The sequence below is a fragment of the Streptomyces longisporus genome (genome assembly GCF_039532765.1).
In the GTDB taxonomy this organism is placed as follows: Bacteria; Actinomycetota; Actinomycetes; order Streptomycetales; family Streptomycetaceae; genus Streptomyces; species Streptomyces longisporus.
The window spans coordinates 1,013,610-1,239,160 of record NZ_BAAASG010000007.1; the positions used below are offsets into that span (position 1 = coordinate 1,013,610).

Consider the following 225,551-nt stretch of genomic DNA (forward strand, 5'->3'; position numbering starts at 1 on the left):
CACCGCTTGCGCAGCCTCCGTTGCACAGCCCCGCCGGCCTAGCGGGGAGGGGCGCAAGGCGGACCGAGCCCGTCGAACACCACAGCGTCAGGCTGGTGTTGAGAGATCGCACTTCTGCCCGGACTGTGGCGGGGCAGCTCCGTGGTCACCGCCCGCGAAACAAACCCATCGCCTGCGCATCGCTGCTCCCGTACGGTGCGCGGGTTGTCGTGACGAAGGGGCGGTTCGGGACGTGGAGCTCAGGGCAGCGACGCGGGAGCAGTTGGCGAGTGCGGCGCGGGATGCGCTCGGCGCCGGGCGGCGGCTGGAAGCGGCTCAGCGGATCGCGGGCGGCAGCAAAAAGGGCGTGTACCGCCTGGTGATGGACGATGCGACAACCGCGATCGCCTACCTGTGGGACGACACCGAGAACTACTGGCCGACGGCCGAGGGCGACGACGATCTCACCGACCCGTTCTCGCCCGGTCTCGGACTCGACCTGTTCGAGGCCGCGCACGCGCGACTTGACGCGCTCGGCGTCCGCGTCCCGGCGATCCGACTGGTCGGCCGCGACGGCTCCCACTGCCCGGCCGACCTCGCGATCGTCGAGGACCTCCCGGGCGAGAGCCTGGAGCGGCTGCTCGCACGCGATCCCCGCGCGGCCGCCCCGGTCATGGCCCGGCTCAGGGAGGCGTTGGAGGCGATGCAGCATCACCGGGCGCCCGGCTACGGCAAGGTCGCCGTGGTCGAAGCAGGCGGAACGTCACGCGGGACGTCGTGCGAGGGTGTCGTACTGGAGCGGGCCCTGCGGGACCTCGCCGAGGCGGCGTCGCGTGACCCGCGGATCGCGGAGGCCCGCGAGCGACTGGAGGAACGACTGCTGGGCCTGGCGGCGACGGTCCGGCCGCGCTCGCAGTACGCGGTCGTACACGGCGAACTGGGCCCAGATCATGTCCTGGTGGACCCGGACGGGAACCCCGTGTTGATCGACATCGAGGGCACAATGTACTTCGACGTGGAGTGGGAGCACGTCTTTCTGCGGATCCGCCTGCACGACGCCTACGGGCCGTTGGCGGCCGACGGACTGGACGAGGACCGGCTCGCGCTCTACCTGCTGGCCCAGCGGCTCTCGCTGACGGCGGGGCCCCTGCGGCTCCTCGACGGCGACTTCCCCGACCGGTCGTCCATGGCGGGCATCGCCGAGCACAACCTCAAGCAGGCGCTGGAGCTGATCCGCACCTAGGGCCTGTCGTTTGGATCAGGTCGGCCATGGCCAACGGGGTTTCCCGGCTGCCCTGGGCGGGGTCTGGATGTGCGTGCCAGGGCCCGCGAGGCCGGGCTGATCCAAACGACAGGCCCTGAGCGCCCTTGGGTTCCTGCCCCGTTCTGCCCGGAGTCCCGGTCGGGCCGTCGTTCAATGATCAGCGAGGAAATCCAGGATCGCCGCGGCGAGTTCCGGCGTACCGGCCGCCGTCCCGTGGTCTCCGGGCACCACCGCGGTGGTGCCCCGCGGCAGCGCCGCGGCCAACTGGTCGGCCGTGGCGGCCCGTTCGTCATCGGCACCGATCACCACGAGCGTCGGCACCGGGATGCGGCCGAGGGGCCCCATCGGCGTGGGGACGACCGAATCCAGCACGTGCAGCAGGGCCACCGGATCCGCGCCACTGGACCGGAGCCACTGGTCGGCCTGCTCCTCCGGCGAGCCCGGCTCGAACGAACCCGGCCCGGCGAAGACCCGCCGCAGAAATGACCCCGCCCCACCGCCTAGACCGAGCACCTCTCGCAGCCCCTGGCCGGCGACCACCGCCCGACCCGGTGTCGCGCCGCGCACCAGCATCCTCACCACCATGCGCGCCCCGAGCGAATACCCCCCGAGGTCGTAGTCGTCCAGTGCGAGCTGGTCGAGGAGCGCGAGGCCGTCCGCGGCCAGTACGTCGGGCGGGTAGCAGGCAGCGTCATGAGGCTTGGCGCTCCGCCCGTGCCCACGGAGATCCGGCATGATCACGCGGCGTCCGCGTGCCGCGAACGTCTCGGCATGGCCGTGGCGCAGCCACATCGTCGAGTCCCCGGTGATGCCGTGCAGCAGCACCAGCGGTCTGCCCCGGCCCACTTCCCGGTAGGCCAGGCGCACACCGTCATGGGCCGAGAAGTACGACACATCAGGGTCCGGCATACATCGGAGCGTATCCCCGGCCGGCCCACCGGCAGGCGGCGGTCGGTCCGATCGTCGCGCGTGCAGGGCTGTCCCCCGCCGGCCGCCGGCACGGCCGCCTGGTCAGGAGGTGGTGGCAGGGGTGCGGAAATAGTGGCCCTTGTCGAGGTCGTCGAGGAGGCCGGGGCCGGTGGGCTGCCAGTCCAGGAGTTCGCGGGTCAGGGTGCTGGACGCCGGGCTGTCGAGTGCCAGGAAGCGGCCCAGCCAGGCGAAGTGTTCCACCGCGGCCTCGGGGGCCACCGAGACCACCGGCACATCGAGGTGACGGCCGATCACCTCGGCGATGTCGCGGATCGGGACGCCCTCCTCGGCGACGCCGTGCAGCGCCGTGCCCGCCGGGGCCTTCTCCACCGCCAGGCGGAACAGCCGTGCGGCATCGAGACGGTGGACGGCCGGCCAGCGGTTGGCGCCGTCGCCGATGTAGCCGGAGACCCCCTTGTCTCGGGCGATGGCGACCAGGGTGGCCATGAACCCCTTGTCTCCTTCACCGTGGCAGGTCGGGGACAGCCGCACCGCGGAAGAGCGCACCCCGCGCGAGGCGAGCGCGAGCAGCGCCGTGGCGGTGGCGGAGCGTATGGACACCGGCGAGCCGTCGACCGCGGGCATGTCCCGCTCGCTCGACAGCCGGCCCGGCTTGAGGCCGACCAGCCCGGAGGCGAGGACAAAGGGGCGGCCGGTGCCGGCCAGCGCCTCGCCGAGGGTGTCGACGGCGCGCCGATCGGCCTCGGCGGCGCCCTGGAAATCGCCGGTGAAGGCGAGGTCGTGCTTGAAGGCGAGGTGGACCACCCCGTCCGAGGCGGCAGCGGCGCCCGCCAGGACGTCGAGGTCGTCGACGGTGCCGCGGACCACGTCCGCACCGGCGGTGGTGAGGGCGGCGGCAGAGGCGTCGGAGCGGGCGAGCCCGACGACCCGGTGCCCGGCGTCCAGGAGTTCGGGAACGAGGGCGGAGCCGATCCAGCCGGACGCGCCGGTCACGAAGATGCGCATGGGAGAGCCCCAAACTGTCGATGTCAGTGACTGTCATCGACGCTAGCACGTGATGTCAGGGACTGTCATCACGTAGGATCTGCTCATGAGCAGATGGGAGCCGAACGCACGCGAACGCCTGGCGAAAGCGGCGTTGGAGCTCTACGGCGAGCGCGGCTACGAACAGACCACGGTGGCGGAGATCGCCAAACGGGCCGGCCTCACCGAGCGGACCTTCTTCCGCCACTACGCCGACAAGCGCGAGGTGCTGTTCGACGGTTCCAGTGCGTTGCAGGAGCTGTTTGTGAACGCGGTCGCCGAGGCCCCGCAGTCCGCGGCCCCGATCGACGCGGTCGCGGCCGGCCTCGAGGCGGTCTCCACCGTGTTCGTCGGCCGCCACGGACACGCCCGGCGGCGGCACGCCGTCATCGTGGCGAACGCGGTACTCCAGGAGCGCGAGCTGATCAAGCTCGCCTCACTGTCGGCGGCGCTCGCCGACGCCCTGCGCCGACGCGGCGTGCCGGAACCGGCCGCAAGCCTGACCGCCGAGGCGGGGGTCGCCGTCTTCAAGATCGGCTTCGAGCGCTGGGTGGAGGCGGCCGAGGAACGCACCATGGCACAGTTCATGCGGGAGTCACTGGACGAGCTCAAGGCCGTGACCGCGGGCGGCTGAGGCCTCGCGGTCCGGTCGGGTCAGGACAGGCTGGTGATCTTGCTGCGGACCTGGTTCACGATGGCGGCCGGGAGCGTCGCATAGCCCTCGAAGCTCAGGTCCTGCTGGCCCTGCACGCCGGCGATGTACGTCAGGAACGCCTTGGTGGCGGGCCACGTGGCCGGCTTGTTGCCCTTGTCGCAGGCGATCTCGTACGTGACCATGTCGATCGGATACGCGCCCGGGGTCTTGGTCGTGTAGTCGAGCTTGAGCACGAGGTCGTCTCCGCTGCCGGCGATTTTGGCAGTGGAGATCGCCTTGGAGGCCGTGAAGACGCTGGCGTCGACGGGAGTGCCCGCGCCGGTGTCGATGGAGACCGTGGGAATGCCTCGGGCGATCGCGTAGGACAGCTCGACGTAGCCGATCGCACCCACCGTTTTCTTCACATGGTCGACGAGGCCTGAGGACTTCTTGGCCGAATCGCCGCCGTTGGCCTTCCACTCCTTGCTGTGTCCGTGCGGCCAGGCGCTCGGTGCGGCGGCGCTCAGATAGGAGGTGAAGTTGTCCGTCGTGCCGGAGGAATCGGAACGGTGGGACGCCCGGATCGCCGTCGACGGCAGCTTGGCGTCGGGGTTGAGTTTCGCGATCGCCGGATCGTTCCACTTCGTGATCCGGGAGTCGAAGACCTCGGCGAGCGTGGAGGCGTCCAGAACCAACTTCCTGACGCCCGGCAGGTTGTAGGCGAGGGCGATCGGTCCGCCGACCGCCGGCAGGTGGACGGCCCGGCCGCCGTTGGAGCAGACGCTCTTTGACTGGGTGATCTGGTCGGCGCTCAGTGCGGAGTCGGAACCCGCGAAGGCGGTCTTGCCCTGCAGGAAATCGGTCTGACCGGCACCGGAGCCGTTGCCCTCGTAGCTGATCCGAGTGCCGGGGCAGGCTCGCATGTAGTTCTTGATCCAGAACTTCATGGCGAACTCCTGCGCGGTCGAGCCGGAGGCCGTCACCTGGGCCGCCTTGCCGCACTTGACGCCGCTGGCGGCCGTTGTGGTCGGTGCGGCGGCCGCCGACGATCCGCTGGACGACCCGGAGCTGCCGCTCGAGCCGCAGGCCACCAGGAGCAGGGCGCCGGAGACAACCGCTGAGCCTGCCGCCAGGGTGCGCGGCCTGCTCTTCCGCTGAGGCTTCACTCTTCGGTGCTCCTTGCTCGTGGGCGGCCGGGCGGTGCGGCGGAGGGGTGATGACCGTGGATCAGGTAGCGGTCACGGCCCGCACCTTCGAGGAACTATACGCATAAAAGCGGATAATTTCGGTGATTGGCTTCTTGGGCTGGAGCCGTTTGCGGGGCGATGTACGCCGCCAGGGCGCGAACCCGGTGGAGCGGCGGCCGTCGGCTTCTGGACCTGGCCGGCTCATGAACCCGTCCCGGGTCGAACCCTCGCTGCCGACCGGGCCAACTGGCCTCCCGCGCTACACCATCCGGTGGCTTATGGCCGTCAGAGCGTTATTCATGTCTCCGATTTTCTGATCATTCCACTATCCGGCTCTTGGTACTGACCGGCCGTCATGAAGCCCCGAACCGAGTCGAGGAGAGTGGAGAAGATGACGAAATCGCCGCGATGGCGATCCGTTCTGACGCCAGCTGTCATGGCTGCCGCCCTTGGCGCTGCCGCGCTGTCGAACGCGGGAACCGCCTACGCCCAGGACCTCACCACCCCGCACCCGCCGTCCCCGGCACCGCCGGCCTATCCGGCGCATGCGGGGAAGCCTGAGTATCCGGCTCAGCCCGTGAAGCCTGCGCATCCGGAGAAACCTGACTATCCGCAGCAACCGGCGAAGGCCGCGTATCCGGAGCATCCGGTGAAGCCTGCGTATCCGGAGCATCCGGTGAAGCCTGCGTATCCGGAGCATCCGGTGAAGCCTGCGTATCCGGAGCATCCGGTGAAGCCGGCGTACCCTCAGCAGCCGGCCAAGCCTGCCTATCCGCAGCATCCCGCGAAACCTGAGTATCCGGCTCAGCCTGTGAAGCCTGCCTATCCGGTGAAGCCGGCGTATCCGCAGCAGCCGGTCAAGCCTGCTTACCCTCAGCATCCGGTGAAGCCGGAGTTGCCTGTGAAGCCGGCGTATCCGCAGCAGCCGGTCAAGCCCGCGTTCCCAGAGAAGCCTGCGTATCCGGCCCACCCGGAGAAGCCCGCGTATCCGCAGCAGCCGGTCAAGCCTGCGTACCCGCAGAAGCCCGCGTATCCGGCCCAGCCGGTCAAGCCTGCTTACCCTCAGCATCCGGAGAAGCCTGCTTATCCGCAGCAGCCGGTGAAGCCCGCGTTCCCGGCCCACCCGGAGAAGCCCGCCTTCCCGGAGAAGCCTGCGTATCCGCAGCAGCCGGTGAAGCCCGCGTTCCCGGCCCACCCGGAGAAGCCCGCCTTCCCGGAGAAGCCTGCGTATCCGCAGCAGCCGGTCAAGCCCGCCTTTCCGGAGCATCCGGTGAAGCCTGCGTTCCCGGAGAAGCCCGCCTTCCCGGAGAAGCCTGCGTATCCGGAGCACCCGGTGAAGCCCGCGTTCCCGGAGAAGCCCGCCTTTCCGGAGCACCCGGTGAAGCCCTCGTATCCGGACCAGCCGTCGAAGCCCTCGAATCCGGAGCACCCGGCGAAGCCCGCCTCTCCGGAGCACCCGTCGAAGCCGGATCACTCGGAGTAGCCGGAGAAACGGCACCGTTCGACCCCATTGGACGCGGAGCGCGAGCGGCTCGCCCCGCTCGCGAACCGCTTTCCACACGACGGGGAGAAGCTGATCCCTGGGGGCTGCGCGGCACGGTCGTCGGCGTGACGGCGATGGGAGTCCTCGCCTTCGGTCCGGCGGCCCGGGAAGGAACGTAGGGGCGTCGGGCGGACATTGGCCGCCCTTCAGGGCTGCCGTGCCGGGCCCGGACCATCGGTCGGCGGGGCTACCAGCAGAATGCGCCGCCTTCGGTGAGGATCAGCAGCCCGAGGGTGATCAGGACCAAGGGGAGCAGGACGCGCCCCCACCGGCTGAGTGCCTTGGCGATGACCGGCCGGGTGGCGAAGAAGCGGCCGGCGAGGCACCACACGGCCACCAGGGCGAGGAAGACCACGGCATACACGCTCGTCCCGCCCAGGCCGGTGGTGGCGAACACAGGGACGTACACGCCGATGTTGTCGCCGCCGTTGGCGAAGGTGACCGCGGCGACCTCCAGCGTTCTCGGGCCGCCGCCCTCGCTCGTCTTCTGTGCGCCGTTCTCGTCCTGGTCGTCGCGGTGCCTCCATGCCTGCCGGGCCGACTTCAGGCCGAGTGCGAGGGGGAGCAGTCCGAGATACGGGATGGCCGACTCGGGCAGGAAGTCGGCGCCGAACGCCGCGGCGACGGCGACGGCGAGGATGGCGGCGAAACCGGTGTACTGGCCGAGCGCGATGCGGCGGGCGGAGCCGCGGTGGCCCGCGCCCTGCGCGAAGAACAGCGACAGCAGCACGATGTCGTCGATGTTGGTGACGGCGAACAGCCCGGCCGCCTGCGCGACCATGCCCAGGCTCATGGACGTCAGTTCGGTCGGCGTAGGCCTGCGATGAGGAGTTCGACCAGTCGGCGTGCGTCGTAGCGGGGGTCGCTTTCCGCGCCGATGCAGAGGTTGCCGACGCCGCGCATGAGTTCGTAGGCCTCGAGGTCGGACCGGATTTCGCCGGAGGCGGCTGCCGCGTCGAGCAGTTGGGTGCACACGGGCACGAGGCGGTCGAGGAAATAGGCGTGCAGGGTCTCGAAGCCGGCGTTGTCCGACTGCAGTACGCCGGCGAGTCCGTGCTTGGTGACCAGGAAGTCGACGAAGAGGTCGATCCACTGTCCCAGTGCGGCGTATGGGGTCGGGCTGCTCGCCAGCAGGGCCGGGCCGGCCTCGGCGCAGGCCTCGACCTGGTGCCGGTAGACGGCGACGATGAGGTCCGCCCGGGTCGGGAAGTGGCGGTAGATCGTGCCCATCCCGACACCGGCCCTCGCCGCGATGTCGCGCACCGGCGCTTCCACGCCCGAGGTGACGAAGACCGCGGCGGCCGCGTCGAGCAGGGTCTGCTCGTTGCGCCGGGCGTCCGTCCGCTTGGGTCGGGCCGCGCGTCCCGCGCCCTTGTCGCCGTCGTTCACCGTTCCGTTCCCTCCGCCATCGGGCTTGCTGAAGCGGAGCAGTGTTCCGTATCGTAATCGGAGCGACGTTCCGCTTTGCTCATGATGCCAGAGCCGGAGCCCCGCGACCAAGCCATGCCCTGCCCGGCCTGGTCGCAACGAACCCCCACCCACCCCGTAATGGAGGAGCACGGTCATGCAGTACCGCACCTTGGGCCGCACCGGTGTGCAGGTCAGCTCGCTCGCGCTCGGCGCGATGAACTTCGGCAGCATCGGGCGCACCACCCAGGACGAGGCCACCGCCATCGTCGACGCCGCGCTCGAAAGCGGGATCAACCTCATCGACACCGCCGACGTGTACGGCGACGGCGAATCGGAGGAGATGGTCGGCAAAGCCATCGCGGGCCGCCGCGACGACATCGTGCTGGCCACGAAGGCGGGCCTGCCCATGGGTGACGAGCGCAACCACCGGGGCAGTTCGCGGCGTTGGCTGGTCACCGCGCTGGACGACAGTCTGCGCCGGCTCGGCGTCGACCACGTCGATCTCTACCAGGTCCACCGGTGGGACCCGAGCGCCGGCGACGAGGAGACGCTGTCGGCCCTCACCGACCTGCAACGCGCGGGAAAAATACGCTACTTCGGGTCCTCCACCTTCCCCGCCCACCGCATCGTGCAGGCCCAGTGGGCCGCGCGTGAGCATCACCTGGGCCGTTACGTCACCGAACAGCCCAGCTACTCGATCCTGCAGCGCGGGATCGAGACGCACGTCCTACCGGTGACCGAGGAGTACGGGCTCGGAGTGCTGGTGTGGAGCCCGCTGGCCTCCGGCTGGCTTTCCGGGGCCGTCCGTGCCGGACGCTCCATCACCACCAGCCGCTCGACGTTCATGCCGCAACGCTTCGACACCGGCCTTCCCGAGAACAGGGCCAGGCTCGACGCCGTGGAGCGGCTGGCCGAGCTCGCCGACCAGGCCGGACTGACGATGATCCAGCTCGCGCTCGGATTCGTGACGGCCCACCCGGCCGTGACCAGCGCACTCATCGGCCCCCGCACGCTGGAGCACCTGCAGTCCCGGCCGACGTACTCGACGCGATCGACACGATCGTCTCCCCCGGCACCGACCTGGCCCCGCACGAGAAAAACGACACTCCACCCGCCCTGCTCGACCCGTCACTGCGCCGCCGCTGACCGTCCGAGGAGGAACGGCAACCCCATGACGACGACCGCACCGCCACTCCGCTTCGGCATCATGACCGCCCCCATGCAGGTCGACTATCGCGACCTCCTTGGGGTCTGGCGCGAGGCCGACACCATCCCGGCAATCGAGCACGCCTGGCTGTTCGACCACCTCCTGCCCATCGCAGGCGACCCGGACGGACCCATCTACGAGGGCTGGACACTCCTCGCGGCCCTGGCCGCACAGACCCGCCGCCTGCGCCTCGGCCTCCTGGTCACCAGCAACCGGTTCCGGCCGCCCGCCCTGCTGGCCAAGATCGCCACGACCGTCGACGTCGTCTCCGACGGCCGGCTCGACCTCGGCCTCGGCGTCGGGTCCCGGCCCCACCCGCCCGAGGCCCGGCGTGAGTACCCGGCGCACGGACTGCCCTTCCAGGACACCGCCAGAGCCGTGGAAAGCCTGGCCGAGGCGTGCACGGTGATCCGGCGGCTGTGGACCGAGGAGCAGCCCTTCGACTTCCACGGCACCCACCACCGCCTCACCGGAGCCTTCGGCAACCCCAAACCCGTCCAGCGCCCCCATCCACCGATCCTCATCGGCGGACGCTCATCGGCGACCCTGCGCGTGGCCGCCGAGCATGCCGACCTGTGGAACATGCCGGGCGGCGACATCGACGACGCCGTCCGCCGCAGCGCCCTGCTGGACCGCCACTGCGCCGAGATCGGCCGCGATCCCGCCTCGATCACGCGCTCGATCGTCCTGCCCGTCTCCCACGACCGTCCGGGCGCCACGAGGGAGGCCGTGGCCGAGGCGGTCGACGCCGGCTTCCGGCACATCGTCCTGGGGCTGCCGTCGCCCTATCCGGACGGTGTCGTACGGTGGCTGACCGACGAGATCATCGGCGCTTCGGCCCTCGTATGAACCGCTGGGCAGGGCCGGGTTTCCCTCCCGGCTGATCAGGTGCAAGCTGGAACGGAGGCCGTTTCGCGATCCCGCGAGCGGGCTCGGGAAACCCGGTCTCGCCACTCCGAGTGAGCCCCTCGGGCTCGGCAGGAGGGAAGCGGGATGACAGAGCAGGACACCACCAGTACGGCCTGGCACCTGGCCGGCGACTGGTTCGATGTGTGCAAGTGCGCCATACCGTGCCCCTGCACATTTGCACAGCCCCCCACCTACGGCGACTGCGAAGGCGTCATGGCCTGGCACATCCGGGAGGGCGACTACGGCGGTGTGCGGCTGGACGACCTCAACGTCGTGATAGTCGCCTCCTTCAACGGCGACGTCTGGTCCGGCACGCACTCCGACCCGTACGCCGCGGTCTTCCTCGACGAACGCGCCGATGAAAGGCAACGCGGGGCACTCCAGGCAGTTTTCGGAGGTGAGGCGGGCGGATGGCCGGCGCAGTTCGTGGGGATGTTCCACCCCGAGATGCGCGGTATGGACGTCGCCCCCATCCATGTGGAGATCGACGAGGACCTCGCCGGCTGGCGGGCCGAGATTCCCGACCGCGTCACGGCCACCGCCGAAGCACTCACCGGTCCGACGACGTCGGACGGCGCACGCGTCCAGCTCCACAACGCGCCGGGCGCCGAGGTCGGCCCGGGCCAGGTCGCCACCTGGGGGCGGGCCACGACCGACCGCGCCAACGCATTCGGCTTCTCCTGGGACCGCTCGGGGAAGTCGAGCAAGCACTTCCCGTTCGACTGGAGCGGGCCTGACTGAGCGGAAGACGCCGGTGTACGGCGCCCTGGTCGCGGGCTCGGAACGCGGGTCGCCGGCGGAGGTGCCCGAAGGGTCACCGAGGACCCCGTTTGCCGACACCGCGCCGACGCCACTGGTCGTTCTCCGTGGGGCGCGACTGGGGCAGCCCGGAGATCCCCGAGTAGGTCGACCTCAGGATTGCCGGCCTCAGCTCGTTCGAGCCGGACTCCTTCCGGGCGCAGGTGCAGCAACGCGTGCCGAGGGCCGCCTCGGCGCGCGTCATCAGGAGAGCCTGAGCGTGGCAGGGGCCCCATCGAGGGGTCGCCCCAGGTTGGGGCCGGATGCAGAATTGCATAATTTCGCAATTGGTTAGATGCTGGCTTGGTTGTGCTTGCAGATGGTGCCGGCGCAGCCTTCGCGTCTGCCCGCGGGCGCGGGGACCTGTACTGGAATTCGAGGGGTCGTGTCCGCGTGCTGAAACCGCTGCAGGACGGGCCGATGATGTTCGCCGGGCGCAACGGGCTGCCGGCCGAGCTGAGGGAAGCCGAGGCCGTCGCGTGATCGCCGGGGGAATCGGCCGGGTGTGGGCCCGGATCGCGGTGTTGCTGCCGGGACGCGCCGACCTCGCGGAGCTGCGGCGCGACCCGCGACGAGACCTGGTGGCAGGCCTGACCGTGGCGATCGTCGCGCTGCCGCTGGCCCTCGGCTTCGGGGTCTCCTCCGGGCTGGGAGCGGAGGCGGGCCTGGCGACCGCGGTGGTCGCGGGTGCGCTCGCGGCGGTGTTCGGCGGGTCCAACCTGCAGGTGTCCGGGCCGACCGGCGCCATGACGGTGGTCCTGGTGCCGATCGTCGGTCGGTACGGGCCCACGGGGGTGCTCACCGTGGGACTGATGGCGGGCGTCATGCTCGTCGGCCTGGCGGTGCTGCGGGCCGGTAAGTACATGCAGTACGTGCCCGCCCCGGTCGTCGAGGGCTTCACGCTCGGCATCGCCTGCGTGATCGGCCTGCAGCAGATCCCGAACGCGCTCGGCGTGCCCAAGCCGGAGGGCGAGCGCGTGCTGGTGGTGACCTGGCGTGCCGTCGAGGACTTCGCGAAGTCCCCGAACTGGACAGCCGCCGGTTTCGCGGCCGCGGTGGCCGCGGTCATGCTGGTCGGGGCCCGCTGGCGGCCCACCGTGCCGTTCTCGATCGTCGCCGTGATCGCGGCGACGATCGTCGCACAGCTGGCCGGCCTGGACGCGGCGAAGCCGATCGGCGACCTGCCGTCGGGGCTGCCCGTACCCTCGCTGTCCTTCCTCGACCTCGGCTCGCTCGGCACCCTGCTCGCGCCCGCCGTGGCGGTCGCGGCGCTCGCCGCGCTGGAGTCCCTGCTGTCCGCCTCGGTCGCCGACGGCATGACGGTCGGTCGGAAACACGACCCGGACCGGGAGTTGTTCGGTCAGGGCCTCGCGAACATCGCCGCCCCGCTCTTCGGGGGTGTCCCGGCCACCGGTGCGATCGCCCGTACCGCGGTCAACGTCCGCACCGGCGCGGGCTCCCGGCTCGCCGCCCTCATGCATGCCGCCGTTCTCGCCGTGATCGTCTTCGTGGCGGCGCCGCTCGTCTCGAAGATCCCGCTGGCCGCCCTCGCCGGTGTCCTGCTGGCCACCGCGATCCGCATGGTCGAGGTCGGCTCCCTGAAGGCCATGGTGAAGGCGACCCGGTCCGATGCGCTGATACTCGTCCTCACCGCCGTGGCGACGCTGGCCCTGGATCTCGTGTACGCCGTGATCATCGGCCTCGTCGTCGCCGGTGCCCTCGCCCTGCGCGCCGTCGCCAAGCAGGCCCGCTTCGACCAGGTGCCGCTCGACCGGGGCGACCACAGCGCCGAGGAGCACACGCTGCTGGCCGAGCACATCGTCGCCTACCGCATCGACGGACCGCTCTTCTTCGCCGCCGCCCACCGCTTCCTGCTGGAGCTGACCGACGTCGCCGACGTGCGGGTGGTGATCCTGCGGATGTCGCGGGTGTCGACGATGGACGCCACCGGCGCCCTGGTGCTCAAGGATGCCGTGGAGAAGCTGCGCCGCCGTGGCATCGTCGTCCTCGCCTCCGGGATCCGCACCGGGCAGCGCCAGGTCCTCGACTCGGTCGGCGCGCTGGAGCAGTTGCGGCAGGAGGGGCGGGAGTACGTCACCACCCCCGAGGCGATCCGCGCCGCCCGCGAGCATCTGGAGACGGCCGGAGTCCTGCCCGTCCTCCCCACCCGCCTGTCCACAACCTCCAGCGAGGAAGCCCTGCCATGAGCACTGCCTCCGCCCCTCTTCGTGGCCGTGCGGCTGCTGGGGGAGTACGGCCGCCGGGCCGTCCGTACGCCGGCCCCGTCGAGGCGGTCGCCGGCTTCTGCCTTGCCTGCGCGGAGGCGTGAGTGGCGTCCACACAGCTCGAGACCTTGCCCTACCGGCACGTGCTCACCTTGCCGACCGAACCATCGGCCGTACGGTTGGCCCGTCAGACGGCCGAACACGCGCTGGTCGAGTGGGGCATCGGCGTGCGCCACCCGGCAGTGGGCCCGGCCCTGCTGATCCTTGCCGAACTGGTCACCAACAGCGTCCGGCACGCCGCCGTACTCTCCCCCACGATGACCGTGATCTATGCGGCAGGCCCGGACTGTCTGGCCTTCGCCGTCCACGACCGGCATCCGTACCAGCCGGCGCTGTACGGCACGGACCTCGGCACCGGAGCCGGCGGCCTGGCCACCGTCAGGGAACTCGTCCTGGCCCTGGGCGGCACCGCGGTGGTCCGGGCGGATGCCGACGGCGGTGGCAAGAGCATCTGGATCACTCTTCCCCTCTGAACGCAACGGCCTGGGCGATCACCGAGCCCGCCCGCCGCCTCGCCGAGGCGGGCCGCAGCCTGGAACCGGCCGGCATTGCGCCGACGGGTCGCCGTCCCCACCGGAAACTGCCCGCCGATCGCGGTCGATACCGACCTGGCCGCCGCGCTCGCCGTTCACGGCAGCGGTGCAGGAGCGCCACCATCGGGCACCACCGGATGGCCGACCGGAGACCACGCAGGCGTGTGGCCGCCCCGGCTCATCCCGGCGTGAAGGCCCCGTCTGCGTCCCGGACGGGCACGAGTGCGCAGACGTCGTCCTCCGTGGCGATGGCCACATCGGCGACGAATCCCATGGCGGCCAGCCGGCGGCCGGAGGCGCTGGTGGCGACGGCGTGTACGAGGTCGGTGGTGTTTTCGTAGCTCGCCGTCGCGGCGGCGGCTTCTGTGGAGAGCGGGCCCGCGCCCTGGGAGCGCAGTTCGCAGATGAGGGATCCGGCGCCCAGCAGGTCCTCCAGGGCCGGGCGCAGGCTCCCGTCCGGCCACCGCTCACCCGCGGCGATCACTGCGACGGGATGCTCGGGAGTGCCGTAGCCATGGGAGATGAGCCATCTGCTGACCGCGGTGATGTTGCGCAGACAGGCGGCGACCACCTGCACGCCGGACGGCGCAGCGGCGGCGATGGCGGCGCCGTTGGGCGACGGCAGTACCAGGCGGGCCACGAAGGGGGCTGCCCGCAGGTGGGCGGGGGAGAGCGACCACGGGGTTGAGGGAGTGACGGTGGTGCGGTGCGCGGCGAGCCGGGCGTCCCACCGGCGGGCGTACGCCTCCGCGGCCTCGGTGGCGCTGACCTGTTCCGCCTCGGTCGCGGGCCCGCCGGGCCACCCGAAGGGCAGAACGCGGATCCCCTTCTCGACGGCGACGCTCACCGTGGTGGAGAAGGACAGTACGTCGACGGTGACCAGACAGGCGGCCTCGCCGACGAGACGACCGGCTCCCGCGGATCCCCACTCGAAGCGGATCCCGGTCCCGGTCTGCATGTCCCAGTCACCCATCGCACCCTCCCGGTCGGTCTGCCGTGACGGGACCTGAGTAATTGCTAAGATTAGCAATTACTCAGGTCACCACCGCTGGATTCGGGCGGTTGCCTTCCTCGGGTGCGGATTCGGTCTGGACGGTGTCGCACGCGAGGATGGACCGCATGTTGTCGATGAGTGGGTGGATGCGATGCGCCGAGGTCCGGTCGGCGGGGTCGTGCTGCTGCATGGGGGAGGGGGCGGCCAGGTGAGTACGCCGCTGTACCAGCTGAAGGCCGAGTTCTTCAAAACCCTCGGCCACCCGGCCCGCATCCGGGTTCTGGAGCTGCTGAGCGAGCGCGAGCACGCAGTCGCGGAGATGCTGCCCGAGGTCGGCATCGAGCCTGCGCACCTCTCGCAGCAGCTGGCCGTGCTGCGGCGCGCGAATCTGGTCAAGACCCGCAAGGAGGGCTCGACCGTGTACTACTCGCTGACCAGCCCGCACGTCGCCGAGCTGCTCCGCGTGGCCCGCACGATCCTGTCGGGCGTCCTGGCAGGGCAGGCCGAGCTGTTGGCCGACCTGCAGGCCGCACGGGTGGAGGGCAGGCCGCCGTCCTAGCGACGGCTCCTCGCTGGTCGATCCGTCTTCAACTGTGCCCCGCCGGTCGGCTTTCCGGTGCGTACACCGCCCTCTGCCCGGCATGACCGTTCCATGCCAAGCTGGGCGGGCCATGAGTGGCAGGGGAGCGGACGTGGATGCTGGACGCCGGAGAGCGGTCGTACTCCTCGCGACGCTGGGGACTTTCGGCGCGGCGCTGGCCGGGCTGTACGCACTGACGGGCTTATGGCTGGCGCATGATGCGGCCGACCGATGGGCCATCGCCATCGCCTTCGCCGTCGCCGCCTCCGGGGCCGTGGACAAGGCGATGACACCGTGGGCCGCACACGTCCCGGCCGCAGCCACGCCTTCGGAGGGAGAACCGCCCGACGCTCCGCCGGATCCCTCCGGCCCTGAGCCCGAGCCGTCCGGCGGACGTCGGCCACCAACCCGGGACCGGGTGGTGACCGCTGTGGTGACGGCGGCCATCACGGCGGCGGTGAGCGGCATCGTCTACGGGGCCCTGACGCCGAAGGCAGGAGGCGGCGGCACTGCGTCGGCCGCGGCGGCCTCGGACGGCTACACCCTGGTCTACGGACACCGGACGTTGTCGTTGAAGGACTACGACTACTTCTTCGACCTGCGTGCCGGGAGGGTCGGCCGCTCGGAGACCGCCTGGAGTGTCAGCACGGACGCCGGAGGCGACGGCAACGGCGCCTTCGAAGTCCAGCCGCTGACCGCCGCGTACGTCGCCCCCGGCAAGACCACGCCGAGTGCCGGGCAGTGCGCCGCCAAGGCCACCCGTCACCCCGCCAAGGGCTGGATCCACTTCCGCCAGGTCCCGCCCGGGCGCACCTTCTGCCTGCGCGACACGACGAGCGGCGACATCGCGGTGCTCACCGTCATCGACGTCGACCACGGCAACTATGCGACCACGGACGACATCACCTACTACCGGCATCGCAGCTGAGTCTCAGCCGTGCCCTGCGCCGACACCTCCTCGCAGCCCCCACTCATCAAGCCCGGAGCAGATCAACGCGGCTCGTACAGGGACGTCGACCTTGACGCCGTGGACGCCGACGAACGATCGGGCTCGTCGAGTCACGCCGTCGGGCACATCGTCGAAGAGGTTGAGATTCACCAGGGCGACGCCACCGCTGCTTATGCAGGTGCCCGCTCGGGCGCTCGCTCCAGGCGTACGATCACGCTCTTCGACGTCGGGGTGTTGCTGATGTCCGCGACGCTGTCGAGGGGGACCAGGACGTTGGTCTCCGGGTAGTACGCGGCGGCCGAACCCGGGGGAGTGGAGTAGCCGACGACGCGGAAGCCCTCCGCGCGGCGCTCCGAGCCGTCGGTCCAGATGCTGACCAGGTCGACGAGACTGCCCTCGGCCAGGCCGAGGTCGGCGAGGTCGGACGGGTTGACCAGGACGACACGGCGGCCGCCCTTGATGCCCCGGTAGCGGTCGTCCATCGCGTAGGGGATGGTGTTCCACTGGTCGTGCGAGCGCAGGGTCTGCAGGACCAGGTGGCCCTTGGGCGCCTGGAGCATCGTGAAGTCGTTGACGGTGAAGACGGCCTTGCCGCTGGGGGTCCGGAAGACGCGGGAGTTGACCGGGTTGGGCAGGCGGAAGCCGCCGGGGCGCCGTACCCGCTCGTTGAAGTCATGGAATCCGTCGACCACTTGGGCGATACGGTCGCGGACGAGGTCGTAGTCGGCCTCGAAGTCCTCCCAGGGGATGTCCGGTTCACCGCCCAGCACCCGGCGGGCGAGGCGGCTGATGAGGGACACCTCGCTCAGCAGGTGCGGGGACGCGGGGTCGAGCCGGCCGCGGGTGGCGTGTACCTCGCTCATGGAGTCCTCGACCGTCATGAACTGCTCGCCGCCCGCCTGGACGTCCCGGTCGCTGCGGCCGAGCGTCGGCAGGATCAGCGCGGTCCGTCCGCACACCGCGTGCGAACGGTTCAGCTTGGTCGAAATGTGCGCCGTCAGACGGCAGTTGCGCATGGCGCGCTCGGTGGCCTCGCTGTCGGGCGTGGCCCGCACGAAGTTGCCCGCGACGCCGAGGAAGAGCTTGGCCCGGCCGTCTCGCATGGCCCGGATGGAGTCCACGGAGTCCAGGCCGTGCGCGGTCGGCGCGGTGAAGCCGAACTCCTGCCCCAGCCGGTCCAGGAACGCCTGCGGCATTCGTTCCCAGATCCCCATCGTGCGGTCGCCCTGTACGTTGCTGTGCCCGCGCACCGGGCACACCCCCGCGCCCGGACGGCCGATGTTGCCGCGCAGCAGAAGGAAGTTGACGACCTCGCGGATGGTGGGCACACCGTGCTTGTGCTGGGTCAGGCCCATGGCCCAGCAGACGATGACACTGCGGCTGTTCAGCACGCGCGCGTGGACCTGCTCGATCTCGTCACGGGTCAGACCCGTGGCGTCCAGGACGGCATCCCAGGACGTGGCACGGATCCGCTCGGCGAAGGCGTCGTAGCCGGTGGTGTGCTCGTCGATGAACGCGCGGTCCAGGACGGTGCCCGGCTCCTTGTCCTCCGCCTCAAGCAGCAGCAGGTTCAGCGCCTGGAACAGGGCCAGGTCACCGCCGGGACGGATCTGCAGGAACTGGTCGGCGATGTCCGTGCCGCGGCCGATGACACCGCGCGCCTTCTGCGGATGCTTGAAGCGCAGCAGTCCCGCCTCGGGCAGCGGATTGACCGCGACGACGCTGCCGCCGCGCCGCTTGGTCTCCTCCAGCGCGGACAGCATCCGCGGGTGGTTGGTGCCGGGGTTCTGCCCCACGACGAAGACCAGGTCGGCGTTGTGGAGGTCGTCGAGGCTGACGCTGCCCTTGCCGATGCCCAGGGTCTCGTTCAGGGCCGAACCGCTGGACTCGTGGCACATGTTGGAGCAGTCGGGCAGGTTGTTGGTGCCGAAGGCCCGCGCGAACAGCTGCAGCAGGAAGGCCGGCTCGTTGGCCAGCCGCCCCGAGGTGTAGAACAGCGCCTCGTCAGGGTGGTCCAGCGCGCGCAGTTCCCGGGCCAGCAGGTCCAGCGCCTCGTCCCAGCCGACCGGCTCGTAGTGGGTCGCGCCCTCGCGCAGCACCATCGGCTCGGTCAGCCGGCCCTGCTGGTTGAGCCAGTGGTCCGTCTTCCGGCTCAGCTCGGCCACCGAGTACTGCCGGAAGAACTCCGCGGTCACCCGACGGGAGGTGGCCTCGTCACTGATGTGCTTGGCACCGTTCTCGCAGTACTCGTTGCGGTGCCGTTCGCCGGGTGCGGGCTCCGGCCAGGCGCAGCCGGGGCAGTCGAAGCCTTTCGCCTGGTTGATGCTGAGCAGCGTCAGCGCGGTGCGCCTGGGTGAGGTCTGGCCCAGGGCGTACTTGAGCGCGTGCACGACGGCGGGAGCGCCGGTGGCCCAGGTCTTGGGAGCCGAGACCGACAGCTCGCCCTCGTCCGCTCCGTCTTCTTCGAAGTCCCGCATCGCACACCACGCCCTCTCGTCCGCACGACACTCTTGGTCAGCGCCTCGGACCAGGTCAAAGCGGAAGTTCCTATCGCGTGACAGGCCGCACCGATCAGTGCAGCGTGTTCGGAACCACCGGCGCGGGACGGCCGTGGGCGAGGGATCATGGGACGGTGCTCCTGCGTCAACTCGAATACCTCGTCGCCCTCTCGCGCGCCCGCCACTTCGCGAAGGCGGCGCAGGCCTGCTACGTCTCCCAGCCGACCCTGTCCGAGGGCATCCGGAAACTGGAGGACGAGCTCGGCATCCCCCTGGTCCAGCGGGGCCGCAGGTTCGACGGCCTGACACCGGAGGGCGAGCGTGTCGTGCTGTGGGCGCAGCGCATCCTCGCCGACCGGGACGCGATGCAGGGGGAGATCCAGGCACTACGGGCCGGGCTGACCGGCCGGCTGCGCATCGGCACCGTCCCCACCGCCGCCACGGCGGTCGCGCTCCTGACCCAGCCGTTCTGTGCCGCCAATCCGCTGGCCACCGTGCAGGTCTTCGCGGACCTGCAGTCCGTGGACATCGTCAGCCGACTCCAGACGTACGAACTCGATGCCGCCGTGACCTACCACAGCACCGTCGTCGAACACGGCTTCAAGTTCGTCCCGCTGTACCAGGAGCGCTACGTCCTCCTGATCCGGCGTTCCGCCGACGACTCCGGCCCGGCCGAGATCTCCTGGGAGGAGGCATCCCGGTACCCGCTGTGCCTGCTGCACCCCGGGATGCAGGGGCGCCAGGTCCTGGAGGCGGCCTTCGAGGCGGCGGGCGTGTCCGTGACGCCGCGCGTGGAGACGGACTCCATCGCCTCGCTGTTCGCGCAGGTCAGAGCCGGGCACTGGGCGAGCGTCGTACCGCACGCCTGGCTGCATGTCTTCGGTGTGCCCGCGGGGATGCAGGCCGTTCCCCTGGTCCGCCCGGTCCGTACGGAGCGCATCGGGCTGGTCCTTCCGGCGCGGGAGCCGGTCTCGGTGATCGGGCAGGCGCTGATCGACGCCGTCGGTCAGGCGGGCGTGGCGGTCGCGCTGGAGCGGCTGCCCGACTAGCCAGGACCGATGAGTTTCCCGGTCACCGAGGGTCTCCACACTCACTGCAAGCGGGCTGTACAGAGACACAGACGGGAGAGATCCTGATGGGCAAGGTCACCACCTCGGCGTCGATGTCCCTCGACGGGTTCATCGCCGGTCCGGCCGAGACGGGTTTCGAGCATCTCTTCGCCTGGCACCGCAACGGGGACATCGAGGTGCCGTCCGCCGATCCGCGCTGGTCCTTCCGGCTGTCGCCGCCCAGCGCGGAGCACCTGCGGCAACAGATGGCGGCCTTCGGGGCGCTCGTGGTCGGCCGCCGGCTGTTCGACGTCACCCAGGGCTGGGGCGGTAGGCATCCCTTCGGTGTGCCGGTCTACGTCGTCACCCACCGGGCGCCCGCCGACTGGGCCCACCCGGAGGCCCCCTTCACGTTCGTCACCGACGGCTTGCACAGTGCGATCCAGCAGGCAAAGGCCACCGCCGGTGCGCGCGACGTGGGTGTGGCCGCGGGCGACCTGGCCCGCCAGGCCCTGGACGCCGGGCTGGTGGACGAGCTCCAGGTCGACCTCGTCCCCGTACTCCTGGGCGCCGGTACCCGCCTCGTCGGAGACCTCGCCAACGCTCCCCTCACGCTTGGCACCCCGCGAGTCGTCGAGAGTGCCGGAGTCACGCACCTCTATTACGCCGTCAACAAGTAGTCGCGGAAACCTGTCAAAGCCGCCTCGCCACGATCGTGCCTCCGGAGGAGAAACCGGACAGCGGCTACCGCGCTTTCACTCCATCCGGTGCCTGCACAGAGACGACGACGCGCAGGGCCCCGCCCGGCGAGCCTGATGCCCTGGTCGAACCCGGACGGGCCGGCCTGGCGGGAAACCTGGCGCCACCCGCGCCCTGATCACCGGTTTCCTCAGGCGGTCCCGCCCCGGGCCCGGCCGGCAGCTCTTCCTGAGCGTCCTGTCCGTCCGCCTCATCGCCTACCGGACGGGCCTGGTACGGCCCACGCCTCGCGGGATGTGAACATCAGGCCCGCGGCGCATCCACGCCGTCGCGTTCGCTTCACGGAATCCCCACAAAGCCCCATGAGAGCTTTAAGTTTCAAGCGGTACGCTCTTTCGCACTTCGAGTGGCCGAGGAAGCCCCACATCGCGGCGCTCGCATCCCCCCACAGGCACAGGAGACGCGTTGTGCGCGACGGCGACGTAGTAGTGATCGGCGGCGGCTACGCGGGAGTTCGGCTGGCGAAGCGACTGGACTCGGTGGCGCGGGTCACGCTGGTGGACCGCAAGGAGGTCTTCTTCCACCGTATCGCCTCGCTGCGGGCCGGAGTTCGCCCGGAGTGGTCCGTGACCCCCTTCATCCCGTACGACCGGCTGCTGCGCAACGGCCGGGTGGCCGTGGGCAAGGCGGTCCGTATCGACACCACCGAACGGCAGGTCGTCCTGGCCACGGGGGAGAGGCTGCCGTACGACGTGGTGGTGATCGCCACCGGCGCCGATTACCCCGAACCTGCCCGCTTCACCGGCACCACCACTGACGAGGCGGTCAAGTCCTTCGCCGGACACCAGCAGAAGATCGCCGCGGCCGGGCATGTCCTCGTCGTCGGCGGCGGCCCCTCCGGTGTCGAACTCGCCGCCGAGGTACGCCTGGCCCGGCCGGGCGCCCGGGTCACCCTCGCCCACTCCGGGCCGGCACTGCTGCACTCCACGGGTGTCGAGCGGGTCGGACGCAGGGCGCGGGCCTGGCTGGAGTCCCACGACGTGGAGGTACGGCTCGACTCGTTCATGTCGCCCGGCAACGACTTCGGCACCTATCGCGACGCGCACGGCACCGTCATCGAGGCCGACCTCTCCTTCTGGGCGACCGGCACCACGCCCAACACGCTCTGGCTGCGGCTGGGTGGACACGGCGACTGGCTGAACCCGGCCGGGCACGTCAAAGTCGACCGGACCCTGCGGGTGGCGGGACGGCTGGACGTGTTCGCCGTCGGCGACGTGAACGACGCCACCGAACTCAAGATCACCCCCGCCGCGCTGGCCCAGGCCGACCTCGCCGCCTGGAACATCCGCACCTACCTGAACAGCTCCGGCAAGCACCGCAAGGAACCGCGCATGTACCGGCCGATCCACCGCACCCCGCTCATCGTGCCCTTCGGCCCGGCCGACGGTCTGACGCTGCTGCCCGTGCCGGGCGGCGAGAGCGCGGTCCTCGGCGGCCGCACCTCGGTGCTGGCCAAGGCGAAGACTCTCATGACCCCGTACATGAGGCGCCAACTCGGTTACACCGCAGCCTGACGCTCCGCTGGGGATGCCGCGAAGTGGGGGTGCCGCGAAGTCTCGTCGTCTGTCCGCGGCTCCGTTGTGGCTGGTCGCGCAGTTCCTCGCGCTCCTATGGGGCGCGTGTGTCTAGGGTGCGGGCATGACCTCACAGACGTACCTCTCCGAACTGTTCTCGCTCGGCGACCGCGTCGCCGTGGTGACCGGTGGCAGTTCCGGCATCGGGCGGGCCATCGCCGGGGCCCTCGCACGGGCCGGGGCGAGCGTGGTGGTCGTGGCGCGCAGGGAGGCGGAGCTGACCGTGACGGTCGACGAGCTGACGGCCGAGGGCTGCAGGGCGGCCTGGGTCAGCGCCGACCTGGGCAGTCGCGACGGCGTGCGCGCGGCGGCCGACAAGGCGGCCGGGGTGTTCGGGGAGCCCGACATCCTCGTCAACAGTGCCGGGATCAATCTGCGCCCGCCCATGGGGGAGTTGGGCGAGGACGTCTGGGACACCACGATGGCGGTGAACCTCGAGGCGCCCTTCCTGCTGGGGCAGCGCTTCGGCCCCGGCATGGCCGAACGGGGGTTCGGACGGATCATCCACGTCACCTCCCAGCAGGCGCACCGGGCGTTCGTGCAGAGCGGGGCCTACGGGGTGTCCAAGGGGGCGCTGGAGTCCCTGGCGCGTTCCCAGGCCGAGGCGTGGTCGCCGTACGGCGTCACCTGCAACACGCTGGTGCCGGGCTTTGTGATGACCCCGCTCAACGAGCGGCTGTCGTCCGACCCCGAGAAGGTGGCGGCGCTGGCCGCGCGCACCATGGTCGGGCGCAACGGGCTGGCCGACGACTTCGCGGGTGCGGCGGTGTTCCTGGCGAGCCGCGCCTCCGCCTACGTCACCGGGCAGGCCCTCTTCGTCGACGGCGGACTGTCCGTCCACTGATCACGCCAGTGTTCACAGGAGTTCGGTGAGGAAGTCGATGAGCGCCTCGTTCACCTCGCGGGGACGCTCCTGCTGCGTCCAGTGGCCGCAGCCCGCCAACCTGACCGGTTCGCGGCGCAGGTCGGGCATCAGGTCCGGCAGGGCCGCGATGAGTTCGGGCGTGCCGGGGAAGGCGGGGACCAGGTCGCGGTCGCCGTACATGTACAGGGCGGGCGTGCTGACGACGGCGCCGTGCCAGGGCGCGGTCAGTTCCCAGTTGCGATCGAGGTTGCGGTACCAGTTCAGCGCCCCGGTGAAGCCCTGGGAGAAGCTCTCGGTGAGGGCGTCGAGGTCCGCCTCGGTGAACCACTCGGGCAGGGTCTCGGGGTCCGCCATGGTCGCCAGCCAGCCCTGGCCGGGTTCGATCAACGGCTGGGCGCCCGAGCCGGCACCGGGCGCGTCGCCGGAAGCCGTGTAGAAGATCTTCCGCAGGGCCGTACGGGTGTCCTGCGCCAACTCGGCATCCGCGACGCCGGGTTGGCTGAAGTAGTTCCAGTAGAAGCGGCCGTCGAACCGCTCGTCCATGACGGCCAGCGGCGGCCGGGAGCCACGGAACGGCGGCGGCACGCTCAGACCGGCGACCCCGCGCACGACGTCCGGACGCAGCAGTGCGGTGTGCCAGGCGACCGGGGCGCCCCAGTCGTGCCCGACGACGAACGCCTGCTCCTCGCCGAACGCATGGATCAGCCCGACGACGTCGCCGACCAGGTGGAGGATGCTGTAGGCGCCCACCTCGGCGGGGTGGTCGCTGCCCCCGTATCCGCGCTGGTCGGGCGCGACGACGCGGAAGCCGGCACCGGCCAGCGGACCGAACTGGTGATGCCAGGAGTGCCAGGACTCGGGGAAGCCGTGCAGCAGCACGACCAGGGGGCCTTCGCCCTCCTCCGCCACGTGCAGCCGAATGCCGTTCACGTCGACCATTCGATGCTCAACCATGGGTACGAGCCTACGTCCTTCGTGATCTTCGGTGGCCGATATAGTCAACAATGCGAGTAAGAGATTAGTCACCTATATCGAAGGCGGTAGGTCCGTGGCCGGCAGTGGATATCTCCGGTACGTCGCAGTCGGTGACAGCCAGACCGAAGGCGTCGGCGACGGCGACGACGTCCGGGGGCTGCGCGGCTGGGCGGACCGGCTCGCCGAGCAGATCGCACGGGAGAGCCCGGGCCTGCTGTACGCCAACCTCGCCGTGCGCGGGCGGCTGGCCGGGCAGGTGCGCGCCGAACAGCTGGCGCCCGCACTGGAGTTGCGGCCCGACCTCGCCACGGTCGTCGCCGGCCTCAACGACGTGCTGCGGCCCCGGTTCGACGCGGACGAGGTCGCCGGCCATCTGGAGGCCATGTTCGCCGCACTCATCGGACAGGGCGCCCGCGTCGCGACGGTCACCTTCCCCGACCCCGGCCGGCTCGCCCCCTCGGCCCGGCCGCTCGCACCCCGCGTCCTCGCCCTGAACGCCCGCATCCGGGAGGCGGCCCGACGGCACGGCGTCGCCCTGGCCGACTCCTGGCCCCACCCGGCGGTGACCGATCCCCGGATGTGGAGCCCCGACCGGCTGCACGCGAGCCCGCTCGGCCACGCCCTCATCGCGGCCGCCGTCGCCCACGCCCTCGACCTGCCGGGCAGCGACGACAGCTGGACACGACCGCTGCCTCCCGAAGCGGTGGCCCGCACGGGCCTGCGGGCCGTCGGGGCCGAACTGCGCTGGGCGGGCGCCTTCTTGGGGCCCTGGATCATACGGCGGGTGCGCGGCCGCTCCTCCGGCGACGGCCGCCGGCCCAAGCGACCCGCACTCCTCCCGGTGACCGCATTCGCCGACGGCGCCTCCTGAGCCGTACGGGACTGAGCCCCAAGTCGCGCCGTCAGGCGCCCGACCCGCCGTAGTAGTCGTCCTATTGACTAATCAACAAGGTGTTAAATTGGGGCAATGGCTCTGCGCAACGCGGTGATGGCCGCGCTTCTGGAGGGTGAGGCGTCCGGGTACGACCTCGCGAAGGGCTTCGAGGCCTCCGTCGCCAACTTCTGGATGGCCACCCCGCAGCAGCTCTACCGCGAGCTGGAGCGCATGGAGAGCGAGGGGCTCGTCTCCGCGCGGGTCGTCCAGCAGGAGCGCCGGCCCAACAAGCGGCTCTTCTCGCTCACCGAGGCCGGCCTGGACGTCCTGCGCGACTACGTCGGCGAGGCCCCGGCCAAGCCACCGGCCCTGCGGGACGAGCTGATGGTCAAGGTCCAGTGCGTCGACATCGGTGACGTCGGAGACTTCGAGGCCGTACGCGCCTCGGTCGCCGAGCGCTTCGAGCGGGCCACCGCCAAGCTCGCCCGCTACCTGCGCATGCAGGATCGCATGCTCGACGGCCGCACCGAGGACGAGTACCTCGCCACCGCCGAGCGCATCGGCCCCTACCTCACCCTGCAGGGCGGCATCGCCCTCGAGCGGGCCAACCTGCAGTGGAGCGAGACGGCCCTCAAGAGGCTCGAACAGCGCGCCGCGGCACTCGCCGAACCGTCCGGCGACTGACCCGGCCGGTGCGCTATCCGCACGGCTTCTGCAGGCCGGGGACGGTGTGCGGGCGGGGATGGCGCACCACGGCCCACACCGTCTTGCCGTGGCGGCCCCGGGGCCGTACACCCCAGGTCTGGGCGAGCTGGTCGACGAGGTGCAGGCCGCGCCCCTTCTCGTCGTCACCGGTGGGCACGTCATGCAGGACCGGCTGCGCGGGGCTCTCGTCGGAGACGGCTATGAAGCAGGAGCCGTCCGCCCGTGCCGTCACCGCCAACTCGAACTCGCGCTCAAGGATGGGCCCGTGACGCACGACGTTCGCCGCCAGCTCGGAGGCCAGCAGGACGACCCTCTCCGTCATCTCGTCGTTCGACGCGTGTCCCCAGCTGGCCAGATGCTGCCGTACCCGGTACCGGGCGAAGCCGACCGAAGCCGGATGACGGGGAAGCCGGAACGCCTCACGCCTCAGCACACGCATCCCTCCCGAATGACATCGAAAAAAGATCTCGACACTCGAATAAGCGCACAGTGACAGATGAATGTCACTGCGCACACGAGGGGCGGTTGAATCCGGCCATATCTGGCCGAGTGTCGCCTACTGTCTGCTGCGTAGCCGGTCTGGTCAGACGGGCGCCGTGCCAAAATGGACGCCATTGCGCCTGCTCAGCCGACCCGCCCACGCACCGCCGAGGTTGAACCGTGACCAAGCCCGCCGCCCGTGTACCGCTGCGCCGCAACTCGCGGTCCAACCGGGCGCGCATCCTGGCCACGGCCCGCCGGGAGCTCGGCCGCAACCCCGACATCACCCTCGAGGAACTCGCGCGCGCCGCAGGTGTCGTACGGCGTACCCTCTTCGGTCACTTCCCCGGCCGCTCCGCCCTGCTGGAGGCACTCGCCGAAGAGGCGTCCGAGACGTTCAGGGAAGTGCTGGTGGACGGGGTGCGGCCCGAGGAGCCGGCCGACCGGGCGCTCGCGTACTTCGTGCTCCGCATCTGGCCGGTGGGCGACCGCTACCGGATGCTGTTGGGCCTGGCCCGGCGGGACCTGGGTGCGGAGCGGGTGACCGAGGTCCTGGCCCCGGCCCGCGAGGTGGTCACGGCCATCCTGGAACGCGGACAGCGCGACGGCGTCTTCCACTCCCATCTGCCGCCCGCCGTGCTGAGCGCCGGACTGGAGGCGATGACGGTCGCGCTGCTGGAGGACGTCAACACCGGGGCGCTGGAGGACGACGGCACCCGTACGGCCGTCGCCACACTGATCGCGGCCGGCGTGCCGGAGAAGCAGGCGAGCACGGTGGTCGAGGAGGTCGCGGCGATCGTGCCGCGCGAGGAGCCGGCCGCGGACGTGTGAGTCGCGGATCCGGGTGATCTCGTACCGGGCACGGATTGGTTGCGGCCCGGACGTCCTGCCGTGTCGGTGGTGTGGCTGCGGCAGCATGGCGAGGCATGAGCCGAGACCGGTACGTCGACTTCCTGCGGGCGTGGGCGATCGTCCTGGTCGTGCTCGGCCACTGGCTGATCACCGCCCTGCTGCACGGGCCCGGCGGTGAGCTCACCGCCCCGGAGCTGCTGGCGAGCGTGCCCTGGACCCAGTGGCTGACCCTGCTCTTCCAGATCATGCCGCTGTTCTTCCTGGCCGGAGGCCATGCGGCGGCGGGCTCCTGGGCGCGGACGCGGTCGGCGGGCGGGACGGCCACCGGCTGGGTGGGGCGACGGGCGGTGCGCCTGCTGCTGCCGACGACCCTGTACAGCGGCCTGGTCCTGCTCGCCGTCGGGGTCTGCTCGGCGGTCGGCGTCGACCCGGGCACGCTCGCGCTCGTCGGGTGGGCCATGGCGATGCAGTTCTGGTTCCTGCCGGTGTATCTGCTGCTCAGCGCCCTGACGCCGGCCCTGCACGCGGCGCACCGGCGCTGGGGGCTCGCCGTCCCCCTGGCCATGGGCGCGGTCGCCCTGATCGCGGACACGGTGGTGCTCACCGGGCACGCCTCCCACGTCGGCCTGCTCAACTACGTTCTGGTCTGGGGCGTCGCCTACCAGCTCGGCTTCTGCCGGCACGACGGCCTGCTGACGGAACGTCGGCCGCTGCTGCCTGCGGCGCTGGCCGCGGGCGGCGGACTTGCCTTCGCGGTGCTGGTCGCGCTCGGTCCCTTCCCGGTCAGCCTGATCCTGGTCACGGGGCAGACGCCCAGCAACACCAACCCGCCGTCGGCGGCGATGCTGTGCTGGGCGGTCGCCCAGGTGGGCGCATGCCTGCTCGCCGCACCGGTGCTGCGGCGCGTCCTGCAGCGCGAGCGGGTGTGGCGGGTGGTGCGCTCGGTGGGCGGCGTCAGCATGACGCTGTATCTGTGGCACATGCTGCCGGTGCTGGTGGTAGCCGCCGCGTTCTACCTCACCGGCCTCGCACCCGAGCCCGCCCTCGGATCCGCCGCTTGGTGGGCGCTACGAGTGCCCTGGCTGCTGGTCCTCGGCGTCGTCCTGGTCGCTGTGGTGTCAGCCGTACAGCGGTGGGAGGGCGGCCTGGTGAAGCGGTACGAGCGGATCCGCCCGGACGCCGGCCCGTACCGCCCCTGGCTGCTCTGGCCGGGCCTGGCCGTATGCGCCACCGCCCTCAGCCGCTTCGCCACGCGCGGCTTCACAACCGACGGCCGCTTCCCCGCGCTGCCCGCCCTGGCCCTGGCCGTGGGCGCGGCGCTGGTACTTATCCACCGGCGGCCGACGGAGCCCAGCAGTACTGAGCGCGCCAAGGGCGACGCCTTGGAGGAGGCGGCCTGACGGCCCCACGCCGAGGGACGGGACATGAGGGCCCGTTGGTATGTCCTCACGCACTCCCGTACGACGCGCCGCCCTGCGAGCCGTCCCTGGCGTGAAAGGTCACCGACTTGCCCGAGAAGTGGGCGCTGAGGCCGGTCGCCGTGGTGGTGACGGAGCACAGGTGCAGGCCGTCGGGGATGTTCCGCAGTTGGATCGGCTGATCGAAGACCCTGTTGAGCAGGGTCTGCCCGGCGGAGGGGAGCGCGCCGCCCGCGACCGTGAACTTCCCGAACGTGATGCGGTTGCCGGAGGCCGCCGAAACCGTCGCCGAGACCGCGACCTCGTCGCCGAAGGGCAGCTGCACCTTGGCGCCGATGCGGCCGGGGCCGGCTCCCTGGGACACCTCCGGGCCGAGGGCGTTGGAGAGGTCCGGGTAGGACAGGAAGGCGGTCGCCGCGGCCGAGCGGGCCCGCGCCTCGGTGTCGTCGTCGGACTTCGTGAGCCCGTGCAGATCGAGGTCGAGCCGGGAGACGGGCAGCGGGCGGTCGGATCCGTCGGCCGGCAGGTCGTGCGCGGTGATGTCCACGTGCCGCAGCGTCCCGGAGGCCAGCTGGGTCAGCACGGGGAAGCCGTGGACGTCGACCTCAGGCCGCTCGGGTGCGCGCATGCCCTGCTGGAACGCCGTCGCCGTGCGCGACTCCGTGTGGGCCGCCGCGATCCGGTCGACCGCCAGGGGTATGAGGATGAGCGCGGCCAGGGCGGCTCCGGCGATGACGGCCGACCGTCGGCTCCTGCGGGGCGGGGGCGGGGACACTGCGAACGACGCGTACGTGACGTCGTCCTCGTAGCCGTGTTCGGGCCGGTACATGAACTCTCCTTCAGCGGGGTGGGTGTGCCTGCCCGGTGTGATGCAGACGGTGAACCGTGGTGGCCGCGGCATCGCTGCCGACTCCCGCGGCGATCAGCGCCGCGGTGGCGGCCCGGGTGCCGTCGTCGGTCCAGGTCCCGCTGTTGACGCGGTCCAGGAGCGCGAGCAACAGCGCTTCGATGGCCCTGCCGAGCGGGGCCGGCGGCACACGGGCGTGGAAGACGCCTTGTTGCTGACCGAGGGCGAGGATCGCGGTGACCGTGGCGCGGGCGGGGGAGAGGACCTCGTCGACCTGGCCGGGGTCGAGGTCCTGGCGGGCGAGGCCGATCAGGACGCGGTAGCGGTTGCCGACCGGCCACAGCGTGAGGACGAAGCGGGCCAGGGCGGCCGCGGCGTCGGCGCCCGGGGCGCCGGTGGTCGCGACGGCGCGGCGGATCGCCTCCGCGGCGTCCGCGGCGATGCCCTTCACCAGCGCGGACCGGCCGGCGAAGTGGACGTAGACCGTGCGACGTGCGACCCCGGCCGCCTCGGCCATGTCGGCGAGGGTGCTGTCGGGGCTGCGGGCCAGCTCCTGCAGAGCCGCTTCCAGGATGCGGGTGCGGGTGGAGGGTGCCGCGGGGCGCCGGGGCACGGGCGGGGCGGATCGGCCGGTCACATCGGTACCTCGGTCGTAAGCAAGACGGCTGGGAAGGGTCCCCGAAATATTTACACACCGATGGGCAATAAACTAGTCTGCACACCGATGGGCAAATAACTCGTCCCGCTAGGAGCCCCCATGCCCTTCCTTGCCACCACACCCGTCGAGAAGATGACCGGCCCGTACGCACGGCGCTGGTGGGCCCTGCTGGTCCTGTGTCTGAGCCTGCTGATCGTCGTCATGGCGAACACGTCGCTGATCGTGGCCGCGCCCGACATGACCAAGGACCTCGGCCTGAGCAGCAGCGACCTGCAGTGGGTCATCGACGGCTACACCGTCCCGTACGCCGCGCTGATGCTGGTCCTGGGCTCGATCGGCGACAAGTACAGCCGCCGCGGCGCGCTCCTCACCGGCTTGGTGATCTTCGCCGGCGGCTCGGTGATGGGCAGTCAGGTCGACCAGACCGCTCTGGTCGTCACGGCCCGCGCGATCATGGGCGTCGGCGCCGCCGTGGTCATGCCGGCCACGCTGTCACTGCTCGTCGCGATCTTCCCCAGGCGCGAGCGCGCCAAGGCCATCACGGCCTGGACCGCCACCTCCGGCCTCGCCATCGCCGTCGGCCCCCTGGTCGCCGGCTACCTGCTGGGGGACCACGCCTGGGGCTCGACGTTCCTGATCAACGTCCCCATCGCGGTCGTCGCCGTCATCGGTGCCCTGGTGCTGGTCCCGCCGTCCAAGGCGGAGAAGATGGGCCGGATCGACTACGTCGGCGGTCTGCTCTCCATCGTCTCGGTCGGCAGCCTGGTCTATGCGACCATCCAGGGCCCGCACTTCGGCTGGGGCGCCGGCCCGATCACCGCGGCCGTGGTCGCAGGAGTCGGCCTGTTGGCCTTCGTCGCCTGGGAGCTGCGCCACCCGCACCCCATGCTGGACGTCCGCAAGTTCCGGCTGCGCCCCTTCAGCGGCTCCATGCTCGCGGTGCTGTTCTTCTTCTTCGGCACCTTCGGCGCGATCTACTACGCCACCCAGTTCCTGCAGTTCGTCCTCGGCTACGACGCCCTGGAGACCGGCGTACGGCTGCTGCCGCTGGCCGGTGCCGTCTTCCTCGGCGCCGCGATCACCGGCCGGCTGACCCCGAAGCTGGGCATGAAGCCGATGGTGACGGCCGGCATGGTGATCGGCACCGTGGGCGTCTTCCTGCTCACGCAGGTCGACAAGAGCGCCACGTACGCCGACTTCCTGCCGACGATGCTGCTGCTCGGCTTCGCGATCGGCCTGAGCGTCTCCCCGGCCACCGACACCATCATGGGCTCCTTCCCGGAGAGCGAGCTGGGCGTCGGCGGCGGTGCCAACGACACCGCGCTGGAACTCGGCGGCTCCCTGGGAATCGCGATCCTCGGCTCGCTGCTCGGCACCGCCTACCGCGACAAGCTGACCCAACTGATCGGCGGCCACCTCCCGGCTGCCGCGCTGGACACGGCCAAGGACTCGGTGGGTGGCGGCCTCGCGGTCGCCGAGCAGGTCGCGAAGAACCCCGCCGGCGGGCCGCAGCAGGCGCAGGCCCTCGTGGACGCCGTGCACGAGTCCTTTGCCCACGGTGTCGCGCAGACCAGCCTGGTCGGCGGGATCATCATGGCCGCCGGGACGGTGATCGTCCTCGCGGTGCTGCCCGGCCGCCGGATCGCCGGCAGGCACCGGACGGAAGAGCCGGTGCCGGCAGCGGAGCGGGAGCTCGCCGACTCCCTGTAACAGGCCCCGCCCGGCCCCTCAGCCGAGGTCGGGCAGCGGGCGCCGGACGACCTCGCGGGCGTCGTACGGCGGCACGCCCAGCATGCGCAGCACCATCTCGACCAGGTTCGCCGCCGCCTCGTCACCGTCCAGGTCGGGACGGGCGAACCGCAGCTCCACCAAGGCCAGCAGGGATCCGCCCAGCGCGGACAGGGCGACGACGGGGTCGACCGGGGCGAAGCGGCCGGAGGCCACACCGGCCTCCAGGTCGCGCAGCGCACGAGGGGCAAGCCCCTTTTCGGAGTGCAGATAGCCGAGCCCGCGGTGGCGCAGGACCTGCATCAGTTCGGGGTGCGACTCCGCCATCCGCGCGCTGAGCCGGAAACCCGCCGCGACCAGCTCCGCCGGATCATCGATGTCCCGCAGACGCTCGTCGAAGGTCCGGCCGAACTCCTCCAGCGCATCGACCACCGCGGCGTCGAACAGCTCCGTCTTCGACTCGAAGTGGTTGTAGAAGGACCCGAAGCCGACGTCCGCGCGCTCCGCGATCGCCTGGATGCTCGCGCTGGTGTCGCCCGTCTCCGCGAGGATCTGCCGGGCCGCACGGACCAGTGCCTGGCGGGTCTCGGCACGGCGTCGCTCGAATCGGTTGCTGGGCGGGGCTGAGGTCGGCATGCGGCGAGTCTAGCCGCGGCCCCAGGGCGATCACAGTTCTGATGATTCCATCATTTTCTCTCGCTGAACCCTTGACGAGGACAACGTCAAAGTTGATGATTTCATCAGTATGGCAACGTTGCTTGGAGGACACCATGTCCCGGACGGCCCATCAGGACCTCCACAGTGAGCAGGGCGCCCGGCGCGGCGAACACCCCGGTCGCTCCCGGAACCCCGTCATCAAGGTGGCGGACCTGGCCTGGCTGGAGTTCGAGAAGCCCGACCTGGACCGCGCCGAGGTCTTCGCCCGCGACTTCGGCTTCCACGTCGCCGCCCGCACCGAGCGCGAGCTGTGGCTGCGCGGCACCTTCGCCGGCCCGCCCTGCATGGTGATCCGGCGCGGCCGCACCTCCCGCTTCATCGGGCCCGCCTTCCGCGCCGCCGAGCGCGCCGACCTCGACCGGGTGGCCCGGGCGACGGGGACGGACGTACGGGACGCGGACGTCCCCGGCGGCGGCCGGGCCGTGCACCTCCTCGACCCCTCCGGCTTCCCGGTCCGGGTCGTCCACTGCGCCGGGCAGCTGCCCGAACTGCCCGGACAGCAGCCACTGCTCCTCAACTTCGGCACGGACCACCGCCGTGTCAACGCCACCCAGCGACCGCCCCGCGAGCCGTCCCGCATCCAGCGCCTGGGCCATGTGGTGCTGGAGACAAGGGTGTTCGCCCGCGCCCTGGACTGGTACCTGGACACCCTCGGCATGATCGTGTCCGACTTCCTGTTCCTCGACGGACAGCGCGGCCGCGGTCCGACCATGGCCTTCATCCGCTGCGACCAGGGCAGCCTGGCGGTCGACCACCACACCCTGGCCATGCACCTGGGCCCGGCCAACGGCTACGTCCACTCGGCCTACCAGGTCACCGACCTCGACTCGATCGCCGCAGGCGGCGAATACCTCAAGGAACGCGGCTACAAGCGCAGTTGGGGCATCGGCCGGCACATCCAGGGCAGCCAGCTCTTCGACTACTGGCGCGACCCCGACCACTTCATGCTGGAGCACTTCGCCGACGGCGACCTGTTCTCCTGCGACCTCGAACCCGGCTGGGCGCCCATGTCCACCAGCGGACTCGCCCAGTGGGGCCCGCCGGCCACTCGCGACTTCCTCGGCGCCAGTCCGTCCCCGCAGCGCGTCCGCGACGTCGTCCAGGCCCTGCGCGGCGACAACGAAATGGACCCCGCGCGCCTGCTGGGCCTGCTGAAGGCCGCGAACTCCTGACCCCCTCCCTCACGAAGGCACCGACATGAGCATCAACGTCCTGCGCACCGCCGACGGCTGGTGGGTGATCCGCGGCGACCGCGCCGTCCCGGTCGACACCTTGGCCCTCACCACCGCCGAACTGCTCGCCGACCGCGCCGCCGTACGCGAGGCCGCCGCCTCCGAAGCGCCAGGCACACCCGTCGCCGACCTGGCGGCGCTCTCCCCGGTGACCACCCCCTGCCGGGTGGTCGCCCAGATGGTCAACTACCGCAGCCACGCCCGCGATTCGGGCTTCACCGGCGACATCCCGCCCGCCTTCTTCCGCAAGGCCTCCGGCTCGGTGAGCGGTCCGGGCGAGGCCATCGTCCGCCCGCCGCATGTGAAGTTCCTCGACTACGAGGTCGAACTCGGCCTCGTCCTCGGCGCACCCCTGCCCGTGGGCACCGTCGTCGAGGAGCGGGACCTGCCCGCCTACGTCGCCGGGCTCGTCATCACCAACGACGTGAGCGCACGCGACGTACAGCTGACCAAGACCCAGTTCTACGAGAGCAAGTCCTACCCCACGTTCACGCCCACTGGGCCCCACCTGGCCCTGCTGGAGCCGGACGACTTCGTCCACCTCCTCGACCTGCGGCTGAGGTTGTCCGTCAACGGCGATCTGCGCCAGGACCGCACCCTCGCCGACATGATCGTCCGTCCCGCGCAGGCACTGACCCTGCTGGCCCGCTTCCAGACCCTCGACCCCGGCGACCTGCTGCTGACCGGCACCCCCGGCGGCACCGCACTCAAGGCGCCGCCGAAGGCCGTCGAGAAGATCGGCGCGCTGCTGCCGCCCGCGACCAAATGGAAGGCGTTCTTCAAGAGCCAGGCCCGCAATCCGCACTACCTGCACCAGGGCGATGTGGTGACCGCGACCATCGCCACCCCGGACGGGCGCATCGACCTCGGCGAGCAGCGCACACCCGTCGCCGACGCGAACTGAGAGCCCAGGTGAGCCGCACATGACCGAGGACCGGACCGCAGCGCGCGACACCGCGCACATACCCGTCGTGATCGTGGGAGCCGGACCCGTGGGCGTGACCGCCGCCCTCCTGCTCGCCCGGCGCGGCGTCCGCAGCGTCGTCCTGGAACGCCACCGGGACGTCTACCCCCTCCCGCGCGCCGTCGCCACGGACGACGAGGTGCGCAGGATCCTCCAGGCCGCCGGAATCCACGAGGAGTTCGCCGAGGTCGCCCGGACCGCGCGCGGGCTGCGGCTGCTGGACGCCCGGCACCGGGTGATCGCCGAGTTCCCGCGCTCCCCGCACGGACACCACGGTTTCCCGCAGACCAGCATGTTCGACCAGCCCGAGCTGGAGCGACTGCTGCGCGCCGCACTGGCCGGGCGACGCGAATGCGAACTGTGGAGCGGGGTGGAGGTCACGGGCGTGCAGCAGGAGGGCGACGACGGGCCAGTGCGCGTGACCGTCCGCCGGGACGGCAGCGAGCACGAACTGTCGGCCGGCTTCGTGCTCGGCTGCGACGGCGCCGGCAGCCTCACCCGCGAGGCCGTCGGCACCGTGTGGGAGGACCTGCGCTTCGAGGAGCACTGGACCGTCATCGACGTACGCACCAGCCTTCCGGTCCGCTGCTGGGAGGGCGTCGACCAGGTCTGCGACCCGCACCGGCCGGCCACCTTCATGCGCATTGGCGAGGACCGCTACCGCTGGGAGTTCCGGCTGCGGGACACGGAGCAGCCGGACCCCGCGCTGCTCCGCGAACTGGTCGCACCCTGGACGGACCTCTCCCACGGCGCCGACTTCCGCGTCATCCGCCAGGCCCAGTACACCTTCCGGGCTCGCATCGCCGACCGCTGGCGCCGCGGCCGCGTCTTCCTGCTCGGCGACGCCGCGCATCTGACCCCGCCGTTCGTGGGGCAGGGACTGTGCACGGGCATGCGGGACGCCCACAACCTCACCTGGAAACTCGCCCGCGTCCTCCAACAAGGCGCAGACGAACGGCTGTTGGACACCTACGAACACGAACGCAAGCCGCACGCCCGCCAGGTGATCCGCCTCGCCGTCGCCGCCGGCTGGGCCATGACCGGCGGCCAGGACGGCGCGGCCGCGCTGCGCCGCGCGGCCGTCGGCGCGGCCTGCCGCATCCCCGGCGTCACGGGCCTGGCGAACCGCAACCTCAGCCACCCCCTGTCCACCGGCCCGTTGACCCGGCGCAGCCGACTCGGCGCCACCCACTGCCCACAGCCCTGGGTGCACGCCGACGGCACACGGGCGCGCCTGGACGACGTCCTCGGCGACTCCTTCGCCCTCCTGACCGCGGTACCCCTCACGCCTTCCCTGCGAGCCGTCGCCGACGGACTCGGCGCGCGGATCCTCCCTGTCCAGGAGACCGGCGACGACGGCACCCTGGCCGCCTGGCTGCGCGCAGGCCGCGCGGACGCCGCACTGCTGCGCCCCGACCGCGTCGTCCTGGACGTCGTCCCGGCGGGCAGGAGCGACTTCACGGGCACCGCGGCCTGGGCACCCCTGCTGAGCACCACGAGCCGACGGATCGAACCGCCCGTGTCCGCCCCCCTCTTGAGGAGCACCCCGCGATGACCACGCCGTACACGGAACCCTTCTGGACCCCGGATCCCGAGACCGCCGCCTCCAGTCGCATCGTGGACTTCGCCCGCTGGGCCGCCCGTCACCGGGGCGCCGACACGGGCCCCGACTACGCCTCCCTGCACCGCTGGTCGGTCACCGACCTGGAAGGGTTCTGGGGCGCGGTCTGGGAGTACTTCGACATCGACGCGAACAGCCCGTACGAGCGTGTGCTGGCCGAGGAGAGGATGCCCGGCGCCCGCTGGTTCACCGGCGCCACCCTCAACTACACCCACCACGCCCTGCGCAATCTGCCGCCGGACCAGCCGGCGGTCATCGCACTCGACGAGACCGGGGCCGCGTACGAGGTGACCGGGGACGCACTGCGCGCCCAAGTCGCCTCCCTCGCCGCCACCTTCCGCGAGCTGGGCGTCGGGACGGGGGACCGGGTCGTCGGCTATCTCCCCAACAGCCCGCATGCCGTCGTCGCCTTCCTCGCCGCCGCGAGCCTCGGTGCCGTCTGGTCGGTGTGCGGCCAGGACTACGCGCCCCAGGCCGCCGCCGACCGCTTCGCCCAGCTCGAACCCACCGTCCTGATCGCGGCCGACGGCTACCGCTTCAACGGCACCACGCACGACCGCCGCGAAGCAGCCCTCGAACTGGCCCGGGGGCTGCCCACGCTGAAGGCCACGGTGCTGGTCGACCACATGGGCCTGCCGCGGCCGGATCGCCCCTTCCCGGCACTGGCCGTCCCGTGGGAGGACGCGGCCACCCGCGTCGAGCAACTCGCCTGCGCACCCGTGCCGTTCGACCACCCGCTGTGGGTCGTCTTCTCCTCCGGCACCACCGGCCTGCCCAAGGGCATCGTCCACGGCCATGGCGGGGTCCTGCTGGAGCATCTGAAAACCCTGGGTCTGCACTCCGACCTCGGCCCGGGTGACCGCCTCCTCTGGTACACCACCACCCACTGGATGATGTGGAACCTGGTCGTGTCCACCCTCCTCACCGGCGCCACGACCTGCACGTACGACGGCAGCCCGGCCCCCCTGGAGCGCCCCGACCTGCTCTGGGAACTGGCCTCCCGCCACCGCGTCACCCTCTTCGGCACCAGTCCCCAATACCTGCTGGGCATGGCCAAGTTCGGCATCGACCCTGCCGTGCACGACCTGTCCGCGATCCGCGCCATCGGCTGCACCGGCTCCGCGCTGCCGGCCTCCGCCTACCCCTGGGTCCGCGACCATCTCGGTCCCGGCGTCCAGCTCGCCTCCATCAGCGGCGGCACCGACGTCGTGTCGGGCTTCGCGGGCTCCGCGCCCAACACCCCGGTCTGGACCGGGGAGTTGTCCGCACCGCACCTGGGCGTGTCGCTTGCGGCCCACGACACCGAAGGCTTCCCCGTGGTGGACCGGGTCGGCGAGCTGGTCGTCACCCGCCCCATGCCGTCGATGCCGCTGTCCTTCTGGAACGACCCCGACGGCAGCCGCTACCACGACGCCTATTTCTCGGCGTATCCCGGCGTCTGGCGGCACGGCGACTGGATCACCGTCACCGGTCACGGCTCGGTGATCGTCCACGGCCGCTCCGACTCCACCCTCAACCGCAATGGCGTACGGCTGGGCAGCGCCGACATCCACGACGTCGTCGAACGACTGCCGGAGATCGCGGAAGCCCTGGTCATCGGCGCGGAGGAGCCGGACGGCGGCTACTGGATGCCGTTGTTCGTGGTCCTCGCGGCCGGGGCGGTCCTCGACGACGCCCTGCGGGCGAAGATCCGCGACGCGATCCGCACCGGCGCGTCCCCGCGGCACGTACCCGACGAGATCCTCCAGGTCCCGGCCGTCCCGCACACCCGCACCGGCAAGAAGCTCGAGGTCCCGGTCAAGCGGCTGCTCCAGGGCGCTCCCGTCGAGCAGGTGGTCAATCCGGCCGCCGTGGACGCCCCCGACCTCGTCCACTACTACGCTCGCCTGGGCGAGAAGCGCCGCAAGAGGAGAATGTAGTTGAAATTTCAAACGGCAGTCCGGTAGGGTGTCCCCATGCCCACCACGCCGCGCTGGCTCAACGCCGAGGAACGACGAGCCTGGCTGGCCTACGTCGACTTCTCCACACTGCTCGCCGACTATCTCAACCGCCAGCTCAGGCGCGACGCGGGCATGACGCATGCCGACTACAGCCTGCTCGCCTATCTCTCCTCGACACCCGACGGCGTCCTCGGCATGTCCGAACTGGCCCAGCGGCTCAAGATCACCCGCAGTCGGCTCACCCATGCGGTGAACCGGCTGCGGGAGGTCGGCCTCGTCGACCGCCGCGAGGACCCCGCCGACGGCCGCGGCCAGCTCGCCGTCCTCACCGACGAGGGCCGCGCCCTGCTGGAACGGGCCGCCCCGGGCCATGTGGACGCCGTACGCCGGGCCGTGTTCGACGCCCTCACACCGGAACAGGTACGGCAGTTCGCCGAGATCGGCGAGGCCATCAGTGACGCCCTGCACCGCGTGGAGAGCACCGAGACCGATCCGGCCGTACTGCCATGGCGGCGCAGGTAGGACTCAGCGCCGCAGGTCGCTGCGGGCCGGCTCCGGGCGGTGGACGCCCCGCGGGCGGTAGCCGAGCTCGTCGGCTCGGCCCAGCAGGCCGGCCAGGTACCAGATGATGGCCGGCCACATCTCGGTGCCCTGCAGACCGGGTTGCGGACCGGGCCCCGCAGTACCGAAACCGAAGCCCTCGCCGTCCTGCCGGCGGGGCAGGGCCGCGGCCAGTTGCCGCGCCGCCCACGCCCGTATCTCGGCCGTACGGTATCCGTCGCCCTCCTCGGCCGCCGCACCCCGGGTGCCGTCTCCGCGCTCCTCGGCGGCCTGCAATTCCTCTTCGGCGCCCTCGCCTCGCCTCTGGTGGGCCTGTTCGGGGAGAACGGCTCCCTGCCGATGGCGCTGATCATGCTGGTGGCCATGGCGACGGCGGGAGTTGCACTGCCGGCGCTGGCACGGCCGTGGCGAGGGGAGGAGGAACCGACCGCGGTCTGATGAGTACGGGACGTGGACGCCGATGTCAGTGGCTCCTCGTACGCTCCGGCAGATGACACGCCACCGTATCGAGCCACGTACCCTCCAAGCCGCGCTCCACGATGTCCGGCAGGCGATGGCCGTGCACGACAACGCCCTGGAGTGGCTGCTGCGCCCCGACGCGGCACTGAACCCACCGCTCGGCGCCGAGGTGTGGGCCTTCGACAGCACTCTGACGGAGGTCCTGCTGGTGCGCCACCAGTGGCGGGGATGGGTGCCGCCCGGCGGCAAGGTGGAGCCCGGCGAGACTCCTCGCGAGGCGGCGCGCCGGGAGTTGTTCGAGGAGACCGGCGTCCGGGCCGAACTTCATCCGGTGCCGGCGGCTGTCGCGGTGCGCTCCTATCACCCCGATGTGGCTGCCACCTTGGGTGTGACGTTCATTCAAGTCGTCGATGAGCGAACGGAGTTGACGCCCGAGGAGGGACAGCCCGCGGACTGGCTGTCGTTGGACGAGCCGTGGCAGGGCTGGTTTCCCGAGGACCGGCTGCGGATGAAGCGGTGCGCGCGGTGGCTCGGCGAACGCGGCCGGCGAGTGCGGAGATCTTGATGGCATAGGTTGGCCGCATGAAGCAGGGGGAACAGCCCGCGACGCCGACCACGTCCTCGGGCGAAGGAATACGAGGGCGGCATGCCGCCCGGCGGAGGAATGCGGCGCCGGACGGACCGGCCCGGTCATCGATGCTGATGGCGGTGGCCACCGTGGTGTCCCGGGCCACAGGGCTGATACGACAGGTGCTGCAGGCCGCGGCACTGGGCCTGAGCCAGTTGGCCGGCACGTACAACACCGCGAACACGGTGCCCACTAGCCTGTACACACTGCTGATCGGCGGCGCGCTGAACGCGGTACTGGTGCCGCAGCTGGTACGGGCGCGCGCCACCCATCCGGACGGCGGCCGGGCCTACGAGCAGCGCCTGGTGACCCTCGTGGTGTGCGTGCTCGGCGCGGGCACCGCGCTCGCCGTATGGGCGACACCGCAGATCGTCGGCGTCTACATCCAGGACACCCCGGGCAATCACCGGGCCTTTCAACTCACGGTGACGTTCGGGCGGTTCCTGTTGCCGCAGATCTTCTTCTACGGGTTGTTCGGCATCTACGGCCAAGTACTCAACGCCCGCGAGAAGTTCGGGGCGATGATGTGGACCCCGGTCCTCAACAACGTCGTCCTGATCGGCATGTTCGGCGCCTATCTCGGCCTGATGACCGTCCCGGAACGGGTCGAGGACATCACCGCGACCCAGGTGCGGCTCCTGGGCATCGGGACCACCGCCGGCATCGCCGTACAGGCCCTGGCGCTGATTCCGTTCGCGCGGGCCGCCGGATTCCGCTTCCGCCCGCGGTTCGACTGGCGCGGCACCGGCCTGGGCGCGGGTGTCCACGCGGCGAAGTGGACGCTGCTGTTCGTCCTGGCCAACCAGGTCTCCTTGGCGGTGATCACCAACTACGCCAACGCCGCCGACGCGCAAGAGTCGAAGGCCGGCCTGGGCTACTCCAACTACATGTACGCGCAGACCATCTGGATGCTGCCCCAGTCCATCGTCACGGTCTCCCTGGTCACCGCACTGCTGCCGCGGATGAGCAGGGCCGCCGCCGAGGGCCGGGTCGCGGAGCTGCGCGCCGACCTCTCCCGGGCGCTGCGCGTCAGCGGCGTCGTCATCGTGCCCACCGCCTTCCTCTTCCTCGCGCTGGGCCCCCAGATCGCCACGCTGATGTTCGCCCACGGCGCCTCCGACCCCAGCACCGCACAGCCGGGCGGCCAGATGCTGCAGGCCTTCGCTCTCGGCCTGATCCCCTTCTCCGCGCAGTACCTGCTGCTGCGCGGCTTCTACGCCTTCGAGGACACCCGCACCCCGTTCTTCATGGCCGTGTGGATCTCCGCCGTGAACATCGCCCTGGCCACCGCCTGCCATGTGCTGCTGCCCGTCCGCTGGTCGGTGACGGGCATGGCCGGCGCCTATGCCCTCTCCTACCTCGTCGGCCTCGCGGTCACCGCCCGGCTGCTGCGCCGCAGGACCGGCGGCCGCCTGGACGACGGCGCCCTGCGGCGCACCTACCTCAAACTGCTGACCGCGGCGGCCTTGGCCGCGGCCGCCGGCTGGGGCGCGGCACACGCCTGCGCCGCCTTCCTGGGCAGCGGCACCTGGGCCACCGCGGGCACCCTCGCCGCGGGAACGCTCGCCCTGGCTGTGGTGTTTCTGGGCCTGGCCCGTCTCCTGAAGATCACGGAGCTGCGCAGCCTGCCCGGGCTCCGCTGACGCCCGCCCAGCGAACGCCGACGGCCGGTTTGCCTCCCGCGCTGCGGGCTACGCGGGCGGGAGCACTACTCGCCGACGCAGGACCTGGGAGCTGCCATGACCCGGAAGATACGCGACGTGATGTCACCCGGCGCGGCCGCCGTCGAGCCCATGACCACGGTGGCGCGCGCGGCCCGTCTGATGCGGGAGCAGGACGTCGGCGACGTGCTGGTGGCCTACGACTGCGACCTGTTCGGTGTGCTCACCGACCGGGACATCGTGGTCCGGGCCCTCGCCGCGGGCCGTGACCCCGCCGTCACGACCGTCGGCTCGGTGTGCACGCCACCGCCCGTGGTGACCCTGACGCCGGACGACACGACCGACCGCGCCATCGAGCTGATGCGCACGTACGCCGTCCGCCGCCTCCCGGTCGTCGAGCGCGGCGGTTGCCCGGTCGGCATCGTCAGCATCGGCGACCTCGCCGAGACCGAGGACCCGCACATCGCCCTGACGGACATCAGCAGGGCGGCCCCGAACCGCTGACGTCACTACTCCTCGCCGAGCCGCAGGCAGTACGTGCGCCCCTCGACGCCCCACACATCCACCGGCGGCCTCTGCCCGGCGCCGACAGCCCGGATGCTGGGCCGGCCGATGCGGACCGTTCGGCCCCGGCAACCTGCCCGGTTGTGTGGTCGCCGATGCCACCGCGGAACCGGATCGGGCGGCCCCTGGCGGCCGCCTCGGCGGACATGCACACGGACGGCGCGAGCGTGAGCCGGTGCACTTCGGGTAGGTGCAACGACGACCAGGGAAAGCACCGCACCGCGGGAGGCTCCCATGAGCGTCACCCTCGTTCACCCACGCCCCAAGTTCACTCCGGCGCACCTCACCGAGCCGCCGCCGTCCGGCTACCTCCACATCGCCGCCGCGGTGGAACCCCCGGGCGGGATCGGCAGGCCCGGCCACAGCCGGGTCAAGACGCACCTGCTCGATCTGCTGCGGGCCGAGGCGGAGGACCTGGCCAGCCTGGGCGAGGTGAAACGGGCGAGCGTGTACCGGGCCGCCGCCGTGGCGCCGACCGTCGGCCTGCACCCGTCGGACACCGTGCACCCGGCCCGCTACGACGTCGTCGTCCTCGTCGAGACCAGGACACCGCAGGACATCGACCAGGTGCAGGGCAGCGCCGCCTACCGTCACCTGCGCCGACGGCTGGAGCAGGCCGCAGGCGACGTGCATGTGATGGCGGCCCGCTGCGACAAGTGCGTCGCCGACGTGGGCCGCAGCCAGGAAGGCCTCTTCCAGTTCAGCTACTTCGTCGGCGACGATCCCGAACTCATCTCGGAACTGTGGGAGCACCTCGCGGGCTGGTACGCCGCCGAGACCGGCCTCGACAACTCGCTGCTGCTCCAGCCCCTCGACGGCACGACCTCCGACTACTGCTTCGTCGGCCACGCCCACTGGAACCTGGGCTTGGCGGCCGTCGCCCTGCGCCAGTTCACCAAGCCGAGCTTCTACCGCTTCCTGCAGCCCACACTGAAGGAGAACCGTACGACTGTGATGCCGGTGCTGTATCACCTCGTACGGCTGCGGGACCGGTGACGCGCCTCAGGCCCGCTGGTCCGGCCCCATCATGTCGTCGAGGCGGGTCGTCTCACCGGCGTGGCGCGTGCGCACCCTGCGGTGGCGGCGATGGTTCGGCCGGTGCGAGACGCCGCTCACCGCGGTCGCCAGCGCCAGGCAGAAGATCAGGGCCAGCGCGAGGCCGGAGCTGAAGACGGCCAGCGTGTTCATGGTGGCGATGTGGTGATCGAGCACCGAGACGGTGTAGTCGGGGCCCCCGGACAGGTTGCCGGCGATCGCCAGGGCGGTGAAGGCGCCTGTCGCCCCGAGGAGAAGCAGTCCGATGAGCAGCATCCGAGTCATCTCCTCGCAAGAGGTACTTCACCGGTACGGGTACCCGTGACCCAGCAGGCCATACGAGGCCCCGCCGGGCCGGCCACGAGGAAGAAGATGATGGCGATGATCTCCCAGCTGATCTCCGTTCCCGCCGACGGCGTGGCACTTCCGGGCGATCTGGTCCTGCCCGACTCGGCCCGCGCGGTCGTGGTGTTCGCGCACGGCAGCGGCAGCTCCCGGCACAGCCCCCGCAACCGCGCGGTCGCAGCCGAACTGCGCACCGCCGGACTGGGCACCGCACTGATGGACCTGCTCACCGAGGAGGAGGACCGCCGGGACGCCTCCACCGCCGAGTACCGCTTCGACATCCCCCTCCTGGGCCGCCGCGTCGTCGCCGTCGTCGACTGGCTGGAGACACAGCCCGACACCCGTCAGCTGCCGGTGGTCCTGTTCGGTGCCAGCACCGGGGCGGCGGCGGCCCTGGTGGCCGCAGCCGAGCGGCCACGACGGACCCTCACCGTCGTGTCGCGGGGCGGTCGTCCCGACCTGGCCGGCGATGTGCTGCCCGGCGTACGGGCCCCGGTGCTCCTGATCGTCGGCGGCCGCGACCCCGAAGTGCTGCGGCTGAACCAGTCGGCGGCCCGGGAGCTGAGCGGCCCGCACTCGCTGCGCATCGTGCCCGGCGCCACGCACCTGTTCGAGGAGCCCGGAGCGCTGGAGCAGGTCGCGGAGATGGCACGGAACTGGTGCGAGGACCGCCTCAAGATCGCAGGGGAGGCGGCGGCGGAGCAGTGACGGGCGGGAGCCGCGTGCGCGTCCTCCGCCGTGGCCCCTGCCGCTGTGCGCGGTCGGCCGGTTCTCTCAGGGCCGCATCCACGCTGACGCTGCTGCTCAACGGCCCTGGCGCCGCGCCTGCCGTCGCCGCGCACCCCGCTCGCTGGTCGTCCAGGACCGACACCACCCACCGGGGGACGGAGGGACAGCCGGGGCGCGTGCTTCGACCGGCGCCTGCGGGGTACGCGGGGGACCGGACCGAGGGGGCCGTCTGCGCGCGGGAAGGAGTGGCGACCGCGATGCAGTTCCATGACCGCACGGAGGCCGGGCGGGAACTGGCCGAGCGGCTGCGGATCCAGCAGGAGAAGGGCGTCCTGCCGCACCCCGTCGTCCTGGCCCTCCCGCGCGGCGGCGTCGCCGTGGCCCGGGAGGTGGCACGGGCGCTGGATGCCCCGCTCGACGTACTGGTCGTACGGAAGATCGGCGCCCCCTTCCAGGAGGAGCTCGGCGTCGGCGCGATCGTCGGCGACGACGATCCCCTCCTCGACGAGGCCGCCCTCGTACAACTCGGCCTGACCCGGGCCATGCTGGCCCCGGTGGTGGAACGTGAACGCAAGGAACTCCACCGCCGCGAACGCCTCTACCGCCAGGGCCGACCCGCCCCCGATCTGACGGGCCGCACCGCCATCGTCGTCGACGACGGGCTCGCCACCGGATCGACGGCCCGCGCCGCTCTGCGATACGTACGGCGTCAGGCCCCCGAGCGGCTCGTGCTGGCCGTGCCGGTCGGCTCGCCGCACGCGGCGGACCAGATGCGCGCCCAGGCCGACGAGGTGCTCTGTCTGCACCGGCCGGCGTCCTTCATGGCCGTGGGCCTGTACTACGAGAGGTTCGAGCAGCTGACGGACGAGGACGTGCTGCGGGCGCTGCACACGACGGCCGGCTGAACCCACATCGTGCGCGGGTGTCGATGTGCGACGGAGAAGGCCGGCCCGATACCAACGGTGTCGGGCCGGCCTTCTCCGTTTGCGGACGTCAGTCCGTACCGGACTCCATCGCGGCGCGGTCCAGCAGCGCGTCCTCCTCCGAGACCTCGCCGCGGGAGGCGATGGCCTCAGCGCCGCCCTCCGGCAGCTCCGGCATGGTGCCGATCAGGCCGGTCGCGGCCGCCTGGGAGGCGCCGATGGTGGGGCTGCCGGTGCCGATCAGGCCGAGGCCTACGTACTGCTCCAGCTTGGCGCGGGAGTCGGCGATGTCCAGGTTGCGCATGGTGAGCTGGCCGATCCGGTCCACCGGGCCGAACGCCGAGTCCTCGGTGCGCTCCATCGACAGCTTGTCCGGGTGGTAGCTGAACGCCGGGCCCGTGGTGTCGAGGATCGAGTAGTCCTCACCGCGGCGCAGCCGCAGCGTCACCTCGCCGGTGACGGCCGCGCCGACCCAGCGCTGCAGAGACTCGCGGATCATCAGCGCCTGCGGGTCCAGCCAGCGGCCCTCGTACATCAGGCGGCCGAGGCGCCGGCCCTCGTTGTGGTACTGGGCGAGGGTGTCCTCGTTGTGGATCGCGTTGACCAGCCGCTCGTAGGCGGCGTGCAGCAGGGCCATGCCGGGCGCCTCGTAGATGCCGCGGCTCTTGGCCTCGATGATCCGGTTCTCGATCTGGTCGGACATGCCCAGGCCGTGCCGGCCGCCGATGGCGTTGGCCTCCATGACCAGGTCGACGGGGCAGGCGAACTCCTTGCCGTTGATCGTCACCGGACGGCCCTGGTCGAAGCCGATCGTCACGTCCTCGGTGACGATCTCCACCTCGGGGTCCCAGAACCGCACGCCCATGATCGGCTCGACGGTCTCGACGCCCGTGTCCAGGTGCTCCAGCGTCTTGGCCTCGTGGGTGGCGCCCCAGATGTTGGCGTCGGTGGAGTACGCCTTCTCGGTGCTGTCCCGGTAGGGCAGGCCGTGGGCGACCAGCCACTCCGACATCTCCTTGCGGCCGCCGAGTTCGGTCACGAAGTGGGCGTCGAGCCAGGGCTTGTAGATCCGCAGGTGCGGGTTGGCGAGCAGGCCGTAGCGGTAGAACCGCTCGATGTCGTTGCCCTTGAAGGTCGATCCGTCGCCCCAGATCTGGACGTTGTCCTCCAGCATCGCCCGCACCAGGAGGGTGCCGGTGACGGCCCGGCCCAGCGGGGTGGTGTTGAAGTAGGCACGCCCGCCCGAGCGGATGTGGAACGCCCCGCAGGTCAGCGCGGCCAGGCCCTCCTCGACCAGCGCCGCACGGCAGTCGACGAGACGCGCGATCTCGGCACCGTACGTCTTCGCACGGCCGGGCACCGACGCGATGTCGGGCTCGTCGTACTGGCCGATGTCGGCGGTGTAGGTGCACGGGACGGCACCCTTGTCGCGCATCCACGCGACCGCGACGGAGGTGTCGAGGCCGCCCGAGAAGGCGATGCCGACGCGCTCGCCGGCGGGCAGGGAGGTGAGGACCTTGGACATAGGAAGAGTATGCATGATCTCGCATGATCATGCAAAGCCTTGGTCGAAGGACGGTGCGGGGCGATTGCGGTGCCCTTCGATTCCTGGAGGTTCCTGCACACGGGAAGCCGCCCCTCAGGCACCATGATCGTGTGACATACGCGGTGACTGTGGACGTGGACCTCCCCAAGGGCGCCCCGGAGCTCGACGTTCTTCAGCGGGAAGGCGTCGGCTTCCTGCTGCGCAAGGGGCTCGATTCGATCGCGGCCATCGAGGGGCCCGACGGCATGGAGGTCGACCTGGTGGACGACGTCATCGCCGTCCATCCCGCCGGGGTCCTGCTGAAGCTCTTCGTCGACGCACCGGCACTGGAGTTCGCCGAGGACGCCGCCCGTGAGGTCGTCGCGGAGCTGCTGGAGCGCAGTGAACCCCTCGCCGACTGGGAGATCACCCGCTGCGGGGTGGAGCTGCACCCCGACCTGCTGCAGGAGAGCCTGGACGCGGCTGACGGCCCGGACGCACCGCCCGCGGATCCCGCCGAACGCGCACGCCGGCACGCGGCGGTCGAGCCCGCCACCGGGTCCGGGCGTCTCGACCGCGACGAGGTCGACGCCATGCGCAGCACACTCCGTGCACTCGCCCCCACCCAGCGCGCCTTCCCGCTCGAGGCCTTCGGCCACCACGAGGACGAGGAGGAGCGGATCGTCAGCCGGGAGGCGGCGGAGATCGCGGCCGGTGCCGTCGTGTACGCCATCGATCTGCTGGTCGACGAACTCTTCACGGACCTGGCCGGTCTGGAGGAGGACGGGCCCACCGTCGCGGAGACCGACGCCCCGTTCATGGTCCTCGACGATCTTCCCCCGCAGTTCGCCCTGCAGTACACGGTCCTGTTCGTCCGGCGTCTGACCGTCACCGCGGTGACCATGACCGGCCGCCTCACCCAGCCGCACTTCGGCGGGCCCAGCTGCGTGGCCGAGGAACTGCTGCTGAAGTTCCTGCTCGCCCAGGCCGAGGTGACGGCCGACCTCTACGAACTGCTGAGCGACGAGGTCGAAACCGCCCTCCAGGTCTTCGCCGACGGCGTGTTCGAGGACCTGGACCACGACTGGCTGTACACGCCGACCGCGGACGGCGTCGCCAAGGGTGCCGTGCAGGACTGGTTCATCCCCTTCGGCGACGAGCGGTACGTCCATCCCTACGCCGCCAATGACGACGGCGATGACGAGGAGCCCCTGGACTGACCGCACGGCACTGACTTCAGTCGGCTCGCGGTGGTCCTACTGTGGTCTTCGTGAACATCGGCCCTCCTTCCACCGGTGCCGACAGCGACGGACCGGGCGCGGCTGCGGCCAGGATCACCGGGCGTACCGTGCGCGGCGAGCGACGGTTGTCCGCATCCCTCGCCGAAGTCGGCCTCGACGACGGGCAGTCGGTGATGGTCAAGCGCGCTGACGGTCCAGGCGCGGTTCTGGCCGAGGCGGCGGGGCTGCGCTGGCTGGCCGACGCCGGCACGGTCCGTGTACCGGACGTCCATGGGCACGACCGGCGCTGGCTGGTGACCGACCTGGTCGCGCAGGGCCCGGCGACGGCTCCGGCGGCGGTGCGGTTCGGGCGCGGGCTGGCCGCCCTGCACGCCGCGGGCGCCCCCGCGTTGGGCGCGCCCCCACCCGGCGGTCCGGTGGACGCGTACATCGGGCTGGCTCCGATGCGCAACGTCTCCGGCACCGACTGGCCCCGCTGGTACGCCGAGCACCGCGTGCTGCCCTACCTGCGCGAGGCCGTCGACCGGGGCACGATCCGGCCCAGCGAGACGGCCGTGATCGAGCGTGTCTGTGAACGGCTGCCCGAACTGGCGGGGCCCGCCGAGCCGCCCGCCCGGCTGCACGGCGACCTGTGGAACGGCAACGTGCTGTGGGGAGCCGACGGGCACGCCTGGCTGATCGACCCGGCCGCACACGGCGGCCACCGGGAGACCGATCTGGCGATGCTGCACCTGTTCGGCTGCCCCCACCTGGAGGACGTACTCGACGGCTATCGGCAGACGGCCCCGTTGGCCGACGGATGGGCGGACCGGGTAGCGCTGCATCAGCTCTTCCCGCTGCTGGTGCACGCCGTGCTGTTCGGGCGCGGATACGCCGAACAGGCCCTTGCTGCAGCACGAAGGGCCCTCGCGTGACGAGACGCGAGAGCCCTTGCGTGAAGCGAGCGGCGAGGAAAGCGAAGGGACTAGCATCAGAAGGTGTTGTGAGAAGGAAGTCCCGTTCATGGCCTCGCCTGCGGCCCACCCTAACAGTCAGTCGGGGATCAGGTCGCGCAGATTTTCCGGCGTGAAGACCCGGGAGTCCGGGTGCAGTCCGTCCGGCCGTTCCAGGCCGATGTAGGTGACAGCACCCTCCGGGATCGATTCGCCGTCCCACACCGTCACCGTCGTGCCGCGCTCGGCCATCAGACCGGTGACGTACCGGACGTTGATGTGGTCCCGCTGGACGATGCCGCGCAGCAACGTCTCGACCGTGATGCGGTTGCCCTCGACCTGGTTGGCCGAGGGAGCGCCCTTCAGATACAGGTGCAGCCACTTGGCGGTCCAGCTGCCGTCCCGCCCGCGCCTGAACACCAGCGGCAGCGCGACCCGGCCCGGACCGCGCAGCTCCGACTTCATGCGCACCGTGGCGGGCTCGAACGGCCGGCCCTTCTGCTCGCCCTCGCGCAGCATGAAGCCGAAGAAGGACTCCTCGACCTCCTCGAAGCCCTCGCCCGCGAAGATGTTGACCTGCGGCAGGATGAAGGCGCTGCGCACCGCCCCCAGCCGCAGGTTGATGAACTCCGAGGCACCGTCCGGCGCATCGGTGATGTCGCCCGAGTGCTCGCCCTCGAACTGGGTGAGCGAGGTGTACGACAGCCAGGAAACCGTCCGGTAGCGGGCGTCGAGCAGCACCGCCGACAGGTCGAAGTCCGTGCGCTGCTCGGCCTGCTTCCAGTAGACGAAGAACCGCAGCAGCTCCCCGGCGACCGGTGTGACCGAACCGCGGGGCAGCACGCCGAGGCCCGCCGCGGTCGCCCGCCCGCTGAGCGGAAGGGCGACATCGAGGACGTCGGGGTCGACCAGCAGGCGCTCGGGAGCCGGGAGCCGGCGGCGTATCTCCGCGTCGAGGGCGGCGATCAGCCGCTTGCGCTGCGCCGGCGCGATCGGCGGCCGGCTGTCGTCGGTGACCCAGGCGCGACCGCGCCGGTTGACGAACACGCGGCGCTCGCCGGTCTCCTCGGCCCGGTTGTGCAGGTGCTCACGCACCGACAGCACGACCCGGCCCGCCGCCTGGGACACCACCTGCTCGGCGGCGGCCACCATGGCCTCGCGCTCGTCCTCGGCCTGCGCCGTGCGCAGCAGCCGGTCCAGGGAACGCAGCAGCCTGCCCGGCGCGGACTTGAGCAGCTCGGCGGCCCCGACCACGTCGTCCCTGCCCAGCAGTTCCTCGACGCGGCTGTCGAAGGACCGCACCTGCTGCTCGCCCCGGGCCACGGCGAACACCTCGGCGGCATACGGCCACTGCGGGTACTCGTGCGGGTGCAGCCGCTCACCGAGCCGCTTCCACGGCTCGCGATGGGCGGACACGTCGGCCAGCTTGGCCGGGGCGGCCGCGACGAGCGCGTCCAGACCTGCGAGCAGCGCCCGGCGCACCGGACGCGGAAGCGTACGGAAACGGGTCGGCTCCAGGAGCGTCACGTCACCGCCCGACACCGCGCAGGCCAGCCGCAGCACATCCGTGACGCTGTCGAGCAGAAGACCCGAACCGGCCGCCAGCCGCGCCGCGTTGACGACTGCACGGTTCTCCCGGACCGGTATCGCCTCGGGCTGCGGCCCGTCCACACAGTGCCCGGCGAGCACCCCGAGGTCGCCCAGATGGTCCTCGCCCAGCGGCGTTCTGCTGCCGGCAAGCGCCAGATACAGCGCCCTGACCTCGTCCTCCACCGTCCCGCCCAGGTGCAGCACGGTCAGCCGGTCGCCCGCCGCCGCGATCAACTCGTCGTGGGCGGCGAGCATTTCGGCGTACGTGTGCCGGTAGGTGCCGTAGGAAGGCAGCGTGAGCAGGTCCACCACACCGCTCTGCAGCTGGGCGAGCGTCCCCTCGTGCGTCTTGTCGTCGGCGAGCGCCTCGGCGATGCAGCGCATCCAGAAGTCGAAGGTGTCCGGCACATGTGCCGGGAAGTCGATGAAGTACACGTTGTGCCGGACGTGGTCGCCCACCATCTCCCGGACCGTGCGCAGCGTACGTACGGCGGTGTCGACGACCGTAGCCTCGGACAGCCCCGACAGGTGCGCCAGCAGGTCCGCCGAGAGCTTGAAGCCCGCCGACATCAGCACGGCGTCGAACTGCCGTGCGGCAACGTCCCCTTGGCCGGCCGGGCCGGTCGGCAGGGGAAGGCGGTGGGTGTGCCGGATGACCAGCGGTTCCAGACGGTCGGACATTCCGGAATGATCGCAGAGCCGTGCCCGCCGACGCATTCGGATTTTCCGCCCCATCCCCGTCCGTCCGCTTCACACACCCCGCGACTTATGGCGTTTCCGTGTGGAAGCGGCTCGTAGATCTTCCGCGGAACGCGCCTGACGTGCACAGTCGGGATCCGCCATCGAGGCGAGTGACGCGCGCTTGGAGGACCGCTGATGGCAGCCCACGAACACCCGCAGCCGCAGGACGCCGATCCCGCCGCGGCCGGCATCGGGCGCAGACGCTTCCTGGGATACGTCCTGGCCGCCTCGACGCTCACCGTCGCCGCCGAGCTCGGCGAGGCCGTCCTCGCGCCCGACCGGGCCGCAGCGGTCGTCCCCTCCGCGCCCGGCCCGGCCGAGCTCTACGACCTCAACGACATGCTCACCCATGCCACCCTGCCCACCGCGAACCTGATCACCATCCGGGTCGACTCCGACGGCACCGCCTCCTTCGCCCTGCCCCGGGCCGAGGTCGGGCAGGGCGTCACCACCTCCAGCGCGATGCTCGTCGCCGAGGAACTGGACCTGCCGCTGGACAAGGTCCGCGTCACCCTCGCCGACGCCCGCCCCGAGCTGCTGTTCAACCAGCTCACCGGCGGATCCAACACCACCATCTCCACCTTCACCCCGATCCGGGTCGCAGCCGCCGTCGCCCGCGGCCGGCTCCTCCAGGCCGCGGCCCTCGAACTCGGCGAGGCCGCCGACACCCTCACCGCGAAGCTCGGCGTCATCACCTCCTCCGTGACCGGCAAGAGCCTCAGCTACGGCGAACTCGCGGTGCAGGCAGCAGCAGTGACGACCAGTCAGGTGGCGGTCACGCTGAAGGAGTCGTCCGAGTTCAAGGTCATCGGGACCGGGCAGCGACGCGTCGACGCGCTGGAGGCGGTCACCGGCCGTAAGAAGTTCGCGATGGACGTGCATGTGCCGGGCGCGCTGCCGGCCATGGTGTGCCGGCCGCCCACGATCAACGGCACGGTCCGCTCGGTGGAGAACCTCGACGAGGTGCGGGCCATGCCCGGCATCACCGACGTCGTACGGATCTCCACCGGCGTCGCCGTCCGCGGCCGCACCTTCGGGCAGTGCATCGACGCCGTGCGCGCCCTGAAGGTCACCTGGGGCCCCGGCACCGTGGACGACGCCTCCGACGACTCCATCCGCGACGAACTGCGGGGGGCCGAACTCCCGCTGCCCGCAATCGACCTGCTCACCAAGTCGGTCGACGCCCGCTTCACCTTCCACTTCGCGAGCAACAGCGCCCTGGAGACCAACTGCGCCGTCGCCGAGGTACGCGAGGACTCGGCCGAGATCTGGGCCAGCCTGAAGTCCCCGATCACCGCCCAGGAACAGATCGCGCTCACCCTCGGACTGCCCGCGAGCGCCGTCAAGGTACACGTCACCCAGGGCGGCGGCTCCTTCGGCCGTAAGCTCTTCCACGACGGAGCCGCCGAGGCCGCCGAGATCTCCAAGGCGACGGGCAAGCCGGTCCGGCTGATGTGGCACCGCACCGACGACTTCCGCCAGGGCCGCACCCACCCCATGTCCATCTCACGGGTACGCGCCACCTACGCGCTCGGCCAGGTCCTCACCTACGACCAGCGCCACACCTCCGTGGCCACCGACTTCGGCCACGGCGTCGGCGAGATCATCACCGCCGAAGCGGCCCGGCTGCCCGTCGGCGACCTCACCTTCTCCGAGACGATCTTCACGCTCACCCAGCAGACGCCGTACAACTTCGGCGTCGTCACCCAGCTCCTCAGCGAGGTCGACAAGGGCTTCCACACCGGCTCCATGCGCAACATCTACTCGCCCAACGTGCGCTGCGCGCAGGAGCTGATCGTGGACGAGCTGGCCAAGCGGATGGGCAAGGACCCCTATCAGTTCCGCCGCACCTTCCTGAAGGACGATCGGGCCCGGGCCGTCCTCGACAAGGCCGCCGAAGTGGGCGGTTGGGGACGCGGCATGCCGGCCGGCACGGCCCAGGGCATCGCCCTGCACCCCGAGTACCACTCCTATGTCGCCGTCCTCGCCGAGATCGACTGCCGTCCGCAGACCACCGGCCGCAAGGTCCCCGACGCGTACACCGGACCGCGGGTCACCAAGGTGGTCTGCGTGGTCGACGCCGGGCTGGCCGTCAACCCGCGCGGCCTCGAGGCCCAGATGATGGGCGGCATCATGGACGGCATCGCGATCACCCTCAGCTCCGGACTGCACCTGGCGAACGGGCACTTCCTGGAAGGCAGTTGGGACAACTACTTCTACACCCGCCAGTGGAACACCCCGCCGGAACTGGAGATCGTCGTCATGCCGCCGACCACCGGCAGGCCCGGCGGCGCCGGCGAGCTGGCCGTCGCGGCCGCGATGGCGGCCGTGGCCTGCGCATACGGGCGCGCGACCGGCACCATGCCGACGACGTTCCCGATCAACCACGCAGGCCCCCTCGGCTTCGAACCGCTGCCCACCACCCCGCCGATCCCGGCGTCCCCCACCGACGGCCTGAGCCGCGCCTACTAGGAGCCCAGGAGGTTCTTCGTGCCCGAACACACCTTCATCCTCAACGGCAGACCGGTGACCGTCGACATCGAGGGCGACGTACGGCTGCTGTGGGTGCTGCGGGACGTCCTGGGCGTCACCGGACCGAAGTACGGCTGCGGGCTCGGCGTGTGCCAGGCCTGTACGAGCCACATCAACGGCAAGGCGTTCAACCCCTGCAGCGTCCCGGTCAAGGACCTCGCCCCGACCGACGAGGTGACGACCATCGAAGGCCTGCCCGCCACCGTCGGCAGGGAACTCCACCCGATGCAGGAGGCCTGGCTGGAGTACGACGTCGCACAGTGCGGCTACTGCCAGCCCGGCCAGATCATGACCGCGGTCGCCAAGGTCCGCCAGGCCCGCGAGGAGGGCCGCGACATCACCGAGACCGACCTCGACGAGATCCGCAACGTGTGCCGGTGCGGGACGTACCACCGCATCAGGGAGGCGATTGTGGCGGGTGCGAAGAAGTACTGAGAGGGCGGAACGAGAGGTGATGTTTGTTGCGCCCGGTCAGGCGCTTGAGCTTCAAACGAACGAGGTTGTTGATGTTGTTCGGAGCCGGGTCCAGGTCCATACCCTCATCGTGCTCGTCGGCGCATTGTCCTGAACGAACCGTTGACATTGGCCGAGGCCGCCGTCTCTTCGTATCCGGGTTCATGGAGGGCACGGCCCCGGGCGGACTTCAGCGGGCGAGCAGTCCGCGGAGAACCACCCTTTCCACAGCTGCGACGAGTTCCGTCACATGGGAGGCGTCAGCGCGGAGTCGGTCCGCGCGCCAGGAGAGGCCGAGAACGCCGTTCATGGCAGCCCACAACGCGGTGGCGGTGGTGACGGGATCGAGGTCGGCGGCGAGCGAGCCGTCAGCCACCCCGTCGGCCAGGGCGGCGGCGAGTTTGGCGTTCTGCTCGTCGACGAGCGCGGCGACCCGTTCCAGGGCCGCGGGTTCGTCCGGCGGCTCGGCCAGCAGGCGGAACTGGTGCGGGCGCTCGGCGGCGAAGCGGACGTACGCGGCCGAGGCGGCCCTGATGCGTTCCACAGGGGTGCCCGGGGCAGCGTAGGCGTCGTCCATGTAGGTCCGGTTGTCCTCGAGTGCCCGCTCGGCAACCGCGATGAGAACGGCCGCGCGGCCGCCCACGCGGTTGTACACCGTCTGCACGGCGACATCCGCGCGTTCGGCGATGCCTTCCAAGGTGACTGCGTCGGGGCCGCCGGAGGCCAGCAGCTCCTCGGCGGCGTCGACGATGGCCGCACGGGTTGCGGCGGCCCGACGTGTCGTGCGTGTGACCTTGCTTGTCATGGTCTCCGCTACTTTACGAGGTGCTCGACCTGCGGGACCCCCTGGGCCGCTTCCTTCCGCCCGGAATTCAGCGGGAACCGGCCTGGTGGCGCTCATGCACCGCCGGGTCGTGCCAGCCCGACGCCGAGGCGAGGCCGAGGGCGCGCTGGACCGTCTGAGGGCGGAAACCGACACGTTCGAGTATCGGCCGGAACAGACCGGGAGCGTTCGCGGTCAGGGTGAGGGACCTGGGGACGACGACGCGGTCCGCACGGCGCTCGATGCCGCGGACGATACCGGCGATGACCTTTTCCAGCGGCACCATCTTCCACAACCCCTTGGAGTTGCCGCCCCAAAGGGCGTGCCCGGCCGGGTCCGCGGTCACGTCGTCCATCATCGGAGTGCGGAAGAACGTGGGGTGGACGCTGCCGACACCGACACCCAGGTGGCGAACCTCCAGGCGAAGGCTGTCACACATCGCCCACACGCCGGCCTTGCTCGCGGTGTAGGAGATCTGGAGCGGCGAGTGCACGAAGGCGGCCATGGAGGAGATCGCGAGGAGATAGCCGCGTCGGGCCTCGACGTGGGGCAGAGCCGCGCGGAAGGTGCGCCAGACGCCGTTGAGGTTGACGTCGATCACGCGCTCGTAGGCGGCAGGGTCAATGGTGGCCAGGGGGGCCATGGTGTCGATGCCCGCGCCCGCGACGGCGACATCAAGGCGCCCGAAGTGCGCGGCGGCCTCATGCATGGCCGTCTGCAGTCCGGCGAGGTCGCGGACGTCCACACCCCAGCCCCGGGCGACTGTGTCGCCCCCCAGTTCCTCCGCCTGGGCCTGGGCCGCCTCGGCGTCGAGGTCGAGCAGCGCGAGGTTGGCACCCCGGTCGCGCAGGGCGTTGGCCAGGGCGATGCCGAGGCCGCCGGTGGAGCCGGTGAGGACGACGGTGCGCCCGGCCAGGTCGTAACGGGTCATGACAGTCTCTACCTCGGTGAGTTGGTCTGCGGGGACTTGCCTGTGGGGCCGGCGGATTCCTCGAGTCGGCGCAGGAGTCGGCGCAGTTCGGGGTGGCGTTCGGCGATGAGATCGGTGACGGGGTTAAGGAGCCCGCGCAGGGCCGAAAACGGTACCCACCTGCGGGGGACCATGACACGGGCCGAGCGGTTCTCGATGCCGCGGACGACGGCTTCCGCGACGCGCGTGGGGGCGATGGCCTTGCCGAGCAGGGACGGGAAGGCGATCTCGCGCATGCGGGTGGTGATGTCGTTGCTTCCGAAGGCCGCTCCAGCGATGGGCGTGTGGACCCAGCCGGGGTAGAGAACCCCGGCGCTGGCGCCGTGGATGCCGAGTTCGGCGCGCAGGGCGCGGCCGAACTGCTCGACACCGGCCTTCGACATGGCGTAGGGGGCGTTGGTCATGCCGTTGAAGTAGGCGTACACCGAAGCGGTGACCAGGACGTGCCCGCGCGCCGCGATGACGTGCGGCAGTGCGGCACGAACGGTGCGCCAGACGCCCAGCAGGTCCACTTCGACGACGCGCTCGAACATGGCCGGGTCGATGGTAGCGATCGTCGCCGGCGGATCGGCCGCGATCCCCGCGTTGGCGAAGACGACATCCAGGCCGCCGAACCGGTCGACCGTATGGTCCACCGCGTCGGCCAGTGCGGCGCGGTCGGTGACATCCACCGACAGCGCCAGTGTCCTGTCGCCGCCGAGGTCGCGGGCGAGGGCCGATATGGCGTCGATGCCCCGGTCGGCGAGGACCACGTTGGCTCCGCGCGAGTGCAGCGTGCGGGCGGTGGCCGCACCGATGCCTCCGGCTGCGCCGGTGATGAAGACGGTCTTCCCCGCAATCGGATAGGTGAGCACCTCGTACCTCTTTCAGGGTGTCGCGGGTCCCGGGGCTTCACCGGGTGCGGAGCCGATGGGGACGTGCCGCGCCAGGAAGGCGAGCTGGTCCGTGACAACGCGTTCGAAGGGCTCGCCGAGGTAGATGTCGAAGTGGCCGTCGGGGTAGAGGCGGATCTCGCCGCGCGGGGCCCTGCGGGCATGGCGCAGGGTCGGCCGCGCGGGAGCCACGCTGTCGTGCTCGCATACGCAGAACAGCACCGGGCATGCGATCTTCGCGGTCCGGCGGCCCGGCCGGTAGCGGAGGATGTCCAGGGCGAACCGCGCCGCAACCTGGTTGGAGAAGGGCGCGTCGTCGGGCACGAGGGCCAGGTAGCCGGGCTCGGCGTCCGCAGCGGTCATCAGCGCGGCGGATCCGGGCGGCCCCGCCGTCGCGACCATGACGGGAGGGCGCCCGAGGCGGGCGCCGACCACGTCACGGACCGCGCGGGCCATCACCTTCAGCGAGGTGTCCGGGCGCATCGCCAGGGCAGAGGCGACACCGTCGGTGAACAGGCCCTGGGCGATGACGGCGGCGACGGCCGGGTCCTGGGCGGCTGTCGCCAGGACATGGCCGGCGCCGAAAGAGGTGCCCCACAGCACCACGCGCCGGGGGGCGACCTCCTGCCGGGAGCGGGCGAAGGCCACAGCCGCCTGCCAGTCCTGAAGCTGTCGGCGGATGCTCAGGAGCTGGCGGGGCCGGCCCCCGCTGGCGCCGAAGTGTCGGTAGTCGAAGACCAGGCAGGCGTATCCCCCGGCGGTGAAACGCTCGGCGTAGGCATCCAGGCGCATTTCCCGGATACCACCCAGGCCGTGCGCCATGACCACCACGGGACGCCGACCCCCGCCCTCGGGCAGGTACAGCCAGGCGTGACACTCGTCCGGCCCCGAAGGAAACGTCACATTCAATCGGTCGGTCATCAGACCTCCGTAACACGGCTCGCATCGTTGGGGTCGCGGAAACTTGGAACTGCTTCCAACGTTGGAAGTTAATCCAAGATTGCGGGGCTGTAAAGCGAAGCGACGGCAACGAACACCTCACGTCTCCGCTGGGTCCTGAACCAGGCCCTACCTCAGCGCCGCACCCTGACTGGGAGGCGAAATAGACGATGACCGGCGGAACGGCGAGGCCGACGTGCCCCTCGAAGACAGGGCCGCCCGGTTCTTGGCGGATGTCGCGGCGCGCGTGCGACCCGAACGCTGTCGGCCCGCAGGGCGGTCGTTGCTGTGGGCGAAGAACGGCCGACGGTCCGAGTGCGCTACCACGGCCTCGCCCTGGACGCGGAGGGCACCCTGGTGGACGGAAGCCCGGCGACCTGGGCGATCGACATGACCGACGGCGAACCGGCGTTGCTGCTCGCCCTCCTGCTCAACCACGGCCAGGAGGCCCTCTACTTGCCTGGCCGCCTGGTGAACCGGGCCGCCAACGGTTACCGCGGCGAGGGCAAGACCGACGCCCGGGACGCGTATGTCATCGCGGACCAGGCCCGAATGCGCCGTGATCTGCGGCCGATACGCCCCGGCCCTCGCCTGACGACCACGGACGCGGCAGGGTGAACGGCCCCGAGAAGGTTCGGCCGCTTGCCCGGGGCAGAGAACACGGAGCGTGGGCCACATCGAAGCTGCCACTCATGCCACGAAACGTATCCGAAGCCCGAGCCGCATCGCCGAGAGACCATCAGACCACCAGAGAGGGAGCGGCCCTCCGGGACCGGAAAATTGGTGATCCGGTCGACGCTGCGGAGCTGTTCAATGTGAGGATGAACGATGCTCTGTGGGATCGGCTCCCGAGTGAGGACCGGCGGGAGATAGACGAACTGGTTGCTGCTCGACGCCACATCAAGGCCATCGCGCTGATGCGTGAGCGCGTCGGCCTGCCGCGGCCGGATCTCCGTGACTGCGTTGACCTCCTGGAAGAGCGTGCTCGGGTCTTGCGGGGTGGGTAGAGGCGCGACGGGTCGATCAGGCATCTCGCCAGTTCGGGGCATCGTCCTGACTGGTCGCGGCCCCGCGGTGGAGCCGTATGGGGAAACAGCCCCGTGCCCCTTGGAGGCGTTGCTCAGTCGTGGCGTACGCCCTGGAGCAGGTGGTCGCGGACCAGGGCCACGTGGGGGTTGGCGGAGGCGCCGGGGCGTTGGACGAGGAAGGCGGTGTTGATGGGTGGGTCGTCCGGGTCGTGCAGCAACACCAGGGCGCCCGAGGCCAGTTCGGCGGTGCACAGGTAGCGGGGGAGGACCGTGAAGCCCGTACCGCCGACCACCGCCGCCTTGACCGCGTTCAGGTCGGGCATGGTGACCGCCGGCTGACAGACGAGGCGTCTGCCGAAGACATGACGCCAGTAGCGGCGCACGATCGGGAGATCCTCGGCGTAGGCGACCAGGGGCACGCCGTGGAGAGCGGCAGGCCCGGCGCCGGCGGTTGCGGCCGACCCGCCGATGCGCTCGGCCCAGACGGGGGCGGCGACCAGCACGAAGTCCTCGTCCCCGAGGGGCACGGCGGCCAGGGCCCGGCCGCGTGGCCGGAAGGTCGCGATCACCAGGTCGTGGCGGCCCGCCCGCAGATCGTCCAGGAGCGGCTCGGTCAGTCCGGGGGTGATGCGCAGCCGTACGCCTCGCTCCACCAGCGGTGCCAGGCCGGGAAGGACGGAACGGGTCAGGAACTCGTGCGGCCCCGCCAGGTGCACCGGCTCCGGCGGCTGGTCGTCGGCCGGTCCGCCCCGACCGGTGATCGCGGCGAGGGAATCCAGCGGCTGCACGATACGGGCGGCGAGCTCGTCCGCGTACGGAGCGGGGGAGACCCCGCGGGCCTGGCGCTGGAACAGCTCACGGTCCAGTTGCCGCTCCAGCGCGCGCACCTGCGTCGTGACCGTGGGCTGCGACAGCCCGAGCAGACGCGCCGCGGCCGTGAAGGAGCCGGTGCGGTACACGGCGAGGAAGGTGCGCAGCAGATTCAGGTCCAGTGCCGTCGAGCCCCCGACCTGCGCTCCCTCCTGACGGTCATTGGTTTCCCTATTCCTCATATGGATGAGCCTATTGGATTCCAATGGCAGGCGGGGCTTACGGTTGGATCACGACCACGCTGACGACCCCTCGGAGACTGAGCATGTCGAAGATCCTTTTCGTGATGACCGGCGTCGACTACTGGACGCTCGCCGACGGCACCCGCCACCCCACCGGCTTCTGGGCCGAGGAGGCCGTCGCCCCCTACGAGGCGTTCAAGGCCGCCGGTCACGAGATCGTCGTAGCCACGCCGGGAGGTGTCGTACCGACCGTGGACAAGGGCAGCCTCGCCGCCCAGTACAACGGCGGGCAGGAGAACGCCGACCGCGTGGCCGGCGTGCTCGCCGCGGCCACCGAGCTGCAGCACCCCATCAGCCTCCAGGACGTGAACCTCGACGAGTACGCCGCCGTGTACTACCCCGGCGGCCACGGCCCGATGGAGGACCTCGCCGTCGACGCCGACTCCGGCAAGCTGCTCACCCTCGCTCTGGAGTCCGGCAAGCCGCTCGGCGTCGTCTGCCACGGCCCGGCCGCGCTGCTCGCCGCCGAACAGGACGGCGTCAACGCCTTCGCCGGGTACCGGGTGGCCGCGTTCACCAACGACGAGGAGACCCAGTCCGGCTTCGCCGACAAGGCCAAGTGGCTGCTGCAGGACCGGCTGACCGAGGCCGGAGTGCAGGTCCAGGTCGGTGAGCCGTGGGCGCCGCACATCGTCGTCGACCGCAACCTCGTCACCGGCCAGAACCCGGCCTCCTCCGCCCCGCTCGCCGCGGAGCTGCTCAAGACCCTGGGCTGACGTGACCTCGGCGGCGGGGTGGGGACACATGACCCCCGGGACTTCGGGTAGCCGCCCTGGCGGACCACTGGCGGGCACAGTGCCGTGTCCCGCTGTTCGACCCGGTGATTGGATCAACCGTGACCGACTACTCTCCCGACGGCTCCGCCCCCGCCGTACATCAGGCCCTGCGAGCCGTGGTCGGGGGCGATGCGGACGAGGCCGAGCTGAACACCCTGGCGGGCAGCGAAGTACTCGTGCCGGCCGGTTCCGCTGCCGCCCAGGAACAGGATCCCTCGGCGGTCACCCTGCCCGTCTACGCGCAGGAGGACGGCACCGAACTGGTGCCTGTGTTCACCACCGAAACCCGCCTGCAGTCGGCACTTCCGCAGGTCACCCGGCATCGCCGGATCGCGCTCGGTACGCTCGCCCACCGCTGGCCGTCCGAGACGCTGGCGCTGGTCATCGACGCCGGTACACCCGAGGAAGTGGCTCTGACGGCCGAGGGGGTCAGGCAACTGCTCGACCGCGGCGCCGCCTGACGTCACAGGTCCGACTGAGGGTGGGCGCTCCCCAGGTCGGGGGAACGCCCACCCTCACCTCACCGTGACGTCAGCTTCCACAGGTGGTCGGCCGTGCCGTTGTCGTCCCACTGCAGGACCTGCGCCCCGGACGACGTACTCATGTTGTTCACGCCCAGCAGCAGCCCGCTGTTGTAGTTGGCGATCTTGTAATAGCCGTCGCCGGACGGGATGAGCTGCCAGAGGTGGTCGGCGGTCCCGTTGTCACCCCAGATCAGGGCCTTGCCGCCGTCCGAGGTGCTCATGGAGTCGATGCCCAGCAACAGTCCGCTCGCCTTGTTGACGATCTTGTAGAGGCCGGAGCCCGCGGCCGTCAGCGTCCACGACTGGCTGCTGCCCGTGCCCGACGTGGCCTGGACGACCGAGGTGCCCTGGGCGGTCCCCGCACCCGAGGTGTCGAGGGCGAGAGCGCTGTTCTTGTTGGTGATCTGGTACGTCCCGGCCAGCGAGGTCGAGGTGCCGCTCGGGGTGATCACCAGGTGGTAGCCGTCGCTCGCATTCGTCGTCACGGGCACGGTGATCTGGCCGTTGCTCACGGTGTAGTCGGCGTCCGAGATGGTGACCGGCCCGGACACCGCGGTCGTGCGGCCCTTGGAGGGCGTGTACTCCAGCTTCGCGTGCACCGTGCCACCGAACGCCGACAGCGAGCCGAGCCCCTTGACCGTGACCGCACTTGAGCCTGCCCCGCCGCCGAAGATGACGCTCACCTGGTTGCCGGCGCTGTTGAGCGAGGCCGCGCCGTCGATGCCCGTCTGCGCCGGGGGAGTGGTGACCAGCATGTTCCCGGCCATGTCGCCGTACCACTTGTAGAGCCAGTACGCGCCGTTCGGCGAGGCACCGGTGTCGGTCAGGGTGTCGCCGAGGGTGCCGTAGTGGTTCCAGAAGGCCATCTCGGCGTCGCGCACGCCCGCCCGCTCGAACTTGGCGGCGTAGCTGACCATCGGCCCGGGGACGCCGACTTCGCTGGGCGTGCCGTACTCCTCGATGGCGATGGGCCGATGGCTGAGGCCGAGGCTCGTCTCCAGTGCCCGGTAGTCGGCCACGTGCGCGGCGATGTTCGCGCTGCTCTGGAGCTCGTGCCAGGCGATGATGTCGGGCACCGCGTTGTTCGCGATGGCGTCCTGGAGGAACGACTTCATCTTGCTGTCGGTGTACGTCGCGAAGCTGGGCCCCTGGATGGGGGTGCCGGTGTCCTTGGACCGGACCTCCTTGTAGGTCCTCGCCCAGCCGTCGTCGAAGGCGCCCGCCGCCGCGGTGTTCCAGGTGCCCTCGGGCTCGTTCCACAGCTCGTACGCGCTGATGTTGGTGGCGCCGGAGGACTTCACGGACGCGATCTGCTTGTCCACGGCGGACAGCCAGTCGCTCCAACTCACCCATTTGTAGGGGAAGTTCGGATACCAGTCCGGCATGCGTACGACGACCTTGGCGCCGGCCCGCGCCGCCTTGGACGCCACGACCAGCGCGTCGCCCGCGGGCTTGGGCTCGCCGTTGGGCAGCTGCGAGCCGCCCGGCGCCATCTGCACGAAGGTGTTCGGCTTCAGCGGGGTGACCAGGCTGTCGGCGGGAGTGGTCGCGTCCGCGAGGCCGTAGAGGCTGCCGGTCGCCACATGGGTGACGGGCCGCAGCGTCTGGTCGGCGTTGACGACCAGGGTCGTCGAGGCGGTGGGGGCCGCCTGCGCGGGCGCGGCCACGGCGAGCGCGGCGACGGTGAGGGCGCCGGCGCCGAGGACGGCTGTCAGGCGTGCGGGGACGGGGGGTCTTGTGCGGCTCATGAAACGGTTCTCCTCATGGAGGGGACGGGGGGTGAGCAGGCCGGACGAATCCGCCTGTGGGTCGGTAGCGCGCCCCGAAGGGGCGGGGGACTGTTTCGATGTGCGGCTCCGCCGCGTGGGCGCGACGAGCCCCGATGGCGCAGCAGACAAACGACGGCCCATCGCGGCGCAGCCGCAGATCGGCCCAGCGGCGCAGCGCCGTCTCAGTCCTTCACGGCGCCGGCGGTCACACCCGCGGCCACATAGCGCTGTGCGAGGACGAGCAGTACGGCTGCGGGGACGGATGCGACGACGGCGGTGGCCATGATCGCGTTCCACTCCTGGTTGTTGTTGCCGATGTACTTGTAGATGCCGAGGGTGATCGGCCTCAGATCGCCGCCGCCGTCGAGGGTGTTGGCGAAGACGAAGTCGGACCAGGCCCACAGGAAGCTGAACAGCGAGACGGTGACCAGGGCGTTGCGGCTCACCGGCAGCACCACGGACCAGAAGGTGCGGAAGGTGCCCGCCCCGTCGATACGGGAGGCGGCGATCAGCTCGCCGGGGATGCCCGACATGAACGCCGTGAAGATCATGACGCCGAAGGGCACGGCGATGGTGGAGTCCGCGATGATCAGGCCCCACCAGGAGTTGAGCAGACCGAAGTCCAGGAAGATGCCGTAGAAGCCCATCGCCATGACGATCCCGGGGATCATCTGCGCGATCAGCAGCCCGAGGCCCAGCGCCCCGCCCCCGCGCGGACGGAGTTTCGCCAGCGAATATCCGGCCGGGGCGGCGAGCAGCAGGGTGAGGGCGACCGTGCCCAGGCCGATCAGCAGGCTGGTGCCCAGATACGGCAACTGGTCGTCCAGGACGGCCTTGTAGCCCTCGAAGGTGGGGTGCAGCGGCAGCAGGTCGGGCGGGTCCTTGCGCATGTCCTGCTGCGGGGTGAGGGACACGTTCAGCATCCAGTACACCGGGAACAGCATCAGCGCGGTCAGGACCAGCCCGATGACCGTGTAACGGCGGGCAGGCGTACGGGACTTCATGCTTCCTGCCTCCTTTGGACGCGGATGTACAGCAGCCCGAAGACGAGCGCGATGAGGATGAGGATGTTGCCGACCGCGGCGCCGGGGCCGAACTTGGGCAGCAGCGTGCCGAAGCCCAGCTGGTAGGACCAGGTCGCCAGGGTGGACGAGGCGTCGCCCGGGCCGCCCTTGGTCATGATCCAGATCAGGTCGAACACCTTGAGGGTGTAGACGAGCCCCAGCAGCAGGGTGATCGCGGAGACCGGGCGCAGCAGCGGGAAGGTGATGCGGCGGAACTGCTGCCAGGCGCTCGCCCCGTCCAGCGCCGCCGCCTCATAAAGGTCGGCGGGGATGTTCTGCAGGCCGCTGTAGAGGATGACCAGGTTGAACGGGATGCCGATCCAGATGTTCGCGACGATCACCGACGTGAGTGCCCAGTCCGGCGAGGTGAGCCAGCCGACCGGGCTCACGCCGAGGAAGTGCAGGAAGTAGTTCACCACTCCCGACTCGCTGTTGAACATCCACGACCACGTCGACGCCGACACGATCAGCGGCAGCAGCCACGGGATCAGGAACAGCGCGCGCAGGGTCGGCGCGAGCCGGAAGTGCCGGTTGAAGAAGACCGCGAGGGCGAGCCCGATGACGTACTGGAAGGCGATCGACACGAAGGTGAAGACCATCGTGTGCCGCATCGCCGGGCCGAACGTCGGGTCGTCCAGGACCTTCTGGAAGTTGTCCCAGCCGGAGAACGGCGCATCCCCCGCCACGAACGAGCGCACGGTGTAGTCGCGCAGGCTCAGGTCGAGGTTGCGGTAGAGCGGATAGAGGTAGAAGGCGGCGAGGTAGGCGAGGAGGGGGGTGACGAAGGCGAGCGCGGTCAGCCGGCTCCTGCGCCGGTGACGGCGGCGCAGGGACTCGGCGTCGGTGCCGCTCGCCCCCGCCGCGGCGGACGCTGCCCGCCGCGGACGGTCGACCCGGGCGATGGTCATGCCGTTCCTAGCCCTTCTGCGCGCTCGACTGGGCGGTGTCCAGGGCGTCCTGCGGGCTCTTGCTGCCCGACAGCGCGGCCTGGACGGCGGTCCACATCGGCTGGGAGATGGTCGGGTACTTGGTGCCCAGACCGCCGCTGGTACGGCCGCGGGCCGCGGCCACCGCGTCCACCCAGGGCTTCAGCTTCGGGTTCTGCTTCACCTGCTCGGCCTGCACGGCGGCCGTCGGCGCCACGTACTGCAGCGTGGTGTCGGTGGGCAGCAGGTTCGCGTCGCTGGTCAGACAGGTGACGATCTTCTTGCTGACGTCGTAGCGGCCGGTGTCCTTCTGCACGGGCACGGTCACGAACTCGCCGCCGGTCGGCACGGGCGCCGAACCGCCGTTCTGCCCGGGGATGTTGATGATCCCGTAGTCGAAGCCGGCCTTCGCCGCGTTGCCCAGCTGCCAGGTGCCGTTCTCGCCGAACGCGTAGTCGCCGGTGGCGAACTCCTGCCAGCTGGTGGTCTGGGTGTTCTGCAGGACGTCCTTGGGGGCGTACCCCGCGTCGACCCACTGCTTCCACAGGGAGAGAGCCGCAACTCCCCTGGCGGAGTTGAGCTTGGTCAGGTCGCCGCCCGCACCCCAGAACCACGGCAGGAACTGGAAGCTGCCCTCCTCCGTGTTGATCGCGGAGAACGTGATGCCCTTCTTCCCGGCCGCCTTGACCTTCTTCAGGGCGGCCGTCAGGGAGTTCCAGTCCTTGATGGAGGCCGCGTCCACACCGGCGGCGGAAAGGACCTTCTTGTTGTAGTAGAGCGCAAGCGTATTGGCGCCGATCGGCACCCCGTAGGAGGCGTTGTCGATGGTGCCCGCGCCGATGATGTTCTTCTGGATCGCCTTCGTGTCCAGGCCGAGATCGCTGGTCTTGTTGAGGATCCCGGCCTCCACCAGCGTGGAGACGACCGGGTTGTCCACCAGCATCACATCGGGCGCGTTGCCCTGCTGGGCCGCCAGCAGCGCCTTGTTGCCGAGGTCGGTGGTGTCGTACGCGGTGCGCTTGAGCTTCACCCCGGCCTTCGTCCCGCACCCGGTCACGAGCTTGCCCCAGGCGGAGGAGGCGTCGAACTGCGGGTAGGGGTCCCAGAAGGTGTACGTCCCGCCGGCCTTGCCGGAGGAGGAGTCCGAGGAGCCGGAGCCACCTCCGCAGGCGGTCAGGGAGGCGAGCGTGCCGACGGCGGCGAGTGCGGCGAGGAGAGTGCGGCGGGTGGGTATCACGGGGTGACCTCGTTGTCGTAGAGCGAAGTTGAGGAAGTGTCAGGAGATCGGCAGCCAGACGCGCATGGCGCCGTCCTGCCGGTTGGCCCAGGCGTAGTAGGGGATCGCCGTGAGCTCGACGGACTCGCCGTCCGTGGGGGCTTCATCGGGCTGGGCGGGCCGGTACGGCCACCAGCCCGCGTCGGGGATGTCGCGCCGCCGCCCGGCCGCCACGACCGTGGTGACCCCGCCGAGCAGGTCCGGGCGGTGCTTGACGGCGAGCGGGCGGCTCGGGTCGAGGACGATGTCGTCGAGGCCGCCGCCCGGGTGGTCGACCTGTTCCAGGCAGTACACGAGCGGTCCGCGTTCGATCGCCGCGCAGCCGCGCACGGCGTCCACGCGCGGGTCGCCCGCCGTCAGCCGCGGCTCCAGGCCGAGTTCGAGGACGATCTGGTCGCCCGGCGCCCAGGTGCGTTCGGTGCGCAGCCAGCCCTCGGTGACCGGGGCGTCCGTCTGGTCGTACGCGACCTCGCCGCACCGCACCCGGAACTCGCGGCACCACTGCGGGATGCGCAGCGACAGCGTCCAGGGCCGGTCGGCCGGGGTGTCCTCGACGGTGAGGGCGATCGTGCCGTGCCAGGGGTAGTCGGTCTCGGCGCGCACGGCGATCGGTCCGGCGCCGTAGCGGCCGGTGACGTACTGGTGGATCTGCAGGCCGTCGTCGTCGCCGGTGGCGAGGTAGTGCTCCAGGCCGGCGAGCAGCCGCATCACGTTCGGCGGGCAGCAGGCGCACTTGAACCAGCGGGTGCGGCGGGCCGACTGGTCGCCGCCGGGGTCGGTGTGGCCGTCGCGGACCTGCAACGGGTTGACGTACAGCCAGCGCTCGCCGTCCAGCGAGACCCCGGCGAGGAAGCCGTTGAACAGGGTGCGCTCGATCAGGTCGCCGTAGCGGGCCTCGCCGGTGAGCAGGGCCATCCGCCAGCTCCACTGCACGGAGGCGATGGCGGCGCAGGTCTCGCAGTAGGCGCGCTCGTTGGGCAGTTCGTACGGGTCGCCGAAGTCCTCCCAGTCGTGGTGGGCGCCGAGGCCGCCGGTGAGGTGGGTCTTGGTGGTGGTCATGGCGTGCCACAACCGCTCGGCGGCGGCGCGCAGTTCGCCGTCCCCGGTCTCGGTGGCGAGGTCGGCGGCCGCGGCCAGCAGGTACAACTGCCGTACGGCGTGGCCCTCGACGTTCGTCGCCTCGCGCAGCGGCACCCGGTCCTGGCAGTAGGCCTCGCCGCCGAGCAGACCGTGGCCGTGCCGGTCGACGAAGTAGCCGGCCAGGTCCAGATAGCGGCGCTCGCCGGTCTCCCGGTACAGCTCCACCAGCGCGGTCTCGACCTCGGGGTGGCCGTCGATGCCGTCGATCTCCTTGCCGCTGCCGGGCGGGCCGAAGACCGAGTCGATGTGGTCGGCGAACCTGCGGGCCACGTCGAGGAGTTCGCCGCGGCCGGTGGCGCGGTGGTGGGCGACCGCCGCCTGGATGAGATGCCCCGCGCAGTACAGCTCGTGGCCCCAGCGCAGGTCCTGGTAGCGCTCGCCGCCCTTGACCAGCTGGAACCAGGTGTTGAGATAGCCGTCCGGCTGCTGGGCGGCGGCGACCAGGGAGACGATCCGGTCGACGTCCGCCTCCAGCTCGGTGGACGGGCCCTGGGCCAGCTGCCAGGCCGCCGCCTCCAGCCACTTGTAGACATCCGTGTCGACGAACGGGTACGCGCCCTGGAACTCGCCCTCGGCCGCGCCCGCCGCCAGCCGCAGGTTGTGCAGGTTGCCCGCGGACTCCAGCAGGCCGGGGCCCTGCGGGATGGAGGTGTGTGCGTTGACCTGGCGGCGGGTGTGCCAGAAGCCGTCGGCCACTGCTGCGGCGGCGGGGCGCAGGACGGCACGGGCAGCGGGGCTGAGACGGACCGGGCCGGTGGGGGAGGGCTGGGTGGAGCGGGCGCGGGGCATGGCTCTCCGGGAGGTGAAGGGCGGGGCGGCGGGGGCAACAGCTGAGCAAGACGATGAGCAACCGTTTTCCTCGCCGAGCAGTAGAGTGGAGCGAGCGAATCGCGGTCAAGAGCTCTGCACGAGTTTTCTCTTGTTGCTCAAGGGCTGGTACTCCGTTCGGCCGCCTGACACCATGGGGCGCGCCTCACTTGACGATGAACGACCACTGATCGACGAAGATCGAGCACTGAGAAAAGGATTGCCCGTGACCGAAGCCGCTCCGCGATCCACCTCCACCGGCCGGGCGAAGCTCGCCGACGTCGCCGCCCTCGCCGGGGTGAGCGTCGGCACGGCATCCAAGGCGCTGAGCGGCAGCGGCCGGATGCGCCCGGAGACCCGGCAGCGGGTGCTGGACGCCGTGGAGACGCTCGGCTTCCGCCCCAACCAGCATGCGCAGAACCTGCACACCGGGCGCAGCTGGACGGTCGGGCTGATGACGACGGACGGCATCGGCCGCTTCAGCACGCCCGTGCTGCTGGGCGCCGAGGACGCGCTCGGCGCCGGAAAGATCTCGGTGCTGCTGTGTGACACCCGGGGCGACACCATCCGCGAGCAGCACCATCTGCGCAACCTCATGGACCGCCGGGTCGACGGCATCATCGTCACCGGTCGACGTACGGACCCGCGCCCGCCCCTGAAGGGCCTCGACGGCATCCCGGTCGTCTACGCGCTCTCCCCGTCCACCGACCCCTCCGACACCTCCGTGGTCTCGGACGACCGGGGTGGCGCCCACCTCGCCGTCGAGCATCTGCTCGCCACCGGCCGCACGAGAATCGCCCATGTCACCGGCCCCGAACACCACGCGGCCGCCCGCGACCGCGCCCGCCACGCCGTCGGTCTGCTGGAGCGCTCCTCCCTCCAACTCGCCACAGGACGCGTCCACTTCGGGGAGTGGAGCGAGGCCTGGGGCCGCCGGGCCGCCGACGCCGTCCTGCGCACGGCCCCCGACACGGACGCCGTCTTCTGCGGCAACGACCTGATCGCACGAGGCGTCGCCGACGCACTGCGCGAGCGCGGCGTGGACGTACCCGGTCAGATCGCCGTCGTCGGCTACGACAACTGGGACACCATGGCCCTGGCCTGCCGCCCGCCGCTGACCACGATCGACATGGACCTCACCGAGATCGGCCGGATCGCCGCCCTGAAACTGCTGGAGGCCATCGACTCCCAGGCGGTGCCCGGAGTGCACACGGTGCCGTGCCGGCTGGTGGTGCGCGAGTCCACCTGACCGTCCCCCCGCGGCGTTGACGGACACCCGCCGTGCTCCCGACGATGATCGACATGCGTTTCCTACGGCGACTGCGCGGCGACCTCTCCGCAGGAGAGAACCTGGAGCTCTACGTCACGGCGCTGAGTGGGACATGAACCGCCGCTTCTCGAGGCCTGCCGGCCCGACGCGGACGGTGACCCCGACCGGCTGTGGATCGACCACGTGCGCAGCCTCTACACCCTGCTCGACCGGCTGCGGGCCGACCACCCCCACCTGCGCATCGAGTCCTGCAGCAGCGGTGGAGGCCGACTGGATCTGGGCGTCCTCGCCCACACCGACCAGGTGTGGACCTCCGACGACACCGACGCCGTGGACCGTGTCGAGATACAGCACGGCTTCTCCCAGCTGTACCCGGCCCGGGTCATGGGCGCCCGGGTCACCGACAGCCCCAACCCCTGCACCGGGCGCAGCGTGCCCCTCGACTTCCGCTTCCACGTCGCCATGAACGGCGTACTGGGGATCGGGGGTGACCTGAACCGGTGGAGCGCGGCCGACATGGACCGGGCAGCGGATCACGTGGCCGCGTACAAGCGCGTACGACACCTGATACAGCTCGGTGTGCAGTACCGGCTGCGGCCCGGCGACGGCGGAGAGCTGAGTGCGGTGCAGTACCTGGCGCCCGACGGCCGGGAAACCGCCGTGTTGGCCCTCAGAACGGCGCGGCGCTTCGGCCACCACGACCCGGCCCTGCCGCTGCGCGCCCTCGACCCCGCGGCACGGTATCGGGATGCGGCCACCGGAGTCCTGCACCACGGCGCCATCCTGCTCACCCACGGCCTGCCCTTGGAGCTCGACGCGGACGACTACGCCTCGACTCTCGTCCATCTGATCCGCTACCCCACGCCATGAGCGCGACCGTGCGGCGAGCTGTTCACTGGACGTTCAGGTGGGCGACCATTTGTTCGGTCCCCAGTGAGTAGGTTCCCTTTCATGGCGACTGCACAAGCAACTGACAACAATCCCGGCGAGCTGAAAGACGTCCCGGGCTGGTTTCCGCCGTTGGACCAGGTGCTGTTCACCTGGTTCCTGGAGCGTCAGGAAACGCGGGGTTTCCGGGGCGACCTGCTGGAACTCGGCGCCTACATGGGCAAGAGTGCGATCCTGCTCGGCCACCACCGCCAGGACGGTGAGGAGTTCACGGTCTGCGACCTCTTCGGCGGCGACGCCCCGGACGGAGCCAACCAGGCCGAGACGGCGAAATCGTACTCCTCGCTCACCCGGCAGGCCTTCGAGCGCAACTACCTCTCCTTCCACGACACGCTGCCCAGGGTGCTCGAGGCCCCCACCTCCGTGATCTCGAAGGAAGTGGCCCCGGGCAGCTGCCGCTTCGTCCACATCGACGCCTCGCACCTGTACGAGCACGTCCACGACGACATCGGCGCGGCCCGCGACCTCCTGGTGCCCGACGGGATCGTCGTCCTCGACGACTTCCGCTCCGAGCACACCCCCGGCGTCTCGGTCGCCACCTGGGAGGCCGTGCTCAACCGCGGACTGCGCCCCATCTGTCTCAGCACCCAGAAGCTGTACGGCACGTGGGGCGACCCGGAACCGGTGCAGGAGGAGCTGCTGGCGATGCTCAGGGACCGCACGGACGTCGGCCTGAGCGTCCAGGAGGCCGCGGGGCACTGCCTGGTCCGCACCCGCGCCCAGAAGGGAATGCAGCCGCCGCCCTTCCCGCGCTCCCGGTACTACACGGCGCCCGAGCCGCCCACCTCCCCGGCGCCGACCCCCGCTCCCGCCGCCCCTGCGGCTTCCGTGCGCCGTCGTCCCCGCTCCCGGGTCCGCCGCATCGGCGTGGACCTGCTGCCCCCGATCGTCACCCGCGCGATACGCCGGGCTCTCACGCCCGGCGCTCAGGGGGCCACGCGCCGTCCGTTCGCGCAGTAGTCCCGCCCGACCTCCGTCGGAGCCCTGGCCGAGGAGACGCTCCGCTAGCCCTTCCCGGCCAGGTTCTGCGTGCCGATCACGGAGATGAGGTCCAGCTTCTCGGCGGCCTCGGTGCCCGGTTCGGCCGAGTAGACGAGGAGGTGCAGGTCGTTCTCCTCCACCCGGAGCAGGTCGCAGTCCAGCGTGAGCACACCCACCTGCGGATGCTCGACCGTCTTGCGCGAGGCCGTCAGCCGGCCGACGACACCCGCGTCCCACAGCTCGGCGAACCGCTCGCTCTTCGCACGCAACTCCGTTATCAGACGCCGCAGTTGGAGATCGGCCGGATATCGGGCTGCGGTCGTCCGCAGCTCCGAGACCATGCCGACCTGAAAGGCACTCCACTCCTTGGGGGTGTGCCGCACCCGGCTCGGAAACCCGAGGAAGTTGCGCCACACGCCGTTGCGTTCGAACCCGCGCAGGCCGGACGGGTCGCCCATCAGCGCCGCGTACATCGGGTTGGCCAGCAACAGCGTCATGGCCGCGTCGGAGACCGCGACGGGCGTGTCCACCAACCGGTCGAGGAGCCGCTGGACGCTGGGCGTGATGAACCCGGGCACCACGTCGGGACCCGGCGGCACCAACTCCGCAAGACCGTACAGATACGCGCGCTCGTCCCCGGACAGCCGCAGCGCCCGGGCCAGCGCCTCGACGACCTGTCCGGAGGGATTGGCCGCCCGCCCCTGCTCGAGACGCGTGATGTAGTCGACCGAGATCCCGGCCAGCAGGGCCAGCTCCTCGCGCCGCAGACCGGCCGCCCGCCGGTGGCCGCCGGAGGGCAGCCCCGCCGTCTCGGGGGCGACCCGGTCGCGCCAGCGCCGCAGCGCCCGTCCGAGTTCCGTCGCCGTCATGCCCCCAGTGAACACCGCGGTGCGCGCATGTGCCTGGTACTCCGAGTCCCAGGAAGCAGGGTCTCCTGGCTGATCGGGACGGCCCGCCGCAGCCTGGACGCATGACGACAACACTGATCACCGGAGCCAACAAGGGCATCGGCCACGAGACCGCCCGCCAGCTCATCGCCGCAGGTCACACCGTGTACGTGGGAGCCCGCGACGTCGAGCGCGGGCGCCGGGCAGCCGAACAGCTGGGCGCACGCTTCGTCCTGCTCGACGTCACCGACGACGCCACGGTCGAGGCCGCGGCCAAGACCATCGAGGCCGACGGCGGACTCGACGTACTGATCAACAACGCCGGGATCGAGACCCGCGGCGAGGGAAACAGCGTGCCCACCGCCGAGACCGTGACCGCCGAACAGATGCGCAACACCTTCGAGACCAACGTCTTCGGCGTCGTCCGCGTCACCCACGCCTTCCTGCCCCTGCTGCAGCGCTCGGCCGCACCGGTCGTGGTCAACGTCAGCAGCGGCCTCGCCTCACTGACCCACCTCTCCGACCCGGACCACCCCGCGCACTTCTACCCGGGCGTCGCCTACCCGACGTCCAAGACCGCGGTCAACATGCTCACCGTGCAGTTCGCGAAGGCCTTCCCGAACATGCGGATCAACTCCGTCGAGCCCGGCTTCACCAAGACGGACCTCAACGGCAACACCGGCACCCAGACGGTCGAGCAGGCCGCCCGGATCATTGTGCGCATGGCGCAGATCGCCCCTGACGGCCCGACCGGCGGCTTCTTCGACATCAACGGCCGGCTGCCCTGGTGACGTCTTCCAACCGCTTATGCGCAACCATGTGGTTGCGCATACCGGCAGGGATGTGCAACCGTTTGGTAGCGCATTCGGACGAGAGGGCGGTGCCGTGATTCCCGACTCCATCGAACGGACCATCGTGATCAACGCTTCCGTGGAACGGGTCTGGTCGGTGCTGACCGAACCGGCCTTCCTGGGGGAGTGGTTCGGCAACGGGGAACCCGTGAAGATCGACCTGCGGCCGGGCGGGCTGCTGCTGTTCGAGCACGGTGTGCACGGTGCCATCCCTGCCCGTATCGAGACGGTCGAGCCGCCGCACACCTTCTCCTGGCGTTGGTCGCAGGGCGCCGCAGGCGAAGAACCCACGGACTCCAACGCCACGCTCGTCGCGTTCACCCTCGCCGCGGACGAAGCAACGGCAGGCACCCGGCTGACGATGACCGAGACCGGCTTCGCGCGCCTCGGGCTGCCGGTCGACGAGGCGGCCGACCGGCACCGCGCGAACAGCCTGAACTGGTCCGGCAAGCTCGACCGGCTGCGTAACCGGTTCGAGCACACCGAGGCATGACCGGCACGCACGACGGCGAACCGGCCCCCGAGGGCGTCCTGCTGGCGCTGGCCGACCCGATCCGCCGGCAGATCCTCAACGCTCTCGTCAGTGAAGGCGGCGCGACCTCCACCTCGCTCGCCGCGGCCCTCCCCGTCACCCGCCAAGCGGTGGCCAAGCATCTGGCCGTCCTCGGCCGCGCGGGCCTGGTCCGCGGCCACCGCACCGGACGGGAAGTCCGCTACGAAGCGCATTTGCAACCCCTGGAACGCACGACCCGCTGGCTCGACGCCCTCGCCGCCCAGTGGGATCGCCGCCTCGACGCGATCAAGGGCCTCGCGGAGCAGGAAGAACCGTCTTGAACGGCCGTACGCCAACGCGCCCGGGCCGGCCGCCGCGGTCTTCGCCGTCCTGCGCAACCGCGCTGCTGGGTCCTGCGCCGCACAGGGCGGGCAAACCGCCCTGCCGACGGCGCTTGGCCGCCAGGGCCGCGGCACCCCCAATCCTCCTCCGGTGCGGGCCCACTGCTGCACAACAGGCCGATCAGGACCATTCAGGGCGGCAAAACGGGCTTAGGTGAATATTCGGCGCTCGCCGCTCGTACTCATGGGTGCGATGAGCGATCGGAGGTGCCGGCTCATGACCGTCGACGACCGGCAGATCCAGGACTTCTCCCTCCGTCAGTCGAACAGCACGCTGCGGCTGACTCGGCGCGGGGTGGAGATCGCGCTGGGAGCACTGTGGCTGGTGGACGGGGCGCTGCAGCTCCAGCCGTCCATGTTCACCCGGGGCTTCTTCGTGGACACGCTGGGCATGGCGAACATGGGTCTGCCCGGCCCCGTGGCGACGGTCGAGTACGACCTGACGAGCATGCTGGCCGCACACCCCGCGCTGTGGAACGCGCTGTTCGCCTCGCTGCAGGTCGCGCTCGGCGTGGGCCTGCTGTGGCGGCGCACCGCCCGCCCGGCCCTGGCCCTGTCGGTCCTGTGGGCGCTGGGGGTGTGGACCGTCGGCGAGGGCTTCGGCGGCCTGTTTATGGGCGGCACCGACCTGCTGACCGGTGCCCCGGGCGCAGCCCTGCTCTACGCACTGGTCGCCCTGACGCTGTGGCCGCGAACCGACCACCCGGGGCCAAGCATCGCCGACGGCGGGGTCCTGGGCGGTGTGGCGGCGCGCTGGGCGTGGCTGCTCCTGTGGATCGGCACGGCGGCACTGGAGCTGGAGCCCGCCGCCCATGTGCCCGCCGCCCAGCTGTCCAACACCGGCGAGGAAGAGCCTGCCGTGATCGCCGCCGTCAACCACGCGGTCGGTGGACTGGTCAGCGGATGGGCGGCGTTGTTCGTCGTCGTCCTCGGGCTGCTCCAAGTCGCCGTCGGCGCGGGTGTCCTGACCGCTCGCACGCGACGCGCCGCGCTGTCGGCCGGCATCGCGCTCGCGGTCGCCACCGGCCTCCTGGGCCAGGACCTCGGCGGACTCCTCACCGGCCACGCCACCGACCCGGGCACCGGCCCACCACTGGTGCTGTTCGCCCTGACGCTGTGGCCGCGCGCGACCTATGGACGTCGGACCGAAGTTCCGCCGAGTTCCCGCCCGGTTCCGTGGTTTGGATCACACGCCGTGAATTGAGTGGGGGCACCCGTGGGTTCCCGTACCCCTGCATGACGAGTGACGCCCGGATGCAAGGATGAGGCGCCATGACAGCAGGGTGGTGTTCTCGCACGATACGGGCCGCGGTGTTCGCGGCCGTCTGCGTGCTGCTCGCCGCCCTGGGCCACATCCTGATGTCCGGCAGCGACGTGCCCGCCTGGGCGCTCGCCACCGGAACGGGCGCCACCGGGACCGTCGGCTGGTGCCTGGCGGGGCGGGAGCGCGGGCTGCCGCTGATCGTGGCGGTCGTGGTCGCCGTCCAGACGGCGCTGCACGAGGCGTTCTCGCTCGCCCAGTCGGTGACCGAGGCGTCCGGTTCGTCGGCCTCCATGGACATGAGCGGCATGGGCTCGGTGCACATGGGCTCCATGGACATGGCCCACATGGATCACATGGGTGCGGCCACCGGCACTTCGCCGTCGGCGGGCATGCTCCTCGCCCACCTCTTGGCCGCGCTGCTGTGCGGGCTGTGGCTGGCGTACGGCGAGAAGGCCGCCTTCCGTATCCTCCGGGCCGTCGCCGGACGGCTGGCCGCACCGCTGCGGCTGCTGCTCGCCCTGCCGGAAACCCCGGAGCGCCCGCGCCCACACCTGCGGCGCCGCCGCGCGGACCGGACGCCGCGTCTCCTTGTTCTCGTCCACACGATCACCTCTCGGGGCCCTCCCGTGGGGACGGCTGTCGCCTGACGACAGCCGGCTTCCCGAGGCTGCCCGCGCGCGCCTCGGGCCACGGCCGTACGGCCGCACCGGCGCCGTAGCGCCCTTGCGCCGCAGGCCGTATCCCCACTCACCGGACCGTCCGCGCCCTCGCGCGCCCCGATCCGGATCACGGTCGACCTGAGAAGGACACCAGGTGATTACCTCTGCCTTGCCGACCTCGCGCACCACACAGGACAAAGCTGCGGCGCTCGACGAGTCGATCACCGCCTGGGCGCTCGCCGCCCGGGGCGGCGATATGGACGCCGTCGAGCAGTTCGTGCGCGCCCTGCAACGCGATGTTCAGCGCTACGTCGCCCACTTGTGCGCCGACCCGCAGGCGGTGGACGACCTCGCGCAGGACACGTTCCTGCGCGCACTCGGCAGCCTGCACCGCTTCGAGGGTCGCTGCTCGGCGCGTGCGTGGCTGCTGTCCATCGCCCGCCGGGCCGTCATCGACAGCTACCGCCACGCCGCCGCCCGGCCCAGGTTGTCAGACATGGCGGACTGGCAACTGGCCGTCGAACTGTCCCAGCCGCGCGGCCTGCCCGGCTTCGACGACGGCATCGCCCTGCTGGACCTGCTGGCCGCGCTGCCCGACGAGCGCAGAGAGGCGTTCATCCTCACCCAGCTGGTCGGTCTCCCGTACGCGGAGGCCGCCGAGGTCAGCGACTGCCCGATCGGCACGGTCCGCTCCCGAGTGGCCCGGGCCCGGGCCGGCCTGATGGACCTGCTGGAGGACGCGGAGGAACCCGTCGTGTCGACGGCGGTCTGAACCGTCGCACGAGGGTGCCGGGGCGGTCGCCCCGGCACCCTCGGCACGAGATCCGGGCACGGGTGGACGTCGCTGCCGGTTCCTCGTCCAGCTCCGCCGCCCGCTCCACATGAGCACGTCCCTCACTCAAGCAGCCTGCATAGGGCTACGGCAGGTCCGAAGGGCCGGGCGGGTCGCGGCGCGGTGGCAAGGCGTGAACGCGCTCAGCCCTTGCGGGCGTTGATCTCCTCGGTGAGCTGGGGGACGACGTCGAAGACGTCGCCGACCACGCCGTAGTCGACGAGGTCGAAGATCGGGGCCTCGGGGTCCTTGTTGACCGCGACGATGGTCTTCGAGGTCTGCATGCCGGCCCGGTGCTGGATGGCGCCGGAGATGCCGTTGGCGATGTACAGCTGCGGGGAGACGCTCTTGCCGGTCTGGCCGACCTGGTTGGTGTGCGGGTACCAGCCCGCGTCCACCGCCGCCCGCGAGGCACCCACCGCGGCACCCAGGGAGTCGGCCAGGGCCTCGATGAGCGGGAAGTTCTCCGCGCCGTTGACGCCACGGCCGCCGGAGACCACGATCGCGGCCTCGGTCAGCTCCGGACGCCCGGTCGACTCCCGCGGCGTACGGCCGGTGACCTTCGTGCCGGTCGCCTGCTGGGAGAACGACACCGTCAGGCCTCGACCGCGCCGGCGGCCGGGGCGGCCTCCACCGCGGCGGAGTTCGGCTTGACGGTGATGACCGGGGTGCCCTTGCTGATCCGGGACTTGGTGGTGAAGGACGCGGCGAACACCGACTGGGTGGCCACCGGACCCTCGTCCGAGGCCTCCAGGTCGACGGCGTCGGTGATGATGCCCGAGCCGATGCGCAGCGCCAGCCGCGCGGCGATCTCCTTGCCCTCCGGGGACGTCATTGACCGCTGCGGCGCAGCCGCACGCGATACGAGTAGTGCTCGGGCAGGAAGTGGCTGATGGCCAGTTCGACGAGCTGACCGGCGACCGTCTGGTAGACGCGGTCGATGCGCAGGAGGGCGCGGCCCGGCTCGCAGCTCAGGTGTTCGGCGATCTCCGGCGAGGCCTCGGCGACGGTGATGCTCTGCTCGGCCTCGGCGATCGGTTCGGGCAGCCGCTGGTCGAGCAGACCGATGACGGTGAAGGCGTTCGGTCTGCCCGGCAACGTCAACTCGTCGACGGACTCCAGCAGTCGGCCGACGGCGGGCGGCAGCCAGACCGACGTGTGGCAGAACGCGGCGTCGTCGTGCAGCCGTAGAAAAGCCAGCTTGTGCACCCGGTCCGTGTTCAGGCCCAGTCGTTCGGCCGCGTCGACGTCGACCCGTCGGTGCAGAGGGGTGATCACGTCCATACGGGTGTCGATGGACAGCCCCATCAGGTCGTCCACCGAGCCGAACTGCCGCAGGTACTGCTCCTCGCGGGGCGTGGCGAACGTGCCCCGCCCGGGCACCCGGTAGACCAGTCCCTCGGCCACGAGGTCCTGGAACGCGCGGCGCACGGTCTGCCGGCTCACCCCGTAGGTCTCGGCCAGCTCCGCCTCGGTGGGGAGCCGGACGCCGTCCGGGTAGTCGTGCCGCAGGACCGCCGCCCGCAACTCTCTTCCGAGCCGCGAGTAGGTGCTCTCCCGTTGCGGTTGCTCAGCCATCGAGACCGCCTCTTGCCACCAACTGCGCCGCGATCACGTTCCGTTGGATCTCGTTCGTGCCCTCGCCGACGATCATCAGGGGTGCGTCGCGGAAGTACCGCTCCACGTCGAACTCCGTCGAGTAGCCGTAACCGCCGTGGATCCGCACCGCGTTGAGTGCGATCTCCATAGCCGTCTCCGACGCGAACAGCTTCGCCATGCCCGCCTCCATGTCGACCCGGCGCCCGGCGTCGGCCTCCCGGGCCGCGTACAGGGTCAGTTGGCGGGCGGCCGTGAGCTTGGTCGCCATGTCGGCGAGGTAGTTGCCGATGGACTGGTGGCGCCAGATGGATTTGCCGAACGACTCCCGTTCCTGGGCGTAGCGCAGCGAGTCCTCCAGGGCCGCCCGTCCCACGCCGAGGGCCCGCGCGGCGACCTGCAGCCGTCCGGTCTCCAGCCCCTTCATCATCTGGGCGAAGCCGTGGCCCTCCTCGCCGCCGAGCAGGGCGTCGGCCGGTACGCGGTAGTCCTCGAAGGACAACTCGCAGCTCTCGACGCCCTTGTAGCCGAGTTTGGGCAGATCTCGGGAGACGACGAGGCCCGGTCCGTGCTCGGCGAGCAGGACCGAGATGCCCGTGTGGCGGGGGCCGGCGGCCGGGTCGGTCTTGCACAGCAGCGCGATCAGGCCGGCAAGGCGGGAGTTGGTGATCCAGGTCTTCGCCCCGTTGACGACGTACTCCCCGCCCTCGCGGCGCGCGATCGTCGCCATCGCCTGGAGGTCCGAACCGCCGCCCGGCTCGGTGAGCGCCATCGTGGCGCGCACCGCCCCCGTCGCCAGCCTCGGCAGATACCGCTGCTTCTGCTCGTCCGTGCCGTACAGCACGAGGAGTCTGGAGACGACGGTGTGCCCGCCCATCGCTCCGGCCAGGCTCATCCAGCCGCGCGCGAGTTCCTCGGTGACGAGTACGAAGCATGGTGTGGAGACCGGGTTGCCGCCGTACTCCTCCGGGATGGCCAGGCCGTAGATGCCGAGTTCCTTCATCCGCTCGATGAGGTGCTCGGGGTAGGTGTCGGTGTGCTCCAGCTGCTGGACGACGGGCTTGACGTCCTTGTCGACGAACTCCCGCACGGTCCGGACGACGAGACGTTCGTCGTCGGAGAGGATGTCCAGGACGCTCATGGGGCGCAACTCCACATCGTCGGGGGTCAGATGACGGCGTCGGCGCGCAGCGCCCGGATGTCGTCGGGGGAGAGGCCGAGGCCGGTGAGGATCGCCTCCGTGTGCTCGCCGACCGCCGGCACGGGATCCATGCGTGCGGGGATGCCCGCGAGGTCGGCCGGGGGGAGCAGTGCCTGCACCGTCGCGCCGGGCACGGCCACCTCGCGCCAGCGTTCGCGGGCCGCCAGCACCGGATGGTCCAGGAACGCGGCGACGTCGTTGACCCCGGCGCACGCGATGCCGATGTCCTCCAGGTCCTTGAGGATCTCCTCGGCGTCGGAGCGGGCGCAGCGCTCGGCGACGATCGCGTTGATTTCGTCGCGGTGCGCGACGCGGTCGGAGCCCGTCGCGAAGCGCGGATCATTCGTCAACCCCGGCTGGGCGAGGAAGCCCGCGCACAGCACGGCCCACTCGCGCTCGTTCTGGATGGAGAACAGCACCTGTTTGCCGTCAGCCGTCGTGAAGGCGCCGTACGGTGCGATGGTGGCGTGCTGGGTGCCGAGCCGGGCGGGCTGACTGCCGCCGTAGCGCGTGTAGTTCGCGGGCTGGCCCATCCACTCCGCCAGCGCCTCGAACAGGGACACCTCCACCGGGTGCGTCCGGCCGGTGGTGGCCCGGGTGTACAGGGCGGTGAGGACGCCCGTGTAGGCGTACATCCCGGCGGCGATGTCGGCGACGGAGATCCCGACACGCGCCGTCTCGTCGGCGGTTCCGGTGAGGGAGACCAGGCCGGTCTGGCACTGCACCAGCAGGTCGTACGACTTGCGGTCGGCCCACGGCCCGCTCGTGCCGTAGCCGGAGATCGTGCACGGGATCAGCCGGGGGCAGCGGTCGGCCAGGGCGTCGGCGCCGAGGCCCAGCCGGTCGGCGGCACCGGGCGCGAGATTCTGTACGAACACGTCGGCGCCGTCGAGGAGTTGGTGCAGGATCTCCAGGCCCCGCGGATCCTTCAGGTCCAGTGTGAGGGATTCCTTGGAGCGGTTGAGCCAGACGAAATAGCTGGAGTGGCCGTGGACCGTCGTGTCGTAACGGCGCGCGAAGTCGCCCTCGCCCGGCCGCTCCACCTTGATGACCCGGGCGCCGAGATCGGCGAGCTGCCGGGTGGCATAGGGAGCGGCCACGGCCTGCTCCAGGCTGACCACCGTGATGCCCGACAGGGGAAGCTGATGCACCGTCATGCCTCCTGGCGCTCGTAGGGGATGTACGGGAAGTGCTTGCGCAGCAGCTCGGCCGCGCCCGTCCACGTCAGCCCGTCCAGCAGCGCCGGTACGTCCGGACCGCAGGCGGCGGCCTTGGCCCGCAGGTCGACGTCGGACGGCGGACGCCCGGGCGCACCGGGCGGGAGCGCCAGCTCGGTGCGCACCTCGCTGCCGTCGGCGAGGGCGATGCGCAGGGAGACCCGGCCGTCGAGGAGGGATCCGGTCTCGCCCGGCAGCAGGTCGGCGTGGACGCGGTCGACCAGCGTCTGGGCCGCGGGACGCCGCACCGCGTCGTCCGTGAAGCTGTCGAAGCCGGGGTAGTCGTCGAGCAGGGCCGCGGCAACCGCGTACGGCAGCGAGAACTTGCCTTCCAGGCCGGTCGCCGGGCGGTCGTGGATGAGCGGGTGGACGGTTCCCGCCGGTGTGGTCACGGTGACGGCGGTGATTTCACCGCGGACCTGGTCGCGCACCTCGCGCAGGGCGGCGATGGGCCGCTGCATGGCGTAGCAGCAGGGGAAGAGCTTGACGGCCAGGCCTCCAGGGACGGCCGGGGCCATGGGGAAGTCCGTGGCGGGCTTGCCGCCGACCCGCTCCAGCCAGGCCTCCAGGACCCCCGGATCGGCGGTGGCACCCGCCCGCGCCAGCCGTGCCGCCCGTACGCCCGCCTCGGCCGCGAACCCGACCTGCAGCGCCTTGCCGTGCGTCCCGAAGGCCTCCTGCCCGCCACCGGCGGCGGGCACGGCGAGCGCCATCGCGGTGGCGAGCCCCGTCACGTCCAGACCGAGGGCGAACCCGGCCGCGACCGCGGCGGCCGGGGCACCCGCGGTGCAGGTCGCATGCCAGCCCGCCGCGTAGTGGCCCCAGCCGAGCATCGCCCCGAGCCGCGCCATGACCCCCGCACCGGCGAGATGGGCCCGTGCGTCGCCGCCGGCCGCGAGCACCGCCGGGACGGTGACCACGGAGATGTGCGTGGTGGTGTCGGTGTGCAGATCGTCGAAGTCGAGCACGTGCGCCATGGCCGCCCAGCGCGCCGCGTCGGGCAGCGGAGCGGCGAGGCCGCGCAGGGGATGCGCACGGGCGGCCAGCGCGACGGCCACGGTGTCGGCCAGGGCCCGCTCGGCGAGTGCCAGGTCCTCCGGCGTCGCGCGATACGCGTGGGACCACTGGGCGAGTGCACGGGCGACGGTCAACGGTCCCCCACGGGATTGGGTACCTGCCTCGCAGATTTGTACGGCCAAATCCGTGGCCCTGTCAACGCTGTCGTCAGCGCCGTGACCTGTGTCTTGGCGCACTGTCGTGATGTGTCAGAGCTGACATCGGGACAATGGCGGGACTTTGTACGCAACAATGCGGGCGGCCTGAGAGCCAGGCGGCCGTCGCCGTCGGCGTCAGCGCCACGTCAGCGTTTGCCGGACGCGCGTCAGGGGCGCGTCATGAGTCGGCGGATCACCGGGGCGGACAGGCATAGCGTCATCGGTGCGCCCCGTTCCGCCTCCCCGCGTTCGGGGCGCACAGCCACTCGCCCGGCCTGGACCCACTCGGGTCCCGCATCCCCCGGAGGCGTCCCCATGGCAGACATCGTGTCCGGCGAAGACCCGGAACCCTCTGATCCGTTCCCGGTCGGACCACTGTTCGTTCCCGTCCGGCCGGGACCCTCGGGGTGTGTGACGCGTGTCTTCCGCACACCGCTCGGCGACCGTACGGCCGTCGCCTTCACCTCCGAGAGCCGGCTGACCGCGACGCTCGGCCCCGGGCAGGCGTGGATCAGGCTCGCCGAGCCGGCTCTGCGCGCGCTGACCGAACCGCTCGGCGTCACCACCGTCACGGTGGATCCCCAGTTCACGGCCCGGGCCGCCCGGCCGGTGAACCGCGTCGTTCCCGCGCTCGCCGTACGCGTCGCCTGAGAGGACATGATGACCACGCTTCACGACCGTTCCGTCAGTACCATCGACGGCGACCTATCGGTCTGGCCTGCGTCCAGCGTCGAGCCGCGGCCGGGCGAACTGGCAGTCGGCGGCGTGCCGCTCGCCGAGATCGCCGACCGCTTCGGCACACCGGTCTACGTCCTCGACGAGGCCGAGGTCCGCGACCGCTGCCGTACCTATCGCAACGCCTTCCCCGACACCGAGATCCTCTACGCGGCCAAGGCGTTCCTGTGCCGCGCAATGGTCCACTGGATGGACGAGGAGGGCCTCGGGCTCGACGTCTGCTCGGCCGGCGAACTGGAACTGGCCGACATGAGCGGGTTCCCGCCCGAGCGGATCGTGCTGCACGGCAACGCCAAGTCCCCGCGCGACCTGGAATCGGCGCTGCGCCTCGGCGTGGGCCGCATCGTCATCGACAGCCCGTCGGAGATCGCCAGGCTGGCCGCCGCCGTCGGACCACAGGGCCACCAGAAGGTCATGGTCCGTGTCGTGCCCGGCATCAGTGCCGGCGGCCACGAGAAGATCCGCACCGGCATCGAGGACCAGAAGTTCGGCCTCAGCATCTCCGACGGGTACGCCCAGCACGCGATCGCCCGGATACCGGACCGGCCGCAGCTCGAACTCACCGGCCTGCACTGCCACTTGGGCTCGCAGATCACCAGCGTCAAGCCGTATCTGGCCGCCGTGCGACGCATCGTGGGTCTCATGGCCCGGCTGCACGCGCAGCACGGTCTCGTCCTGCCCGAGCTCGATCTCGGTGGCGGCCACGGCATCGCCTACCGCTCCGGTGAGCAGGCGCTGGATCCGACCACCCTGGCCCGCAAGGTCCGTGCCGAGCTCACCGAGGCGTGCGCGGCGGCCGGGCCGGCCGTTCCCCACCTGATCATCGAACCGGGGCGGGCCATCGCCGGACCCGCGGGCGTCGCCCTCTACCGCGTGCTCGTCGTCAAGCGCACCGGCGGTCGCACCTACGTCGCCGTCGACGGCGGCATGAGCGACAACCCGCGCCCGGTCCTGTACGGAGCGCACTACGCGCTCCGGCTCATCGGCCGCCACACCACCGCCGACCGGGCGCCGGTCACCGTCGTCGCCGGCACTGCGAGGCCGGCGACGTACTCGCCGCCGACGTCGAACTCCCCGCGGACGTACGCCCCGGGGATCTGCTCGCCGTCCCCGTCGCCGGCGCCTACCACCTCTCCATGGCCTCCGGCTACAACCTGGTCGGCCGCCCACCCGTCACAGCGGTGCGCGCCGGTCACGCCCGGCTCCTCGTACGCCGGGAGTCCCTGGACGACATCCGCAGCCGCGACGTGGGCCTCCAGGACACCTCCTGGGCGTGACGGTCCGGTCTCCCGACCCTGCTCCACCCGGCGCTGCTGACGTGGCCGTCATGTCCAACGAGCCGCCCGGCCTGCGGGCATCGCATGAGGACCGCGACCGCGTCGTGGCCGGACGCTCGGCGAGTTGGCCGAGCTCACCACTGATCTGCCGCTCACGCCCGCGATGAAGGGCAAGGACCTCCTCGTCGTCGAACAACACGGCGGCAAGTACCTACGCGACGGACGCTGGTCGGTACCCGCGCGCATCGAGCTGCGCACTCAACTGTGCCGGGTCACCTTCGACTTCAGCCACGCGATGACCACCTCGGACGTCCTTCGGATCGAGACGGACATGGCCCACGGCAAGCTGGTTCTCGTCGGCTCGTCCGACATCCTGATCGACACCGACGGGCTCAACCTCACGTACTCCAAGCTGAAGCTCCGCTCCAAGAAATCCGTTGACGATCCGCGTCTCGCATCGAACTCGCCGGAACGCTCGTGCATGCGAAGGTCATCGAGAAGCGGCGGTGACGTGCCCGTCGGTGTCCGGTGCGTCGCGAAGATTCAGATGTCCCGCCTGGGATCGCACAGCACCATCACCGCGCGGGCGACCAGTTCGCCCGCGCCGCCGAGTTCCCTCCGGTAGCGGCCCGTTATGCCTCGTACTGTCTCCGCGAAGGCCGGATCGGCGGCGCGCGCCGGGGGCGGGAGTTCCCGGGCCATCGCACGGCGGCGGGCGAGGAGCGCGATGATCTCGTCGTCGAGGCGCTCGATCTGGTCGAGTGACACGTCCGTCGTCAGGCCGGCCGCGTGGTTCGTCATCAGAAGGATCTCCGTTTCGCCGGCGGGAACCGGATCGCGGCTCCCGTCCGTCCTCATCGCAGTTGGTCCTTCATCACCTTGCCCGCCGCGACGAGCGGCAACTCCTCACCGAACCCCACGGATCGGGGCCGGCCGCTCAGGCCGCTTCGTCGACGCTCGGCTGCGCCATCGCCGCGGGGTCTGCGATACGGCGGGGCAGCAGCAGCGGGGTCGCCAGGACGAGGACGCCGGCGACGGCGATCGCCGCGCGGGGGCCGGTCAGGCCGGCCAGCAGACCCCACAGGGCGGTCATCGCGGCGGTCGTCGCCTTGGTGGTGACCGACCAGGCGGAGAGCGTGCGCGCCACCCGGCCCGTGTCCGTCTGCCGCAGCCGAATGGTGGAGTACACCGGGTTGAAGACGGCACAGGACACGATCACACCCAGCTCCACGACCATGACGAGCACCAGCCCCGGAGTGCCGCGCCCCACGAAGGCGAGGCCGATCGGCCAACACGCGCGCAGCGTCCCCGATACGAGCAGCACCCGCCGCTCTCCGAACCGCGGCACGAGCCGGCGGGCCAGCCGCGAGCCGATCAGGCCACCGATGCTGGGGACGGAGAAGGCCAGGCCGTACTGCCACGCCGCGAAGCCGAGATCGCCGACCATCAGCACGGCGAGCAGCGGAAGCGACACCATGATCAGGGCGTTGTACAGCACCGTGTTGAAGAACAGCGGTCGCAGCGTCGGATGCGCCAGGATGTACCGCCATCCTTCGAGCAGGCTGCCGGCCGCCACCTGCCCCGGTGCCGAGGCCTGCCGTACGGGATGCGTCTCGGTCCCGCCGATCGCGCGGATCCCGACGGCCGACAGCAGGAAGCTCACCGCATTGGCCACCACGGTCATCACCGGTCCGAACAGGCCCATCGCGGCACCGCCGAGGGGCGGCCCCAGGATGGTCGCGGTCCACTGGGTCGCCTCGAACCGCGCGTTCGCGGCGAGCAGGTCCTTGGGCGGCAGCAGCGATTTGACGAATGCCCCGCTCGCCGCGGTGAAGCTGATGTCGGCAGCGCCGACGACGATCGACACAACCAGAAGTTGTACGAAGGTGAGCGCGCCGAGCGCGAACGCGACCGGAATGGTCAGCAGCACCCCACAGCGGACCAGATCCATGAACACCATCACGGGCCGCTTGCGACGGAACTCCATCCACGGCCCGAGCGGCGTCGCCACCACCGCCCCCACCGCGAGCCCGGCCGCCGACAGCACCGCCACCTCGGTCGCCCCGGCATGCAGCACGATCACCGCTATCAGCGAGAACGCGTCGAAGGCGAGCCATGTCCCGATCGCGCTGACGGCGTACGCCCCCCACAGCCATCCGAACTGCCGCCCCAACGCCTGCCCGCCCCGCATGCCCGCCTCCCCGTCCGCCCGAATCCCGACCGGCGACATCAAAGCCGGTCACGCGGCCCCGAGGCAAACAACCGACGCGCCGGTGGTCCGACAACCTGAAGTTGTAGGCCGACGGGCAGCAGGACGTTGTACAAAAGGGCGCGTGGACATCGACGCAGTGCGCACTTTCGTGGCCGTCGCGGACGCCGGACAGTTCCGGGAGGCCGCCCTCGGCCTGGACGTCACCCAGCAGGCCGTCTCCAAGAGGGTCGCCGCGCTGGAGAAGGACCTCGGCGCGCGGCTGTTCACCCGCACCGCCCGTGGCGCCCAGCTCACCGTCGACGGCCAGGTCTTCCTGCCCCATGCCCGCGAACTCCTGCAGGCCGAGGAGCGCGCCGCCGCCTCCGTACGGCCCGGCCGCCGTGCCCTGCGCGTCGACGTGATCGGCCGCAGGCTCGCCCCGGCCGACCTGATCCGGGACTTCCACCGCGCCCACCCCGACTCGTCCCTCGACGTCGTGACGCTCTTCGACGCCGACGCGGCGATCTCCGCGGTGCGCTCCGGCACCATCGACGCGTCCTTCCGCGCGCTCACCTTTCCCGCGCGGCAGCTGCCCGAGGGCATCGAGGCAGCCCGCGTCCACGACGAGCCCCTCGAACTCCTCACCGGTCCCCGGCACGCGCTCGCCTCGGCCCGCGCCGTCACCCCGGCCCAGCTGGCCGGGCACCGGATCTGGATGCCCGGCAACGTAGCGGGCACCGAATGGGCCGCCTACTACGACGACCTGGCCGCGGCCTTCGGCTTCACCATCGAGGTCACCGGCCCCGACTTCGGCACCGAACCGCTCCTCGACACCATCGCCGACTCCTCGCTGCTCGCCACCTTCGTCGGCGTACAGACCCGCATGGTCTGGCCGGCCGACCACGACCTGCGCCGCATCCCCGTGCGCGACCCGACGCCCGTCTACCCGCACTCGCTGATCTGGCGTGCCGACAACCCGCATCCGGCGCTGGCCTCGCTCCGCGCCCACCTCGGCACCGCCCGGCGGGACGCCGACACCTGGACCCCGAATTGGGCCCAGTGACGGCCTGAACCGGCCGCGGTCAGTCGAGGGTGTCCGGGTCGGGGCCGTGCGCAGCCCCCGGTCCAGGGCGGCGATCGCGGCCATCTCCTCGTCGCCGAGGGGGAAGTCGAAGACGCCGATGTTCTCGCGGATGCGGCGGGTGTGACGGACTTCGGGATCACCACGTTGCCGAGTTGGAGGTGCCGGCGCAGCACCACCTGCGCCGGCGACTTGCCGTACTGCTCGGCGATCTCCGTCAGCGCGGGCTCGGCCGGCACCGCGCCCTGCACCGGCGGACTCCAGGCCTCCGTGCACGGCGGGCAGTTCGCGCTGTTGGAGGCTGGGGTGCAGTTCGATCTGGTTGACGGTCGGCACCAGCGCGCCGCCCTCCAGCAGCCGGTGCAGATGGGAGGGCTCGAAGTTGGAGTACGAGGCACAGGTCGACGTACTCGAGGCCCAGCCTGGCCAGGCTTGCTTCGAAGGCGCGGAACGTGGCGTCGTACCCCTGGTCGGCGTTCCACAGCTCGGTGGTGACGAAGGGGTCCAGCCGGGGGATGCCGGGGGAGGTGAACGCGGCGCCGACGCCGGACTCGTTGCCGTAGACGGCGGCCGTGTCGATGCTCCGGTACCCGGCCTCCAGCGCGGCGCCGACCCGCGGCGGTGGTCTCGGCGTCGGGGACCTGGGAGACGCCGAAGCCGAGCTGGGGGCTCGACGCCGTCGTTGAGGGAGACGGCGACGGTGGGGGTGGTTGATCAGTGCCGTGCGGCGGCCGGGATGTGCTCGGCGGGTGCGGACGCGGCCACGACCCGGCCTGCCGGACGGGTGCGGCGGTCGAGGGAGGCCGCCAGGAAGGACAGGAGCAGCGCGCTGCCGGCCAGCAGGGCGCCGACCCAACTCGGTGCCGTGTAGCCGAGCCCGGCCGAGATGACGAGACCGCCGAGCCAGGCGGACAGCGCGTTGCCGAGGTTGAAGGCGCCGATGTTGGCGGCGGAGGCCAGCGTCGGGGCGGCCGAGGCCTGGTCGAGCACCCACTTCTGCAGCGGGGGCACGGAGGCGAAGCCCAGCGCACCGATCAGCGTCAGGGTGAGCGCGGCGAGAACCTTGTGGTGGGCGGTCGCCGTGAACAGCAGCAGCGCCAGGGACAGGGCACCGAGCGCGGTGAACAGCATGGGCATCAGGGCACGGTCGGCGAACCGGCCGCCCACCAGGTTGCCCAGGAACATCCCGGCCCCGAACAGCACCAGCAGCCAGGTCACCGCACCGGCCGAGTAACCGGCGACCTCGGTCATCATCGGCGTGATGTAGGTGATGGCGGCGAACACCCCGCCGAAGCCCAGGACCGTCATCGCCATCGCGATCCAGACCTGCACATTGCGGAAGGCGGCGAACTCGGTACGAATGGTGCCGGACTCCGGGCGGCCCGGTTCGGGCACCAGCTTCGCCACCCCGACGAGGCCCGCGATGCCGAGCGCGGCGACCGCGGTGAAGGTGACCCGCCATCCGGCGGCCTGGCCGATGTACGTGCCCAGCGGGACGCCCACGACGTTGGCGACGGTCAGGCCCGTGAACATCAGGGAGATCGCGGACGCCTTCTTCTCCGGCGCGACCAGACCGGCCGCGACCACGGAGCCGATGCCGAAGAACGCACCGTGCGCGAGGGAGGCGATCACCCGGCCGGCGAGCATCACGCCGAAGGTGGGGGCGAACGCGGACAGGGTGTTGCCCACCACGAACAGGCCCATGAGGAACATGAGCATCTTCTTGCGGGAGACCTTGGTGCCCAGGACCGTCAGCAGGGGCGCGCCGAAGACGACGCCCAGGGCGTAGCCGGAGACGAGCCAGCCGGCGGTGGGGATGGAGACGCCGAACTCACCCGCGACCTCGGGCAGCACGCCCATGATCACGAATTCCGTGGTGCCGATCCCGAAGGCCCCGATGGCCAGGGCCAGGAGGGCGAGAGGCATGGGAACTACCTTCCAGGCGATTGCATATAACGCTTACAGGCGTCAACAATAGTTGCAGACGCGCTATAAAGGCAACCGCATCGAATCGCCGGGGCGGGTAGCAGGTGCCTGCAAGTATTTGGCCAAGCGAAAACCCCCGCAGCACGACTCCGGCGGCGGGGGTCTCGGTGTCAGGCAGGAACGCGAAGCGTCTCTACGGCTTGGACCAGCGGGGCGAGCTCCGGGTTCTGGGCGGCCGCGTCCAGGGCCTCGCGCAGGGCCGCCTCGTTGGTCGGGCGGGCCTCCTCCAGGAGCCGGAGGCCGGCCTCGGTGACGTTGGTGTAGATGCCGCGCCGGTCGGTGGGGCACAGGTAGCGGGTCAGCAGCCCGCGGTCCTCCAGGCGCGTGACCAGCCGGGTCGTGGCGCTCTGGCTGAGGACCACCGCATCGGCGACCTGCTTCATCTGGAGGTGTCCGCCCTCCCCGTCGTGCTGTCGGCTCAGCACGTCCAACAGGGAGTACTCGCGCACGCTCAGATCGTGCCGGGTCTGCAGGGCGCGCTCGATGTGGGCCTCGATCCTGCCGTGCAACAGCGACAGGGCGGACCAGCTCGACGCGAGCGCCGTGAGCGCCGGATCGGTCGCGGTCATGGGCTGGGTCCTCCGTCCCGAAGTGCCTGCGGCCCAGGATAGGGCATCTGTGAAATTTCCATCGAGCGCTGGTAAGGCGCGTATGCAAGCGGTGTCGGGTCGCGGCCGCGAGCATCCGCCTGGTACACCCATGGCATGGCAGACGAGGAATCCGGTCGTTTCGTGGCGGGCCAGACGGCGCTCGTCGTGCCCGTCCCCGAGGCGGAAGCGGTGGTCCGGCCCTGGCGGGACCGCTTCGACCCGGCGGCCCGAGCCGGTGTCCCCGCCCACGTCACCGTAGTCTTCCCGTTCCTGCCCGCGTCCCTCGTGGACGCCGGGACCTGCGCCGCCCTGGACGAGATCTTCGGGCAGCACCGCTCCTTCGAGGTGCGGTTCGAGAAATCCGGACGGTTTCCCGGGGTGCTCTACCTCGCGCCCACCCCCGACGCTCCGTTCCGCGGGCTCACCGATGCCGTCGTCGAGCGCTGGCCGGAAGCCCCGCCGTACGGCGGGAAGTACGACCCCCACCCGCACCTCACGGTCGCCCAGGGCCAGGACGAGGCCGTACTGGACGTGATCGAGGCCGGCCTGCGCCCCGGCCTCCCCTTCACCGCGCGCGTGCCCACGGTCGACCTCGTGGCGTACGACGGCACCGGCTGGCTGCACCGGGCGTCGTTCGCCCTCCGGTAGCAGCCCGGGACCCGCGCCCTCGTCGCCCGAAACCCCTTGGCCGCCGCACCGGCCTCGCCGACCGGACCCCCGACCGGCCGCACCGGCGGCCGACCCCTCCGGAAAGCGAACGCCATGCCCGGCCCCCGACCCACGACAACCCTGTGGCACCCCACCGGCCCCAAGGAGCCGGACCTGGTCCGTGAGCTGGAGTGGCGCGCCCGGCTGCCGCGGCTTCCCGAACAGCCGATCTTCTACCCGGTGCTCAACGAGGATTACGCCGTCAAGATCGCGCGGGGTCAGAGCCGGTGTCCAGTGTGGCAGTCGGCGGTGGGATTGTCCTGGAGCTGTGGGTGTCGGCTGTGGGGTTCGACGGGTTCAACGCCCGTGTCGTCGGTGGGGTCCGGGTGGTCCGCGGGTTCTGGTGAATCCCCGTGCGGGGAGGGTTTACGGTCTCGCCAAGTGCCGCATCGTCAGGGCCAGTTGCAGCCTGAGACGGCCGTGCGGGGTGCGCAGTGGCCAGCCGAGCAGGTGCTCGGCCTGGGTCAGGCGGTCCTGCAGCGTGGAGTGGTGCACGTTGATCTCGGCGGCCGCGGCGCGCTGGCTCGTCGTGGCGGCTACGGCGTGCAGCGTGGCCAGCAGCCCGGGCAGCGCGCCCGCCGCCGCTTCCAGGGCGCGCACGTCGGGCGGCGGCTCGGCGCCCGGTACGACGAGATCCGCGAGCAGCGCGATGCCGCCCAGCTCGTCGGCGTACACCACCCGCGGGCCGGGATCCCGTGACGTGCCGTCGGCCGTGAACCGCAGGGCCGTGCGCGCCGCCGCCCAGGAGCCCGGCAGGTCGAGCGCGGGTACGGCGGGCCCCACGCCGAGGCGACCGGCGGGCAGCTCGGCGTCGCTGGGGCGGACTCCGGCCCGGGCCACCAGAATGCGGGGCGGGCCGTCACCGGAGGCAAGGGCGCGGATCCGTACGGCCGGGTCGGCGGGGTCGATGCCGAGGCGGCGGGCCGCGTGCAGCCGGGCTGGCTCGGGGACCGTGGCGTCGAGCAGCGTCTCGATCAGCGCCGGATCGTCGGCGGGGGAGGTCGGGGCGCGGCCCCGGGTGCGGTCAAGGACCAGCCGTATCGCACCGGCGGCCCGCTCCAGGATCACCGCGTCGACGACGCTCGGTCCGGAATCCGCCCGCTCCAGCCAGAGGGCCGGGGCGCCGCCGGGCTCCAGCGCCGCGCTCGGCCAGTCCGGCTCCGGCGGCGCTTCGGTGTCCTTGCGGGTGCCGTCGGGCTCGACCCGCACCCGCACACGCCGGCCGGCATCGACGAGCCGCGCGGGACATCCGGCCAGCACGGCCGCCCCGCGCACCAGCGCCTCCAGACCGGCCCTGGTCTCGGCCAGCCGGTCGAAGTAGGCGATGACCCGCACGGCGGCACCGGCATCCGGATCCAGCGCGGTCAGGCGCCCTGCCAGCTCTTTCATACCGGCCATCATGCGCCATGGCGCACTCCATGAGGAGCGCCCGCGTCATCCCGGCAGCACCGCTTGAGCGGCGCGACCGGACTCCGGTGCCGATCCATGCCGGTGCGCCCGCCGCCGGATACACGCGGCGCACCCCGCCGCACTGGAGCGGCTGGGCAGCGGCCGGTCCCTGCCCCGAGGAGCTGACGTCGGCGATGATCGACATCTCCTGGCGCTCGGGAGCGCCGTCGACCGGCGGCGCCAGCCTGGGGGTGGCCCAAGGACCACCCGGCAAGCCCGCCATCGAGGGCGACTGCCCGGTCGACCGCGAACTGCTCCTGGGAGCCGCGAACTGCTAGGGCCGCCCTACTCTGCCGGTGCCAGCCAGTCTCGCCGTTCGACGAGCCCCTGCGGCCGGTCCTGCTCCATCCGGCCGGCGAGACCGTGGTCCTGGGCGCGCCCGTGACCCCGACAAGTTCGCCCGACTCCGCGATCCGACCCGCGCCGACCTGTGCGGGTCCGCCGCGCGGGGTTTCGCTTCGATCATGCGTCCAGGACGCGCCTGTCACTCCCGGCCGACCAGCCCGGCTCCGCGACCCGACGTGCGCCGTCCTGCTGCGCGAGTCCACCAGGCGAGGTTGCGCGTCCAGGACGCGCTCACCGCTCCGGGCCAACTGGCCAGAGGGGCTCGACTCCTCGCCCACCCGCGCTGCCCGCCGCACGAGATCGCCGGAGGGGGTTTCGCCTCCCCACCGCACGGACCGGCACGGTCGTCGTGTCCGTGCCCTTCGCGAGCCGACAGTGCAGTGTGCTGCGCGAGGCCGACCCTCGCCAGCAGTCGGCGGGACCGCGAATACCCCTTGCACGGCACGCCCCCGGCCAGGCCTGCGACTGCCCGGAAACCGTGCCGGAGCGGCGGTCGAGGAACCTCCGGCCGCCGCCCGCACCTCCGTTACTGCGCCAGCAACCGCCGCAACCAGTCCAGATGGGCCGCACGTGCCGCCTGGGACAGCGCTGCCTGGGGGGCGAAGCCGTCGAAGCCGTGGAAGCCGCCCGGCCAGACATGCAGCTCGGCCACTCCGCCGGCCTGCCAGATCCGGGAGGCGTAGGCCACGGTCTCGTCGCGGAAGGTCTCCGCGGAACCGACGTCCAGGAAGGCCGGAGGCAGGCCCGACAGGTCCTCGGCGCGGGCGGGCGCGGCGTAGGGCGGCACGTCCGGGCCGCCGCGCTCCTCGCCCAGCAGCGCCGTCCAGCCGGTCTCGTTGGCGGTCCGGTCCCAGACGCCGAGGCCCGCCATCTGGTACGTGGACGGGCTGTCGTTGCGGTCGTCCAGCATCGGGCACATCAGCACCTGGCCCAGCGGGCGCGGCCCCTTGCGGTCCCGGGTCAGCAGGGCCAGCGCCGCACTCAGCCCGCCGCCCGCGCTGGCACCCGCGATCACGATCCGCTCCGGGTCCGCTCCGAGTTCCTCGGCGTGTTCCGCCGTCCACAGCAGACCGGCGTACACGTCCTCGATCTGCGCCGGATACGGATCCTCCGGCGCCAGCCGGTACTCCACCGACACCACGACCGCGTCCAGCTGCTGCGCCCACGCCAGGGGTACGTCAACCCCCACCCGGTTGTTGCCGATGATCAGGCCGCCGCCGTGGACGTGGTAGACGACGGGCCGCGGACCGGCGGCCTGCGGGGCGGCGGGACGGCAGATCAGCAGGGAGATGTCGGGCGCGTTCTCGGGGCCGGGCACGGTACGGTCCTCGACCTCGAAGAACCCGCCCGCGGTCAGGTCGAGCTGGGCGAGCATCTCGATGCCCGGGCCCTGGCGCACCAGGTCGATCTCGTCGAGGGTGAGACCGGGGGTGACCACGTCCTTGATCAGCTCGAGTGCTGCGGCAAGTTCGGGATCGAACGGGGGCGGGACCAGGGTCATGGCTGTCTCCTCACGCACGGCGCGGCGGCTCTGGCCGACATGATTCACGCACCGGCCGCCGTACGGACCGCCGCCGTCCGGCGGAACCTGCCCGCCGAACGGCGGGTGGCCGCCCGACACCCGCACAGGACCTCTTGTTCATAATCGGCGCGCTGCTGAAGAAGCTGGTCCACCTCAGCTACGGCCTGTCGAGCATCCTCGGCTTCATCGGCGTCAAGCTGGTGCTGCACGCCCTGCACGAGTCAGGGGTCCACGTCCCGGAGATCAGCATCCCCTTCTCGCTGGGCTTCATCGTCCTCGTCCTGGCGGTCACGACGATCACCAGCCTGCGGGCCTCGAAGAAGCAGGAGCTGCAGGCGGCGCGGGAGCAGCCGGACGCGGCGGAAGCAGGCGGCGCCGGCTGACCAGGGCGGGCGCAATCCGTCGCGGTCGGCCCCGCGCAACCGAGGGGGCGCGGGCTGTTCTGTCTGCGGCTCCGCCGCGATGGGGGGCGCCCGGCCGCAACGGGAGCCGCAGACGACCGACGGCAGGTTGCCGCATGGGCACGGGCCCCGGCCAGACGCCCGCTTGACTTCGAGAGCGCTCGAAGTTCTAGCGTCACTGGAGACGGCAAGGGTCCGGGCGGACGGAGACGGTCATGCGGGTGGGCGTACACATCAACCGGTTCAACCACAGTGGCGGAGGGCCCGCCCTCGGCGCCGAACTCGCCGCGACGGGCGCCGCGGCCGAGGCGGCCGGGATCAGCCGGCTGTCGGTCATGGACCACTACTTCCAGATGGAGTTCAACGGCGGTGCCCAGGACCCCATGCTGGAGGCCTACACGACTCTCGGCTATCTCGCGGGCCACACCTCCACCGTTCAGCTGGGTGCGCTGGTGACCGGCGTGACCTACCGGCACCCCGGACTGCTCGCCAAGATCGCCACCACGCTTGACGTGCTGTCCGGCGGCCGTGCCACCCTCGGCATCGGGGCGGCCTGGTACGACCGCGAGCACGAGGGTCTCGGCGTACCGTTCCCGCCGCTCGCCGAGCGCTTCGAACGGCTTGAGGAAACCCTGCGGATCTGTCTGCAGATGTGGGACCCGCAGGCCAACGGCCCCTTCAAGGGCAAGTACTACGAACTGGCCGAGACCCTGTGCGTACCGGCACCGGTCAGCAGCCCCCACCCCGAGATCATGATCGGCGGTGGGGGCGAGAAGAAGACCCTGCGCCTGGTCGCCCGGTACGGCGATGCCTGCAACCTGTTCGCGACCTCGCCGGAGGAGGTCCGCCGCAAGCTCGACGTGCTGCGCGGGCACTGCGAGGCAGAGGGGCGTGACTACGACCGGATCCGCAAGACGGTCGCCTACATGGGCGAGTCCGCCACGGCCGGCGACCTCGACGCCTTCACGCGGGACATCTCCGGCTACACCAAGCTCGGCCTGGACACCGTGATCCTCGTGCCGCGTCTCGGGGAGCCCGCGGCGTGGATCGAGACCTTCGCCGCCCCGGCCGTTCAGCGGCTGGCCGGGCTGGAGTGAGGCTCCGCGGGACCACTGCGCGAGACGACGCGCATCCCGCAGCCGTCGACCACCCGGACCTGCAGCGAGCCGCAGCCGCAACGCGTCCACTCCGTGCGGCCCGCCGCGGTGCTGTGCCGCGACACCACCTGGAAGGGCTCGGCGCCGTCCGGCCAACCGCAGTGCGGGCAGCGTGCGCCGGTCGTGCTGATCATGGCAACTCCTCGTACGTCCTGACTGGTGGACCGTCGCGACACAGTCAGGGTGCAGCGCAGCATCCGTACACGTCCAGGTTGACTTTGTGGACCCGACCTTGAAGCCTGGGCTTCATGATTGACCTGCGTCGGCTGCACGTCCTGCGGGCGGTCGCCCACTACGGCACGGTCACCGCGGCCGCACGCGCCCTGCACTTCACCACGTCCGCGGCCTCCCAGCAGATCCGCCAGCTCGCCCGTGATCTCGGCGTCGATCTGCTCGAACCGCAGGGCCGAGGGGTGCGGCTCACCCCGGCCGCCGAGAGCCTGCTCGCGCATGCGGACGCGATCCAGGCCCGCTGGGAACAGGCCGAGCTCGACCTGCGCGCCGAACACGCCCCCGCCGGGCCGCTGCGGGTGAGCGGGTTCCCGGTGGCCGTCTCGGTGTTGCTGGCCCCGATGGCGGTCCGGCTGCACGAGCGCCATCCGCGGCTGTCCGTGCGCATCCAGGAGGCCGGCGTCCCCGGCAGCTTCGACCTGCTCTTCGAGGGGGAGACCGACCTGGCCGTCGTCGAGGCCACCCCGCACAACCCGCCCCTGAGCGACGCCCGCTTCGACCAGCAGCCGCTCCTGGACGACCCGTTCGACCTCGTCGTTCCCGAGGACCACCCGCTGGCCGGGCGCGAGCGCGTGGACCTGGCTGACGCGGCGCACGAGGAGTGGATCGCCCCGGTGGCGGACAGCCCCTGCCGCCCGCATGTGCTGTCCGCCTGCGGGGAAGCAGGGTTCAGCCCGGACATCGTCCATCACGCGCTGGACTGGAACGTCACGGCCCACCTGGTCGCGAGCCGCCTCGGCGTCGCACTGATCCCGCGGCTGGCCCAGCTGACCGGGCACCTGCCGATCACCCGCGTGCGCTGCACCGGAAACCCGCACCGCAAGTTGCTCACCTGCACCCGCCGGGGCGCCCGGGAACGGCCCGCGGTCGCGGCCGCGCTGCGGGAACTGCGCGCATTGGCACCGAAGGCGGTCGCCTGACTCCCGGACGTCAGATTGCACATCACCCGCGTGCGCTGCACCGGAAACCCGCACCGCAAGTTGCTCACCTGCACCCGCCGGGGCGCCCGGGAGCGGCCCGCGGTCGCGGCCGCGCTGCGGGAACTGCGCGCATTGGCACCGAAGGCGGTCGCCTGACCCCCGGACGTCCCATGCAAAGGGGCCGGAGCTGATGCGCTCCGGCCCTTCGGGGTGCTGCTGCAGGTTGTGCCTGCTCAGGCGGCAGCGGCCTCGTCCGCGTGGCCGTGGATGCGGGCGATGACCTCGGTCAGCTGCGCGGCGACCTCGGCGTCGTCGGCCGGGTGGGTCTCGGCGAAGCGGACCACGGAGCCGGGGATGGAGAGCTTGACGTCCTCCAGCACCTTGCCGCCGGCGATGCCCACGGCCTTGCGGGTCTCGTCCTGCGCCCACACGCCACCGAACTGGCCGAAGGCGGTGCCGACCACGGCGACCGGCTTGCCGCCGAAGGCGCCGGCGCCGTAGGGGCGGGACAGCCAGTCGATGGCGTTCTTCAGGACGGCCGGGATGGTGCCGTTGTACTCGGGGGAGAAGAACAGGAAGGCGTCGGCGGCCTGCGCGGCCTCGCGGAGCTTCGCGGCGGCGGCCGGGACGCTGCCCTCGACGTCGATGTCCTCGTTGTAGAAGGGGATCTCGGCCAGGCCCTCGAACAGCACGACGTCCGCGCCCTCGGGGGCGAGCTTGACGGCCGCCTCGGCGAGCTGGCGGTTGTGCGAACCGGCGCGGAGGCTGCCGACGAGCGCAAGGATGCGAACAGACATGGGGTACTCCAGGGGGATGCTGAAACATTGCCGTTACGATCCGGACCGAGGTCCGTTTATTGTGTAGCACCCTAACCGGACCGCGGTCCAGTTTTGTTCCCGATGCTTTACGCTGTCTTCATGTCCGCCACGCTGCCGCCCTTTCCGAGGCCTCAGGAGCCTGCCGGCGAGCCCGAGTTGCTGCAGCTCAGCTCCGCCGGGGACGATCCGTGCCTGCGCGCCGACGCCGCCCGCAACCGGGCCCGGCTGCTGGAGGCGGCCACCCGGCTGATCGCGGAGCACGGGGCGGCCGGGGTCACCATGGAGGCGGTCGCCGCGGCGGCCAACGTGGGCAAGGGGACCGTCTTCCGCCGCTTCGGCGACCGTACCGGGCTGCTGACGGCGCTGCTGGACCATTCGTCGAGGAAGCTGCAGGCCGACTTCCTCGGCGGACCGCCGCCGCTGGGCCCCGGGGCGCCGGCGATCGAGCGGCTGCGCGCGTTCGGCGTGGCCGTGCTGTATCGCTCGGTCGAGCAGCTGGACCTGCAACTGGCCGCCCAGCCGGAACCCACCCGTCGCTTCGCCCACCCCTCGCTCCGGGCGCTGCACACACATGTCACGATGCTGCTGCGGCAGATAGCGCCGGACGCCGACTGCGAACTTCTCGCCCAGACCCTGATGGGCTATCTCGACCCCGCCTTGATCCACCATCTGACCAAGCAGTGCGGCATGCCCCTGGAGCGCCTGGAGAAGGGCTGGCTCGACCTCGTCGACCGCGTCACCGGCAGCCGCCCGCCCTGCTGAGCCCCGCTCGGCCGCGGTCGGCGACGCCCCGCCTGTGGTCTCGGCCACAGGTTCTGCAAAGATGCCGTACGTCATGGTGCAGATACCGAAAACGCCCGCGTCCTCGTCGCCCGCACCGCGCTCCGTGCCCACGAGCGCCGATGTGGCCCGCCTGGCCGGCGTCTCGCGCGCGACCGTCTCCTACGTCCTCAACAACGCCAGCGCCGTACGTATCAGCGAGCCCACGCGCCGCCGTGTCCACGAGGCCGCCAAGGAACTCGGGTACGTGCCGCACGCGGCCGCCCGCAGCCTGCGCGCCGGGCACAGCCGCATGGTCCTGATGCCCGCGCCGAGTTTCCCGGTCGGCCCCCTCTACAGCCAGTTCATCAGCGAGCTGCAGTGGGCGCTGGGCCGCCTGGACTACACGGTCGTGCAGTACGGCTCCGTCGGCGTGCACGGCGACGAGGCCGCCCGCGCCTGGGCCGAGCTGCGCCCGGTCGCTGTCCTGGTGCCCGGCCCCGGCTCCCTCACCCCGCAGGGCGTGACCGTGCTCAAGCGCTCCGGCGCCCGGGCCGTCGTCACCCTCGGCCCCGACTCCGTCGACGGCGCCCACGCCCTGCTGATGGACCACGAGGCCGTCGGCCACTGCGCCGGCAGCCATCTCTTCGACCGCGGCCGGCGCCGCATCGGCGTCGTCGTACCCGAGGAAGAGGGCCTGGAGTCCTTCTCCCTGCCCCGCCTCGCCGGCGTGCGCCGCGCCCTGCACGGCACGGACGCCACCGTCACCGAACTGCCCCTCGGCTACGAGGAGGAATCCGCCGCGCGCCTCGCAGCCCGCTGGCGCGCACTCGACCTCGACGCCGTGTTCGCGTACAACGACGAGTACGCGATGCTGCTGATGCGTGCCCTGCAGGACGCGGGGGTGCGCATCCCGGAGGACACGGCCGTGATCGGCGCCGACGACCTCATGCTCGGCCGGCTGCTCAGGCCCCGGCTGAGCACGGTCCACATCGAGCTGCCGTCCGGCCGCGACCTCGCCGAACTGGTCGACCGCGCGGTCCGCAACCCGGGCGCCGCGCCCGAGACGCACAAGGTGCTGGGGGCCACGGTGGTCCACCGCGACTCCAGCTGAACCTCCGGGAGGCGCCCATGCGCACGACCGTCGGCATCATCGGCGGCGGCCCCGCCGGGCTGCTCCTGGCCCGGCTGCTGCACCGCACGGGTATCGACTGCGTCGTCCTGGAGGCCAGGAACCGCGAGTACGTCGAGCACCGTCAGCGCGCCGGCATGCTGGAACAGGGCACCGTCGACGCCCTGCGCGAGGCCGGTGCCGCCGCGCGCCTGAACGCCGAGGGCCTGGTCCACCAGGGCATCGAGCTGCGCTTCGACCGCGAACGCCACCACATCGACTTCCCGGCCCTCACCGGCGGCCGCACCGTCACCATCTACGCCCAGACCGAGATCGTCAAAGACCTCGTCGCCCTCCAACTGGCCGAAGGGCCACCCCTGTTGTTCGAGGCGGAGGCCCTCGCGATCGAGAAGCCGGAGAGCTCCTCGCCCGTCGTACGCTTCCTGCACGAGGGCCGCGAACAGACGCTGACCTGCGACTGGGTGATCGGCTGCGACGGCTTCCACGGCATCTCCCGCGACACCTTCCCCGCCGCGAGCAGCCGCTCGTACGCGCACGACTACCCGTACTCCTGGCTCGGGATCCTCGCCGACGTGGCACCCTCCTGCGACGAGCTGATCTACGCGCGCGGCGAGAGCGGCTTCGCCCTGCACAGCATGCGCTCCCCGCACCTGTCCCGCCTCTACCTCCAGGTTCCGAACCACGCCGACCCCGACGACTGGCCCGACGAGCGCATCTGGGACGAGCTCGCAGCCCGCTTCGCCGTCGACGCCGACTGGACCCTGCACCGCGGCCCCATCACCGCCAAGTCCGTCACGTCGATGCGCAGCTACGTCCACGAACCCATGCGCCACGGCCGGCTGCTGCTGGCCGGCGACGCCGCCCACATCGTGCCGCCGACCGGGGCCAAGGGCCTCAACCTCGCCGTCTCCGACGTCCGCGTCCTCGCCCGCGCCTTCGCCGAGTGGCACCGCAGCGGATCCGAGCAACTCCTCGACACCTATTCGGAGATCTGCCTCGAACGGGTGTGGCAAGCCACGCGCTTCTCCTACGACATGACTAAGATGTTGCATGCTCAACCAGATGGGGATGCGTTCGAGAACCGCCTGCAGGTGACACGTCTGCGCCGGATCGCCGCATCCCGCCACGCGGCCGCCGAACTGGCCGCCAACTACACGGGACTTCCGCTGATGGCCTGAGTCCCGCCGGTGACGAAACGGAGAGCCGTCATGCCGCTGCTCGACCCGAAGACCTGGCAGCCCCGACCCCTGTCGGGACCGGAGTACGCCGTGACGGAGCCCGCCACCGGGGACAGCCTCGCGACCGTCACCCTCGCCTCGGCCGCGGACGTCGGCCCGGCCGCCGAGGCCGCCGGCGCCGCCCAGACCGAGTGGGCCCGCGTCCCGCACTTCGTCCGCGCCGGCGTGCTGCGCAAGGCCGGCGACCTGTTCGCCGCGCACGCCGACGAGCTGCGCGAATGGCTCGTCCGCGAGTCCGGCTCCATCCCCGGCAAGGCCGAGTTCGAGCTGCACGTCGCCGCCCAGGAGTGCTACGAGGCCGCCGCCCTCGCCTCCCGCCCGGCCGGACAGATCCTGCCCAGCGAGGCACCCCGGCTGTCGTACACGCGACGCATCCCGGTCGGCGTGGTCGGCGTGATCTCCCCCTTCAACGCCCCGCTGATCCTCTCGATCCGCTCGGTCGCCCCGGCTCTCGCGCTCGGCAACGCGGTCGTCCTCAAGCCGGACCCGCGCACGGCGGTCTGCGGCGGGCTCTCCCTCGCCGCGGTCTTCGCCGAGGCCGGCCTGCCCGAGAACCTGCTGCACGTCCTGCCGGGCGGCCCGGACGTCGGCCAGGCCCTGGTCGCCGACCCGAAGGTGCCCGTCATCTCCTTCACCGGCTCCACGGCAGCGGGCCGCGCGGTCGGCGAGGCGGGCGGCCGCCACCTCAAGCGCGTCCACCTGGAACTCGGCGGCAACTCCGCCATGGTCGTCCTCGAGGACGCCGACCTGGACGCGGTGATCTCCACGGCCGCCTGGGGCTCGTTCTTCCACCAGGGCCAGATCTGCATGACGACCGGCCGCCACCTGGTGCACCAGTCGCTCTACGAGGAGTACGTCGAGCGCCTCGCCGCCAAGGCCGACTCCCTCGCCGTCGGCGACCCGCACCGCGAGCAGGTCCACCTCGGCCCCATCATCGACGACGCCCAGCTGACCAAGGTGCACGGCCTGGTCGAGGCCAGCACCTCCCGCGGCGCCAAACTGGCCGCGGGCGGAACCCACGACCGCCTCTTCTACCGTCCGACGGTCCTCGCGGGCGTCGACGACCAGAGCCCCGCCTACGCCGAGGAGGTCTTCGGCCCGGTCGCGCCCGTACGGTCCTTCGCCACCGCCGACGAGGCGGCAGCCCTGGCATCGGCCGGGGAGTACGGCCTGTCCCTGGGCATCGTCACCCGCGACGCGGCCCGCGGCCTCGACCTCGCCGAACGCATCCCGACCGGCATCGTCCACATCAACGACCAGACGGTCAACGACGAGGCCGTGGCCCCCTTCGGAGGCATCGCCGCCTCCGGCACCGGCGCCCGCTTCGGCGGCGAGGCCAATCTGGAGGCCTTCACCGACGTGCGCTGGACGACGGTGCGCGGTGACGTGGCGCCGTACCCCTTCTAGAGAGGGCTACCGGCCCACAGAGGGCTACTGGCCGTTCTGCTCGGCCTGCGCCTGCTGCTCCGCGACCGCCTTGCGGACCTCGTCCATGTCCAGCTTGCGGGCCTGGCCGATGACGTCCGTCAAGGCGGCCTCGGGCAGCGCTCCCGGCTGCGCGAACACCGCGACCTGGTCGCGGACGATCATCAGCGTCGGGATCGACTGGATACCGAAGGCCGCGGCCAGCTCCGGCTGCGCCTCGGTGTCGATCTTGCCGAACACCAGGTCCGGGTTGTCCTCGGCCGCCTTCTCGTAGACCGGCGCGAACTGACGGCACGGCCCGCACCACGACGCCCAGAAGTCGATCAGGACGAAGTCGTTGTCCGTGACCGTCTGGTCGAAGTTCTCCTTGGTGAGCTCCACGGTGCTGCTCATGACCTGAAATCCCTCTTCCTGCTGTCGGGCGAAGCCGTCGGCACAACACGGCCGGCCGGTCACGTATTCCGCGCCCCTACCCGTGTGGCCTGAGCGCACACCACCCACCAGACTGACCCCATGACGGAAACGGAAACCATCGCGTACGACGTCGTGGTGCTCGGGGCCGGGCCCGTGGGGGAGAACGTCGCCGACCGCACCCGCGCGGCCGGCCTGTCCACCGCGGTCGTGGAGAGCGAGCTGGTCGGCGGCGAGTGCTCGTACTGGGCCTGCATCCCCAGCAAGGCCATGCTGCGCCCGGTCATCGCCCGCGCGGACGCCCGCCGCGTGCCCGGTCTGCGCCAGTCGGTGCAGGGCCCCCTCGATGCCGCCGCGGTCCTCGCCCACCGAAACTACTACACCTCTGACTGGCACGACGAAGGCGCCGCCGGCTGGCTGGACGGCATCGGCGCCGACCTCCACCGCGGCCACGGCCGCCTGACCGGCCCGCGCACGGTGACCGTCACCGGTTCCGAGGGCGGGCAGAAGGTGCTCACCGCCCGGCACGCCGTCGCCGTCTGCACCGGTACCGACGCCGTCCTGCCCGACCTGCCGGGCCTGGCCGAGGTCAAGCCGTGGACCAGCAGGAACGCCACCAGCGCGCAGGAGGTGCCCGGCCGGCTGGTCGTGGTCGGCGGGGGAGTGGTCGCCGCCGAGATGGCCACCGCCTGGCAGGCCCTCGGCTCCCAGGTCACCGTCCTGGTCCGCGGCAAGGGCCTGCTCAACCGCATGGAACCCTTCGCCGGCGAGCTGGTCGCCGAGGCCCTCACCGAGGCCGGCGCGGACGTGCGCACCGGCACCTCGGTCGAGTCGGTCACCCGCGAGAACGGCACGGTCGTGGTCGTCACCGACCAGGGCGACCGCATCGAGGCCGACGAGATCCTCTTCGCCACCGGCCGCCGTCCGAAAACCGCCGACATCGGACTGGACAGCGTCGGCCTGGAGCCGGGCGGCTGGCTCCCGGTCGACGACAGCCTGCGCGTGACCGGCACCGACTGGCTCTACGCGGTCGGCGACGTCAACCACCGCGCCCTCCTCACCCACCAGGGCAAGTACCAGGCCCGCATCGCGGGCGCCGCCATCGCCGCCCGCGCCTCCGGCGTCCCGATCCTGGAGTCGGACCCCTGGGGCGCCCACGCCGCCACCGCCGACCACCACGCCGTACCCCAGGTCGTCTTCACCGACCCGGAGGCGGCCGCCGTCGGCCTCTCTCTCGCCGAGGCGGAACAGGCCGGCCACCGGGTGCGGGCCGTGGACGTCGAGATGACCTCCGCATCCGGTGCCGGTCTGTACGCCGACGGCTACCGCGGCCGCGCGCGCATGGTCGTGGACCTGAACGAGGAGATCCTGCGCGGAGTCACCTTCGTCGGCCCCGGAGTCGGCGAACTCATCCACTCGGCGACCATCGCGGTCGCCGGCCGGGTCCCGATCAGCAGGCTCTGGCACGCGGTGCCGTCGTTCCCGACGATCAGCGAGGTGTGGCTGCGGCTGCTGGAGGCGTACCGCGACAACTGACCACACGGGAAGGGAACTTCACGCGGACACCACCAGCTCCAGGTAGTCCTCGCTCCACAGATCCTCCTCGGACTCCGGCAGCAGCAGAACCCGGTCCGGGCGCAGCGCCGCGACGGCGGCCTCGTCGTGGGTGACCATGACGATCGCGCCCGGATACGTGCCCACCGCGGCCAGGACCTCGGCGCGGGAGGCCGGGTCCAGGTTGTTGGTGGGCTCGTCCAGGAGCAGCACGTTCGCGCCGGAGTGGACCAGACCCGCCAGGGCGAGGCGGGTTTTCTCCCCGCCGGACAGGACCTCGACGCGCTTGTGGACGTCATCCCCCTTGAACAGGAACGAGCCCAGCACACCCCGGACTTCGTCGTCCGTCAGGTGCGGGGCGGCCGCCGCGAGATGGGCGCCGACCGTCGACTCGGCGTCCAGCGTGTCGTGCTCCTGCGCGAAGTAGCCGAGCCGCAGCCCGGGTCCGTGCACCACCCTGCCGCCGTCGGGCGCGACCTGACCGGCCAGGACCCGCAACAGGGTCGTCTTTCCGGCCCCGTTGGGCCCGAGGACCACCAGACGACTGCCCCGCTCGACCGCCAGATCCACGCTGCTGAGGACCTGTTGACCGCCGTAGGACTTCGTCAGGCCGATCGCACCCAGCGGGATCCGCCCGCACGGCGCGGGCTCGGGCAGTCGGATGCGCGCCACCTTGTCCGCGCGCCGCACCGGTTCGAGGTCGGCCAGCAGGCGGTCGGCTCGCCGTGCCATGTTCTTCGCAGCCACCGCCGTCGACGCGCGGGCCCGCATCTTGTTCGCCTGCGTGTGCAGCGACGCCGCCTTGCGCTCCGCGCTCGCCCGCTCCCGCGCCCGCCGCCGCTCGTCGGCCGCGCGCTGGGCGAGGTAGGTGTCCCAGCCGGTGTTGTGCACGTCGATCGCGGCGCGCTGCGGATCCAGGTGGAAGACCCGGTTGACGGTGTCGGCGAGCAGGGAGGTGTCATGGCTGATGAGGACCATCCCCGCCTGATGGCCCGTCAAGTACGCGCGCAGCCAGGCGATCGCGCTCACATCCAGGTGGTTCGTCGGCTCGTCGAGCAGCAGGGTGCCGTGGTCCGCGAACAGGATGCGGGCCAGTTCCACCCGGCGGCGCTGCCCGCCCGACAGCGCACCGAGCGGCCGGCCGAGCAGTTCGTCGGGCAGACCGAGCCCGGCGGCGATCCGAGCCGCCTCGGCCTCCGCCGCGTACCCACCGCGGGCCTGGAACTCGGCCTCCGCACGCACATAGGCGTCCATCGCCCGCTCCGACCCGTCGGCCATGGCCGCCTCGGTACGCCGCAGGTCGCGTACGGCCTGGTCGAGGCCGCGCGCGGACAGGATGCGGTCGGTGACCGTGACCGCCGGGTCGGCGGCCCGTGAGTCCTGCGGTAGGTGGCCGACCGCGCCGGTACGGGTGACCGTCCCTGCGGCCGGACGCAGCGTGCCCGCAAGGGTGTTGAGCAGGGTGGTCTTTCCCGCGCCGTTGCGGCCCACCAGGCCGATTCGGTCGCCGGGGGAGACATGGAAGGAGATGCCGGACAGCAGCAGACGCGCGCCGACGCGCACGTCGACACCACGAACGGTGATCATGAGAAACGCTCCGAAGCAAGCAAAGAGGACACACGGGTGGCGTGGAAGCGGGTCCTGTAGCTAAGAGATTCGGGGCGTTGACATGCGGCCAGCGTAGCGGTGGCGCGCGGACGGGCGCCTGGGATTTTTTGCGCCCGATGCGGCGAGCCGGGCGGAGTGCGGGTGCGTCAGCGTGGCTGATCTGCGGGGCGACCGTCTCGACCGGGGTAGGGCGTCCCCCGGATCGGTGCCCCGGCCGTCTTTGCGTCATGCGGGCGCCCTGGTGACGCCCGTACGGTCAAATAGCGCTCCTCACGGCTGTGCCGGCAGGTCGAAACCCAGGGCCCGCGCCGCCTTTTCAGGCGTCGGCTGGGTCCACCGCTGAGCCATCGCCTCGTTCGAGGCCAGTGAGCGCAGTTCCGCCCGGTCGAGATACAGGACGCCGTCGAGATGGTCCGTCTCGTGCTGCACGATCCGCGCCGGCCAGCCGCTGAAGACCTCGTCCACGGTGCGTCCGTGCTCGTCCTGGCCCGTCAGCCGCACCTGCGCGTGCCGCGCCACGATCGCCTGCCAGCCCGGCACGCTCAGACAGCCCTCGAAGAAGGCCGCCCGCGCCGTCCCGACGGGCTCGTACGCCGGATTGACCAGTACCCGGAACGGCTGCGGCACCCGGCCGCGGGCCAGCCGCACCTCCTCCGGCACCGGAGCCTGATCCTCGATCACCGCGATCCGCAGCGGCACACCCACCTGCGGTGCGGCCAGGCCCACACCCGGTGCCTCGTGCATGGTGACGCGCAGGGCCTCGACGAAGCGCGCCAGCAGCGCGGGGGCGAGCTGGCCGTCGAAGCGCTCGGTGCCCCGTCGCAGGACCGGGTCACCCGCCGCGACGATGGGCAACGGGCCGCCGACGGCGAGAAGTTCCTCGACCTGCTCGGCAAGGGGCGCGTGGTTACGGGGAGTTGCCATCGGCCCAGGATGCCATGGACTTCGGTCACCACCGTCCCGGCGTGTGACGCGCACCACTCGCGTCGCCGGGAACTCGGCGTCCCCCGCCCCCGACTACTGGACCGCTACGCCCCTCACCTCCCCGTCCCCCGGAGAAGCCCGCCGATGTCCACCGCTCCCTCGACCTCCCCCACTTCCGGCTCCGCTCCAGCGGGGGGACCCCCACCGGACGACGCCTCGCAACCGGCCGTCGCCTCGGCGCCGTCACCCGGCCGCCTGGCACCGCTGCGCCCTCTGGTGCTACGACTGCACTTCTACGCCGGAGTGTTCGTCGCGCCGTTTCTGCTCATCGCCGCCGTCACCGGCTTTCTGTACGCCGGTGCCTTCCAGGCCGAGAAGCTCGTGTACGCCCACGAGTTGACCGTCGCAAAGGTCGGCGACACCAAGCTGCCGATATCCCAGCAGGTCACCGCCGCGCGCAAGGCGCACCCCGAGGGCACGGTCTCGGCGATACGACCCTCCCCGGAGGCCGACGCCACCACCCGCGTGATGCTGTCCGGCGTCAAGGGCGTCGACCCCGACCACACCCTCGCCGTCTTCGTCGACCCGTACACCGGCAAGGTGCGCGGCACCCTCGAACAGTACGGCTCGACGGGCGCGTTGCCGCTGCGGACCTGGATCGACGAGTTCCACCGCGATCTGCAGCTCGGTGACACCGGCCGGCTCTACAGCGAGTTCGCCGCGAGCTGGCTGTGGGTGATCTCCGGCGGTGGCCTGGTGCTGTGGTTCTCCCGCCGCCGGGCACTACGCAAGGTACGCGGCACCAGCGGGCGGCGCCGCACGCTCGGTCTGCACGGCACCGTCGGCGTCTGGGCCGCCGCCGGGTTCATCTTCCTGTCGGCGACCGGTCTGACCTGGTCGACCTACGCCGGGGCGAACATCGACACGCTGCGCACCTCGCTCGGCCAGGCCACCCCGTCGGTCTCGGCGACACCGGGTGGCGAGCACGCGGGGCACGGCGCCTCCGCCACCACCGGGGCGGGCCGACACGGAGTCGGCCTCGACAAGGTGCTGGCGGCGGCCCGGGCCAAGGGCCTCACCGACCCGGTGGAGATCGTGCCACCCGCCGACGCGAACTCCGCGTACGTCGTCAAGCAGGTGCAGCGCAGCTGGCCTGAGAAGCAGGACTCGGTGGCGGTCGCCCCCGCCACCGGCAAGGTCACCGACGAACTGCGCTTCGCCGACTACCCGCTGCTGGCCAAGCTGACCCGCTGGGGCATCGACCTGCACACGGGCGTCCTGTTCGGCCTGGTCAACCAGATCGCCCTGATGCTCTTGGCGCTCTCCCTCATCCTGCTGATCGTCTGGGGCTACCGCATGTGGTGGCAGCGCGGCCGCGGCTCCGCCTTCGGCCGGCCGATCCCACGTGGCGCCTGGCAGCAGGTACCGCCGCAGATCCTCGTCCCGGCGGTCGCCGTCATCGCCGTCCTCGGCTACTTCGTGCCGCTGCTCGGCATTCCGTCGGCCGCCTTCATCGTCGTCGACGTCCTCCTCGGCGAGATCGCCCACCGGAAGGGGCGGTCCACCCCCGCACCGGATGGGCAGTAGCGGGTCGGCGCAGGTCGGAGACAGGCATGGGGCCCGGTTCCTTCGTGAAACCGGGCCCCGGCCGCAGAGCCGTAGAACTACGGTGTCTCTCAGACCTGCTCGAAGTCGCCCGCGAGCGCCGAAGCGATCCGCATGTGCGACTCGGCCTCCTCGTGCCGCCCCTGACGCTGGAGCGTGCGGCCGAGCATCAGCCGGGCGTAGTGCTCCACCGGGTCGCGCTCGACGATGAGACGCAACTCGTTCTCCGCGCGCCGCAGTTGGGCCGAGTGGTAGTAGGCCCGCGCCAGCAGCAGCCGCGGTCCGGTCTGCTCCGGCACCTCCTCGACCAGCCCGCCCAGCACGCGCGCCGCGGCGGCGTAGTCCTTGGCGTCGAAGAACATCTGCGCGCGCTCCCAGCGCTCCGCCGGTGTTCCGTGGCCGTAGTACGTGATCTCCACTCGTGACCTCCTTCACGCACTCCAACCGAACTAGGTCGTTGAACATTCCACTACGTGTGCGGGTGTGTCGGGGAGGGTGCTCAGGCGGTCAGTGCGGCCAGCTCTGCGTCGGCCCGCTCGGCCACCAGGGCCAGCACGCGCCCGGCCGCCGCCAGGTCCTCCGCCGGGATGCCGGCATAGATCCGGGCGGAGATCACCGCGGTCTCGGCGCTGACTTCGGCGTGGAAAGCCCGACCGGCATCGGTGGCGCGGACGCCGAGCGCCTCGGCGGCCACCAGCCCCTTGGCGATCAGCTCCTCTATGACGCCCTGCACTTCGGCCGCCCCGACCTTGAGCGCACCGGCGACCTGTCCGACGAGCTCTTCGCGCTCGAGCGGGCCTTCGGCGGCGAGCGGTCGCAGGGTGATCTGCTGCTGGAAGGTGGCACCGTGGCGGGCCAGTACCTGCTCCAGGACGGCGCGGCCGGCGTAGTGGGCCAGGGCGATGACGCGAGGGTCGACGGGCGGTGCGCTGCTGTACGTGGTGGTGGGTGCGGTGGTGGTCATGACTACTCCTTCTCGCTGTCGGTGTTCTCGCCGAGCGGATCAAGAGGTGCGTCGATCAGGGTCGCCAACTCCCGGGTGAACTCCCGTGTCCGCGGGCTGTCGAGGCCGCCGAGCGGCTGCAGCAACTGCTGCAGAAGCCCTTGTACGACCTTGATCGCGCGCCCGGTGACCTCGCGGCCCTGCTCGGTGAGGGCCAACTGCACGGCGCGCGGATCCTTGCGGTCCCGGGTGCGTTCGATCAGGCCGGCTGCTTCCAGGGCGCGGGCCAGTTTGGACACGTACAGCGGCTCGAGGCCCGTCACGTCGGCGAGGCGGCGCTGGCTGGGACGCTCCCCGCTGCGCTGCATGCCGTACAGCGAGGCCACCAGCGAGTACTGCGCGTGCGTGAGCCCGAGCGGGGCCACCGCCCGGTCGACGGCCACCCGCCACTTCATCGACAGCCGCCACACCAGGAAGCCGGGCGTGGCCTTCTCGGAACCTGTGCTCATGGCAGATACAGTACATGGCTACTATGTCCATGGCTAGTATTTCTCCGGGGGTGGGCGAGAACGCCCGGGGGACGGACTGACGGGATGCCCTCGACGGGGCTAGGTTGGCGCCATGAGCAATCTTGATCGCGAGCCGGTTCCCGCCGTGTGCGGCGGCCGTGGATTCGTCGTGGCGGAGCCCGTCCGTGAACTCCTCAGCCCTCGCCGCGTCAAGCTCGGCGAGTCGTCCGAAGTGCGCCGCCTGCTGCCCAACCTGGGGCGCCGCATGGTCGGCGCCTGGTGCTTCGTCGATCACTACGGCCCCGACGACATCGCCGACGAACCCGGGATGCAGGTGCCGCCGCACCCGCACATGGGCCTGCAGACGGTGAGCTGGCTGCACGAGGGTGAGGTGCTGCACCGCGACTCCACCGGCAGCCTGCAGACGATCCGTCCCCGCGAACTGGGCCTGATGACCTCCGGACGGGCCATCAGCCACTCCGAGGAGAGCCCGCGGCCCCACGCCCGTTTCCTGCACGGCGCGCAGCTGTGGGTGGCCCTCCCGGACGGCCACCGCCACACCGACCCCCACTTCGAGCACCACGCCGAACTGCCGCGCGTCACGGCTCCCGGCCTCAAGGCCACGCTGATCCTCGGCACGCTCGACGGCGCGACCTCGCCCGGAACGACGTACACCCCGATCGTCGGCGCCGACCTCACCCTCGCCCGCGGCGCGGACGTACGCCTGCCGCTGGAGCCGGACTTCGAGTACGCCGTCCTGTCCATGTCCGGCGAGGCCCACGTGGACGGAGTGCCGGTCCTGCCGGGTTCGATGCTCTACCTCGGCTGCGGCCGCACCGAACTCCCACTGCGCGCCGAGTCGGACGCGGGCCTGATGCTCCTGGGCGGCGAGCCCTTCGAGGAGGAGCTGATCATGTTCTGGAACTGGATCGGACGGTCGCAGGAGGAGATCGTGCAGGCGCGCCGGGACTGGATGGAAGGGTCGCGTTTCGGCGAGGTGAAGGGGTACGACGGGGACCCCCTTCGGGCCCCGGAGCTGCCGGTGACGCCTCTGAAGCCACGGGGCAGAGTGCGCTGACCTGCTGAAATGGCAGATTTCTTGCGATGGGTGGGTGACGTGCGGTCGAGGCTCAGCCCCGCCCATCGATCATTCGGGGGAGGGCGGCTGGGTCCGCCGCAGGTCCGATGTGTGGTCCCGGATGTGTGGTCCCGAGTGATTCCACTGCTGACGGATGCCCTTTCGGCTCTGTCCGCGTGGACCTTGGTGTCGGGTTACCGGCGCTCGGTCAGCCCGCCCGAGGCGCGCACCCGTTCCCGGGCGAGGTCGCCGAGCATGAACGGAGGCAGGCCATCACTCCCTGGGCGACACGTTTTGGCCGGGGCGAGGATGAGCGGATTCTGGCGGCCGCGCGGGCTGGCCGGGGTTCAGAGGGCCAGGCGGCGAATGGCGACTGCGGCCGCGTCGTCGTCGAGGTGTCCTTGGACGTGGGCCAGCAGGTCGTCCTGTAGGTGGCGCAGGAGTTCGTCGGGGTCGTCCTTGGTCCACTCGGGTGCCCGTTCGGCAAAGGGATAGAACAGTCCGTCGGCGTTGCGCGCTTCGATGACGCCGTCGGTGTAGAGGAGTAGCAGGTCGCCCACCTCGAACGGGAAAGTCTGGACCTCGTAGGCGGTGATGCCGAAGACCCCGCCGAATCCGATCGGGAGGTGGCTCGCCTCGGCCGTGAGGGGGATGAGCCGACTGCCGCGCAGGAGGAGCGGCGGTGGGTGGCCGCAGGTGATGAGGTGGACGACCGGATCGTGGTCGGGGATGTCGAGCAGTGTGGCGGTGGCGAAGTCCTCGTTGGTGTCCTGCTCTGTCTGTGGTCGCCACTGGCTGGTGTCCCAGCGGAACGCGGCGTCCAGGTGGACGGCGAGGCGGGGGAGGGTGGCTTGCCGATGGGCGGCCGCGCGGAAGGCGCCGAGCAGGAGGGCGGCGTTGTTGATCGCGGCCAGGCCGTTGCCGCGCACATCGCCGATGAGGAGCCGGGTGCTGTGGTCGGCGGTGCGGGCGGCGGCGTAGAGGTCGCCGCCCAGGTCGGCCTCTTCCTCGGCAGGGATGTACAGGCCGGCGATGCGCAGCGGGCCGGTGTGGGTGGGCAGGGGCTGCAGCAGCACACTCTGCGCCGCCTCGGCCACCGACCGCACCCGGTGCAACTGCTGCTCACGGCGGTCCCGCACGACGCAGATGGTGACACAGATGGTGGAGACGACGATCAGGGCAGCGATCTGGACCTGGATGTTGGCGGTGGGCAGGGCCCCTCTGAGGACGCCGATCAGCACCTGGGCCGCCACCGCGAGAGCCCCCATCAGGGCCGTGACGCGGGCGCCGGCGAACGCCACCGTGATCGCGGGCGCCGCCACGAGCAGTGGACCGAGGTGGATGTGCGGCGGAGACAGCACATCCACTACACAGACCGCGACGATCAGCCCGAGCGGAATCGCGAGAAGCGCGGGTGCGTGACCCGGCTGCCAGGAACGCTTGGAGTCCGGCCGTGGTCGAAGGGCCATGACCCAAGCGTCCCACCTGCCTCCGCATACGGGGATGTGGCCCGCTTCAAGGTAGTGGAGAAGGGGGAAGGGATCTCGCCTGGTCGTGCACCGGGCCAGGGGCCCTGGTGTGCCGCGCCATTGCGTGCGGTGGTTGCGTCAGCCCGGCGGCGGACGGGGACGGTGTGATCATGTCGTCGGCGACGCGGTAGCCGTCAAAGCTCATGCCGCACGCGCCGCTGTGACTGCGCCTGTGTCTTGACTGTGTGCCCCCGCTCATCTGGAAGGTGATCGCACATGGCCAAGAAGAGACGTGGCAGCGTTGTTGCAACAGCGGTGGCGGCGAGTGTGATCGGCGTCGGCGTCGCACTGTCCCCCGGTGCCGCCGACGCCCGCGGCGTGACCGCTCCCAACGTCCTGTCGCCCGGGCTCGCCGAGCACCCCGTCGCACAGGGCTCCCTGAAGCTGGAGAACCCGACCGACCAGGTCCCGTACTACGGATACCTCGGCGACGCCACCCTGTTGCCCGACCCCACCATCAAGCAGGCCCAGGGCGTGAAGATCGAGGCCAGCAAGACCGAGCCCGACAAGAACACCTACCTGCGGCTGTCCGGCCCGCACGGCGCCGACGCGTCGTACCTGTACGGCACGCACCCGGTACATCACCCGCATCAACCTCGACGCCGGCCAGGCGCACCGGTGTGTTTCCTGGCGTCAGCGACTCCCTTCTCGGTGGCCACGTGCTCGGCCCGGTCCTGCTCCTGGAGGACGAGAAACCCCACGGGCTGTCTCTGTGCAGTGATGGTGAAGTGGGGATGTGCCCTGCGGCGGCGATGAGACGGAGGTGCGAAGCCGGTTTGTCCGGCCGCAGGTGTGTCCTTCGGCCTCGGCGGCGGTGAGTAGCGCCTGGATGAGCCGGAGAGCGCGTCCCTGGACGGGCTTGGTCAGGCCGGGCGGCTGGCGTTCGTTCTGCATGGCCCGGATGACGGTGGGCGGCCGCGTGAGCCGCGAGGGCACGGGGAGGGGTCGAGGACGGCAAGGCGCCAGGCGGGAATGTCGACGAGCTTGATCTCGTACCCGCCACGACACCGGCTTCCGTACAGCTCCTTTGTCTCCGGAATCCTTCCGGACCTGCGTGCGGCGGCGACGCGGGGCGGCCACTTCTCCAAGTCGGGACCGCTGCCGCTCTTGAGGGGATGCCCGCCGAAACGGAGCAGGATGATGTTGCCGGCGCCCTGCACTGGGCCCCGGCATGACAAGCTGTGCTTGCCCAACCCCCCGAACCCAGGAGGTCACCATGACCGCAGAGCGCGCATCTACGGAAGGTTCGGAGCCGGCTGCCCCCGAGACGTCCCCTCTGGAGCCGGACGGCGACGGCAACTACGACCTCAAGCGCAAGTTCCGCGAAGCCCTGGCGCGCAAGCGCGGTGCGCAGGCGGATGCCGCTGATATTGCCGCCAAGTCCGATGCGTCGAAGGTGCGTTCGGCGCACGGCCCGGCTGCGAGCCAGCGGTCGTTCAGGCGCAAGAGCGGCGGCTGAGCCGATGAGTCCCGCGATCTAACCTCTTCACCGGCACTCGCGCCATCCACTCGCGCGTCCCGTGCAGTGCCCCGCGACGTGCGCATGTCCGTGCGCGCGTCGCGGGCGGGGCGTAGCCGGCGGACTTGCCTGGGGAATGGCCGGGAGTTCGAGCAGGCGGTCCTGGAGCGGGGCGCCGGGGCCGTCGCCCGCAACACCGACTCCCTCGCGGACCTGCTGGTCGCCGACGGCGAGGCGATGCGCCTCGTCGAGCCCGGCGGCTTCGCCACCGTCCGGTCCGGGCGTGCCGACCTCGCTGCTCGCGGGGCTGCGACAGCAACGGCGGCCGGGCTGTGGCTCAGGCGTCGATGATGACGGGGATGATGAGGGGTTTGCGGCGGTGGGTGCGGAACGCCCAGTTCGCCACGGCGCGGGCGACGAGTTGTTCGAGTTGGCGGGCGTCCCCGACGCCTTCCTCGGCTGCGGTGGCCAGGGTCTTCTCGATGACGGGGACGACCGGCTCGAAGGTGGTGTCGTCGTGGACGAAGCCCCGGGCGAGGAAGTCGGGGGCCTCGGCGAGGGCGCCGGTGTCCGCGTCGACGATCGCCACCACTGTGACCACGCCTTCGGCGGCGAGGGTGAGGCGGTCCTTGAGGGACGCTTCGGTGGCGCCGCCGACTTCCATGCCGTCCACGTAGACGTTGCCGGCGGGGACCTTGCCGGTGATGGATGCGCGCCCGTCGACGAGGTCGACGACGACGCCGTCCTCGGCGATGACGACGCGTTCGGGGTCGACACCGGTACGGATGGCGAGGTCGGCGTTGGCCCGCAGGTGGCGCCATTCGCCGTGCACGGGCATGACGTTGCGGGGTTTGACGATGTTGTAGCAGTAGACGAGTTCGCCGGCGCTGGCGTGCCCGGAGACGTGCACCTTGGCGTTGCCCTTGTGGACCACGTGGGCGCCCCACCGGGTGAGTCCGTTGATCACCCGGTAGATGGCGTTCTCGTTGCCGGGGATCAAGGAGCTGGCGAGCAGGACGGTGTCGCCCTTGCCGATGCGGATCACGTGATCGCGGTTGGCCATCCGTGACAGCGCGGCCATCGGTTCGCCCTGGGAGCCGGTGCACACCAGGGTGATCTTGTGGTCCGGGAGCTTCTCCAGCTCCTTCGTGCTCACGACCAGACCGGAGGGGACCTTCAGATAGCCAAGGTCACGGGCGATGCCCATGTTGCGGACCATCGACCGGCCGACGAAGGCGACCTTGCGGCCGTGCTGGTGGGCGGCGTCCAGGATCTGCTGGATGCGGTGCACGTGGCTGGCGAAGCTGGAGACGATGACCCGGCGCGGCGCGGTGCGCATCACCTGCTCGATCGCCGGGTTCAGCTCTCGCTCGGAGGTGGTGAAGCCGGGGACTTCGGCGTTGGTGGAGTCGGTGAGGAACAGGTCCACGCCCTCCTCGCCGAGGCGGGCGAAGGCGCGCAGATCGGTGATGCGGTCGTCGAGAGGGAACTGGTCCATCTTGAAGTCACCGGTGTGCAGCACCATCCCGGCCCGGGTGCGGATCGCGACCGCGAGGCTGTCGGGGATGGAGTGGTTGACCGCCACGAACTCGCAGTCGAAGGGCCCGAAGCCGCGCCGGTCGCCCTCCCGCACCCGCACCGTGCGCGGCCGGATGCCGTGTTCCTTGAGCTTGGCCTCCAGGAAGGCCAGCGTCAGCTTGGAGCCGACGACGGGAATGTCGGACCGCTCGCGCAGCAGGTACGGCACGCCGCCGATGTGGTCCTCGTGGCCGTGGGTGAGGACAACGGCCACGATGTCGTCCAGCCGGTCCCGGATCGAGGTGAAGTCCGGCAGGATCACGTCCACGCCGGGCTGGGTCTCCTCGGGGAACAGCACGCCGCAGTCGACGATGAGCAACTTGCCCGCGTGCTCGAAGACGGTCATGTTGCGGCCGATCTCACCCAGGCCGCCCAGGGCAATGACCCGCAGCCCTCCTTCGGCAAGGGGCGGTGCGGCTTTCAGCTCGGGGTGCGGATGACTCATACCCTGACGGTACCCGGAGAGCGGGACAGGATGATCCATTGCCTGTGCGATCTCCCTTTCCCGACGGAGCGGGGCACCCGCAGCGTGCCTCGGCACGATCGGATCACGCCGGCGACCGGGGACAGGGAGTGGTGAAAGCGGTAGCACCTTCCGTGACCGAACCGTTCGCCCGGTGCTGGAGAAGATCGCGTGCACCCTGTTGTGTTCCGGCGTTCGCTGCCTCCCGGCGGGCCTCGGCACTGGTCCACTCGCAGTGGTCGAGACCCGGTGTCTTCGGCGCTCGGGAGCAAGGGGGCTGAGAGGGCAGCGAGGCAGCTTCCTTCGCCGGGCAGACAGATGGCGGTGTCCCAGAAGCGCTTGCCGCCCCCGCCCGCTGTGCAGGAAGCCGATGTGGCGCCCCATCGAACTCGACGATGAGGTCGTGTGGGGGCGACTCGTCGATCTCGAGCCGGTTCCGGGAAGTCGAAGGTGACGTCGTGTGAGGAGGGGCCGGTCACGCATGATCGGTGGGGCCCACCCGGAGAACAGCCGGCGGCGGGGAGAGGCCATGCCTCGCCGCAGCCTTGTGCAGAAGAAGGGCGCGAAACTGCTTGATCACCATCGGCCGAGCCTCACAGGCGATCCATCCCTTCGTTCCGGGCCGGATGTCGGCGCGTTTTCGCTAGCGGCTTCCGTCATGCCGTTATAGCGTTGTGATCAGCAGTCGTGGTTCCGAAGTTCCGTTCGCCCGTGATCGCCTCACGGGCGTTCTTGCTGTTCAGCGCCTCTCCGGACCAGGGCGATCACCTCCCGGTCGCGCAGGGTGCGTGCCCGGTTTCCCTCAAAGGAGACAGTCATGGCCAAGGGCACAGTGAAGTGGTTCAACAGCGAGAAGGGCTTCGGCTTCATCGAGCAGGAGGGCGGCGGCCCCGACGTCTTCGCCCACTACTCCAACATCGCCAGCCAGGGCTACCGCGAGCTGCAGGAGGGACAGAAGGTCGAGTTCGACGTCACGCAGGGCCAGAAGGGCCCTCAGGCTGAGAACATCCGCCCCGCCTGATCGCGCCCGGTAAGGGCCCGGCATCCCGGCTTCGGGACGCCAGGCCCTTACCGTCGCACGACGGTTCATCTGAGGCGCTGGTCTCGAGCGCACGTGGGGACTAGCGGGGGCGCCTCCGCGGCCGTGGTGGTGTTGGGGTACCGGAATCCGCGTCGGCGAACTTGATCAATCGATGGCGAGTCCGTGCTGGAATCCGCTCCATCGCCGTTGACGGTGCACACGGGACCTGCGTGATCTTCAGCGGCGGTGCGACCAGTACTTCGAGTCCGCCAACAAGCCCGCCCAGTTCCTGCCTCACTCCAACTACCAGCTCCACCCGAGCACCGACAACGGCGGCAGCTCGTTCGCGCAGGACGCCACCTTCTGCCGCGGGCTAGCGTCTGCGCGTCACCTGGATGCCGACCACACGTAAAGCAACAGCCTTGCCTCTCAGTGATTCCACGGATGTGGAGCCGTGCCCCGCGCGCGTACGGTTCTCCGACGGCATTCGCGGCTCCGATCGCTTCCGTCGGCTGGCAGGGGCGCCTGTGATCAGCGTGGCGGTGGCGGGGCCAGGGGGACAGGGGGAGGCGGTGCGGGAACCGGATGGGGCGCTGGCGTTGGCAGCCGAGCGTGGCTTCGGCCGATATATTGGATACGCATGCCCGGGGGTCGGCGGTGCCGGGGAGGCACTGTTCTACGGCGGTGGTCTGGGCGTCGGTCTCTCGGTCCTGGGCTTCGTCCACGTCTACGACGGGGGACGACTGCACGTGGTCGTGCTTCTGGTCGCCCTTCTCCTGCTCGGCTTCGGCGCACTCTGGATCGGTCCGGCCGTCCTGCGGCGGTTCAGGCGGCGCGCGGGAGGCCCCACGCCACGGCTGTACTGCTTCGAGGACGGTGTCGTGGTGGCTGTCGGCGTTGGCATGCGGTCCTTCGGCTGGACGGAGGTTGGTCTCGACAACGAGGACTGGGAGCACCCTGGCTACGAAGGCAAGCACTCCGGGACGCGCCGAGTGCTCAGGGCACCGGACGGCAGCGTTCTCGCCGAGTTCTCCGGGCGGGAGCCGGAGGGGGCCGGGGCCTTTCGTATGGCACAACTCCACCAGGCGGCGCGGGATCGATGCCCTCGCGACGGTGTTGAGGGCCAGGACGGACGAGGCGTGGTCTGAAGGGAGCCGTACGACAGGTCTCGAACCGTGCGTCGCCCCGCCTCCCGCGCCGTCGAGAGGCCTGCTCCCAGCAGTCCTGTTCGCGCCGGCGACGGCCGGCCACGAGGGCAGGACGAGCAATCCAGCGGTGCTGGGCGCGTGGTCCAGCAGGCCGGTCAGGACGTCGCAGGGGATGGATGGGCGAAGGTCATCACGGTGCTGACGACCATGCCCCGGGAGATCGGGCGGAGCCGCTCGTTCTGTCGATCCCTCATCGCTCGGCAGAGGATGCGTCGGCCGAACTCGTGGAGTGGTCGAAGCAGGCTCGCAGACTCGCTGTGCAAGCCGTGGTGCTCGACGGCTGGCGCACTGTCCTGTGCGTCATGGACCGGATCGCGTCGGCTCGGCGGCCGCGATCGCCGATCATGTGACGGGCTGTTCCGGGACGGGGCCCTGCCCATCGACCCGGCCGACGCCATTACTCGCCCCCCTGTTGCCGAAGTTGATGGAGAGTTCCCGTCCCATGAATGCGAAGTCGCCCTTGAACCGCCCCCGTCGCCGTGAGCTTGACGGCGTGGCGTTGGAGGAGGTGAAGGAGGTCCTGGAGGCGATGGCAGTCAGGGCCGAGGCGGAGACCGGTGACGAATGGAAGGCGCCCTGGAGGCGGCTGGTCGACGGCCTGCTCCACCAGGAAACCCTCTACAACGGTGCCTACGCAGCACTGCCCCCGCTCGTCGACGCGGCATCGGCGGCGCCGGAGAAGTTCGTGGACCTGTGGATCGACGTGGGGTTCATGGTGACCGCGGAGGGCAGAGATCCCGTTCCCACTGATCTGGAAGCGGGATTCAGAGCCTCAGTTCGTCTGGCTGAGCAGGCGGCTGTACGGTCCTTTCTTGCCGTCGGTACTCCTGCGGCGCAGTGCGCCCACCTCGCGCTCTCCTGTGTGGCCCTCGCCGGTCACCACACAGGGCAGGCGCTGTGGCAGTTTTTCGATCCTCGGGAGAGCCATCTCTCGCTGGTATGTCCCGGGTGTGACACGGACACCGAGATCGCCGAGTTCTTCGTGGACCCCGTACAACCACCGTTCGAGGCACCGGCGTTGCCCGACCTTGTCCATGTGCGTCAGGGAAAGCACCCGTGGGACGAGGTCGCCCAGACCTTGCATGAAGGGGTGCTGGGGGAGCAGTGGGAGCCCTTTCTGCGGGTGGGTCGGGCGGTCGCGATGGCGGGAGTTCCTTCGGCGGCGCCGGGGGAGGCTGTGCTGTGCCTGGTCGCGGGCATGGTTGCGGCGATGGGCACCCCGGAAGGGGCGGGGAGGGAATGGGCGCGGAAACTGTTGTTGCTGACCGGTTGCTTCCGTTGTCCGCACTGTGCGCAGACCTGGACGATCGCCGACTGTCTGACGGATGCTCCCGGTGGCGCAAGCCCCCGGAATCATCACCGGCAGACATGGACCGTCGATGACTGGTCGGCCACGGCGGCAGCGTCAGCGGGGGTCAGGCAGGCCGATGCGGCGGCGACTGGGCTTCACCGGGAGGGCACTGCTCTGCTCGCGGCGGACGGAACGTCCCGGGGCCGCCTGACAGTCTTCACTGATTCCGCGCCCAACACGCACGACGGCGTCAACGCGCTGGCGGTCGTGTCCCCACCGGGCCTGCCGAGACTTGTCGCCGGAGCCGGCGATGGTGGTGCGGTGTGGCTGCGGGACGTGGCGGATGGCCGGCTTCTCCAAGGCCCGCTGCCGGGACATCCTGACCGTGTCCGCTCTCTGACCGCCCTTCCGCTCCCTGACGGTTACGTCGTCTTGGCTAGCGGTGGCGACACCGGAACGATCGCCCTATGGGATCCGCTCAGCGGTCGGGCGGTCCGCGAACCGGTCGGCAACTGGCTCGGCGTCGTGGTGGGGATGTGCGCCGCGGCCGTACCGGATGGGCGGACCCTGCTCGTCACCGGCACTGACCGAGGCGCGGTTCGGTTGCGGGATCCGTCGACGGGTGAGTCCCTTGCGCGTCTCAACCCGTATGGCCGGCCGATCGCATCGATCTGCGCCGTCCCCATATCCGCCGGTCACACCCTGATCGCGGCCTCTGACACACAGGGCGACGTTCACGTGTGGGATCCCGCGGTCGACGACCCCTGGGAACGAGGGGCCGCCGTGCCGCTGAGCAAGCAGGCGCTTGAGGATCTCCGTCATCGCGTGGCAGTCGTGACAGCGGTGCCCCTGCATGGCCGTAGCCTGCTGGCCACAGGGGATCGCAATGGCGCCGTCATGCTGTGGGACCCCACCACCGGTGACCCGGTCGGTGACGGACTGTCCTCCGACGGCCCTGACAGTCCGCTGACCGCGATGACCGCCCTCACGCTCGGTGGGCGGCGACCTGCGCTGGTCACTGGTAGCAAGCAGGGGCGGAGCCTGCGGCTGTGGGAACCCGAGACCGGTACGGTGCAGCACATCGCCCTGGATGTGGCGGTGACGTGCCTGGTCGGTGCCGATGCGGACGTGATCGTCGGACACGACTGCGGAGTCTTCAAGGTTTCATTCACCGGGCGCAGCGGATGAACTTGCCCGAGCCTCCTGACGTGATCACGTCGATCAGCGGATGATCGCGAGACGACCGGACGCCGCTCTCAGCCCTCCGTCGGGTCACCGATGTCCCTGCCGCACCGGATTGGCGGCCAGGGCATCGGAACTCTCGCGCATCGGGGCCGTTTTGGCCCGGGCCGGGGCTTCACCGTGCTGCGGGCCAGGGGCACGGAGTACGAACAGCACACCGCCTTCCAGGCGTTCACCTGTGCCTTCACGGAGGTCACCAGGGAACCGGCGGCCGATGACCCGGCCCTCACCTACGCCGCCGTCTTGCTGCACGGTGGTGTCCGGGCTCTCGAGGCGATACCGCCGCTACTGGTGCTGCGCGATTCGGGGTGCACCGGGCGATCGCGCGCCTTCTCACCGTCTCGGTGAGCACGGCGGGCTGATCCTGGTCATTGACGATCCGCACTGGGCGGATCCCGCCTCCCAGGAACTCGTGGATCACTTGATCCGCCACCCCGTTGCCGGGCGCGTCGTGCCGATGATTGCTCGCCGCGGTCGCCAGACACTGCCCTCGGCGCGCCGCCGCCCTGTCCGGCAGGGCTGGCCGCACTGGCCGAACATCAAGGAGATCCGGCGGAAGCAATATGGCTTCTCCAGGCGGCCGCCGAGGAATACGACGGCCTCGGCCTGCGCCTGTGGGAGGCCTATGCCCTGCTGCGGAGTGCCGCACCGGCCGGGCAGTCGGGGAACAGAGCCGCGTCGCCCCCATGTGGCGGCGTGCCCATCAGATCGCGTAGGAGGGTGGCGCACGCCTGCTGACCGACCCCTGCGCATGGGTGGGGCCCGGGACAGCGGTGGAAAAGGCGGCTGCGTTCCGTCCTGGTCGGCTTCATCGCGCGCAGGGGACTGGCCATGTAGAGGTGACAGGACGCGCACGCGTGCCCCGCTTTCCCGTCTTCGTATCTCAGCGTGGTACGGCCTCGACCATGCTGATCTGGTGGATCTTTCGTCGGCGGGGGCTGCAGTGCACGTCTACCACGTCGCCCACTTTGAAACGGTCCTGCAGCTGGGGGTTGGACTCCGTGGAGAACATCGGCCGACGCCACTGGTCCACTTCGAAGGACCATGCCCTGCTGGACTCGGGGTGCTCGATCGAGCAGCAGTAGTGCGTGATGACGGTCGGCGGATCGTCGAAGTGAGTAGTGAAGTCCCAACGGGAGATCACCACGCCCCGGAAGGTCAACTCGACTGGGACCTTGTGGATTCGGCGGCGTGCCGGTAGCCAGAGAGCCGCCAGGACCACGCCGATCAGGATCGGGACGGCGTCGACGGCCGCGCCGTAGGCAGTGCGTACGGTCATCGTCAGCACCGCTGTCGTGGTGCAGGCGGTGAGGACCAGGACGACGAGTTGCCACATCCGGCCCCAGCGCGGTCGATCCAGCGGCGCCGTGTCGACGATGTGCCACGACTTCTTGTACGAGGACCAGATCCGGCGGGACTCGCGAACGGGGAGCGCAGACTCGGGGCCGTTGGCCCCCACCTGCCGTTTGGGAGGGTGATGTGCGGTGGCTTCCGCGCTGTTGCGCCACCAGGCCGCGGCCTGGTGGCCGGCAGGAGTCAGGCGGGGACCGGACCTGCGCGGGAATCGCTCGTACCAGAAGCCCAGCAGGGCCGAGACGATGAGAGTCGCTCTGAAGGCCATGTCGAAGACGTCGCTGCCCAACTCCGCACAGCCGTACAGCACGGCTGCCCATGCAAGACCCCCGGCGATCCTCAGCGTCCAGGTCAGGGACTTCTCGCGGGCCGGGCGGACCAGACCGAAGGCCATCGCCTCGTCCTGGACGCTCCGCTGAAAGGCCCGCCACCATATCCAGTACTCGTCGCCGTCCCCAGGTCCGAGCGCTTCTATCGGCACCCGGTCGACCTGGCCGCGGCAGCGGTGGCGGACGCGTTCGAGGAGGAGTTCCTCGTAGGGGCGCAGGTGTCGGAGGTGCTCCGCGTCGGGTGTGAGCCGCACGGTCGGCGTTCCGTCTGCTTTGCGCTCCAGCCGCAGTCGCCCTGCTTCAACGAGTTCGAAAGCGGTTGTCTCGATCGCCTTCGGCGTGACCTCGCCCCGTCCGAACAGGAGGTTCACCACAGGCACAGGCAGGTCGCGATGGGGTGGGGGATCGGGCAGGGGCGGCGAAGTCTCCCGTCTTCGTACGGCGTACACCGCGGCCGCGAAGAGCAGCGGGCCGGAGGCGAAAGCGAAGAGAAGGGTCACCACGGCTGTTTCCCCGCAGAACTGCCGGATGTCCCCCGGGCACCCGCCTCCGAGCCGCACGTCTGGGCCGAGTGCAGTTGCGGTGCCAGCGTCAGGACGACCGTGACGGCCACCGTCACCAGCCAGACCACGTAGAGGGTCCCCGGCCGTCTCCGGCGGGGCGAGGCCATCGACATGATCCACGTGGCCGCCGAGCCCGAGGCCAACGCGACCAGCACACCGAGGGGCAGCACGGTGCCCGGCAGGGGATGCCGGGGCACCCAAGCCGTGCAGTAGTCGTTGTCGTCCATCACGGCGGTCTGCAGAACCAGCAGCGGTGTCGCGACCAAGGCCGTCGGCCATGCGAGGGCGACCAGCAGCCAGTACAGCGCACCGAACCGGTCGCGCAACGCCCGCAACAGCACCAGTGCCGTCAACACGCCCGGTATCGCCATCATCGACCCGCCCGCCACCAGCACGCCGACGCGGGAGCCGGAGTCGACCTGCGGATCGTCGGCCCAGTAGAAGGCGATGTACGCCCCGCACACGGCCGTCACGGGCACCAGTGCCGCGAGCGCGTGGGCGGCGACCCGAGCCCTGGACTTACCCGGAAACGAGGCGGGCCACAACACTCCCCACGCCCCTGTCGTCGCGCGGGCACGGGCCGCCCGTCCGCCGTACTCGCGCATCAGCTGCCTGACCGGCCCCCGGCCCTCCTGGTCAGACATGGGGCGACCGGGGTGCGGACGCCTGCCATGCGGTGAACAACGGCAGTCCGGTGTCGCCGGCGAAGACCACGAGGCCGAACGGCCTGTCGAAGGCGATGTGCCTGGTCCGCGGCACACGGCCCGAGACGCCCAACCTTCTCTTCCACACCTGCGTCACCGCGGCCGCCCGGACCCCCTCCTCGTCGATCCTCAGGACCGACTCCTGGGCGACCCTGCCGACGCGCAGCGACTCGGGAGACATGCCGGAGAAGTCGGCCCGATCGGACACGGCCAGGGGCGCACCGAGCGAGGCCAGGAGCTGCTCCGCGCGCAGGCGCGTGTGGAGGTGGAGTCGTGGGAGGGCGATGGTCACCGCGTCCGCGTCGATCGGTCGCCGGTGCTCACGCGCCGCCCAGGCGGCGGGCAGTACCTCCTCCGGGCCCCGGCCCGGCGCTCCCAGCACACAACTGACCTGCAGCGGCCGTCGCCCGGCCTCCTCGGCGCACAGCAGCGCCACGACGTCCACCTCGTCCTCCCGTGCTCCGGAAGGGGCCTCCACGGTCCACGCGTACGACGGCCGGGGCAGCGACGTCGCCATCGTCGGAACGAAGTGCTCGACGCCCCGGGCATCGGTGAAGACCTGGTCGGACGTCTCCTCCTGCTTGAACCGCGGTGACACCCAAGTGCCGTCCAGTTCAAGCGCGTTGACCAGGAGGAGCAGCTCTTCCCCCTTCGGGCGGTCCGGCAGCTCGCGGATCATTCCGCCGGTCGCCTCGCGGACCCAGGTATCGATCGCCCGCACGTCGGCGGGGTCAAGGTGCCCGAAGCGGACGTCCGGCAGCCGCTCGCGGTACGCCCGGTACACCGCGACCCGCGCCCACACGGCTGTCGCGACTGCGACGCCTTGCGTCTGAGCCAGCTGTGCCGTCACCTCGTTGACGGCCAAGGCGGCTTCCGGCCCGGCCACACCGAGCAGCGCACGCAGTTCCCGAGCCGTGCCCGACTCCGCCCCGGCCGCCACGGCCGACAGCGCGAGCCACAGACCCGCGGGCGAGCAGGTGAAGTCACCGTACGCGTCCCGCACCACCGCGTCCCGGACCACCGACGTCAGCAAACGTTCCGCGAACTCCCGGACCTGACCGACATGTTGAACAGGTATGACGTGTGCCGTCACTCAGCCTCCCCCTCGCACCGTCCGCACGGTACGGACCGGCCCGAACGGTTCGGGCGTCTCGTGCAGAACGACCAGCCTGTCGCACCCCGCCCGCCTCGGCATCAGTGCAAACGCGTAGAAGGGTACGTATCTGCGGGCGAAGGAGACGCCGCCCCGTGGGCCGGAAGTCGTCGAGGCGGGCCAGGGCCGGGGCGAGCAGCAGGGAGTCATGACGGTTCGCTCCAGCCAGGACGCGGCCCAGTGGAATGCCGTAACCGTCCGTCATGCCGGAATGCTTCAGGCCCTGTTTTGCCACGGTCGACCGGGGAACGCGGGATGCCCCGCCCGGGCGAGCCACCCCTCGTGGCCGGCGGCGGGGACGCGGCCGCCGGCCTGCCGGTCGTCACCGACACCACCCTGCCCGACAGCCGCACTGTCCTGGTCACCGGCAGCAAGAGCAGGAACAGATCGCTTGGACGTGGCGCTCACCTGCCTGGCCGCCGCAGGTCCAGAGCTGATCGTCGGACATGACTGCGGGGTTCTCAAACTCCCGCTCGCCAGGCAGTGAACCGTTCGGCCGTGCAGGGCCGTTCGGCGACGACTGGGCAAACAGCTGCCGACAACTTGTCATGGACGACATCCAGTCGTACCGCTCAAGCATCTGCGCGCCACTCAGCCGGGGAACCCGTACGTCTGTGCCGCGTCTGGTCACTGCCTCGGATCCGACCCGCGACCGCACGGAAAACGGCTGCCCGACAGACAACCGCCCCGGGTGCTACGACCGCCCGCGCACCGACACAGGCACCTCACCCCAAAGCCCGCGCGGAATGGCCTCTGGGCCGCGTTCCTCTACGTGCACGAGTCAGTAATTCCCCCGATGGATCCGGGGCTGCGTCTTGCGATCATGGTGAATCGCTTGCCCCGGGCGGCCGGTGCGGAGGGGGCAGTACATGAGGGCATGCACGGTCGTCCGACGAGGAGCGATGAACAGTTCAAGCGTTCACACGAAGAGAAGGATGGTGTTCGTGAACATGTCGATCCGCTCCAGTCCCGCCGTGCGAGGTGTTCTCGTCATGACAGGCACAGCCCTGTTGCTCACCGCCCTCGCCGGGTGTTCCAAGGACAAGGAGACGATGTCGGGCTGGGCCAAGGACGGCGGCCAGAAACACGTGAGTGCCATCGCCACGGATTTGAAAACCCTGGGTGAGGCGAGCGACCCGCTCACTACGGACCCCACGATCGCGCCGCGCTGTACTCAGGTGCTCGATGACGTGAAGGCAGCGAAGGCATTCCGTGACCCGCCTGACGAGATCGCCAACACCAGTTGGCAGGAGACGCTCAATCGGGTCCAGACGGCCGCTTCCCACTGCCTGCGCAACGTCAAGACCGGCGGGGGATCGAGCCTCGTCGAGGACATGGACGCGCAGACCTCTTTTCACGCTTTCCTCCGCGGGTTCGATAGTGCCCTCAGTCAGTCCTGATCCTCACTGTGCATCCGGTGCAGGACGTGTTCGGCGTTCCGGACAGGTGGTGTGAGGACGAACGCCCGCAGAAGCCGGATGAGTTCGGGCAGGTCAGGGGACGAGACGATCCTGCTCGGCTGCGCCGGTACTGGTCGTGGCAGCGGTTGTAGAGGCGAGGACGGCGGCAGCGATCAGACCGCCCTGGCCTCCCGCCGCGAGGCCGCCATCGCAGCGACTGACGAACCGGTCGCCGCTGCCGGCCGAGCCGAGACCTGACGTCCAGGACGGCCGGGTGATGCGGCCCGGCCGCCTCAACGACCGGACGGCCCTTGACCGGGGCCCGTGGCCGGGGCGTCCGGCCAGATGTCCGGGACGACCGGACGGGGCTATCGCCTGCCCGTACGTGCCTGTCTTCGTGTCGATCGTCAGCCGAACGACGCTCCTCCTAGTGATCGCTGCGCCAGCCCTCCCGGGCACTCCCGCTGCGACGTTGACCGCTGGTTGGCCATGCGGGGCGGGAAGGACGTGCCGGCTACCTGGGCACTGCCGACCTCGGCACCGCACCTGGTTCGAGGGCCGTGACTGCCGGCGTGGTCCCGCGGGTACACGCTGGCATGCCACGCCCAGCGGGCCCCACACACCCGTTGGGCTACGGGGCGGCAGCATGCTCGGGGATTCTTTACCGGACGTGTCCCTCACCGGTCTGACCGCCCCGGTTCTCCTCTTCTTCCAGTGCTTTCTTCACTTCGTGCATGTAGGACTGGACCCAGCGGACGTACTCCGAGTCGACGGCGCTGCATAGTCCGTGGAGGAGGTGGACGGCCTCGCGCCGGTACCCGTCCATTCGGCCCAGCTGCCTGGCCGCGCTCACGCGGTTGCTGCTGCTGAGCGTGCGGTCCTTGGCCAGGCGGATCAGGAGCGCGGCGCCGGCCTCCCGGTATCCGTCCACCCGCGTCAACTCCTCTGCCGCACATACGCGATTGAATTCGCTGAGCGTGGTGTCGTCGGCGAATGCGGTCAGGAGTTCGGCGCCGGCCTCCCGGTAGCCGTCCACCCGCGTCAACTCCTCGGCGGCGCACCGACGGAGATAGCCGTCGGCAGTGGTGTCGTGGGCGAGGCCGGTCAAAAGTTCGGCGCCGGCCTCCCGGTATCCGTCCGCTGCCCCCAGAGCCCCAGCCGCGCTCGTCCGCTCCCGATCTGTGAGGGTGGTGTCGTGGGTGAGGCCGGTCAGAAGAGTCGCGCCGAGCGTCTGGCAGCCGTCCACCCCGATCAGTTTCCGGGCTGCGTCCAAGCGCTGCGTGCTGTTCAGGGTGGTGTCGCGGACGAGGCGGAACACGAGGGCAGCGCCGGTTTCCCGGTGCCCGTCCAGTTCGACCAGTGCCTCGGCCGCCCGCAGGTGCCACCAGTTGTCATGCAGGGTGGGGTCACAGGCGAGGCGGGACAGGAGAGCGGCACCGACATCATGGAAGTCGTCCACTCGGGCCAGGGCGCTGGCCGCGTCCACCCGACTGCCGTCCTCGTAGAAGGTGAGATTCTGCGCTTCGAGGCGCCACAGCTTCGAGCGCCACAGTCGCTTCGACGGCTTCGCCGTGGGGGTCTCGGCGAGGCGGACCAGACGCGCAGTGCCGGCCTCCCGGTGCCCGTCCAGGGCCGCCAAGGCGGTGGCCGCCCACACACGCCCCTTCCGGTCGACGGCGGCGTCGTCGGCGAGTTGGGTCAGAAGAGTGGCGCCGGTCTCCCGGTGTGTGTCCAGGCCGGCCAGGGCTTTGGCCGCGCTGACGCGGTCGTGGCCGTCGAGGGCGGTGTTCTCGGCGAAACGGGTCAGGGGAGCGGCGCCGTTCTCGTGGTGCTCCGACACCCCGGCCAGGGCCTCGGCCGCGCTCACGCGGTAGCGGTCAGCGAGCGAGGCGTCCTCGGCGAAACGGGTCAGCAGCGCGGCGCCGGCCTCCCGATGCCCGTCCACGGCCGTCAGAGCCGCGGCGGCCCCCACCCGGGCATAGCCGTTGCCGTCCCCCATTGTGGTCGCACGCCGCTTCGGCATCCGGCGTGGCCGAGGTTTCGGCCACTCGCCCGTGGTGTCGTCGGCGAAGTGGGTCAGGCGTGCGGCACCGGCCTCCCGGTGCCCCGCAACCCGGGCCAGAGCCTCGGCCGCGCTCACGCGGAGAAAGTTGAAGAGCGTGGTGTCGTCGGCGAGGCGGGTCAGGAGAGCGGCACCGGCCTCCCGGTGCCCGTCCAGGAAGGCCAGGGTCTCGGCCGCGCGCACGCGCTCGGCGCCGTCCAGGGTGTGGTCGGCGGCCAGCCGGGCCAGGGCGGTGGGGTGCGAGTGATATCCGCCCGGGCCCGCGTCTGCTATTGGGTCGTCCATGATCCTCCAGTGGTCGGATGTGCGCTTGGGGAACCCGGAACCGTGAACGCCATGGGTGCCGAATTGCGCCGTACGAACACGGCCCGGTGCATGGCGGTCAACACTCGGCTCCGTACGACGGCTTCGGCATGGACAAGCATCTGTTCATCCCGAGGTTGGCGGATACACGGTCGGCCGACTGAACGAGCCGCCCGGCTTACGGTCTTCCGCCGGCTCGGCTTCCACCAACCACCGGCGCAGACACTCCACGATCGGCTACCTCGCCCCGATACAGGAACCGAGCGATCAGCGGTGGGCCAGGACGGCGATGTCCGAGCCGAAACCGACAGCCAGCCGCCCGTCCGGCGCCACCACCAGGCTCCAGATACCGGCTGGAAAGGCGTACTGGCCGATCTGCTGCCCCGTGGTTGCGTCCCACACCCACACGGTTCTGTCGTCGCCACCGGCAGCGACCACAAGGCGGCCGTCCAGCATCCCCGCCGCCGCTGCCCACACGTCGCTGGTATGTCCCGTCAAAGGCGGCCCTATTGGTTCACCCGTGGTCATGTCCCACAGGCGGACCGCCTTTTCTGTCCTGGAGCCGGTCAGGATGATGTTGCGGCCTTCGACCGTTTCCAGGGCCAGAGCGTGGGCGCGGTCTTGCTTCGGCTGTACTCCGATCCATTGGCCCGCGGTCAGGTCCCACACACGTCCTTCCCAGGTCACGGCAACGAAGCGGCCCTCCAGCACCGCGAAGAAGTGAATACCGACGACGGTGTACTCCCTTGTCGACCGTCCGTGCAGCTCTTCCCGACCGGCCAGATCCCAGATCCGTACTGTCCTGTTCACGTCGCGCGTGAGGAGAGTGGGTCGTCCCTCCACCATCCCCACCGTCAGCAGGTCCACGGCGCCGGTGTGGCCGGGCAGGTGCTTACCGAGCTGTCCACCGTCGTCGAGGTCCCAGATCCGCACTTTTTCGTCCGAGTCGCTGGTGACGATGACGGCACGGCCATCCACGACGGTCGTGGTGAACCTTCGTATGGTCCTTGAGTGACCAGTCGGCCGACTGCCCGTCTCTATGTGACCATCCAGGTCCCAGATCCGAACCGATCTGTCGTCGCCCCCGGTGACGGCGAGGTGACGCCCCTCCACCACCGCCGTCGCCGTTCCCCGCACGGTGCTCACGTGGCCGATCAGCGGCGGGTACAGATGCTCGAGGGTGGACAGGTCCCACACCTCGACCGGCCCATGGCCGCCGACGAGGGCGGCGGGGCGGCCGTGGAGCACGCTCACGGCCGCCGTTTCCACGAACCTGGACGGAACGGGCTCACCCACCTGCTCGCCCGTGGCCAGGTTCCAGACCCGCATCTCGTAGGCGTTGGCACTGACGGCCATCGGGCACTCCAACGCCGGATCCGTGACCAGGAACTTCGCCTGTGCATTGAGGCTCAGGCTGACGCAGTGTCGTGCCCTGCCGTCCCCGTCCCCGTCGCCGTCGGCTGCCATCGTCCGGTCGGGCATCGGGTCTGCGAACACGGGAAGCCACTCGGAACGGTCGCTCAGGGGGCCTAGCTCCCGTCCCGTGATCAGGTCCCACACCCGGAGGGTTTCCTCTCCTGTGATCGGATCCGACGCCCCGAGTTCCTCGGAGTGGCTGGTGACAGCGACGGGACGGCCGCCGAGCACCGCCGTCGCCAGAGCGGACACAAAGCCGGTGTGGATGGACAAGGGCTCACCGTGCTGGGTGAGGGCGGCAAGATCCCACACCTGCACCACGCCGTCGGTGCCGGCGCCGACCGCGACCGGCCGGCCCTCGACCAGTGCGGTGGCGAGCGATTTCACCCAGGAATCGTCATCGGCGTGGAACGCGCCGACCTGTTCTCCCTCGGCCAGGTCCCATACTCGGAGGGCCCCGTCGGAGCCGCTGGTCACAGCAACGGGACGGCCGTCCAGCACCGCCGTCGCCAGAGCACGCACCGCGCCGCTGTGCCCGGTCACGGCCTGGCCGAGTTTCCTGCCCGTTGCCAGATCCCACCAGTGCAGTGTGCCGTCCTCGCAGCCCGCGACAGCGAGCCCGCGGCCCTCCACGACCACCGTCGCCACCACACCCACCTCGGCCGGCGCGGGCAACGCATACCGCAGCCGGGAGTCCAGGCCGCTGCCGGTCGCCCACTGCACGGCCCAGGGGCTGTCGGTTTCCTGACGGGTTGTCACTTCGGCGATGCTTCTCGCCAGCTCCCGGTTTCCGTACCGGGCGGCGTCCAGAGCCAGTACCTGTCGCCGTACCTCCGTACCGGCGTCACGGTGCACATGCCCTGACGCCCGGTACACGGCAGCTGCCAACATCTCTTCCTGCCCGGCAGCACCGTCCAACGCCGCCAGCACCTGCTCCGGGTCGCCGTTCACCAGCCACCCCGGATCGGTCAACCGCCCACCCACCGCCGCAACCTCGCAGGCCGGACCATCGCTTCGGAGATCACCAGACATGATCAGGACCGTAACCGCCCCACCCGCCCCACCGCACACACCAAAGCAAACTTCAGTAGCAAGATACGTATTTCCCCGCACACCCCTACAGCGGAGCGTTGACCGGCGTCGCCGCTGACCGGGGCTTGGGTTTGCACGGCGAACCGCGGTTCGCACGGTGGTGCGTGTCGGGCAGCGACTCGTTCGCCGGTTCGGGCCTGCGGAGCCGGTGGCCCGGTCGGCCGCGAAGGGTGTGCCGCTGACCCGGGAGGTCAGCCGTCCGCAGTTCCTCTACGGGGCTCCTCGGCCCACCCTCCCCTGCGGACCCCGTCCGGACGGCTTGCCGAGGATCCGTGTCCCCGGACCGTCGGGTGAATCCGCCAGGCCTCACGTGCGCAAGTACGCGTACGCGGGACGACGGTGCCGTTCCACGGATAGGGATCCTCCCCGGGCTGACCGGCCCCGTAGGCGGGCCCGAACCTGGGCCCCGGACAGCCGCATCACCACCGTCAGTAGGGACGCGGCCACGCGGATCTGGCGCACGACCCCTTGACCGAGGAAGGAATCCCAACCGGTCGATATGCCCGCGCCTGGGCGGGCCCTACGGCGGCCGGTTCAGCTTCACCCAGGCAGAGTGCCGCTCCGTCGCCGACGCCCTGACGGCGCCGCTCGGCGGCTCGCGGTCCGCTCTCCCCGCCCCGGCCGGCGGGTGCCGTTCCGCGCCGGACGTTCCGACCCGCAGGTCCCGGCCGATCACCCGCCGCAGGCCCACTTCGCAGGAGTTGGCAGATCTGCCCGCCGGCACCACGCCTTGATCCCGCGACGGCACAAGTGGACACGCTGAGACGCGTTGTTCATGCGCGTCGATCGAGGGCGGCACGCGTCATGAGGCCTGCCAGCGCCGATCGGGACGGTACCGAGGTCTTGCGATAGATGGCTGAGAGGTGGGTCTCCACCGTACGGCGGCTGAGGTACAGCTTCGTCGCGATGGCCTGGTTGCTCAGTCCTTCGGCGACGAGTTCGGCTATCTCCCGTTCCCGTGCGGTCAGTTGGTCGAGTTCCGTGGGTGTGGGCGGAAGTTTTTCGGGTTGAGGGCGGACGAGTGCGGCCAGGTCGGACAGCAGGCGTGCGCCGCCTTCGTCGGCGATGCGGCGGGCCCGCTCCCACATCACGAGGGCGCGTGGACCGTCGCCCGCGGCCTGCGCCTGGACGGTCGCCAGCAGGAGGGAGTACGCCTCCCAGAGAGTCGCGCCGGAGGGTACGTACGCCTGCGCGGCGCGCTCGAAGAGGTCCGTGGCAGCGCGGTTGTCGCCGTGATGCTGGGCGAGCGCGGCCCCGGCGCGCAACGCCGCCCCGTGCTGGCCGCTCAGTCCTATCCGGTCGGCTTCCTCGACGGCCAGTGCGGCCCAGCGCGCGGCCTGTTCCGCGTCGCCGGTCGCGAGCGCGGCGCTGACGAGGGTGTCCAGCTGGCCGGGGCGTATCGAGGGCTGCAGCCGGAGGAGTTCGGGGCCGCCTGCCTTCAGGATCGACTCCTGCGCGCGGTGCGGATCGCCGTGCACGAGCGCCGTGTGGCCGAGCACGCACCTGGCCAGCGAAGCCCACCAGTGGCTGCTTCGGCCGACCGTGGCCACGGCCTCCTCGGCGGTCTCCAGCGCCCTGGTGTCACCCAGGGGACGGTGCACAAGCAGGATCAGTGCTTTGAAGCACAGGGTGAAGGCCAGGAGGTCGCTGCTGCCGATCGCGCGTGCGACGGACTCCGCCTCCTCGGCCGACTCCAGGGCGGACGACAGCTCGCAGGTGTTGAGGTGCACGAAGGCCTTGCTGCTCAACAGGTGAGGCAGAACGTGGACTTGGCCGCCGCGACGGGCGATGTCCAGACCACGGTCGGCATGGCGTTCCGCGTCGGCGTACCGCTCCAGCAGGGCTTCCGCCCAGGCCAGCCACACCAGCGCTTCCGCCAGTTCCGTGAGGTCAGGGCCGGTCAGACAGTCCGCGATGCCGGCGGCGGCGTCGGCGAACACCCGGGCGGCTGCCGTCTCCCCTTCGTAGGCCTCTCCCAAGGCCCCCAGGGCCAGGGCCCCCAGCTCTCCCGTGCGGTCGCCGTGGGAGCGAGCCACCGCGAGCGTCTGCTCGATGACGTGGCGTACGTCGGGATAGGAGACGGTGTTCAGGGCGGTCATGCCGAGTGCGAGCCCCAGGGAGACCATCTGGCGGGGCCCGGGAAGGGGGCTGCGGGCCAACTCCCGTTGCAGCAGGGCGGTCGCCCCCGGGGAGTGGCCGAGGTGCCGTTCCAACGCCGCGTACAGCGCTATGGCGTCCCCGCGCAGCGATGTGTCGTCCTGTTCGGATCCGTTGATGAGCGTGTGCAGCAGGTCGCGGCTCTCGCGCAGACTGCCGCCCACGGCGAGGGCGCGGGCGCGGGCCAGCGTCAACTCCCCGCGGTGCTGTGCGTATACGGGTGTGCAAGGCATGAGCCGGAGTACGACGTCCAGCAGATGGGCGGCGGTTGCGGGTGCCGTATGGGCGAACTGGGCGGCCGCCTCGGTCAGTACGGCCGCCGCCGCGGGATCCCAGTCATGCAGCGACCGCTCGACGTGATGAGCACGCTCGGCGGCCGACGCTCCGGACCGCGCCAGTGCGTCCGCCGCGCCGCGGTGGATCGCGAGGCGGCGCGCTGCGGCGGTGTTCTCGTAGACCAGCGCCCGCAGTAGCGGGTGGCGCAGTGTCCAGCGGCCGTCGGTTCCCGTGCGCAGCAGGTCGCGCCGGGCCAGTGCGTCCAGCCAGTCGTCGAGTTCGTCCGCCGTGGTGTGCGGGACCGTCAGGGCCAGCATGGCGGGTGTGGTGTGGTCGCCGAGGACCGCCACCGCTTCGAGGGTGCGGCGCTGTGCCTCGGTCAGCGCGCTCAGCTCGTCCAGAAGCAGGGATGCAAGGCCGCTCGGCACGCCGGACGCGGTGCCCTCGTGGGCCCGGGCGGTGGTGCCGGGCGACGACGCACCGCTCCGGTAGGCGTGCAGCAGGGAGCGGAGGTAGAGCGGGTTGCCCTCGCTGGATTGGTAGATCTGCTTCGCGTCTGCCGGCGGCAGGTCAGGAGCGAGCGCCTCGATCGAGTCCCGCTCGGGCAGCGGCCGCAGAACCATCGGTAGTACGGCTCCGGTGTCGACGCCGCGTGTGAGGGCAGCGGCGAGGGAGGGCGGCGTCTGACGTTGCCGGCGAGCGACGACCAGAAGGACCCGGCCGCTCACCGGGTGCCGTACCAGGTGGTCCAACAGCTCCAGGGAGGCGGGATCGGCCCAGTGCAGGTCGTCCAGGGCCATCACCAGCCCGCCGCGTTCCCCGAGCCCGGTCAGCACCTCTGCCACGGCACGGTAGAGGCCGAACCGGTCACGGCTGTCCGTGCCCTGCGCACCGTCGACGCCCCGCAGCACGGGCACCGCCGCATCGGGTACGGCGCCCGAGTCGAGAAAGGCACGGTCGACGTCGGAGAACGCGTCGGTGAAGGTCTGGAACGGAGTGTGCCGCTCGTATTCCGTGGCCCTGCCGCGTACCACGGCCAGCCCAAGCCGCTGCGCCCGCGCACAGACCTCGCTCAGGAGCCGGCTCTTGCCCATGCCGGCGTCGCCGACGATGTCGACGACAGCGGGAACGCCGTCCTGCCCCAATCGGCCGAGCACCGAGCCGAGCCGCTCGAGTTCCTCGGCTCTGCCGACCAGCGTCCTCGCCGTCTCGTCCAACCCTGGCACCAGCGGGTCTCCCCTCCCCAGCGAACACAACCAGGTCATATCTTCATACATCCGCCATTGCATGGACTCGGTCGACCTACGTGTTGGTTCCGCTGCAGGGAGCGTCGACCGGCCGCATCCGTCACGAATGTCAGAGAGCCGTCGGGCAGCGGCCGCTGTGCGGTAGCCCGGCCAGTTCCACGAGTCACCGGATCGCCAGAGCCACCACCTCGGAGCCTGAGGCCGCAGCGATCCGGTCCGGTCCGGGTGACGGCATCGACCGGCCAGGGAAGAAGAAGACGAACCGGGAGGCGCGGCAGGTCACGGAGCAGAGGACATCAGGCCCGGCTTTCTGCCCTCAGCCATGCCGTGGGCAGCACTGTGCCGGCCGTGCAGCGACGGGACTTCCTTGAAACTACGTAACCGAGCCGACCAGCTGTTCGTCAGCACCAGAACCGTGAAAACCCACCTCACGTCACATCTACCGCAAGCTCGACATCCGGTCCCGGGCCGCGCTCCCGCACGCCCTGAGCCGAGCGGTTCGCCTGCCGACCGCCTGACCGACCGCACCTCGCAAGCGCTCCCTGACAGTGGGACAGCCGGCCGAGCAGCTCTACTGAGACGGCCCGAAAGAGACGGTGACCCGCACGACGGTGTGAGGTGCCACCCGGCTCCCCGGCGAGGGAGTCTGCTCGCACACCCGACCGGCGGGCACGGCTGGTCGGGGACACGCCCGGTATCGCACGCGCTGGAGGCGTACATCCGCTGCCTGGGCAGTCGATCGCGCTTGGGCCATCGTCTTGCCGATCAGGGACGGTGCCGCGACGAGGGCATCAGGAGACGTGGGCCGTCCGGTGATCAGGTGGGCGGCCACGCCTGTCACCGTCACGAGCAACACCGCGGTCGCCTGAAGTGCCCGGCGGATGCGCCGTCGGCGCACGGAGCCCGCTTTCCGGGGCCCTCCGGGCGGGGACAGGGAGGTGTCCCGGTCCGTCGGGGGCAGTACCGGCGCCGGCGAGGTCACCACAGAGGGGCGGCCCGCGAGTACCTCCCTGATGGCGTCACGCATCTCCCCGGCGGTCTGGTACCGGTCCGCGCGATCCTTGGAGAGGGCACGGAGCACCAGTGAGTCGTAGGCCGGGGGAAGCCCCGGAGCATGGGCGGACGGAGGGACAGGGGGTTCCGCGACGTGTTTCATGGCGACGGCCAGCGGGGTCTCACCGGTGAACGGAGGGCGGCCGGTGAGCAGTTCGAACAGCAGGCAGCCGGTCGAGTACAGGTCGGTGCGGCAGTCCACCACCTCGCCCCGCGCCTGTTCCGGCGAGAGATACGCGGCCGTGCCCAAGACCACGGAGGTGCGGGTCAGGGTCTTACCCGCCGGATCCACCGACCAGGCGATGCCGAAGTCCATCACCTTCACGGTGCCCTCGTGGGAAAGCATGGCGTTCGCCGGTTTGATGTCCCGGTGGACGATGCCGTGGCGGTGGGCGTGTTCCAGCGCCTCCAGTACGCCGAGGGTGAGTTCCAGGGCGTGCTCGGGCCCGCTGATCCGCTCGTCGCGCACCAGTTGGAGCAGCGTGGTACCCCTGACGTACTCCATCACCAGGTAGGGGACGGGTCCACCGTCGGCCATCTCCTCGCCCGCGTCGTAGACGGAGACGATGGACGGGTGGCCCAGCAGCGCCGTCGAGACGGCCTCCCTGCGGAACCGTGCCCAGTGCTCGGCATCGGCCGCCAGTTCCGGCCGGAGCGTCTTCACGGCCACCGGACGAAAGAGAAGCAGATCACGCGCCAGCCATACCTCCGCCATCCCCCCTTGTCCCAGGGCCTGTTCCAGACAGTAGCGTCCGCCCAGACGACGCATGCGATCCACGTGTTCCCCCTCGTTGCCGGACTCCGCCGAGGCACGGTAGAGGCGGTTGTTGTGGGATCTCTGTGATCCCGTGTGGGGCCGCCGGCAGCGGGCGGAACCAACGCCGACTCGACCGTCTGCCGGGCCCACCAGCACGCCGCCGGGAACACCGAGGCGCCCGGCCGGAAGGGTCGGGCGCCTCGGTCAACGCGGGCTCAGATGCTCATTTGAAGGACCGCAGCCGCAGGCTGTTGGTGACGACGAACACCGATGAGAACGCCATCGCGGCACCGGCGATCATCGGGTTGAGCATGCCGAGCGCGGCGAGTGGGATGGCCGCCACGTTGTACCCGAAGGCCCAGAAGAGGTTGCCCTTGATGGTGGCGAGGGTCTTGCGGGAGAGGCGAATCGCGTCCGCCGCCACTCGCAGGTCGCCGCGGACGAGGGTGAGATCGCCCGCCTCGATGGCGGCGTCCGTGCCGGTGCCCACGGCCAGGCCCAGGTCGGCGGTGGCGAGGGCGGCCGCGTCGTTGACGCCGTCGCCGATCATCGCGACGGTACGGCCCTCGGCCTGCAGCCTCTTGACCACATCCACCTTGTCCTCGGGCAGGACCTCGGCGATCACCTCGTCGATGCCGACGGAGCGGGCCACGGACTCGGCCACGAGCTGGTTGTCGCCGGTCAGGAGCACGGGCTTCAGGCCCAGGCGACGCAGCTCGGCCACCGCCTCGGCGCTGGTCTCCTTGATGGCGTCGGCGACGGTGAGGACGCCACGAGCCTCGCCGTCCCAGGCAACGGCGACGGCCGTACGGCCCTCGGCCTCGGCGGCGGCCTTGGCCTCGGCCAGCTCGCGGGGGAGTTCGACGACCCACTCCTGGAGGAGCTTCTCGCGGCCGACGAGTACAGCGTGACCACCGACGACGCCCTGGACGCCGAGGCCGGCGACGTTCTCGAAGTTGTCCACCGTCGGCAGGCTCCCGGTCCGCTCGGTGGCACCGGCGGCGATGGCCTGGGCGATCGGGTGCTCGGAGGCGTGCTCCAGCGAACCCGCCAGCCGCAGTAGCTCGTTCTCGTCCACGTCCGGTGCGGTGAAGACGTCCTGGAGCTGCATGCGGCCGGTGGTGACGGTGCCGGTCTTGTCGAGGACGACGGTGTCGACGCGGCGGGTGGACTCCAGGACCTCGGGGCCCTTGATGAGGATGCCGAGCTGGGCGCCGCGGCCCGTGCCGACCATCAGGGCGGTGGGTGTGGCGAGGCCGAGGGCACACGGGCACGCGATGATCAGGACCGCGACGGCCGCGGTGAACGCGGCGGTGGCGTCACGAGTGACCAGCAGCCAGGTCAGCAGAGTGCCGAGAGCGACAAGGATGACCGCAGGGACGAAGACACCGGAGATGTGGTCGGCGAGGCGCTGCACCTCGGCCTTGCCGTTCTGCGCGTCCTCCACCAGGTTCGCCATGCGGGCGAGCTGGGTGTCGGCGCCGACCCGGGTGGCCTCGACGACCACACGGCCGCCGGCGTTGACGGTCGCTCCGGTCACGGCGTCACCGACGGCGACATCCACGGGCATGGACTCGCCGGTCAGCATGGACGCGTCCACGGCGGAGGCGCCCTCTACGACGGTGCCGTCGGTGGCGATCTTCTCACCCGGCCGTACGACGAAGCGGTCACCGACCGCCAACTGGGCAACGGGGATGCGTACTTCGCTGCCTCCTCGCAGTACCGAGACGTCCTTCGCGCCCAACTCCAGCAGCGCCCGCAGCGCCGCACCCGCCTTGCGCTTCGACTTCCCCTCCAGGTAGCGCCCGGCGAGGATGAACGTGGTCACCCCGGCCGCGGCCTCCAGGTAGATGGAGGAGGAGCCGTCCGTCCTGGAGACGGTGAACTCGAAGGCGTGCCGCATGCCCGTCATGCCCGCGTGCCCGAAGAACAGCGCCCACAACGACCAGCCGAACGCCGCGAGCGTGCCGATGGACACCAGCGTGTCCATGGTCGCGGCGCCGTGCCGGGCGTTGGTGAAGGCGGCCCTGTGGAACGGCAATGCGCCCCAGACCACGACCGGCGCGGCCAGGGTCAGTGACAGCCACTGCCAGTTGTCGAACTGCAGGGCCGGCACCATCGCCATTGCCACGACGGGCACGGTGAGCACCAGCGACGCGTACAGGCGCTGCCGCAGGGACAGCAGTTCAGCCTCCGGGGCGGGAGCGGCCTGCTTCTCGTCCTCCCCGGCCGTTGCGGACGTGGGCGGGGGCGGCTCCTCGGCGGTGTAGCCGGTCCTCTCGACGGTGGCGATGAGATCGCCTACCTCGAGGCCTTCCGGGTACGCGACCTTCGCCTTCTCGGTGGCGAAGTTGACGGTTGCCGTGACACCGTCCATGCGGTTGAGCTTCTTCTCGATGCGGGCCGCACAGGAGGCGCAGGTCATGCCGCCGATGGAGAGCTCGACCTCGCGGGCGGGCGGTGCTGCGTCGGGTACTGCCTTCTCGGGAGCCGTGCTGGTCATGGGCGTATCTCCAGGGGAGGCCGGGACGTACGGCGTCCGTATCAGCGGAGCGATACGTCCCGGCGCGGGGAGGAATTGGCGAATCCGAGGCGCGCGGGCCCCGACCGAGCCGTCAGGCGCGGCCGATGAGCTCGTAGCCCGCCTCGTCGACGGCGGCGCGGACGGCCTCCTCGTCGAGCGGGGCGGCGGAGGTCACGGTCACCTCGCCGGTCTTGGCGACGGCCTGGACCGCACTGACCCCGTCCAGGGCGGACATCTCCTGGGAGACCGCTCCCTCGCAGTGGCCGCAGGTCATGCCGGACACCTTGTAGACCGTGGTGGTGGCGCCGGTGCCCTCGATCTGGACCTCGGACGTGGTACCGGAGCCGGAGCCGCAGGAGCCGCAGCAGGAGCTCGTGCTGGTGTTCGTCTCGGTGGTCATGGCTTCTTCCTCAGGTCTGGGTGCGTGGGTCGCTTCGTCAAGGGAGGGGTGGTCGCCCTGTCCTCCTGACGAGTGACAACACTATACCCCTAGGGGGTATTCCGTCACCTGTGGCCCTGTCCGGGCGATCCGCTTTGCCGGGGCCCTCCTCGCTAGTTTGCTTAGTAGGAACCGTGCTTCTCAAAGGGGTAGGAGTTTTCCCTCATACGTGGACGAATTCTGCCAGAGCATGATGATCCGCTTACGATCTGTCGCATGCCGCAGGAATCGGCCGGCTGCGTGAGTGGGCGCAAGCCGGCCCTCGCCTTCCTCGTGGGTCTGGTGCTGATGCTCCTGGCCCATGCTGTCGCGTGCGCCACGCACCCGGCCGAGGGGCGCTCGCACGCTGCGACAGTTGCCGCGTCGGCGGTGCACGAGGAGGCCGGAACGGGCGGTCTGAAGTCCACGGGGGAGGGGGCGGACTGCGCCCCGACCCACGGAGTGGACGGGCATTCGCACCACGGCATCGCGTGCTGCGATCCGGCCGACTGGCCTGCCGACACGCGTGTACCCGCCGGAGCCCTCCTCCTGGCGTTCGCGCTGACCGCGCTGCTCTCCCTGCGTCACCGCGTGGTTGGCGCCGATACGTCCGGCGCCCCACCAGGGAGAGGGCACACGGCGGCCGTGCCAACCTCCGGCGGCTCCCACCTGCTGAGCCTCGTCTGCGTCAGCCGTACCTGACCCTGCCCGCCCGACGTGAACGGTCGGGCCGTCCGGCACCTTCACCTGTACGGCAGACACGCGGCCCCAGCGCGAGCGGGGCCGCGAGAGGACCCCACATGAGCACTGCCCTGCGCAGCATCACACCGCACGACACCACGTCCTTCCTCGCGGCGCACGAACTCCCCGAACCGGCCGGAGCCCCGCGCCGCTCACCGGCCGGAATGGTCGGTAACACCCCTGTCCTGTGGATCGGGGAACCCTTCAACCCAGCAGGCCGCGGCTTCTGGGCCAAGCTGGAGGGCGTCAATCCCGGCGGCATCAAGGACCGCCCTGCGCTCCACATGGTCGCCGCGGCCCGCAAGCGGGGCGACCTCACGCCGGGCGCCCCGATCATCGAGTCCACCAGCGGCACCCTCGGCCTTGGCCTCGCTCTGGCCGGAATCACCTACGGCCATCCGGTCACCCTGGTCACCGACCCCGGCATGGAGCCGCTGATGGTGCACCAACTGCGTGCCCTCGGTGCGCACGTGGACATCGCCATCGAGCCGCATCCCGTGGGCGGTTGGCAGGAGGGGCGCCGCGTACGCGTGCGTGAACTGCTCGCGCGTACTCCGTCGGCCTGGTGCCCCGATCAGTACCACAACCCCGACAACGTCGCCGCCTACGCCCCACTCGCCCTCGAACTCGTCGTCCAGCTCGGCCGGGTCGACGTCCTGGTGGCGGCGGTCGGCACCGGCGGGCACTCGGCGGGCATCGCTCGCATCCTGCGCGCCTTCAACCCGCAGCTGAAGCTCGTCGGCGTCGACTCGGTCAACTCGACCGTCTTCGGCCAGCCCGCCGGCCCGCGCCTCATGCGCGGCCTGGGCAGCAGCATCCACCCGGGCAACGTCGACCACGCGGCCTTCGACGAGGTGCACTGGGTGGCTCCGGGCGAGGCGGTGTGGACCTGCCGTCAGCTCGCCCGCGGCCACTACGCCAGCGGCGGCTGGAGCGTGGGTGCCGTCGCGCTCGTGGCCGGCTGGCTGGCCCGTACGGAGCCCGAACACACCCGCATCGCGGCGATCTTCCCCGACGGCGTCCACCGCTACTGGAACACCGTCTACAGCGACGACTACTGCCGCGAGCACGGCCTCCTACGACGCTTTCCCGCATCTGACCCGGACGACATCACACATCCCAGGGAGCGGAGGGTCGAGCGCTGGACGCGTTGCACCAACGTCACGGTGCCGGAGGGGTTCGCGCGATGAAGTCCCTTGCCGCCCAGTTCCGTTCGTTCAACGGATGCATCCGACTGCTGATGGCCCAGCAGTTCACCATCAACACCGCCTTCTACATGCTCATGCCCTACCTGGCCGTGCATCTGTCGGGCGGCCTGGGCATGGCCGCCTGGGCGGTCGGCCTGGTGCTCGGGGTACGCAACTTCAGCCAGCAGGGCATGTTCCTCGTCGGCGGCACACTCGCCGACCGGCTCGGATACAAGCCCGTGATCATGGCCGGGTGCGTGCTACGGACCATCGGCTTCGGCCTGCTCGGCTTCGTGAACTCACTGCCGGCTCTTGTCCTGGCGTCGGCAGCGACGGGGTTCGCGGGAGCGCTGTTCAACCCGGCCGTGCGCGCGTATCTCGCCCAAGAGGCAGGGAAGCGGCGAGTGGAGGCATTCGCCGCCTTCAACGCCTTCTACCAAGCAGGCATGTTCGTCGGTCCACTGGTCGGACTCGCCCTGCTGGCGGTCGACTTCCGACTCAGCTGTTCCGTGGCCGCAGTGCTGTTCCTCGTCTTGACGCTGATTCAGCTGCGCATGCTGCCCGCGCGCAGGGCGACGACATCAGCCGAAACCGGTGGCGTGCTGGCGGACTGGCGCACGGTCCTCGCCAACCGCCCGTTCCTCCTCTTTGCCCTCGCCATGATCGGTTCGTATGTCCTGTCCTTCCAGATGTACCTCGCGCTACCGCTGCAGGCGCACCGCGCCGCCTCCGGCCAGGGTGACGCGGTGACCACGGCGTTGTTCGCCCTCTCGGCCGCGGTCGCCGTGGCCGGCCAAATGAAGATCACCGCATGGGCCCGGGCGCGCTGGTCGTCCCAGCGGGCCATCGTGTACGGCATCGCCCTGATGGGCGCGGCCTTCCTCCCCTTGCTCATCGACGCCGGCCCGGCTGCCCGGGACGCCGGCCCGCCGGCCTGGATCACTGCACTGGTGCCGCTGTTCGCGGCGGTCGCCCTGCTGGGGCTGGGCACGGCGATGGTCTATCCGTTCGAGATGGACACGGTCGTGTCCCTCGCCGGCGGACGCCTGGTCGCCACCCACTACGGGCTGTACAACACCGTCGCCGGTCTGGGCATCACCCTGGGCAACCTGACCACCGGTGCCATCTGGGATGCCGCACACCAGTTGGGACACCCGGAACTGACCTGGTGGGCCCTCGTCGCGACGGGCGCCTTCTGCGCCGGCTGCGTCGGGGTGTTGGCCCGCTCGGGCCGCCTGGTCGCACAGCCGGAACCGGAGCTGACGGCGGTTACCCCGTGAGCGGGGAATGTGGTGCTCGCGCGTGGGCGCGAGCGTGACGCTCTCAGATATAGCGACATCCCAGGTCCTGAAGAAATGAGTCAGCATTGCGCCGGGTCTCCGCAACGGAGTCGCCGCCGAACTTCTCGACCGCCGCGTCCGCGAGTACGAGGGCGACCATCGCCTCGGCCACCACGGCCGCCGCGGGTACCGCACACACGTCGGAGCGTTGGTGATGGGCCCCAGGCGGGCCTGCCTGTAGAGGTGTCCACTGCCAGGGCGCGGGGGACGGTCGCGATGGGCTTCATCGCCGCCCGGACCCGAAGGGGCTCGCCGGTGGAGATACCGCCCTCGATGCCTCCGGAGCGGCCGGAGGCACGGCGCGGCAGCGGATCGCCGGGGACGATCTCGTCATGGGCGAGTGACCCCGGCGACCGGGCCAGGTCGAAGCCGTCGCCCACTCGACTCTTGATGGCTTGTATGCCCAAGAGGCCGGCGGCCAACCGGGCGTCCAGGCGGCGGTCCCAGTGCACGTGGCTGCCCAGGCCGGGCGGCAGGCCGTAGGCGAGAACCTCGATCACGCCACCCAACGTGTCGCCGGAGCGATGCGCCGCGTCGATCTCGGCGACCATGGCGGCCGAGACCGCCGGGTCCAGGGAGCGCAGCGGGTCGGCATCGACCGCGAGGGCCTCTTCGGGAATTGGAAGCGTCCCTGAGGGCGCCTTGGCCGTGCCGAGTTCGACCACGTGCGAGACCAGTGCCACGCCGAGTGCCTCGGCGAGGAACGAACGGGCCACCTCGCCCAGGGGAGCGTTTCCGGTGATTCCAGAGGTCGCGACCACGAGCTCTCTAAGGAATGTAGTAGTGGCCGGATCATGCTGAGTCAGTCCGGGGCGCTGCACTTCTTCCAAGAGGCCCGCTCGGCCGGACGGCAACCTGACGGACAAGGCGGCGTACCCCTGACCGGCCGGGTCTTCCTTCTCTGGGCCTTCACGATCACAGCGCGGGCGCCGCGTGGACGGAGGCCGCGCGGCAGTACTCGGCCCGGTGGCTTGCGCCACGTTCCTCTTCGACTACTGCGGCGTTCGCCTTCACCACCGGTCTGCACTCCTGCGGAGCTCTGCCGACCAAGTAAGAACGGCGTCAGCCAGCCGGGCCTCCCTATACCCGTTGGGGGTATAGTGACGCGACCCGGTGAAGGTATGTGACAAGGTGAGCAAATGACGATACGGACGGCTCGCGGCGGCGGTACGACCGTCCGCTGGGTGTACGGGGTGTTCATCGCCCTGTGCGCCGCGCTGGCCGTGCTCGTTCATCACGAGAACGCCGTGATGGGCGCCTCACCCGGGACGAGCGCTTCGTCCACGATGGACGCCTCGTCCATGACCGCCGTGGCTGCGCCCTCCACGCCGAGCACCGCCCATGCCGGGCACGTCATGCCGGACGAGGGGACCTCGCTCTCCTGGCGGTCCCCCTCCCCGAACACGGCCGACATCGGCGGCTGTGCCGCGTCCGGCATGCAGCACTGCGCGACGGCGAGCGTCGATTCCGTTCAACTCGCCGTCCCCGCCGAGAACGAGTGCTCTCCGCTCGTGGATCTTCGTGAGGCCAAGGCGGGGCAGGCCCCCGCGGCTGTGGTCGAGCGCGCCCCGCCCGACCTGTCCGTCCTCTCGCAACTGCGCATATAGGCCGCGCCGGACGGCGCACGATGTGCCGTCCTTCTGCGCCCACATCGGCAGTTACGAGACTCAAGGACCACAACGAAATGAAGAGCATCAACCGTCGCTCCGTCCTGCTCGCCGGCATGGGAGTCGCCGGAGCCGGCGCGCTCGCCGCGTGCAGCAGCGGAAGCGGCTCCGGAAGCAGCAACGCCCTGGTCAGTCCCTCCGGCTCGGCGGTCGCCGCCGCGGAGAAGAAGCGAAAGGGCAGCGGGCGGCAGCAGAAGATCACCCTGACCGCGGCTCCCGCCATGATCGACCTGGGCGGTGGCATCATGCCCAAGACCTGGGCCTTCGACGGCCGCACTCCGGGCAAGGAGGTGCGGCTCTCGGTCGGCGACACCCTGGTTGCCGAGCTGTCCAACCAACTCCCGAACAAGACCACCACATCGATCCACTGGCACGGCATCGCGCTGCGCAACGACATGGACGGTGTGCCGCCCGCCGTCCAGACCGCCGTCCGGGCAGGCTCCACCTTCACGTACAAGTTCATCGCCGACGCCCCGGGTACGTACTTCTTCCACCCGCACGTCGGCGTCCAGCTCGACCGCGGCCTGTACGCCCCACTGATCGTCGAGGACCCCAAGGAGACCCTCGACTACGACGACGAGTGGGTCGTCCTCCTCGACGACTGGGTCGACGGCGTCACCGGCACCCCCGACGCGGTCTTCGCCGAACTCAAGCACGGCATGGGCGGCATGAGCGGCATGGACATGGGCGCGAGCAGCCCCGGCCCCAGCAGCTCGGACGACAGCATGGGGGACATGGGCGGGATGGACATGGGGGAGTCCGCGTCGCCGTCCGCCTCGGCCTCCTCGTCCGGCGGCATGTCGACGAAGTTCATGCTCATGGGCGCCACCAGCAAGCTGCTCGGCGGTGACGCCGGCGATGTGAAGTACCCGCACCACCTCATCAACGGCCGAGTGGCGGCCGATCCGGACGTCTACACCGGTAAGCCCGGCAAGAAGGTGCGCCTGCGGATCATCAACGCGGGCGGCGACACCGCCTACCGCGTCGCTCTCGGCGGTCACAAGCTGACCATCACCCACACCGACGGCTTCCCGGTCGACCATCAGCAGGTGGACGCGCTGCTGATCGGTATGGGGGAGCGTTATGACGTCGTGGCCACCCTGGGCGACGGGGTCTTCCCTCTCGTGGCGCTGGCCGAGGGAAAGAACGCCAACGGCCTCGCGCTGGTCCGCACCGGTTCGGGAAGCAAGCCGGCAGCGACCGTCCGCCCGAAGGAACTCGACGGCATCATCATGACGGCGTCCCAGCTGCGGGCCGCAGACGACGTGCGCCTGAAGTCCGCCAAGACCGACGTCACCCATCAGATCAAGCTGACCGGCGGCATGGAGAAGTACAACTGGGCCATCAGCGGCAGGGCCTTTGACATGAAGGACCCTGAGGCGAGCCCCGTCGTCATCGAGGAGGGGCAGCGTGTACGGCTCGACTTCGTCAACGACACCGACATGTGGCACCCGATGCACCTGCACGGCCACACGTACCAGCTCGGCGATTCGGGACCTCGCAAGGACACCGCGATCGTGCTGCCCAAGAAGAAGCTGTCCGTCCTTCTCGACGCCGACAACCCGGGCCAGTGGATGCTGCACTGCCACAACGCCTACCACGGCGAGGCCGGGATGATGGCGAACGTGGCTTACCAAGCCTGACGTTCTCCACGCTACTCGTGAAGTCCGGGTGGGCCCGTCGGTCGGCGATGGGCCCACCCGGGCCGAGCGAGGGCCACTCTCCCCGTCCGGAGGACTGTCTGGGGAAAGCGGTCCTCTGCGTTGTGACAGGCGCTGCCCGCAGAGCACCAGTAGAGGTTGTGCCGGCTGCAGGTTGCTCAGCGGCCCGGCGTGCCCACGGTCGACTGGTCCTGCGAGACGTGCGGCAGGCTGATACCGGCCTGCTTGAAGGTGGCCTGCATGAGGCTGGAGCAGTCCCAGGAGCTGGGCCGGTGGCGCCCAGGGCGTAGGCGTCGCCGATCTGTGTCCTGGCGAAGGCGATGACCGCCGCGGCCGAACCGGTGGCGGCCGTGGACGTGCTCGTAAGCATGGAGGCAGTAGGCCGCGAGCTCGTCGGGCGAGACGTCGTCACGCACATCGCCGGTCCGTGTGCCCTCGGTCAGCAGGTCCCGGATCATGCCGCGGAGCTGCTGTTGAGCGTGAACCACCCGCTCGTCGTGACGGAGGAACGCCACGAGTTCGGTGCCCTGGTGCCCACGAGAGTGGCGCGAGACGGCAATCACACCCGCTCCGTGGTGGCGCAGCCTTGCTCATCCCGTCATGGAGGCCTTCTTGCCGGCCGGGGTGACGGCGAACCACATCTTGTCCCTGCCCTGGCCGTTCATCTGCCCGGCCTTCGCGTCGCCCATGTAACGGTACAGAGGCCAGCCACCAAGGGTGAGTTGCTTCATGCCGTCCGGGCGATTGACGGAGCCGAGCAGGCTCTTCTCCACCCCCATGGTCTGCACGGAGTCCTGCGCCATGACCGGCATCCAGGTCTTCGTGCAGTCGCCCGAGCACATCGACATGGAGGGAGTCCCTTTGTCCATGTCGGAGCGGTAGAGCGTCATCCCCTTGTCGTCGGTGACCACGCTGCCCATACCCTTCATCGCCTTGGCCATCAGCATGGTGGTTGTGGCCATGTCCCCGCTGGCGGAACTGCCGCTGTCGGCCGGCGCGGACCTCGCGGGATCCGACGCGGCCGTGGCGACCGGTGCGGCGTTGCCGGGGCTCGTGCTGGAGGCCTTGTCGTTCGAGGAGCCGCATGCCGCCAGCAGGAGTGTGGAGACCAGTCCTGCGGACGTGGCGAGGACGATGCGGTGCCGGATCACTGTGTTTCCCTTCGCCGGGCGCTGATTCTACTTAGTCCCTTAGTACGTAAGGTCACTCCGGTCCACTCAACCACTTGAGCCACATGGCGGAGTCTTGACCATCGGCCGCGTCCGGGATGCAGCCCCGTGCCGCAACGCATGATCGCCTCACGGTTGGCCTGCAGCTCGCCGTACGGCAGATACCGCACCCTGAGGCCCGCGACCCGGCTGAAGGTGGGCCGGCGGACCACACGCTGCACGATGAGGCTGATCGCGTCACCCGCGGGGCGCTTCCCCCAGTGCGAGACGTCCTGACGCTCGGCCTCGACGCGGACCTTCTCGGCCTTCGCATCCGGACCTGCTGCCAGTCGGCCTGCCAGGCGCCCGGGCCGCGGCCGTGTCCGCATCGCAGGGATCGTCAACGCGGCAGTGTGGCACCGGGCTTCGCGCTTCGTCCCGCAGCGGACGGACTCGGCTGGCGAGCGGTGCGAGTTCGGTGAACGTCTTGCCGCCGTGATGCGCGACTCATACGTGAGTCCGAGTCGCCAGGTTCACCTGTAACCGGTCAGCCGAGGCCGGGTGGGCAGGCGACCAGAAGGGGAAGAAGGGGGATCGCCATGGCTGCGGTGGCGACGGCGCCCCACAGGGCGGGGTGTGGTGCCTTGCGTGGGCCGAGGACCCGCTTCAAGCGGATCAGGGCGTTCGGGCCGCCCGCCGCCAACGCGCCCTTCGGAGTGCGCGCCGCCGCAATCTCGTACATGGCGGTGGCCAGTACTTCCTGGGAGTGGCGGCGCAGCGCACGGTCGTCCGCGATCATCTCGACCAGCAGGGCCGTCTGTGCCCGGGCGTGGCGGGCCAGCGGCACCCACCGGAACACGGAGTGGAAGGCCTCGGCGGCGGCCAGGACGAGGTGATGGCGGCCGGCGATGTGGGCCTGCTCGTGCACCAGCACGGCGTCGAGTTGCTCGGGGGTCAGTTGGCGCACGGCCGCGTCGCTGATCACGATCCGTGGGCGGCGGCCGGGCAGGCAGTAGGCGGCCGGGCTGTCGTACGGGAGGACGGTGGCGCACAGCCGGGAGGAGTGCCGGCCCACGAGGTCGAGGGCTTCCCGGTGCTGCGTACGGGCACGACGGGCGCGTACAACGTGGAAGGCGAAGCTCCCGACGAGGGCGACTCCGATGGCGGCCGGAATGCCGACGGCCAGCCGGTCCGCCATGTCCGGGTCGGGCTGTCCCGTCGCCACGGCCATCCCGCAGGTGTGCAGCAGGCCCACCAGGCCGACGTGCAGATGCTCGGTCGGCATGGCCAGGCTGGCAGCGGTGAGCGCGGCGGCGATCGAGAACGAGACCGCCAGTGCGTGCCACACCGCCGCCGCCAGGGCAGGGGCCCGGTGCGGCCAGGAGCTGCTCAGCAGCAGGCGCGGGGCGACGAACCCCACCGCTGCCGTGTAGCCGACCAGGGCGGGGGCCGCGTTCACGAGCCCGCCTTCGCCTGCCGACTCACGTTCCGCAGGGCCTTGCGCAGGGCGGCCTGCTCCTCCTCGGACATGTTCTCGACGAAGGCGACCAGTGCTGCCGGGCGGTCCTTGCTCTCTCCCAGGCCGTCCTCCATGAGCGCGGCGGCGTAAGCCTCACGGCTGCGGACCGGCGAGTACAGCCAGGCCCGGCCGTGCTTGCCTCGCAGCAACCAGCCCTTGCCATACAGGATGTTGGTCACGGTCATCACCGTGGTGTACGCGACCGGGCGGTACTTGTTGATGTCATCGACTATCTCGCGCACCGTCGCCGGACGGTTCCACGTCCAGAAACGATCCATGATCTCCGCCTCGAGATCCCCCAGCCGCCGCATGACCCGACTCCCTTTTCGCCGCCGAATACGCAAGGCCATAGTAGACGCTCGTCCTGTGAGGCTTCTGGGGTGAAGGCGGAGAGTCACAGGCGTCCGGTGAACTCGTAGCCGCTTCGTCGATAGCGTCGCGCACCTGTGCGTCATCGAGTGGCGTGGCGGATGTCTCGCTGACGCGCCCCGTGGGGACGTCGGCCTGCACGCCGACGACGGACTGGAGGGCCGGCACGGCAAGTCATCCTTTCCCCAGGTGCGGATGGCCTGTCCGATCGAGGTGGGGCACTCATCTCGTCCTGGATGCCGAGCCGGCCGGCTGCCGCACCGGCGAAGTCACCCTGGTCGGCTACCTGTCCCCCTCCTGCGGGCCGGCTCAACTCGTCCTGTCCGACCGGGAGTTCCTGAGCGTGCCGCTGTGGCGGGCCTTCACCGCCACCGCACCTACGGCACGAGCGCCCACACCGTCGGCGATGGTCCGGCTCGTCAGCGACTGCCTCGGGCTCGTCTTCACCGAGCGCTGACGGCTACTACCGGGGCGTCTGCCACCTCGCAAGCAGCCTCAACGGACGGATCGAGATCGAGCCTGGCTGATGCGTTCTTGACGCGGTGCCATCAGAGGGCGCGTAGCAGCCAGGTCAGTTGCAGTTCGCGGGCGGTCAGGCCGGACGCTCTTCCGTCCACGCCTTCCCCACATCGTTGCCGAGCGAACGGCCTGGGGCGAAGAGCTCGCCAAGCGAGAACGCATCAGCCCTGGGCACCCGCCCAGCACGCGACGACGCTTTCGCCGCCTGTCTCTGGCCGCCCCGCCCACCTTCCGGGACCAACGGGTGACACGGGCGCGACTTGGTCGCGTGACGCGGGGGGCGGGGTGTCCCCGCAGCAGGTGGCCGGCTCTGGTTCAGGTGTCGTACATGTGGAAGCCGCGGCCGCTCTTGCGGCCGAGGCGGCCCGCGGCGACCATACGGCGAAGCAGGGCGGGCGGTGCGTACAACGGCTCCTTGAACTCCTCGTACATGGACTCGGCGACGGCCTGGGCGGTGTCGAGGCCGATGAGGTCGAGCAGGCGCAACGGCCCCATGGGATGGGCGCATCCGAGTTCCATGCCCCGGTCGATGTCCTCCGGCCGTGCCGAGCCGGACTCCACCATCCGCACGGCGCCGAGCAGATAGGGCACGAGGAGGGCGTTGACGACGAAGCCGGAACGGTCGGGCGCCTGGATGGCCTGCTTGCCCAACTGCTCCGCCAGGCCGCGGGTGCGGTCCACGGTGTCGGCGTCGGTGGTGAGGGCGGGAACGAGCTCGACCAGCCGCTGCACGGGCACGGGGTTGAAGAAGTGCATGCCGATGACCCGCGACGGCCGTTCGGTGGCAACTGCGAGGTCGACGACGGGGATCGAGGAGGTGTTGGTGGCCAGGACTGCCGCTTGGTCTTCGATCGCCTTGTCCAGGGTGCGCAGGACATCGGTCTTGATGTCGCGGTTCTCGGCGACCGCCTCGATGACGAACTGACGGTCGGCCATGTCGGTGAGGTCGCGGGTGAAGGAAACCCTGGCGAGGGCCTGGTCTCGCTGTTCCTCGGCGAGTTTGTGACTTCTGAGGGCTCGGTCGAGGGAAGCGGTGAGTCGGCGGCGGCCTGCCTCGATCGCGTCGGGTGTGGCCTCGGCGACACGGACGTCGATGCCGCTGCGGGCGGCGACTTCGGCGATGCCGGAGCCCATGAGGCCGCAGCCGACGACGCCAAGACGGGTGACGGGGTCCATCCGGGGTCCTCTCTGATGAGTCGTGGTCCGATGGGAGGTGACCGCCGTCATAGATCGAGGACGAGGCGGGGGCCGCACGAGCGGGAGACGCAGATGAGCATGGTGTCGCCGGCGGCTCGTTCGTCCTCGGACAGCAGCGAGTCGCGGTGGTCGGGTGTGCCGTCGAGCACGTCCGTCTCGCAGGTGCCGCACGTGCCTTCCCGGCAGGAGAAGTCGACCGCGACGCCGGCTTCCTCGATAGCTTCGAGCACCGAACGGTCCGGCGCCACGGTGAGGGTGAGCCCGGAACGGGCGAGCTCCAGCTCGAAGGCAGCGGCAGTGCCGGTTTCGGCTGTCCGAACCGGGGCGAACCGTTCGACGCCCAGCGTGCCGGGCGGCCAGGTCGCGCACTGCTCCTGCACCGCCCGCAGCAGGGGTTCGGGACCGCAGGCGTGGACCAGGGTGCCTTCCTCGGGCACGCCGAGGAACGTGGCGAGGTCCAGCAGGCCGTACTCGTCCTGCGGACGGACGAGTACACGGTCCCCGTGCGGGACGAGGCGGTCCAAGAAGGCCATGGAGGTCCGGGTGCGGCCGCCGTACAGCAGACGCCAGTCGCCCCCCGCGGCCTCGGCTGCTTCGACCATGGGCAGGATGGGCGTGATACCGACACCGCCCGCGATGAAGAGATGGCGCGCGGTCGGCCGCAGCGGGAAGTTGTTCCGCGGTCCTCGGACCCGTACCTTCGCGCCTTCGTGCAGGTGGTCGTGGACGTATGCGGAGCCACCCCGCCCTCCCGGCTCGCGCAGCACGGCGATCTGCCAGGCCTCGCGGTCGGCGGGGTGCCCGCACAGGGAGTACTGACGGATCAGGTCGTCGCCGTCGTCGCCGTTCAGGAGCAGGTCGATGTGGGCGCCCGGCGTCCAGGCAGGGAGCGCGCCCCCGTCCGGGCGGCGAAGGGTGAGGGTGACGACGTCGTCCGCGGCCCGGGTGCGGGTCTCCACGGTGAGCGTCGCGTCGAACGTGGGCAGTTGGTCGTTCATGAGGGTTCAGCTCCGGGTTCAGGCCGCGGTCGGCACGTGCAGCAGTAGTGCGTCGCCCTGGCCGCCGCCCCCGCACAGGGCGGCCGCTCCGCTGCCGCCTCCGCGCCGTCGCAGTGCGGCCGCGAGGGTCAGCACCAGCCGGGCCCCGGTCATGCCGACCGGATGCCCGAGCGCGATCGCTCCGCCGTTGACGTTCACCCTGTCCAGGGGGATGCCCAGCTCCCGTACGGACGCCAGGGCCACCGAGGCGAACGCCTCGTTGATCTCGAACAGCTCCAGGTCGGCGACCTTCAGCCGGCCGTCCCGGGACAGCGCGTCGCGGACCGCGCCGGCCGGCTGGACGAGCAGCGAGGGGTCGGGGCCCGCGACCGTGCCGTAGGCACCGATCTCGGCGAGCGGCGTCAGGCCCTCCCGCCGGGCGCGCTCGGCGCTCATCACGACGACGGCCGCGGCCCCGTCGGAGAGCTGTGAGGCGTTGCCCGGGGTGATGGTGCCCGTGTCGGAGAAGGCCGGCTTCAGGCGCCCCAGACTCTCGCCGGTGGTGCCGGATCGTACGCCCTCGTCGGTGGCGACCACCGTCTCGCCCTGGCGCCCGGCCACGGTGACGGGGGCGATCTCCGCGGACAACGCACCCGACTCCTGGGCGTGGGCGGCCCTTTGATGGGAGAGCGCGCTGTACTCGTCCTGTTCCTCACGGGTCAGGTCGAAGGGCCGTTGGTAGCGCTCGGTCGCCGCGCCCATGGAGACGCCGTCGAAGGCGCAGACGAGGGCATCACGGTCCAGGGCGTCCTCCGCCGCTGCCGGACCGTACGTCCAGCCGGTGCGGGCTCCGCGCAGCAGGTGCGGGGCGTTCGACATGGACTCCATGCCACCCGCCACGACCACTTCGTGACGGCCCGAGGCGATCATCAAGTCGGCCAGGGCGATGGCGTGCAGTCCGGACGGGCAGAGCTTGTTCACGGTGCTCGCGGGCACGGAGAAGGGGATGCCGGCCTCGACCGCGGCCTGCCGTGCCGGGTTGGGGCCGGCTGCGGCCTGGACGACATGCCCCATGACGACGGCTTCGACGGCTGCCGGCTCCAGGTGTACGGCGGCCAGGGCCGCGCGGATGGCGTGGGCGCCGAGGTCGACCGCGGACAGGGAGCTGAGGGCGCCCAGCAGTTTGCCGATGGGCGTCCTGGCACCGGCGACGATGACGGATCCGGGCATGGCCGGGACCTCCTGGAGTGAGGGACGGGGTCAGGCGGCCGTGCCGGCGTCCACGGCACGGTCGGCGATCAGATGGGCCGTCTCGTTGACCGAGTGCAGGACGACGCGGCCGCCGGGCATGCGCCGCACCCGGCTGACGGACGTGTAGTCGGGGTGGAACCAGAACATGGTGGACAGGCCCAGCACCGTCGCCAGGTAGGTGTTGGTGATGCCGCCGTGGCACACGGCCGCGACCCGCCCGCCCGGATGGGCGTCGAGAATGGTGTGCACGGCCCGTACGGCACGTGCCCGGAAGGCGTCCCGGTCCAGCTCGGGCACGAAGTCCTCGAAGCGTCCCTCGGCGAGCGCCGCCGCCCGGGGATCGTCGGCGCCGATCTGCTCGGGTGGCGTGTAGGGGTGGGACACGTCCGTGTCCCACTCGCGCAGGTCGTCGAGGACGGTGGCGGTCATGCCGGTGAGTCGTTCCAGGGGCGCGGCGGTCTCTCGGGCGCGGCGGTACGGGCTGACGTAGAGGGCGTCGAGGTCCTCGTGTCCGAGCCAGGCGGCGAGATGTTCCGCCTGGGCGATGCCCTCCGGGGACAGCCCCGGGTCGAACACACCGGCCAGCGGGAGGCCGTGCCGGATGAGGAGGAGTTCGGTCATGGTGATCCTTCACAGGGGTGAGCCGGCGCAGGGGTGAGCAGGCACGGGGGCAGAAGAGACAGGGGTGAGCGGCGCGGAGGCGAGCGGCTCAGCCGGCGATGGTCCGTTCTGATGCCCAGTAGGGGCGGCGCATCGCGCGTTTGTCGAGCTTGCCCATCGCGTTGCGCAGGAGTTCGGGCACGAACTCGTACGACTTCGGGCACTTGTAGGCGGCGAGACGCTCGCGGCAGAACCGGTCCAGCTCGTCGGCGGGCGGCTCGTCCGCCGCCACGACGAGCGCCCGCAGGGACTCGCCGAAGTCGGGGTCGGGCACGCCGATGACCGCGACCTCGGCGACCGCCGGGTGCTGTCGCAGCACGGCCTCGCTCTCGGCGGGGTAGAGGTTGACCCCGCCGGAGACCACGACGTCCGCGGCCCGGTCGGTGATGAAGATGTAGCCGTCCGCGTCGACATAGCCGATGTCGCCGAGGGTGAAGACGCCGGGGGAGAGGTAGGCGGCCTTGGTCTTGTCCGGGTCCGCGTGGTAGCGGACGCCCTGGTCCTCCGGAGCCCGGAAGGCCAGCAACCCTGGTTCGCCGGGCGGCAGTTGCCGGCCGTCGTCATCGGTGACCAGGACCTCGAAGGGGGGCCGTACCCGCCCGACCGAGCCCGGGTGCGCCAGCCACTCCGCGCTGCTGATGCGTGCCACGGTGCCCGCCTCGCTGGCGCCGTACGACTCGGTCAGCACCGGACCGAACCAGTCGATCATGGCGCGCTTCACCTCGGGCGGACACGCGGAGCCGGTGTGGGAGACCTGCCGCAGGCTGGAGACGTCGTACCGGGCGCGGACCTCGCCCGGGAGGGCGAGCAGCCGTTGGAAGTGGGTGGGGACCATCACCGTCGAGGAGACCCGCCACTTCTGCACCCGGCTCAGGAACGTCTCCGCGTCGTATCTGCCGAGGACGACCACCGGCTCGCCGGCCGCCAGGTGTCGCAGCGAGGTCAGCGGGGCGTTGTGCTGCAGGGGGCCGCACACCAGGTGCCATCCCGGAGGGAATCCGGGACGGGCGGACATCGCGGCGAGGTAGGCGGAGCTGTCGGCGACCGGGCTGCTGACCCAGCGCACCTCGGTGCCGCGCGCCTGTCCGGTGGTTCCCGAGGTGTAGACGAGCGGAGGCCGGGCGGGTCGGCCCGCGGGGAGGGTGCGCCCGGCGGGTGCGGCGGCCAGCCACCGGTCCCAGTCGAAGGCGTGTCCGAGCGCCGGGGTTCCGTGCACCACCACCGGCAGGCACAGTTCCCGGGCCGCGTCGAGGGCGGCACCCGCGCCTACGGGTCCGGCGACGATCCCGGTCACGCCCGCGTCGATGATCTGCTCGACGAGCTCGCCCGAGGTGAGGCTGCGGGACGTGGCCACGGTCCCCACTCCGGCGCGCAGGCCGGCCAGATGAGCCACCAGCGTCGGGATCGCGTTGTCACCGAGGACGGCGATCCGGTCCTCGGGGCCGGGCGCGAGTTCGAGCAACCGGGCCGCCGCCCGCGCCACCTGGTCGGCGAGGCGGGACCAGGACAGGACGTCCAGGTCGTCCGCCAGGGCGGGCTCGTCGGGTGACTCCTGGGCGCGACGGTCGAGTGGCAGCAGCGACATGGCTCCTCCGGCGGCTCCTCGGGCCTCTCCCGGTTTCCGGGGAGAGGGAGATGCTGAGACTGTAGCGTTTATCAAGAAAGTGCGGAACACTCTGATCCGGGACGGAGTCGTTCACGCCTGTTTCAGTGGGTTGGGGACGCCGTGCTCCGCATCCTGTTACTAAATCCACCGTCTGGTAAGTGCCCGAGGAGGAGCCATGTCCGAGCTGGATCCGGACGCATGGCGCAGGCAGGTACGGCAGTGGCTGGCCACCGTGCTCGAACCCGCACGGGCGCCGGACTCCGGCACGGAGACCGCCGACCTCGCCGTGTTCCACAACCTTCCGGAGAACGAGGAGCGCCTGCTGCTGGAGCGCTGCCGCGCCTACCAGCGAGCCCGGTTCGACGCCGGCTACCAGGCCCTGACCCTCCCGGCGGACAAGGGCGGCGCGGGACTGACCGCCGCCCACGTGGCGGCCTTCGCCGAAGAGGAAGCGGCCTTCGAGGTCCCGCCCTCCACCGAGCTGATCAGCGTCACGGTGCGCCTGGTCGCGATGGCCGTCTCCCTGTTCGGGACCGCCGAGCAGCGCCGCGACCACGCCCGCGCCTTCCTGCGCACCGATCTGCTGGCCTGCCAGCTGTTCAGCGAGCCCGGTGCCGGATCGGACCTCGCGGCCCTGCGCGCCCGCGCCCGGCAGGACGGCGAGGAGTGGGTGATCGACGGTCAGAAGGTGTGGACCTCGGGCGCCCAGTTCGCCGACTACGGTCTGCTGCTCGCCCGCACCGACCCGGACGTCGTCAAACAGGCCGGCATCACCGCCTTCCTGGTACCGATGGACGCCCCTGGGGTGGAGGTGCGCCCGATCCGTCAGATGAGCGGCGGCGCCTCCTTCAACGAGGTCTTCCTCAGCGGTGTACGCGTGCCGGACCGGCTCCGGATCGGGCGGCCGGGCCAGGGCTGGGAGGTCGCCACCACCACCCTCGCCTTCGAACGCACCGCCTCCGGCAGCGGCAACCGCCGTAAGGGCGGCACCTTCACGGACGTTCTCGCGCTCGCCCGATCCCTCGGCCGCACCGAGGATCCGCTGGTCCGCCAGCGCCTCGCGGACCTGTACGTCCGTGCGGCCCTGCGCGCGGCGACCGTGGACCGCGTCGCCAGGACGAGCGCGGCCGGCGGCCGGCCGGGCCCGGAGGCGTCGTTGACCAAACTCATGGCCTCCGAACTGCTCACCCGCACAGGGCAGGTCGCTGCCGAGCTGATGGGAGCACGGATCAGCGCCGACACCGGGGAACAGGGCACCTTCGCCTGGACCGAGCACCTCCTCGGCGCCCCCGGCTACCGGCTGGCCGGAGGCACGGACCAGATCCAGCGCAACCTGATCGGCGAACGGGTCCTCAAGCTGCCGCCCGAGCCGCGGGTGGACCGGAAGCCGTTCTCACAACTCCCCGGCAACTGAGGCACCACGCCTCGCTTCGGCAATCACGAAGGAGTGACATCGATGGATCTGGGACTGACGGGCGCCAAGGCGCTGGTGACCGGTGCGAGCCGGGGCATAGGCCGGGCGATCGCCGCGACACTGGCCGCGGAGGGCTGCGCCCTGGCGCTGTGCGCCCGGGGCGGGGAAGGACTGGCCAAGGCCGCCGCCGAACTGCGGGCCGAGGGGGCCACCGTGTTCGAGGAAGCGGTCGACGTCACCGACCCGGGCGCCCTCGCCGGTTTCGTGGAGCGGGCGGCCGGCGCACTCGGCGGCCTGGACCTGGTGGTGTCCAACGTGTCGGCGGGCAACGTGAAAGGCCCCGAGTCCTGGGAAGCCAGCCTGCGCGGCGACCTGATCCCGTTCGCGGGACTCGTCGAGGCCGCCATGCCCCATCTGGAGGCCTCCGACCGGGCCGCGGTCGTGGCCATCGGCACCACCAACGCCTCCGACACCGCGCGCCCGGCCGGAGCGAACTCCTACTCCGCGCTCAAGGCGGCCGTCGTCCAGCACGCCTCCGCCCTCGCACACGCCCTCGCACCGAAGGGCATCCGCGTCAACACCGTCTCGCCCGGCCCGATCGACTTCCCCGGCGGCGCCTGGGAGACCATCCGCACCAGCCGCCCGGAGGTCTACGAGGAAGTCCTCGCCAAGCTTCCGATCGGCCGCTACGGCACAGCGGAGGACGTGGCCGCGGCGGTGGCGTTCCTGCTCGGTCGGACCGGTGGGTTCTGTGTGGGAGTCAACCTCGTGGTGGACGGCGGGCTGCTCACCCGCGTCCAGTACTGAGCCGTGGCGGGCCCTGCAGGCCGCCTGGACGCCGTACTGGTCTGCGGCGGCCGCTGGCACGACTTCGACCACGCGCGGCTCAGGCTGCTGGAACTGCTCGCCGAGCATCCGAGGGTGCGCACCACCGTCCACCAGGACTACGACTGCGTGGAAGCCCTCGACCGGGCCGACCTGCTCGTCACCTACACCTGCGACGTCCGGCCCCGCCCGGCGCAGCGGGCCGCGCTCGCCCGGGTGGTCGAGCGGGGCGGTCGCTGGCTCGCCCTGCACGGCACCAACGCGGTGATCGAGCCGTCGACACACGGCGGGACACGGGAGTTCACGACCCCGCGGCTCCTCGGGGAACTGGCCCAGGTACTCGGCAGCCAGTTCCTGGCCCACCCGCCGATCGAGCCGTACGAGGTGCACGTGACCGATCCAGGCCATCCACTGGTCACCGGGATCGGCCCGTTCACGGTCACCGACGAGCTGTACGTCTGCGAGCTGCACGGGGAGTTGGACGTGTTGCTGCACGCCGAGTACACGGGGCCCTGCCGTGGTTTCGCCGAGGGCGACACGGCGGCCCTCGACAGGGCACCCCGACCGGTGCTGTACCTCAAGCAGCACGGTCTCGGCGAGGTCTGCTACTTCACCCTCGGTCACTGCAGGGGCCGTTACGACATGCAGGATCTGGGCGTCGATGACACAGGGCGCGTGGACCGCGGCCCCTGGGACATGCCGGAGTTCCTGACGGTGCTACGACGTTGCGTGGAGCGGACGGTGACCGGCCGGAACCCGGCAGAGGAACGGGCCGGCGCCTGAGGGGCGCCGGCCCTGCGGGGGCGTTCACGCGTGCGGCAGTACCACCGCGCGGCCCTTGATGTCACCGGCGTGCAGACGCTCGTAGGCCGCGGGCGCCTCGTCGAGGGCGAAGGTCTCGACGTGCGAGGAGACCAGACCCTCCCGGGCCAGCTCGACCACCTCCATGAGTTCCTGGCGGCTGCCCCAGTAGGGGAAAGAGGCCGAGGCCTCGAACGGCAGCCCGCCGCCGAAGCCGACCGCCAGGGTGCCTCCGCCGAGGCCGACGATCGTCACATCGCCCTCCACGGCGACCGCCGCCGCGGCCGCGGCGAGCGTCGGCTCGGCGCCCACGAAGTCCAGGACCACGTCCGCTCCGATCCCGCCGGTCAGCTGCCGGATCTGTGCGGCCGCCGCGCCGTCGGAGAGCAGCGTCTCGTGGGCGCCCACGGTATGGGCCAGCTCCAGCTTCTCCTTGCTCACGTCGAGGGCGACCACCGTGGCCGGTGTGAGAGCGCGGAGCAGCTGCACGGCCAGGTGACCCAGGCCGCCGACTCCGATCACCACCGCCGTACTGCCCGGGACCAGCTTGGGCAGCGATTTCCTGATGGCGTGATAGGGCGTGAGCCCCGCGTCGGTGAGCGGGGCGGCCTGCACCGGGTCCAGTCCGTTCAGGGGCACCAGATGGCGGGGCGAGTCCACCAGCATGTACTCGGCCAGGGCACCGGGAGAGCCGAGTCCCGGGGGCAGGATGCCGAGCCCGGCGGCGTGCGGGCAGCAGTTCTCCTTGCCCACCGCGCACTTGGGGCACTGTCCGCAGCCCCAGGGGCCGTACACCGCCACCTCGTCGCCCTCCGCCACCGCGGTGACACCGCTGCCCACGGCCGCGACGGTGCCGACGCCCTCATGGCCGAGCGTCATCGGCAGCGGGTAGGAAAACTGCTCCTCGGGCCACCCCATGACCGCCAGGTCGGAGTGGCACAGCCCCGCCGCGGTCACCTTCAACAGCACCTGGCCCGGACCCGGTCGGGGCGCGGGAACCTCGACGACCTCGGGGGCGTGTCCGACCCTCCGGTACTGCACAGCCTTCATTCTCCGTCTCCTTGTCGATGGTGGGTGATGCGGCCACCCGTCAGTACCAGTGCCACGATGAGGACGGAGCCGGTGAACAGGCTCGCGGCCCACTGCGCGCTGGTGGCGAGCTCATGAGCAGCCACAGGTAGACGGCGCCGATGTTCCGGAAGGACACAGCGGCCGCCGCTCGTCGGACCGGCGTCTCCCGACCCGGGCAGTGGAACGGCCGCCGTCCGCAGCGCGCAGGTCCGCGCCGTTCCTCCGGCACCGGGCCGGCCCAAGACCGTCCCGGATCGGAGAAACTTATGAGGCACTACAGTCTCAAGTGAGTCGGAGTGTGACACGCCTCAACGGCCTTGGCGAGGGGCAACGTCGGCAAATTCGTGCGCTTCCCGGAAGTTTCCGCGCTGACCTCGGCGGATGCGGTCTTCATTCGCGCTCGAGAGTGTTGCTCCGTGCCGTAACTCGTAACTACACTCGTTCTAAAGTTTCTCCCGGAGGAGACATGATGGACGAAACGTCGGAGCTGGGTGCCGCGCGGTGCCCCGGGCCCAGCGTCCAGGACTACCTCGACCAGGACAGCCGCCCGGTCCCGCCCGCTCTGAGGTTCGAGCGGAACGACCCCCTCGGCAGCGAGGACATCGACACCGCCCGCTTCACCTCCCGTGACTGGGCCGAACGTGAGATGCGCCAGGTGTGGCGGCGTGTCTGGCAGTTCGCCTGTCTGGAGAGCGAGATCCCCGAGGTCGGCGACCACGAGGTCTACGAGATCGGCGACGACTCGCTCATCGTCGTGCGTACGGCCCCCGACGAGATCCGGGCCTTCGTCAACGTGTGTCTGCACCGCGGACGCAAACTGCGCACCGGCGGCGGCAACGTGAGCGAGTTCCGCTGCTCGTTCCACGGCTTCGCGTGGAATCTCGACGGCACGATGCAGACCCCGCCCTGCGCCTGGGACTTCCCGCACGTCACCCCGGAGAAGTTCACCCTTCCCGAGGCCCGGGTCGCCACCTGGCGCGGCTTCGTCTTCATCAACATGGACCCGTACGCGGAGTCCTTCGACAGCTATCGCGGCACCTTCGACGACTACTACATCTGGCCGCTGGAGAACCGCTACAAGTCGCTGCACATCGCCAAGGTGCTGCCCTGCAACTGGAAGGTCGCCCAGGACGCGTTCATCGAGTCCTTCCATGTGATCGCCACCCACCCGCAGATGCTGCCGTGGCTCGCCGACGCCAACTCGCAGTACGACGTGATGGCGGACCAGCCGAACTGGAACCGGATGATCAACATCCAGGGCGCGCCCAGTCCCCATGTGGCGGACTCCGTAACGGAGGAGGACGTCCTGGAGACCTTCTACGACTCGCGCGCCTTCTACGCCGCCGCCCAGGGCCGTGACCTGGTCCGGCAGGAGGGCGACGAACTGCCGATGATCCCGCCCGGCGGCACCGCCCGCCAGGTCCTCGCGGAGCGGATGCGCGAGCAGCTGGCGGCCACCTCGACCCAGGACTTCTCACGGACCCCGGACACCGAACTGCTGGACGCCATCAACTACTTGCTGTTCCCCAACTTCAACCCCTGGGGCGGCGCCAAGTCCAACATCATCTACCGGTTCCGGCCCAACGGCCTCGACCCCGACTCCTGCACCGCCGAGATCATCTTCATGTCCTCCCCCAAGCGGTCCGGTGAGATGCCGCCCCCGGCGAAGATCCGCTGGGTGCCCGAGGACATGCTCTTCGCCGACATCCCCGAACTAGGTGTGCTGGGACCCGTCTTCGACCAGGACTGCGAGAACCTGCCCTACGTCCAGCAGGGCCTGAAGGCGATGCGCAAGCCGGGCATCACGCTCGCCAACTACCAGGAGAGCCGCATCCGCCACTTCAACCGGACGCTCGACCAGTGGATGGACAAGTGACCCACCGGGTGTCCGTCAGACCCCTGGGCGCCGAACTCGACGTGCTCGACGGCGAGGACCTGTTCACCGCCGCCCGGCGCCTCGGCTACCGCTGGCCCACCGTCTGCGGCGGCAAGGGCACCTGCCGTACCTGCTTCGTCCAGGTGGAGGAGGGCGTGGAGAACTGTTCCCCCGTGGGCCCGTTGGAACGCGAGGGCATCGAGGCCCTGCGCAGGCCGGTGGACGGCCTGACCCGGCTCGCCTGCCGGCTCCTGGTCGAGGGCCCGGTGACCGTGACCAAGCGCGGCGTGCGCCGCCGAGTGCAGGAGTGAGGCCCCCATGTCCAAGCAAGTGATCCACCCGCTGACCGGGCAGGTGTACCGGCTCACCGAGGACGGACTGGTCGAGGTGACCGACCCGAAGACCGGGGCGCGGGGCGTCTTCGACTTCCAGGCCCGGTGGCAGTCGGGCAAACTGCGCCACGCCGACCTCCAGATGGCCGGCTGGGTCGGCCGGCTCGCCCAGCGGCGCACGGCGCACCCGCAGGAGGGGTGACGCCGTGTCCCCGCGCACCACCCGGGTGGTCTGCCTGAGACGCCGGCCCGCGAAGGAACCTGTCCCAGGTGACTTCGCCGTCGAGGAACGCCCCCTGCCGCTCCTCGGCGAAGGACAGGTCCTCGTCCGCAACCTCTACATGAGCGTCGACCCGTCCATGCGCGGACGGCTGGAGACCACCGAGAAGCACTACACGCACAACTTCACCCCCGGATCACCCCTGGACGGGCGGGCCCTCGGTGTCGTGGAGGAGAGCCGCTGTCCCGCTGTTCCGCCGGGCGCCTTCGTACGTCACCAGCTGGGCTGGCGGGAGCGGGTCGTACTGAACGGGACGGACACCGACGGGGCGGCGCGCATCGATCCCCGCCTCGCCCCGCTGCCCACCTGGTTGGGGCTGCTCGGTCAGACCGGATTCACCGCGTACGTGGGCCTGACCCGGATCGCGGAGCTGCGCCCCGGCGACACCGTCTTCGTCTCGGCGGCGGCCGGCGCCGTCGGTACCGCCGCCGGCCAGTTCGCGCGGCTGCTGGGCGCGGACCACGTCGTCGGGACCGCGGGCGGACCCGGCAAGTGTGCCCTGCTGGTCGAGGAGTTCGGCTACGACGCCGCGGCGGACTACCGTGCCGAGCCGGTGCGCGACGCGCTGGCCCGGATGGCACCCGAGGGCATCGACGTGTACTTCGACAACGTGGGCGGTGAGCAGCTCGCGGCCGCCCTGCACGCCCTGCGGACCGGCGGCAGGGTCGCCCTGTGCGGCATGATGTCGCAGTTCGGCGGCGAGCGACGGACCGTGGACATCAACCATTTGGTCCAGGCGGTCCTCAAGCGGCTGACGCTGTCCGGTTTCATCGTCCGCGACCACGACGACCTGCGGCCGGAGTTCGAGCAGCGGGTCGCGGGCTGGCTCGCCGAGGGCCGGATCACCGCGCGCGAGACGGTCGTGGACGGCCTGGAGAACGCCGCGGGGGCGCTGCTGTCCCTGCTCGGCGGCGGCAATGTCGGCAAGATGCTGGTGCGGCTGGCCGACTGACGCAGGGAATGCCTGAAACGGCGCCCCGGCGAGGGGGCGCCGTTTCTCAGCGCATGGGGCGTGACGCGGCGACCGTGTGGGCCGTCAGGGAGACCCCGACCCGGGGCAGCCCCGCCACGGCCGCGCGGAACTCCTTGATGTGCGCAGTGGCGAAGTGCTCGTCGAGGGCCTGCCGGGAGGTCCAGTGCTCGAACACCCGGATGCGCCGCTCGTCACCGGGATCGGCGGTCATGGCGTAGTCCAGGCAGCCGGGTTCCGCCTCACGGGTCCGCCGGCCCAGTTCGGTGAGTGCCTTCAGCATGGTGGCGCGGTCGCCGGGTTCGTAGTCCATCCAGCCCGCGACGATGACTTCCTCTGCCATGGCGTGTTCCCTTCGTGGTCATGGGCGTGGGCCCGCCGTCCCGTCAGGGGGAGCGGCGGGCCCACGCGTTCCTCAGAGGCCGAGTGCGGCCGGCACGCTGTCCACGGTGACCGTGCCCTGGTCGCCGTCCACCGTGATCACCATGCCGTCCCGCAGCCGTCGTGTCCCGTTCTCGACGGAGATCACGGCCGGGATGCCCAGTTCACGGCAGACCACCACGGCGTGGCTGTTGAGGGCGCCCACATCCACGACGGCCGCCCCGGCGACCAGGAACAGCGGGGTCCAGGCAGCGTCCGTGATCGGCGCGACCAGCACCTCACCCGGTTCCAGCGCCTCGCACGAGGCCGGGTCGGTGACCACCCGCACCCTGCCGGTGTATGTGCCGTGGCTGCCGGCCACGCCACCGAGGACATCGCCCTCGACGGCCGCCGGGGTCCGTTCCTCGGCGCGCCGCGGCCAGGTGCCGACTTCCGTGTGCGCGTCGTCGGCGATGAAGAACGGCGGCTCCAGGTCGTACAGGCCCGCGTACTCCTCGAGCCGCTGGGCGATCACCGGGCCGAAGGACTCCGGGGCGGCGACATAGTCGTCGAGTTCGGTGTCCAGCAGCATCATCACGTCCTCGGGCCGGGCGAACAGCCCCGCGTCGACGCCGCGGCGACCGAGCTCCCGTACGGCCATGCGGATCTCGTTGACGACGGTGACGCAGTTCGCCTTGGTGCGCTCGCGTGCCGGGATCCACACCTGGGAGGCGTGCATGCCGGCGGCGAACAGGGGATGCGTCTCCTCGGGCAGCGCGGCCCGGATCTCCCCTGCCGTCCGCTCGCGCCCTTCCGCCAGCCGCTTCTGGCGGGCGGCGGGGGAGGCGTCGTCGGGGCTGTGCCGGATCCGGTCGACCAGGGCCAGCGCCTGGACGGGCGCCGCCTCCCAGGACAGTGCGTGGATGTCCCACTCGTTGGGGCCGCGGTCGCCGGACTCCGCCAGGAACTCCTCGAAGGAGTCATGGAAGGCCTTCACATCCCCGGTCGCGGTGTCGAGCGCCTGCTCCACCGCGGCCGGACCCTGGTCGAACAGCGCGCTCAGCTCGGCCGAGGCCGCCACCTGCCGGGACAGCGTCCACAGCCCGGTCGAGGGGGAGGCGGAGTCGACGTCTCCGAGACCGCCGATCAGGTCGAGCAGGGCGCCGGGGCGGTCCACGCTAGCGCACAGCGGGCCGAGGATCGCCGGGCCGACGGATGCGGGCAGCGACGACTCGACGTGCCGCTGGAAGGTCGTCTCCACCTCGTCCAGCAACGACCGCGCGTGGGCCACCAGTTCGGCCTCGGACAGCCGCGTCAGGTCGGGGCGCGAGCGGCGCAGGGCGCGCAGCCGTTCCCGGTCGGCGTCGGCCTCCGGGAAGCCGGACTGGCCGAGCATCCGCTGAAGGGTGGCACCCGCCTTGCCGGTCAGCTCCTCGTCCTGGTCGTCCGGGTGCGCCACGTACACCGGCGTATCGGAGCGCTGGCCGACGAAGGCCGCGTCGATCTGGTCCGCCGTCTGGCCCATCCGGATGCCGAACAGCCGCATGTGGGACAGGTTGAGGTAGAAGTGGCCGCCGAACATGCCGACGAACGGCGGCCGGGGGCCGGCCACCTCCTCGTCGCGGTAGACGCCGAACCCGACGAAGCCGCGCCGCCAGCCCTGCAGACCGCGCCCCCAGACCAGGGTCCAGCCCAGGGGGCTCGCGGGGTCCGGCAGGGTCTCGCCCGCGTTGGCCCGGGTGTAGTGCGGCAGCCGCTCACTGCGCTGCCAGTCCGTGATCCAGCTCTTCATGACCGAGCGTCTCCCGCTGTCCGTCCCGGTGCTTCCGGGGCCTACCACTGTGCCGTTCCGCCGTCGACGCTGATGAGCGTCCCCGTGATGCCCGCGCCGGCGTCGCTCGCCAGCATCGAGGCGACAGCTGCGATCTGCTCCACCGTGGTGATCTTCTTGGTGGCGGCGTGCTCGGCGAAGCGGCTGAGCCATTCCTCGTAACTGATGCCCTCGGCCTCGGCGGCGGCCGGTCCGGCGGCCCGCATCAGGTCGGTGTCGACGGCGCCGGGACAGATGGCGTTGCAGGTGATGCCCTGGGTGCCGTACTCGAAGGCGGTCGCCTTCGTCAGCCCGTGGATGGCGTGCTTGTTGGTGATGTAGTGGCTGATCGCCGGCTTGTTGGCCTGCTTGCCCTCCACCGAGGAGATGTTGATGATCCGGCCCCAGCCGCCCGCGAGCATCTTCGGAAGTGCCCGGCGCGTGCCGTAGAAGTAGGCGTTGAGGTTGAAGGCCAGGGCGTGGTTCCAGGCCTCGTCGCTGAGCTCGTGAACGGGGGCGAAGCCCTGGGTGCCGCCTGCGTTGTTGACCCAGATGTCGAGCCGGCCGAACCTCTCGGCGGCGAAGTCGGCGAGGGACTCGATGTCCTCCTGGCTGCTCGCGTCACAGGAGTGGAAGACGGCCCGGTCCCCGGCGTCCAGCTCTTCCAGGGCCTGCTTGCCCTTGATCTCGCTGCGGCCGCTGATGACGACCGTGGCGCCGTCGGCCAGGAATGCCTCGGCGATGGCGCGGCCGATGCTGCGTGTGCTGCCCGTGATCACCGCGACACGTCCGTCGAGGCTGCCCGTAGCCACCATGGTGTTCTCCTGCGCTTGTCGTGGGTCGGTCACCTGGCGGCTGCGTCCAGGTGCTGGTGAACGGTGCGGTGGAAGTGCTGGAGGCCGGGCTCGTTGCGCCCGAAGACGAAGTCGGTTCCCGCTGCGGCCAGGGCCTTCAGCCCCTGCTGGACTCCGTACGTCGTCGCGTAGTCCTCGTCGCGGACCACCTCGTGGAACCAGGCGCCGAACCGGTCGGCGGCCTGGCGCTCCTCCTCGGTGACCGCCGGCTCCCGCAGCAGGATGATCTGCTGGGTCACCGACTCGGTCGCCGTCCGGGGGAGCACCAGGGAGACGGCGATCTTCTGGCGCCAGCCGCCGGCGATCGCGAGTCCCGGGAAGAGCCAGTAGATGGGTCCGACACAGTCCCCGGGGTCACGCCGGTCCGGCGGCAGCTCGACCGCCTGCGCGATGGGGCGCAGGGCGGGTGCGATGCGCTGGTGGGGGCCCCAGGTGTCGTGGGCCATCATGTTGGAGAGGTTCGTCTCGAACACCGTTTTCGGGTGCAGCGAGGCGAAGTGGTACGTCTCCAGGTATCCGTCGAGGGTGACCTTCCAGTTGGGGCTGGTCAGCTCGCTGGTGGAGTAGTGGTGGCACTCGGCCAGCCGGAGGCCCTCCAGCAGCGGCTGCAGATCTCCCAGCCATCCGTCCAGGTCGGGCTCGGCCGCCGGGTCCAGCGAGACGAAGACGATTCCCGCCCGCTCCCCGGCCGGAAGCCTCACCAGGCCACGGCCCCCGCGTGGTACCTCGCCGAAGGTCTTCTCCGCGTACACGCCACGAAGCTCTCCGGCCAGGTCGTACGACCAGGAGTGGTACGGGCAGGTGAGCCGCTTGGACACCCCGCACCCGGCTTCGAGGAGCCGGGCGCCCCGGTGCCGGCAGGCGTTGATCATCGCGTGCACGGCGCCCTGCCGGTCGCGCGTGATCAGCACCGGAACGCCGAGCACGTCGATCGCCTTGTAGGTGTTCGGCCCGGGCAGCTCGCACGACATCGCGAGCGGCAACGGGACACTCCGGTGGACGGCGTCCGTCTCGCGCTGCCAGCGGTCGGCATCCAGGTAGTTGGCCACGGGTTCCGCCCACTGGCCGTCCGCCTCGTGCGTCGTGTTGTCGCGATAATGCGCCATCACCCGCTCGACGAGTTCGGCCGCCTCCCGCCGCATCGCCACGGACGCGGCGTCGGTGGACCGGTCCCGGCTGATCCACGACGAGTACTCGGGAGTGGAGGGGGCGGAGGCCGGTGACCTGCGCTCGGTCGCTGTTTCCCGAATCTCCGGTGAACTGGTCTGGACCACGTTGTCCTCACAATCCTCCCAGCCGCGAGCCGGTGACCGGCTTCGGAACGCGACAGCTGGGCTGTGTCCGAAACTGCAACAGGACTTAGTGTGGTCTGTCAATAGAAAGTGTGGAAGTTGCCGCTCGGTGTCCGGTGGGGGTGCGTGTGATGGTCATGACGCGGCCGTTCGAGGTGGGTGTGGTGGTGCGGGACCTCGGGCTGATGGAGCGCTTCTACTGCGACGTGATCGGCTGCCGCGCCGAGCGCCGCTCGCGTGTGCCCGAGTCCGTCGGAGGTCCGGCGGGGCTCGGTGGCGAGCTGGTGGTCGCCTGGCTCCGGGTGCCTTCCGGGGGGCGCGTCAAGTTGGTCCTACCCCGGTCGGCGCGGGTGTCGACGGGTGCGGCGCCCTGGTCCGCCGGGCGGCCGGGGCTGTCGTATCTCACCTTTCACCTCGACGACCTGGACCCGGTGGTGGCGGCACTGGCCGGGGCGGGCGCCCGGCCTCTGTCGGACCCGGTCGTCGTCCGTGCGGGTGGTCGGCGCATCAGCTTCTGGGCCGACCCGGAGGGCAACGTCGTGGAGTTGGTGGACGAGCGGGGCGGCGACCCGGGCCCGAGGCGTAGTAATTAGAGACGCTGTTCAGTAAGGTGCCTCAATGCTGGTTACTGTAGACCGGTACAAGTAACTCGATTGCTTGGCTACCTCCCTCGGGCGAAGGGGCGGATGATGGCTCAACGAGCGTCAACGGCGTCGAAGAAATCCCCGCAGGTCAGTACCGCGGTCATCAGGGATCTGCACGAACGCATGGTGCGTATACGGCTGTTCGAGACCGAGGCGGGAAAACTCATGGAGGCCGGCAAGCTGCCCGGCTTCCTGCACCTCTATGTCGGCCAGGAAGCCGTCGCAGCCGGCGTGATGACGGCCCTGCGCGACGACGACCAGATCACCTCCACCCACCGCGGCCACGGACACGCCGTGGCCAAGGGTGTCGGCTTCCGCGCGATGTACGCCGAACTGTACGGCCGCGTCACCGGCGCCTGCCTCGGCCGCGGCGGCAGCATGCACATCAACGACCTCACCCGCGGCATGCTCGGCGCCAACGGCATCGTCGGGGCAGGCGTCCCCATCGCCGTGGGCGCCGCCTTCGCCGCCCGCTACAAGGGCGAGGACAGCGTCGCCGTGACCTTCTTCGGCGACGGCTCCACCAACATCGGCGCCTTCCACGAGGGCGCCAACATGGCCGCCATCCTCGGCCTGCCCGTGGTCTTCGTCTGCGAGAACAACGGCTACGCCGAGTTCACCCCGCAATCCGGGCACATGCTGCTCACCGACGTCGCCGACCGGGCCGCCGCCTACGGCATGCCCAGCGTGATCGTCGACGGCATGGACGCGGTCGCCGTCCACCGCGCCGCGACCGACGCCGTCGCACGGGCCCGGTCCGGCGCCGGCCCGATGATGATCGAGGCCAAGACCTACCGCTACTTCGACCACCAGGGCGTCAAGGGCCTGCGCCACCCCTACCGCTCGGACGAGGAGGTCGCCGAGTGGAAGGCCCGCGACCCCATCGACCTGATCGAGACCCGGGCCCTCGCCGACGGCACCGCCACCCGCGCGGAACTGGACGACGTATGGCAGCGCACGCGCGACGAGATCGCCGAAGCCATCGCGTACGCCGAGGCGAGCCCGCTGCCCGACCCCGCCGACCTGCTGCTGAACGTCTACTCGGGATGACCGCCATGACCACCACCACCGAGGCGCCCGCCGCCACGCGCAAGCTCACCTACGTCAAGGCCTTCAACGAGGGCCTCGCGCAGGCCATGCGCGAGGACGAGAACGTCTTCGTCGCCGGGGAGGACGTGGCCGGATACGGCGGCGTGTTCCGCATGTTCGACAACCTGCTCGACGAGTTCGGGCCCCGCCGCATGATCGACACCCCGATCTCCGAAGCCGCCCTGGTCGGCCTCGGCGTGGGCGCCGCCGCCCGGGGTCTGCGCCCCGTCGTCGACCTCATGTTCATGGACTTCATCGGCGTCTGCCTCGACCAGATCGTCAACCAGGCGGCGAAGATGAAGTACATGTTCGGCGGCGCGCTGTCCGTGCCGCTCACCATCACCACCGCCTCGGGAGCGGGCCTCGGCGCCGCGGCCCAGCACAGCCAGAGCCTGGAGGCGTGGCTGGCGCACGTGCCCGGCCTCAAGGTGGTGATGCCGTGCGACGCGTACACCGCCAAGGGCCTGACCGTCTCCGCCATCCGCGACGACAACCCGGTCGTCGTCATGCTCAACAAGGTGCTGCTCGGCAGCACCGGCGAAGTACCCGAGGAGATCTACGGCATCCCCCTGGGCCAGGCGCACACCGCCCGGCAGGGCTCCGACGTCACCGTGATCGCGCTGGGCCGCATGGTGGGGGAGGCACTCGCGGCGGCCGACGAACTCGCCGCCGAGGGCGTGGAGATCGAGGTGATCGACCCGCGCACCGTGCAGCCGCTGGACACGGAGACGATGTTCGCCTCCGTCCGCCGCACCAACCGGGTGCTCGTGGTGCACGAGGCCGTCACCTTCGGCGGGCTCGGCGCGGAGATCGCCGCCCAGATCCAGGACGTGGTCTTCGACTACCTGGACGCGCCGGTCCTGCGCATCGGCGCCCCCTTCTCCCCGGTGCCCTTCTCGCCGGTCCTGGAGAAGGCGTACGTGCCCGATCGTGCCCGCATCGCCCAGGGGTGCCGGCGTCTCCTCGAAAGGTCGTGACGACGTGGCGGTCGAGGTTCTGCTGCCGAAGATCGGCCTGACCATGCAGGAAGGCACGATCGACGAATGGCTGGTGCCCACCGGCGCGGCCGTCGCCGAGGGCGACGCGCTGCTGCGGCTGGCCACCGACAAGGTCGACGTGGACGTCGAGGCGGAGGCCGGGGGGCTGTTCCACCCGGTGGTCCAGGCCGGGGCCACCGTGCCGGCCGGGACCCTCATCGGCTGGCTGCTGGCCGAAGGTGAACAGCCACCGGAGGCGACGGGGGTGCCGACGCCCGCCGGGTCCGGGGCCGTCCGGGGCACAAGTGCCCTGGCTGCGGCGGGTGGTGGCAGTGCGGGTACAGCCGACATGTCGGCCGCGGTCGGTGGTGCGGGCGCCCCGGCCGACCACGGCGGTACCGGCGCGGCGCCCGCACCCGTCGGCACCGGCGGCCGGCTCCTGTCCTCGCCGTACGCCCGGCGGGTCGCCGCAGCCGTCGGCGTCGAGCTCACCGCCGTCCGCGGCTCGGGCCCGGGAGGCCGGATCGTCTCCGAGGATGTGGAGGAGTTCTTCGAGGCCCTTCCCGAGGCCCCCGTCATGCCGGTCCCGCAGGAGGCCACGCCCTCCTCCCCGCTGGTCCGCAAGCTGGCGAAGGAACGCGGCATCGACCTGTCCGAGGTGAACGGCACGGGTCCGGGCGGCCGCGTCCGCCGGTCGGATCTCGACGCGGCCACCGCTGCCCCCGTTCGCCGGAACGCGGCTCCTCGGCCCGGCGACGTCCTCCCGCTGACCGGGATGCGCGGCACCATCGCCCGCAGGATGCACGCCAGCCTCCAGGAGATGGCACAGCTGACGCACGGCTACGAGGTGCGGATGGACGCCGTCGTGTCCCTGCGCCGGCGGCTCAAGGAGGAGTGGGCCGACGCTGAACTGCCGGTCCCCGGCCTGGGCGACTTCGTGCTGAAGGCCGCGGCCCTGGCCCTGCGCGAGCACCCCCTGCTCAACGCGACCGTCCTGGACGACGGCATCCATCTGCTCGACGGCATCCACCTGGGCTTCGCCGTGGCCGTACCCGGCGGACTCATGGTGCCCGTCATCGAGGACGCGGCGGCGCTGCCGCTGCATGAGATCGCCCGCCGGTCGAAGGAACTGGCGCAGACCGCGCGCGAGGGGCGGATCTCCCTCGCACAGCTGGAGGGGGCGACGTTCACCGTCACCTCGCTCGGCGGATACGGCGTCGACTTCTTCACTCCGGTGATCAACCCCGGCAATGTCGGGATCCTCGGCGTGGGCAGGCTCAGGGACGGCGTCGAGTGGGTGGAGGACCGGCCGTTGCGAACCCGGGTGCTCACCCTGAGCCTCACCTTCGACCACCGTGCCGTCGACGGCGCACCCGCCGCCGAGTATCTGCGCACGGTGGGCGAGTTGCTGGGCAAGCCCCTCCGTCTGCTGGTGTGATCCTGGTCGAAGGCGTCGGCGGCATGGAGCAGGGCGTCGTCGAGGGCGCGCAGGGCGGGAGCCATGGGGGTCCCCCCGCGCGAGCGAAGCCGAGCGTGGGGGAGGTGGGGTGCGGGCAGCGGCCCGGTGTGCGTGTTCTCCCGTACGGCGGCCGCGAGCCGCCGTGGCCCTTCGGATGCCCGCCCGGGGACGGCCTCCCCGGCCCAGGCGAGCGCGGTGGCGGCCTCGGCGAGCGGCAGGGCGGCGGCGTACTGTCCGAGGTCTATCGGGCCGGGTCGGCGATCCGCTCCGCGAGGTCGCCGACCTCGCGGACGAATGAGCGGTGGCCCAGCGACCGGTACACGTCATCCCCCCTGACCTGCGAGGTGGCCGCGGTTTCCAGCAGCGCCAGCAGGCCCAGGCCGTTCACCGCCGCCTCGGCGTCGGAGACGGAAGCGCGCGCCTTGCGGACCAGCCGCACCAGCTCCTCCAGCAACTGCGTACGGCTCTCCTGGCGCAGCGCCTCCGCCTCCTGGCTCATACCGGCCGACGACACGAAGAACACGGTGGCGGCGGACCGGTTCTCGGCCATCCACGCCAGGAGGGCGGTGATCGCCGCTCCGGTGTGCGCACCGGGCTCGTGGGCCTCCGTGATCGCCCGCAACTGCTCCCGCAGCGCCGCGGCGAACGCCCGCATGGCCTCCGCCAGGACCTGGTCCTTGGAGGAGAAGTGGTAGTACACCGCGGCAGAGGTCATCTCCGCGCGAGAGGCGATGTCGGCCACCGTCACCTCGTCCGGCGGCTGGGTGGCGAACAACTCGGTGGCCGCCTCGATCACCCACTGCTTGCGCGAGGGGCGGTGAGCGGCGCGGGTTCCGGATGTCGTCATGGTGTCAAGTATGCCGGGACCTGACTGCGCCGGAGGCCAGTGTGCAGCAGGAATTGTGCGGTCGGCGGGTGGGAGTTACTGGATACAATGGTCAGTACCAGAGATCACGGGTGCGGACCGACGGCAGCCGGGCAGGGAGCAGGATGGCCACCACGAAGAACGGCAAGCAGCCCGCCCACCGGCCCTCGCGCCGGCAGCACATCATCGGCGCCGCCGTACGGGTCTTCGGCCGCAACGGATTCGCGGAGACGAGCATCCAGGACATCGCGGACGAGGCCGAGGTGGTCCCCACGGCCGTCTACTACCACTTCGACGGCAAGGAGGAACTGCTCGAACTCGCCATGCGCCGGGTCTTCGACCAGCTGAACGCGGTGGTGGAGGCGGCCCGGCCGGACTCCGAGCCGGGTGACGCCGAGGGCCTGGTCCGCGTCATCGACGCCGTATGGGAGTGGGTGGAGAAGAACCCCGACGAGGCCCGGCTCTACCAGGTCCAGGTCGCCTCCGCCAACGGCAGCGTGAAGGTGCTGCGGGACGAGTTCGAGCAGCGCCACATCCAGCGTGGCTACGACTACCTGCCCGAGGGCAGCACGCGCAGCCCTCGCGCGGCGAAGGCCCGGCACGCGGGACAGGCGCTCGCCGTCCGCACGCTGATCAGTACGACGATGCTGGTCACCGCGTTGCGGGCGGAAGGAGGACCGCTGTCCCGGCTGCCCTCCCGGGCCGTGCTGCAGGCGGTCAGGGAGCTGGCGCTGCGCATCGTGGCCGCCGAGGAGACGCCGGCGGGGCAGCAGGGGTCGGCCAAGAAGGCCACGTCACGGACCTGAGAGGGTTCACCAGGGCGGTGGCCTGCGGTCGGCGAACGCCCATCGGTTGTCTCGTCGCCGTCGGGAAGCGTCGTCTGCCGTACCGGAGTGTCCGCGCCCTCCTCCGGCCCGCCCGGCGCGGACGGGCCGCCCAGCCGACCGGCTCGGCCGCGAGTACGCGGGTGAGTGCGTGGAGTGCTGTCTTGGAGATCCGGCAGGCGGGATGCCGGCCGCAGTCCTTGATCAGAGGCGGGGCCATCGGCCGACGGTGCGGCACGCCTCCTTGGCGGCCGTCCGGTCGCGCGCCCGACCAGGACGCGCAGTCCCCGGCCCGCCGGCTGCCGGCCCATCTCCAGCCCGAGTCCCGCGTGCCCCACCGGTCACCAGCGCGGTTGTGTCACCGTGCCCCATGGCTTGCCGGCCGCCTCTCACACCGTCAGGACCGAGCAGGCGCTGATCCCGGGTGCCCCGTAGACATGTGTGAAGCCCACCCGGGGAGCGCCCGGCACCTGCGCGCCGGGTGCCCGGCCCTGCAACTGCCGTACCACCTCGTGGAACTGACGCAGTCCGGAGGCACCGACGGGCTCCCCGCCGGCCAGACAACCGCCGTCGGTGTTGACCGGCATCCGGCCCGTGGGATCGGTGGCCCCGGCGGTCAGCAGCTCCTCCTGCTCGCCGTGGCCGCACAGTCCGGTCTCCGCGAGGTGGACCAGCTCCGAACCGCTGTCCGTGTCCTGAAGCTGCGCGACCTGCACGTCCGCGGGCCGTACGCCCGCCGCGCGGAAGGCCGCCTCCGCGGCGTCGACACTGGGGCTGCGGTGGGGGCCCGGCGGCAGCCAGGGGGAGAACACCTCGAACGAACCGAACCGCCGCGTCCGGAAGGCCAACGAGGCCAGCCTGACCGGCTGTTCGCACAGGTCGAACGCCCGGTCGCCGAGCGCCAGGACCAGGGCCGCCGCGCCCTGTCCGGGCGAACAGAACATGTACTTGGTGAGCGGAGGGTTGACCTCGGCGGAGTCCAGGATCTCCCGCTCCGTCAGCGGTTTGCGCCGCCATGCCAGGGGGTGCTGGGCGCCGTTGCGGAACGCCCGCTCGGCCACCATCGCCAGCGCCCGCTCGGACATTCCGTGCTCGTACAGGTACCGCTGGGTCTTGAGCGCGAAGAACTGGGTGGTCAGCATCATGCCGGTCTCGGCGTACCAGTCGCCCAGGCCGTAGCGGGCCGCGGAGACGTGGAACGCGCCGCGTTCGTGCTTGTCGAAGCCCACCGCCAGTCCCAGGGAGGCCTCGCCCGCGCGCAGGGCGTTGGCCACCGCGAGGACCGTGGAGGCACCGGTCGCGCAGCCGTTCTGCACGTTGGCGAAAGGTACTCCCGTCAGCCCCAGACGGCCCACCAGGGTGTCCGGCTTGCCGGACACGTCGGAGCCGCCGGCCGCGTAGCCGATGTCCGCCCAGGCGACACCCGCGTCGGCCAGCGCCGAGCGTACCGCCCGTTCGGCCATGTCCATGCCGGTGACGCTGTCGTCGCGGCCGAAGGGATGCATCCCGCATCCCACCACGTACACGTCGTCGGGCCGCTTCACAGCTCTCCGTCCCGCTCCGCGCGGAACGCGAAGGTGACGACCTCGGTCCCGTCGTCGTGCCGGTACGCGGGCACCAGGGTGAGCCGGACCGGCAGACCGATCCGGATCTCATCGCGGGGCACCGCCAGCCGCGCTTCGACCAGCACCTCGCCGAGGTCCACGTAGCCCACGTGGTACGGCCGGTAGCCGTCGGCCGGCGGCCGGTACGGCGGTTTCGGCGGGAACGCCTGGAGCGTCCACGACCACACCAGCCCTCTGACCGGCAGCACCTGCTCGGACATCACCCCCTCCGCGCACCTGGGGCACGAGTCCTGCCGGGGAAAGACGACCGTGTGGCACGCGGAGCAGCGGGCGCCCACAAGACGCGGCGTGTCCCCGCCCTCGTGCTCACGGTCGTCCGGGTTCTCGAACAGTGACTCGTCGATGAGTCTGGTGGCCATGTTCCCGCCCTCCTTCCACGTCACCAGCCCAGCAGGGCGGCCAGCCGTTCCCGGTGGTGCGCGGCGCCGCCCAGCAGCACCCCGTCGGACTGCGCGCGCCGGAAGTACAGGTGCGCATCGTGTTCCCAGGTGAAGCCCATTCCGCCGTGGAGTTGCACGCACTCGGCGGCGACGGAGACGAACGCCTCACCGCACCACGCCTGTGCCACCGCCGCCGCTTCCGCCAGTGCCCGAGGTGAGCCGTCCGCCCGGACCGCGCGCACCACGGCCGACCGTGCGGCCTCGACCTGGAGCAGCATGTCGGCGCAGGCGTGCTTGACCGCCTGGAAGCCGCCGATCGCCCTGCCGAACTGGGTGCGGTCGCGCACATGGGCCACCGTCATGTCCAACGCGGCCTGGGCTCCACCCAGTTGCTCGGCGGCCAGGGCCACCAGGGCCACGTCCAGTGCGCGGGAGACGACGTCCGCCCCCTCGCCGCCCGCGGTCAGTGCCCGAGCCTGGGCGCCGTCGAAGGTGACCACCGCCTGACCCCGGCTGAGGTCCAACGTGGGCACCCGGCGCACCGAGACACCCGGCTCTCGCGGATCGGCCAGGAAGACGTCCACGCCGTCGGCCCCCGTCGCGGCCACCACCAGCGTCTCGGCGTCGGCGCCGTCGAGGACGAACGGCGCGGTGCCGTCCAGGAGGGGAACGCTGCCCTGCCAGGACACGGCCACCGGCACGGCGTCGGCCCGCCACGTGCCGTCGGGTGCGACCACGGCCAGGGCGTGTACGACGCCCTCCGCCAGCTTGCCCAGCGCCTTGTCGGCCGTGCCGCACCCGGCCAGCACCTGTCCGGCCAGCACGGTGGAGGACAGCAGCGGTACCGGCGCAAGCATCCGGCCCAACTCCTCGCAGACGGCGGCGATCCCGGCGAGGCCGCCGATGCCTCCCGCAGATCCGGGCAGGCCCAGTGCCGCGAGGCCGACCTGTCGGCCGAGGGTGTCCCACAACCCGGCGTCGACGCCGGGGGCCTCCTCGGTCAGCCGGCGTACCGCGGCGGTGCCGCCGGCGTCCGCGCACACCGCGCGGACGGTCTCGCGGAGGTCCTCCAGTTCGGTCTCCGACAGGGCTGTGCCCTCGGTCTCAGGCACGATGCTCGTCATCGTCTGCTCCCGCTGGTGTCCTCGCGTGCGCGCAGCGCGCTGTGCGCGGCCGCCATCCGGGCCACCGGCACGCGGTGCGCGGAACACGAGACGTAGTCGAGGCCGAGGCCGTCGCAGAACGCGATCGACTCCGGGTCACCGCCGTGCTCACCGCACACGCCCAGCTTGACGCCGGGCCGTACGCTCCGGGCCCGCTCGGCGGCCAGACCGACCAGGGCGCCCACCCCGTGCGGGTCGAGCCGGGCGAACGGGCTGGCGCTCAGGAACCCGCGTTCCTGGTACGAGGCGAGCACCTGGCGTTCGACGTCGTCCCGGGAGAACCCGTAGGTGAGCTGGGTGAGGTCGTTGGTACCGAAGGAGAAGAACTCGGCGTGCTCGGCGAGTTCCCCGGCCAGCAGTGCGGCGCGCGGGGTCTCGATCATCGTGCCGAGCCGGTACGGGACCTGCACCCCGGTGCGGGCGGCGACCGCGGCGGCGGCGTCACGTACGTACGCGGCCACGGCGGCCAGTTCCTCCGGCAGGCTGACGAGCGGGATCATCACCTCCAGTTCCGGCCGGACCCCGGTGGCGGCGACATCGGCCCAGGCGGTGAAGAGCGCCTCGGCCTGCGCCGGGTAGAGCCGCTCGTGCAGCAGCGCCAGCCGCACCCCGCGCAGCCCGAGCATCGGGTTCGCCTCGCGCAGTGCGGCGGCCCGCTGCTCCTCGGCCGCGTCCAGGGCCTGCCCGGGGGCGGGAAGGAACTCGTGCAGCGGGGCATCCAGCAGGCGTACGGTCACCGGGCGGTCGCCCACGGCGGCCAGCAGCGCGGTGAAGTCCTCATGCTGGGCGTGCTCCAGGGCCACCAGGGCCTCGTCCCGGGCGGCCGGGTCGGCGGCCAGGAGCACCCGGCGGATCAGCGGCAGCCGCTCGCCGAGGAACTGGTGCTCCGTACGGCACAGTCCGACACCCTCCGCGCCCAGCGCGAGGGCCGTCTCCACCTCGGCGGCTGTGTCGGCGTTGACCCGTACGCCCAGTCGGCGGATGTCGTCCGCCCAGGTCAGCAACGTGGACAGCTCGGGCGGCGGTCCTGCGACGCTGACGCTCAGCGTGCCGGCGTAGACGGCACCGGTGCGGCCGTCCAGCGAGATCGGGTCTCCCTCGCGCACCACGCGCTCTCCGAAGCGGACCGTTCCGCCCGCCCGGTCCACGCGCAGCCCCTCGGCGCCGCACACGGCGGGCTTGCCGGCGCCCCGCGCGACCACGGCGGCATGCGAGGCGATGCCGCCGCTGCCGGTGAGCACGGCGACGGAGGCCAGCATGCCGGGCACATCCGCCGGGGTCGTCTCGGCGGCCACCAGCACGACCCGGATGCCGTCCGCGGCCAGTTCCAGGGCCCTCTCGCTGGAGAGCGCCACCGTTCCGGTCGCCGCTCCCGGCGACGCGGGCAGGCCCCTCACGAGGGGTTCCTCCCCGCCGGTGAGCCGCAGTCGGGGGTGGAGCAGTTCCTGTACCTGCGCGGGGGTGATCCGCCGGACGGCCTCCTCGTGGCCGAGCGCCCCGTCGCGCGCGAGGTCCGCTGCCAGACACACCGACGCCCGCAGCGGCGGGCGGAGTTGGGCGGAGGCGGCGAGCAGGGAGATCTCGTCGTCGCGCATCTCGAAGTCGACCGACACCGGCGCGCGCAGGTGCCGCTCCAGGGTGAGCAGGGAGTGTTCCAGGAGTGCGGTGCCGCCCGCGAGCCGGTCCAGCGGTTCGGCCAAGTGCGGCGGCGGGGAGCTGCGGCGCACCCCCCGGTAGAAGGAGCCGTGTGGGGACAGACGCCCGGTCTCGGGATCGCGGCTGACCGCCGTGCCGTAGCCGGAGTGGTCCGCCGGGCCGATGCGCAGGGCCTGCACATGCAGAGCGAGGGCCAGGTCGGCGGGGAGCCGCTGGGCCCGGCGGGACCTTCGCGCCCGCGGCGAGTCCCACCGGGCGAGCAGGGCACGGGCGGCAAGCGCCAGCTGCTGCGCCGGGTCGTCGGGGAAGGGCCGGGAGCCGTGCTCCGCCACCAGGGACAGCAGCACCTGCACCCGCGCCCGCGGCCCCGGCGTGTCGAGGAGGGCGTCGTCGAGCAGCGCACCGGGAACGTCCAGGGCGTGTTCGGCGATCACGCGTACGGTGGCGGCCCACACCTCGTACAAGGCGTCCGCTTGCCCGATGACGGCGCAGAGGGCCTCCGCCGTGCCCGGTGCCACGCCGAGACAGGCCAGGTCCGGTGGCAGGCCGGCGATCTCGGTCGGCGCGCTCGCCGACAGGCGCAGCAGCAGCGGCCGGGCCGTGTCCCCGATCCGCCGTCCCGAGAGCTGTTCGACGAGGTCCACGGAGGCTTCGGCGGTGGCGGGTTGGCACAGCGCCGCGGCGGAGGTCGCGGGCACCGTGAGCCCCGGCACGACCGGCAGACCGAGGGCCACCAGCCCGTCCATCGCCGCGCCGTGCGCGCCCAGCTCGTCGGCGTCCAACCCTCGGATGCGTCCTTGCCCGTATGGAACGAGGAGCCGGCCGGGAGGTCCGGGATTACCGGACGAAGTGAGGGGCGCTTCGGACGGTGCGGGTGGGCCCGCCTCGTGGTCGGTGACGCTCACCCCCGCCCCCCGGTGACGAGCTCCTCTTCACGGGCCTCGTCCTCGGCGCGGCTGATGCCCAGCACCAGCAGCAGTTCCTGGTGCAGCCGCATCCACACGGTGTGGTAGGAGTCGCACAGCGGCGAGGCCAGCCACTGAGGCGCGCCGTCGTCGAAGCGGTCGAGGGCGTCCTCCAGGTCCGTCAGGTACCGCCCACTGCCCGCGAGCACCCGGTCCAGCCTGCGCAGCACGGGCTGGATGGCCTCGTGCACGTCCTCCAGCGACTCGCGCACCCCGGCGTCGTAGACGTCGTCGGAATGGTCGTTGGCGGTGCCGTCCGGGCGGCACTGCCATGCCGTGCACACGTCCCGGATCTTCCGGTTGACCGGCAGGAACGCCTCGTACGCCGCGGTGATCCGCTCCTCCTGTTCGGAGCCGGCGGGAACCCGCAGCAGCTGCGCGACGGCGGCCTTGGCCCGCTCGGTCGGCAGCACCACCGGCCCCTTCACCGTCGCCAGCCCGGAATCGACCAGCGGCCGGTACTCGGAGTCCGGACGACCGCGCCACATGCCACGCAGAACGAGGTCGACGACGGCTTCGGTGAGGGGCTCGTCGGACGCGTCCGGAAGGTCCACGGCAGCAGATTGCATCGCCACACCTTTTGCTCGGTTCTGTGTTGCCCGGAGGTTACGCCTCGGCAGGCTGGTAAGTGAAGAGGGACTCAAGAAACACTTTTCGCCGCGAGAAACGACGTGATGCGGTCCTGTGCGTCCTTGCCGTCCGCGAGGGCGACGATGGACCGTGCTTCCTCGGCGAGGTGGCGGCGCAGATCGGCACCGGTGTCGAGGCGCAGCAGATCCTTCGCGGCGCGCAGTGCGTCACCGGCGCCCGCGGCGAGGTCGGCGGCGGTCCGGTGGGCGGTGTCGTCCAGTTCCGCGTCGGGCACGGATCGGGAGACGAGGCCCCACCGTTCGGCGTCGTCGCCGGTCAGGACCGGGTTGGTGAGGATCAGTTGCGCCGCCCTGCGGGGGCCCACCAGGCGTGGCAGGAACCATGACGCCCCGCAGTCCGGGGTGAGCCCGATCGCCGTGTACGCGAGCCGGAACCGCGCGGACCGGGCCGCCAGGACGATGTCGCCCACGAGGGCGAGGCCGACCCCACCGCCCGCGGCCGCTCCGCGCACGGCGGCCACCAACGGCACCGGCAGCTCGTACAGGACCTGTATCGCGGCATGTGCGGCACTCGCCACGGCATGCACATAGGCGCCGGTCTCCGTGCCGCGGCCGGCGAACGCGCGCAGGTCACCGCCCACGCAGAAGCTGCCGCCCGTCGTCCGCAGCAGGACCGCGCCGCCCGGGTCCGCGGCCACCTCCAAGGCCGTGTCCCGCAGCGCTTCGGCCGTTGTGAGATCCAGGGCGTTCCCGCGGCCGGGATCGTCCAGCCTCAGCTCTACGACACCGTCGGGATGGCGGACCGTACGGACCGGCCCGGTGCTCGCGGTCGGGGTCATGGGTGTCTCTCCCGTCGTCTTCCCGTCGCCGGGGACTTCCGGGCAAGATACTAAACACGCTATACAGTTTCTAGGAGGCGACGGCTGAGGATGCCCGTACGCCCGTCGGCGGGAGGTCCCGTGCCCATCCAGTTCGATGTCGATCCGACTGTCGCCCAACTTGCCGACGCCACCGCGCAGTTCGTGCGCGAGGTGGTCGTCCCGACCGAGCGCGAGTGCGGCGGGTCCGTGCACGACGCCCCCGAGGCGCTGCGGGAGCGGCTGCAGAAAGCCGCCCGGGACGCGGGTGTGTTTGCCCCGCACGTACCGAAGCGCTGGGGCGGCCACGGGCTCGACCTGCGCGGCCAGGCCGTGGTGTTCGAAGCGGCGGGTCACTCGCTGCTCGGACCGCTGGCGCTGAACTGCGCGGCCCCGGACGAGGGCAACATGCACCTGCTGGAGAAGGCGGCCACCGAAGAGCAGAAGCGGACGTATCTGCGGCCGCTCGCCGCCGGAGAGACACGGTCCTGCTTCGCCATGACCGAACCGGCTCCGGGAGCGGGTGCCGATCCCCGCCTGCTGCGTACCACCGCGACCCGGGTGCCCGGTGGCTGGCGTATCGACGGGCGCAAGTGGTTCATCACCGGTGCCCAGGGAGCCGGGTTCACCATCGTCATGGCCCGTACCTCCGGCGGCCCCGGCGACCCGGGCGGCGCCACCATGTTCCTGGTGGACGCCGATACCCCCGGTATGCGCCTCGTCCGGACGATCGAGACCCTCGACGAGTCGCTCTTCGCCGGGCACAGCGAGATCGTCTTCGACGGGTGCGTGGTGGGGGAGGAGCAGGTGCTGGGAACGGTGGACCGCGGCTTCGAAGGCGCCCAGGTACGGCTCGGTCCCGCCCGGCTGACCCACTGCATGCGGTGGCTGGGAGCGGCCCGCCGCGCCCAGGACATCGCGCTGGAGCGGGCCGGGAGCCGGATGGCCTTCGGCTCGGCGCTGGGAGACCTCGGCATGGTCCAGCAGATGCTGGCCGACTCCGAGATCGACATCGAGGCGAGCCGCGCCCTGATCCTGCGTACGGCCTGGGAGCTGGACACCGGCTCCGCCGCGGCCTCCCAACTCTCCTCGGTGTCCAAGACCTTCGTGGCGGAGGCGGTGAACCGGGTCGTCGACCGGGCGGTCCAGATCTGCGGCGCCCTCGGCGTCTCGGCCGCCGACGCCCCACTCGCCCGCCTGTTCCGGGAGGTACGGCCCTTCCGGATCTACGACGGCCCGTCGGAGACACACCGTTTCGCCATTGCCCGCCGCGCGATGAGGCCGTACCGACACCACGTCGCCGGGCGCTCCGTCGCGTCCGGAAGCTCGGTGTGACATCGCCGGCCGGATGATCGGGTTCGCACCCGCTTCCCTGCCGAAGGCGGCGTCGGCAGGGCACCATCGATCGTCGTCTCAGCGCATGAAGGTGAGAGCGTTCTCAATGCCCTGTTCGAGGACCTCGTCGGCGGACCTCTGGTCGGAGAGGGCGCGGGACAGCTGCAACGTGCCCACCAGCATGGTGTACAGCCCGATGGCCTTGCCGCGAGCGGATTTCGGATCGTCAGGTGCCAGGCGGGCGGCGATCTCGTCCAGGATGGCCCTCGCGCCCTCGGTGTAAGCCTGCTTGGTCGCGCCCTCGCAGCGGCCGATTTCGTCGAGCAGAGCGGCGGAGGGGCATCCGGTGCCTGGCTGGTCGCGGTGTCCGGGCGACAGATACGCGCGAACGAGGTCCTCGAGTCCGAGGCGGCCTGGCCGCAGGGTGTCGTACCCGGCCACCTGGGTGCGCAGTTCGGCGGCGACGACGTTGGCGACGAGATCGTCCTTGGAAGCGAAGTGGGCGTAGAAGGCTCCGTTGGTGAGCCCGGCGTCCGCCATCAGCGTGGAGATGCCTGATCCTTCGATCCCGTCCTGCTTGAACCGGTGGCCGGCCTGCTCGATGATCCGTTGCCGTGTGGCCTCCTTGTGCTCCTTGGCGTAGCGCGCCACGAGCTTCCTCCCGTCGTTCCGCAAGCCCCTCCATAATATTACGATCGTCAGACGTAAGGGCGGTCCACCTACGACCGGAGTGCTACCTCGCCGTCGTGGGCCAGTGCACTGGCGCTTGCACAGTCAGCGGTCCGCCCGCGTGCTACGGCGAGGTGGGCAGGTGCGGTGAGCGGAGCACGAGCAGGGTGATCTCGCTGGGGGCGAAGACGCGGAAGGGCGGGCCCCAGAAACCGGTGCCGCGGCTGGTGTAGAGGAGGGTGCGGGTGCCGTGGTGGCTGAGGCCGGCGAGGGCGGGCTGGTCCAGGCGGACCAGGTGGTGGAAGGGCCAGATCTGGCCGCCGTGGGTGTGGCCGGAGAGTTGGAGGTCGATGCCGGCGGCTGCGGCCCGGTCGATGAACGTGGGCTGGTGTGCCAGGAGCAGGACGGGCAGCTCGGGGTCGGCGCCGTCCAGAGCTCCGGCGAGGTGGGCGCGGTGGCCTGCCAGGCCGGAGGACTCGGCGGTGACGTCGTCCACGCCGGCGACCACGAGGGTGTCGCCGCCGCGTTCGAGCAGCACATGGCGGTTGCGCAGCGGCTGCCAGCCCAGTTCGTCCATCAGGTCGACCCAGCCCTGAGCCTCGCTGTAGTACTCGTGGTTGCCGGTGACGTAGACGCGGGCATGGGTGGCCCGCACGGTGCCGAGGGGGAGAGCCTGGGCGCGACGGCGTTCGGCCGTGCCGTCCGCGATGTCGCCGGTGTGGCAGACCAGGTCGGCTTCCAGGGCGTTCACCCTCTCGCACACCCGGGCCGACCAGCGGGCGCGGTCGAGGGGGCCGTAGTGGGTGTCGGTGATGAGGGCGACGCGGATGCCGTCCAATCCGGCACCCAGCCGCGGGAGTTGCACGTCGAGTCGGCGCACGCGGGGCACGCGGCGGGCCTCGGTGTACCCCCAGGCGAGCAGTACGGCGGTCACACCGAGGACGGCCCAGGTGACGATCCGGGCCCGGTCCTGACTCCCGCCGACGCCGGCCACGGTCAGGGCGAGCCGCAGGAAGACGCCGAGCAGAACGGACCAGGTGAACAGAACCCAGCTGGTGCCGAGCAGGGTGTCACCGGCTATCGCTGCCGGGTCCTGCTGGCGCCGACCGTGGCCGCGGACCATCGCGAGCGGCATACCGACGAGGCCGAGGACGAACACGGCTGTGCTGACCAGCGTGACGGGCAGCGGCCAGTGCTGGCCGGTGTACAGGAGCACCCAGCAGGGCACGGTCCACAGGAGTACAGGGGCGATCAAGGGGAGGTAGCGCATCACGCGGTGCAGTCGGCTCTGCCGCGGCGCTCGCGCCTCATCCTCGGCGGGCCGGGTGTTGCTGGTGTCGGTCACGCTTCGCCTCCCCAACCGTGCTGCCGTCTCGCGCACTGTATCCGGTCGCCATCGAGCCGCCCGGACCGGCGTTCACTCGCCACGGAGCGGATGATGACGATCCCACCGCCACCGCTCAGCGCAGTCGGTCGGTGGATTCCGTCCCCGGGGAAGGGGTGGCTGCCGGGTTGGTGAGGGGTTTCCAGTCGTTCTTCGGAGGTGCTGCCGGTGAGAGAGCTGCCCACGGTGGTTGCGCGAACTTGGTGGACCTCCAGTGCCCGCTCGCTGATCATGTGAATGTTCTCAACCGCAGCGAGTCCCGGAAGGCAGAGCGGATCACGTGGGCAGCTGGAGAGGCATCGGTGGGGGCCCGAAGGCCGGTTGGGGCCTGGACGAACGCGTGCACACGCGACAGCGATGGGCGGCGCGTGCGTCCTTGGTCTCCGCGGGGCTGGCCCTCATCGTGCCGCTCGGAACCACCCCGTCGGGTGGTCCTGCGCTCGTGGCGGCCGGCGCTGTTTCGGTTGCCGTGAGCCTGGTGGCGGTGTGGTGGACGCTCACCCGTCGAGGGTGGCTCCGGGTCGCCGCAGGTGGCCTGGCGATCGCCGCTCCCGCCGCGGCGATCACGCTCTTCGTGCTGGCACACCTGCTCTGGCTGCTCTTCCTGCTGCTGGCGCTGTGGGCGCTGGCCGTATGGACGGGCAAGCTCGCGCTCGCCAGCACCCGGTTGCGCGTCGTGCGGCCGACCGAGTACGAGATGCCTCCTCCCGCGCGGCCGTTCCTCATCATGAACCCCCGGTCGGGAGGCGGGAAGGTCGAGCGGTTCGGGCTCAGGGCCAGGGCGGAGAAACTCGGGGCTCGGGTGCATCTGCTCGACCCTGCCCGGCCGGACGGTCCGGAGGACGTCGCAGCCCTGGCCCGTGACGCTCTTGCGGCGGGCGCCGACCTGCTCGGCGTGGCCGGCGGGGACGGGACGCAGGCCCTCGTCGCGGCCGTGGCCGCGGAGTACGACACACCGTTCCTGGTGATCTCCGCTGGAACCCGCAACCACTTCGCGATGGACCTCGGGCTCGACCGCGACGATCCCTCGACCTGCCTGAACGCACTCACCGACGGTGTCGAGCTCCGGGTCGACCTCGGCTTTGCCAACGACCACCCGTTCGTGAACAACGCCTCCTTCGGCGCCTACGCCGAGATCGTGCAGAGCCCGGCGTACCGCGACGACAAGGCGCGTACGACGCTGGAGATGCTGCCCGACCTGCTCACACGTCAGAAGGGCCCGCGTCTGACCGCGCACCTCGCGGATGTGAGCAGCCCCGCCGACGCTCTCGACTCACCCCAGGCGCTGCTCGTCAGCAACAACCCGTATGCCACCCACGACATCGCCGGCCTCGGGCGACGCGAGCGGATCGACCTGGGAGTGCTCGGAGTGCTCGCCGTCAAGGTGGAGGGCGCGGCCCAGGCCGCCGGGCTGCTGTGGGGACGACAGGCCGAAGGGCTCACCGTGGCCACCACCCGGGAGGTCGTCGTGGACGCCGACGAGGCCACGATCGCGGTCGGTGTCGACGGCGAGGCACTGACGCTCACCGTCCCTGTCCGCTGCCGCATCGAGCCCGGAACACTGCGCGTGCGGGTACCGCGCAGCCGCCCTGGCACGCCGGCGGTCCTGCCTCCCCTGGAGTGGCGCAGACTGCGCAAACTCGCCGCCAACGTCGGGCGGACGGCCCTCCCGGGCAGGCGACGGCTACGGCTCTGACGCTCCTGAAGCCACCCGGGGTGTGCCCGAAGGTGGTCGACCAGCAGGCGCCCGTTCACCAGACCGGGCGGGTGACCGGAACTGTTCGCCGCGGCCATCAGCGCGGGCGACCACTTCTTCGCCACCTCGTCATCGACGCCCGACTACGACGATCACCACCGGGTTTTGCTCCACCACCTCGGCGTGGAGCCGACCTCGCAGCTCCTCGCCGACTTGTGCCGCGAAGTACCCCGAGCGTGTTCCTGGAGACGTATCCGGCTGCCGTCCTCGGCGAGGTGCCTTCGATCACGTCCCTGACGGCGCTCCTGCAGTGCCCTCCCGCTCCCGTTCCAGCGGTTCAGTAGCATCGCCGTTCATGGCTCTGACCAAGCGGTGGACTTCCCGTGTTCTCCTCATGGACGGCGACGACCGCCTCCTCCTACTGTGCGGCCGTGACCCCCGTAAGCCGGGGGCCAGATGGTGGTTCACCGTCGGTGGCGCCGTCGAGGACAACGAGGACTACCCTCAGGCGGCAGTGCGCGAAATGTGGGAGGAGACGGCACTACTTCTTCCCGTTGAGCGGCTGGGGCCCGTCGTCTGGACCCGGCGGGCGATCTTCAGTGTCGACGGCCAGGTCTTCGACCAGTACGAGGAATATCGTCCTGTCCGGGTCACGGCGGACGAAGTTCGCGGGATGGACGTCCGGACGGAGGAGGCCCGATACGGGCATCGCTGGTGGTCGACAGCGGATCTGGCCACTACCGCGGAAACCGTTCGCCCGAAGAAGATGGCTTCTCTCCTTCCCGCCGTACTGGCCGCCGCCGACCTTCGCCAACCCCCTGTGCATCTGGGCGACTTCAACGAGGACACCGATCCGGAGTAAGACACCCCTGCGGGCACGCGGTCGGTCGACCGGCGGCATGACACCCTCCGCGTTCGATACGGCCGTACCCGATGCCGTCAGCTGTCGACCGTGCTTCGACCATGACCAGAACATGGTGGACGCCGCAGGGCACGCACCGCCGGACGGCCATGGTGGACGTACGACGCGACGACGGTGCTCGGGTGCCCTCTGGCCGAGCGGCCTCCCCGCGTTGGTGCGGGGAGGCCGTGCTCGCTGCCTCAGGCGCTCAGAGAGGCTGATTGCTTGTCAGCTCCAGGGAGATGCGGTGAGCCAGCTGGTGTCCTGGGCCCATGACGTCGTGGAGTCCCAGGTGTTGGTGCCGCCGTTGCTTGCTATGTAGGCCGTGTAGTTGTAGTGGCGGAGGTACTTCGTCGGGTAGTTGACGGACTGGAAGGAGTGGCCGACCCCGCTGTTGCCTGTCGTGGGGCAGAAGGTGGCGTCCTGCGCGAATGAGGTGCCGCCGTTGTCGGTGTTCAGGTAGAGCTCGAAGTTGGAGTGGCGCAGGAACTGGCCGGGGTTGTTGGCGGACTCGAAGGACAGGCAGGAGCTGTTGGCGAGGCCGGCGCGGACGATCCAGGTGGCGTCGGCCTTGTCGGTGGCCGGGCTGGAGGCGTTGATGCTGGAGATGACGACCTTGGTGTCGGCGTCGTCGTGGCGGAGGTAGCGCGAGGTGCAGCAGGGGGCGGTGGTCGCCTGCAGGGAGATCCGGGAGCCGGGCGTCAGCGAGCCGGTGCTGGTCGAGCCGCTGTTGTAGCCGGCGGCGGTGATGTTGGCCTGGACGGCGTTCTCGGTGGCGTCCGAGGGATAGCCCGAGGTCATGACGCCTTCGTAGAAGGTGCCTTGGCCGGTGTTGCTGTTGTCGCCGCCGATGCCGAGGATGATCGCGCCCTGCTTCTTCATCGGGTTGTATCCGGAGACGTTGGGGCGCGCGCCGCTGTAGTACGTGGACAGGCCGCCCGACCGGGCGTCGCCGCCGCGGATGGCCCACTGGTTCGGGCCGCCCTTGACGATGGCGGTCTGGAACCGGTTGTTGACGCTGGGGTCGCCCGCGTTGAATCCGCGGTTCACGCCGGAGAACAGGCCGTTCTCCAGGTCGGCCATGACCCAGGGGCCGTTGCCGCTGCCCCAGCCCCAGCCCTTGCTGTTGCCGAAGTAGATGGCCTCCATGGTGCCGTTGCCGTCGTCGTTGCCACTCGTCTCGGCGTTGCCGTAGTCGAAGCAGCAGCCGCCGTTGAAATGCGTGCCGTCGAAGATCGCGTACATGCCCTCCGGCTGGTCACCGGTCGCGATGCCGTGGGTGTTGTTGTTCCGGTAGCCGGTCCCCGGTGCCACGTAGACGCCGTACGTTTCGTGCCCGCCGACGGTGACCGGCGCCTCGAACGCGTTGGCCAGGTTGTCGTTTCCACCTGCCGCAGGGCCGGGCCAGTGGCCCTTGAGCGCCTGGGTGAGGTTGTTGCCCTTGCCGGACTGGTCGTAAAGGACGGTGATGACGCAGCTGGTCCCCGCGCAGAAGGAGTCCTGTGCGGCGGCGTCGGCGTATCCACCTGCGCTCAGCAGGCCGATGTCCTTGGTCGCGTTGTCGGAGGCACGCTTGACCTGGTACAGCGGGCCGTTGTACGCCGCGTACAGCGCGCGGGTGGTGCTGTGCGCGGCAACGCAGGGAGTGCCGCCTGCCGCGTAGATGTCGCACGGCTGCTGGGTGGCGGCCTGCGAGGTGGTGGGCGTGGCGGTGAGCAGGCCGGCGGCGAGCGCGACGGTGGCACCGGCCGAGAGGAGTGCGCGTCTGGCGCTGCGTATCCACGGTGACTTGATCATGAAATGCTCCTTCATGAGGCGGGATGTGCGGTGAGGTGTCGACGAACCCCCGGTGTTCGAGTTTTCGGACGATGTCCGACTCTGTGAACAGACGGGGGTGCGTCGACACTTCCGTTGTTCGTCAGCTCCAGGGCGCGGCGGCGAGCCAGCTGGTGTCCTGGGCCCACGACGACGTGGTGTCCCAGGCGTTGGTACCGCCGTTGCTTGCCACGTAACCGGTGAATCGGTAGTGACGGATGTACTTGGCCGGATAGTTGAAGGACTGCAGGGAGTAACCGGTGCCGCTGTTGCCCGGCTTGGAGCAGAACGTGGCATCGGCGGCGAACTGGCTGGAGCCGTCGTTGGGCTGCAGGTGAAGCTGGAAGGCGTAGTGCCTGAGGTACTGGCCGGAAGCGTTGGCCGACTCGAAGGAGACGCAGTTGCTGTCGGCCAGGCCGGCGCGGATGATCCAGGTGGCGTTGCCCTTGTCGGTGGACGAGCTGCTGGAGGCCACCGGCGCGATCACGACCTTGTCGTCGCTGGTGTCGTGCAGCAGGTAGTCCCCGGTGCAGCAGGAGGTGGTGGCCTGCAGCGACACCTTCGCGCCCGGGGTGAAGGGGTTGGAGGTGCTGGTGCTGTAGCCGGCCGCGGCGATGTTGGCCTGGACGGCGGCGTCGGTGGCCTCGGAGGGGTAGCCCTTGACCATGGCGCCCTCGTAGAAGGTGCCCGCGCTTGCGTTGCGGTTGGTCTGGCAGCAGTCGCCGCCGCTGCCGAGGATGACGGCACCCTGCTTGTGCATCGGGTTCCATCCGCTGGGCAGTGCGCCGCTGTAGAGCTGGGTCAGGCTCCCGGACTGGGCGTTCGCGCCCTTGAGCGCCATCTGGGTGGTGCCGTTGTTCTTGAGCATCGCGGTGACGAAGCGGCTGGTCTGGGAGACCTGGTTGGGGTTCCATGTCTTGCTGCCGCCGGAGAACAGGCCGTTCTCCAGGTCCGCCTGGACCCACGGTCCGGTTCCGCTGCAGCCTCCGAACCAGCATTCCGTGCCGAAGTTGATCGCGTCCATGGCGCCGTTGCCGTCGGCCTTGTGGTCGATCTCCGTGTTGCCGTAGTCGAAGCAGCAGCCGTTGTTGACGTGGGTGCCGCTGGTGACCATGTACTCGCCCTCGGGTGAACTGCCGGTCGGCACACCCCCGGAGGAGTTGTAGGCAAAGTAGCTGTTGCCGGGGTTGATGTAGAGCGCGTAAGCCTTCTGGCCGCCCACGCCGATCGCTTCGGTGGTCGCGGTGGCCGCGGTGTCGGCGCCGCCGGTTCCGCCGGGGCCTTGGTAGACCAGGGTGTTGCCGCCGCCGGTCTGGTCGTAGACGCGGGTGATGGTGCAGGTGGTGCCCGCGCAGAACGAGTCCTGTGCCGCGGCGTTGGCGACGCCTCCGGCCGTCAGTACGCCGATGTCGCGCGACGCACTGTCCGATGCCCGCTGCACCTGGTAGAGCGGGCCGTTGTAGGAGGCGAGCAGCGCGCGGGTCGTGCTGTGCGCCGCGACGCACGGTGTGCCGCCCGCCGCGTAGATGTCGCAGGGTCCTTGGGCAGCGGCCTGCGAGGTGCCGGTGAAGGCGACAAGGCCGGTGAGGGCGAGTGCCACTGCAGCCAGGCAGACGACCACCCCCCGGCGCAGTTTTCGGAATATGGGCAGTTCAGGCACCATGTACTCCCTTGTTCATCGGTACTGGGACAGCGAGCCGCGCCCCCAACCGGGTTCGTCGTGGGGCTGGGGGCGGGCAGAGGGGTGTTGGCGGGTGGACGCGTCCCGGCGAGTGGATGTGCCGAGGCGTCGGGTCACGCTGTCACTGGATCGTCCAAGCCTGGTTGGACTGGTTCAGCGGCATCCACTGACTGATGGCGGCTCCGTCGGCCGTCGATCCGCCGCCGACCTCCAGGACCTGCCTGCTCTCGAAGTTCCGGATGACGTACCCACCGCTGGTCGGCTCGAAGTACCACAGCTGGTTGTTGCCGCCGTTGTAGGTGTACTGCTGCAGCGCGGTCCCCGTCCGGTGACTGGAGTTGTTGATGTCGAGGGTCTTGCCGCTGTTCCGGTTCACGATCTTGTAGAGCTGCCCGCTGACCGGAACGATGTTCCACTGCTGGTTGGCGCCACCGTTGCTCGGCCACTGGATGACGCTCGCGCCGTCGGCGGTGGAGTTCTGATAAACGTCCATCAACTTCCCGCTGTTGACGTTCTTGATCGTGTAGTTCGTCGACGGGTTGATGGTCGGCGTACCGGTCGCGTCCTCCAGCGCCCCGCCGGCCTGCTGCACACCGAAGTCCGTGATGAAGAAGTAGGCGCCGTCGGTCTTGGCGACCCGCACATAGCGGAACGCCTGGCGGACGTCGATGTCGCCGGTGAGCGTCGAGGCGAGCGGCAGGGTGGACGTCTGGCGTCCGACGACGGTGTAGGTGGCGAAGGACGGGTCGTTGGAGGCCCGGATCTCGAAGTTGCCGCGGGTCTCGGGCTGGTCCAGGTCCTGACGGGTGGTCAGGGAGAACTGTCCGAGCTGGTAGGCCTGCCCCAGGTCGACCTGCCACCAGGCGGAGGTGTCGCTCCCGGTCGGCGACCAGCCGGTGGCGCTGTTGTTGTCGTTTGCTTTGGCAGGCCCCCAGGCAGAGCCGTTCACCGAGGAGGCGGACGCCGGCTTGTTGTAGGCGAGGTTGAGCCTCGCCGCCAGTCCCTGGTAGGCGGGCTCAAGACCGGAGGCCTTGATGACGGAGTCGCCGGACGTCGTGTTGTTGGTCAGGGTGACGTTGGAGCCGTTGCGGTTCTGGTTGATGAAGCCGTCGGTGTGGGACAGCACGTTGTTCGACAGGGTCATGTTGTTCGATCCCTCGTCCATGTACAGGCCGGACACGGCCGAGCCGCAGGCGGCGGGCGTTCGTATGACGTCGTGGACGTAGTTGCCGTTGATGACCGTGCCGGGGTCGTTGGAGAGGTGGTAGATACCGGCGGAGTCGCACAGCCGGTTCATCACGTTGCCGATCCGGTTGTAGCTGATGCTGTTGTTGCCCTCGGCGTTTGCCGCCGACTGCCAGCCCCAGCCCAGCGAGACACCGGCCCACGGGGTGTCGGAGATGTCGTTGTGGTCGATGGTGGTGCTGTTGACGAAGCCCGCGTTGATGCCCGCGGTGCCCAGGTAGTCCTCACCGATCCGGGTGATCAGGTTGTCCTTGACGGTGACGTTCTTGACCACCTCCCGGGCGTCCTCACCGGCAGGCGAGGTGGGTGGGTTGTAGACGGTGTGCATCTCCACGGCCGGGTCGGAGAACTTGCCCACCATGATCCCGTTCCCGGCGATGTCGTAGATGAGGTTTCCGGTCACGGTGCTGTCGTGCACGCCATGGGACAGATCGAGGGCGGTGGCCCCCATCTGCGTGAAGGTGTTGCCGGTGAAGGACAGGCTGTCGGCGTACGCGGCCTGGACCCCGGCGGGCGGGCGGGTGACGTACTGATTGTTTGAGGTGTCGGCCGAGAGGTTGTAGTTGCCGCCCTGGCCGTTGAGGTAGCCGTTGTTCGTGGCCTCCATCCAGGTGGTCCCGGTGAAGGTGAGCCCGGAGAAGCGCAGGTCGTGGGCGGGGCTGTCGAGGCTCGTGCCCTTGATGTCGAAGAGCGTCTGCACCGTCGGCGCCTGCACACTTGCCGTGGACATGTCCTCGCCGGGGCGGGGCTTGTAGTAGACGGTCTGCGCGGTGGTGTCGACGTAGAACTCGCCCGGCTCGTTGAGGAATTCGTGGGCGTTCTCGAAGTGCAGCGGAGAGCCGTTGGACAGGACAGGGAAGGGGCGCGGGAAGAGGATGCCCGCCTCGTGGTCCTGGATCGACACGTTGGCGGTGCCGTTGGCGGAGCTGATCGACTTCAGCCGCAGATAGCTCTCGCCCCACTGCGTTTCCAGCATCATCTCGACCTGGTCGAAGTGGTTCCAGTTGGAGACCTGTGAACTGAGCACCTTCAGCAGCTTGTTGGTCTTGTCGCTGCCCTGCAGCTGGAAGTCCGAGCCGGTGTCGGGGAAGCGGGCCCGGGTGGCGCGGACCCCGTTGACGTACAGCTGCCGGAAGTTGAGGCCGCCGACGGGCGCCTTGTACTCGCCGTTGGTGGCCGCGGTCCAGCCGGTGATCGACCTGCCGCCGGTGATGACGGGCGTCTCGCCGTTGTAGGCCTGGTAGACGACGGTGTGGCCGTTCGTGCCGGAGTCGCTGGTGCCGAAGGTGAGGGGGGCGGTGAGGGGGTAGGTGCCTCCGCGCAGGTTCACGACGATGTCGTCGGACATGTTCGCGTTGACGGCCCGGACCGCGGCCTTGGCGGCCTGGATGGTCCTGAAGGCTGCGGCGGTGCTGGTTCCCGAGTTGCTGTCACTGCCGTTGACGGGGTCGACGTAGAAGTTCGTCGTGGCCGCGTAGGCGGGTGTGGCGGGCAGTACGGCCGCGAAGACAACGGCCGCCGCCGCGAGCGCCTTGACCGTCCCCGCGCCGATGCGTAGGGGTCTCATCTGTAACGTGTCCCTCCTCGAACCCCCCGGTTTCTTATGAGTTGCATTTATCAATGCAAGAAGGCGGGGCGGTCAAGACGATAGGCACGCCTATTTTTCACTGGCGCAACAAGCGGGACATGTCGACGCCTCCGTCCGTGCGGTGCGCGCCCGTCCCGAAGTGGAGGGTAACCCCAGGTAAGGGGGCCACCGGTGACGGGCGATCGACCGTCGACCGTGTCCCGCCCAGGCCGCTCCGGTGAAACCATCGTTTTCAGAATGAGTACTACTCATCATGCTTCTAAGCTCTCCGGCTGAGCTCCGCTCTGGCTTCTCCATGAAACATGGCATGTATCGATGGAACGAACCATCAGCAAGAGGAGCAAAACGGTTCTGCTGACGCTCTGTCCGGGCACTTTCATCCACGCAACTGTTGACACGGCGCAGTTACATCACTGAAGTTCATGCGTAACCCAGCGCATGGAGCCCAGAGCCGCCCGAGACCGGGAGTACATCTATGCCGTCAGAAAGAAGACTGTCCCGTCGTACCCTGCTCGGCTCCGCGGCCGCCGCTGTGGCTGCGAGCGCGCTGCCTGTGGTTCCGGGCTTCTCAGGCCTGCTCCCTCAGGCGGCCGCCGCGGACCTGCAGACCAATCTCAGCAACCTGGTGAACATGCGGTTCGGCATGTTCAACCACTTCAACATGGGCACGTTCACCAACCAGGAGTGGGCCGCCCCCAACCAGGACCCGGCTCTGTTCGCGCCCACGGCGGTCGACTGTGCCCAGTGGGCGGCGGCCGCGGCGGCGGCGAAGATGAGCTACGGCGTCCTGACCACCAAACACCACGACGGCTTCTGCCTGTGGCCCAGCGCCTACAACACCTACAACGTCGCCAACAGCTCCTACAAGCACGACGTCGTCGCGCAGTACGTGACCGCCTTCCGGGCCCAGGGCCTGAAGGTCGGCCTGTACTTCTCCATCTGGGACCGCAGTTACAACGTGCAGGCTTACGACACCCGTCACAAGGTGGCCTCCGACCAGGCCGTCCAGCCCGGCGACATCACCTACATCCTCAACCAGATCACCGAACTGCTCACCAACTACGGCACCATCGACATGTTCGTCACCGACGGCTACGCCTGGCAGATGGGCCAGCAGGCCGTCCCCTACCAGCGCATCAGGGAGCATGTGAAGTCCCTGCAGCCCGACATCGTGATGATCGACCACGGCGGGCTGTCGGTGCCCTTCCTCGGCGACGCGATCTACTTCGAGGAGCCCCTCGGCATCACTTCACCGGCAGGCAACACCTACGCCTCGCTGCAGGGCCAGACGATCAGCAACGGGTGGTTCTGGCATCCGACGACGCCCACGACCGACCCGATGAGCAGGGACTCCATCCTCTCCCATCTGGCGGACCTGGAGCCCAAGTACACCTCGTTCATCCTCAACTGCCCGCCCAACCGCAACGGTGTGCTGGACACCAACATCGTCAACCGGCTCTCCGAGGTCGGCGCCGCCTGGAGCGGCCCCGACACCTCCCGGCCGCCCCTGCCCGCCCAGATGCACCGCGCCGAGCACCCGGTCACCCCCGTCGCGGCCTACGCCACCGACTACCACACCGGCGAAGGCCCCATGAACGCCATCGACGGTCTCAGCGACAAGGGCTTCGAGACCTGCTGGTCCACCTGGAACCTCACACTGCCCCAGACCATCACCATCGACCTCGGCGGCGTGTGGAGCAACATCTCCACCCTGGAGTACCTGCCCAAGCAGTGGAACCGCACCAACACCACCGACGGTGACATCACCGCCTGCACCATCTCCACCAGCACCGACGGCACCACCTTCACCCAGGTCGCGACCGCCTCCTGGGCCGGCGACCGCACCACCAAAGTCGTTGAATGGCCCGCCGTCAACGCCGCCTTCGTCCGCATCCGGGTCACCGCCGGCACCGGCGGCTACGCCAACATCGGCAACCTGCGCATCGGCGGCCGTACCGCGACACCCGCCCTGGTGTCCACCCTCTTCCCGGGCGACGGCACGGTGTACCGCCTCGTTGCCCGCCACAGCGGCAAGGTCGCCGACGTCTCGGGCGCCAAGACCGCCGACAACACCGCCATCCTGCAGTGGCCCTGGCAGAACCACGCCAACCAGAAGTGGACGATAGCCCGGGCCGACTCCGGCTACTACAAGATCCGCAACGTCAACAGCGGCACGCTGATGGAAATCGGCGGGCTCTCCCGCGTGAACGGCGGAGGCGCCGATATCTGGGGCGACGCCAACGCGCCCCAGCAGCACTGGGCCATCACCCCCACCGGCGACGGCTACTACCTCCTCACCAACCGGCTGAGCGGCCTGTCCCTCAACGTCGACAGCGGCTCCACCTCCGACGGAGCCGCCATCAACCAGTGGGCCTACACCGCCATCGCCCAGCAGCAGTGGCAGATCATCCCCTCGTAGGGCCCAGGCGCCCAACTCGCGCCTTCCGGAAACCTGTCAGTGCAGGGGGAGCGCCCGCGTGTGTTCGATGCGTACGGCGTCCAGGGACTGGGAATCGAGGCCCAGGAGCCGCAGGATCGTCGGGGCGATCTGTGTGGTCCGCACCGAGTCGCCGACGCGCACCCCTTGCGGGGTGGCGGCGCCGGAGACGACGAGCGGGACGTCGAGGTCGTCGGCGTGGGCGCCTCCGTGCTCGGCGATCTTGCCCTTGCCGCCGGTGTAGACGACGCCGTACCGGGTGATGCCGAACAGGTCGGGAACGCGGGAGTCGCCCGGGCGGACGTGGAAGTAGCGGGCCGCATCGGCGCCCGCGTACAGGGTCTTGAGGCCGCTTGCCGTGAAGGGCTTGGCCGTTCCGTCGATGCCGTTGCCGGTGCCGGACTGAGCGAGCAGGTACGCCTTGGCGAAGTCGGTGGCGGCCTTGGAGCGGTCGGTGAGCCAGAGGAGCATCGCGTCGTCGTCCACCGCGTGCGCCACCAGGTCGCCGGCGCCCGGGTGGGCGGCCTTCCACGCGGCGTTGAGCCCGTCCAGGAGGGGGCCGTCGTCGATGCGGGTCAGCGCCTTCGGGTCGGTCGGCGACTGGCCGTGCTTGGCCGAGAGGATGACCGTCGTGCTGCGGTCCAGGTGCTGCTTGTGGAGTTCGGCGAGGAACGCGCCCACCTGCTGGTCGACGAAGGCGAGGTTCTTGGCCAGCAGCGGCCCGGGGACTCCCTTGGCCTGGTAGCCGCCCGTCAGCCCGTTTGAGGAGGGCAGCTTCTGGGCGGTCGACACCGACTGGAAGTTCATGCCGAAGACCGCCGGGGTGCCGACACGGTGGGTGCGGCCGTGGTCGTAGCCGTCGATCTCGTTCAGCACGGCCCGCACCTTGTAGCCGTCGTACTGCTCGGTCGCCGCGTTGTCCTTCGTCCAGTCCTTGCCGGCGGGGTAGCCGATGGCCTGGCTGTTGATCTCGGGGGCGAACAGGTCCTGGATGCCGTTGCCGCTCGGGCCGTTGAGGATGTCGTACGCGACGTGCTTGTCGGACCACGCGGTCCGCAGCCCGACCTTGCGGGCCACGTCGAAGACCGTGTTCACCTTCAGATAGCCGTGCGGGTAGAGCGGCTTGCACGTCTTCGGGTCGACCGGAAGCTTCGACGGGTCGATGAGGCTCGCGGCGTCTCCCGTCATCTTCAGGATGCTGCCGGGCAGTCCCGCAAGGCCCTGACCGGCGTCGAGGGAGTCCTTGTTCTTGTCGAGGTCCTCGGTGAGGTCGACCTCGGCACCCGGCCTGGCGCCCGCGCAGGCCGTCGTGCCGGGCGGGAGGAGCGCGGCGTCGTAGGTGTCGTCGTAGTAGACGCCCGTCGTACCCGGGTCGCCGCCGGTGAGCTGGCCGACCATGCCGGGGAACGAGTCGGAGGGGACGGTGGTTCTCGCGTGGGTGTACTCCACACCGCCGCCGACGAGTCGGGCGAGCGCCGAGTCGGGGTGGCGGTCGATGTACCAGGCCAGGTCGGACTGGTGCAGGCCGTCGACGGACAGCAGCAGGACGTGCCGGACGCGAGCGTGCGCCCGCGCAGGCGCGTGTGCCGCGGCGGGTGCGGTGGCCGTGGCGGTGAGGGCGCCCGCGGCGGCGAGCGCGGCTGCTGCCGCGGCGACGGTACGGGCGGGACGGACTGGACGTCGGAACAACGGTGCTCCTTGGTTGTACGGCGCGGGGGGCGGCGGCGAACCGTGCAACGACATGGGAAGGGCCGAACGTGTACGGGAGCGGACGTACGGACCGGGTCCTGCCCAAGAAACGCATCGGCGCACGCAAAGAGGTGCGCTGCCGACCCCGCCCACCGGGTCCCGGACAACTCCCGTACGGTCGACGGCCCTCTCCTCCGCCTGGCCTCAGCGGCCCTCTGAGAGCAACTCGCCCGCGGCCCGCTCCACATCGTCCTCCGACACGAGCACCAGCTGCGCCGCCTGTCCCAGCGGGACGAAGCTGTCCACGCTGGTGACCCGTCGGACCGCGCCGCTGAATCCGCCGTCGACCAGGGCGGTGACGACTCCCTCCGACACGCCTCCGGTACGGCGGGTCTCGTCGACCACGAGGACACGGCCCGTCGCCCGGGCCTCCCGCAGCAGGTCGTCGACCGGCAGGGGGGCCAGCCAGCGCAGGTCGACGACCCGGCAGGCGATGCCCTGTTGCTCCAGCCGGCGCGCGGCCCGCAGCGAAATGCGCAGTCCGTTGCCGAAGGTCACGAGGGTCAGGTCCATGCCCGTGCCGTAGGTGCGCGCCCGGCCGATCGGTACGTGTTCGGCGGGTGCGGGGTAAGGGGTGAGCCAGGCGTTGTCCCCGTCTTCGTGGAGATCCCGGGCGTGGTAGAGCGCGATCGGTTCGAGGAAGGCGCTGATGGTGCCGTCCACCTTCGCCGCGGCCACGCAGGTGCGGAGCATCGAGGCGGCGTCGTCGGGGCGGGACGGGGAGGCGATGACCAGGCCGGGAATGTCCCGCAGGGCGCCCACCGCGTTGTCGTTGTGGAAGTGGCCGCCGAAGCCGCGCTGATAGCCGTACCCGGCGATCCGCACCACCAGGGGGTTGCGGTACTGGCCCTGCGAGAAGAACTGCAACGTGGCGGCCTCGCCGCGCAGTTGGTCCTCGGCATTGTGCAGATACGCCAGGTATTGGATCTCCGCCACCGGCAGCAACCCGGAAAGGCCCGCCCCCAGTGCGAGCCCGAGGACGGCCTGCTCGTCGAGGAGGGTGTCGAAGACCCGGGCGGTGCCGAAACGCCGCTGCAGGCCCCTGGTCAGTCCGTAGACCCCGCCCTTGCGACCGACGTCCTCGCCGAACACCACCATCTCCGGGTGGCTGCCGAGCAGGTCGGCGAGCGTGTGGGTGATGGCCTGCGCGACGGTGACGGGCTCGCCCACGGGCGGCGCGGATGCTTCGCTCGTACGGCGTGCCGCAGCCGCCACCAGGTCGGCGCGGCGGGGTGCGATGGGGGCGGAGATCTGGACGGCGCTGGTCAGGGGCTCGCTCTCCAAGGCTTCCTTGGCTACGGCGAACACCCGGCCGCCCACCTCGTCGTACCGGTCGAGAACCTCCTGCGGGGTGAGGACGCCGGAGGCTGTGAGCAGCCGCGCCGTGGCCAGCAGCGGGTCGCGGCGCAGGTCCGCGGCGACGTCGGAGGGCATCCGGTAGGCGGCTTCGGCGTCCGAGCCCGCATGGCCGAGGAAGCGGACCATCGACAGGTGCAGGAACGCGGGACGGCGGTGCTTGCGTACGTGGGCCACCGCCTCGCGCGCGGTGTCGTAGGCGGCCTGCGGATCGCAGCCGTCCGCGGCGAAGTAGGCGAGGGCGGGCCGGTCGCCGTAGGCGCGTCGCACCCAGTCGGGCGGGGTCGGCACGCTGATGCCCAGGCCGTTGTCCTCGCAGACGAACAGGATCGGCATCGGCAGGCCCTGGTAGGCCGCGTGGCAGGCGCTGTTGACGGCGCCCGCCGCCGTGGAGTGGTTGACCGAGGCGTCGCCGAAGGAACAGCAGACGACGGCGTCGGCGGGCCAGGCGCACTCGGTCCCGAGCCGCTTCGCGCGGGCGATGCTCCACGCCACCCCGACCGCCCGGGGCAGGTGGGAGGCGATGGTCGACGTCTGCGGAATCACGGCCAGTTCGCGGCGCCCGTACACCTTGTGCCGGCCGCCGGCGATCGGTTCCTCGGCCCCGGCGGCCACACCCAGCAGCATGTCCCTGACCGCGTCGACGCCGCCGGCCTGTCGGGCACGGGCGCAGTAGAAAGCGCCCGAGCGGTAGTGCAGCAACGCCGGGTCGGTGGGCCGCAACGCGAGCGCGAGCGCCGCGTTGCCCTCGTGCCCGCTCGATCCGATGGTGTAGTAGCCACGGCCCTGCTGCTGCATCCAGCGCGCCGCGAAGTCGGCGTGCCGGCTCTCCAGCTGGGCGTCGAACAGGTCGAGCGCGGTACGGGAGTCCAGCGGGCCCGCGGCCCGGACGGCAGACCGCAGACCGGCCACCGCCTCGCGGAAGTGCCGGTCCAGGTCCTCGACGCCGCTCACAGGCGGAACGCCATGTCGGGTTCGAGCGCGGCCACGTCCATCTGCGCCTTCTGCAGCCGGCCGGAGTGGTCCCAGTTCATCGACTGCCAGCGGGTGAACTGGTCGAGCACCCACTGCCCCGACTGGCGAGAGCCGTTGCCCGACTTGCCGTTGCCGCCGAACGGCAGGTGCGCCTCCGCTCCGGAGGTGGTGTTGTTGACGCTGACCATGCCCGCGGAGATACCGCGCCGGAACGTCCACACCTCGTGCGGGTCGGTGGTGTAGATCGCGGCGGACAGCCCGTAGCCGTGGAGGTTGGCCAGGTCCAGGGCTTCGTCGAAGTCCCGGTAGGTGGTCACCCCGACGATGGGGCCGAAGGTCTCGGTGAGGAACAGGTCGTCGTCGCGGCGCACCCCGTCGACGATCACCGGGTGGTAGAACATGCCCGCTTCGGGGTCGCCGACAAAGCCCTTGCGCGGGTTGTCGGCCGTGATCCGTCCGATGCCGTCGGAGCCGTAGGTGCGGTGGTGGTCCTTGATCCAGCCGAGGAAGGACTCGTAGCGCTGTGCGAACCGCTCGTCGAGCATCGGGCCGTACAGGACGTCCTCGAAGGCGTCGCCGATCCGGGCCGCGCGGCTCGCGGCGTCGAAGCGGGCGAGGAAGTCCTCGTGCACGGACTCGTGCACGAGGAGCGTCCCGAGGGAGGTGCAGCGCTGCCCTGCGGTACCGAATCCGGAGAACAACGCCCCTTCCACCGCCAGGTCGAGGTTCGCGCTAGGGGTGACCACCTGGGGGTTCTTGCCGCCCAGCTCCAGGCAGGGCGTCTGCAGGTGGCTTCCGCACAGGGCACCGATCTTCTGGCCGACCAGGGTCGATCCGGTGAAGCCGACCTTGTCTACCAGCCCGGCGTCGAGGGAGGCCTCCAGACCGGCGTACGTCCGCTCCCCGTCGGCCAGTACGAGGTTGAGCACGCCGTCGGGCAGGCCGCCGCCGTGCACGAACAGATCGAAGAGGGCCTTGGCGCTCGCGGCGGCGTACTCGGCGGGCTTCCACACCACGGTGTTGCCGGTCACCAGCGCCGGTACGAGGTACCAGGCCGGCACGGCCACCGGGAAGTTGCCCGCGGTGATCACCGCGACCGCGCCGACGGGATTGCGGAAGGTGAACAGCTGCTTGTCGGGCATCTCCGAGGGCACCGTCTGCCCGTACAGCCGACGGCCCTCGCCCAGGAAGAAGTCGCAGGTGTCGATGATCTCCTGCACTTCGCCGAGTGCCTCCGCGAGCGGCTTGCCGATCTCTTCGGTCACGATGCGGGCGAGCCGGTCCTTGTTGGCCTCGACGAGCCGGCCGATCTTTCCGATCGCGGATCCGCGCACCGGCGCCGGGACGTCCGCCCAGGACCGCTGCGCCGCCTTCGCGGCCTTGGCGGCCTCGACGAACGTCGAGGCGTCCCCGAGCGAGATCTCGGTGACCACCTCGGCGGTGCGGCCGGGATTGGGGCGCTGGAGAGTCCCGCCGGGAGCGCCGGCGACCGGATGGCCGGCAACGATCGAGGCGACGGAACGGGCCATGACATTGCTCCTTGTCCGCTGGGGTGGGGCGGTGTCCGCAGGAAGGGTCAGTGCAGGCCGGCAAGGACCCGGTCGAGAGCCCGCAGGGCGAGGGCGAGCTCGTCCTGGGTGATGGACAGGGCGGGACGGAAGCGCATCGAACGCTCACCGCACGGCAATACGATCACCTGCTCCTCGGTGCGCAACCGGCGTACCGCCTCGTCGCGGGCGCCGCTGTCCGGCAGGTCGATGGCGCTCATCAGCCCGCGTCCGCGCGCGTTGGACACCACCGCCGCGTGCCGGACTTCCAGATCACGCAGTTCGGCGAGGAACCACGATCCCACGGCGGCGGCATGGGCCACCAGATCGTCCCGTTCGATGATCTCCATGATGCGCCGGGCGCGGACCATGTCGACCAGCCCACCGCCCCAGGTGGAGTTGATCCGTCCGGAGACCCGCAGGACGTTGTCGGGCACCTCGTCGACCCGGCGGCCGGCCATGATGCCGCCGAGCTGGACCTTCTTGGCGAAGGCGACGATGTCCGGCTGGAGGCCGAGTTGCTGGTAGGCCCAGGTGGTGCCGGTGATGCCCACGCCGGTCTGCACCTCGTCGAGGACGAAGAGCGCGTCGTACTCATGGCACAGCGCCTGCATCGCCCGGAGGAACTCGGGGCGCATGTGGTTGTCGCCGCCCTCGCCCTGGATCGGCTCGGCGATGAAGCAGGCGACGTCGTGCGGGTTGTCCTCGAACGCCCGCCGCGCCTGGGCGAGGGCCCGCCGCTCGGCCTCCTCCACCTCGGCAAGGTGGCGTTCGAGGGGGAAGCGCATCGCGGGCACGTCGATGCGGGGCCAGTCGAACTGCGGGAAGCGGGCCGTCTTGTTGGGCTCGGTGTTGGTCAGCGAAAGGGTGTAACCGCTGCGGCCGTGGAAGGCGCGGCGGAGGTGGAGCACCTGGGTGCCCAGATCCGGGGAGCGGCCCGCGGCCTCGTTGCGACGGCTCTTCCAGTCGAACGCCGTCTTCAGCGCGTTTTCGACGGCGAGCGCCCCGCCCTCGACGAAGAACAGCCTCGGCAGCTCCGGATCGCCCAGCACCCGGGCGAACGTCTCGACGAACTCGGCGTAGTGCGCGGTGTACATGTCCGGGTTGGCGGGCTTGTTGGCCGCCACCTGCGCCAGCAGGGTCATGAACTCCGGATCGTCCACGATGCCCGGCGCGTTGAGGCCCAGCGGAGCGGAGGCGAAGAACGAGTAGAGGTCGAGGAACTTCTCACTGGTGCGTGCATCCACGATCCATGAGCCCCGACTGGCGAGCGGGTCGAGCACCAGCTTGAAACCGTCGGTCAGCACATGACGGCCGAGTCTTTCGTGCACCTCGCCCGGGTGGATCGTCGACGCAGCAGCAACCGTCATGGGACACCTACTCTCGATAGCCGCGAACAGGAGATGTTTCGTCAGTCACGAGGAGTAACGAAATTATCTTAGGTGTGTGGGCGAGATTGCCGCAAGATTTCGTGCGTGGGTAGATGCGAATGCCACCAGGAGGGGCTTGTCCGGCGGCTCGACCTGCGTTACCGATCATGACTTAGGCCGATTGTCAGTGGTGCGTCCTACTCTCGCCATATGACCTACTGCGTCTGGCACAGGGGCCTCGGCATCACGCTCGACCTGACCGAGGCGGATCTCGGGCACCCCGAATACCCGCGGCTGCTCGACGAGATCTACGGCAACTACCAGCCGGATCTTCTGTACTGCCTGGAAGCCCATGAGGACGAGGGGTTCATCTGCCCCGGCTTCATGGCCATCCGCAAGGTCAACGGCCGCCCGCACGCCATGCACGTGGCCAAAGGGGAGCGCCCCGAGACGAAGGACGAGAGCGATCTCCACAAGGCGCTCAGGGAATACACCGTCAAGGTCGCCGCGGGGGAGGGGTTCCGGGTCACGGGAGCCGAGGGGGCCGAGGGCGGAAAGCGCCGCACGGACGTGACCGTGGAAGGCGGCGACCGTCACCGGCTCGCGTACGAGATACAGCTTGCGGCCATAGCCGGCGGTTCCGTCGACGAGCGCACCCGCAGCGCATTCCGGGACGGGCTCACCCCTCTGTGGCTCGTCAACAACGAGAACGCGATCCCCATCGACCGCGCGCCCTGGGCCCGGCTGAACGTCCAGAGCTGGCGGGACGTGACCGACCGCGCGGCTCTGCCGGTGCGCGGCGGCATCAAGCAACTGCACATGTCCCGCTGCGACTGGAGCAATGCGGTCCCCTGTCCCCGGCAGGGCGCCGGCCGGTGCGGCGGACGGCACGCGCTGTGGGAACCGGTGCGGGGCCTCTACTACGACGATGTCATCCGGCGCACGGCCACGGGCGAGCTCGTCTCGCTGTACCTGCCCCACCCGGCGGGCCGGCGCGGCTGGCACATGTGGGTCACCCCGACGGACAAGGACGAGTTCCTCGAAGGCCGCCCGGAACCCCTGCCCGGCCGGTCGGCGCTGCCCCGCGCCGGCGGGGCGGGTCTCGTGCCCGCGCCTCGGACCGGCGCGTGGGAGGCCGGTGACCACCTGGAGGCGGGTCTTCGCGGCGAGCTCACCCGGGCGCGTGACGACGAACGGCCCATCGACGCCTCGCTGTGGCACACCGAGCCGGGGTCGTCCGAGTTCTCCCGGCCGTTCACCGTGGGCGAGTTCGTCATACCCGGCGAACTGGTCGCCGCCCGGCGGACCTTCACCCGGGCGCTGGAGCACTGCGCGGACATCGCCGCGCGCCTGCCCAGCGGCGTGGACATCGCGGCCGGACGCGCCGAGATCAGCGGCGAGCAGCGGGAGCGCCTCGCGGACGCCCGGGAGCGCTGCCGGCGTCTCGCCGAGGAGATGCACACGCACCCCTGGTGGGAGACGGTCGGTGACCGTCATGCCGCACGGGAGGCGCTGACGTACGCCGCGACCCACGACACGGCATCCTGGACTATGCGTCCAGAGTCTGGACAGATAGTCTAGGAGGCATGGTTGACGAGCACGTCCACGACGCCGGGCGGGATGCGATCCTTGCCGCGCTCAGAGGGGTCGTCGACGGGATTGCGGCGACGTTCGGCCCGGTCTGCGAGGTGGTCCTGCACGACTACCGGAAACCGGAGAAGTCGGTCGTCGCCGTCGCCGGAGAGGTGACCGGGCGGGCCGTGGGCGGGGCGATGAGCGAGATCGGCATGAGGGTGCTGGCACGCGGCGACGAGGCGGCCGACGACCTGAACTACGTCACCCGCACCGCGGCCGGAAAGCTGGTCAAGTCGTCCACGATGGTGCTGCGCGACTCCACCGGAGCGGTGTTCGGCGCGCTCTGCGTCAACGTGGACGTCAGCGCGGTCAACGAGGCCCACGCCCTGCTCGGCGCACTCGCAGGCCTCGGCGCCGGGCCTGCCGAGCCGCCGGTCACCGCCTTCGGCAACGACATCGACTCCGTCGTGGACGCCATCCTCGACGCCCACCGGCTCGGACGGCACCAGAGCTGGGCCGCACTGGAGCGGGCCGAGCGCCTCGACCTGTTCCGCAGACTCGACGAACACGGCGTGTTCGCCGTGCGGCGCGCGATCGAGCAGGTCGCAGCCCGGCTCGGCATCTCCCGCGCCTCCGCCTACAGCTATCTCGCCCAGGCCCGAGCCGCCACCGACCCGACCCCCGCTGGAGGACACGCGTGACGACCACCACCCCGCCGGTCACCCTCGACACCGTCCGTGACGCCGCCGACCGGCTCAAGGGCGTCGCCCACCGCACCCCCGTACTGCGCTCCCGCACCCTCGACGAACGCGTCGGCGCCGAGGTGTTCCTCAAGTGCGAGAACTTCCAGCGCGTCGGCGCCTTCAAGTTCCGCGGCGCCTACAACGCGGCCTCCCGGCTCACCCCCGAGCAGCTGGCCCGCGGCATCGCCGCCTACTCCTCCGGCAACCACGCCCAGGCCGTCGCCCTCGCCGCCCGAGAACTGGGCACCACCGCCGTCATCGTCATGCCCGAGGACGCCCCGCGCTCCAAGGTGGACGCCACCCTCGGCTACGGCGCCGAGATCGTGAGGTACGACCGCTACACCGAGGACCGCGTCGCCGTCGGCCAGGCCCTGGCCGCCGAGCGGGGCCTCGCCCTGATCCCGCCGTACGAGCACCCGCACGTCATGGCCGGGCAGGGCACGGCCGCGCTCGAACTCCTTGAGGAGACAGGGACGTTGGACGCACTGATGGTGCCCGTCGGCGGCGGCGGGCTGATCGCCGGGTCCGCCACCGCGGCCAAGGGGCTGCACCCCGGGATCCGTGTGATCGGCGTCGAACCGGAGGCCGGGGACGACACCAAGCGGTCCCTGGAGGCGGGCCGGCGCGTCAGCATCCCCGTGCCGCGCACCATCGCCGACGGGCAGGCCCTGGACACGCCCGGCGAGCTGACGTTCTCCGTCAACCGGCGGCTCGTCGACGGCATCGCCCTCGTCTCCGACGACGAGATCCGCGACGCCATGCGGTTCGCCTTCGAGCGGCTGAAGATCGTCGTCGAGCCCAGCGGGGCCACCCCGCTGGCCGCCCTGCTCGCCGGGCGTGCGGGCTCCGTTCCGCGCCGGATCGGTGTCATCGTCTCCGGCGGGAACGTGGACACGGACCGCTTCGCCCGGCTGTGCGGCCGGGCGACGGCGTCATGACCAGAACTCGTTGACCTTGTCGATGTCCGCCACGCACTCGTCAAGGTCGGTGATCTTGTCACCGACGACCCGGAAGACGATGGCTCCGTCCTCGTCGACCCGCTTGTCGCCGCGCTGAGCGGTGAAGTGGTGCATGGAAACCGCGTGGCCGCGCCCGTCCACCAGGACGTTGCGCAGCTCGACCTTGAACGTGCCGCCCGTCTCCTCGTAGAGCCGGCGGTAGTAGTCGAGGACCGCGTCGATTCCCTTGCAGTCGCCGGACAGCTGGTGGCTTCCGGGTACATGGTGCGTGGCGTCGCCCGTCATCATCGAGCGCAGGGTGTCCATGTCGCCGCGCGAGAAGGCCTCGTAGCCCGTGCGGACGAGTTGTGCGTGGGGGTGTTCAGCCACGGTGATCGCCACCTTTCTGGGTGGTTCGGCGAAAGCGGCCTCGCACCATTCTCCGCTCGTTCGACCCAGTTGTCCGCTCATCGACGTTTTCTCCGCATCCCGGATGGCGGTCCCGGCTTGACCGGCGGACGATGGTGTGGTGGGCGGGGCTCGCAAGGAAGGGAGCCGTCATGCTTGAGATCAAGGCCGTCGAGAAGCCCGACGAGCGGCGCGATTTCCCGCGCGGACACCTCGAAGCCGTCCATATGACCGGACTCGACTTCGCGGTGGGGACCTTCGAACCCGGCTGGAAGTGGTCGGAATCCGTGGCCCCGATCGCCGGGACGGACAGCTGCCAGGTCCACCACAACGGATACTGCGTCTCCGGACGCATGCGCCTGCGCATGGACGACGGCGCCGAGCAGGAGGTCGGACCGGGCGACGTGTTCGTGGTGTCGCCGGGACACGACGCCTGGGTGGTCAGCGACGAGCCGTGCGTCGTGTACGACTTCGCGGGCCAGATGGCGACGGACTACGCAAAATCGAAGGGCTGAAACGTCACACCGGCAGCAGGCGCGCGATGAGCGCGCCGAGCTGCCGCGCGTTGCGGCACTCGTGCATCGCCACCAACTCGGCGTACTCGGGTGCGGCGGAGTCGCCCGTACCCCACTGGGTGTGCGGCTCGGGGTTCAACCAGTAGACGCGGCGGGCCCGTTCGGCCACCTGCCGTACCGCCGACAGGTTCGGGTCGCTCATGTTCGTACGGGCGTCGCCGAGTACGAACACCGTGGTGCGCGGGCCCACCGCGTCGCCGTACCGCTCGGCGAATTCGCCCAGGGCGACGCCGTAGTCACTGCTGCCGTGCCAGCCCGTGAGCGTCGCCTCCGCCCGGATGCGGGCGCCCAGCCCCTCCGGGTCGGCCGCACCGTGCTCCAGCAGCCGGGTCACCTCGTCGAGCCGGTTGACGAAGGCGAACACCCGCACCTTGCTGAACTGGTCGTGCAGCGCCTGCACCAACAGCATCGTGAAGTCCGAGAACCCGGACACCGACCCCGACACATCACACAGCAGCACCAGTTCGGGCCGCACGGGACGGCGTCTGCGCAGCACCGGCTTCATCGGCACCCCGCCCGTGGACAGTGAACCGCGAAGGGTGCGCCGCAGATCGATGCTGCCTCGGGCGGCACGGCGCCGACGGGCCGCGAGCCGGGTGGCGAGCTTCCGGGCCAGCGGCTGAACCGTCCTGCGCAGCTCGGCGAGCTGGAGCTTCCCGGCATACAGGAAGTCGACCCGGTCGGGCGTGGTGCCCACCGCGCGCCGGGCGAGCTCGTCCCGGTCGCGCTGCTCGGCGATCCGGCGCCGCGCCTCCACGGCCACCTGTCTGCGGAACGTCTCGATGCGCCGCCGGATCTCGTCGTCGAGCAGCCGGTCGGCGAACCCGGAACTGCCGTCCCGGGCCTGGACGTTCTCGCGGACGCGGGCCAGCAGGGTCTGCGGGCGGAGCCGGTCCAGCGCCTGGTACGACGACCAGCCCTGCGACCCCGGCGATGCACCGTATCCGCCGAACCCGTCGACGGCCTCCGCCGCCAGCTGCCCCATCAGTACGACGTCGCCCGCGGCGAGCGCGGCGGCGAGCCGTTCCCGCAGATCGTCCCTGTCCGCGGGCTCCGTCTCCGGCGCGCCGACGCCCCGCGGGAAGTACAGGTCGAAGACCGGGTCGAACACCTGCCGCTGCACCGTGCCGTGCAGCAGCGTCGCGGCCAGTCCCTCCCGCAGCAGCTCACGGTCCGCCAGGCCCAGCGCCGCCACCGCCTGCGCCGCGTCCACGGTCTCACCGGTGCCGATCCGCATACCGTGCGCACGCAGCGCCCCGACCAGCGAGGTGAGGCGCTCCGCCACTCCCGGGGCGGTCACACGGCGTCCAGGTCGAGCTTGGCGGCTGCCTTGAGGACGTCGTCCTGATGCTTGAGCAGGACGCCCAGGCTGTCGCGTACGACGCCCTCGTCGAGGGTGTCGGCCCCCAGCGCGAGCAGCGTGCGCGCCCAGTCGATCGTCTCGGCGACCGAGGGCACCTTGCGCAGGTCCATCGCGCGCAGCGCACCGACCACCCGCACCACCGAGTCGGCCAGCGCCTCGTCCAGGCCGGGCACCTTCAGCCGTACGATCCGGCGCTCCAGCTCCTGCTCGGGGAAGCCGATGTGCAGGAACAGACAGCGACGGCGCAGCGCCTCGGACAACTCGCGGCTCGCGTTCGAGGTGAGGACGACGAAGGGGCGACGGGTCGCGGTGATCGTGCCCAGCTCGGGAACCGTGACCTGGAAGTCGCTCAGCACCTCCAGGAGCAGGCCCTCCACCTCGACGTCCGCCTTGTCGGTCTCGTCGATCAGCAGCACCTTGGGGTCGTCGCCGCGGATGGCGGTGAGCAGGGGGCGGGTGAGCAGGAACTCCTCGCTGAAGATGTCCGTGCGGGTCTCGTCCCAGGTCTCGTCGCGGCCGGCGCTGATGCGGAGCAGCTGCTTGGCGTGGTTCCACTCGTACAGCGCCCGGGACTCGTCGACGCCCTCGTAGCACTGCAGCCGGACCAGCCGCGCGCCCGCCACCTCGGCCACGGCCTTGGCGAGTTCCGTCTTGCCGACCCCGGCGGGCCCCTCCACCAGCAGCGGCTTGCCCAGCCGGTCGGCGAGGAAGACGGTCGTGGCGACCGCGGGCGAGGCGAGATAGCCGGTGGCGGCCAGACGCTCGGAGACGTCGTCGACGGATGAGAACAGCAACGGGGCCTCCAGTTCGGCATGGGTCGGGTCTACTATCTAAGCGCTTGTTCAGCCCCTGTGTCACGCAAAATGTAGGGGACGCCCGCCGACGCAGTCTCCCCTCGGCGCACGGACGTCCTCATCCTGGCCGGGCTGCTTGTCAGTGGCGCCTTGTACGTTTCGGCCATGGGGATCTATCTGGTCAGTGTCGGTGCGCAGGAGTGGTTCGACGATGCCTTCGACGATGACGAGGAGGAGGGCGGCCGAGGAGCCGTCGCTTCCGCACTCGACGAGGAGTTGAGACGGCGCGGCCTGCCGCCGTACACCTCGGTGCCCGAGGAGGCGGACTTCGTGCGCGGCTCGGGGATGTCGTTCGAGGAGAAGCTGGTGCCTCCCATGGACGGCTTCAGCGCGCTGTGCCGCTCGCATCTGTCACGGGCCGAAGAGGAGGTGCTCTGCGGCTGGACACTGCTGGTGCCACTGTCCCTCGACGAGGAGATCTGCCTCCCCGTCAACTCCGCCTATACGGACGAGACGATGGTCGCCGGCGCTCCCCAGGTGCTCCGCCTCGCCGAGCGACTGGCGACGGCCGTCGAACTCCCGGTGGACGAGATACCGGCGGCCAACGACAACCTGGACCTGACCATGTGGTTCCTGGACGGACCCGCGAAAGACCTGGCCGCCACCCGGCCCGGCCCGTGGAGCGAGGACCTGGACGCCGCGTTCTACGTGGCGCTGTATCTGCGTGCCGCCCAGCACTCGCTGCGCCGCGGGTGTCCGATCGCGTACTGCTGATACGCACCCCGCAACGACGCCCGGCACAACGATGTCCCAAACGTCACCGCGCACAGCAGCGCCAGAGTGACCTTGCCGCGCCCGGTCGCCAGGAACGACCCCTGAGGCGGTGCAGCACCGGGCAGTCCTTGGCCAGCGCCAGCGCGGAGTCCATGTCCTCGGCGGACGTCATGACACGCTTCGGACTGCCTCCAACCCTGCCCGAAGGGATTGGCGGACCTCCGGCGCCGTGACCCAGCGTGCCCGCCGACGGTACGGAGGCTACGAGTCGACATCGCCGCTCGACCGACCGCCCACGAGTACCACCTCCAGGGTGCGCGGACCGTGCACCCCCTCGACCCGGTCCAGTTCGATGTCGCTGGTCGCCGACGGGCCGGAGATCCAGGTCAACGGGCGGGTCGGGTCGAGGCGTTCGAGGGCCTGGGGTACGGACGAGACGACCTGCTCCGGGACTCGTACGACGCAGATGTGATGGTCGGGGACGAGGGTGATGCGACGGCGGCCCTGGTCGGGGCTGCCGTCCAGGACGATGGTGCCCGTCTCGGCGATGGCGACCGCGCAGCCGGTGACGACGCTCTCGACCTTGTCGAGCTCGTGAGGCGTGCTCACGGCGCGGTCGTGAACGCGGGTGGGATCGGCGGCCGACATCCACTCCGGCGGGAGTCCAGGGGGCACGAGCACATACTGGGGTCCGCGCTCGGCGAGCAGCCGCATGATGAGGTACGGCAACTCCTCCGGGTCCGTACGGTGCACAATCGCCCGGTAGTCCGCCAGATTCTCGGCCAGCAGATCCACCGTCTGCTCGACACTCCGCTCCCCGTGCTCCCGCATATAGTCGCGCGAAACGGCCTGCTCGTACTGGGGGTCCCTCCCAGGCCCTTCAGGCACTGGGGGAGTGTCGTCCTGTGGTACGTCCGCGAGTGCGCGCCGTACCCGGCCCAGGATCCGTTCCCTGCTGCTCACTTCGCGCCCTCCTTTCCGCCGTTCGTACGCTGCCACCAGTCCCGGAACGGTTCCGCGGGCACCGGCGGCAGGTCCCGGCTGCCGCTCCACGCCTTGCCCGGACCGGGCAGCGTCCGTGGATGGAGGCGGCGGCTGCGGGAGGCGAGCCGCTGGCCGGTGCGCAGGGCACCCGGGTGCGTGAACGCCCAGCGGGCCGCGCGCATCGCCGCCCGCTCGGCCGCATGGCCCTTCGCGGGCTGCAGCACCACCTTGTTGCCCTCGCGGATCACCTGCCCGCCCTCCACGACCCGCTCCCGCAGATGGACCAGTACCTCCGGGATGTCGATGGCGACCGGGCACACCTCGTAGCAGGCACCGCACAGCGACGACGCATACGGCAGGGAGGCATCGATCTCGCTTGCAGTACCGCGGAGTTGGGGGCTGAGGATCGCGCCGATCGGGCCGGGATACACCGAGCCGTAGGCGTGGCCGCCCGCCCGCTCGTACACCGGGCAGACGTTCAGGCAGGCGGAGCAGCGGATGCAGCGCAGTGCCTGACGGCCGACCTCGTCGGCGAGGGTGTCGGTGCGGCCGTTGTCGAGCAGCACCAGATGGAAGGTGCGCGGTCCGTCGCCGTCCGTGGTGCCGGTCCAGGTCGAGGTGTAGGGGTTCATGCGCTCGGCGGTGGAGGAGCGGGGCAGGGTCTGCAGGAAAACCTCCAGGTCACGCCAGGTCGGCACGATCTTCTCGATGCCGACGACAGAGATCAGCGTCTCGGGCAGGGTCAGGCACATCCGCCCGTTGCCCTCGGACTCGACGACCACCAGGGTGCCGGTCTCGGCGACCATGAAGTTGGCGCCGGAGATGCCGACCTTGGCGCGCAGGAACTTCTCCCGCAGGTGGAGGCGGGCGGCCTCGGCGAGTTCGGCGGGCGTGTCGGTCAGGCCCTCGGGGGCCGGGCGGCCCCACTCGCTCATCTCGCGCTCGAAGATGTCCCGGATCTCGCCGCGGTTGCGGTGGATGGCCGGGACCAGGATGTGGGAGGGCCGGTCCTTGCCCAACTGCACGATGAGTTCGGCGAGATCGGTCTCGTAGGCGCGGATGCCCTCGGCCTCGAGGGCTTCGTTGAGGCCGATTTCCTGCGTGGCCATCGACTTGACCTTGACGACCTCCGACTCACCGGTCGCCTTCACCAGGTCGGCCACGATCCGGTTGGCCTCGTCGGCGTCGGCGGCCCAGTGCACGACACCGCCCGCGGCCGTGACCGATTCCTCCAACTGCTCCAGATACCGGTCGAGATGACGCAGCGTATGATCCTTGATCCGCTTGCCCGCCTCGCGCAGCGCCGCCCAGTCGGACACCTCCGCCACGGCCTTCGCCCGCTTGGCGCGGATGGTGTGTGTGGCGTGCCGCAGATTGCCGCGCAGTGTCGGGTTGTTGACCGCCTCGTGCGCGGCCTTCGGGAAGGCCGGCATCCCTACGAACGTCCCGCTCATACGGCCGGCTCCTCCTCCATGCTCGCCAGGATCTCCGCAATGTGCACCGGCCGCATGCCGCTGCTGAGCCGCGCCATCGTCCCGCCGATGTGCATCAGACAGGAGTTGTCGGCCGCGCACAGCACCTCCGCGCCGGTCGACTCGGCGTTGCGCACCTTGTCCGCGCCCATCGCCGCCGAGACATCGGAGTTCTTCAGCGCGAAGGTGCCACCGAAGCCGCAACACTCCTCGGCACCCGGCAGCTCCACCAGCTCCAGGCCCTTCACGGCCTGGAGCAGCCGGCGCGGGCGGTCGCCGAGCCCCAGGCCCCGCAGTCCGTGACAGGTCGGGTGATAGGTCACCTGGTGCGGGTAGTACGCGCCGACGTCCGTCACCCCGAGCACGTCCACCAGGAACTCGGTGAGCTCGTACGTCTTCGGGACGACAGGAGCCAGTGTCGCCGCGAGCACGTCCCCGCGTCCCTCGGCCCGCGCCCGCTCACCCATCCGCGGATACAGCTCCCGCACCATCGCCCCGCACGACCCGGACGGCGTCACGATCGCCTCGTACTCCCCGAAAACATCGGAGAAATGCCGGGCCAGCGGCTCCGCCTCATGCCGATACCCGGTGTTGTAGTGCGCCTGCCCACAGCAGGTCTGAGCCATTGGGAAATCGACCTCGACGCCCAGCCTGGTCAGCAGTTTCACCACGGCGCGCCCGGTCTCCGGATACAGCGTGTCGTTGACACAGGTCAGGAACAGGGCGACACGCATCGCGGCTCCTTGTGATCGATCATCGGATGAGTGAAGGGTAGCCGGGGGACGCGCCGCGGGGGAGACCCCTCTCACCTTCCGGCGAGCCGGGCCTGCGCCTCACGCCACCGGGCGGTGTCGCCCCGCGGCTCGTAGTGCGTCAGCGGCTGGGTGCGCGTGAGCAGGCGCCGCCCGCTCGGGAGATCGCCGACCAGCCCGTGCGTCCGGGCCTGGACCAGCACGTTCCCCAGCGCCGCCGCCTCCGTCGGACCCGCCACCACGGGCAGCCCGCACGCGTCGGCGGTCAGCTGGCACAGCAGGGCGTTGCGGGTACCGCCGCCGACGACATGGACGACGTCCACCGGATGCCCGGCCAGCCGCTGCGCGTCCTCGACCGCCCGGCGGTGAGCCAGGGCCAGCGAGTCGAGAATGCAGCGCGTGATCTCCGCAGGGGACTCGGGCACCGGCTGCCCCGACACACGGCACGCCTCGGCGATCCGCTCCGGCATCCGCCCGGGCGCCAGGAACGCCGCGTCCCCGGCGTCCACCACCGACCGCAGCGCCGGCATGTTGGCCGCCTCCAGCAGCAGCTCGCCCAGCTCCGGTTCGCCCCAGGCCCGTGCGCACTCCTGGAGCAGCCACAACCCCATGATGTTGCGCAGATAACGGACCGTGCCGTCCAGTCCCAGCTCGTTGGTGAAGTTGGCGGCCCGGCTCTCCTCGCTCAGCACGGGCGCGTCCAGCTCGAGACCGGCCAGCGACCAGGTCCCGGTGCAGATGTAGGCGAACCGCTCGCCGTCGGCCGGTACGGCGGCCACCGCGGACGCCGTGTCGTGCGAACCGACCGCCGTCACCGGCACCGGACCCCTCAGCCCGGTCTCCTCCAGCACCTCCGGCCGCAGCACACCCGCAGGGTCCCCGGGCTGCCGCAGCGGGGCGAACAGGCCCAGGTCGACGCCCAGCCGGGAGGCGACCTCGTGCGACCACTCGCGCGTCCGAGGATCGATCAGCTGGGTGGTGGAGGCGTTGGTGAGTTCGGTGCCCTGCTCGCCGGTGAGCCAGTATGACATCAGGTCCGGGATGAGCAACAACCGCCCGGCATGGGCCAGTTGGTCCGTCTCCCGCGCCGCGACCAGTTGGTACAGGGTGTTGAACGGCGCATACTGCAACCCGGTCGCTGCGTACAGCTGCTCGGCGGGCACGCTCGCCCACACCTTCTCCGCGACGCCCTCCGTGCGGGAGTCCCGGTAGTGCACGGGATTGCCGAGCAGCGCCCCGTCCGCGTCCAGCAGCCCGTAGTCCACGGCCCAGCTGTCGATGCCGACGGAATCCACCTGCCCCGCACCCCTGAGTCCGTCCAGGACACCCCCGTACAGGGAGAGAATGTCCCACCGCAGCCCCTCGGGCACCCGGACGGGCCGGTTGGGAAAGCGGTGCGCCTCGGTCAGCTCCAGGCTGTCGGGGCCCACACGGCCGACCATGACACGCCCGCTGGACGCGCCGAGGTCGACCGCGGCGTACGACTTCACGAGCGCGCTCACCGCAGGAAGGCGGCCGCGACGCCGGCGTCGACCGGGACGTGCAGCCCGGTGGTGTGGGTCAGCTCCCCGCCGGTCAGCGCGAACACGGCGTTCGCGACATGCTCCGGCAGCACCTCACGCTTGAGGATGGTCCGCTGGGCGTAGAACTCGCCCAGCTTCTCCTCCGGCACCCCGTACACGGCCGCCCGCTGGGCACCCCAGCCGCCCGCGAAGATCCCGGAACCGCGCACCACACCGTCCGGGTTGACCCCGTTGACGCGGATGCCGTGCTCGCCCAACTCGGCGGCCAGCAGCCGTACTTGATGGGCCTGGTCGGCCTTGGTGGCAGAGTAGGCGATGTTGTTGGGCCCGGCGAACACGGCGTTCTTGGAGGCGATGTAGACGATGTCGCCGCCCAGCTCCTGCGCGATCATCACCCGAGCCGCCTCCCGCGACACGAGGAAGGAGCCACGGGCCATGATGTCGTGCTGCAGGTCCCAGTCCCTGGCCGAAGTCTCCAGCAGCGGCTTGGAGATGGAGATCCCGGCGTTGTTGACCACCAGATCGACTCCGCCGAAGGCGAGCACGGCCGCCTTGAAGGCCGTGGCGATCTGCTCCTCGTCCGTCACGTCCACGGTGACCGCGACGGCCTTGTCCGGTCCGCCCAGCTCCTCGGCCACTGTTGCCGCGTTCTCCGCGTTGAGATCGGCGACGACGACACACGCGCCCTCACCGACCAGCCGCTCCGCGATGGCCTTCCCGATCCCGCTGCCGGCGCCCGTGACGAGCGCGACCCGAGTGGCGAGTGGCTTGGCCTTCGGCATCCGCTGGAGCTTGGCCTCCTCCAGCGCCCAGTACTCGATACGGAACTTCTCCGACTCCTCGATCGGCGCATACGTCGACACGGCCTCGGCCCCGCGCATCACGTTGATGGCGTTGACGTAGAACTCGCCGGCAACCCGCGCGGTCTGCTTGTCCTTGCCGAAGCTGAACATGCCCACACCCGGAACCAGCACGATCGCCGGGTCGGCGCCGCGCATCGCGGGGGAGTCGGGCAGCGCGTGCCGCTGGTAGTAGGCGGCGTACTCCTCGCGGTACCCGGCATGCAGCTCCTTGAGCCGTGCGATCGCCTCCTCCAGCGGAGCCGCCGGCGGCAGGTCGAGCACGAGCGGCCGTACCTTCGTCCGCAGGAAGTGGTCGGGGCAGGAGGTCCCGAGCGCGGCGAGCCGCGGATGCTCGGCACGCGCCAGGAACTCCAGGACGACGTCGGAGTCGTTGAAGTGCCCGACCTGCGGCTTGTCCTGAGAGGCGATGGCCCGCACATGCGGCGCCAGCGCCGCCGCCCGCTCCCGCCGCTCGGCCTCGGGCAGCGCCTCGTAGCCCTCGATCACCGGCCCGAACGGCTCGTCCTTCCCCCGCTCGGCAAGGAACGCCTCGGCGGTGCGGATGATGTGCAGAGAGTTCCGCTCGCACTCCTCGGAGGTGTCGCCCCAGGCGGTGATCCCGTGCCCGCCGAGGATGCACCCGACGGCCTGCGGGTTGGCCTCCTTGACCGCCGAGATGTCCAGGCCCAGCTGGAACCCGGGCCGCCGCCACGGCACCCACACCACCGTGTCGCCGAAACACTCGGCGGTCAGCTTCTCCCCGTCGGCCGCGCAGGCGAGCGCGATCCCGGAGTCGGGGTGCAGATGGTCCACGTGCGCGGCGTCGACCAGACCGTGCATCGCGGTGTCGATGGAGGGCGCGGCACCCCCCTTGCCGTGCAGGCAGTAGTCGAACGCTGCGACCATCTCGTCCTCACGCCCGACCCCCGGATAGACCCCCTTCAGCGCCCGCAGCCGATCCAGCCGCAACGCGGCGAGCCCGGCCTCGGTGAGCGTGCCGAGGTCACCACCGGACCCCTTGACCCACATCAGCTCGACGTCACCCCCGGTCACGGGGTCGGTGTCGGTGCCCTTCGCGGAAGTGTTGCCCCCCGCGTAGTTGGTATTGCGGGGGTCAGAGCCAAGCCGATGCGACCGGGCCAGCAGAGCGGCGGCTTCGGGATGGGATGCCATGTCCATTCAGTCCTTCGAAAGTTACGTGCCCCGTCAGGGGCGCGGGGAACTGCGCGACCAGCCACAACCGGCGAGCAGCCTGCAAACGACAAATCCCGGCAGGCGAGTAGCAGGGCTCACGCTCCCCATCCGGCTTGCTGCCCGCCGACCCGTTCCTCGACGATCTTTTCGGTCCATCCGGAGCGGCGGTACGCGGCGATCGGGTCGGGGTCGAGCCCCATCTCCTTGCGGACCTCGGCGAGCAGTGGCCGCACGTCGGTGTTGTAGGCGTCCATCAGCACGGCGTTGGCCTCAAGCACATCCCCCGAGCGCTGTGCCGCGCTCAGTGCGTCCCGGTCGACGAGCAGTGCCTTGGCGGTGGCTTCCTGGACGTTCATCACGGACCGGATGATGGCGGGGATCTTGGCCTCGATGTTGTGGCACTGGTCCAGCATGAACGCGACCTGATCGGTGTAGCCGCCGCCGCGCACGACTTCGTACATGATCCGGAAGAGCTGGAAGGGGTCGGCGGCCCCGACCATGAGGTCGTCGTCGGCGTAGAAGCGGGAGTTGAAGTCGAAGCCGCCCAGTTTGTTCTCCCGTAGCAGGGTGGCGACGATGAACTCGATGTTGGTGCCGGGGGCATGATGTCCGGTGTCGACGACGACTTGCGCCTTCTCGCCCAGCTTGAGGCAGTGGGCGTAGGCGGTGCCCCAGTCGGGCACGTCGGTGGCGTAGAAGGCGGGTTCGAAGAGCTTGTACTCCAGCAGCATCCGCTGCCCGTCCCCGAGCCGGGCGTAGACCTTGGCCAGTCCCTCGGCGAGGCGGTCCTGGCGGGCGCGCAGGTCGTCCTGGCCGGGATAGTTCGTGCCGTCGGCGAACCACAGCTTCAGATCCCTGGACCCGGTGGCGTCCATGATGTCGACGCACTCCAGCAGGTGATCGACCGCCTTGCGCCGGATCGCCGCATCGGGATGACAGATGCTGCCCAGCTTGTAGTCGTCGTCCTGGAACGTGTTGGAGTTGATCGCGCCGAGCGCAATCCCCTGCTCCCGTGCGAACGCCGCAAGCTTGCCGTAGTCCTCGACCTTGTCCCACGGAATGTGCAGCGCGACGGTCGGCGCCACACCGGTGAAGGCGTGCACCTGGGCCGCATCGGCCAGCTTCTCCCACGGGTCGCGCGGCACGCCCTGCTGGGCGAAAACCTTGAAACGCGTACCGGAGTTGCCGTACGCCCACGACGGCGTCTCGATCTTCTGCGCCGCGAGTGCTGCCTTCACGGCGGACTGGTCTGGCATGACCACCTCTGAACACTGTTTGAATCGTTTCAGGGAACGTAGTCCCACGGATGGGATGCCGTCAAGACGTCATTGCGCTCACTCTGCGGCGGTCATGTGCGTGCAGAGATTTCGCTGCCGAAACCCTTGACGAGTTGCCGCCATGGGCCCACGATGCCGTGAAACGTTTCACGGCCGCTTTCAGGGTTGGTTACACGTGTCATCACCTCGTGGCACGCACCGCCCCCCGTCCCCGAACTCCCCCTCAGAAAGGCCGCCTTGATGAGCAACGACGCCATCTCCCGCAGGCCCGCCGAACCCCGGGTCACCCGCTCCCAGTGGCGCCTGGCCGTCCTCTCCGGCATGGCCTCCTACCTGGACTCGGGCATCATCGTCTCCTCCGGCCTGTCACTGGGCCTGTGGCAGAGCCGCTTCCACCTGTCCTCCTGGGGCCTCGGCGCACTGAGCGCGGCGCTGACCTTCTCCATCGCCATCGGCTCACTCGTCGGCGGCCGCCTCGCCGACCGCTTCGGCCGCAAGCGTGTGTACGGGATCGACATCCTCGTCTACGCCATCGGCGCCGCCCTGCTGGTCTTCGCCCCCACCAGCGCCTTCCTCTTCGCGGGCATGATCATCGGCGGCCTTGCGGCCGGCGCCGACCTGCCGACCTCGCTCGCCATGGTCTCCGAGCACTCCCCACGCCCGGTTCGCGGCCGGCTGATCGGCGCGACGCAGACCATGTGGGTTCTCGGCATCACCGCCGCGATCGTGATCGGTTTCGGCACCTCCACGCTCGGCTACCTCTCCGCTCAGCTCCTCTTCGCCCACCTCGCCGTCGTGGCCCTGGTCAGCTGGGTGCTGCGCAACCGTATGCGGCTGTCTCCCGTGCTGGAGGAGGCCGAGCGCGGCGGCGCCGGCGAGGGCATCGACGCACGGGCGCTGCGCCGCCTCGCCGCAAAGCCGGTCCTCGTCCCGCTCCTCGCGACGGGCGGCTTCTACCTCGCCTGGAACCTCGCCGCCAACACCATGGGCCAGTACGGCACGTACTTCCTGACCACCGTCAGCGGCGCCTCCCAGACCCTCGCCACGGGGATGAGCCTGGCCGGGCTCCCGATCGGCCTGGTCTGCTCGCTCGCCTTCGTACGGCTGGCCGACACCCCCTGGCGCGACCGGCTGTTCTACGTCTGTGCGGTGCTCCAGGTCCTTGCCTTCGCCGTGGCCGCGGCGACCGGCGGCGCGGTGATCGCGGCGATGGTGTTCTTCCTGCTCCTCTACAACGTCGTCAACCAGTTCGCCGGCGAGGCCAATTACAAGGTCTGGTCCCAGGAGGCTTTCCCCGAGGAACTGCGCGCGACCACGCAAGGACTGACCTACGGCCTCAGCCGCGCCCTGTGCGGTCTCGCCGGCCTCGCCACCCCCACCCTGATGGCGGTCAGCGGTTCGGCCGTCCTGTGGATCACCACGGCGTGTGTGGCAGTGTCCGGCCTGATCGGCGTGTGGGTCGTCCGCACCATCGCTCCCCAGGGGCGGGCTGCGGCGCCCGGGACCACATCCACCGTCCGCGCCAAGGAGGCGATCTGATGCGTGTCACCTCACCTGTCCTGGAACACCACCGCGAGCCGCTCGGCATCGGCGAGAGCAGGCCCCGCCTGAGCTGGCGCACCGAGACGGCCACACCGGACTGGACGCAGCGGGCGTACCGGCTCGAAATCACCGGCACCGACGGCACCGTCCTGACGGACACCGGACGCGTCGAGGGCGCCGACTCGGTGCTGGTGGACTGGCCGGGCGAGGCGCTCGCCTCCCGCAGCCGCGTCGGGGTGCGCGTCCAGGTGTGGGGCGAGGGCGCCGAGTCGTCCGCCTGGTCTCCGCCCACCTGGGCGGAGACGGGACTGCTCGCCCGTACCGACTGGACCGCCCGGCCCATCACCCCCGACCGCGAACCCGCCGACGCCCCGCTCCCGGTGGCACTGCTGCACCGCACCTTTACCCTGGCCAAGGCGGTCACCTCCGCCCGCCTGTACATCACGGCCCACGGCGTCTACGAGGCCGAGATCAACGGCAGCCGTGTCGGCGACCACGTTCTCGCCCCCGGCTGGACCTCCTACCGCCACCGGCTGCGCTACCAGACCTTCGACGTCACCGGCCTCCTGCGCGAGGGCGACAACGCGATCGGCGCGCTTCTCGGAGAGGGCTGGTACACGGGCCGGCTCGGCTTCCACGGCGGCCGGCGCAACCTCTACGGCGACCGCCGCGCGCTCCTCGCCCAACTGGAGGTCACCCACCCCGACGGCACCGTCACCACCCTCGGCACCGACGAGACCTGGCACGCCACGACCGGCCCGATCCTGCGCTCCGAGCTCTACGACGGCGAGGTCTACGACGCCCGGGCGGCCCGCCCCGGCTGGTCAGACCCGGGCCACGACACCTCCGAGTGGTCATCCGTCACCGAACTACCGCTACCGGAAGCGGAGTTGGTGGCCCCGACCGGCCCGCCCGTGCGCCGCACGCAGACCCTCGCCCCCGTCGACGTCCTCACCACACCGTCCGGGAAGACCGTCCTCGACTTCGGGCAGAACCTGGTCGGACGCCTGCGCCTCCGCGTCTCGGGCCCGGCCGGACACGCCATCACCCTGCGGCACGCGGAGGTACTGGAGCACGGCGAACTCGGCATCCGGCCCCTGCGCCTCGCCGCCGCCACCGACACGTACACCCTCGCCGGCGCGGGCGAGGAGACGTACGAACCGCGTTTTACCTTCCACGGGTTCCGCTACGCCGAAATCGATGGCTGGCCCGGCGAGTTGAACCCGTCGGCGGTCGAAGCCGTCGTCCTGCACACCGACATGACCCGTACGGGCTGGTTCGAGTCCTCGCACGAGCTCGTCAACCGCCTGCACGAGAACGTCGTATGGGGCATGCGCGGCAACTTCCTCGACATCCCCACCGACTGTCCCCAGCGCGACGAACGCCTCGGCTGGACCGGTGACATCCAGGTCTTCGCCCCCACCGCCTCCTTCCTCTACGACTGCTCGGGCATGCTCGGCGGCTGGCTGCGCGACCTCGCGGCCGAACAACTCGCCCGCGCCGACGGCACGCCCCCGCTGGTGGTGCCCGACGTCCTGCCCTCCGGCTTCGGCGGCACCCCGCACGCGGTGTGGGCGGACGTCGCTGTGCTGCTGCCGTGGACGCTGTACCGGTGCTTCGGCGACCTGGCCGTGCTGCGCACCCAGTACCCGAGCATGCGCGCCTGGGTGGAGACCGCCGCCCGCCTCACCGAGCAGGGCGGCGGCCTGTGGCGGCAGGACTTCCAGCTCGGCGACTGGCTCGACCCGGCCGCCCCGCCGGACGCTCCGGGAGACGCCCGCACGGACGGCGATCTCGTCGCCAACGCGTACGTCGCCCGCTCGGCCGACGTGCTCGCCGAGACGGCGCGGCTGCTGGGGGAGAAGGACGACGCCGTCCGCTACGAGGAACTCGCGCGGTCGGTGCGGGCGGCCTTCGCCGACGAGTTCGTCACCCCCGGCGGGCGCATGTCGAGCGACGCGCAGACCGCGTACGCACTGGCCCTGTGCTTCGCGCTGCTGCCCACGGAACGCCAACGGCGGGGCGCCGCCGAGCGGTTGGCCCACATCGTGCGCAAGGCAGGCTTCCGCATCGCCACCGGATTCGCCGGTACGCCGCTGATCTGCGACGCCCTGTGCGCGGGCGGGGAAGCGCAGCTGGCGTACCGGATGCTCCTGGAGAAGGGCTGCCCGTCCTGGCTGTACCCCGTGAGCATGGGGGCGACGACCGTCTGGGAGCGGTGGGACTCGATGCTGCCCGACGGGAGCATCAACCCCGGCGAGATGACCTCCTTCAACCACTACGCCCTCGGCGCCGTCGCCGATTGGCTGCACCGCACGGTCGCAGGTCTCGAAGCCGCCGAACCGGGCTGGCGAAGGCTGCGCATCGCGCCCGTTCCCGGCGGCGACCTGACGTATGCCAAGGCCGCACACGACACGTCGTACGGCCGAGCCGAGGCGGGCTGGCGGATCGAGGACGGCACGCTCGTGGTGGAGGTGCTCGTCCCGCCGAACACCCGGGCCGAGGTCCAACTCCCCGGTGACGACGAGCCGTTCGAGGTCGGCTCGGGCCGCCGTACCTTCCGGCGGCCGTACACCGCGCCCGCCTGGCCGCCGGCCGCGATCCGGAATCCGTTCGCCGGGCCTGAGGAGTAGGCGGGTGAGGCGCTCAGGCCAGGACGGCAGGCCTGAGCACCTCCTCGCACCACTGGCGGAACGTGGTCGGGCTGGGCGAGGCGACGCGATGGTCCTCGTCGTAGGCGTCCTTGATCTGGGCCACGGCCATGTCGACCAGTCCCTGCGCCCATGCCTCGCTCGCACCGTGCTCCAGCATCGTCGCCCGGTAGGTGTCGAGGGGCAGCTGCTGATACCGGACAGACCGCCCGAGCACCTCGGAGAGGACCTCAGCCATGCCCTCGGGGGAGAGGGCGTCGGGACTGACCACGGGTACGCCCTCCTGACCGCTCCACGACCGGTCGAGCAGGAGTTCCGTGGCCTTGGCCGCGATGTCCCGGGTGGCGACGGACGCGACTACGCGGTCTCCGGGCTGCGGCCAGTAGAACGCCCCCTGGTCCCTGATCGCGGCCACCTGCCACAGCAGGTTCTCCATGAAGGCCGGCGGCTGCAGCGCCCTGTAGTGCACACCGGTGTCCATGATCATCCGGTCCTTGGCGAGTGAAGCCGACAGGTGCCCGGCGTTCTTCTCGATGCCGCGGCCCATGGTCGACACGGCGACGACCCGCTCGACGCCCCGGTCGCCGATCGCCTGACAGGCCGCCCGCGTGTAGTCGACGTAGTGGCCCTCGACGCTCTCCGCGCGCGGATCCGGCGGCACCACCCAGAACACGGCGTCCGCGCCCGCGAAGGCCTCCATGACGACATCGAGGTCACGCGGCGAGCCCTGAACGACCTCGACGCGCTCGTGCACCTCGGCAGGCAATCGTGAGGGCTCGCGGGCGATCACGCGGACCGGCGCCTGGACGCCGAGGAGACCGTCGACGACCTGGCGGCCGATCTGACCCGTGGGAGTGGTGATGACAAGCATGAAAAAGCTCCAAGAGGGCTCGCTGGAAAGGCAGTTGGCACCCTTCGGTCGTCGGCTGGACCAGCTGGACGGACCGGGGACCGCGTGCTTCGATCCTGCGGTGCACCCCCGCCGAGACGGAAGGATCGAAGGGATCCCGCTTGTTACCCTCTGGGTAATACCGAACGGAGGTGCCGGGTCGTGGAATCCCGATCACTGCGCTACTTCGTCGCCGTGGCGGAAGAACTCAACTTCGCCCGCGCCGCCGAACGGCTGGGCATCTCCGCCCCGCCCCTCTCCCGCGCCATCCGCAAGCTCGAGGCCGACCTGGGCGTCACCCTCTTCGAGCGCACCACCCACAGCGTCGAACTGACCCCCGCCGGCACGGTCCTGCTCGGGGAGGCCCGGATCGCGCTCGACGCACTGCAGGCGGCCGGCCGTCGGGCGCAGCGGGCGGCCGCCCAGGACGCGAAACTGGTCCTGGCCCTCAAGGCCGACGGCGACGGGGGCCTGCTGGAACCCATCCTCGCCCGCTACGCGAGCGAGCCCGCCGCCCTCCCCGTCACGCTCCGCCTCTCCGGCTGGGGCGACCAGGCCCGTCTGCTGCGCCAGGGCGAGGCGGACGCAGCCCTGATCTACGAACCCTTCGACCACACCGGCCTGGACAGCGAAACGGTCACCGTCGAACGCCGCTTGGCCGCCCTCCCCGCCACCCACCCCCTGGCCGCCCGCGATCACCTCACCCTCGCCGACCTGGCCATCCCGGGAGTCGAATCCGGCCGCCTCGACGGCCTGGCGCACTACCTGGACACGGTCGTCGAGCGCCACGGCATCGCCGACCTGCCCCAACTGCTCACCCTCGTCGAACTGGGCGAGATCGTGACCCTGCTGCCCGAGTCCGTCACCACCCGCTACCCGCGCCCGGGCCTCGCCTACCGCGAGGTCCCGGACGCCCCACCGGCCACCCTGTCGATCGCCTGGCCCCAGCAGTCCTGCTCGACCGCCACCGCCGCACTCGTCCGGGTGGCCGCTTCCGTGGTCGCCACTGTCGAGGCGGCCGCATGAAGTACCTGGTCCTGATGTACGCCGATCCCGCGGCGACCGAGGCGATGACCGCCGCCGAACGCGCGGAGGTGTTCCGCCGGCACGAAGCACTCCACCAGGACCTGGAAGGCACCGGCGAGATGCTGAACGGAGCCGGGCTCGCCTTCCCCCGTGACACGAAGACCATCCGGTGGCGCGGCGAAGGAATGCCCCCGACCACGGCGGACGGCCCGCTCACGGACACCACCGACCACATGACCGCGTACTACGTGATCGACTGCGCCACCCGGAACGAGCACGGGAGATCGCCGCACGCGTCCTGGACTTCCACGTCGTGGCGGTGGAGGTGCGGCCCGTCCACGACTCGTTCGGCATGGGAGAAACCTGACCGCGGGACCCATGTTCACGAGCCCCTCCGCATACCGACCGGACGGCGACCGGACCCGCGGATCGCCGCGCACACTCACGCCGCGCTCGGCAACGTCGCAGACGTGATCAAGGACCCCCAGGTACGGTCAGGAATCTCCCAGCGGCCGCGTGCGCCGACGGCCGACGTCGGCTACCGACTACCGATGGCGGAAACCACGTCAGGTGCGTGGGACTGTTCAAATGTGCGGCTCCGTCGCGCGGGCGGCGCGACCCGCCGCGTCAGGGGCGCGGGGCTGTATCAATGTGCGGCTCCGCCGCGCGGGCGCGACCAGCCACATCGGGCCCGCAGCCTGCAAACAACAAGTCCCGGCAGATGAGTAGCAGCGCTCAGGCTCCCCATCCGGCTTGCTGCCCGCCGACGCGCTCTTCGACGATCTTCTGGGCCCATCCGGAGCGGCGGTACGCGCCGATCGGGTCGGGGTCGAGGCCCATGTCCTCGCGGACCTCGGCGAGCAGTGGCCGCACGTCGGTGTTGTAGGCGTCCATCAGCACGGCGTTGGCTTCGAGCACATCCCCCGAGCGCTGTGCCGCGCTCAGTGCGTCCCCGTCCACGAGCAGTGCCTTGGCGGTGGCTTCCTGGACGTTCATCACGGACCGGATGATGGCGGGGATCTTGGCCTCGATGTTGTGGCACTGGTCCAGCATGAACGCGACCTCGGACGTGTATCCCCCGCCCCGGACCACCTCGTACATGATCCGGAACAGCTGGAAGGGGTCGGCGGCCCCGACCATGAGGTCGTCGTCGGCGTAGAAGCGGGAGTTGAAGTCGAAGCCGCCCAGCTTGTTCTCCCGTAGCAGGGTGGCGACGATGAACTCGATGTTGGTGCCGGGGGCATGATGCCCGGTGTCGACGACGACCTGCGCCTTCTCACCCAGCTTGAGGCAGTGGGCGTAGGCGGTGCCCCAGTCGGGCACGTCGGTGGCGTAGAAGGCGGGTTCGAAGAGCTTGTACTCCAGCAGCATCCGCTGCCCGTCCCCGAGCCGCTGGTACACCTTGGCCAGTCCCTCGGCGAGGCGGTCCTGGCGGGCGCGCAGGTCGTCCTGGCCGGGATAGTTGGTGCCGTCGGCGAACCACAGCTTCAGGTCCCTGGACCCGGTGGCGTCCATGATGTCGACGCACTCCAGCAGGTGATCGACCGCCTTGCGCCGGATCGCCGCATCGGGATGACAGATGCTGCCCAGCTTGTAGTCGTCGTCCTGGAACGTGTTGGAGTTGATCGCTCCCAGCTTCACGCGCTGGTCCTCGGCGTACTTGGCCAGAGCACCGTAGTCGTCCACCTTGTCCCACGGAATGTGCAGCGCGACCGTCGGCGCCACACCGGTGAAGGCGTGCACCTGGGCCGCATCGGCCAGCTTCTCCTGCGGCGTACGGGGAACGCCTTGCTGCGTGAACACCTTGAACCGGGTCCCCGAGTTCCCGTACGCCCACGACGGCGTCTCGACTGCCTGGGTCTTCAGCGCGGCCTTCACCGCGGCGAGCTCGGTCACTTCAGGGCTCCTGTGACGTCTGGCCGTAAGGGCAGATGGATGAATCGATTCAGGACGGGAAGCTTAGAACTCCCCACGGGGGTGTCAAGCGTTCGGGCAGAGGCTGCTACCCGTGGCCTGACCGTGACCTTTGGATCTCGACGGGCTCTCGAAATTTTTTCGAGGTCCACCCATTGACGTGACATGGGCGACGCGCCTAACGTCCCGGCAACCAAGTTGAAACCTTTCACGACGTCGTGAGCCCCTTGTCGGCGTCGTCGAGGAGCCCCTAATGACCCACCCGTCCGACACGGGTCCGGCCCCGGTGCTGGCGCTCGAGGACATCTCGAAGTCCTTCGGCGCGGTGCGCGCCCTGCGGGACGTCTCCCTGGAGTTGTTCCCCGGCGAGGTGCACGCACTCGCCGGAGAGAACGGCGCGGGCAAGTCGACCCTGATCAAGACCCTTGCCGGTGTGCACCGGCCCGACGCCGGCCGGGTGCTGCTCGATGGTGAGCCCGTCGTCTTCCACGGACCCGGCGACGCCCGCGACGCCGGCATCGCCGTCATCTACCAGGAGCCCACGCTCTTTCCCGACCTTTCGATCGCCGAGAACATCTTCATGGGCCGCCAGCCCCGACGCGCCCTCGGCCGTATCGACCACAAGGCCACCCATGCGGCGACCCTGGCCCTGATGCAGCGCCTCGGCGTCGAACTCGACCCCGACCGCCCGGCCCGCGGCCTGTCCATCGCGGACCAGCAGATCGTCGAGATCGCCAAGGCCCTCTCCTTCGAGGCCCGCGTCCTGATCATGGACGAGCCGACCGCCGCCCTCACCGGCAGCGAGGTGGCC

200 protein-coding genes and 12 pseudogenes (1 of these 212 only partly in view) are annotated in these 225,551 nt (G+C 70.7%); 108 read left to right on the plus strand and 104 right to left on the minus strand.

Features of this window, described 5'->3' with window-relative positions:
* The first annotated feature begins 346 nt into the window (after positions 1-346).
* Positions 347-1,222, plus strand: coding sequence for a phosphotransferase family protein (locus ABD355_RS15970; RefSeq protein WP_344401229.1), 876 nt, complete (start codon positions 347-349; stop codon positions 1,220-1,222).
* A gap of 171 nt (positions 1,223-1,393) precedes the next feature.
* On the opposite strand, the gene ABD355_RS15975 is transcribed toward ABD355_RS15970, so the two are convergent.
* Both ABD355_RS15975 and ABD355_RS15980 read right to left on the minus strand, forming a co-directional pair.
* Positions 1,394-2,152: an alpha/beta fold hydrolase gene (locus tag ABD355_RS15975; protein ID WP_344400953.1), complete on the minus strand. Its 759-nt coding sequence runs from the start codon at positions 2,150-2,152 to the stop codon at positions 1,394-1,396.
* 102 nt (positions 2,153-2,254) lie between these two features.
* Positions 2,255-3,178 carry an SDR family oxidoreductase gene (locus ABD355_RS15980; protein ID WP_344400955.1) on the minus strand — a complete coding sequence of 308 codons (924 nt, stop codon included), beginning with the start codon at positions 3,176-3,178 and terminating at the stop codon, positions 2,255-2,257.
* Positions 3,179-3,263: 85 nt separating this feature from the next.
* Here ABD355_RS15980 and ABD355_RS15985 point away from each other — a divergent pair, with 85 nt between their 5' ends.
* Entirely contained in the window at positions 3,264-3,830 is a 567-nt protein-coding gene (locus tag ABD355_RS15985) for a TetR/AcrR family transcriptional regulator (protein ID WP_344400956.1), read from the plus strand.
* A 20-nt stretch (positions 3,831-3,850) separates the two neighbouring features.
* Here the strand turns inward: ABD355_RS15985 and pstS are convergent, their stop codons facing one another.
* The gene (gene pstS, locus ABD355_RS15990; protein WP_344400957.1) at positions 3,851-4,777 is read right to left on the minus strand and encodes a phosphate ABC transporter substrate-binding protein PstS; all 927 of its coding nucleotides are present in this window, start codon (positions 4,775-4,777) and stop codon (positions 3,851-3,853) included.
* Here pstS and ABD355_RS15995 point away from each other — a divergent pair.
* Together ABD355_RS15995 and ABD355_RS16000 are read left to right on the plus strand one after the other, a co-directional pair.
* A complete protein-coding gene (locus tag ABD355_RS15995; protein ID WP_344400958.1) occupies positions 4,761-4,988 on the plus strand; it encodes a hypothetical protein in 228 nt (75 codons plus the stop codon). The two genes, pstS and ABD355_RS15995, sit on opposite strands and share 17 nt — an antisense overlap.
* Before the next feature lie 411 nt (positions 4,989-5,399).
* Positions 5,400-6,500: a hypothetical protein gene (locus ABD355_RS16000; protein WP_344400959.1), complete on the plus strand. Its 1,101-nt coding sequence runs from the start codon at positions 5,400-5,402 to the stop codon at positions 6,498-6,500.
* A gap of 247 nt (positions 6,501-6,747) precedes the next feature.
* On the opposite strand, the gene ABD355_RS16005 is transcribed toward ABD355_RS16000, so the two are convergent.
* Positions 6,748-7,353 (minus strand): cadmium resistance transporter, encoded by a 606-nt coding sequence (locus tag ABD355_RS16005; protein WP_344400961.1) that lies wholly within the window; start codon positions 7,351-7,353, stop codon positions 6,748-6,750.
* Between the two features lie 5 nt (positions 7,354-7,358).
* Positions 7,359-7,949: a TetR/AcrR family transcriptional regulator gene (locus ABD355_RS16010; RefSeq protein WP_344400962.1), complete on the minus strand. Its 591-nt coding sequence runs from the start codon at positions 7,947-7,949 to the stop codon at positions 7,359-7,361.
* 175 nt (positions 7,950-8,124) lie between these two features.
* Between ABD355_RS16010 and ABD355_RS16015 the strand changes: the two are divergent.
* The 6 genes and pseudogenes from ABD355_RS16015 to ABD355_RS16040 all read left to right on the plus strand — a co-directional run bounded on the left by ABD355_RS16015 (position 8,125) and on the right by ABD355_RS16040 (position 13,642).
* Positions 8,125-9,116, plus strand: a pseudogene (locus ABD355_RS16015) (aldo/keto reductase).
* Between the two features lie 25 nt (positions 9,117-9,141).
* Entirely contained in the window at positions 9,142-10,026 is an 885-nt protein-coding gene (locus ABD355_RS16020; RefSeq protein ID WP_344400963.1) for an LLM class flavin-dependent oxidoreductase, read from the plus strand.
* A gap of 144 nt (positions 10,027-10,170) precedes the next feature.
* Entirely contained in the window at positions 10,171-10,827 is a 657-nt protein-coding gene (locus ABD355_RS16025) for a DUF1326 domain-containing protein (protein ID WP_344400964.1), read from the plus strand.
* A 539-nt stretch (positions 10,828-11,366) separates the two neighbouring features.
* Positions 11,367-13,091 carry a SulP family inorganic anion transporter gene (locus ABD355_RS16030; protein ID WP_344401230.1) on the plus strand — a complete coding sequence of 575 codons (1,725 nt, stop codon included), beginning with the start codon at positions 11,367-11,369 and terminating at the stop codon, positions 13,089-13,091.
* Positions 13,088-13,213 carry a hypothetical protein gene (locus ABD355_RS16035; RefSeq protein WP_344400965.1) on the plus strand — a complete coding sequence of 42 codons (126 nt, stop codon included), beginning with the start codon at positions 13,088-13,090 and terminating at the stop codon, positions 13,211-13,213. Before ABD355_RS16030 ends, ABD355_RS16035 begins: the two co-directional genes overlap by 4 nt.
* The gene (locus ABD355_RS16040) at positions 13,214-13,642 is read left to right on the plus strand and encodes an ATP-binding protein (RefSeq protein WP_344400966.1); all 429 of its coding nucleotides are present in this window, start codon (positions 13,214-13,216) and stop codon (positions 13,640-13,642) included. It abuts the gene before it with no gap.
* A 238-nt stretch (positions 13,643-13,880) separates the two neighbouring features.
* Here the strand turns inward: ABD355_RS16040 and ABD355_RS16045 are convergent, their stop codons facing one another.
* A complete protein-coding gene (locus ABD355_RS16045; protein WP_344400967.1) occupies positions 13,881-14,675 on the minus strand; it encodes a 2-phosphosulfolactate phosphatase in 795 nt (264 codons plus the stop codon).
* Between the two features lie 61 nt (positions 14,676-14,736).
* Positions 14,737-14,886: a hypothetical protein gene (locus ABD355_RS16050; RefSeq protein ID WP_344400968.1), complete on the minus strand. Its 150-nt coding sequence runs from the start codon at positions 14,884-14,886 to the stop codon at positions 14,737-14,739.
* 18 nt (positions 14,887-14,904) lie between these two features.
* On the opposite strand from ABD355_RS16050, the gene ABD355_RS16055 reads away from it, so the two are divergent.
* Together ABD355_RS16055 and ABD355_RS16060 are read left to right on the plus strand one after the other, a co-directional pair.
* Positions 14,905-15,255 carry an ArsR/SmtB family transcription factor gene (locus tag ABD355_RS16055; protein ID WP_344400970.1) on the plus strand — a complete coding sequence of 117 codons (351 nt, stop codon included), beginning with the start codon at positions 14,905-14,907 and terminating at the stop codon, positions 15,253-15,255.
* Between the two features lie 133 nt (positions 15,256-15,388).
* On the plus strand, positions 15,389-16,204 hold the full coding sequence (locus ABD355_RS16060; RefSeq protein ID WP_344400971.1) for a hypothetical protein: 816 nt from the start codon (positions 15,389-15,391) through the stop codon (positions 16,202-16,204).
* Positions 16,205-16,395: 191 nt separating this feature from the next.
* Here the strand turns inward: ABD355_RS16060 and ABD355_RS16065 are convergent, their stop codons facing one another.
* Positions 16,396-18,702, minus strand: a complete 2,307-nt coding sequence (locus ABD355_RS16065) for an FdhF/YdeP family oxidoreductase (RefSeq protein WP_344400973.1) — start codon at positions 18,700-18,702, stop codon at positions 16,396-16,398.
* A 155-nt stretch (positions 18,703-18,857) separates the two neighbouring features.
* Between ABD355_RS16065 and ABD355_RS16070 the strand changes: the two genes are divergently transcribed.
* From ABD355_RS16070 to ABD355_RS16085, 4 genes are all read left to right on the plus strand, one after another.
* Entirely contained in the window at positions 18,858-19,772 is a 915-nt protein-coding gene (locus ABD355_RS16070; RefSeq protein WP_344400974.1) for a LysR family transcriptional regulator, read from the plus strand.
* An 86-nt stretch (positions 19,773-19,858) separates the two neighbouring features.
* Positions 19,859-20,452, plus strand: a complete 594-nt coding sequence (locus ABD355_RS16075; protein ID WP_344400975.1) for a dihydrofolate reductase family protein — start codon at positions 19,859-19,861, stop codon at positions 20,450-20,452.
* Positions 20,453-20,938: 486 nt separating this feature from the next.
* Positions 20,939-22,045, plus strand: a complete 1,107-nt coding sequence (locus ABD355_RS16080) for an NAD(P)/FAD-dependent oxidoreductase (RefSeq protein WP_344400976.1) — start codon at positions 20,939-20,941, stop codon at positions 22,043-22,045.
* Positions 22,046-22,169: 124 nt separating this feature from the next.
* Positions 22,170-22,949 (plus strand): SDR family NAD(P)-dependent oxidoreductase, encoded by a 780-nt coding sequence (locus tag ABD355_RS16085; RefSeq protein ID WP_344400977.1) that lies wholly within the window; start codon positions 22,170-22,172, stop codon positions 22,947-22,949.
* A gap of 12 nt (positions 22,950-22,961) precedes the next feature.
* On the opposite strand, the gene ABD355_RS16090 is transcribed toward ABD355_RS16085, so the two are convergent.
* Positions 22,962-23,924 (minus strand): alpha/beta fold hydrolase, encoded by a 963-nt coding sequence (locus ABD355_RS16090; protein ID WP_344400978.1) that lies wholly within the window; start codon positions 23,922-23,924, stop codon positions 22,962-22,964.
* Between the two features lie 94 nt (positions 23,925-24,018).
* On the opposite strand from ABD355_RS16090, the gene ABD355_RS16095 reads away from it, so the two are divergent.
* Together ABD355_RS16095 and ABD355_RS16100 are read left to right on the plus strand one after the other, a co-directional pair.
* Complete coding sequence (locus ABD355_RS16095) at positions 24,019-24,816, plus strand: SGNH/GDSL hydrolase family protein (protein WP_344400979.1); 798 nt, start codon at positions 24,019-24,021, stop codon at positions 24,814-24,816.
* 96 nt (positions 24,817-24,912) lie between these two features.
* Complete coding sequence (locus ABD355_RS16100; protein WP_344400981.1) at positions 24,913-25,503, plus strand: PadR family transcriptional regulator; 591 nt, start codon at positions 24,913-24,915, stop codon at positions 25,501-25,503.
* A 13-nt stretch (positions 25,504-25,516) separates the two neighbouring features.
* Here ABD355_RS16100 and ABD355_RS16105 read toward each other — a convergent pair whose 3' ends face one another.
* On the minus strand, positions 25,517-25,957 hold the full coding sequence (locus ABD355_RS16105) for an ATP-binding protein (RefSeq protein ID WP_344401231.1): 441 nt from the start codon (positions 25,955-25,957) through the stop codon (positions 25,517-25,519).
* Between the two features lie 227 nt (positions 25,958-26,184).
* Between ABD355_RS16105 and ABD355_RS16110 the strand changes: the two genes are divergently transcribed.
* Together ABD355_RS16110 and ABD355_RS16115 are read left to right on the plus strand one after the other, a co-directional pair.
* On the plus strand, positions 26,185-26,835 hold the full coding sequence (locus ABD355_RS16110; RefSeq protein ID WP_344400982.1) for a TetR/AcrR family transcriptional regulator: 651 nt from the start codon (positions 26,185-26,187) through the stop codon (positions 26,833-26,835).
* A gap of 95 nt (positions 26,836-26,930) precedes the next feature.
* Complete coding sequence (locus ABD355_RS16115) at positions 26,931-28,256, plus strand: acyltransferase family protein (protein ID WP_344400983.1); 1,326 nt, start codon at positions 26,931-26,933, stop codon at positions 28,254-28,256.
* A gap of 46 nt (positions 28,257-28,302) precedes the next feature.
* Here the strand turns inward: ABD355_RS16115 and ABD355_RS16120 are convergent, their stop codons facing one another.
* Together ABD355_RS16120 and ABD355_RS16125 are read right to left on the minus strand one after the other, a co-directional pair.
* Positions 28,303-29,103: an LmeA family phospholipid-binding protein gene (locus tag ABD355_RS16120; RefSeq protein WP_344400984.1), complete on the minus strand. Its 801-nt coding sequence runs from the start codon at positions 29,101-29,103 to the stop codon at positions 28,303-28,305.
* A gap of 10 nt (positions 29,104-29,113) precedes the next feature.
* Positions 29,114-29,758, minus strand: coding sequence for a TetR/AcrR family transcriptional regulator (locus ABD355_RS16125; RefSeq protein WP_344400985.1), 645 nt, complete (start codon positions 29,756-29,758; stop codon positions 29,114-29,116).
* Between the two features lie 120 nt (positions 29,759-29,878).
* On the opposite strand from ABD355_RS16125, the gene ABD355_RS16130 reads away from it, so the two are divergent.
* Complete coding sequence (locus tag ABD355_RS16130) at positions 29,879-31,489, plus strand: MFS transporter (RefSeq protein WP_344400986.1); 1,611 nt, start codon at positions 29,879-29,881, stop codon at positions 31,487-31,489.
* Between the two features lie 18 nt (positions 31,490-31,507).
* On the opposite strand, the gene ABD355_RS16135 is transcribed toward ABD355_RS16130, so the two are convergent.
* Positions 31,508-32,143, minus strand: coding sequence for a TetR/AcrR family transcriptional regulator (locus tag ABD355_RS16135; protein ID WP_344400987.1), 636 nt, complete (start codon positions 32,141-32,143; stop codon positions 31,508-31,510).
* A gap of 134 nt (positions 32,144-32,277) precedes the next feature.
* On the opposite strand from ABD355_RS16135, the gene ABD355_RS16140 reads away from it, so the two are divergent.
* From ABD355_RS16140 to ABD355_RS16160, 5 genes are read left to right on the plus strand one after another with little or no spacing between them, the layout of a single operon-like run.
* Positions 32,278-33,396, plus strand: a complete 1,119-nt coding sequence (locus tag ABD355_RS16140) for a VOC family protein (RefSeq protein ID WP_344400989.1) — start codon at positions 32,278-32,280, stop codon at positions 33,394-33,396.
* A gap of 25 nt (positions 33,397-33,421) precedes the next feature.
* Positions 33,422-34,360: a fumarylacetoacetate hydrolase family protein gene (locus ABD355_RS16145; protein ID WP_344400990.1), complete on the plus strand. Its 939-nt coding sequence runs from the start codon at positions 33,422-33,424 to the stop codon at positions 34,358-34,360.
* A gap of 19 nt (positions 34,361-34,379) precedes the next feature.
* Positions 34,380-35,975 (plus strand): bifunctional 3-(3-hydroxy-phenyl)propionate/3-hydroxycinnamic acid hydroxylase MhpA, encoded by a 1,596-nt coding sequence (mhpA, locus tag ABD355_RS16150; RefSeq protein ID WP_344400991.1) that lies wholly within the window; start codon positions 34,380-34,382, stop codon positions 35,973-35,975.
* Positions 35,972-37,960 (plus strand): acetoacetate--CoA ligase, encoded by a 1,989-nt coding sequence (locus tag ABD355_RS16155; RefSeq protein ID WP_344400993.1) that lies wholly within the window; start codon positions 35,972-35,974, stop codon positions 37,958-37,960. The genes mhpA and ABD355_RS16155 overlap by 4 nt, the downstream gene beginning before the upstream one ends.
* A gap of 36 nt (positions 37,961-37,996) precedes the next feature.
* The gene (locus tag ABD355_RS16160; RefSeq protein WP_344400994.1) at positions 37,997-38,503 is read left to right on the plus strand and encodes a MarR family winged helix-turn-helix transcriptional regulator; all 507 of its coding nucleotides are present in this window, start codon (positions 37,997-37,999) and stop codon (positions 38,501-38,503) included.
* A 3-nt stretch (positions 38,504-38,506) separates the two neighbouring features.
* Here ABD355_RS16160 and ABD355_RS16165 read toward each other — a convergent pair.
* Positions 38,507-38,758 (minus strand): annotated as a pseudogene (locus ABD355_RS16165) (acyltransferase); the annotation flags it as partial.
* Positions 38,759-38,848: 90 nt separating this feature from the next.
* On the opposite strand from ABD355_RS16165, the gene ABD355_RS16170 reads away from it, so the two are divergent.
* The 5 genes from ABD355_RS16170 (at position 38,849) to ABD355_RS16190 (ending at position 42,850) form a co-directional block, all read left to right on the plus strand.
* Positions 38,849-38,980 (plus strand): hypothetical protein, encoded by a 132-nt coding sequence (locus ABD355_RS16170; protein WP_344400996.1) that lies wholly within the window; start codon positions 38,849-38,851, stop codon positions 38,978-38,980.
* Between the two features lie 52 nt (positions 38,981-39,032).
* The gene (locus ABD355_RS16175; protein ID WP_344400997.1) at positions 39,033-39,566 is read left to right on the plus strand and encodes an NUDIX domain-containing protein; all 534 of its coding nucleotides are present in this window, start codon (positions 39,033-39,035) and stop codon (positions 39,564-39,566) included.
* 17 nt (positions 39,567-39,583) lie between these two features.
* Positions 39,584-41,272 (plus strand): murein biosynthesis integral membrane protein MurJ, encoded by a 1,689-nt coding sequence (murJ, locus tag ABD355_RS16180; protein WP_344400998.1) that lies wholly within the window; start codon positions 39,584-39,586, stop codon positions 41,270-41,272.
* A gap of 96 nt (positions 41,273-41,368) precedes the next feature.
* Positions 41,369-41,794, plus strand: a complete 426-nt coding sequence (locus ABD355_RS16185; RefSeq protein WP_344400999.1) for a CBS domain-containing protein — start codon at positions 41,369-41,371, stop codon at positions 41,792-41,794.
* A 294-nt stretch (positions 41,795-42,088) separates the two neighbouring features.
* Positions 42,089-42,850 (plus strand): hypothetical protein, encoded by a 762-nt coding sequence (locus ABD355_RS16190; RefSeq protein ID WP_344401000.1) that lies wholly within the window; start codon positions 42,089-42,091, stop codon positions 42,848-42,850.
* A 6-nt stretch (positions 42,851-42,856) separates the two neighbouring features.
* Here the strand turns inward: ABD355_RS16190 and ABD355_RS16195 are convergent, their stop codons facing one another.
* Complete coding sequence (locus tag ABD355_RS16195; protein WP_344401001.1) at positions 42,857-43,165, minus strand: hypothetical protein; 309 nt, start codon at positions 43,163-43,165, stop codon at positions 42,857-42,859.
* A 105-nt stretch (positions 43,166-43,270) separates the two neighbouring features.
* On the opposite strand from ABD355_RS16195, the gene ABD355_RS16200 reads away from it, so the two are divergent.
* A complete protein-coding gene (locus ABD355_RS16200) occupies positions 43,271-43,942 on the plus strand; it encodes a dienelactone hydrolase family protein (protein WP_344401002.1) in 672 nt (223 codons plus the stop codon).
* 278 nt (positions 43,943-44,220) lie between these two features.
* Positions 44,221-44,868, plus strand: a complete 648-nt coding sequence (locus ABD355_RS16205; protein ID WP_344401003.1) for a phosphoribosyltransferase — start codon at positions 44,221-44,223, stop codon at positions 44,866-44,868.
* Positions 44,869-44,956: 88 nt separating this feature from the next.
* Here the strand turns inward: ABD355_RS16205 and argG are convergent, their stop codons facing one another.
* Positions 44,957-46,411 (minus strand): argininosuccinate synthase, encoded by a 1,455-nt coding sequence (gene argG / locus ABD355_RS16210; RefSeq protein ID WP_344401232.1) that lies wholly within the window; start codon positions 46,409-46,411, stop codon positions 44,957-44,959.
* Positions 46,412-46,542: 131 nt separating this feature from the next.
* On the opposite strand from argG, the gene ABD355_RS16215 reads away from it, so the two are divergent.
* A complete protein-coding gene (locus tag ABD355_RS16215) occupies positions 46,543-47,631 on the plus strand; it encodes a hypothetical protein (RefSeq protein ID WP_344401004.1) in 1,089 nt (362 codons plus the stop codon).
* A gap of 50 nt (positions 47,632-47,681) precedes the next feature.
* Positions 47,682-48,566: a fructosamine kinase family protein gene (locus tag ABD355_RS16220; RefSeq protein WP_344401005.1), complete on the plus strand. Its 885-nt coding sequence runs from the start codon at positions 47,682-47,684 to the stop codon at positions 48,564-48,566.
* Between the two features lie 117 nt (positions 48,567-48,683).
* Here ABD355_RS16220 and ABD355_RS16225 read toward each other — a convergent pair whose 3' ends face one another.
* The gene (locus ABD355_RS16225; RefSeq protein ID WP_344401006.1) at positions 48,684-50,855 is read right to left on the minus strand and encodes a TerD family protein; all 2,172 of its coding nucleotides are present in this window, start codon (positions 50,853-50,855) and stop codon (positions 48,684-48,686) included.
* A gap of 195 nt (positions 50,856-51,050) precedes the next feature.
* Here ABD355_RS16225 and ABD355_RS16230 point away from each other — a divergent pair, with 195 nt between their 5' ends.
* A complete protein-coding gene (locus ABD355_RS16230; protein ID WP_344401007.1) occupies positions 51,051-53,387 on the plus strand; it encodes a molybdopterin cofactor-binding domain-containing protein in 2,337 nt (778 codons plus the stop codon).
* Positions 53,388-53,405: 18 nt separating this feature from the next.
* Positions 53,406-53,882, plus strand: a complete 477-nt coding sequence (locus tag ABD355_RS16235; RefSeq protein WP_344401008.1) for a (2Fe-2S)-binding protein — start codon at positions 53,406-53,408, stop codon at positions 53,880-53,882.
* A gap of 208 nt (positions 53,883-54,090) precedes the next feature.
* Here the strand turns inward: ABD355_RS16235 and ABD355_RS16240 are convergent, their stop codons facing one another.
* The 4 genes from ABD355_RS16240 to ABD355_RS16255 form a co-directional block, all read right to left on the minus strand.
* Entirely contained in the window at positions 54,091-54,705 is a 615-nt protein-coding gene (locus ABD355_RS16240; protein ID WP_344401009.1) for a TetR/AcrR family transcriptional regulator, read from the minus strand.
* Between the two features lie 67 nt (positions 54,706-54,772).
* A complete protein-coding gene (locus ABD355_RS16245) occupies positions 54,773-55,654 on the minus strand; it encodes an SDR family NAD(P)-dependent oxidoreductase (RefSeq protein ID WP_344401010.1) in 882 nt (293 codons plus the stop codon).
* Positions 55,655-55,662: 8 nt separating this feature from the next.
* Complete coding sequence (locus ABD355_RS16250) at positions 55,663-56,547, minus strand: short-chain dehydrogenase/reductase (protein ID WP_344401011.1); 885 nt, start codon at positions 56,545-56,547, stop codon at positions 55,663-55,665.
* Positions 56,548-56,559: 12 nt separating this feature from the next.
* A complete protein-coding gene (locus ABD355_RS16255) occupies positions 56,560-57,486 on the minus strand; it encodes an alpha/beta hydrolase (protein ID WP_344401012.1) in 927 nt (308 codons plus the stop codon).
* A 354-nt stretch (positions 57,487-57,840) separates the two neighbouring features.
* Between ABD355_RS16255 and ABD355_RS16260 the strand changes: the two are divergent.
* Positions 57,841-58,089, plus strand: a pseudogene (locus tag ABD355_RS16260) (IS110 family transposase); the annotation flags it as partial.
* A 535-nt stretch (positions 58,090-58,624) separates the two neighbouring features.
* On the opposite strand, the gene ABD355_RS16265 reads toward ABD355_RS16260, so the two are convergent.
* Positions 58,625-59,584: a LysR family transcriptional regulator gene (locus ABD355_RS16265; protein WP_344401013.1), complete on the minus strand. Its 960-nt coding sequence runs from the start codon at positions 59,582-59,584 to the stop codon at positions 58,625-58,627.
* Positions 59,585-59,667: 83 nt separating this feature from the next.
* Here ABD355_RS16265 and ABD355_RS16270 point away from each other — a divergent pair, with 83 nt between their 5' ends.
* Positions 59,668-60,360 carry a type 1 glutamine amidotransferase domain-containing protein gene (locus ABD355_RS16270; RefSeq protein ID WP_344401014.1) on the plus strand — a complete coding sequence of 231 codons (693 nt, stop codon included), beginning with the start codon at positions 59,668-59,670 and terminating at the stop codon, positions 60,358-60,360.
* Positions 60,361-60,479: 119 nt separating this feature from the next.
* Positions 60,480-60,881 carry an SseB family protein gene (locus ABD355_RS16275; protein ID WP_344401015.1) on the plus strand — a complete coding sequence of 134 codons (402 nt, stop codon included), beginning with the start codon at positions 60,480-60,482 and terminating at the stop codon, positions 60,879-60,881.
* Between the two features lie 59 nt (positions 60,882-60,940).
* Here the strand turns inward: ABD355_RS16275 and ABD355_RS16280 are convergent, their stop codons facing one another.
* From ABD355_RS16280 to ABD355_RS16300, 5 genes are all read right to left on the minus strand, one after another.
* Complete coding sequence (locus ABD355_RS16280; protein WP_344401016.1) at positions 60,941-62,692, minus strand: RICIN domain-containing protein; 1,752 nt, start codon at positions 62,690-62,692, stop codon at positions 60,941-60,943.
* A 203-nt stretch (positions 62,693-62,895) separates the two neighbouring features.
* Positions 62,896-63,717 carry a carbohydrate ABC transporter permease gene (locus ABD355_RS16285; protein WP_344401017.1) on the minus strand — a complete coding sequence of 274 codons (822 nt, stop codon included), beginning with the start codon at positions 63,715-63,717 and terminating at the stop codon, positions 62,896-62,898.
* On the minus strand, positions 63,714-64,685 hold the full coding sequence (locus ABD355_RS16290) for a carbohydrate ABC transporter permease (RefSeq protein ID WP_344401018.1): 972 nt from the start codon (positions 64,683-64,685) through the stop codon (positions 63,714-63,716). The genes ABD355_RS16285 and ABD355_RS16290 overlap by 4 nt, the downstream gene beginning before the upstream one ends.
* Positions 64,686-64,692: 7 nt before the next feature.
* Entirely contained in the window at positions 64,693-65,940 is a 1,248-nt protein-coding gene (locus tag ABD355_RS16295; protein WP_344401020.1) for a sugar ABC transporter substrate-binding protein, read from the minus strand.
* 39 nt (positions 65,941-65,979) lie between these two features.
* Positions 65,980-67,908 carry a glycoside hydrolase family 127 protein gene (locus tag ABD355_RS16300; protein ID WP_344401021.1) on the minus strand — a complete coding sequence of 643 codons (1,929 nt, stop codon included), beginning with the start codon at positions 67,906-67,908 and terminating at the stop codon, positions 65,980-65,982.
* A gap of 244 nt (positions 67,909-68,152) precedes the next feature.
* Between ABD355_RS16300 and ABD355_RS16305 the strand changes: the two genes are divergently transcribed.
* The 3 genes from ABD355_RS16305 to ABD355_RS16315 all read left to right on the plus strand — a co-directional run bounded on the left by ABD355_RS16305 (position 68,153) and on the right by ABD355_RS16315 (position 71,104).
* Entirely contained in the window at positions 68,153-69,175 is a 1,023-nt protein-coding gene (locus tag ABD355_RS16305; protein ID WP_344401022.1) for a LacI family DNA-binding transcriptional regulator, read from the plus strand.
* Positions 69,176-69,301: 126 nt separating this feature from the next.
* The gene (locus ABD355_RS16310) at positions 69,302-70,066 is read left to right on the plus strand and encodes an alpha-galactosidase (RefSeq protein ID WP_344401023.1); all 765 of its coding nucleotides are present in this window, start codon (positions 69,302-69,304) and stop codon (positions 70,064-70,066) included.
* An 81-nt stretch (positions 70,067-70,147) separates the two neighbouring features.
* Positions 70,148-71,104, plus strand: coding sequence for a class I SAM-dependent methyltransferase (locus tag ABD355_RS16315; protein ID WP_344401024.1), 957 nt, complete (start codon positions 70,148-70,150; stop codon positions 71,102-71,104).
* Between the two features lie 44 nt (positions 71,105-71,148).
* Here ABD355_RS16315 and ABD355_RS16320 read toward each other — a convergent pair whose 3' ends face one another.
* Positions 71,149-71,994, minus strand: coding sequence for a helix-turn-helix transcriptional regulator (locus tag ABD355_RS16320; protein ID WP_344401025.1), 846 nt, complete (start codon positions 71,992-71,994; stop codon positions 71,149-71,151).
* A 101-nt stretch (positions 71,995-72,095) separates the two neighbouring features.
* On the opposite strand from ABD355_RS16320, the gene ABD355_RS16325 reads away from it, so the two are divergent.
* The 6 genes from ABD355_RS16325 to ABD355_RS16350 all read left to right on the plus strand — a co-directional run bounded on the left by ABD355_RS16325 (position 72,096) and on the right by ABD355_RS16350 (position 76,452).
* Positions 72,096-72,803 carry an SDR family oxidoreductase gene (locus ABD355_RS16325; protein WP_344401026.1) on the plus strand — a complete coding sequence of 236 codons (708 nt, stop codon included), beginning with the start codon at positions 72,096-72,098 and terminating at the stop codon, positions 72,801-72,803.
* Between the two features lie 94 nt (positions 72,804-72,897).
* Positions 72,898-73,356, plus strand: coding sequence for an SRPBCC domain-containing protein (locus ABD355_RS16330; RefSeq protein ID WP_344401027.1), 459 nt, complete (start codon positions 72,898-72,900; stop codon positions 73,354-73,356).
* Positions 73,353-73,697, plus strand: a complete 345-nt coding sequence (locus ABD355_RS16335; RefSeq protein ID WP_344401028.1) for an ArsR/SmtB family transcription factor — start codon at positions 73,353-73,355, stop codon at positions 73,695-73,697. Before ABD355_RS16330 ends, ABD355_RS16335 begins: the two co-directional genes overlap by 4 nt.
* Positions 73,698-73,974: 277 nt before the next feature.
* Positions 73,975-74,961: a hypothetical protein gene (locus ABD355_RS16340; RefSeq protein WP_344401029.1), complete on the plus strand. Its 987-nt coding sequence runs from the start codon at positions 73,975-73,977 to the stop codon at positions 74,959-74,961.
* Between the two features lie 68 nt (positions 74,962-75,029).
* The gene (locus ABD355_RS16345) at positions 75,030-75,668 is read left to right on the plus strand and encodes a hypothetical protein (protein ID WP_344401030.1); all 639 of its coding nucleotides are present in this window, start codon (positions 75,030-75,032) and stop codon (positions 75,666-75,668) included.
* Between the two features lie 166 nt (positions 75,669-75,834).
* Positions 75,835-76,452 carry a sigma-70 family RNA polymerase sigma factor gene (locus ABD355_RS16350; RefSeq protein WP_344401031.1) on the plus strand — a complete coding sequence of 206 codons (618 nt, stop codon included), beginning with the start codon at positions 75,835-75,837 and terminating at the stop codon, positions 76,450-76,452.
* 203 nt (positions 76,453-76,655) lie between these two features.
* Here the strand turns inward: ABD355_RS16350 and ABD355_RS16355 are convergent.
* The 5 genes and pseudogenes from ABD355_RS16355 to ABD355_RS16375 form a co-directional block, all read right to left on the minus strand.
* Positions 76,656-77,344, minus strand: a pseudogene (locus ABD355_RS16355) (electron transfer flavoprotein subunit alpha/FixB family protein); the annotation flags it as partial.
* A complete protein-coding gene (locus ABD355_RS16360; RefSeq protein ID WP_344401032.1) occupies positions 77,344-78,090 on the minus strand; it encodes a GntR family transcriptional regulator in 747 nt (248 codons plus the stop codon). The gene ABD355_RS16360 and the pseudogene ABD355_RS16355, both read right to left, overlap by 1 nt.
* Positions 78,083-79,249, minus strand: coding sequence for an acyl-CoA dehydrogenase family protein (locus tag ABD355_RS16365; protein ID WP_344401033.1), 1,167 nt, complete (start codon positions 79,247-79,249; stop codon positions 78,083-78,085). The genes ABD355_RS16360 and ABD355_RS16365 overlap by 8 nt, the downstream gene beginning before the upstream one ends.
* A gap of 26 nt (positions 79,250-79,275) precedes the next feature.
* On the minus strand, positions 79,276-80,466 hold the full coding sequence (locus ABD355_RS16370; protein WP_344401034.1) for a CaiB/BaiF CoA transferase family protein: 1,191 nt from the start codon (positions 80,464-80,466) through the stop codon (positions 79,276-79,278).
* Complete coding sequence (locus tag ABD355_RS16375) at positions 80,463-81,677, minus strand: MmgE/PrpD family protein (RefSeq protein WP_344401035.1); 1,215 nt, start codon at positions 81,675-81,677, stop codon at positions 80,463-80,465. Before ABD355_RS16375 ends, ABD355_RS16370 begins: the two co-directional genes overlap by 4 nt.
* A gap of 378 nt (positions 81,678-82,055) precedes the next feature.
* On the opposite strand from ABD355_RS16375, the gene ABD355_RS16380 reads away from it, so the two are divergent.
* The 3 genes and pseudogenes from ABD355_RS16380 to ABD355_RS16390 all read left to right on the plus strand — a co-directional run bounded on the left by ABD355_RS16380 (position 82,056) and on the right by ABD355_RS16390 (position 84,377).
* Complete coding sequence (locus ABD355_RS16380) at positions 82,056-82,391, plus strand: SAV_915 family protein (RefSeq protein ID WP_344401036.1); 336 nt, start codon at positions 82,056-82,058, stop codon at positions 82,389-82,391.
* 9 nt (positions 82,392-82,400) lie between these two features.
* A pseudogene (lysA, locus tag ABD355_RS16385) lies at positions 82,401-83,752 on the plus strand (diaminopimelate decarboxylase).
* Positions 83,753-83,876: 124 nt separating this feature from the next.
* On the plus strand, positions 83,877-84,377 hold the full coding sequence (locus ABD355_RS16390) for a hypothetical protein (RefSeq protein ID WP_344401037.1): 501 nt from the start codon (positions 83,877-83,879) through the stop codon (positions 84,375-84,377).
* Here the strand turns inward: ABD355_RS16390 and ABD355_RS16395 are convergent.
* Both ABD355_RS16395 and ABD355_RS16400 read right to left on the minus strand, forming a co-directional pair.
* A complete protein-coding gene (locus ABD355_RS16395) occupies positions 84,296-84,610 on the minus strand; it encodes a hypothetical protein (protein WP_344401039.1) in 315 nt (104 codons plus the stop codon). The genes ABD355_RS16390 and ABD355_RS16395 overlap by 82 nt on opposite strands.
* 79 nt (positions 84,611-84,689) lie before the next feature.
* A complete protein-coding gene (locus tag ABD355_RS16400) occupies positions 84,690-85,943 on the minus strand; it encodes an MFS transporter (protein ID WP_344401041.1) in 1,254 nt (417 codons plus the stop codon).
* Between the two features lie 142 nt (positions 85,944-86,085).
* Here ABD355_RS16400 and ABD355_RS16405 point away from each other — a divergent pair, with 142 nt between their 5' ends.
* Positions 86,086-87,006, plus strand: coding sequence for a LysR family transcriptional regulator (locus tag ABD355_RS16405; RefSeq protein WP_344401043.1), 921 nt, complete (start codon positions 86,086-86,088; stop codon positions 87,004-87,006).
* 19 nt (positions 87,007-87,025) lie between these two features.
* Here ABD355_RS16405 and ABD355_RS16410 read toward each other — a convergent pair.
* The 3 genes and pseudogenes from ABD355_RS16410 to ABD355_RS16420 all read right to left on the minus strand — a co-directional run.
* Positions 87,026-87,738 (minus strand): annotated as a pseudogene (locus tag ABD355_RS16410) (aldo/keto reductase); the annotation flags it as partial.
* Positions 87,739-88,950: an MFS transporter gene (locus ABD355_RS16415; protein ID WP_344401044.1), complete on the minus strand. Its 1,212-nt coding sequence runs from the start codon at positions 88,948-88,950 to the stop codon at positions 87,739-87,741.
* Positions 88,951-89,120: 170 nt separating this feature from the next.
* The gene (locus ABD355_RS16420; RefSeq protein ID WP_344401045.1) at positions 89,121-89,579 is read right to left on the minus strand and encodes a MarR family winged helix-turn-helix transcriptional regulator; all 459 of its coding nucleotides are present in this window, start codon (positions 89,577-89,579) and stop codon (positions 89,121-89,123) included.
* A gap of 135 nt (positions 89,580-89,714) precedes the next feature.
* Between ABD355_RS16420 and ABD355_RS16425 the strand changes: the two genes are divergently transcribed.
* Together ABD355_RS16425 and ABD355_RS16430 are read left to right on the plus strand one after the other, a co-directional pair.
* Complete coding sequence (locus ABD355_RS16425; protein ID WP_344401046.1) at positions 89,715-90,248, plus strand: 2'-5' RNA ligase family protein; 534 nt, start codon at positions 89,715-89,717, stop codon at positions 90,246-90,248.
* A gap of 114 nt (positions 90,249-90,362) precedes the next feature.
* A pseudogene (locus ABD355_RS16430) lies at positions 90,363-90,655 on the plus strand (hypothetical protein).
* Positions 90,656-90,674: 19 nt separating this feature from the next.
* On the opposite strand, the gene ABD355_RS16435 reads toward ABD355_RS16430, so the two are convergent.
* Positions 90,675-91,697 (minus strand): helix-turn-helix domain-containing protein, encoded by a 1,023-nt coding sequence (locus ABD355_RS16435; RefSeq protein ID WP_344401047.1) that lies wholly within the window; start codon positions 91,695-91,697, stop codon positions 90,675-90,677.
* A 29-nt stretch (positions 91,698-91,726) separates the two neighbouring features.
* Between ABD355_RS16435 and ABD355_RS16440 the strand changes: the two genes are divergently transcribed.
* Positions 91,727-92,035, plus strand: a complete 309-nt coding sequence (locus tag ABD355_RS16440) for a hypothetical protein (protein WP_344401048.1) — start codon at positions 91,727-91,729, stop codon at positions 92,033-92,035.
* Positions 92,036-92,628: 593 nt separating this feature from the next.
* On the opposite strand, the gene ABD355_RS16445 is transcribed toward ABD355_RS16440, so the two are convergent.
* A complete protein-coding gene (locus ABD355_RS16445) occupies positions 92,629-93,603 on the minus strand; it encodes an alpha/beta hydrolase (protein ID WP_344401050.1) in 975 nt (324 codons plus the stop codon).
* 125 nt (positions 93,604-93,728) lie between these two features.
* Between ABD355_RS16445 and ABD355_RS16450 the strand changes: the two are divergent.
* A pseudogene (locus ABD355_RS16450) lies at positions 93,729-94,007 on the plus strand (TerC family protein); the annotation flags it as partial.
* 233 nt (positions 94,008-94,240) lie between these two features.
* Positions 94,241-95,122 carry an LLM class F420-dependent oxidoreductase gene (locus ABD355_RS16455; protein WP_344401051.1) on the plus strand — a complete coding sequence of 294 codons (882 nt, stop codon included), beginning with the start codon at positions 94,241-94,243 and terminating at the stop codon, positions 95,120-95,122.
* Here the strand turns inward: ABD355_RS16455 and ABD355_RS16460 are convergent.
* Positions 95,098-95,316 (minus strand): hypothetical protein, encoded by a 219-nt coding sequence (locus tag ABD355_RS16460; protein WP_344401052.1) that lies wholly within the window; start codon positions 95,314-95,316, stop codon positions 95,098-95,100. The two genes, ABD355_RS16455 and ABD355_RS16460, sit on opposite strands and share 25 nt — an antisense overlap.
* Before the next feature lie 114 nt (positions 95,317-95,430).
* On the opposite strand from ABD355_RS16460, the gene ABD355_RS16465 reads away from it, so the two are divergent.
* Positions 95,431-96,333, plus strand: a complete 903-nt coding sequence (locus tag ABD355_RS16465; RefSeq protein WP_344401053.1) for a LysR family transcriptional regulator — start codon at positions 95,431-95,433, stop codon at positions 96,331-96,333.
* A gap of 15 nt (positions 96,334-96,348) precedes the next feature.
* Complete coding sequence (locus ABD355_RS16470; RefSeq protein WP_344401054.1) at positions 96,349-96,489, plus strand: hypothetical protein; 141 nt, start codon at positions 96,349-96,351, stop codon at positions 96,487-96,489.
* A 77-nt stretch (positions 96,490-96,566) separates the two neighbouring features.
* Here ABD355_RS16470 and ABD355_RS16475 read toward each other — a convergent pair whose 3' ends face one another.
* Positions 96,567-97,130, minus strand: coding sequence for an NAD(P)H-dependent oxidoreductase (locus ABD355_RS16475; protein WP_344401055.1), 564 nt, complete (start codon positions 97,128-97,130; stop codon positions 96,567-96,569).
* A 102-nt stretch (positions 97,131-97,232) separates the two neighbouring features.
* On the opposite strand from ABD355_RS16475, the gene ABD355_RS16480 reads away from it, so the two are divergent.
* The 4 genes from ABD355_RS16480 (at position 97,233) to ABD355_RS16495 (ending at position 101,687) form a co-directional block, all read left to right on the plus strand.
* Entirely contained in the window at positions 97,233-97,913 is a 681-nt protein-coding gene (locus ABD355_RS16480) for a TetR/AcrR family transcriptional regulator (RefSeq protein WP_344401056.1), read from the plus strand.
* Positions 97,914-97,974: 61 nt separating this feature from the next.
* Entirely contained in the window at positions 97,975-99,024 is a 1,050-nt protein-coding gene (locus ABD355_RS16485; protein WP_344401057.1) for a LacI family DNA-binding transcriptional regulator, read from the plus strand.
* Positions 99,025-99,041: 17 nt separating this feature from the next.
* Positions 99,042-100,220 (plus strand): 4-hydroxybenzoate 3-monooxygenase, encoded by a 1,179-nt coding sequence (locus ABD355_RS16490; RefSeq protein ID WP_344401059.1) that lies wholly within the window; start codon positions 99,042-99,044, stop codon positions 100,218-100,220.
* A gap of 30 nt (positions 100,221-100,250) precedes the next feature.
* Complete coding sequence (locus ABD355_RS16495) at positions 100,251-101,687, plus strand: benzaldehyde dehydrogenase (protein ID WP_344401060.1); 1,437 nt, start codon at positions 100,251-100,253, stop codon at positions 101,685-101,687.
* Positions 101,688-101,711: 24 nt separating this feature from the next.
* On the opposite strand, the gene trxA is transcribed toward ABD355_RS16495, so the two are convergent.
* Positions 101,712-102,098: a thioredoxin gene (gene trxA / locus ABD355_RS16500; RefSeq protein ID WP_099933232.1), complete on the minus strand. Its 387-nt coding sequence runs from the start codon at positions 102,096-102,098 to the stop codon at positions 101,712-101,714.
* Between the two features lie 120 nt (positions 102,099-102,218).
* Between trxA and ABD355_RS16505 the strand changes: the two genes are divergently transcribed.
* Positions 102,219-103,652, plus strand: a complete 1,434-nt coding sequence (locus ABD355_RS16505) for a dihydrolipoyl dehydrogenase family protein (RefSeq protein ID WP_344401062.1) — start codon at positions 102,219-102,221, stop codon at positions 103,650-103,652.
* 18 nt (positions 103,653-103,670) lie between these two features.
* Here ABD355_RS16505 and ABD355_RS16510 read toward each other — a convergent pair whose 3' ends face one another.
* Together ABD355_RS16510 and ABD355_RS16515 are read right to left on the minus strand one after the other, a co-directional pair.
* Complete coding sequence (locus ABD355_RS16510) at positions 103,671-105,257, minus strand: ABC-F family ATP-binding cassette domain-containing protein (protein WP_344401063.1); 1,587 nt, start codon at positions 105,255-105,257, stop codon at positions 103,671-103,673.
* Between the two features lie 291 nt (positions 105,258-105,548).
* Positions 105,549-106,202 carry a peptide deformylase gene (locus ABD355_RS16515; protein ID WP_344401064.1) on the minus strand — a complete coding sequence of 218 codons (654 nt, stop codon included), beginning with the start codon at positions 106,200-106,202 and terminating at the stop codon, positions 105,549-105,551.
* 144 nt (positions 106,203-106,346) lie between these two features.
* Between ABD355_RS16515 and ABD355_RS16520 the strand changes: the two genes are divergently transcribed.
* Positions 106,347-107,789, plus strand: a complete 1,443-nt coding sequence (locus ABD355_RS16520) for a PepSY-associated TM helix domain-containing protein (RefSeq protein ID WP_344401065.1) — start codon at positions 106,347-106,349, stop codon at positions 107,787-107,789.
* Between the two features lie 89 nt (positions 107,790-107,878).
* Here the strand turns inward: ABD355_RS16520 and ABD355_RS16525 are convergent, their stop codons facing one another.
* From ABD355_RS16525 to ABD355_RS16535, 3 genes are all read right to left on the minus strand, one after another.
* Entirely contained in the window at positions 107,879-108,226 is a 348-nt protein-coding gene (locus tag ABD355_RS16525; protein ID WP_344401066.1) for a tetratricopeptide repeat protein, read from the minus strand.
* 80 nt (positions 108,227-108,306) lie between these two features.
* Complete coding sequence (locus tag ABD355_RS16530; protein WP_344401068.1) at positions 108,307-108,771, minus strand: MarR family winged helix-turn-helix transcriptional regulator; 465 nt, start codon at positions 108,769-108,771, stop codon at positions 108,307-108,309.
* Positions 108,772-108,773: 2 nt separating this feature from the next.
* Entirely contained in the window at positions 108,774-109,259 is a 486-nt protein-coding gene (locus ABD355_RS16535) for a MarR family winged helix-turn-helix transcriptional regulator (RefSeq protein WP_344401069.1), read from the minus strand.
* A 112-nt stretch (positions 109,260-109,371) separates the two neighbouring features.
* On the opposite strand from ABD355_RS16535, the gene ABD355_RS16540 reads away from it, so the two are divergent.
* A complete protein-coding gene (locus ABD355_RS16540; RefSeq protein ID WP_344401070.1) occupies positions 109,372-110,337 on the plus strand; it encodes a pirin family protein in 966 nt (321 codons plus the stop codon).
* 347 nt (positions 110,338-110,684) lie between these two features.
* Here ABD355_RS16540 and ABD355_RS16545 read toward each other — a convergent pair whose 3' ends face one another.
* Positions 110,685-111,806, minus strand: coding sequence for a PP2C family protein-serine/threonine phosphatase (locus tag ABD355_RS16545; protein WP_344401071.1), 1,122 nt, complete (start codon positions 111,804-111,806; stop codon positions 110,685-110,687).
* A gap of 276 nt (positions 111,807-112,082) precedes the next feature.
* Between ABD355_RS16545 and ABD355_RS16550 the strand changes: the two genes are divergently transcribed.
* The 3 genes from ABD355_RS16550 to ABD355_RS16560 all read left to right on the plus strand — a co-directional run bounded on the left by ABD355_RS16550 (position 112,083) and on the right by ABD355_RS16560 (position 113,676).
* Positions 112,083-112,622 carry a hypothetical protein gene (locus ABD355_RS16550; RefSeq protein WP_344401072.1) on the plus strand — a complete coding sequence of 180 codons (540 nt, stop codon included), beginning with the start codon at positions 112,083-112,085 and terminating at the stop codon, positions 112,620-112,622.
* Positions 112,623-113,082: 460 nt separating this feature from the next.
* Positions 113,083-113,325 (plus strand): DUF5302 domain-containing protein, encoded by a 243-nt coding sequence (locus ABD355_RS16555; RefSeq protein ID WP_344401073.1) that lies wholly within the window; start codon positions 113,083-113,085, stop codon positions 113,323-113,325.
* 84 nt (positions 113,326-113,409) lie between these two features.
* Entirely contained in the window at positions 113,410-113,676 is a 267-nt protein-coding gene (locus ABD355_RS16560; protein ID WP_344401074.1) for a hypothetical protein, read from the plus strand.
* Here the strand turns inward: ABD355_RS16560 and ABD355_RS16565 are convergent.
* Positions 113,663-115,348: a ribonuclease J gene (locus tag ABD355_RS16565; protein WP_344401075.1), complete on the minus strand. Its 1,686-nt coding sequence runs from the start codon at positions 115,346-115,348 to the stop codon at positions 113,663-113,665. The genes ABD355_RS16560 and ABD355_RS16565 overlap by 14 nt on opposite strands.
* A gap of 835 nt (positions 115,349-116,183) precedes the next feature.
* Here ABD355_RS16565 and ABD355_RS16570 point away from each other — a divergent pair.
* The 5 genes and pseudogenes from ABD355_RS16570 (at position 116,184) to ABD355_RS16590 (ending at position 120,074) form a co-directional block, all read left to right on the plus strand.
* On the plus strand, positions 116,184-116,387 hold the full coding sequence (locus ABD355_RS16570) for a cold-shock protein (protein WP_014670069.1): 204 nt from the start codon (positions 116,184-116,186) through the stop codon (positions 116,385-116,387).
* 69 nt (positions 116,388-116,456) lie between these two features.
* Positions 116,457-116,653 (plus strand): annotated as a pseudogene (locus tag ABD355_RS16575) (YdcF family protein); the annotation flags it as partial.
* Positions 116,654-116,676: 23 nt separating this feature from the next.
* Positions 116,677-116,799, plus strand: a complete 123-nt coding sequence (locus tag ABD355_RS16580) for an AbfB domain-containing protein (protein WP_344401233.1) — start codon at positions 116,677-116,679, stop codon at positions 116,797-116,799.
* 160 nt (positions 116,800-116,959) lie between these two features.
* A complete protein-coding gene (locus tag ABD355_RS16585) occupies positions 116,960-117,535 on the plus strand; it encodes a hypothetical protein (RefSeq protein WP_344401077.1) in 576 nt (191 codons plus the stop codon).
* 502 nt (positions 117,536-118,037) lie between these two features.
* The gene (locus tag ABD355_RS16590; RefSeq protein ID WP_344401078.1) at positions 118,038-120,074 is read left to right on the plus strand and encodes a WD40 repeat domain-containing protein; all 2,037 of its coding nucleotides are present in this window, start codon (positions 118,038-118,040) and stop codon (positions 120,072-120,074) included.
* 937 nt (positions 120,075-121,011) lie between these two features.
* On the opposite strand, the gene ABD355_RS16595 is transcribed toward ABD355_RS16590, so the two are convergent.
* The 4 genes and pseudogenes from ABD355_RS16595 to ABD355_RS16610 all read right to left on the minus strand — a co-directional run.
* Positions 121,012-122,313 carry a DUF2207 family protein gene (locus tag ABD355_RS16595; protein WP_344401080.1) on the minus strand — a complete coding sequence of 434 codons (1,302 nt, stop codon included), beginning with the start codon at positions 122,311-122,313 and terminating at the stop codon, positions 121,012-121,014.
* Positions 122,307-123,017 (minus strand): hypothetical protein, encoded by a 711-nt coding sequence (locus ABD355_RS16600; protein ID WP_344401081.1) that lies wholly within the window; start codon positions 123,015-123,017, stop codon positions 122,307-122,309. The genes ABD355_RS16595 and ABD355_RS16600 overlap by 7 nt, the downstream gene beginning before the upstream one ends.
* Positions 123,010-124,170: a serpin family protein gene (locus tag ABD355_RS16605; protein ID WP_344401082.1), complete on the minus strand. Its 1,161-nt coding sequence runs from the start codon at positions 124,168-124,170 to the stop codon at positions 123,010-123,012. The genes ABD355_RS16600 and ABD355_RS16605 overlap by 8 nt, the downstream gene beginning before the upstream one ends.
* A 157-nt stretch (positions 124,171-124,327) precedes the next feature.
* Positions 124,328-124,487, minus strand: a pseudogene (locus ABD355_RS16610) (IS5/IS1182 family transposase); the annotation flags it as partial.
* Between the two features lie 687 nt (positions 124,488-125,174).
* Here ABD355_RS16610 and ABD355_RS16615 point away from each other — a divergent pair.
* Positions 125,175-125,630, plus strand: a complete 456-nt coding sequence (locus tag ABD355_RS16615; protein ID WP_344401083.1) for a hypothetical protein — start codon at positions 125,175-125,177, stop codon at positions 125,628-125,630.
* A 78-nt stretch (positions 125,631-125,708) separates the two neighbouring features.
* The gene (locus ABD355_RS16620) at positions 125,709-125,888 is read left to right on the plus strand and encodes a hypothetical protein (protein WP_344401084.1); all 180 of its coding nucleotides are present in this window, start codon (positions 125,709-125,711) and stop codon (positions 125,886-125,888) included.
* 403 nt (positions 125,889-126,291) lie between these two features.
* On the opposite strand, the gene ABD355_RS16625 is transcribed toward ABD355_RS16620, so the two are convergent.
* The 6 genes from ABD355_RS16625 to ABD355_RS16650 form a co-directional block, all read right to left on the minus strand.
* Positions 126,292-127,977: a hypothetical protein gene (locus tag ABD355_RS16625; RefSeq protein WP_344401085.1), complete on the minus strand. Its 1,686-nt coding sequence runs from the start codon at positions 127,975-127,977 to the stop codon at positions 126,292-126,294.
* A gap of 285 nt (positions 127,978-128,262) precedes the next feature.
* Positions 128,263-130,599: a WD40 repeat domain-containing protein gene (locus ABD355_RS16630; RefSeq protein ID WP_344401086.1), complete on the minus strand. Its 2,337-nt coding sequence runs from the start codon at positions 130,597-130,599 to the stop codon at positions 128,263-128,265.
* 677 nt (positions 130,600-131,276) lie between these two features.
* A complete protein-coding gene (locus ABD355_RS16635) occupies positions 131,277-134,162 on the minus strand; it encodes a helix-turn-helix transcriptional regulator (protein WP_344401087.1) in 2,886 nt (961 codons plus the stop codon).
* A 592-nt stretch (positions 134,163-134,754) separates the two neighbouring features.
* The gene (locus tag ABD355_RS16640; RefSeq protein WP_344401234.1) at positions 134,755-136,005 is read right to left on the minus strand and encodes a protein kinase domain-containing protein; all 1,251 of its coding nucleotides are present in this window, start codon (positions 136,003-136,005) and stop codon (positions 134,755-134,757) included.
* Positions 136,006-136,216: 211 nt separating this feature from the next.
* On the minus strand, positions 136,217-138,496 hold the full coding sequence (locus ABD355_RS16645; protein ID WP_344401088.1) for a heavy metal translocating P-type ATPase: 2,280 nt from the start codon (positions 138,494-138,496) through the stop codon (positions 136,217-136,219).
* A 112-nt stretch (positions 138,497-138,608) separates the two neighbouring features.
* Entirely contained in the window at positions 138,609-138,917 is a 309-nt protein-coding gene (locus tag ABD355_RS16650; protein WP_344401089.1) for a heavy-metal-associated domain-containing protein, read from the minus strand.
* Positions 138,918-139,172: 255 nt separating this feature from the next.
* On the opposite strand from ABD355_RS16650, the gene ABD355_RS16655 reads away from it, so the two are divergent.
* The 3 genes from ABD355_RS16655 (at position 139,173) to ABD355_RS16665 (ending at position 142,143) form a co-directional block, all read left to right on the plus strand.
* Positions 139,173-139,637 carry a hypothetical protein gene (locus ABD355_RS16655; protein ID WP_344401090.1) on the plus strand — a complete coding sequence of 155 codons (465 nt, stop codon included), beginning with the start codon at positions 139,173-139,175 and terminating at the stop codon, positions 139,635-139,637.
* 98 nt (positions 139,638-139,735) lie between these two features.
* Complete coding sequence (locus tag ABD355_RS16660) at positions 139,736-140,866, plus strand: PLP-dependent cysteine synthase family protein (RefSeq protein ID WP_344401091.1); 1,131 nt, start codon at positions 139,736-139,738, stop codon at positions 140,864-140,866.
* A complete protein-coding gene (locus ABD355_RS16665) occupies positions 140,863-142,143 on the plus strand; it encodes an MDR family MFS transporter (protein ID WP_344401092.1) in 1,281 nt (426 codons plus the stop codon). Before ABD355_RS16660 ends, ABD355_RS16665 begins: the two co-directional genes overlap by 4 nt.
* 43 nt (positions 142,144-142,186) lie before the next feature.
* Here the strand turns inward: ABD355_RS16665 and ABD355_RS16670 are convergent.
* Positions 142,187-142,928 (minus strand): annotated as a pseudogene (locus ABD355_RS16670) (chorismate synthase); the annotation flags it as partial.
* A gap of 414 nt (positions 142,929-143,342) precedes the next feature.
* On the opposite strand from ABD355_RS16670, the gene ABD355_RS16675 reads away from it, so the two are divergent.
* Positions 143,343-143,810, plus strand: coding sequence for a hypothetical protein (locus ABD355_RS16675; protein ID WP_344401094.1), 468 nt, complete (start codon positions 143,343-143,345; stop codon positions 143,808-143,810).
* Between the two features lie 77 nt (positions 143,811-143,887).
* The gene (locus ABD355_RS16680; protein ID WP_344401095.1) at positions 143,888-145,513 is read left to right on the plus strand and encodes a multicopper oxidase family protein; all 1,626 of its coding nucleotides are present in this window, start codon (positions 143,888-143,890) and stop codon (positions 145,511-145,513) included.
* A 176-nt stretch (positions 145,514-145,689) separates the two neighbouring features.
* Here ABD355_RS16680 and ABD355_RS44710 read toward each other — a convergent pair whose 3' ends face one another.
* From ABD355_RS44710 to ABD355_RS16700, 4 genes are all read right to left on the minus strand, one after another.
* Complete coding sequence (locus tag ABD355_RS44710) at positions 145,690-146,094, minus strand: NlpC/P60 family protein (protein WP_425585745.1); 405 nt, start codon at positions 146,092-146,094, stop codon at positions 145,690-145,692.
* 27 nt (positions 146,095-146,121) lie between these two features.
* Positions 146,122-146,682, minus strand: a complete 561-nt coding sequence (locus tag ABD355_RS16690) for a hypothetical protein (RefSeq protein ID WP_344401096.1) — start codon at positions 146,680-146,682, stop codon at positions 146,122-146,124.
* Positions 146,683-147,226: 544 nt separating this feature from the next.
* Positions 147,227-148,138, minus strand: a complete 912-nt coding sequence (locus ABD355_RS16695) for a M56 family metallopeptidase (RefSeq protein ID WP_344401097.1) — start codon at positions 148,136-148,138, stop codon at positions 147,227-147,229.
* Positions 148,135-148,509, minus strand: coding sequence for a BlaI/MecI/CopY family transcriptional regulator (locus ABD355_RS16700; RefSeq protein ID WP_344401098.1), 375 nt, complete (start codon positions 148,507-148,509; stop codon positions 148,135-148,137). The genes ABD355_RS16695 and ABD355_RS16700 overlap by 4 nt, the downstream gene beginning before the upstream one ends.
* Before the next feature lie 152 nt (positions 148,510-148,661).
* Here ABD355_RS16700 and ABD355_RS16705 point away from each other — a divergent pair, with 152 nt between their 5' ends.
* Positions 148,662-149,024, plus strand: coding sequence for a hypothetical protein (locus tag ABD355_RS16705; RefSeq protein ID WP_344401099.1), 363 nt, complete (start codon positions 148,662-148,664; stop codon positions 149,022-149,024).
* 377 nt (positions 149,025-149,401) lie between these two features.
* Here ABD355_RS16705 and ABD355_RS16710 read toward each other — a convergent pair whose 3' ends face one another.
* The 5 genes from ABD355_RS16710 to ABD355_RS16730 form a co-directional block, all read right to left on the minus strand.
* Positions 149,402-150,262 carry a 3-hydroxybutyryl-CoA dehydrogenase gene (locus tag ABD355_RS16710; RefSeq protein ID WP_344401100.1) on the minus strand — a complete coding sequence of 287 codons (861 nt, stop codon included), beginning with the start codon at positions 150,260-150,262 and terminating at the stop codon, positions 149,402-149,404.
* A gap of 47 nt (positions 150,263-150,309) precedes the next feature.
* Positions 150,310-151,281 carry a PDR/VanB family oxidoreductase gene (locus tag ABD355_RS16715; RefSeq protein ID WP_344401101.1) on the minus strand — a complete coding sequence of 324 codons (972 nt, stop codon included), beginning with the start codon at positions 151,279-151,281 and terminating at the stop codon, positions 150,310-150,312.
* Between the two features lie 18 nt (positions 151,282-151,299).
* Positions 151,300-152,490 (minus strand): acetyl-CoA C-acyltransferase, encoded by a 1,191-nt coding sequence (locus ABD355_RS16720; protein ID WP_344401102.1) that lies wholly within the window; start codon positions 152,488-152,490, stop codon positions 151,300-151,302.
* A gap of 30 nt (positions 152,491-152,520) precedes the next feature.
* On the minus strand, positions 152,521-153,132 hold the full coding sequence (locus ABD355_RS16725; RefSeq protein ID WP_344401103.1) for a histidine phosphatase family protein: 612 nt from the start codon (positions 153,130-153,132) through the stop codon (positions 152,521-152,523).
* Positions 153,133-153,220: 88 nt separating this feature from the next.
* Entirely contained in the window at positions 153,221-154,756 is a 1,536-nt protein-coding gene (locus ABD355_RS16730) for an AMP-binding protein (RefSeq protein ID WP_344401104.1), read from the minus strand.
* 196 nt (positions 154,757-154,952) lie between these two features.
* On the opposite strand from ABD355_RS16730, the gene ABD355_RS16735 reads away from it, so the two are divergent.
* The 3 genes from ABD355_RS16735 to ABD355_RS16745 are packed head-to-tail and all read left to right on the plus strand — an operon-like array spanning position 154,953 to position 157,799.
* Positions 154,953-156,191 carry an acyl-CoA dehydrogenase family protein gene (locus tag ABD355_RS16735; protein ID WP_344401105.1) on the plus strand — a complete coding sequence of 413 codons (1,239 nt, stop codon included), beginning with the start codon at positions 154,953-154,955 and terminating at the stop codon, positions 156,189-156,191.
* 42 nt (positions 156,192-156,233) lie between these two features.
* Positions 156,234-156,998 (plus strand): SDR family NAD(P)-dependent oxidoreductase, encoded by a 765-nt coding sequence (locus ABD355_RS16740; protein ID WP_344401106.1) that lies wholly within the window; start codon positions 156,234-156,236, stop codon positions 156,996-156,998.
* A 3-nt stretch (positions 156,999-157,001) separates the two neighbouring features.
* Positions 157,002-157,799, plus strand: a complete 798-nt coding sequence (locus ABD355_RS16745) for a ThuA domain-containing protein (RefSeq protein ID WP_344401107.1) — start codon at positions 157,002-157,004, stop codon at positions 157,797-157,799.
* A gap of 24 nt (positions 157,800-157,823) precedes the next feature.
* On the opposite strand, the gene ABD355_RS16750 is transcribed toward ABD355_RS16745, so the two are convergent.
* Positions 157,824-158,867, minus strand: coding sequence for an NAD(P)-dependent alcohol dehydrogenase (locus ABD355_RS16750; RefSeq protein ID WP_344401108.1), 1,044 nt, complete (start codon positions 158,865-158,867; stop codon positions 157,824-157,826).
* Complete coding sequence (locus ABD355_RS16755) at positions 158,864-158,992, minus strand: hypothetical protein (protein ID WP_344401109.1); 129 nt, start codon at positions 158,990-158,992, stop codon at positions 158,864-158,866. The genes ABD355_RS16750 and ABD355_RS16755 overlap by 4 nt, the downstream gene beginning before the upstream one ends.
* Positions 158,993-159,357: 365 nt before the next feature.
* On the opposite strand from ABD355_RS16755, the gene ABD355_RS16760 reads away from it, so the two are divergent.
* Genes ABD355_RS16760 through ABD355_RS16775 form a run of 4 tightly spaced genes read left to right on the plus strand, consistent with a single transcriptional unit; the run spans position 159,358 to position 162,328 of the window.
* Positions 159,358-160,764 carry an aromatic ring-hydroxylating oxygenase subunit alpha gene (locus tag ABD355_RS16760; protein ID WP_344401110.1) on the plus strand — a complete coding sequence of 469 codons (1,407 nt, stop codon included), beginning with the start codon at positions 159,358-159,360 and terminating at the stop codon, positions 160,762-160,764.
* Between the two features lie 8 nt (positions 160,765-160,772).
* A complete protein-coding gene (locus tag ABD355_RS16765; protein WP_344401111.1) occupies positions 160,773-161,075 on the plus strand; it encodes a 2Fe-2S iron-sulfur cluster-binding protein in 303 nt (100 codons plus the stop codon).
* 7 nt (positions 161,076-161,082) lie between these two features.
* Complete coding sequence (locus ABD355_RS16770) at positions 161,083-161,298, plus strand: transposase (RefSeq protein ID WP_344401112.1); 216 nt, start codon at positions 161,083-161,085, stop codon at positions 161,296-161,298.
* 4 nt (positions 161,299-161,302) lie between these two features.
* Positions 161,303-162,328: an NADP-dependent oxidoreductase gene (locus ABD355_RS16775; RefSeq protein WP_344401113.1), complete on the plus strand. Its 1,026-nt coding sequence runs from the start codon at positions 161,303-161,305 to the stop codon at positions 162,326-162,328.
* A gap of 46 nt (positions 162,329-162,374) precedes the next feature.
* On the opposite strand, the gene ABD355_RS16780 is transcribed toward ABD355_RS16775, so the two are convergent.
* The 4 genes from ABD355_RS16780 to ABD355_RS16795 all read right to left on the minus strand — a co-directional run bounded on the left by ABD355_RS16780 (position 162,375) and on the right by ABD355_RS16795 (position 166,644).
* Positions 162,375-162,689, minus strand: a complete 315-nt coding sequence (locus tag ABD355_RS16780) for a putative quinol monooxygenase (protein ID WP_344401115.1) — start codon at positions 162,687-162,689, stop codon at positions 162,375-162,377.
* 72 nt (positions 162,690-162,761) lie between these two features.
* Positions 162,762-164,498: a PEP-utilizing enzyme gene (locus ABD355_RS16785; protein ID WP_344401117.1), complete on the minus strand. Its 1,737-nt coding sequence runs from the start codon at positions 164,496-164,498 to the stop codon at positions 162,762-162,764.
* A gap of 41 nt (positions 164,499-164,539) precedes the next feature.
* A complete protein-coding gene (locus tag ABD355_RS16790) occupies positions 164,540-165,331 on the minus strand; it encodes an SDR family NAD(P)-dependent oxidoreductase (RefSeq protein WP_344401119.1) in 792 nt (263 codons plus the stop codon).
* A 29-nt stretch (positions 165,332-165,360) separates the two neighbouring features.
* Complete coding sequence (locus tag ABD355_RS16795; RefSeq protein ID WP_344401121.1) at positions 165,361-166,644, minus strand: aromatic ring-hydroxylating oxygenase subunit alpha; 1,284 nt, start codon at positions 166,642-166,644, stop codon at positions 165,361-165,363.
* 155 nt (positions 166,645-166,799) lie between these two features.
* Here ABD355_RS16795 and ABD355_RS16800 point away from each other — a divergent pair, with 155 nt between their 5' ends.
* The 4 genes from ABD355_RS16800 (at position 166,800) to ABD355_RS16815 (ending at position 170,810) form a co-directional block, all read left to right on the plus strand.
* On the plus strand, positions 166,800-167,255 hold the full coding sequence (locus tag ABD355_RS16800; protein WP_344401122.1) for a VOC family protein: 456 nt from the start codon (positions 166,800-166,802) through the stop codon (positions 167,253-167,255).
* A 174-nt stretch (positions 167,256-167,429) separates the two neighbouring features.
* Complete coding sequence (locus ABD355_RS16805; protein ID WP_344401123.1) at positions 167,430-168,356, plus strand: thiamine pyrophosphate-dependent dehydrogenase E1 component subunit alpha; 927 nt, start codon at positions 167,430-167,432, stop codon at positions 168,354-168,356.
* A 5-nt stretch (positions 168,357-168,361) separates the two neighbouring features.
* A complete protein-coding gene (locus ABD355_RS16810; RefSeq protein ID WP_344401124.1) occupies positions 168,362-169,372 on the plus strand; it encodes an alpha-ketoacid dehydrogenase subunit beta in 1,011 nt (336 codons plus the stop codon).
* A gap of 4 nt (positions 169,373-169,376) precedes the next feature.
* A complete protein-coding gene (locus tag ABD355_RS16815; protein WP_344401125.1) occupies positions 169,377-170,810 on the plus strand; it encodes a dihydrolipoamide acetyltransferase family protein in 1,434 nt (477 codons plus the stop codon).
* On the opposite strand, the pseudogene ABD355_RS16820 reads toward ABD355_RS16815, so the two are convergent.
* A pseudogene (locus tag ABD355_RS16820) lies at positions 170,795-171,064 on the minus strand (FUSC family protein); the annotation flags it as partial. The gene ABD355_RS16815 and the pseudogene ABD355_RS16820 sit on opposite strands and share 16 nt — an antisense overlap.
* Positions 171,065-171,072: 8 nt before the next feature.
* Positions 171,073-171,678 (minus strand): TetR/AcrR family transcriptional regulator, encoded by a 606-nt coding sequence (locus ABD355_RS16825; RefSeq protein ID WP_344401126.1) that lies wholly within the window; start codon positions 171,676-171,678, stop codon positions 171,073-171,075.
* Positions 171,679-171,821: 143 nt separating this feature from the next.
* On the opposite strand from ABD355_RS16825, the gene ABD355_RS16830 reads away from it, so the two are divergent.
* Complete coding sequence (locus tag ABD355_RS16830; RefSeq protein ID WP_344401127.1) at positions 171,822-172,502, plus strand: TetR/AcrR family transcriptional regulator; 681 nt, start codon at positions 171,822-171,824, stop codon at positions 172,500-172,502.
* Positions 172,503-172,909: 407 nt separating this feature from the next.
* Here the strand turns inward: ABD355_RS16830 and ABD355_RS16835 are convergent, their stop codons facing one another.
* The 6 genes from ABD355_RS16835 to ABD355_RS16860 form a co-directional block, all read right to left on the minus strand.
* Positions 172,910-174,064 carry a thiolase family protein gene (locus ABD355_RS16835; protein WP_344401128.1) on the minus strand — a complete coding sequence of 385 codons (1,155 nt, stop codon included), beginning with the start codon at positions 174,062-174,064 and terminating at the stop codon, positions 172,910-172,912.
* Positions 174,061-174,504: a Zn-ribbon domain-containing OB-fold protein gene (locus tag ABD355_RS16840; RefSeq protein WP_344401129.1), complete on the minus strand. Its 444-nt coding sequence runs from the start codon at positions 174,502-174,504 to the stop codon at positions 174,061-174,063. Before ABD355_RS16840 ends, ABD355_RS16835 begins: the two co-directional genes overlap by 4 nt.
* A 20-nt stretch (positions 174,505-174,524) precedes the next feature.
* Complete coding sequence (locus ABD355_RS16845) at positions 174,525-175,649, minus strand: acyl-CoA dehydrogenase family protein (RefSeq protein ID WP_344401130.1); 1,125 nt, start codon at positions 175,647-175,649, stop codon at positions 174,525-174,527.
* A complete protein-coding gene (locus ABD355_RS16850; RefSeq protein WP_344401131.1) occupies positions 175,646-178,126 on the minus strand; it encodes a putative PEP-binding protein in 2,481 nt (826 codons plus the stop codon). The genes ABD355_RS16845 and ABD355_RS16850 overlap by 4 nt, the downstream gene beginning before the upstream one ends.
* A gap of 119 nt (positions 178,127-178,245) precedes the next feature.
* On the minus strand, positions 178,246-178,878 hold the full coding sequence (locus tag ABD355_RS16855) for a hypothetical protein (RefSeq protein WP_344401132.1): 633 nt from the start codon (positions 178,876-178,878) through the stop codon (positions 178,246-178,248).
* A 71-nt stretch (positions 178,879-178,949) separates the two neighbouring features.
* Entirely contained in the window at positions 178,950-179,738 is a 789-nt protein-coding gene (locus ABD355_RS16860) for an enoyl-CoA hydratase/isomerase family protein (protein WP_344401133.1), read from the minus strand.
* Positions 179,739-179,858: 120 nt separating this feature from the next.
* Here ABD355_RS16860 and ABD355_RS16865 point away from each other — a divergent pair, with 120 nt between their 5' ends.
* Positions 179,859-181,091 carry an acyl-CoA dehydrogenase family protein gene (locus tag ABD355_RS16865; protein WP_344401134.1) on the plus strand — a complete coding sequence of 411 codons (1,233 nt, stop codon included), beginning with the start codon at positions 179,859-179,861 and terminating at the stop codon, positions 181,089-181,091.
* A 78-nt stretch (positions 181,092-181,169) separates the two neighbouring features.
* Here the strand turns inward: ABD355_RS16865 and ABD355_RS16870 are convergent, their stop codons facing one another.
* On the minus strand, positions 181,170-181,742 hold the full coding sequence (locus ABD355_RS16870; RefSeq protein ID WP_344401235.1) for a TetR/AcrR family transcriptional regulator: 573 nt from the start codon (positions 181,740-181,742) through the stop codon (positions 181,170-181,172).
* A 142-nt stretch (positions 181,743-181,884) separates the two neighbouring features.
* Complete coding sequence (locus ABD355_RS16875) at positions 181,885-183,105, minus strand: metallophosphoesterase (RefSeq protein ID WP_344401135.1); 1,221 nt, start codon at positions 183,103-183,105, stop codon at positions 181,885-181,887.
* Between the two features lie 319 nt (positions 183,106-183,424).
* Between ABD355_RS16875 and ABD355_RS16880 the strand changes: the two genes are divergently transcribed.
* Together ABD355_RS16880 and ABD355_RS16885 are read left to right on the plus strand one after the other, a co-directional pair.
* Positions 183,425-184,840, plus strand: coding sequence for a diacylglycerol/lipid kinase family protein (locus tag ABD355_RS16880; protein WP_344401136.1), 1,416 nt, complete (start codon positions 183,425-183,427; stop codon positions 184,838-184,840).
* A gap of 355 nt (positions 184,841-185,195) precedes the next feature.
* Positions 185,196-185,702, plus strand: a complete 507-nt coding sequence (locus ABD355_RS16885) for an NUDIX hydrolase (RefSeq protein ID WP_344401137.1) — start codon at positions 185,196-185,198, stop codon at positions 185,700-185,702.
* Between the two features lie 267 nt (positions 185,703-185,969).
* On the opposite strand, the gene ABD355_RS16890 is transcribed toward ABD355_RS16885, so the two are convergent.
* The 3 genes from ABD355_RS16890 to ABD355_RS16900 form a co-directional block, all read right to left on the minus strand.
* Positions 185,970-187,538: an alpha-L-arabinofuranosidase B gene (locus ABD355_RS16890; RefSeq protein WP_344401138.1), complete on the minus strand. Its 1,569-nt coding sequence runs from the start codon at positions 187,536-187,538 to the stop codon at positions 185,970-185,972.
* Between the two features lie 121 nt (positions 187,539-187,659).
* Positions 187,660-189,219: an alpha-L-arabinofuranosidase B gene (locus tag ABD355_RS16895; RefSeq protein WP_344401139.1), complete on the minus strand. Its 1,560-nt coding sequence runs from the start codon at positions 189,217-189,219 to the stop codon at positions 187,660-187,662.
* Between the two features lie 139 nt (positions 189,220-189,358).
* Positions 189,359-192,049 (minus strand): RICIN domain-containing protein, encoded by a 2,691-nt coding sequence (locus ABD355_RS16900; protein ID WP_344401140.1) that lies wholly within the window; start codon positions 192,047-192,049, stop codon positions 189,359-189,361.
* A gap of 496 nt (positions 192,050-192,545) precedes the next feature.
* On the opposite strand from ABD355_RS16900, the gene ABD355_RS16905 reads away from it, so the two are divergent.
* Positions 192,546-194,489: an RICIN domain-containing protein gene (locus ABD355_RS16905; RefSeq protein WP_344401141.1), complete on the plus strand. Its 1,944-nt coding sequence runs from the start codon at positions 192,546-192,548 to the stop codon at positions 194,487-194,489.
* A 36-nt stretch (positions 194,490-194,525) separates the two neighbouring features.
* Here ABD355_RS16905 and ABD355_RS16910 read toward each other — a convergent pair whose 3' ends face one another.
* The 4 genes from ABD355_RS16910 to lat form a co-directional block, all read right to left on the minus strand.
* Positions 194,526-196,196 carry an alkaline phosphatase family protein gene (locus ABD355_RS16910; protein WP_344401142.1) on the minus strand — a complete coding sequence of 557 codons (1,671 nt, stop codon included), beginning with the start codon at positions 196,194-196,196 and terminating at the stop codon, positions 194,526-194,528.
* A 204-nt stretch (positions 196,197-196,400) separates the two neighbouring features.
* Positions 196,401-198,566, minus strand: coding sequence for a thiamine pyrophosphate-dependent enzyme (locus tag ABD355_RS16915; protein ID WP_344401143.1), 2,166 nt, complete (start codon positions 198,564-198,566; stop codon positions 196,401-196,403).
* Positions 198,563-200,116 (minus strand): aldehyde dehydrogenase family protein, encoded by a 1,554-nt coding sequence (locus ABD355_RS16920; RefSeq protein ID WP_344401145.1) that lies wholly within the window; start codon positions 200,114-200,116, stop codon positions 198,563-198,565. Before ABD355_RS16920 ends, ABD355_RS16915 begins: the two co-directional genes overlap by 4 nt.
* A gap of 47 nt (positions 200,117-200,163) precedes the next feature.
* The gene (lat, locus tag ABD355_RS16925) at positions 200,164-201,504 is read right to left on the minus strand and encodes an L-lysine 6-transaminase (RefSeq protein WP_344401146.1); all 1,341 of its coding nucleotides are present in this window, start codon (positions 201,502-201,504) and stop codon (positions 200,164-200,166) included.
* Between the two features lie 210 nt (positions 201,505-201,714).
* On the opposite strand from lat, the gene ABD355_RS16930 reads away from it, so the two are divergent.
* From ABD355_RS16930 to ABD355_RS16940, 3 genes are read left to right on the plus strand one after another with little or no spacing between them, the layout of a single operon-like run.
* The gene (locus tag ABD355_RS16930; RefSeq protein WP_344401147.1) at positions 201,715-203,085 is read left to right on the plus strand and encodes a competence protein CoiA family protein; all 1,371 of its coding nucleotides are present in this window, start codon (positions 201,715-201,717) and stop codon (positions 203,083-203,085) included.
* A gap of 5 nt (positions 203,086-203,090) precedes the next feature.
* The gene (locus ABD355_RS16935; protein WP_344401148.1) at positions 203,091-203,780 is read left to right on the plus strand and encodes a helix-turn-helix transcriptional regulator; all 690 of its coding nucleotides are present in this window, start codon (positions 203,091-203,093) and stop codon (positions 203,778-203,780) included.
* Positions 203,777-204,760 carry a threo-3-hydroxy-L-aspartate ammonia-lyase gene (locus ABD355_RS16940; protein WP_344401149.1) on the plus strand — a complete coding sequence of 328 codons (984 nt, stop codon included), beginning with the start codon at positions 203,777-203,779 and terminating at the stop codon, positions 204,758-204,760. Before ABD355_RS16935 ends, ABD355_RS16940 begins: the two co-directional genes overlap by 4 nt.
* Here the strand turns inward: ABD355_RS16940 and ABD355_RS16945 are convergent.
* Entirely contained in the window at positions 204,755-205,150 is a 396-nt protein-coding gene (locus tag ABD355_RS16945) for a nuclear transport factor 2 family protein (protein WP_344401150.1), read from the minus strand. The genes ABD355_RS16940 and ABD355_RS16945 overlap by 6 nt on opposite strands.
* 170 nt (positions 205,151-205,320) lie before the next feature.
* On the opposite strand from ABD355_RS16945, the gene ABD355_RS16950 reads away from it, so the two are divergent.
* Entirely contained in the window at positions 205,321-205,683 is a 363-nt protein-coding gene (locus tag ABD355_RS16950) for a cupin domain-containing protein (RefSeq protein WP_232648444.1), read from the plus strand.
* A 4-nt stretch (positions 205,684-205,687) separates the two neighbouring features.
* On the opposite strand, the gene ABD355_RS16955 is transcribed toward ABD355_RS16950, so the two are convergent.
* Positions 205,688-206,980, minus strand: a complete 1,293-nt coding sequence (locus ABD355_RS16955; protein WP_344401237.1) for a VWA domain-containing protein — start codon at positions 206,978-206,980, stop codon at positions 205,688-205,690.
* 59 nt (positions 206,981-207,039) lie between these two features.
* Positions 207,040-207,897, minus strand: coding sequence for an AAA family ATPase (locus ABD355_RS16960; protein ID WP_344401238.1), 858 nt, complete (start codon positions 207,895-207,897; stop codon positions 207,040-207,042).
* A 168-nt stretch (positions 207,898-208,065) separates the two neighbouring features.
* On the opposite strand from ABD355_RS16960, the gene ABD355_RS16965 reads away from it, so the two are divergent.
* Positions 208,066-208,674 carry a hypothetical protein gene (locus tag ABD355_RS16965; RefSeq protein ID WP_344401151.1) on the plus strand — a complete coding sequence of 203 codons (609 nt, stop codon included), beginning with the start codon at positions 208,066-208,068 and terminating at the stop codon, positions 208,672-208,674.
* Between the two features lie 261 nt (positions 208,675-208,935).
* Here ABD355_RS16965 and ABD355_RS16970 read toward each other — a convergent pair whose 3' ends face one another.
* From ABD355_RS16970 to rhaI (ABD355_RS16995), 6 genes are all read right to left on the minus strand, one after another.
* On the minus strand, positions 208,936-209,637 hold the full coding sequence (locus ABD355_RS16970; protein ID WP_344401152.1) for a LutC/YkgG family protein: 702 nt from the start codon (positions 209,635-209,637) through the stop codon (positions 208,936-208,938).
* Positions 209,634-211,112, minus strand: a complete 1,479-nt coding sequence (locus ABD355_RS16975) for a LutB/LldF family L-lactate oxidation iron-sulfur protein (RefSeq protein WP_344401153.1) — start codon at positions 211,110-211,112, stop codon at positions 209,634-209,636. Before ABD355_RS16975 ends, ABD355_RS16970 begins: the two co-directional genes overlap by 4 nt.
* Positions 211,109-211,864 carry a (Fe-S)-binding protein gene (locus tag ABD355_RS16980; RefSeq protein ID WP_344401154.1) on the minus strand — a complete coding sequence of 252 codons (756 nt, stop codon included), beginning with the start codon at positions 211,862-211,864 and terminating at the stop codon, positions 211,109-211,111. Before ABD355_RS16980 ends, ABD355_RS16975 begins: the two co-directional genes overlap by 4 nt.
* A gap of 71 nt (positions 211,865-211,935) precedes the next feature.
* The gene (locus ABD355_RS16985) at positions 211,936-213,372 is read right to left on the minus strand and encodes a rhamnulokinase (RefSeq protein ID WP_425585756.1); all 1,437 of its coding nucleotides are present in this window, start codon (positions 213,370-213,372) and stop codon (positions 211,936-211,938) included.
* An 8-nt stretch (positions 213,373-213,380) separates the two neighbouring features.
* Positions 213,381-215,420: a bifunctional aldolase/short-chain dehydrogenase gene (locus ABD355_RS16990; protein WP_344401155.1), complete on the minus strand. Its 2,040-nt coding sequence runs from the start codon at positions 215,418-215,420 to the stop codon at positions 213,381-213,383.
* Between the two features lie 116 nt (positions 215,421-215,536).
* Positions 215,537-216,697, minus strand: coding sequence for an L-rhamnose isomerase (gene rhaI / locus ABD355_RS16995; RefSeq protein WP_344401156.1), 1,161 nt, complete (start codon positions 216,695-216,697; stop codon positions 215,537-215,539).
* 261 nt (positions 216,698-216,958) lie between these two features.
* Between rhaI (ABD355_RS16995) and ABD355_RS17000 the strand changes: the two genes are divergently transcribed.
* Together ABD355_RS17000 and ABD355_RS17005 are read left to right on the plus strand one after the other, a co-directional pair.
* A complete protein-coding gene (locus ABD355_RS17000) occupies positions 216,959-218,257 on the plus strand; it encodes an MFS transporter (protein WP_344401158.1) in 1,299 nt (432 codons plus the stop codon).
* Entirely contained in the window at positions 218,257-220,893 is a 2,637-nt protein-coding gene (locus tag ABD355_RS17005; RefSeq protein ID WP_344401159.1) for a family 78 glycoside hydrolase catalytic domain, read from the plus strand. The genes ABD355_RS17000 and ABD355_RS17005 overlap by 1 nt, the downstream gene beginning before the upstream one ends.
* Positions 220,894-220,906: 13 nt before the next feature.
* On the opposite strand, the gene ABD355_RS17010 is transcribed toward ABD355_RS17005, so the two are convergent.
* Entirely contained in the window at positions 220,907-221,782 is an 876-nt protein-coding gene (locus ABD355_RS17010) for an NAD(P)H-binding protein (RefSeq protein ID WP_344401160.1), read from the minus strand.
* A 180-nt stretch (positions 221,783-221,962) separates the two neighbouring features.
* Between ABD355_RS17010 and ABD355_RS17015 the strand changes: the two genes are divergently transcribed.
* Positions 221,963-222,826 (plus strand): LysR family transcriptional regulator, encoded by an 864-nt coding sequence (locus ABD355_RS17015; protein WP_344401161.1) that lies wholly within the window; start codon positions 221,963-221,965, stop codon positions 222,824-222,826.
* A gap of 735 nt (positions 222,827-223,561) precedes the next feature.
* Here ABD355_RS17015 and rhaI (ABD355_RS17020) read toward each other — a convergent pair.
* Positions 223,562-224,722, minus strand: coding sequence for an L-rhamnose isomerase (gene rhaI / locus ABD355_RS17020; RefSeq protein ID WP_344401162.1), 1,161 nt, complete (start codon positions 224,720-224,722; stop codon positions 223,562-223,564).
* Between the two features lie 271 nt (positions 224,723-224,993).
* On the opposite strand from rhaI (ABD355_RS17020), the gene ABD355_RS17025 reads away from it, so the two are divergent.
* A protein-coding gene (locus tag ABD355_RS17025; RefSeq protein WP_344401163.1) for a sugar ABC transporter ATP-binding protein crosses the window boundary here: on the plus strand, positions 224,994-225,551 show its 5' portion. It continues 960 nt past the right edge of the window; only the first 558 of its 1,518 coding nucleotides appear in the window; its start codon is at positions 224,994-224,996; the stop codon falls past the right edge of the window.

Excerpts from the sequence above, each read along its gene's own strand:
- ABD355_RS15975 (WP_344400953.1), bottom strand. The coding sequence starts at position 2,152 with ATGCCGGACCCTGATGTGTCGTACTTCTCGGCCCATGACGGTGTGCGC.
- ABD355_RS15980 (WP_344400955.1), bottom strand. The coding sequence starts at position 3,178 with ATGCGCATCTTCGTGACCGGCGCGTCCGGCTGGATCGGCTCCGCCCTC.
- ABD355_RS15985 (WP_344400956.1), top strand. The coding sequence starts at position 3,264 with ATGAGCAGATGGGAGCCGAACGCACGCGAACGCCTGGCGAAAGCGGCG.
- pstS (WP_344400957.1), bottom strand. The coding sequence starts at position 4,777 with ATGAAGTTCTGGATCAAGAACTACATGCGAGCCTGCCCCGGCACTCGG.
- ABD355_RS16005 (WP_344400961.1), bottom strand. The coding sequence starts at position 7,353 with ATGAGCCTGGGCATGGTCGCGCAGGCGGCCGGGCTGTTCGCCGTCACC.
- ABD355_RS16020 (WP_344400963.1), top strand. The coding sequence starts at position 9,142 with ATGACGACGACCGCACCGCCACTCCGCTTCGGCATCATGACCGCCCCC.
- ABD355_RS16025 (WP_344400964.1), top strand. The coding sequence starts at position 10,171 with ATGACAGAGCAGGACACCACCAGTACGGCCTGGCACCTGGCCGGCGAC.
- ABD355_RS16035 (WP_344400965.1), top strand. The coding sequence starts at position 13,088 with ATGAGCACTGCCTCCGCCCCTCTTCGTGGCCGTGCGGCTGCTGGGGGA.
- ABD355_RS16045 (WP_344400967.1), bottom strand. The coding sequence starts at position 14,675 with ATGGGTGACTGGGACATGCAGACCGGGACCGGGATCCGCTTCGAGTGG.
- ABD355_RS16050 (WP_344400968.1), bottom strand. The coding sequence starts at position 14,886 with ATGCAGCAGCACGACCCCGCCGACCGGACCTCGGCGCATCGCATCCAC.
- ABD355_RS16065 (WP_344400973.1), bottom strand. The coding sequence starts at position 18,702 with ATGCGGGACTTCGAAGAAGACGGAGCGGACGAGGGCGAGCTGTCGGTC.
- ABD355_RS16075 (WP_344400975.1), top strand. The coding sequence starts at position 19,859 with ATGGGCAAGGTCACCACCTCGGCGTCGATGTCCCTCGACGGGTTCATC.
- ABD355_RS16085 (WP_344400977.1), top strand. The coding sequence starts at position 22,170 with ATGACCTCACAGACGTACCTCTCCGAACTGTTCTCGCTCGGCGACCGC.
- ABD355_RS16090 (WP_344400978.1), bottom strand. The coding sequence starts at position 23,924 with ATGGTTGAGCATCGAATGGTCGACGTGAACGGCATTCGGCTGCACGTG.
- ABD355_RS16100 (WP_344400981.1), top strand. The coding sequence starts at position 24,913 with ATGGCTCTGCGCAACGCGGTGATGGCCGCGCTTCTGGAGGGTGAGGCG.
- ABD355_RS16115 (WP_344400983.1), top strand. The coding sequence starts at position 26,931 with ATGAGCCGAGACCGGTACGTCGACTTCCTGCGGGCGTGGGCGATCGTC.
- ABD355_RS16120 (WP_344400984.1), bottom strand. The coding sequence starts at position 29,103 with ATGTACCGGCCCGAACACGGCTACGAGGACGACGTCACGTACGCGTCG.
- ABD355_RS16130 (WP_344400986.1), top strand. The coding sequence starts at position 29,879 with ATGCCCTTCCTTGCCACCACACCCGTCGAGAAGATGACCGGCCCGTAC.
- ABD355_RS16135 (WP_344400987.1), bottom strand. The coding sequence starts at position 32,143 with ATGCCGACCTCAGCCCCGCCCAGCAACCGATTCGAGCGACGCCGTGCC.
- ABD355_RS16140 (WP_344400989.1), top strand. The coding sequence starts at position 32,278 with ATGTCCCGGACGGCCCATCAGGACCTCCACAGTGAGCAGGGCGCCCGG.
- ABD355_RS16145 (WP_344400990.1), top strand. The coding sequence starts at position 33,422 with ATGAGCATCAACGTCCTGCGCACCGCCGACGGCTGGTGGGTGATCCGC.
- mhpA (WP_344400991.1), top strand. The coding sequence starts at position 34,380 with ATGACCGAGGACCGGACCGCAGCGCGCGACACCGCGCACATACCCGTC.
- ABD355_RS16155 (WP_344400993.1), top strand. The coding sequence starts at position 35,972 with ATGACCACGCCGTACACGGAACCCTTCTGGACCCCGGATCCCGAGACC.
- ABD355_RS16160 (WP_344400994.1), top strand. The coding sequence starts at position 37,997 with ATGCCCACCACGCCGCGCTGGCTCAACGCCGAGGAACGACGAGCCTGG.
- ABD355_RS16175 (WP_344400997.1), top strand. The coding sequence starts at position 39,033 with ATGACACGCCACCGTATCGAGCCACGTACCCTCCAAGCCGCGCTCCAC.
- murJ (WP_344400998.1), top strand. The coding sequence starts at position 39,584 with ATGAAGCAGGGGGAACAGCCCGCGACGCCGACCACGTCCTCGGGCGAA.
- ABD355_RS16185 (WP_344400999.1), top strand. The coding sequence starts at position 41,369 with ATGACCCGGAAGATACGCGACGTGATGTCACCCGGCGCGGCCGCCGTC.
- ABD355_RS16190 (WP_344401000.1), top strand. The coding sequence starts at position 42,089 with ATGAGCGTCACCCTCGTTCACCCACGCCCCAAGTTCACTCCGGCGCAC.
- ABD355_RS16195 (WP_344401001.1), bottom strand. The coding sequence starts at position 43,165 with ATGCTGCTCATCGGACTGCTTCTCCTCGGGGCGACAGGCGCCTTCACC.
- ABD355_RS16200 (WP_344401002.1), top strand. The coding sequence starts at position 43,271 with ATGATCTCCCAGCTGATCTCCGTTCCCGCCGACGGCGTGGCACTTCCG.
- ABD355_RS16205 (WP_344401003.1), top strand. The coding sequence starts at position 44,221 with ATGCAGTTCCATGACCGCACGGAGGCCGGGCGGGAACTGGCCGAGCGG.
- argG (WP_344401232.1), bottom strand. The coding sequence starts at position 46,411 with ATGTCCAAGGTCCTCACCTCCCTGCCCGCCGGCGAGCGCGTCGGCATC.
- ABD355_RS16225 (WP_344401006.1), bottom strand. The coding sequence starts at position 50,855 with ATGTCCGACCGTCTGGAACCGCTGGTCATCCGGCACACCCACCGCCTT.
- ABD355_RS16230 (WP_344401007.1), top strand. The coding sequence starts at position 51,051 with ATGGCAGCCCACGAACACCCGCAGCCGCAGGACGCCGATCCCGCCGCG.
- ABD355_RS16240 (WP_344401009.1), bottom strand. The coding sequence starts at position 54,705 with ATGACAAGCAAGGTCACACGCACGACACGTCGGGCCGCCGCAACCCGT.
- ABD355_RS16245 (WP_344401010.1), bottom strand. The coding sequence starts at position 55,654 with ATGACCCGTTACGACCTGGCCGGGCGCACCGTCGTCCTCACCGGCTCC.
- ABD355_RS16255 (WP_344401012.1), bottom strand. The coding sequence starts at position 57,486 with ATGACCGACCGATTGAATGTGACGTTTCCTTCGGGGCCGGACGAGTGT.
- ABD355_RS16265 (WP_344401013.1), bottom strand. The coding sequence starts at position 59,584 with ATGAGGAATAGGGAAACCAATGACCGTCAGGAGGGAGCGCAGGTCGGG.
- ABD355_RS16270 (WP_344401014.1), top strand. The coding sequence starts at position 59,668 with ATGTCGAAGATCCTTTTCGTGATGACCGGCGTCGACTACTGGACGCTC.
- ABD355_RS16280 (WP_344401016.1), bottom strand. The coding sequence starts at position 62,692 with ATGAGCCGCACAAGACCCCCCGTCCCCGCACGCCTGACAGCCGTCCTC.
- ABD355_RS16285 (WP_344401017.1), bottom strand. The coding sequence starts at position 63,717 with ATGAAGTCCCGTACGCCTGCCCGCCGTTACACGGTCATCGGGCTGGTC.
- ABD355_RS16290 (WP_344401018.1), bottom strand. The coding sequence starts at position 64,685 with ATGACCATCGCCCGGGTCGACCGTCCGCGGCGGGCAGCGTCCGCCGCG.
- ABD355_RS16300 (WP_344401021.1), bottom strand. The coding sequence starts at position 67,908 with ATGCCCCGCGCCCGCTCCACCCAGCCCTCCCCCACCGGCCCGGTCCGT.
- ABD355_RS16315 (WP_344401024.1), top strand. The coding sequence starts at position 70,148 with ATGGCGACTGCACAAGCAACTGACAACAATCCCGGCGAGCTGAAAGAC.
- ABD355_RS16320 (WP_344401025.1), bottom strand. The coding sequence starts at position 71,994 with ATGACGGCGACGGAACTCGGACGGGCGCTGCGGCGCTGGCGCGACCGG.
- ABD355_RS16325 (WP_344401026.1), top strand. The coding sequence starts at position 72,096 with ATGACGACAACACTGATCACCGGAGCCAACAAGGGCATCGGCCACGAG.
- ABD355_RS16335 (WP_344401028.1), top strand. The coding sequence starts at position 73,353 with ATGACCGGCACGCACGACGGCGAACCGGCCCCCGAGGGCGTCCTGCTG.
- ABD355_RS16340 (WP_344401029.1), top strand. The coding sequence starts at position 73,975 with ATGACCGTCGACGACCGGCAGATCCAGGACTTCTCCCTCCGTCAGTCG.
- ABD355_RS16345 (WP_344401030.1), top strand. The coding sequence starts at position 75,030 with ATGACAGCAGGGTGGTGTTCTCGCACGATACGGGCCGCGGTGTTCGCG.
- ABD355_RS16360 (WP_344401032.1), bottom strand. The coding sequence starts at position 78,090 with ATGGCTGAGCAACCGCAACGGGAGAGCACCTACTCGCGGCTCGGAAGA.
- ABD355_RS16365 (WP_344401033.1), bottom strand. The coding sequence starts at position 79,249 with ATGAGCGTCCTGGACATCCTCTCCGACGACGAACGTCTCGTCGTCCGG.
- ABD355_RS16370 (WP_344401034.1), bottom strand. The coding sequence starts at position 80,466 with ATGACGGTGCATCAGCTTCCCCTGTCGGGCATCACGGTGGTCAGCCTG.
- ABD355_RS16380 (WP_344401036.1), top strand. The coding sequence starts at position 82,056 with ATGGCAGACATCGTGTCCGGCGAAGACCCGGAACCCTCTGATCCGTTC.
- ABD355_RS16395 (WP_344401039.1), bottom strand. The coding sequence starts at position 84,610 with ATGAGGACGGACGGGAGCCGCGATCCGGTTCCCGCCGGCGAAACGGAG.
- ABD355_RS16400 (WP_344401041.1), bottom strand. The coding sequence starts at position 85,943 with ATGCGGGGCGGGCAGGCGTTGGGGCGGCAGTTCGGATGGCTGTGGGGG.
- ABD355_RS16415 (WP_344401044.1), bottom strand. The coding sequence starts at position 88,950 with ATGCCTCTCGCCCTCCTGGCCCTGGCCATCGGGGCCTTCGGGATCGGC.
- ABD355_RS16420 (WP_344401045.1), bottom strand. The coding sequence starts at position 89,579 with ATGACCGCGACCGATCCGGCGCTCACGGCGCTCGCGTCGAGCTGGTCC.
- ABD355_RS16425 (WP_344401046.1), top strand. The coding sequence starts at position 89,715 with ATGGCAGACGAGGAATCCGGTCGTTTCGTGGCGGGCCAGACGGCGCTC.
- ABD355_RS16435 (WP_344401047.1), bottom strand. The coding sequence starts at position 91,697 with ATGAAAGAGCTGGCAGGGCGCCTGACCGCGCTGGATCCGGATGCCGGT.
- ABD355_RS16440 (WP_344401048.1), top strand. The coding sequence starts at position 91,727 with ATGAGGAGCGCCCGCGTCATCCCGGCAGCACCGCTTGAGCGGCGCGAC.
- ABD355_RS16445 (WP_344401050.1), bottom strand. The coding sequence starts at position 93,603 with ATGACCCTGGTCCCGCCCCCGTTCGATCCCGAACTTGCCGCAGCACTC.
- ABD355_RS16455 (WP_344401051.1), top strand. The coding sequence starts at position 94,241 with ATGCGGGTGGGCGTACACATCAACCGGTTCAACCACAGTGGCGGAGGG.
- ABD355_RS16460 (WP_344401052.1), bottom strand. The coding sequence starts at position 95,316 with ATGATCAGCACGACCGGCGCACGCTGCCCGCACTGCGGTTGGCCGGAC.
- ABD355_RS16465 (WP_344401053.1), top strand. The coding sequence starts at position 95,431 with ATGATTGACCTGCGTCGGCTGCACGTCCTGCGGGCGGTCGCCCACTAC.
- ABD355_RS16475 (WP_344401055.1), bottom strand. The coding sequence starts at position 97,130 with ATGTCTGTTCGCATCCTTGCGCTCGTCGGCAGCCTCCGCGCCGGTTCG.
- ABD355_RS16480 (WP_344401056.1), top strand. The coding sequence starts at position 97,233 with ATGCTTTACGCTGTCTTCATGTCCGCCACGCTGCCGCCCTTTCCGAGG.
- ABD355_RS16485 (WP_344401057.1), top strand. The coding sequence starts at position 97,975 with ATGCCGTACGTCATGGTGCAGATACCGAAAACGCCCGCGTCCTCGTCG.
- ABD355_RS16490 (WP_344401059.1), top strand. The coding sequence starts at position 99,042 with ATGCGCACGACCGTCGGCATCATCGGCGGCGGCCCCGCCGGGCTGCTC.
- ABD355_RS16495 (WP_344401060.1), top strand. The coding sequence starts at position 100,251 with ATGCCGCTGCTCGACCCGAAGACCTGGCAGCCCCGACCCCTGTCGGGA.
- trxA (WP_099933232.1), bottom strand. The coding sequence starts at position 102,098 with ATGAGCAGCACCGTGGAGCTCACCAAGGAGAACTTCGACCAGACGGTC.
- ABD355_RS16505 (WP_344401062.1), top strand. The coding sequence starts at position 102,219 with ATGACGGAAACGGAAACCATCGCGTACGACGTCGTGGTGCTCGGGGCC.
- ABD355_RS16510 (WP_344401063.1), bottom strand. The coding sequence starts at position 105,257 with ATGATCACCGTTCGTGGTGTCGACGTGCGCGTCGGCGCGCGTCTGCTG.
- ABD355_RS16515 (WP_344401064.1), bottom strand. The coding sequence starts at position 106,202 with ATGGCAACTCCCCGTAACCACGCGCCCCTTGCCGAGCAGGTCGAGGAA.
- ABD355_RS16520 (WP_344401065.1), top strand. The coding sequence starts at position 106,347 with ATGTCCACCGCTCCCTCGACCTCCCCCACTTCCGGCTCCGCTCCAGCG.
- ABD355_RS16530 (WP_344401068.1), bottom strand. The coding sequence starts at position 108,771 with ATGACCACCACCGCACCCACCACCACGTACAGCAGCGCACCGCCCGTC.
- ABD355_RS16535 (WP_344401069.1), bottom strand. The coding sequence starts at position 109,259 with ATGAGCACAGGTTCCGAGAAGGCCACGCCCGGCTTCCTGGTGTGGCGG.
- ABD355_RS16540 (WP_344401070.1), top strand. The coding sequence starts at position 109,372 with ATGAGCAATCTTGATCGCGAGCCGGTTCCCGCCGTGTGCGGCGGCCGT.
- ABD355_RS16545 (WP_344401071.1), bottom strand. The coding sequence starts at position 111,806 with ATGGCCCTTCGACCACGGCCGGACTCCAAGCGTTCCTGGCAGCCGGGT.
- ABD355_RS16550 (WP_344401072.1), top strand. The coding sequence starts at position 112,083 with ATGGCCAAGAAGAGACGTGGCAGCGTTGTTGCAACAGCGGTGGCGGCG.
- ABD355_RS16555 (WP_344401073.1), top strand. The coding sequence starts at position 113,083 with ATGACCGCAGAGCGCGCATCTACGGAAGGTTCGGAGCCGGCTGCCCCC.
- ABD355_RS16560 (WP_344401074.1), top strand. The coding sequence starts at position 113,410 with ATGTCCGTGCGCGCGTCGCGGGCGGGGCGTAGCCGGCGGACTTGCCTG.
- ABD355_RS16565 (WP_344401075.1), bottom strand. The coding sequence starts at position 115,348 with ATGAGTCATCCGCACCCCGAGCTGAAAGCCGCACCGCCCCTTGCCGAA.
- ABD355_RS16570 (WP_014670069.1), top strand. The coding sequence starts at position 116,184 with ATGGCCAAGGGCACAGTGAAGTGGTTCAACAGCGAGAAGGGCTTCGGC.
- ABD355_RS16590 (WP_344401078.1), top strand. The coding sequence starts at position 118,038 with ATGAATGCGAAGTCGCCCTTGAACCGCCCCCGTCGCCGTGAGCTTGAC.
- ABD355_RS16600 (WP_344401081.1), bottom strand. The coding sequence starts at position 123,017 with ATGTCTGACCAGGAGGGCCGGGGGCCGGTCAGGCAGCTGATGCGCGAG.
- ABD355_RS16620 (WP_344401084.1), top strand. The coding sequence starts at position 125,709 with ATGAGTTCGGGCAGGTCAGGGGACGAGACGATCCTGCTCGGCTGCGCC.
- ABD355_RS16625 (WP_344401085.1), bottom strand. The coding sequence starts at position 127,977 with ATGGACGACCCAATAGCAGACGCGGGCCCGGGCGGATATCACTCGCAC.
- ABD355_RS16640 (WP_344401234.1), bottom strand. The coding sequence starts at position 136,005 with ATGCGTCGTCTGGGCGGACGCTACTGTCTGGAACAGGCCCTGGGACAA.
- ABD355_RS16645 (WP_344401088.1), bottom strand. The coding sequence starts at position 138,496 with ATGACCAGCACGGCTCCCGAGAAGGCAGTACCCGACGCAGCACCGCCC.
- ABD355_RS16650 (WP_344401089.1), bottom strand. The coding sequence starts at position 138,917 with ATGACCACCGAGACGAACACCAGCACGAGCTCCTGCTGCGGCTCCTGC.
- ABD355_RS16655 (WP_344401090.1), top strand. The coding sequence starts at position 139,173 with ATGCCGCAGGAATCGGCCGGCTGCGTGAGTGGGCGCAAGCCGGCCCTC.
- ABD355_RS16660 (WP_344401091.1), top strand. The coding sequence starts at position 139,736 with ATGAGCACTGCCCTGCGCAGCATCACACCGCACGACACCACGTCCTTC.
- ABD355_RS16665 (WP_344401092.1), top strand. The coding sequence starts at position 140,863 with ATGAAGTCCCTTGCCGCCCAGTTCCGTTCGTTCAACGGATGCATCCGA.
- ABD355_RS16675 (WP_344401094.1), top strand. The coding sequence starts at position 143,343 with ATGACGATACGGACGGCTCGCGGCGGCGGTACGACCGTCCGCTGGGTG.
- ABD355_RS16680 (WP_344401095.1), top strand. The coding sequence starts at position 143,888 with ATGAAGAGCATCAACCGTCGCTCCGTCCTGCTCGCCGGCATGGGAGTC.
- ABD355_RS16700 (WP_344401098.1), bottom strand. The coding sequence starts at position 148,509 with ATGCGGCGGCTGGGGGATCTCGAGGCGGAGATCATGGATCGTTTCTGG.
- ABD355_RS16710 (WP_344401100.1), bottom strand. The coding sequence starts at position 150,262 with ATGGACCCCGTCACCCGTCTTGGCGTCGTCGGCTGCGGCCTCATGGGC.
- ABD355_RS16715 (WP_344401101.1), bottom strand. The coding sequence starts at position 151,281 with ATGAACGACCAACTGCCCACGTTCGACGCGACGCTCACCGTGGAGACC.
- ABD355_RS16720 (WP_344401102.1), bottom strand. The coding sequence starts at position 152,490 with ATGCCCGGATCCGTCATCGTCGCCGGTGCCAGGACGCCCATCGGCAAA.
- ABD355_RS16725 (WP_344401103.1), bottom strand. The coding sequence starts at position 153,132 with ATGACCGAACTCCTCCTCATCCGGCACGGCCTCCCGCTGGCCGGTGTG.
- ABD355_RS16730 (WP_344401104.1), bottom strand. The coding sequence starts at position 154,756 with ATGTCGCTGCTGCCACTCGACCGTCGCGCCCAGGAGTCACCCGACGAG.
- ABD355_RS16735 (WP_344401105.1), top strand. The coding sequence starts at position 154,953 with ATGTCCGAGCTGGATCCGGACGCATGGCGCAGGCAGGTACGGCAGTGG.
- ABD355_RS16740 (WP_344401106.1), top strand. The coding sequence starts at position 156,234 with ATGGATCTGGGACTGACGGGCGCCAAGGCGCTGGTGACCGGTGCGAGC.
- ABD355_RS16750 (WP_344401108.1), bottom strand. The coding sequence starts at position 158,867 with ATGAAGGCTGTGCAGTACCGGAGGGTCGGACACGCCCCCGAGGTCGTC.
- ABD355_RS16760 (WP_344401110.1), top strand. The coding sequence starts at position 159,358 with ATGGACGAAACGTCGGAGCTGGGTGCCGCGCGGTGCCCCGGGCCCAGC.
- ABD355_RS16770 (WP_344401112.1), top strand. The coding sequence starts at position 161,083 with ATGTCCAAGCAAGTGATCCACCCGCTGACCGGGCAGGTGTACCGGCTC.
- ABD355_RS16780 (WP_344401115.1), bottom strand. The coding sequence starts at position 162,689 with ATGGCAGAGGAAGTCATCGTCGCGGGCTGGATGGACTACGAACCCGGC.
- ABD355_RS16785 (WP_344401117.1), bottom strand. The coding sequence starts at position 164,498 with ATGAAGAGCTGGATCACGGACTGGCAGCGCAGTGAGCGGCTGCCGCAC.
- ABD355_RS16790 (WP_344401119.1), bottom strand. The coding sequence starts at position 165,331 with ATGGTGGCTACGGGCAGCCTCGACGGACGTGTCGCGGTGATCACGGGC.
- ABD355_RS16800 (WP_344401122.1), top strand. The coding sequence starts at position 166,800 with ATGACGCGGCCGTTCGAGGTGGGTGTGGTGGTGCGGGACCTCGGGCTG.
- ABD355_RS16805 (WP_344401123.1), top strand. The coding sequence starts at position 167,430 with ATGGTGCGTATACGGCTGTTCGAGACCGAGGCGGGAAAACTCATGGAG.
- ABD355_RS16810 (WP_344401124.1), top strand. The coding sequence starts at position 168,362 with ATGACCACCACCACCGAGGCGCCCGCCGCCACGCGCAAGCTCACCTAC.
- ABD355_RS16825 (WP_344401126.1), bottom strand. The coding sequence starts at position 171,678 with ATGACGACATCCGGAACCCGCGCCGCTCACCGCCCCTCGCGCAAGCAG.
- ABD355_RS16830 (WP_344401127.1), top strand. The coding sequence starts at position 171,822 with ATGGCCACCACGAAGAACGGCAAGCAGCCCGCCCACCGGCCCTCGCGC.
- ABD355_RS16840 (WP_344401129.1), bottom strand. The coding sequence starts at position 174,504 with ATGGCCACCAGACTCATCGACGAGTCACTGTTCGAGAACCCGGACGAC.
- ABD355_RS16845 (WP_344401130.1), bottom strand. The coding sequence starts at position 175,649 with ATGACGAGCATCGTGCCTGAGACCGAGGGCACAGCCCTGTCGGAGACC.
- ABD355_RS16855 (WP_344401132.1), bottom strand. The coding sequence starts at position 178,878 with ATGCAATCTGCTGCCGTGGACCTTCCGGACGCGTCCGACGAGCCCCTC.
- ABD355_RS16860 (WP_344401133.1), bottom strand. The coding sequence starts at position 179,738 with ATGACCCCGACCGCGAGCACCGGGCCGGTCCGTACGGTCCGCCATCCC.
- ABD355_RS16885 (WP_344401137.1), top strand. The coding sequence starts at position 185,196 with ATGGCTCTGACCAAGCGGTGGACTTCCCGTGTTCTCCTCATGGACGGC.
- ABD355_RS16890 (WP_344401138.1), bottom strand. The coding sequence starts at position 187,538 with ATGATCAAGTCACCGTGGATACGCAGCGCCAGACGCGCACTCCTCTCG.
- ABD355_RS16895 (WP_344401139.1), bottom strand. The coding sequence starts at position 189,219 with ATGGTGCCTGAACTGCCCATATTCCGAAAACTGCGCCGGGGGGTGGTC.
- ABD355_RS16900 (WP_344401140.1), bottom strand. The coding sequence starts at position 192,049 with ATGAGACCCCTACGCATCGGCGCGGGGACGGTCAAGGCGCTCGCGGCG.
- ABD355_RS16905 (WP_344401141.1), top strand. The coding sequence starts at position 192,546 with ATGCCGTCAGAAAGAAGACTGTCCCGTCGTACCCTGCTCGGCTCCGCG.
- ABD355_RS16920 (WP_344401145.1), bottom strand. The coding sequence starts at position 200,116 with ATGGCCCGTTCCGTCGCCTCGATCGTTGCCGGCCATCCGGTCGCCGGC.
- lat (WP_344401146.1), bottom strand. The coding sequence starts at position 201,504 with ATGACGGTTGCTGCTGCGTCGACGATCCACCCGGGCGAGGTGCACGAA.
- ABD355_RS16930 (WP_344401147.1), top strand. The coding sequence starts at position 201,715 with ATGACCTACTGCGTCTGGCACAGGGGCCTCGGCATCACGCTCGACCTG.
- ABD355_RS16935 (WP_344401148.1), top strand. The coding sequence starts at position 203,091 with ATGGTTGACGAGCACGTCCACGACGCCGGGCGGGATGCGATCCTTGCC.
- ABD355_RS16950 (WP_232648444.1), top strand. The coding sequence starts at position 205,321 with ATGCTTGAGATCAAGGCCGTCGAGAAGCCCGACGAGCGGCGCGATTTC.
- ABD355_RS16955 (WP_344401237.1), bottom strand. The coding sequence starts at position 206,980 with ATGCGGATCGGCACCGGTGAGACCGTGGACGCGGCGCAGGCGGTGGCG.
- ABD355_RS16965 (WP_344401151.1), top strand. The coding sequence starts at position 208,066 with ATGGGGATCTATCTGGTCAGTGTCGGTGCGCAGGAGTGGTTCGACGAT.
- ABD355_RS16975 (WP_344401153.1), bottom strand. The coding sequence starts at position 211,112 with ATGAGCGGGACGTTCGTAGGGATGCCGGCCTTCCCGAAGGCCGCGCAC.
- ABD355_RS16980 (WP_344401154.1), bottom strand. The coding sequence starts at position 211,864 with ATGCGTGTCGCCCTGTTCCTGACCTGTGTCAACGACACGCTGTATCCG.
- ABD355_RS16990 (WP_344401155.1), bottom strand. The coding sequence starts at position 215,420 with ATGGCATCCCATCCCGAAGCCGCCGCTCTGCTGGCCCGGTCGCATCGG.
- rhaI (WP_344401156.1), bottom strand. The coding sequence starts at position 216,697 with ATGCCAGACCAGTCCGCCGTGAAGGCAGCACTCGCGGCGCAGAAGATC.
- ABD355_RS17000 (WP_344401158.1), top strand. The coding sequence starts at position 216,959 with ATGAGCAACGACGCCATCTCCCGCAGGCCCGCCGAACCCCGGGTCACC.
- ABD355_RS17005 (WP_344401159.1), top strand. The coding sequence starts at position 218,257 with ATGCGTGTCACCTCACCTGTCCTGGAACACCACCGCGAGCCGCTCGGC.
- ABD355_RS17010 (WP_344401160.1), bottom strand. The coding sequence starts at position 221,782 with ATGCTTGTCATCACCACTCCCACGGGTCAGATCGGCCGCCAGGTCGTC.